This window comes from Bifidobacterium adolescentis ATCC 15703, from assembly GCF_000010425.1.
Classification (GTDB): domain Bacteria; phylum Actinomycetota; class Actinomycetes; order Actinomycetales; family Bifidobacteriaceae; genus Bifidobacterium; species Bifidobacterium adolescentis.
The window spans coordinates 1,441,788-1,672,473 of the sequence record NC_008618.1 but is presented as its reverse complement, the minus strand read 5'-3'; the positions used below and the strand labels follow the sequence as shown (position 1 = coordinate 1,672,473).

161 protein-coding genes, 1 tRNA gene, 7 rRNA genes, 1 pseudogene, 1 CRISPR repeat array and 1 riboswitch (2 of these 172 only partly in view) are annotated in these 230,686 nt (G+C 57.3%); of the genes and pseudogenes, 104 read left to right on the top strand and 66 right to left on the bottom strand.

The genetic code is table 11. The features are described from left to right. The 4 genes from BAD_RS07005 to BAD_RS06990 all read left to right on the top strand — a co-directional run. Positions 1–975, top strand: partial view of an A/G-specific adenine glycosylase gene (locus BAD_RS07005; RefSeq protein ID WP_223895647.1) — the 3' portion only. Its footprint begins 30 nt before the window's first position; the window shows 975 of its 1,005 coding nt (coding positions 31–1,005); its start codon lies off the left edge, out of view; it ends in the stop codon at positions 973–975. A 68-nt stretch (positions 976–1,043) separates the two neighbouring features. Continuing rightward, complete coding sequence (locus tag BAD_RS07000) at positions 1,044–1,688, top strand: hypothetical protein (protein ID WP_011743638.1); 645 nt, start codon at positions 1,044–1,046, stop codon at positions 1,686–1,688. A gap of 161 nt (positions 1,689–1,849) precedes the next feature. Continuing rightward, positions 1,850–5,410, top strand: a complete 3,561-nt coding sequence (gene rpoB / locus BAD_RS06995) for a DNA-directed RNA polymerase subunit beta (protein WP_041777404.1) — start codon at positions 1,850–1,852, stop codon at positions 5,408–5,410. A gap of 96 nt (positions 5,411–5,506) precedes the next feature. After that, positions 5,507–9,520, top strand: coding sequence for a DNA-directed RNA polymerase subunit beta' (locus BAD_RS06990; RefSeq protein WP_011743636.1), 4,014 nt, complete (start codon positions 5,507–5,509; stop codon positions 9,518–9,520). Between the two features lie 158 nt (positions 9,521–9,678). On the opposite strand, the gene BAD_RS06985 is transcribed toward BAD_RS06990, so the two are convergent. Then, a complete protein-coding gene (locus tag BAD_RS06985) occupies positions 9,679–9,915 on the bottom strand; it encodes a hypothetical protein (RefSeq protein WP_041777403.1) in 237 nt (78 codons plus the stop codon). A gap of 109 nt (positions 9,916–10,024) precedes the next feature. On the opposite strand from BAD_RS06985, the gene BAD_RS06980 reads away from it, so the two are divergent. Next, positions 10,025–10,618, top strand: a complete 594-nt coding sequence (locus BAD_RS06980; protein WP_033500017.1) for an FHA domain-containing protein — start codon at positions 10,025–10,027, stop codon at positions 10,616–10,618. Between the two features lie 161 nt (positions 10,619–10,779). Here the strand turns inward: BAD_RS06980 and BAD_RS06975 are convergent, their stop codons facing one another. The 7 genes from BAD_RS06975 to BAD_RS06945 all read right to left on the bottom strand — a co-directional run bounded on the left by BAD_RS06975 (position 10,780) and on the right by BAD_RS06945 (position 25,194). Continuing rightward, entirely contained in the window at positions 10,780–11,520 is a 741-nt protein-coding gene (locus BAD_RS06975) for a hypothetical protein (RefSeq protein WP_011743634.1), read from the bottom strand. 30 nt (positions 11,521–11,550) lie between these two features. Continuing rightward, positions 11,551–12,411: a PP2C family protein-serine/threonine phosphatase gene (locus tag BAD_RS06970; protein WP_011743633.1), complete on the bottom strand. Its 861-nt coding sequence runs from the start codon at positions 12,409–12,411 to the stop codon at positions 11,551–11,553. Next, the gene (locus BAD_RS06965) at positions 12,408–14,879 is read right to left on the bottom strand and encodes a DUF3488 and transglutaminase-like domain-containing protein (RefSeq protein ID WP_011743632.1); all 2,472 of its coding nucleotides are present in this window, start codon (positions 14,877–14,879) and stop codon (positions 12,408–12,410) included. Before BAD_RS06965 ends, BAD_RS06970 begins: the two co-directional genes overlap by 4 nt. Further along, the gene (locus tag BAD_RS06960) at positions 14,876–16,096 is read right to left on the bottom strand and encodes a DUF58 domain-containing protein (protein ID WP_011743631.1); all 1,221 of its coding nucleotides are present in this window, start codon (positions 16,094–16,096) and stop codon (positions 14,876–14,878) included. Before BAD_RS06960 ends, BAD_RS06965 begins: the two co-directional genes overlap by 4 nt. Before the next feature lie 49 nt (positions 16,097–16,145). Further along, positions 16,146–17,495: an AAA family ATPase gene (locus tag BAD_RS06955; protein WP_011743630.1), complete on the bottom strand. Its 1,350-nt coding sequence runs from the start codon at positions 17,493–17,495 to the stop codon at positions 16,146–16,148. Between the two features lie 72 nt (positions 17,496–17,567). Continuing rightward, positions 17,568–23,636: an Ig-like domain-containing protein gene (locus tag BAD_RS06950; protein ID WP_041777402.1), complete on the bottom strand. Its 6,069-nt coding sequence runs from the start codon at positions 23,634–23,636 to the stop codon at positions 17,568–17,570. A gap of 136 nt (positions 23,637–23,772) precedes the next feature. Further along, positions 23,773–25,194: a serine/threonine-protein kinase gene (locus tag BAD_RS06945; RefSeq protein ID WP_011743628.1), complete on the bottom strand. Its 1,422-nt coding sequence runs from the start codon at positions 25,192–25,194 to the stop codon at positions 23,773–23,775. Between the two features lie 207 nt (positions 25,195–25,401). Here BAD_RS06945 and BAD_RS06940 point away from each other — a divergent pair, with 207 nt between their 5' ends. The 6 genes from BAD_RS06940 (at position 25,402) to dapB (ending at position 38,534) form a co-directional block, all read left to right on the top strand. Further along, a complete protein-coding gene (locus BAD_RS06940) occupies positions 25,402–26,649 on the top strand; it encodes a zinc-ribbon domain-containing protein (protein WP_011743627.1) in 1,248 nt (415 codons plus the stop codon). A gap of 9 nt (positions 26,650–26,658) precedes the next feature. Next, positions 26,659–27,732: a serine hydrolase gene (locus BAD_RS06935; protein WP_011743626.1), complete on the top strand. Its 1,074-nt coding sequence runs from the start codon at positions 26,659–26,661 to the stop codon at positions 27,730–27,732. Positions 27,733–27,887: 155 nt separating this feature from the next. Further along, on the top strand, positions 27,888–31,967 hold the full coding sequence (locus tag BAD_RS06930; RefSeq protein ID WP_041777400.1) for a PD-(D/E)XK nuclease family protein: 4,080 nt from the start codon (positions 27,888–27,890) through the stop codon (positions 31,965–31,967). 26 nt (positions 31,968–31,993) lie between these two features. After that, positions 31,994–36,064 carry an ATP-dependent DNA helicase gene (locus BAD_RS06925; RefSeq protein WP_011743623.1) on the top strand — a complete coding sequence of 1,357 codons (4,071 nt, stop codon included), beginning with the start codon at positions 31,994–31,996 and terminating at the stop codon, positions 36,062–36,064. 173 nt (positions 36,065–36,237) lie between these two features. Then, on the top strand, positions 36,238–37,611 hold the full coding sequence (locus tag BAD_RS06920; protein WP_011743622.1) for an MFS transporter: 1,374 nt from the start codon (positions 36,238–36,240) through the stop codon (positions 37,609–37,611). Between the two features lie 170 nt (positions 37,612–37,781). Then, positions 37,782–38,534: a 4-hydroxy-tetrahydrodipicolinate reductase gene (gene dapB / locus BAD_RS06915; protein WP_041777399.1), complete on the top strand. Its 753-nt coding sequence runs from the start codon at positions 37,782–37,784 to the stop codon at positions 38,532–38,534. Positions 38,535–38,611: 77 nt separating this feature from the next. On the opposite strand, the gene BAD_RS06910 is transcribed toward dapB, so the two are convergent. Next, a complete protein-coding gene (locus tag BAD_RS06910) occupies positions 38,612–38,902 on the bottom strand; it encodes a metal-sensitive transcriptional regulator (protein ID WP_003806707.1) in 291 nt (96 codons plus the stop codon). A gap of 139 nt (positions 38,903–39,041) precedes the next feature. Between BAD_RS06910 and BAD_RS06905 the strand changes: the two genes are divergently transcribed. Further along, positions 39,042–41,993, top strand: coding sequence for a heavy metal translocating P-type ATPase (locus BAD_RS06905; protein WP_041777539.1), 2,952 nt, complete (start codon positions 39,042–39,044; stop codon positions 41,991–41,993). Between the two features lie 100 nt (positions 41,994–42,093). Here the strand turns inward: BAD_RS06905 and BAD_RS06900 are convergent, their stop codons facing one another. Then, entirely contained in the window at positions 42,094–42,759 is a 666-nt protein-coding gene (locus BAD_RS06900) for a dihydroorotase (RefSeq protein WP_231837029.1), read from the bottom strand. Between the two features lie 383 nt (positions 42,760–43,142). Between BAD_RS06900 and BAD_RS06895 the strand changes: the two genes are divergently transcribed. From BAD_RS06895 to BAD_RS06820, 16 genes are all read left to right on the top strand, one after another. Further along, positions 43,143–44,060 carry a MurR/RpiR family transcriptional regulator gene (locus BAD_RS06895; protein ID WP_231837015.1) on the top strand — a complete coding sequence of 306 codons (918 nt, stop codon included), beginning with the start codon at positions 43,143–43,145 and terminating at the stop codon, positions 44,058–44,060. A gap of 73 nt (positions 44,061–44,133) precedes the next feature. Continuing rightward, positions 44,134–45,438, top strand: coding sequence for an MFS transporter (locus tag BAD_RS06890; protein WP_041777398.1), 1,305 nt, complete (start codon positions 44,134–44,136; stop codon positions 45,436–45,438). 85 nt (positions 45,439–45,523) lie between these two features. After that, on the top strand, positions 45,524–46,414 hold the full coding sequence (dapA, locus tag BAD_RS06885) for a 4-hydroxy-tetrahydrodipicolinate synthase (protein ID WP_041777397.1): 891 nt from the start codon (positions 45,524–45,526) through the stop codon (positions 46,412–46,414). A 109-nt stretch (positions 46,415–46,523) separates the two neighbouring features. Continuing rightward, positions 46,524–48,503 carry a ribonuclease J gene (locus tag BAD_RS06880; RefSeq protein ID WP_011743615.1) on the top strand — a complete coding sequence of 660 codons (1,980 nt, stop codon included), beginning with the start codon at positions 46,524–46,526 and terminating at the stop codon, positions 48,501–48,503. Positions 48,504–48,590: 87 nt separating this feature from the next. After that, a complete protein-coding gene (pepN, locus tag BAD_RS06875; protein ID WP_011743614.1) occupies positions 48,591–51,200 on the top strand; it encodes an aminopeptidase N in 2,610 nt (869 codons plus the stop codon). Between the two features lie 603 nt (positions 51,201–51,803). Then, a complete protein-coding gene (glmM, locus tag BAD_RS06870; protein WP_011743613.1) occupies positions 51,804–53,183 on the top strand; it encodes a phosphoglucosamine mutase in 1,380 nt (459 codons plus the stop codon). Between the two features lie 23 nt (positions 53,184–53,206). Continuing rightward, the gene (locus tag BAD_RS06865) at positions 53,207–53,863 is read left to right on the top strand and encodes a peptide deformylase (RefSeq protein WP_003806691.1); all 657 of its coding nucleotides are present in this window, start codon (positions 53,207–53,209) and stop codon (positions 53,861–53,863) included. Positions 53,864–54,099: 236 nt separating this feature from the next. Further along, positions 54,100–55,644, top strand: coding sequence for a DNA polymerase III subunit epsilon (locus tag BAD_RS06860; protein ID WP_011743612.1), 1,545 nt, complete (start codon positions 54,100–54,102; stop codon positions 55,642–55,644). Between the two features lie 372 nt (positions 55,645–56,016). After that, positions 56,017–57,548: ribosomal RNA gene (locus tag BAD_RS06855) — 16S ribosomal RNA — on the top strand. Positions 57,549–58,003: 455 nt separating this feature from the next. Further along, positions 58,004–61,078 (top strand): 23S ribosomal RNA (locus BAD_RS06850). Positions 61,079–61,280: 202 nt separating this feature from the next. Continuing rightward, a 5S ribosomal RNA gene (rrf, locus tag BAD_RS06845) occupies positions 61,281–61,397 on the top strand. The 16S, 23S and 5S rRNA genes sit together here, the layout of an rRNA operon. A gap of 357 nt (positions 61,398–61,754) precedes the next feature. Further along, positions 61,755–62,891, top strand: coding sequence for a LacI family DNA-binding transcriptional regulator (locus tag BAD_RS06840; RefSeq protein ID WP_011743611.1), 1,137 nt, complete (start codon positions 61,755–61,757; stop codon positions 62,889–62,891). Positions 62,892–62,997: 106 nt separating this feature from the next. Beyond that, positions 62,998–64,296 carry an extracellular solute-binding protein gene (locus BAD_RS06835; RefSeq protein WP_011743610.1) on the top strand — a complete coding sequence of 433 codons (1,299 nt, stop codon included), beginning with the start codon at positions 62,998–63,000 and terminating at the stop codon, positions 64,294–64,296. A 4-nt stretch (positions 64,297–64,300) separates the two neighbouring features. Beyond that, positions 64,301–65,218 (top strand): carbohydrate ABC transporter permease, encoded by a 918-nt coding sequence (locus BAD_RS06830; RefSeq protein WP_003806603.1) that lies wholly within the window; start codon positions 64,301–64,303, stop codon positions 65,216–65,218. Position 65,219: 1 nt separating this feature from the next. After that, complete coding sequence (locus BAD_RS06825) at positions 65,220–66,098, top strand: carbohydrate ABC transporter permease (RefSeq protein WP_003806602.1); 879 nt, start codon at positions 65,220–65,222, stop codon at positions 66,096–66,098. A gap of 11 nt (positions 66,099–66,109) precedes the next feature. Beyond that, positions 66,110–67,285, top strand: a complete 1,176-nt coding sequence (locus BAD_RS06820) for a glycoside hydrolase family 1 protein (protein ID WP_011743609.1) — start codon at positions 66,110–66,112, stop codon at positions 67,283–67,285. 824 nt (positions 67,286–68,109) lie between these two features. Here BAD_RS06820 and BAD_RS06815 read toward each other — a convergent pair. Next, entirely contained in the window at positions 68,110–69,084 is a 975-nt protein-coding gene (locus BAD_RS06815) for a GIY-YIG nuclease family protein (RefSeq protein ID WP_229081122.1), read from the bottom strand. Between the two features lie 514 nt (positions 69,085–69,598). Here BAD_RS06815 and BAD_RS06810 point away from each other — a divergent pair. Further along, the gene (locus BAD_RS06810; protein WP_041777396.1) at positions 69,599–70,156 is read left to right on the top strand and encodes a recombinase family protein; all 558 of its coding nucleotides are present in this window, start codon (positions 69,599–69,601) and stop codon (positions 70,154–70,156) included. A gap of 104 nt (positions 70,157–70,260) precedes the next feature. Beyond that, on the top strand, positions 70,261–71,412 hold the full coding sequence (gene dcm, locus BAD_RS06805; protein WP_011743605.1) for a DNA (cytosine-5-)-methyltransferase: 1,152 nt from the start codon (positions 70,261–70,263) through the stop codon (positions 71,410–71,412). Between the two features lie 51 nt (positions 71,413–71,463). Here dcm (BAD_RS06805) and BAD_RS06800 read toward each other — a convergent pair whose 3' ends face one another. The 3 genes from BAD_RS06800 to BAD_RS06790 are packed head-to-tail and all read right to left on the bottom strand — an operon-like array spanning position 71,464 to position 74,281. Beyond that, positions 71,464–72,366 (bottom strand): type II restriction endonuclease, encoded by a 903-nt coding sequence (locus tag BAD_RS06800; RefSeq protein ID WP_011743604.1) that lies wholly within the window; start codon positions 72,364–72,366, stop codon positions 71,464–71,466. Next, on the bottom strand, positions 72,363–73,781 hold the full coding sequence (locus tag BAD_RS06795; protein WP_011743603.1) for an LlaJI family restriction endonuclease: 1,419 nt from the start codon (positions 73,779–73,781) through the stop codon (positions 72,363–72,365). Before BAD_RS06795 ends, BAD_RS06800 begins: the two co-directional genes overlap by 4 nt. After that, entirely contained in the window at positions 73,778–74,281 is a 504-nt protein-coding gene (locus BAD_RS06790) for a hypothetical protein (protein WP_011743602.1), read from the bottom strand. Before BAD_RS06790 ends, BAD_RS06795 begins: the two co-directional genes overlap by 4 nt. 135 nt (positions 74,282–74,416) lie before the next feature. On the opposite strand from BAD_RS06790, the gene BAD_RS06785 reads away from it, so the two are divergent. Continuing rightward, a complete protein-coding gene (locus BAD_RS06785; protein ID WP_011743601.1) occupies positions 74,417–75,772 on the top strand; it encodes an IS3 family transposase in 1,356 nt (451 codons plus the stop codon). A 65-nt stretch (positions 75,773–75,837) separates the two neighbouring features. Here the strand turns inward: BAD_RS06785 and BAD_RS06780 are convergent, their stop codons facing one another. The 8 genes from BAD_RS06780 to BAD_RS06745 all read right to left on the bottom strand — a co-directional run bounded on the left by BAD_RS06780 (position 75,838) and on the right by BAD_RS06745 (position 84,098). After that, positions 75,838–77,013: a hypothetical protein gene (locus BAD_RS06780; protein WP_041777395.1), complete on the bottom strand. Its 1,176-nt coding sequence runs from the start codon at positions 77,011–77,013 to the stop codon at positions 75,838–75,840. Positions 77,014–77,198: 185 nt separating this feature from the next. Further along, on the bottom strand, positions 77,199–77,732 hold the full coding sequence (locus BAD_RS06775; RefSeq protein ID WP_011743599.1) for a hypothetical protein: 534 nt from the start codon (positions 77,730–77,732) through the stop codon (positions 77,199–77,201). 363 nt (positions 77,733–78,095) lie between these two features. Continuing rightward, positions 78,096–78,806: a class I SAM-dependent DNA methyltransferase gene (locus BAD_RS06770; RefSeq protein ID WP_011743598.1), complete on the bottom strand. Its 711-nt coding sequence runs from the start codon at positions 78,804–78,806 to the stop codon at positions 78,096–78,098. A gap of 39 nt (positions 78,807–78,845) precedes the next feature. Next, positions 78,846–78,937, bottom strand: a riboswitch (TPP riboswitch). Between the two features lie 863 nt (positions 78,938–79,800). Then, positions 79,801–80,034 (bottom strand): hypothetical protein, encoded by a 234-nt coding sequence (locus BAD_RS06765; protein ID WP_050731463.1) that lies wholly within the window; start codon positions 80,032–80,034, stop codon positions 79,801–79,803. Then, positions 80,034–80,621: a ParA family protein gene (locus BAD_RS06760; protein ID WP_041777394.1), complete on the bottom strand. Its 588-nt coding sequence runs from the start codon at positions 80,619–80,621 to the stop codon at positions 80,034–80,036. The genes BAD_RS06765 and BAD_RS06760 overlap by 1 nt, the downstream gene beginning before the upstream one ends. A gap of 701 nt (positions 80,622–81,322) precedes the next feature. Beyond that, positions 81,323–82,669, bottom strand: a complete 1,347-nt coding sequence (locus BAD_RS06755) for a relaxase/mobilization nuclease domain-containing protein (protein ID WP_041777393.1) — start codon at positions 82,667–82,669, stop codon at positions 81,323–81,325. 320 nt (positions 82,670–82,989) lie between these two features. Continuing rightward, positions 82,990–83,427, bottom strand: a complete 438-nt coding sequence (locus BAD_RS06750; protein WP_011743592.1) for a plasmid mobilization protein — start codon at positions 83,425–83,427, stop codon at positions 82,990–82,992. Between the two features lie 206 nt (positions 83,428–83,633). Next, positions 83,634–84,098, bottom strand: coding sequence for a hypothetical protein (locus BAD_RS06745; protein WP_041777392.1), 465 nt, complete (start codon positions 84,096–84,098; stop codon positions 83,634–83,636). 300 nt (positions 84,099–84,398) lie between these two features. Here BAD_RS06745 and BAD_RS06740 point away from each other — a divergent pair, with 300 nt between their 5' ends. After that, on the top strand, positions 84,399–84,770 hold the full coding sequence (locus BAD_RS06740) for a hypothetical protein (protein WP_041777391.1): 372 nt from the start codon (positions 84,399–84,401) through the stop codon (positions 84,768–84,770). Positions 84,771–85,034: 264 nt separating this feature from the next. Here the strand turns inward: BAD_RS06740 and BAD_RS06735 are convergent, their stop codons facing one another. The 3 genes from BAD_RS06735 to BAD_RS06725 all read right to left on the bottom strand — a co-directional run bounded on the left by BAD_RS06735 (position 85,035) and on the right by BAD_RS06725 (position 86,652). Then, a complete protein-coding gene (locus BAD_RS06735; RefSeq protein ID WP_041777390.1) occupies positions 85,035–85,337 on the bottom strand; it encodes a hypothetical protein in 303 nt (100 codons plus the stop codon). A gap of 236 nt (positions 85,338–85,573) precedes the next feature. Continuing rightward, the gene (locus BAD_RS06730; RefSeq protein ID WP_050731462.1) at positions 85,574–86,047 is read right to left on the bottom strand and encodes a hypothetical protein; all 474 of its coding nucleotides are present in this window, start codon (positions 86,045–86,047) and stop codon (positions 85,574–85,576) included. Between the two features lie 311 nt (positions 86,048–86,358). Next, positions 86,359–86,652: a hypothetical protein gene (locus BAD_RS06725; protein WP_041777389.1), complete on the bottom strand. Its 294-nt coding sequence runs from the start codon at positions 86,650–86,652 to the stop codon at positions 86,359–86,361. A gap of 188 nt (positions 86,653–86,840) precedes the next feature. On the opposite strand from BAD_RS06725, the gene BAD_RS06720 reads away from it, so the two are divergent. The 5 genes from BAD_RS06720 (at position 86,841) to BAD_RS09310 (ending at position 90,937) form a co-directional block, all read left to right on the top strand. Then, positions 86,841–87,155: a hypothetical protein gene (locus BAD_RS06720; protein ID WP_143245386.1), complete on the top strand. Its 315-nt coding sequence runs from the start codon at positions 86,841–86,843 to the stop codon at positions 87,153–87,155. Positions 87,156–87,184: 29 nt separating this feature from the next. Further along, positions 87,185–88,117 (top strand): hypothetical protein, encoded by a 933-nt coding sequence (locus tag BAD_RS06715; RefSeq protein ID WP_231837011.1) that lies wholly within the window; start codon positions 87,185–87,187, stop codon positions 88,115–88,117. Position 88,118: 1 nt separating this feature from the next. After that, the gene (locus BAD_RS06710; protein ID WP_231836999.1) at positions 88,119–89,228 is read left to right on the top strand and encodes a CHAP domain-containing protein; all 1,110 of its coding nucleotides are present in this window, start codon (positions 88,119–88,121) and stop codon (positions 89,226–89,228) included. Between the two features lie 639 nt (positions 89,229–89,867). Further along, positions 89,868–90,593 (top strand): hypothetical protein, encoded by a 726-nt coding sequence (locus BAD_RS06705; RefSeq protein WP_011743584.1) that lies wholly within the window; start codon positions 89,868–89,870, stop codon positions 90,591–90,593. Beyond that, a complete protein-coding gene (locus BAD_RS09310) occupies positions 90,503–90,937 on the top strand; it encodes an NAD/NADP octopine/nopaline dehydrogenase family protein (protein WP_011743583.1) in 435 nt (144 codons plus the stop codon). Before BAD_RS06705 ends, BAD_RS09310 begins: the two co-directional genes overlap by 91 nt. Positions 90,938–91,005: 68 nt before the next feature. On the opposite strand, the gene BAD_RS06700 is transcribed toward BAD_RS09310, so the two are convergent. The 5 genes from BAD_RS06700 to BAD_RS06680 are packed head-to-tail and all read right to left on the bottom strand — an operon-like array spanning position 91,006 to position 94,609. Next, complete coding sequence (locus BAD_RS06700) at positions 91,006–91,773, bottom strand: amino acid ABC transporter ATP-binding protein (RefSeq protein ID WP_011743582.1); 768 nt, start codon at positions 91,771–91,773, stop codon at positions 91,006–91,008. 15 nt (positions 91,774–91,788) lie between these two features. After that, complete coding sequence (locus BAD_RS06695; protein ID WP_011743581.1) at positions 91,789–92,286, bottom strand: L-2-amino-thiazoline-4-carboxylic acid hydrolase; 498 nt, start codon at positions 92,284–92,286, stop codon at positions 91,789–91,791. A gap of 53 nt (positions 92,287–92,339) precedes the next feature. After that, positions 92,340–93,050 (bottom strand): amino acid ABC transporter permease, encoded by a 711-nt coding sequence (locus BAD_RS06690; protein ID WP_011743580.1) that lies wholly within the window; start codon positions 93,048–93,050, stop codon positions 92,340–92,342. Continuing rightward, positions 93,050–93,739 carry an amino acid ABC transporter permease gene (locus BAD_RS06685; protein WP_041777388.1) on the bottom strand — a complete coding sequence of 230 codons (690 nt, stop codon included), beginning with the start codon at positions 93,737–93,739 and terminating at the stop codon, positions 93,050–93,052. The genes BAD_RS06690 and BAD_RS06685 overlap by 1 nt, the downstream gene beginning before the upstream one ends. Before the next feature lie 24 nt (positions 93,740–93,763). Next, entirely contained in the window at positions 93,764–94,609 is an 846-nt protein-coding gene (locus tag BAD_RS06680) for an amino acid ABC transporter substrate-binding protein (protein WP_041777387.1), read from the bottom strand. A 946-nt stretch (positions 94,610–95,555) separates the two neighbouring features. On the opposite strand from BAD_RS06680, the gene BAD_RS06670 reads away from it, so the two are divergent. From BAD_RS06670 to BAD_RS06645, 6 genes are all read left to right on the top strand, one after another. Then, the gene (locus tag BAD_RS06670; RefSeq protein WP_143245385.1) at positions 95,556–96,404 is read left to right on the top strand and encodes a hypothetical protein; all 849 of its coding nucleotides are present in this window, start codon (positions 95,556–95,558) and stop codon (positions 96,402–96,404) included. A 1,270-nt stretch (positions 96,405–97,674) separates the two neighbouring features. Beyond that, positions 97,675–97,821 (top strand): hypothetical protein, encoded by a 147-nt coding sequence (locus tag BAD_RS09160; RefSeq protein ID WP_172761227.1) that lies wholly within the window; start codon positions 97,675–97,677, stop codon positions 97,819–97,821. Continuing rightward, complete coding sequence (locus BAD_RS09060; RefSeq protein WP_167524184.1) at positions 97,818–98,981, top strand: helix-turn-helix domain-containing protein; 1,164 nt, start codon at positions 97,818–97,820, stop codon at positions 98,979–98,981. Before BAD_RS09160 ends, BAD_RS09060 begins: the two co-directional genes overlap by 4 nt. After that, complete coding sequence (locus BAD_RS06655; protein WP_041777383.1) at positions 98,978–99,433, top strand: WhiB family transcriptional regulator; 456 nt, start codon at positions 98,978–98,980, stop codon at positions 99,431–99,433. Before BAD_RS09060 ends, BAD_RS06655 begins: the two co-directional genes overlap by 4 nt. Positions 99,434–99,708: 275 nt before the next feature. Further along, positions 99,709–100,215, top strand: coding sequence for a hypothetical protein (locus tag BAD_RS06650; protein ID WP_217268775.1), 507 nt, complete (start codon positions 99,709–99,711; stop codon positions 100,213–100,215). Positions 100,216–100,361: 146 nt separating this feature from the next. Then, complete coding sequence (locus tag BAD_RS06645) at positions 100,362–100,925, top strand: hypothetical protein (protein ID WP_231836986.1); 564 nt, start codon at positions 100,362–100,364, stop codon at positions 100,923–100,925. A 36-nt stretch (positions 100,926–100,961) separates the two neighbouring features. Here BAD_RS06645 and BAD_RS06640 read toward each other — a convergent pair whose 3' ends face one another. Continuing rightward, positions 100,962–101,453, bottom strand: a complete 492-nt coding sequence (locus tag BAD_RS06640) for an LURP-one-related/scramblase family protein (RefSeq protein ID WP_041777382.1) — start codon at positions 101,451–101,453, stop codon at positions 100,962–100,964. 251 nt (positions 101,454–101,704) lie between these two features. Here BAD_RS06640 and BAD_RS06635 point away from each other — a divergent pair, with 251 nt between their 5' ends. The 11 genes from BAD_RS06635 (at position 101,705) to BAD_RS06585 (ending at position 113,894) form a co-directional block, all read left to right on the top strand. Then, positions 101,705–101,986 (top strand): TrbC/VirB2 family protein, encoded by a 282-nt coding sequence (locus BAD_RS06635; RefSeq protein ID WP_113736361.1) that lies wholly within the window; start codon positions 101,705–101,707, stop codon positions 101,984–101,986. A 4-nt stretch (positions 101,987–101,990) separates the two neighbouring features. Then, on the top strand, positions 101,991–104,114 hold the full coding sequence (locus BAD_RS06630) for a hypothetical protein (RefSeq protein WP_011743572.1): 2,124 nt from the start codon (positions 101,991–101,993) through the stop codon (positions 104,112–104,114). Further along, entirely contained in the window at positions 104,115–105,602 is a 1,488-nt protein-coding gene (locus tag BAD_RS06625) for an SCO6880 family protein (protein WP_011743571.1), read from the top strand. A gap of 56 nt (positions 105,603–105,658) precedes the next feature. Then, positions 105,659–107,158, top strand: coding sequence for an ATPase (locus tag BAD_RS06620; RefSeq protein WP_011743570.1), 1,500 nt, complete (start codon positions 105,659–105,661; stop codon positions 107,156–107,158). Continuing rightward, positions 107,155–107,571, top strand: coding sequence for a hypothetical protein (locus BAD_RS06615; RefSeq protein ID WP_050731459.1), 417 nt, complete (start codon positions 107,155–107,157; stop codon positions 107,569–107,571). The genes BAD_RS06620 and BAD_RS06615 overlap by 4 nt, the downstream gene beginning before the upstream one ends. Further along, entirely contained in the window at positions 107,568–108,077 is a 510-nt protein-coding gene (locus BAD_RS06610) for a hypothetical protein (protein WP_011743569.1), read from the top strand. Before BAD_RS06615 ends, BAD_RS06610 begins: the two co-directional genes overlap by 4 nt. A gap of 153 nt (positions 108,078–108,230) precedes the next feature. Continuing rightward, positions 108,231–109,268: a hypothetical protein gene (locus BAD_RS06605; protein WP_041777525.1), complete on the top strand. Its 1,038-nt coding sequence runs from the start codon at positions 108,231–108,233 to the stop codon at positions 109,266–109,268. Continuing rightward, complete coding sequence (locus BAD_RS06600; protein ID WP_011743567.1) at positions 109,265–109,651, top strand: hypothetical protein; 387 nt, start codon at positions 109,265–109,267, stop codon at positions 109,649–109,651. The genes BAD_RS06605 and BAD_RS06600 overlap by 4 nt, the downstream gene beginning before the upstream one ends. 112 nt (positions 109,652–109,763) lie before the next feature. Continuing rightward, a complete protein-coding gene (locus BAD_RS06595) occupies positions 109,764–111,530 on the top strand; it encodes a TraM recognition domain-containing protein (protein ID WP_011743566.1) in 1,767 nt (588 codons plus the stop codon). Beyond that, positions 111,496–112,713, top strand: coding sequence for a DUF4913 domain-containing protein (locus tag BAD_RS06590; RefSeq protein ID WP_231836970.1), 1,218 nt, complete (start codon positions 111,496–111,498; stop codon positions 112,711–112,713). Before BAD_RS06595 ends, BAD_RS06590 begins: the two co-directional genes overlap by 35 nt. Then, positions 112,710–113,894: a hypothetical protein gene (locus tag BAD_RS06585; protein WP_011743564.1), complete on the top strand. Its 1,185-nt coding sequence runs from the start codon at positions 112,710–112,712 to the stop codon at positions 113,892–113,894. Before BAD_RS06590 ends, BAD_RS06585 begins: the two co-directional genes overlap by 4 nt. 586 nt (positions 113,895–114,480) lie before the next feature. Here the strand turns inward: BAD_RS06585 and BAD_RS08885 are convergent. Then, positions 114,481–115,581 (bottom strand): replication protein RepA, encoded by a 1,101-nt coding sequence (locus tag BAD_RS08885; RefSeq protein ID WP_041777379.1) that lies wholly within the window; start codon positions 115,579–115,581, stop codon positions 114,481–114,483. A 702-nt stretch (positions 115,582–116,283) separates the two neighbouring features. Next, positions 116,284–116,712 (bottom strand): helix-turn-helix domain-containing protein, encoded by a 429-nt coding sequence (locus BAD_RS06575; protein WP_041777378.1) that lies wholly within the window; start codon positions 116,710–116,712, stop codon positions 116,284–116,286. Between the two features lie 599 nt (positions 116,713–117,311). On the opposite strand from BAD_RS06575, the gene BAD_RS06570 reads away from it, so the two are divergent. The 4 genes from BAD_RS06570 to BAD_RS06550 all read left to right on the top strand — a co-directional run bounded on the left by BAD_RS06570 (position 117,312) and on the right by BAD_RS06550 (position 126,183). Further along, positions 117,312–118,841: ribosomal RNA gene (locus BAD_RS06570) — 16S ribosomal RNA — on the top strand. Between the two features lie 441 nt (positions 118,842–119,282). Continuing rightward, positions 119,283–122,358 (top strand): 23S ribosomal RNA (locus BAD_RS06565). 201 nt (positions 122,359–122,559) lie between these two features. Further along, positions 122,560–122,676 (top strand): 5S ribosomal RNA (gene rrf / locus BAD_RS06560). 282 nt (positions 122,677–122,958) lie between these two features. After that, positions 122,959–126,183, top strand: a complete 3,225-nt coding sequence (locus tag BAD_RS06550) for an alpha-mannosidase (RefSeq protein WP_011743560.1) — start codon at positions 122,959–122,961, stop codon at positions 126,181–126,183. Positions 126,184–126,222: 39 nt separating this feature from the next. On the opposite strand, the gene BAD_RS06545 is transcribed toward BAD_RS06550, so the two are convergent. After that, positions 126,223–127,677 (bottom strand): hypothetical protein, encoded by a 1,455-nt coding sequence (locus tag BAD_RS06545; RefSeq protein WP_041777376.1) that lies wholly within the window; start codon positions 127,675–127,677, stop codon positions 126,223–126,225. A gap of 348 nt (positions 127,678–128,025) precedes the next feature. Here BAD_RS06545 and BAD_RS06540 point away from each other — a divergent pair, with 348 nt between their 5' ends. Beyond that, on the top strand, positions 128,026–128,475 hold the full coding sequence (locus BAD_RS06540; protein ID WP_011743557.1) for a PH domain-containing protein: 450 nt from the start codon (positions 128,026–128,028) through the stop codon (positions 128,473–128,475). Positions 128,476–128,606: 131 nt separating this feature from the next. Here BAD_RS06540 and BAD_RS06535 read toward each other — a convergent pair whose 3' ends face one another. From BAD_RS06535 to dcm (BAD_RS06525), 3 genes are all read right to left on the bottom strand, one after another. Further along, complete coding sequence (locus tag BAD_RS06535; RefSeq protein WP_041777375.1) at positions 128,607–129,029, bottom strand: hypothetical protein; 423 nt, start codon at positions 129,027–129,029, stop codon at positions 128,607–128,609. 423 nt (positions 129,030–129,452) lie between these two features. After that, positions 129,453–129,704 carry a DUF3427 domain-containing protein gene (locus tag BAD_RS06530; protein WP_041777374.1) on the bottom strand — a complete coding sequence of 84 codons (252 nt, stop codon included), beginning with the start codon at positions 129,702–129,704 and terminating at the stop codon, positions 129,453–129,455. A gap of 22 nt (positions 129,705–129,726) precedes the next feature. After that, positions 129,727–131,001: a DNA (cytosine-5-)-methyltransferase gene (gene dcm, locus BAD_RS06525; protein ID WP_011743555.1), complete on the bottom strand. Its 1,275-nt coding sequence runs from the start codon at positions 130,999–131,001 to the stop codon at positions 129,727–129,729. A gap of 194 nt (positions 131,002–131,195) precedes the next feature. Between dcm (BAD_RS06525) and BAD_RS06520 the strand changes: the two genes are divergently transcribed. From BAD_RS06520 to BAD_RS06510, 3 genes are all read left to right on the top strand, one after another. After that, complete coding sequence (locus BAD_RS06520) at positions 131,196–132,656, top strand: Sau3AI family type II restriction endonuclease (RefSeq protein ID WP_011743554.1); 1,461 nt, start codon at positions 131,196–131,198, stop codon at positions 132,654–132,656. 174 nt (positions 132,657–132,830) lie between these two features. After that, positions 132,831–134,105: a ParB N-terminal domain-containing protein gene (locus tag BAD_RS06515; protein WP_011743553.1), complete on the top strand. Its 1,275-nt coding sequence runs from the start codon at positions 132,831–132,833 to the stop codon at positions 134,103–134,105. Between the two features lie 5 nt (positions 134,106–134,110). Further along, positions 134,111–136,774, top strand: coding sequence for an SNF2-related protein (locus BAD_RS06510; RefSeq protein WP_167524183.1), 2,664 nt, complete (start codon positions 134,111–134,113; stop codon positions 136,772–136,774). A gap of 94 nt (positions 136,775–136,868) precedes the next feature. On the opposite strand, the gene BAD_RS06505 is transcribed toward BAD_RS06510, so the two are convergent. The 4 genes from BAD_RS06505 to BAD_RS06490 all read right to left on the bottom strand — a co-directional run bounded on the left by BAD_RS06505 (position 136,869) and on the right by BAD_RS06490 (position 143,020). Next, a complete protein-coding gene (locus BAD_RS06505; protein ID WP_011743551.1) occupies positions 136,869–138,800 on the bottom strand; it encodes a Sau3AI family type II restriction endonuclease in 1,932 nt (643 codons plus the stop codon). Positions 138,801–138,853: 53 nt separating this feature from the next. After that, complete coding sequence (locus BAD_RS08695) at positions 138,854–139,624, bottom strand: HNH endonuclease (protein WP_011743550.1); 771 nt, start codon at positions 139,622–139,624, stop codon at positions 138,854–138,856. A 302-nt stretch (positions 139,625–139,926) separates the two neighbouring features. Beyond that, a complete protein-coding gene (locus tag BAD_RS06495) occupies positions 139,927–141,927 on the bottom strand; it encodes a UvrD-helicase domain-containing protein (RefSeq protein ID WP_113736342.1) in 2,001 nt (666 codons plus the stop codon). 88 nt (positions 141,928–142,015) lie between these two features. Next, positions 142,016–143,020: a Gfo/Idh/MocA family protein gene (locus BAD_RS06490; protein WP_011743548.1), complete on the bottom strand. Its 1,005-nt coding sequence runs from the start codon at positions 143,018–143,020 to the stop codon at positions 142,016–142,018. Positions 143,021–143,264: 244 nt separating this feature from the next. Here BAD_RS06490 and BAD_RS06485 point away from each other — a divergent pair, with 244 nt between their 5' ends. The 3 genes from BAD_RS06485 (at position 143,265) to BAD_RS06475 (ending at position 146,082) form a co-directional block, all read left to right on the top strand. Further along, positions 143,265–143,675 carry a very short patch repair endonuclease gene (locus BAD_RS06485; protein WP_033499942.1) on the top strand — a complete coding sequence of 137 codons (411 nt, stop codon included), beginning with the start codon at positions 143,265–143,267 and terminating at the stop codon, positions 143,673–143,675. A 44-nt stretch (positions 143,676–143,719) separates the two neighbouring features. After that, positions 143,720–144,925 carry an aminotransferase class I/II-fold pyridoxal phosphate-dependent enzyme gene (locus tag BAD_RS06480; RefSeq protein WP_011743546.1) on the top strand — a complete coding sequence of 402 codons (1,206 nt, stop codon included), beginning with the start codon at positions 143,720–143,722 and terminating at the stop codon, positions 144,923–144,925. Positions 144,926–145,110: 185 nt separating this feature from the next. Then, positions 145,111–146,082, top strand: a complete 972-nt coding sequence (locus BAD_RS06475; RefSeq protein WP_011743545.1) for a Ppx/GppA phosphatase family protein — start codon at positions 145,111–145,113, stop codon at positions 146,080–146,082. 143 nt (positions 146,083–146,225) lie between these two features. Here the strand turns inward: BAD_RS06475 and BAD_RS06470 are convergent, their stop codons facing one another. Further along, entirely contained in the window at positions 146,226–146,954 is a 729-nt protein-coding gene (locus tag BAD_RS06470) for a DUF4391 domain-containing protein (protein WP_011743544.1), read from the bottom strand. A 183-nt stretch (positions 146,955–147,137) separates the two neighbouring features. On the opposite strand from BAD_RS06470, the gene rrf (BAD_RS06465) reads away from it, so the two are divergent. The 4 genes from rrf (BAD_RS06465) (at position 147,138) to BAD_RS06450 (ending at position 149,534) form a co-directional block, all read left to right on the top strand. Then, positions 147,138–147,254 (top strand): 5S ribosomal RNA (rrf, locus tag BAD_RS06465). 196 nt (positions 147,255–147,450) lie between these two features. Next, complete coding sequence (locus tag BAD_RS06460; RefSeq protein WP_011743543.1) at positions 147,451–148,041, top strand: AAA family ATPase; 591 nt, start codon at positions 147,451–147,453, stop codon at positions 148,039–148,041. Then, on the top strand, positions 148,041–148,277 hold the full coding sequence (locus tag BAD_RS06455; protein ID WP_003811128.1) for a hypothetical protein: 237 nt from the start codon (positions 148,041–148,043) through the stop codon (positions 148,275–148,277). The genes BAD_RS06460 and BAD_RS06455 overlap by 1 nt, the downstream gene beginning before the upstream one ends. A 108-nt stretch (positions 148,278–148,385) precedes the next feature. Further along, positions 148,386–149,534 (top strand): endonuclease/exonuclease/phosphatase family protein, encoded by a 1,149-nt coding sequence (locus tag BAD_RS06450; protein WP_011743542.1) that lies wholly within the window; start codon positions 148,386–148,388, stop codon positions 149,532–149,534. 8 nt (positions 149,535–149,542) lie between these two features. Here BAD_RS06450 and BAD_RS06445 read toward each other — a convergent pair whose 3' ends face one another. The 4 genes from BAD_RS06445 to xseA form a co-directional block, all read right to left on the bottom strand. Beyond that, positions 149,543–149,734 carry a hypothetical protein gene (locus BAD_RS06445; protein ID WP_229029412.1) on the bottom strand — a complete coding sequence of 64 codons (192 nt, stop codon included), beginning with the start codon at positions 149,732–149,734 and terminating at the stop codon, positions 149,543–149,545. A 258-nt stretch (positions 149,735–149,992) separates the two neighbouring features. Further along, positions 149,993–150,065 (bottom strand) — tRNA-Arg (locus BAD_RS06440). A 137-nt stretch (positions 150,066–150,202) separates the two neighbouring features. After that, a complete protein-coding gene (locus BAD_RS06435) occupies positions 150,203–150,487 on the bottom strand; it encodes an exodeoxyribonuclease VII small subunit (RefSeq protein WP_003811124.1) in 285 nt (94 codons plus the stop codon). Between the two features lie 3 nt (positions 150,488–150,490). Then, on the bottom strand, positions 150,491–151,771 hold the full coding sequence (gene xseA, locus BAD_RS06430; RefSeq protein WP_011743540.1) for an exodeoxyribonuclease VII large subunit: 1,281 nt from the start codon (positions 151,769–151,771) through the stop codon (positions 150,491–150,493). 312 nt (positions 151,772–152,083) lie between these two features. Between xseA and nrdD the strand changes: the two genes are divergently transcribed. The 6 genes from nrdD to BAD_RS06400 all read left to right on the top strand — a co-directional run bounded on the left by nrdD (position 152,084) and on the right by BAD_RS06400 (position 164,658). Further along, positions 152,084–154,489 (top strand): anaerobic ribonucleoside-triphosphate reductase, encoded by a 2,406-nt coding sequence (gene nrdD / locus BAD_RS06425; protein ID WP_011743539.1) that lies wholly within the window; start codon positions 152,084–152,086, stop codon positions 154,487–154,489. A gap of 45 nt (positions 154,490–154,534) precedes the next feature. Next, positions 154,535–155,248 carry an anaerobic ribonucleoside-triphosphate reductase activating protein gene (gene nrdG / locus BAD_RS06420; protein ID WP_011743538.1) on the top strand — a complete coding sequence of 238 codons (714 nt, stop codon included), beginning with the start codon at positions 154,535–154,537 and terminating at the stop codon, positions 155,246–155,248. Between the two features lie 211 nt (positions 155,249–155,459). Continuing rightward, positions 155,460–160,205, top strand: a complete 4,746-nt coding sequence (locus BAD_RS06415) for an acyl-CoA dehydratase activase-related protein (protein ID WP_041777373.1) — start codon at positions 155,460–155,462, stop codon at positions 160,203–160,205. Between the two features lie 226 nt (positions 160,206–160,431). Continuing rightward, complete coding sequence (locus BAD_RS06410; RefSeq protein ID WP_041777372.1) at positions 160,432–161,703, top strand: glutamate-cysteine ligase family protein; 1,272 nt, start codon at positions 160,432–160,434, stop codon at positions 161,701–161,703. Positions 161,704–161,739: 36 nt separating this feature from the next. After that, positions 161,740–162,369: a TetR/AcrR family transcriptional regulator gene (locus tag BAD_RS06405; protein ID WP_011743535.1), complete on the top strand. Its 630-nt coding sequence runs from the start codon at positions 161,740–161,742 to the stop codon at positions 162,367–162,369. Positions 162,370–162,531: 162 nt separating this feature from the next. Next, entirely contained in the window at positions 162,532–164,658 is a 2,127-nt protein-coding gene (locus BAD_RS06400) for a beta-galactosidase (RefSeq protein WP_041777371.1), read from the top strand. Between the two features lie 33 nt (positions 164,659–164,691). On the opposite strand, the gene BAD_RS06395 is transcribed toward BAD_RS06400, so the two are convergent. Beyond that, positions 164,692–165,318, bottom strand: coding sequence for a TetR/AcrR family transcriptional regulator (locus BAD_RS06395; RefSeq protein ID WP_011743533.1), 627 nt, complete (start codon positions 165,316–165,318; stop codon positions 164,692–164,694). A gap of 355 nt (positions 165,319–165,673) precedes the next feature. Between BAD_RS06395 and BAD_RS06390 the strand changes: the two genes are divergently transcribed. Together BAD_RS06390 and BAD_RS06385 are read left to right on the top strand one after the other, a co-directional pair. Continuing rightward, on the top strand, positions 165,674–166,999 hold the full coding sequence (locus BAD_RS06390; RefSeq protein WP_011743532.1) for an MFS transporter: 1,326 nt from the start codon (positions 165,674–165,676) through the stop codon (positions 166,997–166,999). A gap of 384 nt (positions 167,000–167,383) precedes the next feature. Next, a complete protein-coding gene (locus tag BAD_RS06385) occupies positions 167,384–168,727 on the top strand; it encodes a glycoside hydrolase family 30 protein (protein WP_011743531.1) in 1,344 nt (447 codons plus the stop codon). Positions 168,728–168,943: 216 nt separating this feature from the next. On the opposite strand, the gene BAD_RS06380 is transcribed toward BAD_RS06385, so the two are convergent. After that, the gene (locus tag BAD_RS06380; RefSeq protein WP_011743530.1) at positions 168,944–169,678 is read right to left on the bottom strand and encodes a TetR/AcrR family transcriptional regulator; all 735 of its coding nucleotides are present in this window, start codon (positions 169,676–169,678) and stop codon (positions 168,944–168,946) included. 232 nt (positions 169,679–169,910) lie between these two features. Here BAD_RS06380 and BAD_RS06375 point away from each other — a divergent pair, with 232 nt between their 5' ends. The 6 genes from BAD_RS06375 (at position 169,911) to BAD_RS06350 (ending at position 178,177) form a co-directional block, all read left to right on the top strand. Beyond that, positions 169,911–171,167 carry an MFS transporter gene (locus BAD_RS06375; protein WP_011743529.1) on the top strand — a complete coding sequence of 419 codons (1,257 nt, stop codon included), beginning with the start codon at positions 169,911–169,913 and terminating at the stop codon, positions 171,165–171,167. Positions 171,168–171,323: 156 nt separating this feature from the next. Next, positions 171,324–172,880 carry an alpha-N-arabinofuranosidase gene (locus tag BAD_RS06370; protein ID WP_011743528.1) on the top strand — a complete coding sequence of 519 codons (1,557 nt, stop codon included), beginning with the start codon at positions 171,324–171,326 and terminating at the stop codon, positions 172,878–172,880. Positions 172,881–173,154: 274 nt separating this feature from the next. Continuing rightward, positions 173,155–174,363 (top strand): glycoside hydrolase family 5 protein, encoded by a 1,209-nt coding sequence (locus BAD_RS06365; RefSeq protein WP_011743527.1) that lies wholly within the window; start codon positions 173,155–173,157, stop codon positions 174,361–174,363. A gap of 62 nt (positions 174,364–174,425) precedes the next feature. Beyond that, positions 174,426–176,072 (top strand): glycoside hydrolase family 43 protein, encoded by a 1,647-nt coding sequence (locus BAD_RS06360; protein ID WP_011743526.1) that lies wholly within the window; start codon positions 174,426–174,428, stop codon positions 176,070–176,072. Between the two features lie 222 nt (positions 176,073–176,294). Beyond that, complete coding sequence (locus BAD_RS06355) at positions 176,295–177,494, top strand: glycoside hydrolase family 5 protein (protein ID WP_011743525.1); 1,200 nt, start codon at positions 176,295–176,297, stop codon at positions 177,492–177,494. A 47-nt stretch (positions 177,495–177,541) separates the two neighbouring features. Continuing rightward, a complete protein-coding gene (locus BAD_RS06350) occupies positions 177,542–178,177 on the top strand; it encodes a TetR/AcrR family transcriptional regulator (protein WP_003834147.1) in 636 nt (211 codons plus the stop codon). Between the two features lie 324 nt (positions 178,178–178,501). Here BAD_RS06350 and BAD_RS06345 read toward each other — a convergent pair whose 3' ends face one another. Both BAD_RS06345 and BAD_RS06340 read right to left on the bottom strand, forming a co-directional pair. Continuing rightward, a complete protein-coding gene (locus tag BAD_RS06345; protein WP_011743524.1) occupies positions 178,502–179,689 on the bottom strand; it encodes an ATP-grasp domain-containing protein in 1,188 nt (395 codons plus the stop codon). A 39-nt stretch (positions 179,690–179,728) separates the two neighbouring features. Beyond that, positions 179,729–180,967 carry an MFS transporter gene (locus tag BAD_RS06340; protein WP_003834150.1) on the bottom strand — a complete coding sequence of 413 codons (1,239 nt, stop codon included), beginning with the start codon at positions 180,965–180,967 and terminating at the stop codon, positions 179,729–179,731. A gap of 95 nt (positions 180,968–181,062) precedes the next feature. Between BAD_RS06340 and BAD_RS06335 the strand changes: the two genes are divergently transcribed. From BAD_RS06335 to BAD_RS06325, 3 genes are all read left to right on the top strand, one after another. After that, positions 181,063–181,386 carry a TetR family transcriptional regulator gene (locus tag BAD_RS06335; protein ID WP_231836966.1) on the top strand — a complete coding sequence of 108 codons (324 nt, stop codon included), beginning with the start codon at positions 181,063–181,065 and terminating at the stop codon, positions 181,384–181,386. Positions 181,387–181,560: 174 nt separating this feature from the next. Then, on the top strand, positions 181,561–183,903 hold the full coding sequence (locus tag BAD_RS06330) for a glycoside hydrolase family 3 N-terminal domain-containing protein (protein ID WP_113736376.1): 2,343 nt from the start codon (positions 181,561–181,563) through the stop codon (positions 183,901–183,903). A 72-nt stretch (positions 183,904–183,975) separates the two neighbouring features. Beyond that, positions 183,976–184,254, top strand: coding sequence for a hypothetical protein (locus BAD_RS06325; RefSeq protein WP_041777370.1), 279 nt, complete (start codon positions 183,976–183,978; stop codon positions 184,252–184,254). Here the strand turns inward: BAD_RS06325 and BAD_RS06320 are convergent. Both BAD_RS06320 and BAD_RS06315 read right to left on the bottom strand, forming a co-directional pair. Then, positions 184,229–185,431, bottom strand: a complete 1,203-nt coding sequence (locus tag BAD_RS06320; protein WP_011743521.1) for a glycerate kinase family protein — start codon at positions 185,429–185,431, stop codon at positions 184,229–184,231. The genes BAD_RS06325 and BAD_RS06320 overlap by 26 nt on opposite strands. Before the next feature lie 55 nt (positions 185,432–185,486). Then, the gene (locus BAD_RS06315) at positions 185,487–186,065 is read right to left on the bottom strand and encodes a TetR/AcrR family transcriptional regulator (RefSeq protein WP_041777369.1); all 579 of its coding nucleotides are present in this window, start codon (positions 186,063–186,065) and stop codon (positions 185,487–185,489) included. Positions 186,066–186,320: 255 nt separating this feature from the next. On the opposite strand from BAD_RS06315, the gene BAD_RS06310 reads away from it, so the two are divergent. The 4 genes from BAD_RS06310 to BAD_RS06295 all read left to right on the top strand — a co-directional run bounded on the left by BAD_RS06310 (position 186,321) and on the right by BAD_RS06295 (position 193,386). Next, positions 186,321–188,576 carry an exo-alpha-(1->6)-L-arabinopyranosidase gene (locus BAD_RS06310; protein WP_011743519.1) on the top strand — a complete coding sequence of 752 codons (2,256 nt, stop codon included), beginning with the start codon at positions 186,321–186,323 and terminating at the stop codon, positions 188,574–188,576. Positions 188,577–188,842: 266 nt separating this feature from the next. Then, positions 188,843–189,481, top strand: a complete 639-nt coding sequence (locus BAD_RS06305) for a MarR family winged helix-turn-helix transcriptional regulator (protein WP_231836964.1) — start codon at positions 188,843–188,845, stop codon at positions 189,479–189,481. Then, a complete protein-coding gene (locus tag BAD_RS06300) occupies positions 189,482–191,302 on the top strand; it encodes an ABC transporter ATP-binding protein (protein WP_011743517.1) in 1,821 nt (606 codons plus the stop codon). Positions 191,303–191,373: 71 nt separating this feature from the next. Then, positions 191,374–193,386: an ABC transporter ATP-binding protein gene (locus BAD_RS06295; protein ID WP_041777517.1), complete on the top strand. Its 2,013-nt coding sequence runs from the start codon at positions 191,374–191,376 to the stop codon at positions 193,384–193,386. A 369-nt stretch (positions 193,387–193,755) separates the two neighbouring features. On the opposite strand, the gene BAD_RS06290 is transcribed toward BAD_RS06295, so the two are convergent. Beyond that, a complete protein-coding gene (locus BAD_RS06290) occupies positions 193,756–194,613 on the bottom strand; it encodes a hypothetical protein (protein ID WP_041777516.1) in 858 nt (285 codons plus the stop codon). 241 nt (positions 194,614–194,854) lie between these two features. After that, entirely contained in the window at positions 194,855–195,121 is a 267-nt protein-coding gene (locus tag BAD_RS09305) for a hypothetical protein (RefSeq protein WP_227561954.1), read from the bottom strand. 21 nt (positions 195,122–195,142) lie between these two features. Between BAD_RS09305 and BAD_RS06285 the strand changes: the two genes are divergently transcribed. The 11 genes from BAD_RS06285 to cas2 all read left to right on the top strand — a co-directional run bounded on the left by BAD_RS06285 (position 195,143) and on the right by cas2 (position 210,246). Next, positions 195,143–196,222: a LacI family DNA-binding transcriptional regulator gene (locus BAD_RS06285; protein WP_011743514.1), complete on the top strand. Its 1,080-nt coding sequence runs from the start codon at positions 195,143–195,145 to the stop codon at positions 196,220–196,222. A 269-nt stretch (positions 196,223–196,491) separates the two neighbouring features. Continuing rightward, entirely contained in the window at positions 196,492–197,964 is a 1,473-nt protein-coding gene (locus BAD_RS06280; RefSeq protein WP_011743513.1) for a glycoside-pentoside-hexuronide (GPH):cation symporter, read from the top strand. Between the two features lie 416 nt (positions 197,965–198,380). Next, positions 198,381–201,686, top strand: coding sequence for a mupirocin-resistant isoleucine--tRNA ligase (gene ileS / locus BAD_RS06275; RefSeq protein WP_113736383.1), 3,306 nt, complete (start codon positions 198,381–198,383; stop codon positions 201,684–201,686). Between the two features lie 248 nt (positions 201,687–201,934). Then, positions 201,935–204,352: a CRISPR-associated helicase/endonuclease Cas3 gene (locus BAD_RS06270; protein WP_011743511.1), complete on the top strand. Its 2,418-nt coding sequence runs from the start codon at positions 201,935–201,937 to the stop codon at positions 204,350–204,352. A 265-nt stretch (positions 204,353–204,617) separates the two neighbouring features. Beyond that, positions 204,618–205,340, top strand: a complete 723-nt coding sequence (gene cas5c / locus BAD_RS06265; protein WP_011743510.1) for a type I-C CRISPR-associated protein Cas5c — start codon at positions 204,618–204,620, stop codon at positions 205,338–205,340. 3 nt (positions 205,341–205,343) lie between these two features. Next, positions 205,344–206,375 (top strand): type I-C CRISPR-associated protein Cas8c/Csd1, encoded by a 1,032-nt coding sequence (locus BAD_RS09395; protein WP_011743509.1) that lies wholly within the window; start codon positions 205,344–205,346, stop codon positions 206,373–206,375. A 4-nt stretch (positions 206,376–206,379) separates the two neighbouring features. Beyond that, positions 206,380–207,246 carry a type I-C CRISPR-associated protein Cas8c/Csd1 gene (locus BAD_RS09390; RefSeq protein WP_011743508.1) on the top strand — a complete coding sequence of 289 codons (867 nt, stop codon included), beginning with the start codon at positions 206,380–206,382 and terminating at the stop codon, positions 207,244–207,246. 53 nt (positions 207,247–207,299) lie between these two features. Continuing rightward, entirely contained in the window at positions 207,300–208,145 is an 846-nt protein-coding gene (cas7c, locus tag BAD_RS06255) for a type I-C CRISPR-associated protein Cas7/Csd2 (RefSeq protein ID WP_003811034.1), read from the top strand. 34 nt (positions 208,146–208,179) lie between these two features. Continuing rightward, positions 208,180–208,857, top strand: a complete 678-nt coding sequence (gene cas4, locus BAD_RS06250) for a CRISPR-associated protein Cas4 (protein WP_011743507.1) — start codon at positions 208,180–208,182, stop codon at positions 208,855–208,857. Continuing rightward, on the top strand, positions 208,857–209,888 hold the full coding sequence (cas1c, locus tag BAD_RS06245; RefSeq protein ID WP_003811029.1) for a type I-C CRISPR-associated endonuclease Cas1c: 1,032 nt from the start codon (positions 208,857–208,859) through the stop codon (positions 209,886–209,888). Before cas4 ends, cas1c begins: the two co-directional genes overlap by 1 nt. A 67-nt stretch (positions 209,889–209,955) precedes the next feature. Further along, positions 209,956–210,246, top strand: a complete 291-nt coding sequence (gene cas2, locus BAD_RS06240) for a CRISPR-associated endonuclease Cas2 (RefSeq protein ID WP_011743506.1) — start codon at positions 209,956–209,958, stop codon at positions 210,244–210,246. Positions 210,247–210,638: 392 nt separating this feature from the next. Beyond that, a CRISPR array of direct repeats spans positions 210,639–216,383; the repeat unit is 33 nt; unit sequence GTCGCTCTCCTTACGGAGAGCGTGGATTGAAAT. Between the two features lie 142 nt (positions 216,384–216,525). Here the strand turns inward: cas2 and BAD_RS06235 are convergent. The 4 genes and pseudogenes from BAD_RS06235 to BAD_RS06220 all read right to left on the bottom strand — a co-directional run. After that, positions 216,526–216,963: pseudogene (locus BAD_RS06235) on the bottom strand (ATP-binding protein); the annotation flags it as partial. 30 nt (positions 216,964–216,993) lie between these two features. Then, positions 216,994–217,881 carry an IS21 family transposase gene (gene istA, locus BAD_RS06230; RefSeq protein WP_113736378.1) on the bottom strand — a complete coding sequence of 296 codons (888 nt, stop codon included), beginning with the start codon at positions 217,879–217,881 and terminating at the stop codon, positions 216,994–216,996. An 834-nt stretch (positions 217,882–218,715) separates the two neighbouring features. Beyond that, a complete protein-coding gene (locus BAD_RS09155; protein WP_042990820.1) occupies positions 218,716–219,045 on the bottom strand; it encodes a hypothetical protein in 330 nt (109 codons plus the stop codon). 200 nt (positions 219,046–219,245) lie between these two features. Further along, positions 219,246–219,554: a type II toxin-antitoxin system prevent-host-death family antitoxin gene (locus tag BAD_RS06220; protein WP_033507555.1), complete on the bottom strand. Its 309-nt coding sequence runs from the start codon at positions 219,552–219,554 to the stop codon at positions 219,246–219,248. A gap of 527 nt (positions 219,555–220,081) precedes the next feature. On the opposite strand from BAD_RS06220, the gene BAD_RS06215 reads away from it, so the two are divergent. Then, positions 220,082–221,026 (top strand): isoaspartyl peptidase/L-asparaginase family protein, encoded by a 945-nt coding sequence (locus tag BAD_RS06215; protein ID WP_021913247.1) that lies wholly within the window; start codon positions 220,082–220,084, stop codon positions 221,024–221,026. A 136-nt stretch (positions 221,027–221,162) separates the two neighbouring features. Here the strand turns inward: BAD_RS06215 and BAD_RS06210 are convergent, their stop codons facing one another. The 5 genes from BAD_RS06210 to murI all read right to left on the bottom strand — a co-directional run bounded on the left by BAD_RS06210 (position 221,163) and on the right by murI (position 226,827). Then, positions 221,163–222,836: a peptide ABC transporter substrate-binding protein gene (locus BAD_RS06210; protein WP_011743502.1), complete on the bottom strand. Its 1,674-nt coding sequence runs from the start codon at positions 222,834–222,836 to the stop codon at positions 221,163–221,165. Between the two features lie 158 nt (positions 222,837–222,994). Continuing rightward, positions 222,995–223,540, bottom strand: a complete 546-nt coding sequence (locus BAD_RS06205; RefSeq protein ID WP_011743501.1) for a DUF805 domain-containing protein — start codon at positions 223,538–223,540, stop codon at positions 222,995–222,997. Between the two features lie 200 nt (positions 223,541–223,740). Then, a complete protein-coding gene (locus tag BAD_RS06200) occupies positions 223,741–224,967 on the bottom strand; it encodes a MalY/PatB family protein (RefSeq protein WP_041777367.1) in 1,227 nt (408 codons plus the stop codon). 155 nt (positions 224,968–225,122) lie between these two features. Beyond that, positions 225,123–225,971 carry a patatin-like phospholipase family protein gene (locus tag BAD_RS06195; RefSeq protein WP_041777366.1) on the bottom strand — a complete coding sequence of 283 codons (849 nt, stop codon included), beginning with the start codon at positions 225,969–225,971 and terminating at the stop codon, positions 225,123–225,125. A gap of 79 nt (positions 225,972–226,050) precedes the next feature. Continuing rightward, entirely contained in the window at positions 226,051–226,827 is a 777-nt protein-coding gene (gene murI / locus BAD_RS06190; RefSeq protein ID WP_011743498.1) for a glutamate racemase, read from the bottom strand. Positions 226,828–226,912: 85 nt separating this feature from the next. Between murI and dapF the strand changes: the two genes are divergently transcribed. Next, complete coding sequence (gene dapF, locus BAD_RS06185; protein ID WP_011743497.1) at positions 226,913–227,812, top strand: diaminopimelate epimerase; 900 nt, start codon at positions 226,913–226,915, stop codon at positions 227,810–227,812. Between the two features lie 88 nt (positions 227,813–227,900). On the opposite strand, the gene BAD_RS06180 is transcribed toward dapF, so the two are convergent. After that, the gene (locus BAD_RS06180; protein WP_011743496.1) at positions 227,901–228,527 is read right to left on the bottom strand and encodes a vitamin K epoxide reductase family protein; all 627 of its coding nucleotides are present in this window, start codon (positions 228,525–228,527) and stop codon (positions 227,901–227,903) included. A 157-nt stretch (positions 228,528–228,684) separates the two neighbouring features. Between BAD_RS06180 and BAD_RS06175 the strand changes: the two genes are divergently transcribed. Then, positions 228,685–229,587 (top strand): PHP domain-containing protein, encoded by a 903-nt coding sequence (locus BAD_RS06175; RefSeq protein ID WP_011743495.1) that lies wholly within the window; start codon positions 228,685–228,687, stop codon positions 229,585–229,587. Between the two features lie 125 nt (positions 229,588–229,712). On the opposite strand, the gene BAD_RS06170 is transcribed toward BAD_RS06175, so the two are convergent. Both BAD_RS06170 and BAD_RS06165 read right to left on the bottom strand, forming a co-directional pair. Further along, positions 229,713–229,937 (bottom strand): DUF3107 domain-containing protein, encoded by a 225-nt coding sequence (locus BAD_RS06170; RefSeq protein ID WP_003810939.1) that lies wholly within the window; start codon positions 229,935–229,937, stop codon positions 229,713–229,715. Between the two features lie 51 nt (positions 229,938–229,988). Then, positions 229,989–230,686 carry the 3' end of a phosphotransferase gene (locus tag BAD_RS06165; RefSeq protein WP_041777365.1) on the bottom strand. Its footprint extends 853 nt past the window's final position, so 698 of the gene's 1,551 nt are visible here — the last part of the coding sequence; the start codon falls outside the window, past its right edge; the stop codon is at positions 229,989–229,991.

Below are 230,686 nucleotides of genomic sequence, written 5' to 3'. Positions count from 1 at the left end.
GCCGTACGTGACGCCGACTTTGACGACTTTGCCGATTCCGCCACCGCCGTCACCTCCGATGCTTCCGATGCTGACGAAATCGCAACGACGCTCGCGCAATGGTGGCAGACCAACGCGCGCGACCTGCCATGGCGATTCGGCCGCACCACACCGTGGGGCGTGCTCGTTTCCGAAGTGATGAGCCAGCAGACGCAGATGGGCCGCGTCGTGCCGTATTGGACCGCATGGATGGACCGATGGCCGGACGCAGCCGCGCTCGCCGACGCCCCGAAATCCGACGTGATCACCGCATGGGGGCGGCTTGGCTATCCGCGGCGCGCCCTGCGATTGCAGGAATGCGCGCACGTCATCGCATACGATTACGCCGACGAGCTGCCGCATACGTACGACGAATTGCTTGCTCTGCCCGGCATCGGTGATTACACGGCAAGCGCGGTGCTGTCGTTCGCTTTCGGCGAACGTATCGCGGTGGTCGACACGAACATCCGCCGTGTGCTGTCACGTGCGTTCGTCGGCGTCGAATCGCTCGGCGGCAGCGCAAGTCCCGCGGAACGCGCGCTGGCGAAACGGCTGCTGCCGGACGATGATTCCGCGAAATGCCGTCGTTTCGATCGCCCGTCCGTCGTGTGGAACCAGGCCGTCATGGAACTCGGCGCGACGGTGTGCACTGCGAAATCGCCATTATGCGAAGCCTGTCCGATCGCCGGAAAATGCGCGTTCCTACGCAACGGAAGACCGGGATTGGGGCAGCGGCGTACGCGACCACGCCAACGATTCCAAGGTACGGACCGGCAGGTGCGCGGGCTGGTGCTGAACGCGCTGCGCGGCCTGCCGGATGGCGAGACGGTGCTTGATCGCAAGAGCGTCGAACGGCTGTGGAAAGACCACGTGCAGCTGGACAAATGCATCGCGTCGCTTGACGAGGACGGTCTGATCGAAATCCTGCCCGGGGGAGGGGTGCGGCTGCCGGTGTAACGTACACGGCATGCGTGGTGCGTGCGGCCGCGGTGCCGCACGGAGGATGACACGCTAGACTGGGAGCCATGGCTTACAAGACCTCCCCGCGGACCGGTAAGAAACGTACGAAACAACAGCAGGCGATGTATCGCCGCCGCCGCATCGTTTTCGGTATCGCGACGGTGCTGGTGCTGAGCTTCATCGTATTCTGCCTGTATTCGCTGACGCAGGGCGTCGTCGCTGTCAACCGCGAAATCCACCATGCCGATGTTTACGCGATCTCCCGCAAGGAGGTGCCGTCGCCGACCCAACAGCAGAAAAGCAGCGTCCCCGATTGCGACGCATCCAACGTCGCGCTGTCGCTTACTCCGGCCGCATCGAGCTTCGGTGTGGGCGGCACGATGGACTTCACCGCTTCCGTGAAATACAACGGTTCCGGCAAGGCTGGCTGTCTGATCGACGTGTCCCAGGCGGGCATGGTGCTGACGATCAAGTCGGGCAAGGACGTGGTCTGGAAATCGAACGTATGCCCCGTGGACACGGATTACCGGCTGATAGCCAAGGGCGACGAGGTCAAGCAGACGATCACTTGGCCGGGCGTGCGTTCCGGCAGCGAATGCGCCGACGCGGCGGACCTGCCGAACGTGGACCGTGGCGTGTATTCGGCCCAACTGTCGGTCAAAGGACATGCGAAAACCAAGTCGGAGCCGGTCGGCATCACAGTGGAATAAAATCTACAGGTTATGCTATTCTTATGACTTTGCGTAGATGCGTGTCATATAGCGGGCACGCTGACAAGGAAGAAGCGCCCGCGTACTAGGCATATGGTGGCCAATGAGAGCGCTTCCGGGGAAACATATCGATACGATTAGCGAGCGATAAGGAACGTCCATTGGCTGAGGCTACGACGAACACCACCACCATCATCGCACGCGCCGACCAGCATGATATTGATCTGCACAAGGCGTCGGACCGTGTGAATTTCGGCTCCATCCGCGAGCCCATTGATGTACCCTACCTGTTGGGTGTACAGACTGACAGCTTTGACTGGCTCATCGGCAACGAGCGCTGGCAGAAGCGAGTCCAGGAGGATCTGGAGAACGGCACCAACACCGTGCCCCACACCTCCGGTCTTGACGAGGTCTTCCAGGAGATCTCCCCGATCGAGAACTTCGCTCAGACCATGAGCCTGACCTTCTCCGATCCGTACTTCGAAGAACCGCGCCACACCGTGCAGGAATGCAAGGAGAAGGATTACACCTACTCCGCGCCGCTGTACGTGAACGCCGAATTCGAGAACGGCGACACCGGCGAAATCAAGTCCCAGACCGTGTTCATGGGCGATTTCCCGCTGCAGACCCCGCACGGCACCTTCATCATCGGTGGTACCGAGCGAGTGATCGTGTCCCAGCTCGTGCGTTCCCCGGGCGTGTACTTCGACCGTTCCCAGGACCGTACCTCCGATAAGGAAGTCTTCGGCGCGAAGATCATCCCGAGCCGTGGCGCATGGCTCGAGTTCGAGATCGACAAGCGCGACGTCCTCGGCGTGCGCGTGGACCGTAAGCGCAAGCAGTCCGCCATCGTGTTCCTCATGGCCATCGGCATGACCAAGGATGAAATTGCCGACGCCTTCAAGGACTACCCGCTGGTCATGGACGCTCTCGCCAAGGAGACCGTGCAGACCCAGGACGAGGCCCTGACCGACCTGTACCGCAAGATCCGTCCGGCCGACACCCCGACTCCGGAAGCCGGCAAGAACCTGCTGGACTCCTTCTACTTCAACACCAAGCGTTACGATCTGGCCCGCGTCGGCCGTTACAAGATCAACCGCAAGCTTGGTCTGGAAAAGGACGTCAACGACCGCAGCCTGTCCCGCGAGGACATCATCGCCACCATCAAGTACTTGGTCACCCTGCATGCGGGCGAGACCAAGTTCCCGGGCAAGCGCGACGGCCAGGACGTTGACCTGCGCGTGGACGTCGACGATATCGACCACTTCGGCAACCGTCGTATCCGCCAGGTCGGCGAGCTGATCCAGAACCAGCTGCGCACCGGTCTGAGCCGTATGGAGCGTGTGGTCCGCGAACGTATGACCACCCAGGATCCCGAGGCCATCACCCCGCAGTCCCTGATCAACATCCGTCCGGTGAACGCCACCATCAAGGAGTTCTTCGGAACCTCCCAGCTGTCCCAGTTCATGGATCAGAACAACCCGCTGGCTGGCGTGACCAACAAGCGTCGTCTGTCCGCTCTGGGCCCCGGTGGCCTGTCCCGCGACCGCGCCTCCATGGAAGTGCGAGACGTGCACCCGTCCCATTTCGGCCGTATGTGCCCGATCGAGTCTCCTGAAGGCCCGAACATCGGTCTGATCGGCTCCCTGGCAACCTTCGGTCGCATCAACCCGTTCGGTTTCATCGAGACCCCGTACCGCAAGGTCGTCAACGGCCACGTCACCGATGAAGTCGAGTACATGACCGCTGACCGCGATGCCGAGCACGTCATCGCCCAGGCCAACCAGGAGCTCGACGAGAACGGCAACTTCGTCAAGAAGCAGGCTCTTGCCCGAGTCGGCGAAGAGGAAGCGGTCGATGTGCCGGTCAGCTCCGTCGATTACATGGACGTCTCCCCGCGTCAGATGGTTTCCGTCGGCGCCTCCCTGATTCCGTTCCTGGAGCACGATGAGGGCCACCGAGCGCTGATGGGCACCAACATGCAGCGTCAGGCCGTGCCGCTGATCGAATCCGAGCGTCCGCTCGTGGGCACCGGCGCCGAATGGCGCGCCGCCGTCGATTCCGGCGACGTCATCCTGGCCGAGAAGCCGGGCGTGGTGACCTACGTGTCCGCCGACATCATCCGTACCATGAACGACGATGGCACCACCAGCTCCTACAAGCTGGCCAAATTCCAGCGTTCCAACCAGACCACCTGCTACAACCAGGTCCCGCTCATCCACGACGGTGAACGCGTGGAAGCCGGCACCGTGCTGGCCGATGGTCCGGCAACCCAGAAGGGCGAGATGGCACTGGGCAAGAACCTGCTCATCGCCTTCATGCCGTGGAACGGCTACAACTACGAGGATGCTGTGATCATCTCCCAGCGCCTTGTGCAGGACGACACCCTGAGCTCCATCCACATCGAGGAGTACGAGATCGATGCCCGTGAAACCAAGCTGGGCGCCGAAGAGATCACCCGCGACCTGCCGAACGTCGGCGAGGACGCGGTGGCCAACCTCGACGAGCGTGGCATCATCCGCATCGGCGCCGAAGTCGAAGCCGGCGACATCCTGGTCGGCAAGGTCACCCCGAAGGGCGAGACCGAGCTGACTCCGGAAGAGCGCCTGCTGCGCGCCATCTTCGGTGAGAAGAGCCGCGAAGTGCGTGACACCTCGCTGCGCGTGCCTCACGGCGAGACCGGCACCGTCATCGCGGTCAAGGAAATCACCCGCGAGGACGCCGAGGAAGACGGCGACGAACTGCCGAACGGCGTGAACCAGATGATTCGCGTCTACATCGCACAGCACCGTAAGATCACCCAGGGCGACAAGCTCTCCGGCCGTCACGGCAACAAGGGCGTCATCTCCCGCATCCTGCCGGAAGAGGACATGCCGTTCCTCGCCGACGGTACTCCGGTGGACATCATGCTGAACCCGCTGGGCGTGCCTTCTCGAATGAACCTTGGCCAGGTGCTGGAACTGCACCTCGGCTGGATCGCGCACGCTGGCTGGGACATCTCCCTGGATCCGGATGCCGAGGCCGCTTGGAAGAAGTACGTGCCGCAGGGCGCCGAAAAGGGCGCTCCGGGCACTCCGGTGGCCACCCCGGTGTTCGACGGCGTCCGTCCGGAAACCATCAAGGGCCTGCTCAGCTGCACCCTTCCGGACCGCGACGGCAACAAGCTCGTCGGCCCCGACGGCAAGGCGACCCTGTTCGACGGCCGTACCGGCGAACCGTTCCCGAAGCCGATCTCCGTGGGCTACATGTACATGCTGAAGCTGCACCACCTGGTCGACGACAAGATCCACGCCCGCTCCACCGGCCCGTACTCCATGATCACCCAGCAGCCGCTGGGCGGCAAGGCTCAGTTCGGTGGCCAGCGCTTCGGCGAGATGGAAGTGTGGGCCCTCGAGGCCTACGGTGCCGCCTACACGCTGCACGAAATGATGACCACCAAGTCCGATGACGTCGACGGCCGCGTGCGCGTCTACGGCGCCATCGTGAAGGGCGAGAACCTGCCGCCGGCAGGCATCCCGGAGTCCTTCAAGGTGCTGCTTAAGGAAATGCAGTCCCTGTCCCTGAATGTCGAAGTGCTCAACGCCGACGGCGTGGCTATCGACATGAAGGAAGAGGACGACGATCCGTCCACATCCTCCGATGATCTGGGCTTCAACATTGGTGCGCGTCCTGACGCTGCCGCCAAGGAAGATCAGGTTGCCGAGGAACCCGAATTCCAGTGATCGAAAGGACCGGCCGCGCTGCATGACACAGCGTGCGCCGCGGTCGGTCCCCGAACAACGTGATAAGCATTAAGAATCGATAGACAGGACAATAGAGTGCTGGACGTCAACGAATTTGACAAACTGAGGATCGGACTGGCCACCGCCGACGACATCCGCAACTGGAGCTACGGCGAGGTCAAGAAGCCGGAGACCATCAACTACCGTACCCTGAAGCCGGAGAAAGACGGCCTGTTCGGCGAGCAGATCTTCGGACCTACCCGCGACTGGGAATGCGCCTGCGGTAAGTACAAGCGCGTGCGTTTTAAGGGCATCGTCTGCGAGCGTTGTGGCGTGGAAGTCACCAAGAGCCGTGTGCGTCGTGAGCGCATGGGCCATATCGAGCTTGCCGCTCCGGTGACCCACATCTGGTTCTTCAAGGGTGTGCCGTCCCGTTTGGGCTACCTGCTGGACATCGCTCCGAAGGATCTCGAGAAGGTCATCTATTTCGCGGCCTACATGGTCACCAAGGTGGACGAAGAGCAGCGTCATCAGGACCTGCCGGACCTGCAGCAGGAGTTCGACAACGAGATCGCCAACCTCGAGAAGCGCCGCAACGCCGAAATCGAGGAGCGCGCCAAGAAGGTCGAAGCCGATTTGGCCGAGCTCGAAGCCGAAGGCGAAGCCAAGGGCTCCGCACGCGCCAAGCTACGCAACAGCGCCGAGCGTGAAATGGCCGCCATCCGTACCCGCTACGACGAGCAGATCCAGCGTCTGAGCGCCGTGTTCGACCGCTTCAAGACCCTGAAGCCGGGAGACATGGAAGGCGACGTCGACCTGTGGCGTGAGATGGAAGACCGCTACGGCGATTACTTCGAAGGCTGCATGGGCGCCGAAGCCATCAAGAAGCGTCTGCAGGACTTCGACCTCGAGGCAGCCTCCAAGCAGCTGCGCGAAGAGATCGACACGGGCACCGGCCAGCGCAAGGCCCGCGCTCTGAAGCGTCTGAAGGTCGTCAACGCGTTCCTGACCACCGGCAACAAGCCGGAGGCCATGGTGCTCGACGTGATCCCGGTCATCCCGCCGGACCTGCGCCCGATGGTGCAGCTCGACGGTGGCCGCTTCGCCACCTCCGACCTCAACGACCTCTACCGTCGTGTGATCAACCGTAACAACCGTCTGAAGCGTCTCATCGAGCTCGGCGCCCCGGAGATCATGCTCAACAACGAGAAGCGCATGCTCCAGGAAGCCGTCGACTCCCTGTTCGACAACGGCCGTCGTGGCCGTCCGGTCACCGGCGCTTCGAACCGTCCGCTCAAGTCCCTGAGCGACATGCTCAAGGGCAAGCAGGGCCGTTTCCGTCAGAACCTGCTCGGTAAGCGTGTGGATTACTCTGGCCGTTCCGTGATCGTGGTCGGCCCGTCCCTGCGCATGCACCAGTGCGGTCTGCCGAAGCCGATGGCCCTCGAGCTGTTCAAGCCGTTCGTCATCAAGCGCCTCGTGGACCAGGGCTTCGCGCAGAACATGAAGAGCGCCAAGCGCCTCGTGGACCGCGCCGACTCCGAAGTATGGGGCGTGCTCGAAGAGGTCATCTCCGAGCATCCGGTGCTCCTGAACCGTGCACCTACGCTGCACCGTCTGGGCATCCAGGCATTCGAGCCGATCCTGGTGGAAGGCAAGGCCATCCACCTGCCGCCGCTTGCCTGCGCCGCATTCAACGCCGACTTCGATGGCGATCAGATGGCAGTCCACCTGCCGCTGTCCGCCGAAGCCCAGGCTGAGGCCCGTTCCCTGATGATGGCTTCCGACAACATCCTGAAGCCGGCAGACGGCCACACCGTGACCATGCCGAGCCAGGACATGATCCTCGGTCTGTACTACCTGACCACCGTCATCGACGGCGCCAAGGGCCAGGGCCGCGTGTTCTCCTCGCTGGAAGAGGCCGAAATGGCGCTCGACAAGCACGAGATCGACATGCAGGCCAAGGTGCTCATCCGCCTTCCGCAGGACTTCGTGCTGCCGAAGGACTGGGAGCCGGGCGAGGTCAAGGTCGTCGATCCGGAACCGGGCAGCCCGGACGTGGTCAAGGAGGAGCGTTTCCATGACGGCTCCGTCCTGTTCGCCACCTCCTACGGCCGTATCCTGTTCAACGGCACCTTGCCGGTCGACTACCCGTTCGTCAACGAGCAGGCGCCGAAGAAGCGTCTGAGCAAGATCGTCGACGACATCGCGACCCGTTACTCCACCGCTCAGGTGGCCGCGACACTGGACGCCCTGAAGGATCTGGGCTTCACCCGCGCACCGTGGTCCGGCGTGTCCTTCGCGTTCTCCGACGTTATCCAGCCGCCGGAACTGGACGAGTACATCGAAAAGTACGAAGGCGAAGCCGACAAGGTTAACGAGAACTACGAAATCGGTATGCTCACCGAAGAGGAGCGTCGTCAGGAACTGGTCGACCTGTGGACCAAGTGCACCAGCGAGGTCTCCGAGGCGGTTGAGGAACACTTCGATTCCAAGAACAACCTGGCCATCATCGTGCAGTCCGGTGCACGAGGAAACATGATGCAGATCAACCAGATCGCAGGTATGCGAGGCTTGGTGGCAAACCCGAAGGGCGAGATCATTCCTCGACCGGTCAAGTCCAACTACCGTAAGGGCCTGTCCGTGCTGGAATACTTCATCTCCCAGCACGGCGCGCGTAAGGGTCTGGCCGATACCGCACTGCGTACCGCAGAGTCTGGCTACCTGACCCGTCGTCTGGTGGACGTCTCCCAGGACGTGATCGTGCGCGAGGAGGACTGCGGCACCAAGCGCGGCCTGACCATGAAGGTCGGCGAACGCGATGCCGAAGGCAACCTGCACCTGGTCAAGGCCGCCGACGGTGGCCCGTACTCCCGTCTGCTCGCGGCCGACGTCATCGACCCGGCCGACGGCGAGACCGTGCTGTATAAGGCCGGCGACGCCCTGTCCATGGACGTGCTCAACGATCTCGTTGCCCACGGTGTGGAAGAGGTCAAGGCCCGTTCCGTGCTGACCTGCGAATCCAAGCGTGGCGTGTGCGCCAAGTGCTACGGCTGGTCCCTGGCCACCAACAAGCTGGTGGACGTCGGCGAGGCCGTCGGCATCGTGGCAGCACAGTCCATCGGTGAGCCTGGTACCCAGCTGACGCTGCGTTCCTTCCACTCCGGCGGCGTCGCTTCCGCTTCCGATATCACCCAGGGTCTTCCGCGTGTCACCGAGCTTTTCGAAGCCCGTACCCCGAAGGGCGAGGCTCCGATCGCGGAGTTCGCCGGCGTGGTCAAGGTGGAAGACACCGAGCGCGGCCGTCAGGTCACCCTGAAGCCGGACGACGACTCCGTCGAGCCGATCGTCTACCCGGTGACCCGTCGTGCGCCGATGCTGGTCAAGGACGGCGACCATGTCGAAGCCGGCACCCAGCTCATCGAAGGCTCCGTCGACCCGAAGAAGATCCTGCGCATCCTCGGCCCGCGCGCCGCACAGGTGAACATCGTGGAGGAAGTGCACACCGTGTACCGCTCCCAGGGCGTGGATATCCACGACAAGCACATCGAGGTCATCGTGCACCAGATGCTGCGTCGCATCACTGTGATCGACTCCGGCGACACCGACCTGCTGCCGGGCGAACTCGTGGACAAGGCACGCTTCAAGGCCGCCAACATGGAAGCCGTGAAGAACGGTGGCAAGCCGGCCGCCGGCCGTCCGGAGCTGATGGGCATCACCAAGGCTTCGCTGGCCACCGATTCCTGGCTGTCCGCGGCCTCCTTCCAGGAGACCACCCGCGTGCTCACCGAAGCCGCCCTGAACCAGAAGGTCGATGACCTGAAGGGCCTCAAGGAGAACGTCATCATCGGTAAGCTTATCCCGGCAGGTACCGGCCTCGCCCGTTACCGCAATGCCACGGTGGAGCCCGACAAGGCCATCCGCGACACCATCTACCCGAACTTCGGTTTGGGCGGCGAAGGCACCGACAGCTCCTTCGGCGACACCGACCTGTCCGATGTGGACTTCTCCAACATCGACTTCGGCGACCTGAAGCTGGGCGATGACTTCAACCCGGATGACTTCCTGGACGACAACGGCGGCCAGACCGATCTGGGCGACACCCTGTGAGATTCCCCTCACGATAGTCGACAGACGAATCATCTGACATAGCGAAAGGCGGAACCGACCAATACCGGTCGGTTCCGCCTTTCGCTATATCTATATGTCGTGGGATTGCGAGGTTGTGGATTAATCGCGGGGGAGGGTTTCGCAGTCGTCTTTTGACGTTACTTGATCTTCTCCGAAAGCGTGGTTTCCAGATCCTTCAACGAACCGCTGAGATCGGCCTCCTTCGCGGCCTTTTGCAAATCGGACTGATCCAGGGTCGGCGAATCGATGTCGGACATCTTCGAATGAAGATCCTGAAGCTTTTCGTAATCGGCGGACCCATACTCGATATCGTTGAGATTCAGATCGGCCATCTGATCCACAATGTCCTTCTTCTTGCTGACGCTTTCCTGCATATCCGCGCCATACTCGGCATAGGACTATTTTGAGATGGAATATGCGAGCATCGTATTGCAGAATGAGTATCGTCAGACGGCATGGACGTCACCTTTCTACAATGGGAATATGAGTTTTCTACCTTACCCGCCGCCGCCCGAACCAGGGTGGTATGACGATGACGTCACGGTGATGGCGCAACCCACAGCCGAACCCGTCGACAATGCCGCCGATTCCTTGGAAACACGCGAACGGCTCGCCGCACAGAACGAATCGGACGACCACGATATGCAGGATGTTTCCGTTGCGAAGGGCGACGCTGCCGTTTCGGACGAGGACGATATCGACTGGGACGGCACCGTGCTTTCCGAAGCCTTCACCATGAAGCAGCCGAAGCACACGTACGTGCTGGACAACGAGCAGACCGGACAGCAGGTGATCGTGGATATGGGCGTGCTCCTTGGTCGCAAGCCTTCGGCCGAAGTGCCCGCCGGCGCCAAATCGGTCAAGCTGGAGGATCCGACGCGCACAATCTCACGCAACCATGCGGCGATCAGCTTCGACCAGGATGGCACGCTGTGGATAGAGGATTACGGTTCGCTCAACGGCACGTACATCATCCAAGACGATGTCGAAACCAAAGTGGAACACAAGCCGATGCAGCTGGAGGCGCCATGCACGGTGCGTATCGGCGACCAGTTCTTCCAATTCCGCAAACAGTGAGGGCGTTTGTCAGTGAAGACACGATTACGCTGACGGACTGCGTTGACGATTTGTGTTGGCAGCGTCGGCGCGGACGGTTAGCGGTAAGACGATAAGGGGTTGTCACGGAGATTCCCGCGACAACCCCTTATGTTTCAAATGGTCTGATAATCGGCGTTAGCTCACTGCTGGCGCAGACGAATGGCCGCGTTGATGGCCGAATCGTTCAACTGGCCAAGCCAGGCAAGCAATTCCGGATAGATGTACGGATTGCGCGCAAGACACGGACGAAGCTCCGACGCTTCGCTGGCGATACGGGCCATCAGCATCTGATCGGTGGTGGTCATGGCCAGTTCCGCGGTGAACCCCGCGTCTGCCGGCGATTCCTGGGCCGCGGCATACTGCTGTTCGGCATACTGCTGTTCCGGCTTGTTCTGCGGCTGGCTCGATGAATAATCGGCCACTTCGGACAAATCGGCGGGATTCATGTATGGGTCGACATACTCGGTCGAAGCCTCGTTGGACGCCGCATAGGCAGCGTCCTGACCGTATTGCTGGTTCACCGGCTGTTCCGGCTGATACTGCTGCTCCTGCTGGAACTGTTCCGCCACTGCCGGCTGATACTGCTGTTCCGGTTGGACCTGTTCGGCAACCGGTTCGGCCATTGGCTGGGCCGTCGGTTCGGCAATCAGATGCGGCTGCACGCCATTTTGCGGAACCGGCCAGCCCATCGCCACCAGCTGCTGGCGGGCGCGCTCATCGCCGAATTCGGCGACCCAACGCTTCAGACCCGGGTACGCTCGCGGATTGGCAACGACATTCGCACCGAATTCCGGATTCTCGTACGCGATTTTCGCCAGGAACATGGGATCGGCGTTCGGATCCTGCACGGCCGCCACCGCGGCATCGAAATCGACCATCATGATCTCCTTGTCTCGTGGTCTGTAACCATCTTATTGAATGACTCGTAACGTTTGCAACGTACCGTCCAGCACATCGTCGATATCCTCGTCATCGCCGATCTTGCTGACGTTCCAATCCTTGTCGCACGGCATATCGGAACGCATATCCACCACGATGACGGTGATGTTGTCGCGGCCACCGGCGTTCAGCGCGGCGCGTACCAACATGTCCGCGGCCATCTGCGGGTCGGCGTACGCCGCCGCGATCTCGGCAAGCTGCTCACGGCCGATCTGCGCATGCAGCCCATCGGAACAGATGATGAACCGTCCGTCCGCATGCGCGGCGTACCAGTCAGGCTGGATGCCGGCAGGCGCGCCGACACATTGCGTGATGATGTTGCGCGGAATGCAACGGCTCGCCTCATCGGGCAGCATCTGCCCCGAATCGATGGCGTTCTGCCGTTCCGAATGGTCGCGGGTGATGCACGTCAGCGAATCCGCCAGCCACGCGCCATTGCCGTCGGCGCGCATATGGTACGTGCGGGAATCGCCCACATTGACGATGTAACACCGTTCGTCGGAACATATCGCGTCATCGCCGACACGCGTCGGCAGCAGCACGCCGCTGATGGTAGTGCCCGCAACGCCGCCGAGCTGCTCACCCAGACGGAGCACCTCCTGCTGGGCAAGGATCAGCGTTTCTTCAATCGCGTCAAGATCGCGCGTCGGCAGTTCGGCCAAACGCGCGAACCGTTCCGCAACATCGGAACTGGCCTGCTTGCCGCCCTTGCCGCCACCCATGCCGTCGCACACCACATACACGCCGTTGCCTGCGCAGGCGCTGTCCTGGTTGTCTTTCCTACGCAAGCCGATATTGCTGTTCAGGCCGACCTCAATATGTTTGACGTTCATGAGTCCCGCCCTTTCACACCGATTTTCCGCAAGCGGATTTTCCGGAAGTGGAACACGTCCGCAAGCGATAGTTTCGCCCGCCACCTGCGGAACGTCGGCAGCGAGCCGAGCATGAACTTTCGTTCTTCGGCGATGTCATGCCAGTAGCGTTCCGCATGCTCCTGCGTGACATCGCCTCCGGAGAAGGCCGCGTAATCAGCCTCCCTGCCCAGCGCGAGCAGTGTATCGGCTTCGAAGCCCATCTGTTCGGCGATGGCCTGCGCCTGCTCGTTTCTGGTGCCTTGGACGTCAAGGCCGCTTTGCCGGGCAAGCGCCGCGACCGCCTGCCATCCGGCAGCGACGCGTTGCGATGCGCTGCCATGCCTGCGCGCCCGAGCCAGGGCGATCGCCTTGATGGCGAGCAGCAGGCCGCAGACGATGAGCACCGTCCACAGAGGGCTGCCGTAGATGGCGACTTTTCTGACGATTCTGCCGAAACGCTGCCAGAACAGGCTCGTCGGCGTCTCGTCGGCCATGCTGCCGCCAAGCGACGTTTTGCCCTTGGCTTGGTTGTCGTCACGCAGCGGATCGGTAAGCGGCACCGGAGGCTGACGCACCAAGGTCTGCGGATTGGGCGGAGTGAGATTCTGGTTCTCGTCGGGAACCTTCGTTTCCTTCGGTGTCGGGTAGAACGCCACCCATCCGTAACCGTCCAGCTTGATCTCCACCCAAGCGGTCACATCGTTGCCGGTGAATTTCGTGGTGGTGGTTTTGCCATGCTTCTCGGTGCGGCTGTCGCTGATCTCGCCCTCGTCGTTCTTCGGCAGGAAGCCCAGCACCACGCGGCTCGGCAAGCCGAGACTGCGGGCCATAAGCGCCATCGCGGAAGCGTATTGCTCGCTGTCTCCGACCATCGCACTGCCGGCGAGCAGCTGGTCGATGCGATAGTTGCCGTGACCGGCCCTGGACGGGTAATCGCCATTCAAACCATGGGAGAACCAGCCGGATTCCCTGAGCTTGTCGGCAAGAGACTGCGCGGCCTCGCCGCCCTTGGACTGGCCGCCCGCAATCGCGGTGGCCAGCTTATCCACGCAATCGGGCACATCCTCCGCCTTGGGCTGGCTGATGGAGGAAGCATTCGCCTTGGCGATCTCCTTATTCGTCGGCGTCCGTGGAATGACGCCGGTTTCCGTATAGGACAATCCCGGAGAGGTGCGCGAAGGGTAGATCGCCGACATAGTGTCGGTGTTGTAGTAGAACGAATCGGCGTCCGACGATGTGGCGAACTTCACGCTGGAAGCCGCGCCGGCCATCGGCAGCCAATAGTCGCTCAAACCGTCATCGACCGTGAATTTCGCGGTGAACCGCTTGCCGGTGGCGTTGTTTGCAATGGAATCGCCCACACGATGGTAGTTGGAGGAATCCGAAGCCATGGTGGAATCGGACAGGTTCCACACATTGCCGTCGAAACGGTCCATAACCGCCAAACGCACCGTGGAACCGGCCGGCAGATCGTCGACGGTCAGCAGCACATCGTCCTTATGGTTCTTGATATACGAACGCATGCCGCTCAACGGGCTGGTGTAATCGTACGGGCTCAGCGGCGGATCATAATGGTCGCGCAGAATGGTGCGGTTTTGCCCGACCACCAAGCATCCGCCGATCGCCACAGCCGAAGCCAGCAGCACGATGACTACGGAACTGAGCCAACGGCCCAATTCCAACAGTTTCCAACGCGCGCTGACCCAAACCACCAGCACGACCGCCATAATCGTGCCGATCGCCATACGGTAGAAACCGCTCGACGTGCCAAGCAGCGCGCAGATCGCAAGATTCGCCACGACGGGAACGACCGCGACCATCGTAAGCCGGCCATCCTCCGCAACCGCGAAAATACCGGCCAGCAGCGCGGCCCACAGGCAGATCGTCCACACGGCGAGCAGCGAGCCGTCGCCGGTGCCGGTCGGCGGGTCGATGGCCAGCAGGTATTTGAACGAGCCGAGCATCCGCATCCACCCTTGCGTCAACGTGCGCAGTGTGGGAATGACATGGGCGATGGTGGTGCCATTCAGGAAGATGACCGGGCCGACCACCAGCTGCGCACACGCCATGAACAGCATCTGCCACCACAGGCGCAACGCGGGAACGAGACCGGCAAGCGCCACGAGCGAGCCGATGATGGTGGCGGGGATTGCGGCGCTCGTCCAAGACAGGGCGGAGCCGTATACGTCGATGAGGTTGCTGGCTGCGGCGATGGTCAGCAGGGCGGCGACCGTGAGGCTTGCGTATTGCGCGGCGTGTGGCTGGTTGGTGTTGGGCATGGCTGGGGACTTGCCGCTGCGGGACATCCAGATGACGGAGTGGGTGGAGTCCGCCCATGAGCCGGTGCCTGTGCCGGTCGCCATGCCAGTGTTGGTGTTGGCGGAGTTGGTGCCTGTGCCGGTGAGGTTGCCGGTGAAATTGTCGGTGTTGGTGAATGTGGTGCTCATGCCAGCACCCCCATGATCATGGGGAGGTCGTTGAGGTCTCCCACGGTTGCCAAGGTGAAGTCGGAGTAGCGTTTGATGGCGCGCGGTTGGCCGGTTGCGGCTTGAAGCACCACGCAGGTTGCGGAGCGGGGGAGTGCGAGGACCATGTGTTTGATGTCGTCGATGGTTTTGAGCCTGCCGACGGTGAAGAAGTAGAAGGATGCGTCGGGGGCATGTTCGAGAGTGGTTTGCGCGAGGTTGGGATTGTCGTCGATGTCAGGGTCGATGCCGCTGCAGCCATCGAGAAATTCCGTGGCGTTGCGCGGAATGGCGTGCGTGGAACCGGCATGCGCGGTGACTGGCCGGTTCTGCTGCAGGCATTGCACGCCGATGGAGGCGTGGACGGATACGGCCAGTTCGAATTCCTGGGAATCGATGTAATCATCCGGGTTCACGCTGATGGTCAGAGCGGTGTCGGTACGGCGGGTGGCTTCGTATTGGCGGATCATAAGCGATCCGGTTTTCGCGGAGCTGAGCCAATGCACGTTGCGCACGTCATCGCCGGGCTCGTATTCGCGCAGGCCGTAGAAGTCGAGGTCGTCGTCGACGATTTCGCCGCTTGGCTGACCTTCCAAATCGCGTGGAATGCCGGCGTTCAGGGTGCTGAGCAGCACGGTCTGCGGATGAATGAACACGTTGATCTGGTCCACGAGTTTCTTTTCGTGGCGGATCAGACCGAACGGGTCGCCTTTGCGGATGGATAGCGGGCCGATGGGCAGCACCGCACGGCTGACGGCGGTGAATTCCACAGTCGTCTGGCGTGACTGGCCTGCGGCGAGCATGGGAATGGCGAACCGTTCGTGGTTGTCTCCGATGGGCAGGTCGCCGCGCGCCGACGTGGTGGGGGTGCGGCCCGGATTGTCCACGCAGACGTCGACTTTCACCGTGTCTGACACCGTGACGCGTCTGCTGGACACGTCGATGGTGGCTTGGAACGAGGTGTTGCCAAGGGAAAGCATGACCGCCGCGGCCAGCATGACCGCGAACACCACCGCCATGGCCAGCAGCTCATGCCATCCCAGCAGGACGAACGCCACCAGCGAGGCGACGGCGAGCGCCGTCACCGCCCAGCCAAGCGGCGACACGTATGAGGTGGCCAGTCGCTTGATGCGATGTTTGAGGCGGCGTAGGGATCGTTGGATGGTCCGTCTGCGCTGCACTGTGTGCGAATGCCGCATTCCTTGACCTTTCGGATTGTGTGGTGCGTATGCCGGGGTGGATTGTGTTTCAGGCGTTGGCGCCCAGGGTTGGGGCCGGCACGTCTTCGAGGATCTGGCCGATCATCTGTTCGGGGGTGTTTCCGGCGAAGGTGGCTTCGGCGGTGAGGGTGATGCGGTGCGCGAGCACGGGTACGGCGAGGTTTTTGACGTCGTCGGGCACTACGTAGCCGCGGTTGTCGGAGGCGGCCCATACGCGCGCGCAGCGGGTCAAGGCGAGCGCGCCTCGCATGGAGGAGCCGACTTGGATGCGTTCGTTGTGGCGGGTGGCTTCCACCAGTCGCACGATGTATTCGAGGATCGCGTCGTCGAGATGCACGGTTTCGCTGATGTTGCGCATGCGCAGCACGTCTTCGCCGGTGAGCACCGGATGCACGGTGGCGGCGCGGTCGGTGACGTTGACCTGTTTCAGGATGTTGACGCTCACGTCGTGGCTTGGATAGCCGATGGTGGTTTTGATGAGGAAACGGTCCATCTGCGCTTCCGGCAGCTTGTAGGTGCCGAGCTGTTCGATCGGGTTCTGGGTGGCGATGACCATGAACGGCTGCGGCACCGGGTGGGTGACGCCGTCGACGGTGACCTTCTGCTCTTCCATGACTTCGAGCAGTGCGGACTGTGTTTTCGGTGAGGCGCGGTTGATTTCGTCGGCGAGCACGATGGACGCGAAGATCGGGCCTTCGCGGTATTCGAATTCGCCGCGCTTCTGGTCGTAGTAGGTGACGCCGACCACGTCGGACGGCAGCAGGTCCGGGGTGAACTGGATACGTTTGAACGACATGTCGATGGAGTTGGCAAGGCCTCGCGCCAGCTGGGTTTTGCCGGTGCCCGGGTTGTCTTCGAGCAGGATGTGCCCGCCGACCACCATGGCTGTGGCGCATTGGCGGATGGGTGCTTCCTTGCCGACCACGACCTGGGAGACGTTGTCTACGAGCTTGGCGAACTTCTCATGGAATTCGGTGATGTCTTTGCTGGGTGCGGTCATCATGGACGTGTCGATGACCGGCTGGGATTGTTTGACGGGCTGTACAGGCTGGCTGGGCTGGACGGGTTGGGTTGGCTGGACGGGCTGCTGCGCGGGCATTGCGACTGCCGGATTGGCGGCCGGTTGGCGAAGGTTCTGCGGCATCGGCTGACGGAACCGCGGCTGGTTCGGCGTTGCCGGGGCGGACTGTTGCGGCAACGCCGGTTGGGTGGTGCCGTGCGCGCTCAGCAGCGTGCCCTCCGGATCCTCATCGGCTTGCGGCTGCTCCGGCAGATTCGGCGTGTGGAACGCCGGCTGCTGCTGGCCGGGTTGGCTGGGAACGCTTGGATTATGGCCGATGGAACCCAGCTGGGTGGCGTCATCGAAATCGTTGCTCATGGGTTGCTCCTTGCTTGTTGTGTTGCTCGTGTGGATGGTTCGTTGTGTTTGCGATTGCTGTGATCGTCCGTTTCACCATCTGGCGTAGTAGGCCAGGCCGCGGATCCAAGGCTTGGATGCGCCGTCGACGGTGGACAGGGCGATGGAGGATGCCACAGGCCGGTCATTCCGCGTGGCCGCTTCGCCTTCCGTGGACGCGTCAGAATCCGATGGTTCCGACGGTTTTGATGGTTCTGAAGGTTCCGACGGTTCGGGTTTCGGCGTGGGAGTCTTGTACCTGTCATGGTCCAGCAGTGTGCCGCCATTGTCCTCGTTGTTGAGCGCGGTGTCGGTGCCCACCACCTTCGCCTTCCACGCGTAATCGGCTCCGGTCGGCAGCACATCCTTGACGTTCAGTTTGTCGGAGCCCAATGCCCAGGCGACGTCATAGGATTTGCCGTCCGCGGTGAAGGTGATCACGGTTTTGCCGGGCTGGCCGTACATGTTCACCGATCCGCCGCTGACCTTGATGATGTTCGGATCATTGGCGTCCCACGTCAGCATCGGCGCCTTGACGGCGGCCTTCACCTTGCGGACGTATGCCGGATCGGCCCTGCCGGACTTGGAGGTGCTTGCCGCGCCATTGAAATGCTGCGTGACGGAGCCCGAGGAACAGGACTGCCATTCCTTGAGCGGGAAATCGTGCGATCGTTCGGAAGCGCCGGCATGGTAGGAGCCGAGTCCGTCCGCGCTCACCGTGAACCCGTCGGCGTGGCCGTTCTCCTTCCAACTGACTACGCACACGTCGTCATGCCCCTTGACGCTGACCGATTCGGGCGCCTTCACCGCGTATTTCGGTGTGAAACGTACGGTCGAATCGTCACTGGTCGTTTTCTCCTTGCCGACCACCGCCGCCTTGATGGTGTATTCCCTGGTGTTGAGATCATGATCCGGAATCTTGAAATCGTAGGATCCGGAACATCCGTCGATGCTTGCGCTGACATCTCCGGAAATCTCGACGGCCTTGCATCCCGCGTTGTGGGTGTTGCCCACGGATTCGACGGTGACGGTTCCCGTGGTGTCGTCGTTCGTCACGGAGATCTTCGGCGCATCGGGCTTGCCCCACGGCTTGACAGCGTCGGACGCCTTGGACGGTTGGCTCCAATTCACCTTGTTGTGGGCGCGTACCGTAGCCGTGTACGAGTCGCCGTCGAAAATCGCGTTGTTATCGAAAACAAAATCGATTCCGGTGGAATTTGTCGTCTGCTTGGACGGTGCGTTCCTGCCGGACAAAGTCACCTCGTAATTGTTCACCGACGAGAAATTGCCGTCCGGAGCCTTCCACGTGACGCTCACCGTGTTGCCCTTCACACTGGCCGTCACATCCGTCGGCGCATCAGGCAGCTTGTCCGGCGTGCCCTCGACGGCGTTGGAATCCTTGGACCAGCCGACCTCGTTCCTGGCCTGCACCTTGAACGAGTAGGTCTTGCCGTTCTTCAACCCGTCGATGAGACAGGAGGTCTTCTGCCCGCACGAGCGCTCGCCGGACGCGTCTCCGCCCCACATCACCTTGTATTCGGTGATCGGGCTGCCGTTGGCCGAACCGGCCGTCCAGCTCAGATTCACGGCGCCATCCTGCGGGTCGCCGGACACCGCGGAAAGCAGCGGCGCATCAGGCTTGTCCATCACCGAAACGCTGATGGTGCCGGTCACCTCACGTTCCTTTGTTTTGGTGGCGTCGCGCACGGTGACGACCACCTTGTTGGTGCTCGCGCCGATGTCGGAAGCCGCCCTGATGGACACCACGCCGTTGGACGGGCAATCCACCGTCAGCTTCGACGCGCCGTCGGATGTGCATCCGGTCACCGTCAGCGGAGTGTCGGGGAACGGATTGTACGCGTCGGACAGCAGATTCACCTGCTCGCTGGAACCGGCCTTGATTTTCACGGTCTTCTCGGTGACGCGGGCGAGCGGCCTGTTGGACGCGGTGACGCGCACGGTCATACCGGCGCTCACCGTACCCTTCGCATATTTGATCGAGACGGGCACGCTCACCGTGGTGCCCGGCGTGGCCGTCTTGTCCGCGGACACGGTCAACGTGCCGGAGGGAGACACTCTGGCATCCACACTGCCGGAATTCACGCCGCCGGAATACGAGTACTGCTTCTCATCCTCGTACAGGCCCGACGTCGAATGGGTCAGCGCCGTCAGATCGATGGTAGTGGCCTTCTCGCCGGCCACCACATCGACGGTGGAGGACGAGAACGTCGGCGGCGGAACCTCACGTCCGATCACCGTGATCGGAAGCGTGAGCACCGCCGAATTGACGATCTTCACCTTGTCGTTCTTGTCTCGCTTGCCGTCCACCGCGGTGAAGGTGATGGACGCGGGACCCGCGTAATCCTTCGGCGCGGTGAACCTCAACGTCTGGTCGTTGACGTACAGGTCGCCGTCCGCGGCCTTCGTGGCGCTCACCGAATCGGCGCCGTCCACATACGCGGTCTTGCCCGCGCCCACACGCACGTAGTCGGCGATGTTGATGGTGATGGTCTCACGCGCATTGACCTTCAACGCCGGCGCCTTCGGACGCAGAACCGGCGGAAACACGCCATATGCGGGCACTTGGATGAACGCGGTGGACGTGATGCCGTACGTCGTGTTCGTGACGGTGTACGGCACCGCGCGCGCCTCATCGGTCAGATCAACGGTGATGATGGTGGAATCCTTGCCGCCCTTGACATGCGCATGGTCGGTCGCGGAAGGATCCACGCCCACCTGAAGCTCGTCGGCGGTGCCGGACGGATTGGCAATCCACTGCGAAACGTCCACGTCCACGGATTTCTTGTCGATCGTGGCGGCGGCCGGAACACGGTAATCGTACGCGGTCGGCGGGTCGATGGCGGCGTTCTCGTCGACATTCACCGTCAACGTCGCCGAATCGGACAGGCCAGCCTTGTCCTTGACGGTGTAGACCACGTAATACGTGCCCGCCTGCTTCGGCGTGGTGAACGACAGCATGTTGTCAACGACCTGAATGCCGCCGATGCCTTGCGATTCCACGTCCTTGGCCACGGTCAGATCAGTATTGTCCCCGGAAATGTCGTTCTGCGCCACCGGCACGGTGGCCGCGGTGTTCGGACGCAGCGTGATCTCGTCGTCGCGCGCGTACACACCCGAATCGGCTCCGGATTTGAACACGCCCACACGCACCTGCGCGGTGGCCCTCTGACCGGTCCAATCCTCCACGGCGTAGGAGAACGTGTCCGTTCCGGACGAATCGGCATACGCCTCATACACCAGATACGTGGCGCCCATCTCGCTGATACGGCCCAGTTTCGGCGCTTTGTTGCCCAAGCCGAGCAGCTGCACGTCATCGCCGTCAGCGTCGATGCCGGTGAGCGTGATCGGAATCTGCACCTTCTGCCCGGCCGCCACCTGCGCCTCGACGTCGGACGGTGTCGGAGCCGCCTTGTTGGACGCGTCCTTCTGATGCACGTTGATGGTGATGGTGGCCGAGGCCGCGTTGCCGAGATTGTCCTTCACCGTGTAGGTGACGGGGAAGGAGCCGGTTTGTCTGGTGGCCTGATAGCGCACGGTGTCGCCGGACACGAACACCAGACCCTTGAACGTGTTCTTGTCATACTGCAAGTCGTTCTGCAGGCTCACCGTGGTGCCGTCGGAATACGTGACATGGTCGAGCACGTCCACGGACACGATGCCTTCGGTGCGCACCTGTGTGGTGATGTTCTCGGCCTTTGGCACGGAATTCGACGTGGTCAGCGCCGGCGGCTGCAGGACGATGACGCCGGTCGACGATCCGGCCGCGTTGGCCACGGTGTAGGAGATCCGCACCGGCTCGGTCGGCACCTGACGCGCGGTGATATAGACGCGCTTGTTGCTCACCACACCGGTTTTGATGCCGCTTTGCGCGTCCGCGGTGACGCTGGTCACCGACAGCACGCCGCCCATCGGGTCGACGTCGTTGGCAAGCGGCTCCACAATCGCGGTATTGTCCGCGCCTAGCAGCGCCACATCGTTCGCCGCGATCGGCTTGGCGGCGTCTCCGGCCACCGCCTGCACCTCCACACGAGCCAGACCGGTCGACGGAATGGAACCCTGCGTGATGGTGTACGGCACATAGTAGGTGCCGGGATTGGAGGCGGTGAACGTGATCGACATGTCGGTGGCGTTCATGGTGGTGGCCGCGCCGGACGGCGTCTCCACCGCGGTCAATTCGGCCGGTTCGACGGACGTGCCGTGCACGTACGGTTTGAGCGCGATGGTGGTGCGGGTGTCGGGCGTGGTCTGTTTGACCACGGGGTCGATGACCGCGCCCAGCGTGTTCGCCGGCTTCACGGAGAAGTAGATCATGCCGATGCCGGTCTGCTGGCCGTCGGACACCGTGACCTCGATGCCCGCCCTGCCGGACGACATCGAACCGGCGTTGAAGACCAATTGTCCGTCGGCTCGCGTGGACACCGTCACCTGATCGGTGTTCTGCGGCGATGCCGACACCAAGGTCAGCGGATCGCCGTCGGGGTCGGAGAAGCTGCCCAACGCGTTCGCGGTGTACGAAGCACCCTGCTCCACGTCGATTTCCGGCGGAGTGTCGCTCTGCAGCGGCGCATGGTCGTCGCCGCCGGCCAGCGTGAGCGACACGGTGGCGCTGGACGTCTGCCCGCGCCCGTCGGAAATCTCATAGCTGAAGGACACGTTGCCCGCGGCGGCACCGGAGGCGTCGAGCTGCAGATACCGGCCGTCATAGACGGGGGAGACGGTGATGTTCGCGCCATCCGGAGCGCTCACCGACGTGATGCGCAGCACGGAACAGTCGGTCTGCTCGTCGTTGCGCAACACGTCGAGAATCTGCTGCGATCCCACGCGCGCGCCGAACGAATCGTCCACGGCCTTGATCTGCCCCGACTGCGCCGAACAGTTCTTGCTGAAATTATGCTGGTTGTTGGCGCTGTCGTTGTTCTGCTGCTGTTGCTTCGACTGCTTGGTCTCCACCTTGTTCCACTGGATTTTGATGACCTTGGTGGACTCCTGCGGATTCCACACATTGCCGTTGACCACGTCGTTGAGCACCACCAGACGATGGTTGGTGCGGAACACGAGCTGCGAGGTGGGATTGACATCTTCCAACGAGGAAAACTGTGCGTCCTTGTCGTTCGCCGCGCACACCCTGATGTAATTGTTGGCCTTCTGCGCCCACGCGGCGAACACGCAGCCATTGGTGGACACCGGCTGCGCGGCATCGCCCTTGCCGGCATTCGGCAGCTGCGTGACCTTTTTACTACCCAAATCGACCATGGCGATGCCCCGCGGCGTGGAAACCGCCACCCAGCCAGTCTGCCTGCCATCCGTGGACGGCGCCTGCAACGTCGCCTGACCCTGCAGGCCGATATCCGCGCTGCCCTTCGGCCAGAACACCTTGCCGGCACCGGCTACGACCGGCGTCTTGCCGACCACGGTGAACGATTCGACATTCGTGGCGCCCTTGATCGTCGCATCCTTGCCGGGCGTTCCCTGAGGTCCGTCGACACTGAGCACCGCGCCGTCGGACGCGCGATAGCCGTAGACGACACCGTCATGCGTCACCGCGATACGGCCACCCGACCCCAGCTTCATCTTCGGCGAATCGGTGGTCGGATTCATGGATTTCACATCATCTGCTGACCCGACCCACACATTGCCCGTCTTGACGTTGATGAACGCCGCGGTGTTGCCTCCGACGACGGTCCGCATATCCGATTTGATGGTGGTGTTGCCGCTTTCGCTGACGGTGGAGGCCTCGATGTTGCTGGCCTTCGTACCTTCGGAGATCACGGTGGAGCCATCATGCTGGGCCACGTCGAACCGGGCCGCAGTGGAGGCGACGCCCGCATCGGCGTCCCGGTTGCGCACGTTGAAACGGGCGGCCTTGCGGTCTTTGAGCGAAGTGACCCACACGGTGCCATCGTCGAGCTGCACGTGACGTTGCGTCACCGAACTGACGATGACGGCCCCGGCGACGATGCCCAGCAACAGCAGCAGCATGACGATCGGCGTGATCCACCGGCGACTGCCGGAAGGCAGCAGCTTGCGCAGCATCGACCCGAATCGCAACTGCCGTTCGTACGATTGCGCCGACTGGTTCTCGGCGTTCCTATGCTTGCTCATCGACTGGCTCTTCCCTGATTGTGCCCAAACTTTGCTTGACCGCGCATCCAACCGCATGCGCCTACCTGTTTGCCCGCATGCATGCCGGGCTGTATTGGTTCGTATCGGTTCATGTCACCCGCATCCGGCCGCAAACTCACGGCTTGGCCGCGCACGCGATCATGGGATTCTCGGACATCTGCCGGTCCGCGCGAACCAGACTCACCTGCACGCACGTCTGCGCGCCGTCGGCCGGATCGATTTCGATACTCGTCGACTCCGTGGTGGTGCCCTGCGCGTTCGGGTCGGTTCCCGAATCGCCGACCAGCGACCACGCGTACGAATCGCCATCCTTCGGCGAAGGATTGACCCACGTGAACCGCACTTTGCTGTCGGCGGTGTATTCGCCCGTAAGATCCTGCACGCTCGGCACACTGCCCGACGTGATCGCCGAATCGGGATCGTCCTCGGCATGGTTCTGGGCGCCATGGTTCTGCACCTGCACCTTGCTGTTGTCGGAAGCCGCATCCATATTCGGCATGACGACGGTGACGAACGCCAACGCCATCACGACCACGGCGGCCGCCGCAGCAACCGTGACGGCCAACGGCTTCACCCACCGGGCATGCTGCTTCGCAACCGGGGCGGACTGGTCGAATGTGGAAGTCTGCGCGTACATGTTCTGCGGATAATCCGGCACACCCTCGACGGTGGTCTGCACGGCACGGCCATACAAGGCCTGTTGCACGCGCTGCATGTCGCGCGCGAACTCCAACGCGGAATAGTAACGATCCTCGGGCGCACGGCTCAAAGCCTTACGCAACACCCATTCCACTTCGGCCGGCACGTCGGAACGGTTGAGTTTGGGCAGCGGATTGTTGAGAATGACGGACTTGAGCCGTTCGGCCCGCACCTGCCGTTGGGAATCGCCCAGCACATCGGCATAGAAATACTCGTACGGCGATTGGCCGATCAGCATGGCGAACAGCGTGGCGCCAAGCGAATAGATATCGGACGATTCATTGCCGCCACCGCCTTGGGCAAGCACCTCCGGCGCGGCCCACGCGATGGTGAAGCCGACACCCGGACGCCCATAGACGGTCCCGGCGATGCCGAAATCGGCGAGCATGGGCATATTGTGCGCGTTGATGAGAATATTGCTGGGCTTGATGTCTCGATGGATGATGCCTTTGCGATGCGCGGTGAACAGCGCGCTCGCCAGATCGATACCGACGGTGAGCATCTGGTCGGCGGTGAGACGGCCATGCTCGAGGAACGTCTTGTAATTGCCGCCCGGAGCGTATTCGAACACGGTGTAGCCGCGCCCGTTGACGGTCACGCCGTTCTCATAGACGGAAAGAATGTAGGGGTGTGTGGAGATCTGCCCCATGAAATTCGCTTCGGAACGGAAGCGGACCGCGGCACGTGGGTCGAGCGTGTTCTTGCTGATTTTGATGGCCACCTGACGGGCCGGGGAAAGCTGCTGGTACAGGTACACGTCGGCTTCGGAACCGGAGCCCAGCCGTTTGATCAGTGTGTAGCCGGGAATCTGAGGGGGAATGCTCCTTGAGGCTTCCATGCTTCCTCTTTCCTCTGTGTGCGATGGGCGTCTGCCGGCTCGCATTGGGACAGGCATAATGCACCGCGCTCTGCCTTGCTATATTATATGGGGGTTTGCCCGTGTGCCGCGGAGGTTCCAAAGGGTAGACGCCGGGCGTGCGGTGCCTGTCCCCGTCGGCTGTTGAAATACCGGAAGAGAAGCATTGGGGAAAGAGGGGGAAGGCATATGTTTTGTCCATCCTGCGGCGTTCACAACGATCAGAACGCACGATTCTGCACTAACTGCGGTCTGACATTGCAGACGCAGGCCGGCGGCCGTCCCGCGGACGGAACCATGGTGGATGGCAACGCTGACGGCACCATGGTCGACGGCGCACCCTCCAGCGTGTTGACGCCGCAACCCGGACCGGTCGTTCCTCCGGTCGTATCGCCGACCGTGTCGCCCGCTGTGCCGCCGACCGTGCCGAACGGCCCATTGCCGCCACCTGCGAAGCAAGGCAAATCGGGCGGCGTTGGGATGATCATCGTGGCGGCCATCGTGGTCATCGCCATTCTCATTGGCGGAACCGTCTGGTATCTGAACACGTCGAATTCGAACGGGGTCCAGCCGGCCACGCAATCGCAGGAAACGACGAAGCCGAAGAAGAAAGCCAAGAAGGCGGACGGCAAATCGTCGGACAAATCGGGCGAGTCGGACAAGTCGGATAAAACCGGCGGATCCGGCAAATCAAGCAAGGCTGGCGAGTCGGATGAATCGGACAAGCCAGGCAAATCCGGCAAAACCGACGCTTCGAAGGAACGGGACCGGCGGTCCAATCGCATACTGGACAAAAGCTCGACCGATTCCATCGTCGACGGCTACTCCACCATCGATGTGGGCGTTTCGGTCATGAACGAAGACGGACTGCGCAGCTATTCGTCGCGCAACGCGAGCCTGTCGTTCGTCGCCGCCGGTCTGTACCTGCCGGCATGGCTCGACTATCGTGACACCTACGGTGATAGGCCCGACGCGTACGCCGATTCGCTGACCGGCATGAACAACGGATCGGCCAACGGGCTGATCGATGCGGTCGGTGGCGAAAGCGACCTCAACGAATGGCTCAGCGACAACAAGTACTACCGCACGCGGTTCGAACGCGACTACGGAGACGTCAAAGCGTCGCAGAACGGCTACGAGAACTACGCGTCGCCCGATGACGCGGCCCGCATGCTGAATGAGATGGCGGAGAACGGAGACGACGGCCTCATGAACTACGACATCGCCTCCGAAGGCGTGGTCATTCCGTCCGGCGCGACCGTTCACGCGCACCGCGGCCAAGGCATCAAAGACTCCTACAACTACTTCATGGTGATCTCCAACGGCAAGAAGAAGGTCTCCGTGGCGGTTATGACGCAGAACCAGGGCAGAGCCGTGGCCGCCCAGCTCGCATCGCGCATGCTGGACAAGGTGTGGAACACTATGCTCAGGAATTAAGCCGCCGATATGGGACGTCACTCCAATTACCCCCGATGGGCTTCGGAACAATCCAGGGCCGCGTTTGACGGGCGCCGCCGAATCACCGTCGCGGTGATCGCAGCCGTTTGCGTGGTCGCCGTGGCGCTCGCCGGCTGCGCCATTGCAATTGCGGGAGCGCGACGCCATGGCGCGGCCTCTTCCGCTGCGGCCGTGGCGAAGACTGAGACCCCCGCCGTCAAAGGGGCGGACGGCTCCGCCAAATCGGCCGAACCGAACGAACCGACCAAGCCGGCCACGCGTGGCGAAACGGCGGCGGAGCATACCGCGCTCGATCGCAAGCAGACCCCGAAAGCAGACGAACGCAAGACGCAGACGGCCGAACGGCAGACGCTGCTGGCCGCGCTGCAATCGCAATTATCCGGAAAAACCGCGCAATACCAAGGTTCCTGGCAGGTGTACGTCGAAGACCTCGACAGCGGGGCCACAGCCGTGGTCAACAGCCACCAATCGTATTCGGCAAGTGTCGTCAAACTCATGGTCATGCTCGCCGTCTTCCAGAAGGTGTCGGAGGGCACGCTCGCCGAAGACGCCTCGCTGGACGGGTTGCTGGAACAGATGATCACAGTCAGTTCGAACGAGGCCACCAACGCGCTGGTGGAGCGGCTCGGCTCCGGAAACATCAACGCCGGATTCGGCGTGGTCAACTCGGTGGCCGCGCAATACGGGTTCAACGAATCGCATTTGAACAGCCGGATGGGCGATCTGTCCAATTATTCCACCAAGCAGACGTCCGTGGCGGATCAGGGGCGATTCCTCGCCGCCGCCTACCGTGGGCAGCTGGTGTCCGCCGGCTACAGCAAACGCATGACCGACATCATGTCCAGGCAGACCCGCCGCGCCAAAATCCCGGCCGGACTGCCGCAAGGCGTGGCGTGCGCGAACAAAACCGGTGAGGCTCCGGGCGTGGAGAACGATTCCGCGATCGTCTACGGCGAACATCCGTACGTGATTGCCGTCATGAGTTCCGACGTGCCCGATTCCTCGGCCGCGCAGGCTCAGATCCGCGACATCTCCTCCACGGTGTGGGCCTCCCTGCAGTAGCCGCATTCCGCATCGCGGATTGTTCGCAGGTTTTTGTCCCTTCTGGCTGACCGCTTTTTTGGGGCGTCTGTTGTGTTTGTCCGGCTGCGTTGTCCGGCCGTTTTGTCCGGTGATATATGAGTGCAGGACGGACCGTTCGGCTAAGCTGGGGAGACATGATGGATGTGGACGATCTCGATGACGTGACATTGGTTGCGGGGGCACCCCGCAGCGGCAAGACCCGGTTCGCGCTGGACATGCTGGTCGCCGCGATGAAGCGGCATGGCGACGCGTACGCCGTGATGACGGTCTCCGGCAGACAGGTGGCCGACCGGCTCGGCGACACCGTGATCCGCGAACTGTCCGCGATCTCGCAGGCGCGCCCCGTCACCACCCTGCCAGCCGTCGCGTTCCGCATCATGACCGCCGTGCGATCGCATGCCGGACAACCCCTGCCGAAACTGCTCAACGGGGCCGAACAGGACGTGGTCATCCGCCGTGTGCTCGCCAGGCATGCCGAACATGCCGAGCACGGCGACGAATGCTCCACCTGCGCGCTATTGCGCACCTACTTCGTGGTCGCCGACTGGTCGGGCATGGTGGTGGACGACGCCACCGACGCCTTCGCCAACCAGCTGCGCGACATGCTTGCCCGCATGAACGAGATCGGCGCGAAACCGGAACTCGAAGACGCGCTGATTTCCCGCGCTGCCGACGAGCACGGCACGCTCGACGAACGACGCGAACGACTGCGCGTGCAATGGCGGCTCGCCTTCGCGCTGCGCGCCGAATACAACCAGGCCATCAACGAGGCATATCCGGACCAATACCGTCTCGACGCCTCGCAGCTCATGATCGACGCCGCGGCCGCCGTGAACGAAGCCGAAACGTCCGACCTGCCGAAACTCGTCATCGTCGACGATTTCCAGGACGCCACACTCGCCGGCTTCGACTTTCTCACCGCATTGCGCAACCGTGGCGTGCGTCTGCTGCTCGTCGGCAACCCCGACGAGGCGGTGCAGACGTTCCGCGGATCGTACCCTGAATATCTGTTCAACATGGCGCAATCGCGATTGGGCGCGCGACTGGTACGGCTGGAACCGTCCCATATGGCCGAAGGCACGGACCTGGCCGCGGTGACGAGCCGCGTGAGCCTGACCATCGCCAGCACGGAATCGACCGACGACGCGCTGGCGAACCGCCCCGGCAAAATGCCGGCCATCGCCATACCGGAGACGCACGACGGCAGTCTTGAAGCCGCGATGTACCGTTCCACCGTCGAAGAACTCGACGACGTGGTGTGGAAAATCAAAACCGAACATCTCGAACACGGCCGCGACTGGAACGACATGGCCGTGATCGCCCACGACAACGCCACCGTGCGCACGTTCGGCGAACGGCTACGCGCCGACGGCGTGCCCGTACGCTATTCGAGCGTGACCCGCCCCCTCAAGGACGAACCGTTCGTGCAGGGCCTGTTCTCCATGATCGAACTGGCCGAACTGAAACGGCAAGGCATCGCCACCTCGTCCATGAACCTCGACACGGCCGGCGCATACGTGCGCTCACGCGTCGCATCAATCATGAACTCGCCGCTGATCACCACCCCCGGCGAACGTCCGGCTCGGCTGTGCGTGGTCGAATCGGCGATGAACGCGCTCGGCTCGCTGGCCACGGTTTTGCATGACGATACAGCCGATCCGACCACGTCCGACACGTCCGGACGCGCGCTGCTGCCACAGCTGATCGACGATTGGAACGATTACGTCGAAGCCTTCCACACCGCACGCGCGGCGGCATCGGCGTCGGACGCGGAAAACGCTGCCGACATGGGCCTGCCGGCAATCGACACCGACGACCGGCTGATGACGGGAGAGCGTGCCGCTGAGGACGCGGACGAACCATCCTTCGGCATGAACGCGCTGTACATCCTGCTATTGGAAGGCGACACCGACCGCGTGCTCGACGCGATCGCCTCCGTACTGGGCCGCAAAGACCCCCAAGCGCAAGCCTTCGCACGCCTGTGGAAAGCGCTCGACGATACCCTGCGGTCGGAGGCACGCCTGACATCCCACGAACCGCAATACATGCTCGACTGTGCATGGCAGGCGTTCGGCAAAGCCGAAATCTGGCAGAAAACGGCGTTGCGCAACAACGCCGAAGGCCGCGCGGCCAACGACCGGCTCGACACCGCGATGCGCCTGTTCAGCTACGCGTCCGGCGGCGAATCGAACGGCGTGACGGCAGCGCACACCATCGACGCGTTCATCGAACAGGTCCGCGCGCTCGCCATCGAAGCCGACTCCCTGGCGCACACCGCGCCGATCGATCAGGCCGTGACGCTCACCACGCCCGCCGGAGCTGCCGGAAAACATTGGAAACTAGTATTCATGCCTGCGTTCCAACAAGGCCAATGGCCGAACCTCTCACCGCGCAACACCCTGTTCGGCGGGGAGGAACTCGCCGACATCATGCTGCATGGACGACTGTCCGACGACATCGTCACCTCCGCAGGCCGCGAAAACGCGCAGCTCGCCGCGGTGCTCGCCTCCGAACAGAAAAGCCTCCTTGTGGCGCTCACCCGCGCCGATGAGCGCGTGACGGTAAGCGCGGTCCTCAACGAAGACCATGTGCCGTCCGACTTCCTCTACGGCTACCTGCCGGAATGGTTCGACCGCGACCGGGATGCCGATGCGGAAACACGCGTGTACACGGCGGTCGGCGAGGCCGGCGAATACGCGGGACTGGAGGCCGACCCGCGTGGCCTGGTCGCCGCCGCGCGAAGCGTGCTGGCCCATGCGCCGGCCGATTCCCCCCAAGCGCGCGATGCCGCGCAAGCCTTGGCGTTGTTGGCATCGCATGGCATCGCCGCCGCGAATCCCGACAATTGGGCGTTCCTTACGGGACATGCGGGAGCCGACGATATGACGGAAATCGACGGCAAGATGGAATCTGACGGAAAAACGGAGCATGCCGACAAGGCGAAGCTTATCGAACAACCGGAATCCATCGAAAAAACAGACGGCCAATCCGACGTGGTCACCCTTTCTCCATCCGCCGTGGACAGTTTGTGGGCGTGCCCGGTGTGCTGGATGCTGGAGAACCGTTTCGCCGGCCCACGCATGGGCAGCGCGGCCACCAGCTTCGGCTCGCTCATCCACACCGTCGCGCAACAGGCCACCGAAGCCGGCCTCGACCTGCCCCAAAACCACACCGCAGTAAGCGACGAGGACAACATCGACGAAATCACCCAATGGATGATCGGCCGATACAAGACCCTACGTGGCGACCTCAACGCCATCGACGACCCCGAGGAACGGTACAAGGCGCTCGGCAAGGACGCGAAGGCGTCGGTCGCATTGCGCAACATCGCCACATATTTCGTCAAGTCGAACCGTACGGGATACCCGTCGAACAACACCGAAAACATCACCGTGGGAACGTTGGACCATGCCGAAGCGGAACGGCAGTTCGCCGCGCGATTCGACTTCGATGACATCCTCGACGCCTACAACGCCATCGACGGCAACGCTCCGATCTCCCGCGACGAACTCATCGCCATCATGGGCGCGCTCGTCGGCGGCTGGCCGGAAACCGGCATGAGCGACCGGCTCACCGTACGCCTGTCGGGCAGAATCGACCGTCTTGAACACCGCCGTACCGCCGACGGCCGCGAACAGGTACGGCTGATCGACTACAAAACCGGCAAAGTGCCGAACGGACGCTCCCTGTTCAGCGACCTGCAGCTCGTCTGCTACCAGCTGGGCCTCGCATTCCCGGAACACGGCGGAAAACGCGGCGCGCAGGCGATCGCAACCATGCCGGACATCACCCAAAGCGCCCTGTTCCACGTCATGGAATACGCGGCCCCCGCGCCACGCAAAGGGCAAGGCGACGAAGCGTACCACCAGCAGGCGCTGTTCGCCGGCGGAAGCATCAACGCGGGCGATTTCATACCCCGCAAATACGTGCCCAAAATGGCCAGCGTCTTCACCAGCGGCCTCGACGACGTCGAACGGCCGGCGCAGGTCAGCGAAGAACATTGGAAGCAACTTCTGGAATCGCGGTCGAAGATGACGGTATGGTCGCTGACCATGATCTCCCGCGTCTTCTATGCGGCCGCGGCGAGCCGGGCCACCCGCATCACCGCGCGTCCGACCGTGGAACACGTCGGATACTGCAGAACGTACGGCAGTGGGGTCTGCCCGGCCTGCCAAGGCGAGCAGAACACCGTATTCGAAAGGACCGTGGCATGAACGGGAGTAACGGTATGAACGGAAGCATGTCAACGAACGGGGCCGCCGCAAAGGGCGATGCGATGGGCACTGTGCCGGCCGCCACGCCGAAATTCACCGACAGTCCGGAACAGGCCGCCGTCATCCAAGCCCCCTCATACGAGGACGTGGTCGTGGTGGCGGGCGCCGGCTCCGGCAAAACCTACACCATGACCCGCCGCATCATCACCCTCATCGACCAGGGCATCAGTCCCGAGAAGATTCTGGGCCTGACCTTCACGCGCAAAGCCGCCTCCGAACTGCTTTCGCGCGTCTCCGCTGCCGTGACACGCAACCAAGCCGGACGCGGTACACGCGTCGCCTTCCTCAAACCGGAAGTCTCCACCTATGACGCGTTCTTCCAAACCATCGTGCGCCAATACGGCCTGCTCGTCGGCTTCGACCAAAACACGCAGCCATTGAGCGAAGCCGGAGCGCTGCAGCTCATCCACACCGTGCTCGACAAGCACATGGACCAGCTCATGGCCTTCGACCAAGGCGGCGACGAACTCGGCAAATTCTCCACCATCGCCGGCAACGTGTTCACCCTATCCAACGCCATCGCAGGAGCCATGATCGGCAGCGACTGCACCAGCTTCGACGAAGCCGTGGAACGCGTGCGCGCATGGGATAAGGCGTTCGTGGCGCAAGTGGCCAAAGCGCTTGAAGACGAGGACGTTCCCGATGACGAGCCGAAAGTGGGCAAGGCTCCGAAACAGAAGAAAAAGGAATCCGACACCGCCTTCGAAACCCGCATGCGCGAATACCGCGCCCAATGCCACCAACTCTGCGTCTACAAGACCGCGCAATTGGCCGGCACGGCCCGCAAACGCGACCTGCTACTCGACCTCGTGGCCGACTACCACGCCGAAAAACGCGCCCTCAACATGGCCGAATTCAGCGACTTCACCATCGCCGCATTCCAACTCGTCACCCGATTCCCCTCCATCGGAGCCACCTACCGCAAACGCTACACGCACGTGCTGCTCGACGAATACCAAGACACCTCCACCACGCAGGCGGCCCTCCTGACCGCACTGTTCCACGCCGATTCCACCCATCGCAGCGCGGTGAACGCCGTCGGCGACCCCTTCCAATCGATCTACGCATGGCGAGGAGCCAGCCCAGGCGCATTCCGCATGCTGCAACACGACTTCGGCCACGACGCCACCGACAAGCCCTACACGCTGACCGTCACCCGACGTAACTCGCGCATGGTGCTCGAAGCGGCCAACAATCTGACGAAACCATTGCGCCTGCCCGCCAGACGTCGCGGCAGCTCGCTTATGCGCGAAGTGGACGTGCCCCCGCTCGCCAACATCGACAATGCTCCCGAAGGTACGCTCGGCGTGCTCGGCTACGCCACATTCGGCCAGGAAATCGACGCCATCGTACGCTTCGCCAAACAAGCGATCGCACTGCACATGCCAACCGAAAACGAGCTCGCCGACGGAGCCAAAGACAACCGTCCGCACGTGGCGCTCCTGTTCCGCTCCAAAACGCAGATGCCAGCCTACGAGGACGCACTGGAACAAGCCGGCCTCACCACACTCGTCGTCGGCCAGGCCGCACTCCTGGAACGTCCCGAAATCAAAGACATCCTCGCCCTGCTGCACGTCGTATGCGACCACACCGACAGCGCCGCGCTCATGCGGCTGCTCGCCACGCCACGATTCGGCCTGTCCGCCGACGATCTGCAGGCGCTCGCCGGCATCGCCGAACGGCTCAACACCGCGCAACGCTACCGCGCGCTCGTGTCGGCCGGCATCGTGGAGGCGGATGCGAATCCGTCCGACGCCGACATCCGCGCCACCGTGCGCGCCTACCGCGACCAAGTGCCCAACGCCGTCTTCCTGATCGACGTGCTGCTGCGCGGCGATCTGCGGCACCTCGTCGACGGCGTATTGAGCCGTACGGGAGCCGCGAGCGTCATCCACGCCGGTCGCGTCATCCAACAGGTGCAGCGCACGGCCGGCCATCCGTTGCCGGAAGTGGTACGCACGGCCATCACCGCGCTCGGACTGGACATCGACCTGCTGCTCGCCGAACGGATGCGGCATCCGGATGCCGGCAATCGTGCCACATCGCATGCCGCTTCGTCACTCGACGCGATGCTGTCTCTGGTGGACACCTACTTGCAGGAAATCGCCGCGCAGGGCACGCCAAGCCTGCGCGCGTTCATCTCGTGGGTGGATTCGCTGCGTGACGCGTCCGACGACAACGCCACCGCACCAGATACCCCCGTCGATGTGGTGCTCATGACCGTGCACCAGTCGAAAGGCCTGGAATGGGACGCCGTGGCCGTGGTCGGCATGCGCGACGGCACCTTCCCGTCCAGTCAAGGCGACCACCTGAGCGTCAAAACGGACGAAGACCATCCGGGCGGTCGGCGCGACGGCGTATGGGAGCCGCCGGAATACTTCGAAAAAGCCCACACTTGGCTGGAAGACCCGTCCGCGGTGCCGGTTCCGGTGCGCGCCGACGCGGATATCCTGCCACGATTCCCGCACGACGCGCCCATCGGGGGCAATCCCGTGGAATCGCTCGACGGATTGGACGATGCGGAAGTGATCGACGACGAGGTGTTCGGCACCTTGCGAACCATGGCCGTCGACGATATGGAAGGAATGGATCCGGCAAGCCTGTACCTGACGCAACAGGAGGAATACGGCCGCCGACTGCACGCCGACGAACGCCGTCTCGCCTACGTGGCGTTGACGCGCGCCCGCTACGAGGCGCTGCTCGTATACAGCGGATGCAACGAGACGAGCCGCGACTCCCGCCTGGCGGAGGGAAAGAAAAGCGCCGCGCCGTCGAATTTCTGGCTGGAGACGCGCGATTCGATGAACGGAATCGTCACCGCGGTACGCGAACCGGACAACCTGTCCGACGATGTGGACGGCTCCCCGCACACGCTGGGACTTGACCTGCCCGACGGCTATTTCGTAGGCGAACACGCCCGCGATTTCGAGAATGCCGTGGTGGGCGATGCGTGGAACACGCCGCTCGAACCGGTCTCGGACGACCATACTTTGCCTTGGCCGTGCGATCTGAGCGCCGATGTCGCCGACAAGCTGCGTGCCGCGGCCGAACAGGTACGTGCCGTCGAATCCAACGAACCGAATATCGCTGAATCCACGGGAACGCAGGGCGACGTTGCCGATGAATCCGCCACGCCATCGCCGGAAACCGGAAACTCACTGCTGCGTCTCGCCAAACTGCTCGTCGCCGACGAACATCTCATGCCGGAACCGGACGCGGCTGACGCAGGCGAATCGCAGGACGCCTTCGACGAGGCCGTGCGTGCCAAAGGCGAACGTATCCTTGCTGCCGGCCGCCAAAACGTCACCTCGCTGCAAGCGCGCGCCGGTTCCATGGGCGAGCGTGACTCCCGCGCCTACTGGCGTGGTCTGGTCCGTCCGATTCCGCACGTCGCCTCGCCGGCGGCACAGCTCGGCACGCGGTTCCACGCATGGGCTGAGCGTTTCATCATGGCGGATGCGGACGTCGACGGCATCGGCGGTACGGAAGGTGCTGCCGGTATGGCCGCGCAGTCGCGTGCGGAACTGATCGCATTGATAGGTGATACGCAAGTCGACGCGGACAACGGCGGCGTGCAATCGCAGGACGCCCAATTGCGAGACGAACGGAAACTGGCCGCTTGGCAGCGTCGTCTCGTCGCTTCGCCGTGGGCAAAACGACGTCCAGCATGGGCGGAACGCCAGCTCGTCGTCGACATGCCCCAGCTCGGCACCATCGTCAACGGCAAACTCGACGCGGTGTTCTTCGGCGGTCTCGACGAAACGGACGAGACGAAACGCTACACCGTGGTCGATTGGAAAACCGGCGTAAAACCACGCAAACCGGACGAAATCAAAGAGAAACTCGCACAGCTCGACCTGTACCGCCTGCTGCTCGCGGCGATGGAAGGGGTGCCGTTGGATGCAATCGACGCCTGTCTCTACTATGTGAGTGAGCCTCACGAGGCCGACCGGGAGCTGGATGCCCCCGACAAAACAGAAGAAGAGATCCTTGCCGAGTTGAGCTACGGAATTCCGCAGCAATCCGACAACGACTAGTGCCGGTGCGCAATGGCTCCTTGACCGAAGAAAGCGGGGGAGCGGCGCTTTCCGGCCTGCCTGCGGGAGAAACCGCTATGCAGGCAGCGTTGTGGAGGAACGCCGCTACCCTCGTGCAGCATGTGTGGGCGGGCGCACATGCCGGACGCAACAACAGTTAAGGAGTTTCGATCATGGCTGCGAATGACGCAACCGTCAGCCCGAATACATCACCGGACACCGCATCGCCGTATGCGCGGCTGTTCTCCATACCTGGAACGAAAGCGTTCTGCGCGTCCGGTGCCGTCGCACGACTGCCGATGTCCATGATGGGACTCGGCATCGTGCTCGCACTCAACCACATGTACGACAATTGGACGATCGCCGGCGTGATGAGCGCCGCATACGTGCTCGCCACCGCAGCCGTCACACCGTTGTACGCGCGCCTGTTCGACCGGTTCGGCCAACGCAAGGTCGGTCCGGTGGTATTGACGGTGCAGGTCATCGTCATGCTGGGCTTCGCGTTCGCCGCACTGATGCGCGTGCCGATTCCGCTGCTGTTCGTACTGGCCGTGGTCATGGGTATGACGCAGTTCGCGTTCGGCGCGCTCGTACGTACCCGTTGGGCGTATGTGCTCGACCGCGCCGGCAAGGGGGAGCTGCTCAACACCGCGTACGCGCTCGAATCCGCCATCGACGAAATCGTATTCATCTTCGGACCGATTCTGGCGGCGTTCCTGGCCGCGTCCGTGCACCCCGTATCGCAGCTGTTCGTGCCGACCATCGCCTGCGCGGTCGGCGGTGCCGTGTTCTTCGCGCTGCGCGACACGCAACCGCCGGTATTGCGCGAAATCACGGTCGTCGCGGCCGATGCCGACGATGCGGACGTGCGATTGGCGGCCGCTGGTGCCGCTGCGAACGGTACTGCTGGTACCGCTGCTTCCGCGAATCGTTTCGACCTCGACCGGCTCAAGACGGACGGCCGCGACCGCAACAAGCGCAATGTGCTCACCTATGCGGGCGTGCTGCCGCTCCTCGCCGTGTTCATCGTGTTCAACATGGCGTTCACCGCGTTCGACACGTCCATGACCGCCGTCATGAAATCGCTGCACCTCGACTCCGTGCTCGGCGTGCAGCTGGCCATGCTGGCCGTCGGCTCCTGCATGGGCGCGCTGGTCTTCGGCTCGCGCGAGCTCAAAGGCTCCCGTTGGCGTCACATGATCATGTTCCTCGCGTTGATGACCGTCGGCTTCGTGGTGATCCACCTGTGCCAGGGCAACCTGATCGTGATGGGACTGGTGGAGATCCTCACCGGCCTGACCATTTCGCCGGTGTTCGCCTCCGGCAACCTCCTCGTCAAGGAGACCGTGCCCGAGGAATCGCTCACCGAAGGCCTGTCCTGGGTGAGCACCGCCGGCACGATGGGTGCGTCGTTCGGCTCCATGATCACCGGCATCGTGCTCGACCATTTCAATCCAAGCGTGGGATTGAGCCTGCCCGCCGTGTTCGTGGGCTGTTCGATTCCGTTCGCGCTGATTGGCTGGCTGCTGGCGCGTCGCCGCGGCTGACCGACGTTCGATCGTCAAGCGTCATAGCCGCCTGCCTTCGCGTCGAAGCGTCTCTTTAGATTCATAAGTGGAACACGTTATGGACGCGGACACGCGATTTCGAACACATGCGCACGGCAAACGTACGACATGCGCAACATGCGCGTCCGCGAAAACATCAAGGAGCTGCAATGATCAAGGTTTCCGTAGTCGGTGCCAAAGGCCGCATGGGCTCGCACGTGGTCGACGCCGTCAATGCCGCCGCCGACACCGAACTCGCGCTCGCGCTCGACGCAGGCGACGACCTGGCCGCAATTACCCCCGAAAACACCGACGTCGTGGTGGAATTCACCGTGCCGAGCGTGTCGCTGGGCAATGTGCTCGCCCTCGTCAAGCAGGGCGTCGACGTGGTGGTCGGCACCACCGGCTGGACCGAAGAGAAGCTCGACCAGGTGCGTGCCACGCTCGCCGCGGCTCCGCGTGAGGGCCAGAGCGTGTTCATCGCGCCGAACTTCGCCATTTCCGCGGTGCTCGCCGACCATTTCGCAAAGGTCGCGGCGCCGTATTTCGAATCCGCGGAAGTCATCGAACTGCACCACCCGACCAAGGTGGACGCTCCGTCCGGCACCGCTTTCCATACCGCGCAGGGCATCGCCGAAGCGCGCAAGGCGGCCGGTCTCGGCCCGGTTCCGGACGCCACCGAAACCGACGGCGGTTCCCGAGGCCAGGTGGTGGACGGCATCCACGTGCACGCTGTGCGTCTTCGCGGCCTCAACGCCCACGAGGAGGTGCTGTTCGGCAACTCCGGCGAACAGCTGACCATCCGCGCCGACAGCTTCGACCGCATCTCCTTCATGCCGGGCGTGCTGCTGGCCGTGCGCAAGGTCTCCACCGGAACCTACCCGGGTCTGACCGTCGGCCTCGACCACTTCCTCGACCTGTAATCGTAATTCTTTTTTCAAACTGCCGATGGGTGCATGTGTCTTCCGTCGGCAGTTTTTTTATGGCGTATCTGTTCCGATTATTTGGCAAGGCGTGCGATGGCGGCGCTGACTTCCGCCAGCTTTTCGTCGGCGACGGTACCGCCCTCCGCCGCGGCTTTGGCGACGCAATGGTGCAGATGGTCGTCGAGCAGCAGTAGCGCCACCGACTTCAGCGCGCTGTCCGCTGCGGAAATCTGCGTCAGAATGTCGATGCAGTATTCGCCGTTTTCCGTCATCTGCCGAATGCCGCGCACCTGCCCTTCGATGCGATTCAATCGTGCGATGATCCTCTTCTGGTCGCTTGCGTACCCATGTTGTGTGGCGTTCATATCGTCCTCCTCGCTGCGCTGAAAATTTTATCTACGGCTGAAGTTTGCTCGTCCTTCTTGCCAATATACCCTATAGGGGTATATTGTGATGGTGTTTGCCGAAATCGAAAGCCAATTACGGACGGAAGGCGGCTGGAATATGCACATCGCAATCGCGCTTATTATGGCGCTGCTCGTCACGGCGGGCGTGCTGTGGTTCTTCTTCGCACCGCGCAAAGCGTATCGTGCGCCGTTGCGCGACGGCGTGCAGGAAGCGGTCGTCGAAGTCAAAGGCGGGTATAACCCAGCCGTCATCGAAGCCGAAGCGGGCATGCCGTTGCGGCTGATCTTCGATCGCAAGGAAGACGGCGAATGTTCGTCGCACGTCGTTTTTTCCGATTTCGGGGTCGATCTTGCGCTGCCCGCCTTCCGCACGACCACGCTGACGTTGCACCCCGATGAGCCGGGTGAGTATCCCTTCGCATGCGGCATGAACATGCTGCATGGCATGTTGCGTGTGCTGCCGGGCAGGCACGCAGGCGCCGGTGCTGACGCTACCGCCGGTATCGCAACTACCGCTGCCAATACCAGCATGCCCGATTCTGGCAATTCAGACATGCACTCGACTACGGGCGGTGGCCACACGTCCGATTCTGATGAAACAGACGCACAGACCGCGCAAAAAAACGCCCAAACGCCCGATTCCGGCGAAACGGACATCCGCGCCCTCGTCGCCCGTCTCGTCGTGGCCGCCGTCTGCACGATTCCCGTGTTCGGCTCCACCATGCTCATGCTGTATCCGATGCCGAACTGGCTGCAATTCCTGCTGATGCTGCCGATTGTCGGCTATGCGGCATTGCCGATTTTCCGCAGCGGTTTCGCCGCGATAGCCCACCGCTCGCCGGAGATGAACGCGCTCGTCAGCCTTGGTGCGCTGGCCGCATTCGCCTACTCCTGCGTGGTCACCTTCGCACCGAACGTCCTGCCCGAGAACGCGCGCGAACCGTATTTCGAAGCGGTCGGTGTGGTCGTCACGCTTATGCTTGTCGGCCAGCTGCTCGAAGCGCGCGCCCGCAAAGGCACCGGTGAAGCCATGCGCGCATTGGCGGGTCTGCAACCGAAAACCGCCCGCGTGGTGCGAGACGGCAAGGAAACCAGCATCGCCATCGATGACGTGCGCGTCGGCGATGTCATCGCCATCCGTCCCGGCGAGCAGCTGCCGGTCGACGGCATCGTCATATCCGGCACCTCCACCGTGGGCGAATCGATGATCACCGGCGAAGCCATGCCGGTCGCCAAAACCGAAGGCAGCGAAGTGACGGGCGCCACCATCAACGGCGGCGGCTCGCTGCGCTACCGCGCCACGAAAGTCGGCAAAGACACCGTGCTCGCGCAGATCATCGACATGGTGACCGCCGCACAAAGCTCGAAAGCCCCCGTGCAACGATTGGCGGACCGTATCTCCGGCGTTTTCGTGCCGGCCGTGGTGCTCGTCGCCGTATGGTCGTGCGCGCTGTGGTTTGCGTTCGGCCCCGAACCGCGTGTCACGCACGCGCTGGTCGCCGCGGTATCGGTGCTGCTGATCGCCTGCCCGTGCGCGCTCGGACTGGCGACGCCCCTGTCGGTGACGGTCTCGACCGGTCGCGCGGCTCGCATGGGGGTGCTGGTCCGTTCCGCCGAAGCGTTGGAAACATGCGGCAAAGTCAATGCCGTTGTATTGGATAAGACCGGCACGATCACCGCCGGCAAACCCACCCTCACCGACGTGCTGCCGTTCGGCAAGTGGCGTCGGCAGGCCGATGATTTCCTGACGATCGTCGCCGCCGCCGAACGTGATTCCGAGCATCCGCTCGCTGTCGCGATCGTCGCGACCGCCGCGGAACATGTCGATGCCGCGGATGCCGCGCAAACCACCGATTTTCAGGCGATTGCCGGCCGTGGCGTCACCGCGCGTGTCACCTTCCGCGGTCTGCCGCACACCGTCGCCGTCGGCAACACCGACCTGATCGACGACCTTGACGTCGACATGCCCGACGTTACGTCCGATACCTCCGAAATTGCCTCCGAGACCATCCACGATACGAACCTCGACGCCATCATCGCCGACATGGAACTCCTGTCGCAGCAAGGCAAAACGCCGATCCTAGCGGCCATCGACGGCCATCTCGCCGGCATCGTCGCCGTCGCCGACGTGCCGAAAGCCGACTCGCGCCAAGCCATCGAACTGCTCCGCAAACGTGGCGTCGAAGCCGTCATGCTCACGGGAGACAATCCGACCACCGCACGCGCCATCGCAAGCCAGGTCGGTATCGACGAACGTCATGTGATCGCCGGCGTGCGGCCGGAACGCAAGGCCGACGAAATCGCAAAACTCCAATCGCAAGGCTATACGGTGGCGATGGTCGGCGACGGCATCAACGACGCGCCCGCCCTCGCCCGAGCCAACGTCGGATTCGCCATCGGCACCGGCACCGACGTGGCCGTCCAATCCGCGGATGTGACACTGATGGGCGGATCGCTCATGGGGCTCGTGCACGCGCTCGACCTGACGCATGCCGCCATGCGCAACATCGCGCAGAACCTCGGCTTCGCACTCGGCTACAACAGCATCGGCATCGCGATCGCGGCCGGCGTGCTGTATCCGTTCACCGGAACGCTGCTGAATCCGATGATCGCCGGCGCCGCGATGGCGTTCTCGTCGTTGTGCGTGGTGACGAACGCAAGCCGGCTGCGCCTGTTCGATCCGGACGCGGAGGCGGCGAAAAACAAGACGTATCGGGTACGCAAGCCCGATCCGAGCAAAAATAATGGCAACCAGCACAGTCGGAAAGGAACGATCATGGGACTGTTCAGCGATCACAAGGCCAAGAAGGAAGCCGAGAACATGGGCACGATGGGCGCCGGACACTGCTGCGGCGGTCATGACGGCCACGGCATGGCTTCGAATATGGGCGATTCCGCGGCGAACGTTGCGAAGGACCCGGTTTGCGGCATGAGCGTCGATCCGGCCACCGCGGCCGCAACCCGCGAATACGGCGGCGTCACCTACTACTTCTGCAACCCCGGTTGCGCCGACAAGTTCGCCCAGAACCCGGCCGCCTACCTGGGCTGAGACCTGATTCTCGTCCGTCCCCAATCTGCCGACATCGAATGACATCCGGCCATCGGCGGGTTGGGGATTTTTGTTGAATGGTTGATTTATGGATTCCGATTCACGGACGAACGATAAGATTCCCCTCCCGCACTCCGGAGAGCGCGTCCCGCCCCGCTACAAACGTGCGCGTGACGACGCCGTTAAGCGTCATGCCATCGCAGGCGCAGATCGGATTGCGGCTTTCCAAAGCGGTAGCATCCACAACAAACCGTTCGTACGGGCGAATAATCGCCAAATCGGCCCGCAATACCGGCGTTATATCGCCACGATCGTCAAGTCCCACAAGCCGTGCGGTGTTGCACGACATCCACCGCACGACGTCGGTCAAACTCAAGCCGCGCCGCATCGCACCCGTCAACACCGCGCGGAATCCGACCTGCAGACTGGAAACGCCACCCCACGCGGTGGCGAGCGTGCCGGCTTTCATATCCGCGCTGGCCGGGGAATGATCGGTGACGACACCATCCAACGTGCCGTCGGCAAGCCCCGCCCATAGCGCGTCCTGCTCATGCAGATCACGAATCGGCGGACAGCATTTGAACGCGGTGGCGTTGTCGGGAATATGGTCGCAATCCAACGTGAGGTAATGCGGACAGGTCTCCGCGCTGACCGGCAGTCCTTCGGCCTTCGCCCGCCGCAGCACGTCCACGCTCAGACCGCTGGACACGTGCAGAATATGCGTGCGGCAGCCGGTGCGTGCCACCAGCCGTACGATCTTGCGCACCGCGTTCGCCTCGCATTCGGCCGGGCGCGATGCCGGTTCAACAGTGTTCGCAACAGTCGGGGATTTTGTTGCCGCGTTAGTCGCCCATTTCGCTGGTTTGGCACCGTTTCTTCTATGCCGAATCCGCCCGATATGCGATGTTGATTGTGTGGGGTAATCTGTTTTTGCCATGGTCGGTCATCTCCTGATGGTGGGTCGCGTTGCCAAGAGGCGCCGCCACTGCCTGTGATGGATGCATTTCAGTGCTTACGGCATCTGAAATTCTTCATTCGTCGTGACAGTTGTCGGCGGCCAAACCTGGTGAAACCCGGAAAGCAAGGGGTAGCATCGTCAGGAGAACGGATGCGCCGCGTGAGAATGTACTGCAGGGAAGGGCGATGAGCGTGACTTCTGGAATTATGCTTTCAGACAATATGGGGGCTTCGAAGGACGCCATGGACGAGGAAGGCAATGCTGCCGCGGACCTCGGCTTGGTGGCGCGCATCCGGGAATCCTTCGATTCGCTGACTGCGACGGAACGTGAGGCCGCGCAGTTCATTCTGGGTCATCTGACCGACGTGCTGGTCTGCAATTCCGTGGAATTGTCGCAGTTGAGCGGCATCTCGCAGCCGACGCTCAGCCGCCTGTACCGCAAGCTCGGCTATGCGAACGCGGGCGAATTCAGACGTGACGTGCGTCGCGTCCATCGTCCTGGCTCTCCGGAGCTTTCACGGCACACCCAGTGCGACGATTTGGTCGCCGACCATCTGCGCCGTGACGAGGAAAGCCTGAAACGCACGTTTGAAGGCATCGACCGCGCGCAACTGTCATCCGCATGCCAAGCCATGGCCACGGCCCCGCATGTGGCGGTGGTCGGGTACCACAGCAGCTATCCCGTGGCGCTGCACATGCGCGAACAGCTGATGCGGCTACGCGGAAACGTTGATATTCTGCCGAATCCAGGCCAGTCCATAGCCGAAGATCTGGTTGATTATGCGGCAGGCGACGTAATCGTCATCATCGGCGTGGGCCGGCGTCTTCCCTTCTTCTCACGGCTCATCGACGTGATGCTTGAGCGCGGCCTGACCGTGGTGGTGATTGGCGACATTTCGGCGCGCAACGCCGTCATCGGCCGTAACGTCGCCTTCTTCAAAGTGGTGCTGAGCTCCCACGTGCTGACGAGCTTCACCGCGGCGTTCGCCCTGATCGCCCTGATGGTGGACGAAGTCGGAAAATGCCTCGTCGATACCGAAGACGAGGTGCACGCGCGTATCGAAGGCATCAACGATTGCTTCGATGCGCTCAATGAGCTTGAAGATTGATAGGGAAAATCTAGGCGTGGCACGTCCCGTTGGAACGGCGGTAAACGGAAGTGGAAGCGGGAATGGGAACGGAATGAATTCAAAACGAAACATGCTGGCGTACGACCGGTCCTCCACCGGATTGTGGGTGGCTTTGATTTTCCTCGTATCGCTGAATCTGCGGCCCGCCATCGCCGCCGTCGGGCCGGTCCTCGCCCAAATGGGAACCGACCTTGCGTGGGGTGAGGGCGTGCAGGGCGTATTGACGGCGATTCCGCTGATCGCCTTCGCCGTGGTCAGCCCGCTGGTCACGTTCCTTGCACGCCGCATCGGCATCGACATGTCGATTCTGCTGGCCCTGCTGTGCATCGCGGCGGGCGACGCCATCCGCTCGTTCGGCGGCGGCGTTGGCATCTGGCTGGGCACGGTGGTGTTCGCTTCCGCCATCGCCGTCGGCAACGTTCTGGTTCCGGTAATCGCGAAACGTGACTACGCCGGCCATGTCGCGATGGCGACCGGCGTCTATTCCGGCTGCATCACCGCCGGCAGCGCCACCGCAGGTTTGCTGTCCGCGCCGCTTGCGCAGATGTGGGGCGGTTGGCGTGCGTCACTCGCCTTCTGGAGTGTGCCTCCGCTGGTTGTCGCCGCGCTGTGGGCGTTGCGTATCCTGCACAATCGCAAAGTCGTTATCGCTTCCGCCGGCGGCACCATCGAAACCAGCGATACTGGCGATATCGATGATATTGGCGATCGCAGCACGACGGCCAACGCACAAAACCCGCATTCCGCACAGCGACCGGCATGTTCCGCGCAATCGTCGCATGGCGTGTTCGCCCGCGTGCTGCGCCGTCCGATGACGTGGTACGTGACGGCCTTCATGGGGCTGCAATCGTCCGCTTTCTACACCATGTCCAATTGGATGCCGTCCATCTCCGCATCCATCGGCTACGATGCCTCCACCGCCGGCGTGCATCTGTTCATCTTCCAAGGCATCGGCATCCTTTCCGGCTTGGTCATTCCTAAGCTCATGAACGTGCGCGGCAACCAGGTCTGCGCGGCGCTCACCGCCAGCGCTCCCATGCTGATCGCCGGCCTTGGCATGCTGCTGTTGCCGCATCTCATGCCGGTATGGGCGTTCGTCGGTGGTTGCGCGCAGGGCGCGTCCCTGGTGGTGGCGCTCGCACTGATCGCGCTGCGCGGGCATGACAGCGCCGAAACCGTGGTGCTGTCGGGCGTCGCGCAGTCGTTCGGCTATCTGATCGCCTCGCTCGGCCCGCTTATGTTCGGCGTGCTGGTCCAGACCACCGGCGGCCATCATGTGCCGCTGATGGTGTTCACGTTCGTCGCTTTCCTGCAGTGCGTCGTCGCGGTCGTCGTCGGCAGGCCTTCCAAAATGTGACTTTTCGCGTCTCATGAAATCGAAAGCGTCCGCAGAGGGAAGTACCGTTAGCCGTATGACAAGCCCTAAGACTGACGACGGTACAATGCATCTGCTCGATCCTGCTCCCTTCGGACGTATCCTTCCGGCCATGGTCACCCCCATGAAGGCCGACGGAGCCGTAGATTTCGAAGCCGCGCAACAGCTGGCGAGGCAGCTCGTGGCGGATGGTGCCGACGGTCTTGTGGTCAACGGCACCACCGGCGAATCGCCGACCACCCATATGGAGGAGAAGGTCGAGCTGGTTCAGGCCGTCAAGGAGGTCGTGGACGTGCCGGTCATTTCCGGCGCCGGTTCCAATGACACCGCGCACACCGTGCGCATGGTGGAGCAGACCCAGGAGGCGGGCGCCGACGCGGTGCTCGTGGTCGCCCCGTATTACTCCCGTCCGTCGCAGGAGGGCGTGTTCCGCCACTACAAGGCGGTCAACGATTCCGCGGACAAGCCGATCATCGTCTACGATGTGCCGAGCCGTACCGGACTGCACATCCAGCTGGAAACCTACCGTCGTATGGCCGAGCTCGACCACGTCCAGGCCGTCAAGGACGCCACCGGCGACATCGCAGGCGCGGTGCGCAAGCGTATGGAGACCGGTCTGACCTGGTATTCGGGCGATGACGGCCTGTTCCTGCCGTTCCTGTCCGTCGGCGCCGTCGGCATCATCTCTGTGATCGCACACGCGGCCGCCGGTCCGATGCGTGACCTCGCCAACGCGTTCGACCGTGGCGATATCCACGAAGCGCAGCGCATCTCCGTGCAGCTGGCGCCGCTCGTCGAAGCGATGAACGGCAATGGCTTCCAGGCCGTGATGGCCAAGGCCTCGCTGAAGGTGCGTGGAATCCTCGACTCCACCGAAATGCGCCTGCCGAACGTCGGTCCGGGCGAAGCGGAACTCGTGCGCGCGGAAAAGGGCATGCGCGCCGCGGGACTGCTGTGAACCGAATCGCATGATGCGACTGGCCTGTCGCGCATGAACGCCGACAGGCACCCAAATTCCTCGTTTCCGCATAGGCGGAGACAATTAGTAATAGAAATCCAACTAGGAAATGGCTACAGAAGAAACCACAAAGACAACAACACACAAGCGCGGCAGCAAGGCTGCCAAGCGCACTGAAACCGCAGTCAAGGCATCCAAGACCACCAAGGCCGCGAAGTCCGAGAAGACCGCCACCAAGAAGGCCAAGTCCTCCACCCGCAGCCGTGGCAACGGTGGCTCGCGCAACGGCGGCTCCCGTGGATTCCGTGGCGGCAACGGTTCGAACCGTCGCCCGTCGCATTCCGCGCCGCAATCCACCGCGCCGCAGCAGGACGAGGTGCTGATCGCCCCGCCGAAGTACCGCAAGGGCTCCATGCGCATCGTGCCGCTCGGCGGTCTGGGTGAGATCGGCCGCAACATGAACGTGGTCGAATACAATGGACATATCCTGCTCATCGACTGCGGCGTGCTCTTCCCGGAAGAGGAGCAGCCGGGCGTGGACCTCATCCTGCCTGACTTCCACTACATCAAGGACCGTCTCGACAAGGTCGAGGCGCTCGTGCTCACCCACGGCCACGAAGACCACATCGGTGGCGTGCCGTACCTGCTCAAGCTCCGCCCGGACATTCCGCTGATCGGCTCCAAGCTCACCCTCGCCTTCGTTGAGGCCAAGTGCAAGGAACACCGCATCAACCCGACGCTCGTCGAGGTCAAGGGACGCGACAAGCTCAAGGTCGGCCCGTTCAACCTGGAATTCGTGAACGTCACGCACTCCATTCCGGACGCGCTCGCCGTGTTCGTGCAGACCCCCGCCGGCTCTCTCATCGACACCGGCGACATCAAGCTCGACCAGCTGCCGCTCGACCACCGCATCACCGATCTGGTGGAATTCGGCAAGCTCGGCGAAAAGGGCGTGGACCTCCTGATGATGGACTCCACCAACGCCGAGGTCCCGGGCTTCGTCAAGCCGGAGACCTCCATCGGTCCGGCGCTCGACCAGGCGTTCGCACAGGCCACTCGCAAGATCATCGTGGCCAGCTTCTCCAGCCACGTGCACCGCGTGCAGCAGGTCGTCGACGCGGCCCACAAGTACGGCCGCAAGGTCGTGTTCGTCGGACGTTCCATGGTCCGCAACATGTCCATCGCAGCAGATTTGGGCTACCTGCGTCTGCCCGAGGACACTGTCATCGACCTGAAGCAGGCCCATGACGTGCAGGACGACAAGCTCGTCTACATGTGCACCGGCTCCCAAGGCGAGCCGATGGCCGCGCTCGGCCGCATCGCCGACGGCAACCATCGTGACATCACCATCAACGAGTTCGACACGGTGATCCTCGCCAGCTCCCTGATCCCAGGCAACGAGCATGGCGTCTACAAGGTCATCAACAAGCTCGTGCAGCTCGGAGCCCGCGTGGTCAACCGAGACAACGCCGCCGTGCACGTCTCCGGCCACTGCAACGAAGGCGAACTGCTGTACATGTACAACATCGTCAAGCCGAAGTGCGCCATGCCTATCCACGGCGAAAACCGCCACTTGGTGGCCAACGGCATGATCGCCGTCAAGACCGGCGTCGATCCGCAGAACGTCGTGCTGGCCGAAGACGGCGACGTCGTCGACCTGTACCACGGCCAGGCCGCGGTCGTCGGCTCCGTGCCGTGCGGCTACGTCTACGTCGATGGCGATTCCGTCGGCGAACTGACCGACGAAGAACTCGAGAAGCGCCGCATCCTCGGCACCGAAGGCTTCGTGTCCAGCTTCGTGGTCGTCGACACCGAGACCGCGGATGTCATCACCGGTCCGAAGATCTACCTCAACGCGGTCGCGGAAGACGAAAGCGAGTTCGACAAGGTCCGTCACCAGATCGTCGAGCAGCTGCAGGACGCGATGATGCAGGGCACGCGCGACACCTACAAGCTGCAGCAGATCATGCGACGCACGCTCGGCGGCTGGGTGGCACGACAGCTGCACCGCAAGCCGATGATCGTCCCCGTCGTCGCCGACATCGCGCAGGACGTGGATGACGCGATGGGACTGAACGCCGCGAAATAAGCCGTAAATTTACCATAAATTGAATCAAGGCGACGTGATCGGCACAACTGATCGCGCCGCCTTCTGTTACCAGAAAGAAGGAGTGACATGCCAGGAGCAAACCTCACCCGAATCGAAGCGGAAGAACGCAAAAGCATCATCGCCGCGCCAATCCATTACACGGTCAAGCTTGACCTGACCCGCGGAGCCAAGGATTTCGGCTCCGAAACCACCATCACCTTCGACGCGAAGCCGGGGGAGTCAAGCTTCCTTGACCTCATCGCCAACGAAGTCAGCGAGATCACCCTCAACGGCGAAACCCTCGACCCGACCGAAGCATACGCGGACAGCCGCATCGAGCTGAAGGGCCTCAAGGAGCACAACGAGGTCACCGTCAAGGCGATGTGCCAGTACTCCAACACCGGCGAAGGCCTGCACCGCAGCGTCGACCCGTCCGACGGCAACGTCTACCTGTACACCCAGTTCGAAGTGCCGGACGCCCGTCGCGTCTACGCCGTGTTCGACCAGCCCGACCTGAAGGCCGTGTTCGACTTCTCCGTGCTCGCAGCCAAATCCTGGATCGTCACGTCCAACATGCCCACCTCCTCCGTGACCGACAACGAAACCGTCACCGAGGAAGGCACGCTCGGCGATCACGCCGCCGAAACCACCAAGCTGTGGGTGTTCGAACCAACCCCGACCATGAGCTCCTACCTCACCGCCATCTGCGCTGGACCGTACGCCGAATGGCACACCGAATACGCCAATGAGGACGGCCGCACCGTGCCGATGGCCATGTACTGCCGCCAGGCGCTCGCCAAGGCCTTCAGCAAGGACGTCGACTACCTGTTCGACATCACCAAGAAGGGCTTCGCCTTCTACGCCAAGACCTGGGGCGTGCCGTACCCGTACGCCAAGTTCGACCAGATCTACGTGCCGGAGTACAACGCCGGCGCCATGGAGAACATCGGCATGGTCACCATCCGCGACCAGTACGTGTTCGAATCCAAGGTCACCGACGCCTACGCGGAACGCCGTGTGGTCACCGTGCTGCACGAGCTCGCCCACATGTGGTTCGGCGACTACGTGACCATGAAGTGGTGGAACGACCTGTGGCTCAACGAATCCTTCGCCGAGTTCACGTCCACCCTCGCCACCGCCGAAGCCACCGAATGGAAGGACGCCTGGGCAACCTTCAGCTCCGGCGAAAAGAGCTGGGCGCTGCGTCAGGACCAGCTGAGCACCACCCACCCGATCGTCGCCCCGATCAACGACCTCAACGACACCTACGTCAACTTCGACGGCATCACCTACGCCAAGGGCGCCTCCGTGCTGAAGCAGCTCGTGTACTACGTGGGCCGTGAGAAGTTCTTCAAGGGCATCAACAACTACCTCAACAAGCACGCCTACTCCAACGCCACCCTCGCCGACCTGCTCGCCGAACTGGAACTCACTTCCGGCCGCGACCTGAAGGCGTGGAGCGCCCAGTGGCTTGAGGAATCCGGCATCAACACCATCGCCACCGAAGTCGAAGAGAACGAGGACGGCACCATCAAGCGTCTCGCCCTGCGCCAGACCGCTCCGGCCGAGCATCCCGTGCTGCGCGCCCACCGTCTCGCCGTCGGCTTCTACAACGAGGATCCGGAAACCGGTAAGATCGTGCGCACCGACCGTTTCGAACTGGACGTCGACGGCGAACTGACGGTCGTCGATGCTGCCGCCGGCAAGGCACGTCCGTCGCTGATCCTGGTGAACGACGACGACTTGACCTACACGAAGCTGCGTTTCGACGACAAGAGCCTCGCATTCGCGACAAGCAACCTGTACCGCTTCGACGATGCGCTCGCCCGTTCCGTGCTCTGGCTCGCCCTGTGGGACATGACCCGCGACGGCGAACTGCCGGCACGACAGTTCATCGACACCTCGCTGGCCGCGCTCGCCACCGAACACGAGTCCACCACCTTCCGTTACGCGCTGGCACAGGTCAGCACCACCGCATGGCATTACACCGCTCCGGCAGAGCGTGCCGAGATCGTGAAGCACGTGGCCGCCGAACTGTTCAAGCTGGCGGGTTGGGCCAAGGCCGGCTCCGACGAACAGTTCCAGCTCGTCACCGCCTACCTGGGCTACGGCGAGCCGGGCGACGAGGCGTTCGTCGCCAACGCGAAGGGCCTGCTCGACGGTTCCGTGGCATTCGACGGTCTGGAAATCGACAACAACTTCCGCTGGACCATCATCAACGCGCTGAGCACCGTCAACGCGATCGACCAGGCGGGAATCGACGCCGAACTGGCCAAGCGCGAAACCACTGAGAACCGTGAGTTCGCCTATGGCGCACGCGCCGTGGCCGGTACCGCCGAAGCGAAGGCATGGGCTTGGAACGAGGCCCTGCACAACGACGAGCTGACCAACATGCAGCTCGAGGCTGTGGCCGGTGGCTTTGCGGCCACCCCGCGCGCCGATTTGGCCGAACCGTACGCCGAGAAGTATTTCGAGGTCGCCGACTGGATTTGGGAGCACAAGACCTTCCACATGGCTGAAGCGCTGCTCGAAGGCCTGTATCCGGGCTATGCCGATCCGGCGAAGCTCGTGGAGCTGGGTGACGCCTGGCTCGCCTCCCATAAGGACGCGGACAACGCCTTGCAGCGCATTGTGCGTGGCAACGTCGAGGCTTCTCACCGCACGCTGAAAGTACGCGACTTCAACGCCGCGCTCTGATAGCGCTTTTCTGATGGCGCTTGGAGTATGTGGGGCGATTCGAACGATCTGAACGTTCCGCACACTCCAAGCCGGCATGATTCCGTTTAAGAGTCGGAATGATTCCGTCTGGAAACCGGAACGACCGGAGTGTTCATGCTTAGAGTCCGTCATGTCGTCGCACGACTTTGATTTTGGGTGCGATTTTCAAAGTCATGCGACGGGTATATCGGCATTTATGCCCCCTAATCCCCGGTTTTCGCTTGAAAATAAGGATTAGGGGGCATTTTGCGTCGAAGGCTGTCGCACGAATTTGATTTTGGAGGCATTTTTCAAAGTTGTGCGACAAGCGTGCTGGCTTTCATAACCTCTAACTCTTATTTTTCGCTGATTTTCAACGGAAAATGATAGTTAGGGGGTATTTCTTTATCAAGTGTTGTCGCACGACTTGATTTTCCGCCTTGAAATCAAAGTCGTGCGACACGAAAAGGGCATTGCGCGCCGTGAAATGCTTTGAATTGTGAAGTGTTATGCGATTGCGTCGTCACCTGCTGGTTTCGGCGGCACGGTTGAGTACGATAGGTCACGGAAATATCGTTTGCAGATAGCGAGGATTTGAGACTCATGCCACGTATGTTCGGAACCGACGGCGTTCGAGGATTGGCGAATAGGGATTTGACGGCACAGCTGGCGCTTGATTTGGGTGACGCCGCGGTGCGCGTGCTGGGCGATGACGAGCGGAGCGAATTCGAAAGCCGTCGCCGTGCGCTGGTCGGTCGTGATACACGAGTTTCCGGCGATTTCCTCGCCGCCGCATTGTCCGCTGGCATGTCCGCCGGCGGCTTCGACGTGATCGACGCCGGCATCATCCCGACGCCGGGCGTCGCATACCTGACGTCCGTGCTCAACGTGGAAATGGGCGCGGTGATCTCCGCATCCCACAATCCGATGCCCGACAACGGCATCAAGTTCTTCGCCCGCGGCGGCTTCAAGCTGCCCGACACCAAGGAAGACGAGATCGAAGCGGTGCTCGGCCAGGATTGGGATCGTCCTACCGGCGCCGGCGTGGGTCGTGTCAGCCATGACACCGCCACCGCAACCAACCTGTACATCGACCATCTGGTTTCCGCCATCGCGCCGGTCGGTCCGGACAAGTCGCAGCCGACGCCGCTGAAGGGCCTGAAGATCGTGGCCGATTGCGCGAACGGCGCCACGTCCGTGGTCGCTCCGGAAGCCTTGCGCCGCGCCGGCGCCGACGTGACCGTCATCAACGCGTCGCCGGACGGCTACAACATCAACAAGAACGCCGGCTCCACCCATCCTGAGCAGCTGCAGGCCATGGTCAAGGCCTCCGGCGCCGTCATGGGCGTTGCCTTCGATGGCGATGCCGACCGTTGCCTTGCCGTGGATGAGGACGGCAACATGGTCAACGGCGATCAGATCATGGGCATTCTGGCGCGCGCCAAGAAGAACGCGGGCAAGCTCAACCATGACACCCTCGTCGTGACGGTGATGAGCAACCTCGGTCTGAAGTTGGCCCTGCGTTCCATGGGCATCAAGACCGTGCAGACCAACGTGGGCGACCGTTACGTGCTTGAAGAGATGCTGCGAGGCGATTATTCGCTCGGCGGCGAGCAGTCCGGCCACGTGATCAACCGCGAATTCGCCACCACCGGCGACGGCACCCTGACCGCGCTCACCCTGTGCAACGAGGTCGTCAAATCCGGTAAGAGCCTGAAGGAACTGGCCGCCGACTTCCCGCAGCTGCCGCAGACGCTCATCAACGTGCCGAACGTGGACAAGATGGCCGCCAAGACCAACGCCAAGGTGCAGGCCGCGGTGGAACGCGAAGAGAAGCTGCTGGGCGACACCGGCCGCGTGCTGCTGCGTCCGTCCGGCACCGAGCCGCTCGTGCGCGTCATGGCCGAAGCCGAAACCCAGCAGCAGGCAGACGAAGTGTGCGATCGCCTCGCCAAGGTCGTCGCCGACGAACTCACCCTGTAAGAGCCCGCAAGGAGATATGCCCCATGTTCGGACACAACTCGAAAGTGGACCTCGAACTCAACCGCGAGGTCGAAAAGCTCATCAAAACCGGCGGCAAAGAGAAAATCATGCCGATCGTGCAGGCCGGCGAACCGGTATTACGCCAGCAGACCATCGCCTATGACGGCCAGTTGAGCCGCAAAACGCTTGACAAGCTCATCGACACCATGCGCACCACCATGCTGGAAGCGCCGGGCGTGGGCCTCGCAGCCACCCAGATCGGTCTCGGTCTGGCTTTGGCCGTCGTCGAAGACCACGTATGCGAAGGCGACGATGGCGATCCGCGCGAAGCCGCGGAATTCCCCTTCCACGCCATCATCAACCCCAGCTACGAACCGATCGGCACCGAAACCCGCAGCTTCTACGAAGGCTGCCTGAGCTTCGACGGTTACCAGGCCGTACGCAAGCGTTGGCTTGACATCACCGCCCGTTGGCAGGATGAGGACGGCAACAAGCATGAGGAACATCTGCACGGCTGGCCGGCCCGCATCTTCCAGCATGAAACCGACCATTTGAGCGGTGAACTGTACATCGACCAGGCCGAAATCCGAAGCCTGACCACCAATGAGAACCTTGAGGATTTCTGGTGCGAGGATCCGGTACCGACCGAAGCGGCGGCCGAACTCGGCTTCGAACTGTAACCGAATAGTAGCCTCAAATCGCGCGGATTACGGTCATGGTTTCGCGCGGACGAAAAGCGAAAAGCCGAATGACTGAATAGCCGGATAGCCGTGTGTCAGAACAAGTGGAAGCGTCTCTCAAGCAAACGCCTGAGAGACGCTTCCCGTATTTTGCGGGCCGCTACGAATCATCGACAGATTGGATTCGCCAGCGAATTCCGCGAATTGAAGGTGGACATCGGCTACGATGTGCAGGTATGAGCGAATCGACGACGAATCAACCCTGGCTTGACGATGCGAAACAGGACATCGGGCAATGGTCGGCATCGATGCCGAAAGACGCCGACGAACAGCCGATCGACTGGCAGTGGATAGCGTCCCTCGACTTACGGCACGGCATCGGCGTCGCCGCGCAGCAGCATATCGATTTGCTGTCGGCGCTTCGTACCGCGTCGGCCGGCAATGTTACGTCAGAATCGTCCTCGACATCGCAGCCGTCTGCCCGACCGTTCGCGCAGCAGCTGCATGACCTGCTGAAAGATGATCTTGCGATTCGCGACCGGCTCGAACCTGTCATCGCGCAGTGCAACAGCACTTTCATGACGGATTTCGACCGACTCATCACCTCGTACCGTCTGCCACGCGCGCTCGCCTATGCGAACCGTCGGTTGTGCGACGAGATCGCGGTGTTGCGCCAAATCGGCGTTGCCATGGGACTGTGGACGATTACCGAAGAACGACGTGAGCGGGTGACGGTCCCGGTGCTGCAATCGGGGTCATCCGCAGCTGCCGGGGGAGTGGTGCTGGATGATATCCAGGATTGCACCGCAGACATCGTCAACGCTCGTGCGGCCCGTCGCGCCGCGGAGAAAAGGCAGAAGCACGCCAGCGACCATTCCGTGTCTCGCGCGAATCTGGGTGGCGTCACCAGTCCTGGCGGTTCCACATTGTTCGATTACGGTTCTGGTTCGACCGGTTCGGCGAATGGCACGCAGGAAAACGCCGTCGATCAAAAGCAGACCAGCCGCCTGTCCGAATACCGCAAGTCCGATTGGCGTGACGCTTACCTGCCCGGTCGTGACGTGGACAACGTCATGGGCATCGACATCGAAACCACGGGCACGGATCCGGCGCGCGTGTACATCATCGACGTCGGATTCGAATACATGAACATGATTTCCCCACGGCCTGCGGACGCTCCGGCTGGCTACCAATACGAGCAAGGCTATTACGAGGCGGGCGACGCTTACGGCCAGTCGCGGTTGGCTTTCGGCGTCCCCGCTGAAAACGCTGCGCTTGGCAATCCGCTGATTCTCGACTTGACCGGTATCGACGTGCGCACGCGTTCCGTTGCCGAAGCCGCTTCCTCGTTCCGCTTGTTCGATGAGTGGCCGGCGGCGCAGATCGGATTGCTGCAGCGATTGGAGCAGCAGCCTTACGTGGCGCACAACGCACGATTCGAACATAGCTTCTTCATGCTGAACGTGGCCGGATATGCGGAAAGCTATCGTGCCGGCAAAATCACGATCATCGACACGTTGCCGATGAGCCGCCGTTGGGATGAGGGGTCGATTCCCGACGATGAGCACCCATACGGCAACAACACGTTGGACGCGTACGCCAAACGCCAGGGTGCGCTTGACGAGAGCAAGTCGGAACGTCACCTCGGTTTGGAAGATACGCACATCATGTTGGTCGCCATGAAACATCACTTGGGTGTGCTTCGTGCCGAAGGTCGTGGTCCGTGGGGCGTGGATGGCAAATTTGGCATCGGCGGCAAACACTGTGGACGCCGTCGGTAGGTATTTGCCTCTCGGTTTGTCAAGTTTCGACACGCCGATGGAACGTTGGATTTCCAACGGTTCACGCGTTGTTCATGCGGCCCGGGTTGCGCGGATCGCGATCGTGCTGTAAGTTTATCTCTTGCTGCCGCTCAGCGAGTGGTCCGGTTCACTCCGGATTGCGAGGTGGGTGAGTGGTGGTGGTTTGAGAACTCAAGAGCGTATTTGTACTACTTCTTTATAGTCAATGATTGCCAGTTCATCGTCCGCTCCTTGCGAGTGGCCGGGAGGCCTTGAAGGACGGTGAGGTTTTTGTGCGATGCGCCTTTCCTTATAAGGCGATCGTCAATTTTCTTAGATGAGAGTCACGTGTTGGCTTTCCGCATAAGTTTTTTTGTGGAGGGTTCGATTCTGGCTCAGGATGAACGCTGGCGGCGTGCTTAACACATGCAAGTCGAACGGGATCGGCTGGAGCTTGCTCCGGCCGTGAGAGTGGCGAACGGGTGAGTAATGCGTGACCGACCTGCCCCATACACCGGAATAGCTCCTGGAAACGGGTGGTAATGCCGGATGCTCCAGTTGGATGCATGTCCTTCTGGGAAAGATTCTATCGGTATGGGATGGGGTCGCGTCCTATCAGCTTGATGGCGGGGTAACGGCCCACCATGGCTTCGACGGGTAGCCGGCCTGAGAGGGCGACCGGCCACATTGGGACTGAGATACGGCCCAGACTCCTACGGGAGGCAGCAGTGGGGAATATTGCACAATGGGCGCAAGCCTGATGCAGCGACGCCGCGTGCGGGATGACGGCCTTCGGGTTGTAAACCGCTTTTGACTGGGAGCAAGCCCTTCGGGGTGAGTGTACCTTTCGAATAAGCACCGGCTAACTACGTGCCAGCAGCCGCGGTAATACGTAGGGTGCAAGCGTTATCCGGAATTATTGGGCGTAAAGGGCTCGTAGGCGGTTCGTCGCGTCCGGGTGTGAAAGTCCATCGCTTAACGGTGGATCCGCGCCGGGTACGGGCGGGCTTGAGTGCGGTAGGGGAGACTGGAATTCCCGGTGTAACGGTGGAATGTGTAGATATCGGGAAGAACACCAATGGCGAAGGCAGGTCTCTGGGCCGTCACTGACGCTGAGGAGCGAAAGCGTGGGGAGCGAACAGGATTAGATACCCTGGTAGTCCACGCCGTAAACGGTGGATGCTGGATGTGGGGACCATTCCACGGTCTCCGTGTCGGAGCCAACGCGTTAAGCATCCCGCCTGGGGAGTACGGCCGCAAGGCTAAAACTCAAAGAAATTGACGGGGGCCCGCACAAGCGGCGGAGCATGCGGATTAATTCGATGCAACGCGAAGAACCTTACCTGGGCTTGACATGTTCCCGACAGCCGTAGAGATACGGTTTCCCTTCGGGGCGGGTTCACAGGTGGTGCATGGTCGTCGTCAGCTCGTGTCGTGAGATGTTGGGTTAAGCCCCGCAACGAGCGCAACCCTCGCCCTGTGTTGCCAGCACGTCGTGGTGGGAACTCACGGGGGACCGCCGGGGTCAACTCGGAGGAAGGTGGGGATGACGTCAGATCATCATGCCCCTTACGTCCAGGGCTTCACGCATGCTACAATGGCCGGTACAACGGGATGCGACACCGCGAGGTGGAGCGGATCCCTTAAAACCGGTCTCAGTTCGGATTGGAGTCTGCAACCCGACTCCATGAAGGCGGAGTCGCTAGTAATCGCGGATCAGCAACGCCGCGGTGAATGCGTTCCCGGGCCTTGTACACACCGCCCGTCAAGTCATGAAAGTGGGTAGCACCCGAAGCCGGTGGCCCAACCTTTTTTGGGGGGAGCCGTCTAAGGTGAGACTCGTGATTGGGACTAAGTCGTAACAAGGTAGCCGTACCGGAAGGTGCGGCTGGATCACCTCCTTTCTACGGAGAATTTCAGGACACGGTTCCGTGTCCGGTGTGAGCCCCGTGCTCGTGGAATGGTTCCACGGTCTCGCATGGGGATGCTGGTGTGGAAGAGATCATGGGCTTGGATGTCCCGTCGGGATGTCCGGGAGTGGTATGGGTATGCTTTTGGGCTCCCGGACCGCCACCCCACAGGTTTTCTGTGGCGCGGTTCGATGCCCATGCGTGGTGGCCGGTCCTGGGTGGCTGGTCGGATCGTGTGGCGCGTGGTGGTTTGAGAACTGGATAGTGGACGCGAGCAAGAGAAACTGAAAGAACGTTTCTTTTTGCTTATCGCGATTTCGCCAAACTCTTCAATTGAGTTTGGTTTCGAGATCGATCGTTTTGTGATCATTTTAGTGTTAAGATTTGTCGTCTGGCGATCTTGCTATCAGGAAACCCGCGGGTGGGGCAATGACAATTTGTTTTGCTGTTGTGCCGCTTGCGAGGGCGTATGGTGGATGCCTTGGCAGACAGTACCGATGAAGGACGTTTGAGGATGCGATAATCCTAGGGGAGCCTCCAACATGGCTTTGATCCTAGGGTCTCCGAATGGGGGAACCCGCCGGCCGTCATGGGCCGGCACCGCCTATGGGCGGGGGGTACGCAGGGAAGTGAAACATCTCAGTACCTGCAGGAAGGGATACTCCGTGAGTAGTGGCGAGCGAAAGCGGATCAGACCAAACCGGTTGCGCGTGATACCCGTCGGGGGTTGCGTTGCCGGTGTTGTGGGATCACGTGTCCCGGTTCCGACGGACCGGGCGGGAGTCATAAAACGGCTTGCCAGGGGAACAGGCTTGAAGGCCTGGCCGTAGAGGGTGCCAGCCCCGTACCTGGACGTGAGCCGTCTTCCGATCGTGTTGTCCCAAGTAGCGCGGGCCTCGTGGAATCCCGCGTGAATCAGCCCAGACCGTTGGGTAAGTCTAAGCATACCTGTCTGACCGATAGCGTACCAGTACCGTGAGGGAAAGGTGAAAAGCACCCCGGGAGGGGAGTGAAACAGTTCCTGAAACCGTGCGCCCACAAACCGTCGGAGCCTCCTTGTGGGGTGACGGCGTGCCTATCGAAAAATGAGTCTGCGAGTCAGTGGCGGGTGGCGAGCATAAGCCGTGTGGCGTATGCGTAGCGAAAGCGAGTCCGAATAGGGCGTTTTCAGTCGCTTGTCCTGGACCCGAAGCGGGATGATCTAGCCCTGGGCAGGTTGAAGCGCGGGTAAGACCGCGTGGAGGACCGAACCCACCTGGGTTGAAAACCGGGGGGATGACCTGGGGCTAGGGGTGAAAGGCCAATCAAATTCCGTGATAGCTGGTTCTCTCCGAAATGCATTTAGGTGCAGCGTCGGTTGATTGCGTCGCGGGGGTAGAGCTACCGGATGCTTGCGGGCCCTTGTTGGGTACCAACAGCAGCCGAACTCCGAATACCGTTGACGTGTATTCCGGCAGTGAGTCGGCGGGGGATAAGCTCCGTCGTCGAGAGGGAGACAGCCCAGACCGTCGTCTAAGGTCCCGAAGCGTGTGCTAAGTGGGAAAGGATGTGGAGTCGCATAGACAGCCAGGAGGTTGGCCCAGAAGCAGCCATCCTGAAAGAGTGCGTAACAGCTCACTGGTCTAGTGGTTCCGCGCCGACAATGTAGCGGGGCTCAAGCACACCACCGAAGACGCGGCAGCAATCTTCATGGTTGCTGGGTAGGAGAGCGTCCTGCGAGGGGCGAAGCGGCCGGGTAACCGTGCCGTGGACTTCGTGGGAGTGAGAATGCAGACATGAGTAGCGAGAGACGGGTGAGGATCCCGTCCGCTGGATGACCAAGGGTTCCGGGGCCACGTTCGTCGTCCCCGGGTGAGTCGGGTCCTAAGGCGAGGCCGACAGGCGTAGTCGAATGGATGAACGGGTGGATATTCCCGTACCGACCATGGACCGGCAAAACCGAGACGGTGAGTACTAACCTCCGCCTCGTGGTGGTTCCTTCCTTCGGGTTGGTTCCGTCGCGTGGTGTTGGGAGCGTAGCCGCAGTAGGTCAGCGCAGGGGTGACACGGAATGGGAGCCGGCCGCGGAGGTGGTTTTCCGTGGTCAAGCACGCAGCCAGTCATGTAGGCAAATCCGCATGGCATGCATGGCGAGGTGTGATGATGGGAGCCGTTATGGTTCGATATCCGGTTGTCCAGGCCGTCGAGAAAAGCCTCGGCGTGAGGGCCATGGCCGCCCGTACCCCAAACCGACACTGGTGGTCAGGTAGAGAATACCAAGGCGATCGAGCGAATCCTGGTCAAGGAACTCGGCAAATCACTCCCGTGCCTTCGGTTATAAGGGAGACCCACTGGGGTGAAGGACCTTGCGTCCGGAGCTTTGGTGGGTGGCACAGACCAGGGGGTAGCGACTGTTTACCAAAAACACAGGTGCATGCGAAGGCGAAAGCCGCTGTATATGCACTGACGCCTGCCCGGTGCCGGAAGGTTAAGAGGATCCGTCAATCCCTTCGGGGACGAAGCGGTGAATTCAAGCCCCGGTAAACGGCGGTGGTAACTATAACCATCCTAAGGTAGCGAAATTCCTTGTCGGGTAAGTTCCGACCTGCACGAATGGCGTAACGACTTCCCCACTGTCTCGACCAGGAGCTCGGCGAAATTGCAGTACGAGTAAAGATGCTCGTTAAGCGCAGAAGGACGAAAAGACCCCGGGACCTTTACTATACCTTGGTATTGGCGTTAGGCGCGGATTGTGTAGCATAGGCGGGAGGCTTTGAAACGGTGGCGCCAGCCATCGCGGAGCCGCAAGGTGAAATACCGCTCTGTTCTCGTTTGACGTCTAACCTCGACAAGTCATCCTTGTCAGGGACAGTGCCTGGCGGGTAGTTCAACTGGGGCGGTTGCCTCCCAAAGAGTAACGGAGGCGCTCAAAGGTCCGCTCAGCCCGGTTGGCAATCGGGTGTCGAGTGTAATCGCACAAGCGGGCTTGACTGCGAGGACGACGGTCCGAGCAGGGACGAAAGTCGGAGATAGTGATCCGGTGCCGGCGCACGGGCGCGGCATCGCTCAACGGATAAAAGGTACCCCGGGGATAACAGGCTGATCATTCCCAAGAGTCCATATCGACGGGATGGTTTGGCACCTCGATGTCGGCTCGTCGCATCCTGGGGCTGGAGCAGGTCCCAAGGGTTCGGCTGTTCGCCGATTAAAGCGGCACGCGAGCTGGGTTCAGAACGTCGTGAGACAGTTTGGTCTCTATCCTCTGCGCTCGTTGGAATCCTGAGGAGGCCTGCCCATAGTACGAGAGGACCTGGGTGGACGAACCTCTGGTATGCCGGTTGTCGCGCCAGCGGCACGGCCGGTTGGCTACGTTCGGGAGGGATAACCGCTGAAAGCATCTAAGCGGGAAGCCTGCTCCAAGATTAGGATTCCGTACGGTCTTGAACCGTTGTAGCCCGCATGTTGAACACGTGTTTGATAGGCCGGAGGTGGAAGCCCCGTGAGGGGTGGAGCCGACCGGTACTAACGGGCGACGGCGACATAACATTCCGATCCTTTTGCGGGGTTGGTTCCGCGTCTTTCCTGTGCTGGATCGTCCTGGACGGCAATATGCGTTGGGATGGTCACTGAACGATACAACGATAGGTGTTTGCCTCGCGTCCGCTAGCCGGTTCCCAAACCGCCACATGATAATTGAATGGCCGGAATGGTTGCCTTGTTTTGGTTGTCGTTCCGTGATCGCGGTTTTGCGGTGGTCATAGCCCTGGTGAGACGCCCGGTCCCATTCCGAACCCGGTAGCTAAGGCCAGGCGCGGCGATGGTACTGCACTCGAGAGGGTGTGGGAGAGTAGCACGCCGCCGCTTCAAACGTTGGGGGTTCCCGTCGAGCATCCTGCTCCGGGAACCCCATTTTTTATCCCCGAATCTTTTGTTCCTCCTCCCGGTTCTTCCGGCTGACCCCATGCGGGTTCCCGGAAGGGCTTTTTTATTTCCCGTATTTCCTTCTTCCTTCCGGGACTCCCGTGGGGCTTGGCTTCCGGGGACCCCGTCTTTCCATCCTTGATTTCCATCTGATTCCCAGGTCTCCCGCAGGGGCATGGAAATCCTTTCCACTCCTGGTTTTTTCTCTTCGGCGCCGCGGATTCCTGCTAGAAGACCGGAAAAACTATGGTTTTGGGACCTCGTGTGTGTCCCATGCATCAAAGCGCTTAGACTGGTCTTATGGCAAGAGTTACGGTGTATGACGTTGCAGAGAAGGCGGGTGTGTCTACCGCGACGGTCTCCTTCGCCTTCAGGCATCCCGACAAAGTGAAGGATGATACCAAGGCCAAGGTCCTCAGGGTCGCCGAGGAGCTTGGCTACGTTCCCAGCGGCAACGCACGTAGCCTTGCCAAAGGCAGGACGGGCACGTTGGGCATGTACGCGTTCGATATGCTGCTGGAAAGACCTCAGGGAAGCAACCTTGAGGATGATTGGCCTGATGTTTCCCCCAGATCCATCGACGAGCCTCTGGACGGTGACGAACCCAACGTTCTTGTATATCCGTTATACGTTGATGAGGTGCTCCGCGGCTTCGAACTCGAATGCTGGAAGAGCGGCAAGGGAATACTTATGGGAGCCGCCTCGGAAAGGGATGATCATAGATCTGTAACGGATATCGCCGGTCGCGTTGATGGTCTGGCGCTGATGCCAAGTGGATATAACGATGCGCTTCCTCTTTCCATGTTGGCGAAGACCATTCCGCTTGTAATGGTGGGTGTGGGCGATGAAAAACTGCCTGCCGCATACCTGCAATGCGATAACGCATCGGGCATGAGACAGATTGTCGACCATCTTGTCGAAGTCCACCATATCAACGATATGGCATTCGTCGGTGGTGTCAATGGTGGAGCGTGCGCGAGGGGTACCGACGCTGATGACGTCGTCTCGCGCTATGACGCGTTTAAAAAATACCTCGAGGAACGCGGGCTAGACTCCAAAGGGGCTCTGTTGGATGACTCTTTCGCCACGTCCGATGAATACATGGTGGGTTTGTGCGAGGCGATAGGATCCGGCAGACTGCCGCAGGCCTTGGTCTGCGGCACGGACCAGACCGCCTTCGGCGTGATCAGACTCCTCGAGGAGGCCGGTGTCCGGGTTCCCGACGACGTCATCGTCACCGGATTCGACGGAATCCTCGCCGGACGGCTGATGGAACCGCAGCTGACGACCGTCCGCCAGCCCATGGAGGACATGGGGCGCGAGGCGGCTCGCATGCTGCTTTCCAGGAACGGGGAGCCTTGGGAGAAGGCTGAAAGACGAGTACTCCCGGTTCGCCTCATTGTGCGCGGCAGCTGCGGATGCAATCAAAAAATCTAAGCGCATAAATCATATGGGCGTGTCGCCTTGACTTCCTCAAATCTAAGCGCTTAAATTGTAATATCAATCTAAGCGGTTAGATTGATATGAATCAAAGGAGATTTCAATGAGGAAGCCATTTTTCAAAGCGGTCGTGGCCGGCATGGCCAGTGTGGCGATGATTGCCGGTATGTCCGCGTGCGGACGGTCCGCGAACAACGCGGATTCCGATTCCGATGCGGTCAAGACCATCGATTCAAGCAAGGCCACCGGCGACCTGACCATCTGGGCCATGGGCAACGAGGGCGACCTGCTGGGTGATTTCGTCAAGGGATTCGAAAAGGAGAACCCCGACGTCAAGGTCAAGGTCACCGCGATCCCATGGTCCTCAGCGCACGACAAACTCCAGACCGCCATCGCCGCGGGCAACGGTCCCGACCTTGCGCAGATGGGCACCACCTGGATGGCCGATTTCTCCAACTCGTTCTCCACCGTGCCTGACAACCTCGACATGTCCGACTTCTCCGACGGGTCTAGGGCTACTGGCCAGGTTGACGGGAAACAGCTCGGCGTGCCTTGGTACATCGACACCAGAGTGCTGTACTACCGTACCGACATCGCCGAGATGGCTGGTTGGAACAAAGCTCCGAAGACTTGGAATGAGCTTAAGCAGATGGCTAAGGACATGCAGAAGGTCGATGGGGTCAAATACGGCATGAACCTCAACCCATCTGGCACTGACGCGTTCCTCGGAACTTTGCCGTTCTCCTACTCGGCCGGGGCGTCCTTGACTAACAAGGAACAGACGAAATGGACTTTCGAAGATACTGGCATAAAGAAGGGACTGAACTTTACCACCAGTCTCTACAAGGACGGCGTCGCGAACGTCAACGCCGACGTAAGCTCCGGTGCCGACATCGCGAACTTCGTGTCCGGTGACACTCCGATGATGCTGCAGGGGCCGACCGCCGTCAGCCAGATCAACGAATTGGGCGGCGACGGATTCGAATCCAAGTACGCCACCGTCGTCCTGCCGTCGATGGACGAATCCTCGGGGCCCGCCACGTCCTTCGTCGGAGGCAGCGACCTTGTGACGTTCAAGGATTCCAAGAACAAGCAGTCCGCGTGGAAGTTCATCCAGTGGGTCAGCAAACCCGAGGTGCAGGCCGAATGGTACAAGAAGTCCTCCGATCTGCCCGCTTCCCAGAAGGCATGGGACGATGACGCGCTCTCCGGCAACGACAAGCTTTCGGCATTCGGCGACCAGCTGAAGAACACCATGGCTCCGCCGGCGCTGTCCACCTGGGCGCAGGTGTCCTCCGCTGCCGACCGCATCCTCGAGCAGATAAACAAGGGACAGGTCTCCGTTGACGAGGGCTTGAAGAACCTGCAGTCCGAAGCCGACTCCATCGGAACGGGAAACTGATCCCATGAGCCTCGGGACAAGAAAGACAAAGACGGAGGGCTCGGGCAACGTCCTCCGCCGCCGCCGTACGATTCTCGCATGGGGATTTGCCTTGCCTTTCGCAGTCGTGTTCTGCGTATTCATGCTGATTCCCCTCCTGTCCTCGATGGCGATGTCCTTCACCGACATCACCTCCAAGGACCTTCGCACCCCGTTCAACGTCAACTTCGTCGGACTGGACCAGTACATCACCCTGTTCCACGACCACCGTTTCCTGCACGCGTTGGGCGTCACCGGAATCTTCGTGCTTGTCGGCCTGCCGATCACCATGGCGATCGCCCTCGCATTCGCGGTGGCCCTCAACAAGGGATCCAAGCACCTCAACGCGTTCTTCAGGGCCGTGTTCTACGCGCCGGTTGTCGCCAGCGTGGTCGCGGTCTCCGTCGTGTGGAGGTACATCCTCCAGAAGGACGGCCTGCTCAACTCGCTCCTGGCCGTCTTCGGTATCGCCGGGCCGGACTGGCTGCACGACACCCGCTACGCCCTGCCCGCGCTGATGGCCATGACCATCTGGCGCAACATGGGAACGCTGATGATCATCTTCCTCGCCGGCCTGCAGGCCATCCCCGAGGAATTGAAGGAGGCTGCGGCCATCGACGGCGCAGGCAAATGGCGCACCTTTCGTAGCATCACGCTCCCGCTGCTCAAGCCCACGCTGCTGCTGGGTGCCGTGCTTCTTTCCGTCGCCTACCTGCAGTTCTTCGAGGAATCCTTCGTGATGACCCAGGGAGGACCGCTCGATTCGACGCTCTCCGCCGCGTACTACGTGTACCAGAAGTTCGGTTTCGGACAGTACGGCATCGCCTCCGCAGCCAGCTGGGTGCTGTTCATCATCATCGCGCTGGTCAGCGTGCTCCAGTTCCGCATTCTCAAGGAGGATTGAGATGACAGCCACGACAGTCGCGGCCTCGAGGCCGCAAAGCAACAAGCAGTCGCTCTGGCGCCGATTCGTCAAGGGGCGTGGACTCTCCTACTGCGTCCTCGCGGTGATCGGAGTCTTCTGGATCTTCCCGTTCCTGTGGATGGCGCTGGGCTCGTTGAAGACCCAGAGGGAGATCCTCGCCAAACCGCCGAAGCTCCTACCCGAGCACGCCTCGCTCGCAAACTTCGCGAAATGGTTCGGGGAGCTGAACTTCGGCACCTACTTCACCAACAGCATGGTCGTCGCCGTGATCACCGTCCTCGGGAACATGGTGTTCTGCTCCATGGTCGGATACGCCCTGGCGAAGATGGACTTCGCCGGCAAGAACATCTTGTTCGGCGCCGTCATGGTGACGCTCATGGTTCCGAGCGTGGCCACGTTCGTCCCCCTGTTCGTGATCATCTCGAACATGGGACTCGCGAACTCCTACGCGGCGCTCATCCTGCCGTTCCTGTGCCAGCCCATCGGAGTCTTCCTGATGAGACAGTTCATCTCCGGAATCCCCGACGCGCTGATGGAGGCCGCGAGGGTCGACGGCGCCGGTGAGCTGCGCATATTCTTCCAGATCGTCCTGCCCCAGTGCGGGCCGCCGCTGGCGACGCTGTCCATCCTCACGTTCCTGTCCTCCTGGAACAACTTCCTGTGGCCGTTGGTCGCGGCCCAGACCGAGGAGAAGTACACGCTGCCCGTGGCACTGTCCCTCTACTCCACCGGCCAGAACGCCACGAACTACAGCGTCCTGCTCGCCGGAGCGGTACTGGTGGTCACCCCGATCCTCCTCCTGTTCGTATTCCTGCAGCGCTACTTCATCCAGGGCGTCGCCGGAACGGGCATCAAATAGAAAGACATGTCATGAAAGAACAATACGAGTTCCCGCCGGAATTCATCTGGGGCGCGTCCACGGCCGCGCACCAGATTGAAGGGAACAACGTCGCGAGCGACTGGTGGGCCAGGGAGCATGCCGAACGCACGGATCTCAGCGAACCGTCGGGAGACGCGGCCGACAGCTACCACCGCTACGGCGAGGACATCAGAATGCTCGCCGACGCCGGATTGGGCATGTACCGCTTCTCCATCGAATGGGCCCGCATCGAGCCCGCGGAGGGCTGCTTCTCCAAAGCGCAGCTGCTGCACTACCGCCAAATGATCGACGCGTGCCACGAGAACGGCGTCGAGCCCATGGTCACGCTGAACCACATGACACTGCCGCTGTGGCTCGCCACCAAGGGCGGATGGCTCAACGCCGATGCCGTCGACTACTTCGCCCGGTACGTGCGGTACGTGATGCCGATCCTCCACGACGTCACCTGGGTCTGCACCATTAACGAGCCGAACATGGTCGCGCTGACCCGTGGCGGAACCGAAGGCAGCGACTTCGTGGCCGCCTCGCTGCCCGCGCCCGATCCGGACATCTCCGCCACGCTCGTCAAAGCGCACAGGAAAGCCAGGGAAATACTATCCGAGAACCCGCGTATCAAGTCCGGGTGGACCATCGCCTGCCAGGCGTTCCACGCCATGCCCGGATGCGAACGGGAGATGGAGGAATACCAGTACCCGCGCGAGGACTACTTCACCGAGGCCGCGGCCGGGGATGACTTCATTGGGGTGCAGGCCTATCTGAGGACCTTCATCGGCAAGGATGGCCCCGTGCCAGTCCCCGAGGACGCGGAACGCACCCTCACCGGCTGGGAGTACTTCCCGCCGGCGCTGGGCATCGCCATCCGCCATACTTGGAACGTCGCCAAACGCACGCCGATAATCGTCACCGAAAATGGCATCGCCACTGCCGATGACCGCCGGAGAATCGATTACACCTTCGACGCCATAGCCGGCATGCACGACGCGATGGACGACGGTATCGACGTGAGGGGATACCTCCACTGGTCCCTGCTCGACAACTACGAGTGGGGCTCGTTCGCTCCGACGTTCGGCCTGGCCTCCTGGGACAGGGACACCTTCGAACGCCATCCGAAGCCATCCTTGGATTGGCTAGGATCAATCGCGAGAAAGGGGGTCATGGCCAGATAGAAGCCGTTTCCTCTCCATCCATTACATGAAAGGGCGCACGTTTTGAAACGTGCGCCCTTTCGTTTGATTTGGCGGATTCAATAGAAAACGGGTATAGCCCTCGATCTGGAAGAACATGTCCGTCCGGCGGCCGATGCTCGCGGCTGGCATACGCCGAAAACGCAGCACTGCTGTTCCCGTAAGGTCGCATCTCCCTTAACGTGTCAAGCGTCTCCTGATACGTTGCTGTATCGACGCCGGTTTCGTCATTCCTTGCCTTTCCCGAGTGGCCCTGTCGGCCAAGTGCGTTTCAACTCGAGAAAATAGCCGGGTTATGGCGGACCGGCGGGGAGGGGCGTGCTGGACGCCTGCGCGAACTCGGTCTGACCCGATTCGCTGGATGTCTAGCCACAATGGAATGACTTGATGCGTATTCCAAGCCGGACGGAGGATGGAATGCATCTCCACGCGGATGGCGGCCGAATTCTTAAGTGTTTGCACCAGCGTTACATAAAACGCTTAGCGAACCGAAATGATGTCCGGCGGAACGTGTCCTTGCGCGTCTTGGAAACGGATATCCGTATTCGTTCGAAGGTTTCTCGACCAGGGGATGGGCTTTGCTTTTTCAGATTGACAGTCCGTAATCATTTCGGATATGTCGGAATTTAGACAGGAATCCCTTGGATGCGCCGCGGGCGATAAATACGGGCCGTGGTGCGGGAAGGACCTCGAACATGACGATTCGAAGAACACGGTCGCCTATTTCGGCGAGCGTGCCGCTTCCCACCCTCGGCGAGGTCACGGCCGGCACCGCGAGCCTCAGCCGGTAGGAGCTACCCACAGGATCATTCGTGTTGGTCGGAGTTCTCTCGTTCGGCGACGGAATTGTATCCGTGGGGTACTTCGTCGTTGTTTCTACGGACGGATCCGAGGGTGTCCATCCACCAGTGTTCGCGGTCGATGATCTCTTTGGGTGACTTGTTCATGTCGAAGATCTCCAGGATCGAGTACTGGAAGTTCTTCTCGATGTATCCGGCGCCGAGGTTTCTGAGCTGCTTGTTTCCCCCGGAGTGGTCTCCGGACGCGTATTCCTTCCAACGCGACAGCAGACCGTGCGAGGCTCCTTTCCGTGAGTAGGCGGACCCCACGTAATGCCATCCCGTTCGTCTATCGGTCTGCAGATAGACCGCCTGGACGCTGCCGAGGGCCGCCCGCCATTCCTCGTTGTTCACGGCCGCCACGAGCTGCCGGTGCGTCAACCGAACGTTCTCGTATCCAGAGAACGGTAACGCGGATACGGGGGATTGAGCGATTTTCTCAAGGGTCATCGTCTTGAGAAAATCCCGGCGTCGTTCTTCATTGTTGGACAGGTTAAAGACGACTCCCGTGTAACCCGGATCTCTTTTGTAGTACACTACCGCCCTGGCCTTTAGCGAGGCGTATTCCGGGATCTCATTGTAACGGTATAGAATCTTGCCGTCGTTCTCCGTGTACTCGTCGAGGACGTCGTAGGCTCCGACGAACAGCCATTGTGTGGGGTGGGGATTCTCTGGCTTGAGCTGAATGAACTGGAGGACTTTACGTGTGTGAATCTGCGCTGTTGCCTTATCCTTATCTGGCCATTTCTTCGTGAAAATCCACTTCATCAGGTCATCATAGGAGGAATAGTAGGCGTCGGGAAGATCACTCCATTTGCCCCATTCCGGGTTGCTGCCATTCAGACGAATGCTATAGCCGGCTAGGTCCTCTTCGTCGAGTCCCAATAGTTCGAGGAACCGGATCGGTTCCGTATCCTGGATTCCGTCTTCGATGCGCGTCATTGCCATCGCCTTTCCATTCCCGATTGCCGCCGGACGGTATGATTTTCCGGTTTGTAAGACAGTCTAGCGTCTTGATGATGAGGATTATGGAACCGGCTGGCTCCTTGCCAGGTGGACGTGGAGTCCGACGAAGGGTTGCGGGTCCGGCTGTCTTCGTGGAACGACGACGGTTTGACGTGGCCGGGTGATGGGAATGAGACCGGTCGCGCGGTGTCTGGGCGTTATCTGTTGTCATGTCGCCATGTCGCGAAATCGGTTCGTTGTTGGATGAGTGTGGTCCTGTGAATTCTTAAATGTTGTACCGAATGCAACATGCAACACTTGGTGAATCCGACTAGGACCATCGGAATGCGTCTTGGACCATTTCGAAAACGGATGTTTCCGGAACGGAGGACGGACCGGCCGCCATGTCCACGACACTCCGGCGATTGGTGTTCCGAAACCCGTCCCGTAATCAATGTTCCGGAACTCAATGCCATTGACGGGTAGTGGTATGGTCGGACGCATGGCGAGCATGATTTACGGATACGCGAGGGTCAGCACCAACGACCAGACCACCAATCTGCAGAAGGACGCACTCGAGAAAGCCGGCTGCGACCGGATCTTCACCGAAGTGGCCTCCGGCGCGAAGGCCCACCGTCCCGAGCTCGACCATATGCTCGACCTCCTGCGCGAGGGCGATACTGTCGTAGTGTGGAAGCTGGATCGGCTCGGCAGGAGCATGCAGAACCTAGTTGACCTGATGACCACGTTCGACGAGAGGGGAGTACAGTTCAGATCCCTGACCGAGTCGATCGACACGAACACTCCTGGAGGCACGCTCGTGTTCAACATCTTCGGATCATTGGCACAGTTCGAACGCGACCTGATTCGCGAGCGAACGCGCGCCGGACTTGAGGCCGCTCGCGCCCGCGGAAGGAAGGGTGGACGGCCCGCCAAACTCGACGAGAAGCAGGTCAGGGAGGTGCGGCGCCTATACGAATCCAGGACGGTGACGGTAGACCAGATCGCCACGATGATGGGTGTGGGACGGTCCACAATTTATCGGTGCCTGAATACGTCGGATAAGTAATTTTGATTCGGTATGTGATGTGACCTGATTCTAAAGTCGACGATGTATGCTTTTATTGTGTCAATAAGAGGACAGATTGACCTATAAATAACCGGGAGTACGAGATGGTCGACACTGATTACGGACAGCAGATTAAGGATAAACGTGAGCGGTTGCATATGACTCAGAAGGAACTTGCTGACGCAATAGGCCTTTCTAAGAACGGTGACCGTACTATTCGCCGCTGGGAGAATGGCGAATCAAAACCGACTGAACCAGAATTCAGACAGATCATGGAATTCCCTGAGAATGCGCCATTTAAGAATCCTGACGAGGCGGACTATAGGAGTATCGACTTATTTGCCGGAATTGGCGGTACTAGGCTTGGGTTCCAAGAGACAGGCAGAGTGAAGGTTGTCTTCTCATCTGAGATTAATAAATTCAGTGCTAAAACGTATCATGCCAATTTTGGAGAATATCCAGCTGGCGATATTACGCAGATTGCTGCGAGCGATATTCCTGACCACGACATTCTCGTTGGCGGTTTTCCCTGTCAAGCCTTCTCTCAGGCAGGCCTTAAGAAAGGATTCGAGGACGCTCGAGGAACTATGTTTTTTGAGATTGCTCGAATTCTAAAGGAAAAGAGGCCCAAGGCGTTCTTGCTGGAGAATGTGAAGAACCTTGTCGGTCATGACCATGGGAACACGTTCAGAACTATCAAGTCCATTCTTGAGGGCCTCGGCTATGCGGTAAACGCAAAGGTTCTAGCGGCGAAGGACTTCGGAGTGCCGCAGAACAGGGAGCGAATCTATATCGTCGGTTTCGACAAAGAACAGGTGCCAAACTGGGCTGACTTCAAATACCCTGAACCGCCTTGTATTCCTACAAGGCTCGGTGACATCCTTGAAAAAAACGTAGATGACAAGTATACAATCTCGGACGCGTTGTGGGCGGGTCATCAACGTCGCAAGCAGGAGAATAAGAAGGCAGGTAAGGGCTTCGGCTACGGCTTATTTGATGAGGACAGTCCCTATGCGAACACCATTAGTGCACGCTACTACAAAGATGGTTCAGAGATTCTCATTAGGCAGGATGGGAAGAACCCACGTAAACTGACACCGCGTGAGGCATCTAGACTGCAGGGTTTCCCTCCAGAGTTCATCATCCCCGTTTCAGATACACAAGCATACAAACAGTTTGGCAACTCCGTTGCTGTACCTGTCGTGAATGCCGTAGCAAAGCAACTACTCAAGGTGCTTGATGCTAGCAAGGAATGATGCGGCTTGGCGGGGGGATAACGGAATATCCCGTTATCCCCCCGCCAATGACTATAGGCACTCGGCCAAGCGAGCCTTGTAATAATCGCAGACGATAGGATGGTTCTTGTGCTTCTCTATCTGTTTGCGCAGAAACTGCTCTACAACGCTTCGTTGCTTGTCGGTATAGGAGTATCCCTCCCATTTTTCGGTAATGTTGGACGCTTCAGTGATCATTTCTTCGAAGGTCATGACTCGTGGATTGGTGTAGTGCGAACGGTTCTCTTTCGTGGTCACGATAGTTATGTTGCTTTCATATAGTACGTTCAAGGTGTTTTCGGTTATGTCGCTGTCGAGCGTCGCTAAGTACATTCGAGGTGCGCCGGTCCTAGTTACTTCTTCAGGAACCTCTTGCCAGCGTTCACGAAGTGTAGTTTTTGCGGAAATCAGCACGGTACGTTGCTTATCTATCGAGTATTGAATTGCCCCCGGTGTCACAAAATCCACCAGTTTGCCAAGGTGATGCTGGGCAAAAAATTGCTTGCCAACGTTGCCTTGGGAGTCGGTCGGAATACTTGCCCCAATTAGCATCATCTCTATAATGGCTTCGAACTCTTTACCAGCTCGTGACCTGCGCGACTGAGTGTTGGAGAGAGTCAATTCGTAGATGTGCTGCGGGTAGTCAGACACGAACTTCTTGATCGCATCGACAGCTTCCATTCCTTTGAAAGACATGGGATCGATAAGGGATGATAGTGCTTTGACAGTGAATTTCTTTTCGCATACTTGGAAATCCTTCCAACATTGCGTACGCATTTGACCTACGAAGTCACTGGCGTGTTCCTTGAAGTATGACTTTCCCATCTTGTCGAATCCGAGTTCCATGAACGAATTGTAGGCGATGTCGAAAGGAGATGGAAAGTGGTCTTTGCGCATCTCTTTAATTGTCTCTTTGTAATCGTCAGCGGTAATCATCGAGTCTCCTCGCCCGTATTGAGATTCACAGATTCCTCAATTTTAGCAATCTTTGTTGTGGAAATTGGAGAAATTAGCTCTCTGGAGAAAGAGTAACTGCCTTTCTCACTAAGTAAATCGCACCAAAACTGGGCAATCTGATTGGTGCTCGTATTGTTTACGTACAAGGAGAGCGCTTTCTTTATATCGAGCGCAAAAGCAGGTATCGCTCTCCAATCTGGGAGACGTTCAATGTATGCGTCGGCAATGAAATGGAATTTGACAGTGTCTTCATTTTTGGGTGCCTCTGGGAAAATGAAAGCGTTAGTCGTTCCTTTGATACGTGAATACTTGTCGTTGCCTTTTCTTTTGCAAAGAACTGATCGGAGAGTATCCTCGTAATAATACTGTTTGATGATGTCTGGACCGCCGGGCATGTTGTGCCGATAGTCATAGTATTTGGCATCTAGGATATATAATGTATCGTTCGTTACGAACAGAACATCTGGACGTTGACTTGTGTCTGGCTTGAGATTCGGTAGCTTCCACCGCGGTTGCGGAAGTAGGTTGTCGTAAATGTACTGATCGTCATGGAAAATATGCTTGCAGGTGGCTTCCCAGACGCGCCAATAGGTTTTTGTTCCGAAGAACGATACGTCGTTTTTAGAATCATTCCGGATGGTCGAACTGATATATTGCATCAGAAGGTCAATAACATGCATTTCTCGGTCAGAGAAGACAGTCCATTTTTCCCTTGATAGAAATGTCAATGCCGTCTCCTGCGTGCATGGGAGCCATCCGCGTTCGTGCTGTCGGAAATTGACGTGATATCGCTCTGGGTCAATCAACCAGCCCCAACGTTTGTAGCAATCTTGTACACAAGCTTTGTGCAATATGGTTAGAGGCGAGTCGTCGTCGTCGATTCTACGTGCGATGACCGGCAATGGATAGAATACGGAGGATTCCGTGAATATGGGATCGCTTCTTTGGATGGTTCTATTCCATGCGATACGTCCTGATTGGTTTTGGGAATATTGGGTTAGGAAACGCCTGATTGGGCCGTTGACTTCGTAATCTTGAATTAACTCCATGGCGGTGAGAAGCGGAGTACTTGTTCGCCTATCTGCCGAATATAGGAAGCCTGCGTCTTCAGGAGAATGCGGATAATCGTCTCTGAAACGAATAAGTGACTTTGTTACAAGTGATATTAACTGTTCAGTATCTTCGTCAGAAATATTGGAGGGCGAAGCGAACAGTTTTTTAGGGAAACAAAATATGACACAATCGGCGAAGGCTACTATGCCGACGAAGGAAATGGAAATCCACCTTTCCTTAGAGGAAACTAAGGAAGGTTGGACCTTTCGGACTCTGTCCAGAAGATTCCATGTTTCTTCATCAGTGTAGTGGCGTCCGTCAATGAGCGTGTAGAGGTTCATGCGTCTTGTCCGTCGTTTTCCTCAAATTCGTTCGTGTCAGGTTCACTGTGGTCTTCTGGCTGAGCTTCCTCAGATAGCGTCTTTTTAAGCGACTCCTCGATGTCCAACACATCCTTGGTTTGATAATTGGCAAACAGATACGATAACGAGTCCACGTTCGCATCAAAAAACTCATTTCGATCATTTCGTAGCACATCATCCCAAAGGTAAATAAGCACCTTCTTGAAAGCGCCTCGAATACCAGCCTCGCTGCGCAACGCTTCCTCAGGGAGGAAGAACTGCCCGATAAGACGATCCTCTGGAACAGGTGGGCGTTTTTCCCGAAGCTTATTGTTCACGGAGGATAGAATCTGAAGCAGACTATGCGTTTCGTTGTTATAGATGATCTGAGACGTTTTGAGTTTTTCGTTCAGTGACAGGGAGATAGTCTCATATTCAAAATCCCATCTCCTCTTGAAGGCGGAATCCATGAACATGACTCCCTGATCAGCATTGTTCATCGTAGCCCATATGAATAAGTTTCCTGGAATGCGGAGTTCATTGGGAGATGAGACCCCTTCAAGATTGAGTAAATGCTGGCTTAGATAGTTGGGGCTGCGGACGTTTTCTTGGAGACCGAACGGAAAGATTTTCGTATGTTCAGTCTTGAGGAACGAGAGCGTGCGGTGGAGTTGTATTTCACCACGCCGATGACGACGGCCCAGGTGGTGGAGCATCTGGGTTATCCGACCAGGCAGTGTCTGGAGCGTTGGCTGGCGATGGATTCCCGGTATGCTGGCCATATGGCCAAACCCATCATCCCACTGGAGACCAGGCGAAGGGCAGTCGAGCTGGTGCTGGGCGGCATGCAGCAGAAGCAGGCCGCCAAACAGCTCGGCGTGAGCGTCGGCGCGGTGCATGGCTGGGTCAGGGCGTACCGCAAGGGCGGCATGGCCGCGTTACAGCCCAAAAACAGGAACTCCGCGCAGGGCAATAAGCCCGCTGACTCCCGTCGCCGGCCGTCCGCAGCCGATGATGATGACGCGGAGGCTTTGCGCCGCAGGGTCGAGGAACTGGAGCTGGAGAACGCGTTGATGCGGGAGGTGGTGGAGGTCGTAAAAAAAGACCCCGGCGCCGACCTGCGGCGCCTGTCGAACAGGGAGAAGACGCTGCTGATCGACCGGTTGAGGCCGGCGTATTCGCTCAGGTCGATGACATGCTTGCTCGCCATCGCGCCCAGCAGCTACCACTACCACCACGCCCGGCTCGGCGTTGACAAGTACGCCGGACTCAGGGCAGAGGTGGCCGGGGCGTTCGCCGATTCCAAGGGCAGGTACGGGTACCGCAGGATCAAGGCGGTGCTCAAGACCGGCGTATCGGAGAAGGTGGTCCGCAGGATCATGGCGGAGGAAGGGCTCGTGGCGCATGTGCCCAAGCGACGCAGGTATAGTTCCTACGAGGGCGAGACGACGCCGGCTCCCGCCAATCTCGTCGACCGGGACTTCACGGCCGAGCGTCCGAACGAGAAGTGGCTGACGGACATCAGCGAGATCAAGGCCAGGGACGGGAAGGTGTACCTTTCGCCGATGATCGACTGCTTCGATGGCAAGATCGTCGCATACACCGCCGGCTTCAGCCCCAACGCGGAGCTGGCCAACCGGATGCTGGAGAAAGCGGCCTCGACGCTGCCGGGGAACGCGCGTCCCCTGGTGCATTCCGACCGTGGATGCCATTACCGGTGGCCCGGATGGCTCGGGCTCATGGAACGCTTCGGGTTGACGCGGTCAATGAGCGCGAAGGGCTGTTCCCCGGACAACGCCGCCGCGGAGGGGTTCTTCGGTCGAATGAAGACGGAATCCGTCTATCCCGAGCATTGGGAGAAACGCACACGCGACGAGGTGCTCATCCTGATCGACGATTACATCCGCTGGTACAACCACGAGCGCATCAAACGGTCGCTCGGTTGGATGAGTCCGGTACAATACCGTCAAAGCCAAGGAATGGCTGCGTGACCATCTCCAAGAAAACGTCCGCAGCCCATTTGTAATCTTAAAATGAGCAAATATTTCTTTTTCGATTATTCCGATTTCTGAGGGTTGATAATTTCCAGCCCTTGTTTGTTGGGAGCAAGTTCAAGTATGGCGTGATCGGAATTATCCAGTACTGGTAATGCTGCCGGTTGTGAATGTAAGGCACAAGTCAGCTTAAAGAAGCTAGAACGCAAGGCACTCGTTTTCTTTCCACTCATTTCGACGGGGAATTTTGCCGCTCCTACCGGAAGAAAACTAAGGCTTTCCAAGGTGTGAACAAGTTGTTCCTGTCGTTGGGCAATAGAATCCAACTCGCTTCGCAAAATAGTCTCTACATGAGCGAGTGAACGACTCGCATTGTTCTGTTCCGCGGCAACTTTTTCCAGAAGGATGATTCTGGCGCGCAGGGCAAACGTCTGGTAGGTCTGTTCTACTGCACACTCGAAATCGTATAGAGAATTTTCGCTGGAGTTAGTGAGCTCTTTCAATAAATCCGAGCTATTAACATGCGACTGCTTGGAATAGTGTTCCGCAATGTCCGACCACTTATCAAGACGTTCTCCATAAAGCACGAAGAGTTCTTCTAACTTGCCAAAAGCATAAGGTGCCGTGGACATGCTTGGAATACACGCTTGATCTAGCAGATATCCCGTCACTTTTCGCGCTTGTTGAGCGGCGTTGATAAGGATGGCTCGATCTTCTGCGTCCCTGCGTTCTTGCAGAGACTTGACTGATTTATAGATAGCGTCAAGTTTTTTGTTTGTTTGATAAGAGGACAACATGTCACCCGCCATGGCCAAGGCTACAGTAGCGATCATTGGTCCTGCCGCCACGGCAGCTCCGGTTGCGGGAATTAGTCGCACATGACTCGCAATGGCGGAGGACCCAGTGGCACGCGTGATCCCCCGGAAGCCTCCACCCACGGCAGGGACTAAATCCTTCACAGTGAACCCAGCCGGTAGTATCACTCGATACAGTCCACTATCTGAAGCAACGTGGCCTATTTGCTGAGTAGCCAGACTCACTGCTTTGGCAAATGAGCCTGCAGACTGGGCGACAAGGTTGGTGCCGTTTGAAGATTGATGTTGTGTTGTTGAAGATGGCTGGTACTGAATAAGCATGGCATCCTGATTTAAAAGCATGAGCAGCATGGTTTCCGTATCCATCTGACCACTCAGTTCACGACTGATTGGTTTCAGCGGCACGACGATTGCATCTTCCATAATCAGGGTCCTTGTCAGATCTGCTTTTCGATGATTTGATTTTTCAATCTTAAGTATATGGGGAATGATATTGACGTTGAGGTTGTCAAGTATTTTTCGAGCGAGCAAATTCAAAGATTAGCGTACTAAGTGTTGTCTCATAAACGGTCGCATACTTAAATACTTGTATTGATTCATGCGGCTAGTCAGTAGGCTCTGGGCTTTTCAACAATGGTGGCGCAGAAAGTAACGCTGCCATCCTTGTTCTCAGTGGGGAGACTAAACTGCCAGATTGAACCAAGCTGAGATTCGAGGTCGTTGAGGAGCATGTCGATTCGGTCAACGCCTCCACGGATGCTTTTGACGGTAATACGCAATTCGGGACCGTTCTTCTGCCGTTCTTTAGTAATGTCAAGACGACTAGATGGGTCTGCCACGCGTACTGCGCGCCACGCATTCCAGCCTTCCTTGCGGGCTTCGTTCTCTTTCTCCTGCGCCTTCTCCAAGGCACGTTCCCCATGTCTGACATCCCAGTCGACAGCTTTGCGCATGGTAAGCAACAAGTTGGTGCCGCGGTTCTGACGCACTGCGGCCAGACCCTTGCGGTCAAGACTCCGTGCGGCTCGTCGGCGAGCCTCTTTTTCCGCTGCAGAAAGCTCACGTGGCGCGACCGTTACCATGCCGGTCCGCTCCAGTTCATCCAACAACTCCCGCTCGACCTTTCCAAGACCTCTGCTCATGGCGTTCTCCGTCTCTAAGTGTTGTACATTTATTATCTACAACATATAGAAATATGTCAATAAGTGTCGCACGGAGAAGTGAAGCAACATTTATAGCAATGAAAACGATAAATGGAATAGACGGGAATAAAAGAGCATGACAACAATTGAACAATCTTCGCAAGTCTATTAGTCAGGATTGTTCGGGAACATCTAAGAACAATTGCCGGCATACTGAAATCGACGTAAAGAATCAGACGCCGATAATTTTTCTTATGTCAGATTCAAAGCACGCAACAGCCTTCATCGCCGTTCAAGCAACAGGATTATACGCCGTTTCGCGGTCGAATGTCCTATGCGTCGACCGCGAAACGGCGTATGGAATCACTTCTTAGCGACAATCGCTACATATCCGCCGGCATAGTAGCCATCGATAGGCTCCTCCACCATGCGGTTCGTGTAAACGGGATGAGCGACAAGCGTCTGCTTGTAACGTAGGTCATGCAATCCAAGTTCATCGGTCAGAACCTTACTTTTCTCTTCGGTTGTATGCCAGAGAGCGGCATGGACGAGTTCCAACGGGTATGGGCATTTAGGCGCCGTATCAACGGTTTCCGGGGAATCGTAGGTGTCAAGTTTTCCTGCCAGTAGATAGAGCAGACCATAGGCGCTTTCTTTCGGAACATCGAGCAGGACGAGGCTGCCACCTTTCTTCAACGCCTTGAGCACGTTTCCGTAAGCAACTTTCAAATCGGGAATATAGCTTGAAGATCCATTGAAGTAGATCACGTCATATGATTCCTCTGGTAGATCCGCCGTCTCTGCGGTGGCTATCTGCACATCCATGCCACGTTTGCGCGCAATGGCAGCCATATCCTCAGACGGTTCAATGCCCTCGGAAACAGTGATGCCATACTCGTCTTGCAGTGATTTCTCGAACAAACCGGATCCGCAACCAACTGATAGCATCCGTCCCCCGTCGGTTAAATCCAACGAAGCCTTGAGCAGCTTCAACTCGCTGAGGAAAACGTTCTCGTTAGTCATGAACCAGCTGTCATAGTCAGCAGCGTATCCATCGAATTTTGCATGTGCCATTTATCGGCCTCCCTTTCATCATTGTTAGCTAGGAGACCGGTAAACACGGTCTTGCTTCCCTACGCGAGCATTAACTCACAGGTTCAAAGGGTCCCAAAGGTCTCAGCGGAATCGCTCCCCTAGCGACTCCTAGTATAGCCATACGGGGACATACTTCGTTCCGTTGTCCAGAATCTATCAGGGATAACATCTGAATGTGTAAGCGTTCCGCGGCATATTCGCGTTAACCAAATTTACTGCATGCCATCAGAAATACGCAAAAATAGCATTAGCCGCAATTTTTAGGTCGATGGTCAAATACCATAACTGATCGGCCGTAAGAGGCACCTTCCGTTTTTGGAAGGAGAGAAACAGGTTTAGCGCAAGATGCTAAACCATCATTTATCACTATATATAGTTATTATATAGAATTTATATAAAATCAATATAGTTGATATATTGCTTTTATATAGTCCTTTTTGCGTGGACCCTGCACTGGAAAATCATTGCCGCCTATATCGTCACTCCCCTGTGTCAAAAAACGTCTGCCACTGCTTCTATAAATAAACGTCGCAATGATAAGGGGCAGCACTGGGGATAGCTATCCTCGTCTATCACGCCATGCCACGCCGCTTTCCATCCAGTCTCAACGGAGTCTTCCTTAGGGACCACTCCCCCGCCCACTATCAGTTTAAAGTAGATTCCATTCCAGCACCGCACTACACGTCAGACACAAATCATGGTGGTTATCCAACGCCATGTTCAATTACCAACGATGGATCCGAACTAATCCCGTCTGCCTCATTTGCGTTAGCGTACTACATGACACGATATGGTTCCTTATTCTCCGATGAGACGTCATCCGTTTGCGCATTTTTCATCAAGAGACAACAATGCTTAAATCCACATTGATATCCCAGCTAAGCGTATCGCATAAAAGAGCTAAAATATATAGGTCCTATATGAAATTCATATAGGACCTATATAATACTTATATAAAAATCATTGATTGGCGTCAGTCATCCTGCTTAAGTCTCAGTCGAACTCCATCCACGATGAGACGCGAGGCGCTGGTGCCAAGACGCGCAGCGCGTTCCTTAAGTTCCTTTTTTAGGTCGACAGGGATCATGAAACTCATCATGGTCTTATCATTGCCTTCGCTGTCGCCTTTGTGCTTGGTGTCCTGCAGGTCCATAAGTCTGCCGGTCGGCTCATCCGGCCTGTTCGCCCTGATTGGTTTAATCGCCATCAGTTGGTTGCCTCCTCGAGTTCCTTGTAGACGTCTTCGTAGCCATATAGGTTGCTGCCGAATGGCTGACCGTACACGTTGCCCAAGTCGGCCCTCTTAGGAATCACAGCGTCGAACACGCTGCTGTCCTTCTCCCTGAAGTATTCCTGCGCGCTTTTGAGCGCGATGGTGTGCGGCTCGGCACGGACTATCAACACTGCATATTGCTTGCCGACTTCCTCGAGATTGTCAGCCACTGCCGAAGTCTGCTGCAGGTCAATGCTGTTGGGACTGGTCGGTACGATCACGAAGTCCGAGACGGAGGTCGCTTCGTCGGTGATCTTGCCTGTCGGCGGGGTGTCAATGATGACGAGGCGCGGATCGTCGGGCTTCAGTCTGCGTAGGGTGGCGATGTTGGCGCTTTCCACCGAGAACGGCAGCGGCTTGCCGTTCTGCTCTGCATTCCAAGCCCATAGGCTCGCACTGGATTGCTCATCGGCATCGAGCACCACGACTTCGTGCCCTTTCCGTGCGGCAAGGGTGGCGAGGGCGATGGCCGTGGTGGTCTTGCCAACACCTCCCTTGATATTCACTACAGCCACAATCATGATGACCTCCATAGTTTTATATAATCATTATATAATATATCATAAATACTTATATAAGTCTTATATTAATCTTATATTTCGCTATAGACCTTCAGACAATCCTTTAAGCGTTGTATCGCAAATGCGAGCAACACTTATAGTGCCGTGTGAATGCCATCCAATCGTTCGGTAATACTTATGTGCCGTAGGGTCACACTAGATTCAGCGGACATCAGCAACCGTGTCTTAAATTAAGAAGAGGAGCAAGTCCTGGCATTTTGCGGATCAGTTTCCCGACTCGGCCATAGGAGACCTCATCGGACGCGCCAAACTTGCGCACCTCTCCCCTAGGCTTTTTTATGATTCATGTCAATTCTTATAGACGGAAGTCAAACAAAAGCATTAATGAATCACTGCCATCAGCGGATACGTTCCAATGAATGAAAACGGGAAATCGTTCCCTGATTACTTCGCATGAGACCAGTATTTCAATAGATGAATATATAATTCTTATTTAATGCTTATATAAGGATTATATAAGTCTTTATTAGATTTTATATAGTTTAATCGGATAATCTGATCAAATCCTTATTCATGATCGAGTGCCAGGAATCGATTCGCTGTCAAATCAACAATCTGTGCGAGCGTCCCGTACCCCGAACGTCAGTGTTATCTGTTTTATCTATTCCGCTGTTGCAGTCAATGAAGCTTTCAACTTATATTCAATGCGATGACAGGTGGTCTATTCTGGCACTCGACGGCTGTGACAATAATTCGACCACGTTGCCGTCCATATCGTTTCTATCCGTGGGAGCATTTCCGATTCCGTAACGTTCGAACAATCTGTCGAATACGCGCAGTCCCTCGCATAGCGCTTGGTCATAGTCATCCGGGTTCTCGTTTGCGCGTCGTACGTTTATGGCGATGTGGAATGCTTCGTTGATCAGTTTTTCCATATCATACGTGGATAAATTCGCAATCTGCCGTTCCATGCCATCGGAAAGGAACGGTGGTCTGTTTTCCATGCTTGCTCGCCACTCCTGGACGGCAAGGGCTTCGCTTCTCTCATCATGAATCCAAGCGTTTCGCAATTCCCGTAGTCTCATGTCCGAACCGATGTCGATTGCGTTGAATCGTTCAGTCCAACCGTCCGCACTGCGCCAGGTGATTTGGTATCCGACCACTTGGCTTGGTGATTTGAATGAGTCCTTGGACACTCCTTTACGTAGATGCGGGTCGATGTTGAATCCTTCGCGTCGGACGCGGCGGATGAATTCGTCTTCGCTCCTTGACGCTTTCGCGCATGCCTCCACGATGAGTCCCACGTGTTGTTTCGGCATCGTTTCGGCAGCTACTGCGGCGATCCTGCGGGTGTGTTCGTCCCTGCTGAGCGTCGGCCAGGGGAGTGCCCCATCATATTCGTTCCGAGCTTTCCATTCCGCCCAACGACGCCATTCGGCATACCGGTATCTGACGTGGTTTGCCGTGGTCGACCGGTCGAGTTCAATCAGTTCGGGATGTTCCCGTTCCATCTCGCGGCATGATCGCTGCGCATTCTTCATGTCGTTGAATGTGTTGAGCCATCCGTCGTCCATTGCGAGCTGCACCATCACATGCACGTGGTCGTTGCCGTTCCGGCTCAGTCCATGGCGTACCGCGAGCCAAGTCACCTTGGACATGTCGCCGGCAGGCAGGATGTTCATACGTTCCAGATAGTCGCGGACGATCGAGTCCCATTGCTCGTCGGTGAGAATACCTTGACCTGCCTTGATGGACAACGAACAATGCCAGATACGATCCTTGCCATGCTCTTTGTCGGGATTATGTCTGCCTCGGCGGTCGCGGGGGAATGGGTCGTCCCTAAGTTCCCTGTCATGGTATCGTCGGTCGAACCGTGTTCCGATTCTCGCGTACGCCTCGATGAGGCGCCCGTCGAAATCGAATGAGTCGAGCAGATCAGTACTGCAGGCGATGAGGTGCTGGTTGGCGTGCTCGTTATGGCGACCTTTGCCGAACAGGTACTTCACCAATCCTGCAGGATTCGAACCGCGGCTAATCTTTGGAATCATGCTTCTCATCGTCCGGCATGTTAATTCCCTTCATGGTGCACAACGTCTACAAATTTCCAAAATTGAGTGGCGGCATCCCCGCAAGGTTTCTTCTTATATTGAAATTCATCATCCATCGACCAAGTAGGGGAGTGGCTGCTCCTACCTGGTAACCGAGGCGACAATGAACTGTGTCGACAACACTTTTCAGAACAAACACAACAGATATCAAAATGCAGAAAAGCCGGTAGAGATTGGGTTATGAAAATCCCTACCGGCCGGATACAAAATAAACAACGAGAAAATTCACTGGACGAGAGTGAAGATTCCAGTTCATTATATCATTTGGTATCAGTCCAACGAAAACCATTGATGATTTCGCGTACCTCTGCAAGCAGCAACGCGCAGTTCCGCACTGCTATGACGGCCGAATATTCGTCTCTTTCATCGGCGGCCATCTCCCGATTCGTATTGCGCGCTATCTGGTTGATGTTGTGCCCGATATGCCAAATCTCAGTCCTGATTGCTTCAAGTTCTTTCACGACCGGTTCGGTTTCGTACTTTCTCCGGACCGATTCGAGATTGGCAGCGACTTCGCAAGACTCAATCAGATAACGTGAGACACTGATACCTCTCGTTTCCGCGGCCGAACGAATCTCATCGAACTCTTGGTCAGATACACGCACGAAAATCCGTCTGCTACGGGTGATCCCTGTCCTATATTGTTGGTTTTTAGCCGTCAATGACCCATCATCTCCTTCCACCACTTCGTCCGGCAATCTTGCAAAGCACCGTTCCTTCTTCTAAAGCCTGCGGCACTCGGGTCCATGTCCACCGCCGTAGGCGCAGTGGGGAATGGTTTCGGTTTGTACGCACAAACCGTATAACTTGCTACCCCACGGTGACGCTTTCCGAGTCCGGCTTCGTGCCGGCCTTCCGCCTATCCCGTTGATTAGGATTGCGCCTGTCTCCATGCCATCCTGCGTCATCGGTGAACGGAAGCGTCCTCTTCCAGCTCATGGAGCATCTGCCTAGCGTCGGCGTCTACTGACACGTTCGTAATATCTTCCGGTAACGGCCACCCGAGACGCTCGGCGAGGTCGAATTGCTCCGCGAGGATCTCCGACACGTATGTGGCGCGGGTGACGCCCCTCATCATCGCGGCACGGGTAATCACCTCGTATTCGGCATCCGATAAACGGATACCATGGCGCGTGCCCGCAGGTCTCAACTCACCACCGACTGTTCCGGAGGGAAATGGTCGACGCATCATCCCATCCGCCCCATCAAGACTTCCCGGATAAAGACACGATGACGCTTGAGGAAGAAGCAACCAGCGCAACACGACGGCGACCTGATAGCCATGCGCCCGGCTCTCATCTCTCAACCGCTGGTACTGGTGGTCACAGATCCACGCCATGATGCGATAGGGGAATGCCTTGTATCCCATTTCGTTTTTCCCTTTCCTTTTGACGAAACTATTCGCCAGTCCATGGGGAAGAGCCCGTCCCGTCGTCTCACGGAAGAGCGAGCCTTCCGACGAGGCACCGGAACAATGTCGTTACCGGACACCACATCAATCCAACCGCACGCCGATAGGTGTGACGGTGCACGGTGTCTACCAGTCCTCGTCGGTGGACGGCATCCGCCGAGGAAGACATATGCCGATGGAGGACACGGGCGTCGGAAGGATTTGAAAAACATAAGTGTATACTCTATAATAGAGTTAACACTTTGAAAAGGAGCGGACATGAGCCTCGGATACGGAAGGGTCGAGCGGCAGCTGCTCGACGAGCTCACCGCAGACGCAGCCAGACCGCACGACGTCGGCGTGCTGGTCAAAAGGCCAGGCATGGCGCAGAGCGAGGTGTGCAGCCGCCGCAGGGCCGCGAAGCGCCTCGAGGAGAAGGGCATGTGCGAGACGCTCCGCGTCGTCTACGCCGGACGCCGCCGCCTGGTCTGCATGACACCGGAGAAGGCGCTGGAATACAAGCGGCGCCAGGCCGTGGACCGGCGGGCCGACAACAAACTCGAACGGCTCAGACTGGACGCCGAGTTCTCCAGGCTCGACCTGGACACCGAGACGTGGAAGCCCATCGACGAGGAAGGGGAGGAATGGTGATCATCACTGTCGTGAACGTCGATGGAGGTGCGACTAGGACCACGGCATGGAACCGACCGCAGAACGAGACGATGGGCAGAAAGCCGAAACGTCGCACCAAAAGCGTAAAACACTAAAACAATCTAAGTGTATGCTTAATAGGTAAACTATACACTGTCGCCGGGCTGAGCATTCTTGCCACGTGAGTCTCGCGAACGCCGGCCCCACGAACGGCAACCGAAGAAAAGTCTGCGGCGTGGGAGACCACGCCGCAGACCGGGACCGCTAGCCGCGGTTATGGCTGGCCATCGCGTACGCGCCTATGGCGAGCACCGTGATGTCGGCCGCGGTGGTGTCCACCTTGGCCGCGAGGGCGACGACAAGCACCGCCATCAACCAGACCATGGGACCGCCGCGCGGCCCCTCTTCATTCATGCGCATGATCTGCGCCTTTCCGGTAAAGCCGCGCCGCGTCAGGCGCGGCAACGTCGACCGGCTGTCGCCGGGCGGTCGTTCCAGCCCCTGCAAAAAGGCCTTCTCGACATAAACGATGATATCGGTTAGAATGGAAATCGCCGGTCGAGGCACTGCAAACTTCCTCCCACATTCAAGGCGGTGCGCAACGACTTCTTCGGGAGGATGGCCGGAACCGGTGGGGTGGTTTCATTCCCATCCCCTGGCAAAGCGTCGGGCCGGTGTCTTCGGACACCGGCCCTTTGCATTCTTTGGCCATACCGGAAATAAGAGTTTATCTTACAATAAAGTATACTTTTAAGCGCTGGCGAACCCATCCATGCAACACCTGCATCTTGCTGGAATGTCACTCATCGGTTCGAGCATCGTTCCGTTGTCCTACGCTCCATCAGCTTATGGAGCATTCGCCTAGCTTCGTCGTCCACGGATTCATTTGTGATGTCTTTCGGTAATGGCCATCCGAGGCAATCGGCGGCTCTGATTTGTTCCTCGAGGATTCGTGTCACATACGTGGAGCGGATGATACCTTTATTCATCGCGGCGCGGGTAATCAGTTCGTATTCGGCATCCGTCAGATAGATGTTCCGATAAGGCCTCGCATCTTTTTGCCCACTCGTCGATCCGGACGGCAACGGAAGCCTCATCAGCATATCAGCGTTGTCGAGACGTCCTGGATGCAAGCCGTCGACGCTTTGTGGAAGCAGGAGCCACCGTTGCACGACTGCGACCTGATAGCCGTGAGCCAAGCTCTCTTCTTTCAGTCTTGCGTATTGTTCGTTGTCAATCCGTGCCATGATTCGGTACGGGAAGTTCTTGCGTCCCACGTTAATCTCGCCTTTCGCTTGTTTGTTCAGTGACGGTCTGGCATCCGGAAAGGATGTCTCCGCCTGGACCGGAAGAAGGTTCTTCCTCTTTTGGATTCAGCGGTCGATACAAATCGAATATGACATCATGCTTCCTTCCGGATACCAACTACGCATGATTCCCATTGCCACTTCTGGCGCAAGGTATTCGGTGTAGCCCATAACTCCGTGGACCGGCCTCACTATCCGCGTCCATACTGTCTTTAGCCACCTCAAATCCGGATACGAAAAGGCCGCGCCCAGTAGGTGCGGCCGGAAGACGACAGGCGACGTCACAGTTCAACGAATCCGAGCAATGGCGCGAATACCGCCGCCACACCAAACATGGCCACGATCATGAAGACGACACCGAGCACGTATGCGGCAACGATGATGGTGGTTCGTCCAGCCAGGCTCCCGTTCAAATCAGCCGTCGGACCGTTCATGCGTTTCGCAACGATTGTGCACACGCCTGACATGACGACCGCCATGAGGACGAGCGTGACTTGCAATCCGCCGTTCAGTCGTATGGTCCAATCCCATAGTCCGGTGAGCATGCCGGCAACGTTTTCCAGAAGACGCTCCATTCTCTGATCCTTCCCATTGTTGGCTATTGATGAATGGCTCTTCAATCCTGATGCGGTTCCCACCAGCCAGCGGCGCACGGTGTCTACACATTCTCCGAACGCTTTTTGTAGACACCGTGCGCCGTCGAGCGCGGCGTATCGATTCATCCTTGCAGGGTATCCGGTTCATCGAAGGTAAGGAGTTGAATTTGTCCCACAGCAACAGGGCCCGCGACACAAGACGCAACATTTCGAAGGCGATTCGCGAATCCCAGCAGTCTCGGATGGACGCGCTCGATGCGTTAGCCCAAGGATTGACTGAAATCAGTGCCGCGCGCATACGGCTCAAGGAGCTTGAGACGCATGTGGAAGACTTGCGCGTCCAGGCGAAGAATGCGGGCAACACTGCCACTGACATTCGGGCCGTGGAACGTATTGTTAATGAACTCGCTCTGAAACGGTCCGAAGCGCCGGAGAACGATTCCAAGGACATGGAAGAGCCATCCGGGATGGGGGATGAGTGATGACCGGGAGGGGGAAAGAACCGCATCCGATGCCTCGACCCTTCCGCTGGCTGGCCATGTTCCTCGCGTTTGTGTTCGTCATATCTCTCGGCGTGGCTGCCACCTATCGAATGAAACGAACCGGCAACGATGGAGATCTTGGGAGAGTCCCGTCCAAATCTGCGCAGAAGGAGGACGTCAGCCCGCACGGTGAATATGCCGGTTTGAAGGCCGCGGGAGTCCCCGTTCCCGGTGAATGGTCGCGTCAGTCGCTCTTAGCCGTCGACGGGACGCAGAACAGTGACGGAAACGGTGCCGCGCTATCACCTGTCGGAGGGGATGGGGGACCGGTCAACGTCGCGTTGGAGACAGTCAACAGGATTCTCAACCCAACGCAATCCGACGTGGAATGGGACCGGACGATGAGAGACCTCTTCCAACCGGATATGGCCGGATTGACGCATGGCCCGTCGAACATGGCTCGTTACTGGTGGCAGCAACGCCGCTTCCAACCGGACCGCCTCTGCACGGGAATCGCAAAGGACATGCTCATCATTCAGTCCTATGACTGTTCGACGGACCGCATGTTCCAAGGCCAGAATACGGAAGCGATCAAGGGTACCCAGTACTGGTGGACGGGCATATCATTTTTCGATGCTCCACGGTCGATCACGGAAAAGATTCCATCGTCGACCGACCCTCAGACCGTGATTTCGCAATACTACGACGCGGTTGCTTTCCCCATGGATGACGGCGTCTGGTATGTGACCGTCGCATGCCCGGCGATGTCCGATCATCCATATCTCGACGAAAACGGCAATGAGCTGGCGACGGAAGACGACAGCGCTCCATCCTCCAAGTACTGGATTAGCGTCGGTTCGATGGTGGGAGTCGGCACGAACCAACGTCCGTGCCGGCCGGTTGAAATCACCGTCGGCGGGCAACGTCCGTTCTGGTACATCGGTGCGGACGGGAGTAACTGACATGGCTGTATCCTGTTCCACCGACCTGATGAAAGGCTTGTTCCGTCGCCGTGTGCTTCCTATCGTTGCCATGCTGTGCATCGTATTGACGACCGGTGCGTGCAATCCGACTGATGTATTGCATTTCCTCGCCGGCTGCAAGGATGGCTCCTCGTCGGCGGAATCCTCATCGAGCATGGTCGCTTCTACTGCAAAGGGCGACTGGACGGGACTCGTCGGCAAGACCGAAGGCGAGATCAAACATATGTGGCCTAGCCACGTGGCGCCATGCTCAGGCTATAACGTGCTGTATGGCGGCTCCAGATTGCAATGCACTTGGTGGGCGTGCATGCGTCAGCGTGCCCTCGGCCATGATCTGGGCCAAGGATCCTGGGGCGACGGCGGCAGTTGGGGAGCATCCGCCAAGGCACGCGGTTGGAAACAAGGTGCCAAAGCCGGAGGCATCATCTCTTGGGCGCCCGGCTCGGGAGGCTCGGATGGACTGTATGGCCATGTCGCAGTCGTCGAACAGGTCGATGGCGACAACGTGCATATCAGCGAGGGCGGTGCCGGGTTCAGGAATTCCAACGGCGTGGCCGCTATCCACACCCGGGTCATCCCCATTCACGGCACGGGCGCGACTTTCTGGTATCCGGACGGCAACGACAACGCCGAGCCCGTGGCCCCAGATACCAGCAAACGATCCTCCTCGTCATTGGCCGCCACGTCGGCGAAATGGACATGCTCGGCATCCTCGTCGAACGATTCGACGAGCGGAGCGGTGAACGTGAAATACAACGGAAACGGGTATCATGCCAGTCCTGAGGACGCCAAGGGCATCGCCAAGCAGATGATCGCCAGCGGATACAAGGAATGGGATAACGACAACGACTGGCAGGCGCTCGTGTGGATATGGGAGCATGAATCCGGCTGGCGGTGGAACGCCGAGAATCCCACGTCCGGCGCATACGGCATTCCGCAGTCCTATCCCGCATCGAAGCTCGCTGCTGCCGGAAACGACTGGAAGGACAACGCGGCCACCCAGATCAAATGGGGGCTGCAGTACATCAAGCAACGTTATGGCAGTCCACATCAGGCCAAGGAGTTCTGGCTGCGCAACAACGCTTACTAAGATTCCATGACCTTATGTGCCTTTGCCTCACGATTACACAATCTAGGAGGGCTGGATAGAAAAGTGATTCTGCAAAACATCGGCGTCATCGCGAGCATGCGACGGACGGTAGATTGTGGAGTACTAAAACATATGCATCGTCAGGGAAGTTCGGCTTCCTGTGGATAAAAAGGAGAATGCTTGATGACGTGCACCGGCACTGAAGCAAAAAGTCTGTCGAAGACGGCTATTTCAGATGACCATCCAAGCACGCTGGGCAAGACGAGCGTGGAGAAAGTCAGCGAACCACTGACGAAGTCCGTGAATTAGGCAGACAGAGGATGCGTAGTTATCAGCAAGCGAATGCCTCTCTTCCTATTGCCCGACAGCATTTACCTTGGCGTCCGATAAGAGGTTTCGAACGTTCTCTTGGAAATATGCATGCAATTTTAAACTCTACGAGCGCATTTGAAAAGAACAAATTCCGCTGCGATTCGTAAAGGAAAGTAAACTCATCAAATTCATTTGCAATGATGCTCAGCACCTGAACGGATTAATCGTTAGTTTTATCCACTATACAGAATTCATATAACAAGCAAGCGTTTTCTGGCCTTCCTTTTTCTACCATTGATTTCAATCAACTTATGGCAAGAAAGAAACATGATGAAAGTAGCAGTCTTTTCAGCAGGGAACACCGGATTGGCCACAGCAGCTCATCTATCAAGTCTTGGTTTTCAACCGATGTTGTATACACGTAACTCCGAAAAACTACGAATGCTTCAATCCCATGCAATGGAATCGACCGGCATACTGGATGGCTCATGGCATATACCAGCAAGCAGGGACGCGAAGCAGGTTTTGAACGGTGCCAGTCTCGCAATTGTGTGCACATGGGCAAATGCACACCGTGCGATTTTCGAAACAATAAAGCACGCATGGCAAGAATTGCCACCTCAGCCTTTGCGGATTCTCGTGTTCAACGGTAACTGGGGCGCATACGAAGCGTATCAGATGTTTTCCATGGACTACATAGTTCCAGAGAGCATAACCATCGCTGAAACCGCTGGAATGCCGTATGTGGCACAAGCGTCATTTGACAGGGATCATCCGGTGCCATCAGCGTCAGTCCATATTAGTGGCATCAAGTCCTCCATTGAGGTCGCATACGCGGCCAATCATGACGCCGACCATGTCATCGATTCCTTTTTACAGGCTATGTACGCCATAGTACGCTATGACACATCCGTCTTCACCACTTCGCTCACTGCTCCCAATCCAATCATTCACGCTCCGTTATGTCTGCTGAACATGACGAAAATCGAAGCCGGTGCCAATTACAAGATGCTGGTGGAAGGATTCACGGAAAAACAGAACGGCTCATCCTAGCTATCGATGACGAACGTAAAGCGTTAGCGAACGCGCTTGGATGCAAATATATTCCAATCGGCAAACAGCTCAATAGCTTCTGGGGAAGTAGCTATGCGACCCTGCGGGAGCTTTTTACAAACAATTCATTGTATTCGCACGTCCGCGGCCCCGCGAACGTTTCGCATCGGTTCATCCATGAGGATGTGCCATTCGGCATCATTCCGCTGGTCAGGCTTGGACACCTGTTAGATGTCCTTACGCCAACCAGCGAGGCCTTATCGACTATCTATAGCATGTACCTCAACGAATCGTTCGACGGTCCCCTGTTCGATATAGAGATGGTTGAGGCATTGGGAAAATGACGCGACGCCGTTTCCTCCCATTCAGACTCATGCAACAACATGTTCAATCATGTTTTCCGAGCTAAACGTCATTTCGCCATCATCTTGCTGAGAAATTCCTTGATTCGGGGCGACTGGGGATTATCGATGACCTGTTCGGGGGTTCCCTCCTCGATGATGTTACCTTGTTCCACGAAAACGACCCGTGACGCTACATTCCTTGCAAAACGGATTTCATGGGTCACAAGGATCATCGTGACGCCGGTGCCGGCGACTTTTGTGATGACATCGTTGACGTCGCTGACGAGTTCGGGATCAAGGGCTGAAGTGGGTTCATCCAGCAGAATCACGTCCGGGCGAATCGCGAGAGCGCGAGCGATGGAGACGCGCTGCTGCTGGCCTCCGGACAGCTGCACCGGATACCTGTCCTCATACCCGTCCATCCCGACGCTTGACAGGGCTTTCAACGCTCTTTCCCTGGCTTCGTTCTTGGCGACGCCACGCACGACGGTCAGACCTTGTGTGACGTTGTCCAGAACCGTCTTGTTCTTGAACAGATTGTAGTTCTGGAACACCATCGCGGTCTTGCGGCGTAGTTCGAGTATCTGCTTGTTCGGCACTTTGCCGCTGAAATCGATGGTGGTTCCATCGACGCGGACGATACCGGCGTCCGGTCTTTCCAAGGCATTCACGCAGCGCAGGAGCGTGGTCTTACCGGAGCCGCTTGGTCCGAGGATGGCCAGCACCTCGCCTTTGCGCACCTCCAGATCCACGCCTTTGAGGATCTCGTTCCCGGAAAAGGACTTGCGGATTCCTTTCAGCGAAACGACCGTTTCGCCGGTATCATGTCCAGTCATACAGCCTGTTTCCTTTCACTGCTTCTTGAAACGCAGCACGCATACCGGCTTGCCGTCTGCGATGGTGCCTTCGAGGGAGAACTTCACATGTGGGAACTGGGCCGCGAAGGCGTGGTCGCCGGCCATGGCGATCTCGCATAAGCGGGCGATCTGCTGCGGATTCTTTCCTTGGCGTACCCACTGGGTGACGTACGGGCAGTAGTGGAAGTCGATCTCGAGCTCGTCGTCGGTCTTCTTGACCGTTTCCATCTCGTAAATCTCACGGTTGTGGTCTGTGCCGAAATTGTCGATGAACTCTTGGAACGAATCGGGATCTTTCAGGGTCTTGCGGAATTCCTTGGCGTTGTCCCTTCCGTAATCGGCTACCGCATCGTACGCGAATTCGTCATCGAGGCCTCGCTTCGAGGCCTCGTCCACCATCCTGCTGATGGTCGCCGCGCGGCGTTCCGAGATTTCTCTTGTGGCGTCGACGGTCTTGCTGCGCAGATGAGGAGTGTTGTTTTCGAATGCCATGATCGGCCTTCTTCCTTGGGTTTGTTTGGTTGTTCTGTCTGAATGTCCAATATTTACGCGCGTGCCGGCTTCAGGAAGAATCCAACGCGTTTGAAGAGTCGTTCCGACCCAAATTCGATGGCCGCGCACACGACCCAGTAGATCAGCGCCGCATCGATGTATGCCTCTAAGTACTGGTATCCGTCGGCGGCACTGATCTGCGCGGTGATGAGCATTTCGGTCACGTTGATCAACGAGGCTAGGCTCGTGCCCTTCAGCAACCAGATGAAGTAGTTGGTCATGCTTGGCAGCGATATCACAACCGCCTGCGGGACAATGACGTGCAGAGCCGTTTGCAGTCCGGTCATGCCGACGGACTGCGCGCTTTCGATCTGGCCTCGGTCCACGGCCTTGACCGACGAGACAACCACATCAGTTATGTAGGCGCCGAAATTGCAGGCTATCGCCACTACCGCCGCGGGGAAATACGAGATGTGCCGTGGATTGAAGTCATAGATGCCGATGGAACCGAGCCATTTTGCCACGAACGGGACCGCGTAATAGCAGAAGAGTAGTTGCACGGCAAGAGGTACGCCCTTGATGAACGTGTTGAGAGCGACCACCAGCTGTTTGAACGCCGGGGCGTTGGACAGGATCACGCATCCGAATATCAGGGCGATCAGCAGCGCGAACAGCGTCGACCAGAAAGTGAGTATCAGGGTCTTCGGCAATCCCGCCAAAACGGTGGGGAAGTCCGTGACCATGAAATCATAGTCGAGTTCCATCAGGCGTACCTCCTTTCATAGCGTTCCATACGATGTGAGGCGAAGGTGAAGCCGACCTCGATCAATGAGCACAGCACGAAGTAGATAATCGCAACGAGGCCTAGTATCCAAAGCTGTCCGGTGCCGTATTGTGCGGATATGATCGCTTTGGCCGAACCAAGGATCTCGACGGTTCCAATCGTGTAGGCGACCGAAGTGTCCTTGAGCACGTCTATCTCGAGATTCTTCAGATTGAGGACCGCGACCTTGAGTGTCTGAGGGGCGATGACGTGGATGAAGTTCTGGACTCGGTTGTAGCCGATGCTCAGCCCCGTCTCGATCTGCCCTTTGTCGACGCCCAGATAGCCTCCCCTCAACGTCTCGCAGATGAAGCATGAAAGATTCATGGCCGTCGCGATGATGAAGAAGACCCCGGGATCCCAGTCGTCGATATCCAATCCAAAGAGGTAGAACACCTTCGGCAATCCAAAGAACACGAGGTAGATCTGCACGATTCCCGGAGTGCCGCGGAAAAACGAGATGAACACCGTGCACAGCCAGTAGAGAACGTTATGACGCCCGACCCTGACGATGCAAAGCAGAGTGCCGAAGAACAGGGCCAGCACCGACGGCACGATCCAGTACAGCAAAGTGGCCGGTAGGTACTGCAGTATTCTGGGCAGCACGCCTGTCAACAGGTCGGACGGCATGACGTTTCACCTCGTTCCGTCGGGTCAGTCCTTGAGGGCGCCGAGTTCACGGGCCTTCTGGAAGTTGTCCTGCTTGAAGTACTTCTCGCTGATCTTGCCGAGGGTGCCGTCCTTGATCAAGGCATCGATCTGCTCGTCGATGGCCTTCTGAACGTCGCCGTTCTTCCTGTTGTACAGGATCACGGTTCCCGCGGCGTCCACCGGATCGGTCACCTTGAGCTTGTAGCCAAGCGTGTCGGCCACGCCATCGTACTGCGCCTTGGACAGATAGACCGCATCGTAGGTGCCGTCATGCACTGCGTTGAACATGTCCTGGAAGGTCTCCTGATTGGTAACGGTGGGAACCTTAATCTTGACATCGGGATTGCGCTTGAGCCAATTCTGAATGGCCACGTAACGTCCGTCTGTCGGAACGATCGGGTCAAGGGTCTTGCCATCAAGATCCTTCAGGCTCTCAACCTTGCTGTCTTCCGGAACGATGAGGTTCATGAAGAAATAGTTATACGGCTTGGAAAGCAGATACTGCTTGGCTCGGGCGGGGGTCTCGAAGAACGCGCCGATCAGTGCGTCGTACTTGCCCTGCTTGGTGCCGATCAGTGCGGTCTGGTAGTCGATGACGCTGTATTCGAACTTGTAGTTGTCGAGCTTCTTGTCGATGGCTTTAAGCACGGTGAGGTCGAAACCGGCCGGATTACCGTTCTTATCCGCATAGGAGTACGGCGGATCCTGGGACTCGAGAACGAATTTAACGGTCTTGACCCCGTTGTCGGATTCCTTCGCGTTCGCGGTGCCGCAGCCGGCCAACGCCCCCAACGAGCCGACCGCCACAAGTGCCGCGACCACCGTGGTGAACAATTTGTTCCTTCTCATTTGTCTTCCTCTCTTCGGAAAGCGTTGTCGTGTATGTGGCATGACGGTACGCCAGAAAAACGGGGGGAACAAAATTCTCGGTCATATGTTTTGTTTATAGGCAGTGCCAACAGCGCGAATTGGAGCCGGTTGATAACTCGTTATAACCCTCTTTCGTCTCATTATTCGAAACCGTCGATAACTTTTGTGCAGGGGTCCGCAGCCACGCTCGAAAACAGGAAAAAACTGAAAGCACATTTCTGTTCATTGCGTTTTATACCAAGCTCATATCCGCTATAACGCAGTTCGATAGCAAGAATACCGTGCGCTAATCATCAACAGGGTTGCAACATCAACTATGTTGTTCATGACAGTGCACTTCCCACATGCATGTATTCGAGATGATGCATGATTTCTGTTCTAGCCACGCAAAAATGAAATAATTCGGAACTCGAATCTAAGAAGAGCCTTCGCCGCATGACCAGCACCAAGGCAATGGTCTTACTGGATGGGTTACCGAATAGTGTCCAACATAAACGGACGAATGTTCCCATCCAAACATGTAGACATCGTGTCCCGTTCATCATGGATGGGACATAGACAATGTTTTCGGCGCTGTGCGCCGTCGAAAAGAGCGGGAAGCGGTTTCCGTGCGGATATTCCAGCCGGAAGGAGTCACCATGGAACGGGAAAACGGTCAGCTAGGGGACTGGAATTCGGAGCGTTGGACGCGTATGAGGCCCGCCGACGCCTTCGCGCATCAACACTATCGTCCAATCAAGGCTGGTCTCACACCAAACAGCCCAATAAGCCCAGCCATAGTGTTTGGACAGCTTGCCGACATAGAGGCGATAGTATGAGCGGGAGATGGGACTCGAAGGGGAACGAGTGGACGAATCTTAGGTTTCCGAATGGGTTTGCGCACCCATTCATGTCTCAGAGCCGCGACGGGAGTGCGCATGAGCGTATGCTTGTGGTCATCCCAAAGGGTGTCATTCTATCGGATGGCCGCAACTTGGGCGGTTGGAACCTGAGCGTGCCGGCATCTCCATGGGCATTGATGCAGAAGCGCACTGGGAGACCTGTGAACATCGGGCTGCGTTCCGACCAGCCCGTCGAACTGTTCAAGGGACGTGGGGCCAAGCGGCAAGTAATATCGCTGGCCAGCCCCGAGGAACTGCGCGCCGCGCTGAATGAGCATCGCGACAGAATGCTTGGTCAAAACACCGTTCGTGACAAGCCGGCCGCTATTGCGTACAACGTAATTCCAGCGTTTGGACAAGGTGCGGGGGGAGGCCTCGCTGATGCGGCCCCTCAGTCATATGAGCCGGCGAATGACGAAGGTATGCGTCTATTCAATGATCTCGCTTTCGATGTCGGTTTCGTCTCGCGGATGGATATGCTCGTATCCGGATTCGCGGACGATTGCATCCATAACCGTTACGATCCGGAAGCGGCCTTGGACAGAACCCGCTCGTTGACAGAGCAGGCCACTCGTCTTCTGGAACCGTTGTCCGGCGTGGTCTTCAGCGATATGGCAATCGATTGCGCCGCGAACCTTGCATTGTCGGCAGTGACTGACGCGATCAATGGTTATATCAACGAACTCACGGATCGCGGTGAAGGCAATCCATCCATTATCGCGGCGAACCATGCGGAATACGTCGAAGACGCACAAACCTGTCTGAACACGGAGCGATGTTTGCGCATGTTCACCACCGCGTATGGCAAGACAGCAGAAACTGATGTATTTGGCGACACGATGTCCATCGAGAACCTATCCATCGGCCCAAACATGATGACGCGATTGAGATAGGGGAGAATGGTCAATCCCACCGTTCCAACAACATTCGACTCTTTGAATCCACCTATCTGGCTGGACCTGTTTTTAGGGAATCAGCCATCACGTCGATCAATAGGGAAGGATCACTTTCAACCTTGATAAGTATTACCAACCAAGCCGATATCACGGATATTCACAATCCGAAAAACAAGCACCCTAAGATATCTTCCACATCGTGTGTATTCGTCATCCAGATGTTGAGATTGAACAAAATCCAATTTGTACTTCTTGTAGCGAAACGATACGTTGTTTTTTGTGACAAAAAAGTTACCGTCAGAAGTGAATCACAAGGAGTGTGAATGCTGAAGAGGGTAAAGGATTGGCTACAGCATAGCCACATCTCATACCGCAATCTCGCTGACGAGATGAATCAATCGGTGAGCGGCATTTGCAAAAAGCCCGATGGCAAAACCTATGGCCCGTCCACGATTTGCCCTGACTGAAGACACATCTGGACCATCCTTACGACTTTGTCATCGGCAATACGCCGCGGATGAAACAGAGGAATGGACCAGAGACATCGCACCGTTTGAGGGCAGATGTCGAATAACTAAAAATTAAAAAGGGAAGTCCCATCCCATCGGAAACGCAAAACCATCAGGGACAGGGCTTGCATGCGAACCAATGGTCGGAAAGCCTGCCGGGGCATTCCGATCGTCTTACACCCCCTCGAGGACGAAGAAAGGTCCACATATATTATGATAGCTGAAACCACCATCCAAGGCGTTTCCAACGTCAAGTGTAGATTGCAGATCAGTACTGAATGGTACACATTGTCTACAACATCCGACGAAGCGGTTCTGATGTCACGACACTGGTGTCGAAGCATGGCACGGCACAGACTCATAACCACCCTAAGTAAACCCTATAAATGTTGCGCCGACCATTCAAGTCCGATGACGGTATGCGTCCGCGTCAGACATGCAGTTTCGAAAGAAAGGAGTGTGGAAAGAGATAGAGCCGTAGGCCGTAATCCAAACTCGCAACACGGCGATTGGGACAACTTTGGATGCTCGGTCAAGCGCATCGCGGACAACGTCGACAGGTTGGAGAACAAGAACGAGGAGGGCACAGGCTCATCGGCTGAGGTGGATTTGCATACAGAACGAGGGAAGCGTTCCGCTTCGATGGCTGCACACCCCTCCGCAACCCATTCCATCAATGGGGAAGGGAAGCGTTCCGCTTCGATGGCTGCACACCCCTCCGCAACCCATTCCATCAATGGGGAAGGGAAGCGTCTGTAATGGAGGCCATGTATATCGTGTTCGCGGCCGCGGCTCTGGTATGTCTCGGTCTGTTGTTGCCGGTCTTGTCTCTTATCGCGACCGTACTGTCAGCGCTCGTCAGCCTGCTAAGAAGCATCGCCAAGCTGATTGGCGGTGGACGATGACAGCCGGGACTCTTGAGAAGGTGTACAGACTAAACGATCCAAAAATCAGTCCGACGATGGGCGCGGTACTCGCATACTACGCCTTCCGCTCCTACTACATGGACGGACGTTGCGCGTGGCCGTCGCTTACCACGGTCGCGAAAGCGTGTTTCTGCGACGAGAAGACGGTCCGCCGAGCGCTGGCCCGCCTATGCGAGATTGGTTACATGAGGCTCAGCCCCGATCAGTCATGGAATGTGCGTGACACAACCACCGGCGAGCTCAAACGCAGGGGATATCGCAGCAAGGTCTATGACGTGCTTGTGGAGAACTTCGCCTCAATGGCTGACGAGGGGGCTTCCGAACGTGCCGGAGAAATGGTGGAAAGGCAGACCGGTCAGAATGCCCACCCTGACGAAAACGTTGAAAGCATGCCGATTCCACAGACCGGTCAGAATGCCCACCCTCAGAAAAGCGACGAAAACGAGAGTGGACATCCTGTCCCTTCAGACCGGTCAGAATGCCCAACTACTAACAAAAGACCAACTAGCAACCCCTCTCTCCCTACGGGAAAGCTCCCCGCAGGCGGGAAGCGCATCATCGAGGAGAAGAGGATGGAACGTGTGGAAGACGCCAGCGCCGATGTGTGGAGGGTGATGGATCGTCTCGCTTCCGTCCGTTCCAGGCTGGCGCTGTCTACGTCGAAACCTACCGGACGGGATTTTGCGAGAACTTCGGATCTCATCGGACGTGTTACCAAAGCCAATGGTGATAATCATGCGGTCGCGATGGCTCTGATCTTCGACATCATTGACTGGCTGCCGGCGAACACACATTGGCTCGGACGCGTTGATTCCGCACGCCATCTTGCCGACAACTGGGAAGGCATCGCCAACGACTGGACCATCGTCCAGATCAAACGCCGTCGCGAACACGACGAAGCCGCCCGGAACCAAGATCGGAAAACAGTCGACAAACGGTCGTTGATTCCCGACAGTCACTCGAGACGACACACGCATTCGCTCCTTTGCAAGCATGTCATCGCCGACATGAGGCCACACGAGGATGAATACAGCCATGAGGGAAGTCTGCGCTACGGCAAGCCGTCAGAATGGCAGACCGCGTGCATGCGGCACGCGGACAAGCTCAACCGACGAGATGGAATCAAGGTGACGGAATGACCGGAGAATCCAATCTCGTCACCGGCGTCTGCTCCGGTCTTCCACTAGGCATCCAGGATCTCATGTGGGGCACCGACAACGAACGAATCAAAAGCACATCCGACCAGAGGGTCCTGAAAAGCACCGCGCGCATCCTGTGCGACATGTGTCCCATCCAGGCCCAGTGCCTAGCCCAATCCATCATCAGCCGCGAGCAGCACAACAGAATCGGCGGCCTCGATGTCAAGGCGCGTCGCATACTCCGCCGGCACGCCGAAGCTGATGGAGTGAATCTGTCGCCATCGAGCCCAGCGCGGACACGGAATCTTACCGTGTGGCTCCGGGAGCATCCCGAACTCGTCCGAGAGGTCCGCACGCAGTCGACCACCCGTGAGGGGAGGCGGCGTAGAAGTGAGGACCAGTACATTTATCGGCATCGCAAAGCGATGCGGGAAAAGGCCGGCGAAGCATAGGGCATCTGATGTGCCGGGCAGGCCTGGTCCCGGCACGTCTTATGTCCATCGAACTTGTAGACACCGTGCACCGCGGCGCGTCCTTCAGCAATCCAAGATGGAAGCACGGGAAACGACAGAGCAACGTCCGATTGGAAAGGCTGGCGGGAATGGCACAGGCGACACGGCAGCAGGTCAGGAACATGCATGGGCTGATTGAAACCATGAAGGAACGCGAATACGTTCCTGGTGAGTCGAAAATCACCGACGACCGAATCACCGACACGTTGAGGGGCATGGCCGAACCGAACGGGCTGACGGATGCGGTGATAGCCAAGATCATTCGCCCAGACATGGGATTCGACGAGTTCGAGTCCATTGCCGACTTGGAGGAAAAGGCCTCGTATGACGTGTTCGACACGCTTCGTGCCATTATGCTGCCTTCCGGCTATGACGTGTCGCACGCCATGGCACGCGCGTTCAAACAGGATATTCCGCGCCTTTTCGAGCAGTTCGCGATACTGATCCATCCGGCGTCGGAGCGTGCCGGGGCCTATCGCATCGCGGCCACCATCAGTTATCTCGAAGGAGATTCCACGATTCGCTGCAAGCATTTTGCAGATATGCTGTTCCAGGTCAAGCCCGAGGACGAGATGCTCCGTAATCTCTCCACCGCGCTGATCCATGGCGTGGAGCCGGATCGGCCATCCGGAATCGAAGATCCTTCCAACATCCGAAACCAGCGGATGGACAACGCGACGCTCGGAGCGACTGCCGCCGAATCCGCAACGGCTATCCGATAAAGGAAAAGAGCATCATGAACGCGGACAACGGGTATCTCCCCGCTTTCGACTCCATGCCGCCATTGCCACCGCACCCGTCGGCACGTTCCCGAAACCGGCCGAACGAAAGCGTCTCGGGAATCCATCCGACCCCTCTAAATCCTCCAATGCCGAATCCGATCATTCCCGCACCCGGAAACGATGACGGGCGCTCGAAGATATTCGCCGCGCAGCCGATCCAGGTGCCGCCACCGATTCCATCGTTCGCCGCCCGGCCCGCTCCGGGCCGCATATGGCTGGTGGGCGCGCATGGCGGATCGGGATGTTCCACCATCCGCATGAGCGCAAAAGACAGGTACGTGGACGCGGGGCGCGCGCTGCCCGTCAGCACCGACCCACGTGTCCCAAGCCGGATCGTGCTGTGCGCGATGTGCACGGGACGTGGCCTCGAATCGCTCAGAAATCTGCTCGCCAACTGGAACGACGGGCTCTTCGGCGCGAGCGTCCTTATGGGAGTGGCCGTGACCATGCCATCGCCGAGAACTCCGCGCGAACTGCGCAGGGGAACACTTCTGGTCGGTTCCGCCGCACCAGCCTTGTGGCGGCTTCCGTTCATCCGCAATCTCGACCTCGACGGTTTTCCCGAAGCGTATCCACATGCGTATGAGAGGATGCTCAAGGATCTCAACGGGAGCATGCAAACGGCTGACGGCATCAGCGGCAATGGCTAACCATCCGTGGAAGCGCGCTTCCTGGATGCCGTACGCTCAGGCCGATGTATTGGCCGCGGCCTCATCGGCTTTGACACGGTCGATGGCTATCACCAGTGCCAGAATGAGCACGTCCAGTCGGTCATCAAGGACCCGCACCTCATAGGAGTCTCCCCAAGAGAGGAGCTTCTGCCGGATATACGCGACCTTGGCGCCGTCCATCGACGCCTCGAAGCTCAGATCCCACCAGTCTCCCGTGATTTGCAATCCTGGAACGTCGATGTCGTACCGGTCGCGAAGGAACGTGAATCGTTTGCTGATGGTCGCTTGTGTCAATCCTTCCATGGTGACGGTGAAGCGGGGGAGCAACGAGAACACCTCTTTCTCGATGCGTGCCACCTCGATGCCGTCAACCGACGTGATGACGAATGATTTCGGAATGGCGAGGAAGCTGCCGCGCACGTAATAGCGTGGGTTGCCGGCGATGTCGGTCACCGTGAATTTCTCACCGATTGAGAACACCTTCTGCTTGACATACATCGTGCTCATCGTTGATCCTTCCGACACCATCTTTACGGCTTGAATCTTATTGGCAATCTTATATGTCACAAATGACTTCGCCGTCTGCCGGTAGCCATGGGCATCGAGATGGAACGTGTAGACGCCGTGCACCGTCGGCCAGCTTGGAGCATGCGACGGTGGAAATGCATGGTCAACTACATCCGAAGGAGAAACCACACATGATGATGTTGGAACGCATCGCATCCGCAGCCGATACGGTGCAGGACGCCGCATACGGTATGGTCCTCGCCGACCTCCAGAACCCAAGGGCGTGCCTGCCTCCCGGATTCTCCAGTCCGGTGACCACCGCGCTCGGATGGGTCAAGGCCCTCGGACTGGTCGTCGCCATTGTCGCACTAATCCGCATTGGCGTGCATGTGCTGCGTCAGCAGGGCGACGGCGTGCCCGACAGGGACGACACATTCGACAAGATCATCAATTGGGTCGTCGGCATCTTCATCGTCGCCGGAGCTTTGGCGTTCATGAGCGCGCTCGGACTGTCCATCGCGGAAAGCTGCTGAACGGATGGCAAGCCGGCGCAAGGGACGCCTGTCCGCGATGCTTCTCGCGCTGGTGGCCGTCTTTTCCCTGACGGCCTGCGGAGGACCGAACTTCGATGCGCTGAAGGATGACCTCAAATTCGGCGACGAAGAAATCGCCGACACACAGACCGTATATTCCATGAAGATTCCCAAAAACGGCGTGGGAAAACTGATCCGAAGCAACCAGATCGCCTATGCAAAGGCCACATGGGCGAATGCCATCAATCCGTACTTCAACGGCAATGCGAGAAAGTATCTCGCATCGGTCCCCGCGAACCAATGCGTCGCCCTTGCCAACACGTACCAGGAGGAGACTCCTGACGCGGGACCGTGGAACTGGAACGCGGCCAACAATTCCTGCGATAAGACCCGTAAGCTCAGCTGGCTCGAGAAGACCATGTGGACGATGTACGAGCAGCAGTCCGACGATACGATTGAATGGCTCAGCACGACCCGCAATACGCTCGTTGCCGCGCCGGGTACTGTGGACACGCTTCAGAATTCCATCCTTCCCATGTATGACACGTGGGACACGAACGTCAACAAATACCTCAATGTCGCCCAGGCCGTACTCGTCGTCGCGGCGGCCATCAGTCTCATGATCCTCGCGGCGCGCATCATCTGGCAAATCGGCAACGGCTCGGCTGGCATGGACGGGCATCTGCTCGGCAGGATCGGCTGGATTTTCCTAGGCGTGTTCATGGGGTCGTCCGCCGCGAGCATCGCGCTCACGTTCTTCAAACAGGCGAATATGACGCGCACCGTCGTCAACGGCGTGCCCACGGCCACGGCGGGACGGTCCACTCCTGCGCTCACGTCATGGACGCCGGGAGCTGGAACCTCGTTTTTCGTGTCCGATTGGGTACGGCTCCAGGTCGATCCGTTCCTGATCATCGCGGCTGTATGTGGTGTGATCGCAGCCGGTTTTAAGCTGATCACCACGCAAGAGGGACGTGACTTGGTCCCTTTGGGCAAGGCGTTCATGTGGTCCATGCTCACCAGCGTGTGCCTCGCGGGATTCGTCAATCTGTTCCAAGGCACTGTGGACACGTGGACGGCCGGCGTGCTCAGGAGCGCGTCCGACATGATGAAGTCGGCGTGGAGCCATAACACCCTCGCCGCATCAGAATTCTTCAATCTTGACTGGCCGATTGCATTGGTGTTGACCATCGTCATGTGGTTCTGCAATCTCATCAGCAAGGTGTTCTGCTATCTGCGTGCCGGTCTGCTGCCCATTCTGGTCGGCATCGCGCCGGTGTGGGCCGCGATGAGCTGGATGGAGACTGGACGCCAAGCGTTCGGCAAGGTCATGGGGTGGCTGTTCGCGTTCCTCATGTACAAGCCTGTAGCCGCACTCGTCATGGCGACGGGGTGCGCGATCATGACGACCGCCGGCGCCGGCGATGACAGCCAGGCCATCACCCTCATGCTCACCATCAGCGTAATCGTGCTGCTTCCCGCGATGATCAGGCTCATCGTCCCTTCCGTCGCAGGAAGCATCGGCGGCGGAGGTGTCATCCCGTCCATGCTTGGCGGAATGGCCGGTATGGGCGTCATGGCGGCCGGCGGCGTGCTCAAAGCCGGCGCAAAGGGCGTGATGGGAGCGACCGGCGCCCTGTCCGGGAAGGTGAAGCCTTCTGTTCCGAACGGCGCGAAACGTGCCGTCGGCTCCGGAGAAAACGCTGGAGCAAGTGGCATCGGATCCGGCATATCAGCGCCCGGCCGGCCCGGAAGTGAGGTGGCCAAGGGTGGCGGTGAGACCATGTTCGGTGGTTCCTCCATGCCGGACGGAACCCGTGCGGCTGGTTCCGTTCCGAAGGGTGCGGTGGGATCTTCGGCGTCGAATGGCGTGAAGACGTCCATGGCCGATGACGGGACCGGTTCCGTAGACGCGCCTTCCGGAGGAGGCATTCCTGCGGCGCCGCCATCATCCGGCTCGGGAGGCGTACGGCCGTCCTCCGTTGCGCAGCAGCCTCGGAAAGACGTTGGACGGCGGGTTAGCGAACCGTCAGCCATACAGAGGGTCCGGGCGGAGTTCGGCAGTGTTCCGGACGGAGGGCCGCACGGTGCGAACCGTTCGGGCGCACGTAAGACAAAGGAGTTCTAAATGGCTTCCAATACCACTTACGGCGATTGGATGCGTCCCATCGCCGGCGGCATTCGCAACATCGGCAGACCGTTGACGTTCGCGGGTCTTGGCGTACTCGTGGCCACGCTGATGCTGTCCATGGTTAACGTGGTTGCGGCCATCGCCACCGCGGTCGTCGGCATCGGTGTCATCGCGATACTTGCCATGCGCGACAGGGAGCACCGCAATGTGCTTGACCGTACTGTGGAGCGACGCACATGGCTCGCCGAATCAAGGAAGGGACGGGCGTTGTACCGTTCCGGCATGCTCGCCCCGGTCGAATCGGGGCAGTGCCGTCTGCCCGGCATCTTGTCGCGCGTCTCGCTCGTCGAGGCGAACGATGGGTTCGGCAACCGGCTCGCCCTGATACGTCACGGGCATACCGGCGAATATTCGCTCCCGTTCTCATGCCAGCCACAGGGCGCGTCCCTCGCCGATGACGATGTCGAGGACGCATACGTCGCCTCATGGGCCGGTCTGCTTGAGTCGTTGGGAGGCGAGATGGGAGTGGCCCAACTGTCCGTGACCGTCGATACGTCGCCCGATTCTGGCGTGCGGTTCCGCCGCAACCTCAGCAAGCGCACCGTTCAGGACGCGCCTGAACTCGCTGCAAGGGCCATGGCCCAGATCATGGACCTGTATGCGACTGGCGGCGCTTCCAGCAGCGTCATCCTCACGCTTACGTTCCGTTATGTCGACGCGCGCAACGGAAGATTCCTGGAACCAGACGAGGCGGCCCGCCGTATCGGGCAGCTCGTTCCCAATCTCATCCGCCGCATCGCAGACGCGGGAGGCGGGACCGCCCGCACGCTCACCATCGACGAGATCAGCCGCATGGTCCGTGTCGCATATGATCCGGGCGCGCAGGATTCGCTCGAGCAGACCGACGGGCGGCCGTGGATCGAATGGGAGGATGCCGGTCCGGTCGCTTGCGAGGCCGGCTGGGACCATTACCGGCATGATTCCGGTGTGAGCCGTACGTGGGAGATGTGCGACCCGCCGAAATCCAACGTGACCAGCTCTACTCTGGCGCGTCTGCTCGGTCCTCTCGCAGACTGCGACCGCAAACGCGTCACCGTCGTGTTTCATATCCTGCCTCCTGACAAGACCGCGTTCATGGCCGAGCAGAACAGGCAGAGGGCCGCCAACCAGGTCAGCCAGGAGAAACGCGCGTCCATCAGTGCTATGAGCCAGATCAACAAAGCGAACCGTCAGGCCATCGAAATCGACCGAGGTGCGGCCATCGTGTTCTTCGGACTGCTCGTGACCGCCACCGTGCGCGCCGGCGATGACGAGCGCATACGTCTCGAACAGGCCGCGCACGCCGTCGAGGGCGCCGCGGGAAGCGCGAAGATCGACCTGCGGCCATGTTATGGCGCGCAGGACACGGCGTTCGCCGCGAGTCTTCCACTCGGGCTCAATCTCAGAACCTATTCGCCGCCCAACGCGCTCACCGCGCTCTCATGAAAGGAACGCATGCCATGCGGAACACGAACACGAAAGACCGAGGCATGGATCCGGACATGCCCCTTCTGCGCCGGCATATGCCATCTCCGTCGCCGGAGCCAATCTGGAGGGGGCGGCGAGCAAGGGGCGGCGGATGGGCTGGACTGATGCCCACGGTCGACGAGTTCTTCGGCACCAGCACGCAGGTGTGCGGCGGGTTCTGGCCGTTTGTCACCGACATGGCCCTGCCCGTCGAGGGCGTGCCCATAGGACGGAGCATGGCGACCGGCGCGGGCGTGTGCTGCGATCCGATCAGTTGGTTCCGGGCCGGCATCATCGAACAGCCCAGTATGTTCGTCATGGGTCTGCCCGCAATCGGCAAATCCACGTTCGTGCGCCGCCAAGCATGGGGGATGAGCGCGCTCGGTATGAACGCGATCATCCCCGGCGATCTGAAGCCCGACTATGCCGAACTCGTCCGCCTGCTTGGCGGCCAGGTCATCCGTCTGGGCAGCGGACTTGGTTCCATCAATCCACTCGATCCCGGCGGCATCCATGACGCGCTTAAACGGCTTGCCGGCAAATCCCGCGAGGATTTGCTCGCCGACTACCATGAACGCCGTAGCGCTCTCATGGAGGTGCTGTTGACCATCAGTCGCACGGGCCGTGAGGAGGGACGCCGCACCGTATCCGACGTGGAGTCGAACATCCTCGCCACCGCGCTCAGGATTCTGTACGAGCGTACCAAGAACGATCCGGAGCCACCCGTTATTCCCGACCTGCGCGACCTTGTCAAACAGGGCACGCCGGAGATACGCGCGGCCGCCGTGTTCGACGACCCTGAGAATGATCAGGCGTATGCACGCGCCGTGCGCGATCTGCTCTCCAGCCTGCATGGGCTTGCGAATCCGATGGGACGGTTCGGACGCTTGTTCTGCGAGCAGACCACCGAACGAATCGAACTGTCCCGGCCGGTCGACTTCGACATCAGCGCCCTTGCCCAAGCCGGTGACGATGTCGTCGCCGCGGTGCTCGCCGCCACATGGTCGAGCGCGTTCGCGGCGAAGAACGCGACCGACATGATGGCCGAGGCCGGGCTGCTGCCCAGACGCAACCACGTCATCATCATGGACGAGATGCATCGTGCCCTGCGCGCCAGTCCGCTCATGGTCGACCGTCTTGATCTGCTCACCCGCCTCAACCGCCAGTGGGGCGTCGGACAGATCATGATCACCCACACGTTTGCCGATCTGCTGTGTCTGGACACCCAGGCGCAGAACAACAAGGCACGTGGTTTCGTGGAGCGCAGCAAGATCAAGGTCCTCGGGGCCTTGAGCCGCACTGAGATACAGCATTACCTGCGCGGCGAGTCCGGCCTGCCTATCAGCATGCGCGAGGAGGACATGCTGTCCGATTGGGCCACGCCCACGAATTTTGACGCGAACGCGAGCTTCAAAGGGGTGGGCAAGTTCCTCATCAAGCTCGGCGGACTGCCCGGAATCCCTGTCACCGTGCAGATGTGCGGCATCGAGCATTCCGGATTTAATGACACGAACGCGAAGTGGAACCGTCGATGATCGCCATCGTTCCCCATGCGATTACCGACACGGGGCTCGGCGTTTCAATCCGTCTCGCCATTCGCGATCTCGCCGTCGTCAACGGATACGGCGACGCGTTGTCGGTCCGTCACGTGCGCCGTGGCGCGGATGACGGGCTGGACCGGCCGCTCGATGCCGCTTCGGTCGCGATCGGCGCGCGCGGCTTCACGCTCCTGTTCTGTCCCCGCGCCGTCATGGAGCCCAATGCGTTCATCGCGCTTGTCATCGACCACGCGGGCCGGATCATCTGGCAGGAGGACACCGACCATCCCAGTTATTATGAGTCGTACGACCTTGCGCGCCGTGCATTCGCTCGTCTGCATCGTTTCGAGCGCGAAAACAGGAGACGGGTCATGACGCCGTCCCGCAGGACAAAAAAGGATGGCCAGTGAACGAGCGTGAGCAAGGCAAGGTCGTCCACATGCCCGATTTGCTCGATCCGACCTTGGATGAGCTTGAACTGCTCGCCGAATCCATAGGGGAGAAGGCCGACGGGTTCGAACTGGATATGCCTGACGGTTCGACCGCGCGCGGCTACCGCACGCCCGGCGTCCACGGTCCTCTGCCGGATGGCTGGCACGTTTACGACATCATGGAGTGCGATAGCGATCGGTGGACGCCGTACCCGAGATACGAGGACATCGATGAGGATGAGCGTGAGGATGGCGAGAACGGACGCTATGAGACCAGTTTGGCCGTCGACGACAATCCCGGACCACATTTCGTCGACCAAGGCGACCCGTTCGTCACCAGATACGATCTGACTGGCGTTGATTGGGAGTTCGACGAGGATCACTGTGGGTATGACGGTACGCAATTGTCCGACGACATCATGCGGCTCTCCATACCCGTCATATCCGAATCCGCTTGCGGCAGAGCGGATTCGATGATCCGCTGACGGAATCGAGAAGACCGGAATGCATGCGGCCGGACGCATATCCGTCCGTCTACCTCCACGTAGACATCGTGCCCTATTGCGCCGTCCATGAATGTCGACAATCGCTTTGAAGCAACGGCATGGAATGCCGTGACGGGCAGAAAGGCGGACGACATGGCGAAACGGACTATCAGCGAGACGGAATTGCGTCAGTGGATCGACGAATGGGGAGAGGAATCCCATGACGATATCCTCTCCAGCGACGACGAATCGGATATAGCCAACAGAATCCTGGAACATCATACGGGAGGCTCGTATCCGGACGATGACGACTGGGACGAGGCGTGGAAGGCGTTGCGGGACATAATCCGTCCCGCATTGAAACATGTCGACGGAGTTTTCCCGGACGGCGCGAAAGCCCTCGCACGGTACGTGCGCGAGCTTGGCCAGGGCATCGATCCCGAAACCGGTGAGGAAGCCGGACGGAGGGACGATGAGAAGCCCCGTCGCACGTCGTTCCGGATTCGTGCCATCGCCCACGCCGACCCGGTGGAGGAACCGTGTCTCGACAAGATCATCCAGGCAGCCGAAGAGGACTACCGTCATGATGTGCTCGCCGGAGGCGACACGGCGCGTATGGATTGGCTCAGCGCCGCCGCGTACGAATGGCGGCGTCTTATGCTTGAGCCGCACGCGCCGACCGACCCGGTGACGGATCCGTCCGCGTTGGCAATCATCGCGGTGGGTTTGCGGCATGCGCCCGACGCGACCCGCGCCATGATGGCCACGGATGTGCTCAGTCCCGACCTACCGGACATGCGCGAGTTGAGAGGCATCGCCACCACCGCGGAACAGGACGTCCCGGTAGTGACACTCATTCCTAACCTGATTGGGCAATGGCCCGACGCCATTCCTGACAGGGATTCGATACTCGACCGCGATCATGCGGCATGGCGCATCCTCTCGCCGATTCACATGAACGCGTCCACTCCTGTCGAGGGGCGTATCGAAGGATTGCTCTCCATGTTCGACCATGTCGAATATGACGGTTCGACGCATGGCATGGAACGTGAGCATGCCGAACGCGCGCTCCGTTTCGACCCGTCGGACCGTTTCGCCTCCGCAGCGCTGGATGCCGCAACAGGCCCGAATGAAATGACTGGCCTGGTGGAATGCTCAGACCACGTGGAAGATGGGAGGATGAAGCGATGATCGATGATCGGGGCCGCGCGTTCGACATCGAGGACGTGGAGATGAAGACCACTGCGGCATGGCGGAACGGGCCGCGGGCCTTCGACGCGGAACTGCCGGATGGACGGGTTCTCGGACATGTCATGCCTTATGAGGGCAGGTGGTTGTGGCGACTGTCGGACGATGTCGAATGGCATGATCCGGAGCCGGTCAGAGGCGGCATCGCGCGATTCATCGATCCGGATGGGCGGGAAGCGGCCATCCTGAATCTGCTGGAAGCCATCGAGACGCGGTATTCCGCATCGGGCACGGACATGGAGCGCGATATGGGCGAGGCTTTCACGGATGCGGACATCATGACGGGCGTGGAGGATGCCACGGATGCGAGCGGCGTCACGCGTTGAACGACGGAAACCTGTAGACGTCGTGTTCCGTGGTGAGACCGGTAGGGGCGCAGGATGACGTGTGGAATGCCACGGGCGTCGTGGCGTCCTTCTCTGCGATGAAAGGAAATTGATGGACGTCGATCCGAAGCTCCAAACCAATAGGGTCGCCGATCTCGGACAGACTGTCAGACCGTCCAGTCGAGCCGCGGGCGTTGCGCTGCTCACCGCGTTGGCGGTCATGTCCGTGTTCGGCATGATGTGCGCGATGTCCGGCCATGGCTTTGACATATTCGCGCTTCTGTACATTCTCTCGGGCCAATGGGAATTCACGCGCGCGCAATGGACGCTGGCCGGTTTTCTTATCGTCTTGACCGCAATACTGGCCGGATTGTGCTGGTGGCTCGTCTCGCATAAGGTCGCACCGAAGGTCACGGGAAGCGCGGACCGCACCAGGGTCGATGTGTATGCACCGGCGATGGGTCATGGCAATGCCGTTGCCAAGGTCACCAGGCAGCGTGCGGAGAAAATGGCATCCCGGCTTGTCAAGGATTTCGATCCCAAGCGCATGGAGCCAGGCTATCCGCTCGGCCGTAATATCGTTGACGGAACGCCGATGAGCACCAGCTGGGAGGACATGGCGATCGTGCTCGCCGGCCCCCGTTCCGGAAAGTCTCTGTGCTATGCGATCCCGGCGATCTGTTCGGCACCAGGACCATGCCTCGCGACTTCGAACAAGGGCGACATCCTTGATGTGACCCGGCCTGTGCGCATGCATGACCATCCTGGTGGACGGATTTGGGTGTTTGACCCGGAACGCATTGCCGAGCCGAACCGGACGCATACCACGTGGGTGTGGAATCTGATCGATTCCATCCACACCATCGCAGACGCGAAACGTATCGCCGACTGTTGGCGATACGCCTCCGGACAGCCGGCCACAGGAGGCGACGACTTCTTTCCTGGGACCGCCGCCCAGCAGCTCGCGGACTACCTGTTCGCTGCCCATCTTGGAGACAAGACCGTTTCTGACGTGTCCCGTTGGGCGTCGTCCGAACGCAATACCGAGCCTGTGACCATCCTGACCAAACATGAGGGGTATGGCGAGATCGCCAGTCGTGTCAGCAGTGTCATCGCGTTGACTCCGGAAACCCGTAGCGGCGTGTTCGGCTCGTTGCAGACCATGGTGGCGTTCCTCGCAGATCCGGACGTGATCGAATGGGTCCTTCCCCGTGAGGGGGACGGCACTCCGGAGGGCAGGGACGTGTTCGATCCGCTCGCCTTTGCTACCAGCGAGGGGGACACGCTCTATCTGCTGTCCGCGCAGGGCCGTCCTTCGACCGCGTTGACGGCGAGCCTGACCGCGGTGGTCGCGTTCACCGCGTTTCAATACGCGCAGGCAGAATGCGCGGACAACAGCCGGCGTCTACCTAGACCGATGTGCTGTGTGCTCGATGAGGCCGCGAACATCTGCCGGTGGCCCGAATTGGCCGATGTGTACTCGTATTTCGGGTCCGCCGGCATACCGATCATGACGATCTGGCAGAACCCAGATCAGGGCAAAGCCGCGTTCGGCGAGACGAACTTCGGTAGCCTGTTCAACAACGCGAACATCCTTGTCTACTTGGGTGGCATCAAGGATGCGAAATGGCTTGGCGAGATCAGTAGCCTCGTTGGCCAGAGGGAGATTGTCCGGGGCAGCCTCAATATCGACGGGCGGGGGAGACGCAGCGTGAACAATAGCATCCAGAAGGAGAACATCCTGGATGTGTCCGACTTGGCCGAATGGCCTGTCGGCCGGGCGCTCGTACTCGCCTCGCAGTGCCGTGCACAGATTGACCGGACCATGCCGTGGACCGAAAACCATGTCTGGAACGACATCATCCGCAGAGCCGCATGACATGGGCTTCGGATCATTCATCGAAAGGTTGAGCATGGCGTTCCATAGAAATCCTTCAAAAGACAAAGAGTTCCAAACAATCCGCAAGGCGATGGTCTTTCCGCCGAACTTGTCGGCCGATGCGCCGGCAGCTCCTGTTCCACTTCCGTGGTCGGATGCGCTTCCGCCAGAGCCGCCTGCTCCACCGCAAACGGCTTCCGGAAACGTGCGGGTCGAAGAACTGACCATCGAGGATGGGCCGGAGCTAGAACGCGCGGTCGCTGCCACATTTGCCGTAGATGGGGTTAAGGACGCGACCAGATACGGGTTGACCATTCCTTTTCTCCGTTGGCTTATCGCCTACAAGGCCGAGCTCACGGCAGAGGATTTCGCCGTCGTCTCGCGGGAAGATCTGATCCAGGTCGAACGGAAGCGGACGGATGCGAGACGACATTCGTCGAACTCCGCATATCGTCCGCGGCCTTCCCAGATCGGCATCGAGCGGGAGCCGAATTCGAATCCAAAGATTTTCGATGCCACGACAGTCGATTCCGAGGGCCGAACTTCCATCGCCACTATTCAGAATGGAGGTGAGCCTGCGGATGGAAACGGGATCGACGATGTCCTATCCACACCGGAATCAAGGGAGATAGGTGACGACCAGGCCGAACGGGAGGCTCTGGTCGGCCAATTCGGCGCACGCACGCAAATGCGTGACACGTACTATCCGAACCTCGCTTGTTTCGTGGAACTGCATGTCGCGAACATGTGGCCCTACCAACAGGGCGTGATGACGAAGTTCCTATGGGTACCGGACTGGTGGCGCTATCCGCCGCTCATCTACCAGCTTGACGCGCTGTGGCGTGCCTACGAGAACGCGCGACGGCAACCGGGACAGATGATGATATTCAGCATCCAGGCGTTCGGTCTGCTCGACCGCGTGTTCAACAAGGACACCGGTCTCGTCGCCTCTCTTGGCATCGACGAGACCGAGCACACGACCGGCCCGAACGAACCACTTCCATGTATCCGGCCTCCTAGGGGCTGGCGGCGCAAGGCCATGGAACCGCTGCGTCCAATCCGACCTAAGGACATGGATGAACCGATACCCACCGTGGAGATGGAAAAACAATCACACCGCATGATACCGAAGATGCGCTCGTCCAGTAGGAATCAACGAAAACAACAGGAAGGAAATCGATGATGTCAGCGATGGATCCTGATGACGCACTCGACCAGCTGCTTAACAACACATGGAGCAACATGGCCCAGCAGTTAGGCATGCTGCATCGTTCCCTGAGCGCGGACGCCCAGCAGCATCGGAGGGAACGTAGGGCGGAGCGGATGCAACAAAATCGGCTTCAGGCTGCGGAAATCAAAGAGATGGAGCTGCAACGCACACGTCTGTTGTCTTGGGAGAGCGCCCATCGACGTGAATTGAACAATGGTTTCGAAAGTGTACTGAACGCGACCGTACTCGGTAAAAAAGGTTGTTCACCGTTAAGCGACACCAGTCTGCTGAAGGCTTGGAATATCAGCGACATGCTCGTGGGGACGGATCCAGGATACGCAGCCCAGCTCAACCGTGCGCGGAATCTTATGAATGCGGAATGGTCGAAACGCCATCCTGGCGAGACGATTGAACAACATGCGGACCGAGTCACGCGCAACGTGACTATCGCATATGCGGCTCGTACGCCCGCATTGGAGGATACGCTCGCCGCGTTTGAGAAGGCCGGATTCACTGTCTCCTTGGATCGGCAGGAGCTGTCCCCAAATGAGTTCGAGGCCCTGCATGACGGTGAAACATTTCGGGTCGAACCGGAGTTCGGCGAGGGTTGGAACGGGCAGAGGAACGACCTGATCGCCGAGTGTGTGATGATGCAAGCCGTCGTGTCCGTCGATGAGGCAGGACAACAGATCAGCTATTTACGCGATGCTGGACTGCCGGAATCATCTGGTGGCGACAACCGCAGCGAAGGCAATGAGCCCTCCAGCTTGTTCGAGGGATCCATGAACGAAAACGAAAATGCGGCTCTCCTTTCCGACCTGCCGCTCCCATCCGAATCCAATATGGAAAAACCGGATAAGACTGCTAGCGCCATGATTGTTTCCTCTTCCGAAGTCGGACCCACGGAGAGGAGAAGAGAAGAAGTCGTCGAGGTCAAAACCGGGGGAGACCTATCCGCCACCAGGATAGAGACCGTTGATGATGGAACCAATCTGGTTGACCTGTATGAAGCAGAGGAATGGAATGGTCCAGATATGTTTGGCGAATATAGTCCCAAGCAGGAGGCGTCAATGATGGGTAGTAATTCACCAATGCCGGCAGGGAACATCGCGTTACCGGACATTCGCACTCTCAAACATTCAGATAATCGATAATAGGTTATATGTTTCTTATATAAATTCTATATAAGAAACATATAACCTCCATACAACATCACTTCATCCGCCGACCCACAATCAAAAACAGTCAAATCGACTTCCTCGCACCACCCCAAAAATATCCTTGCGAACACATACCCAAGCCCCGCTTAAGTGTTGTTACCAAAAAGTGATACAACGTTTATTTTGCCGGCAAAATCAACAGAGAACATAGAAAGCGCCCCGTAAACACGAATCCAGAACACACCTCGGATATAGAGACCACTTCATCACATGAGGCAAACCACGGCGAGAGTCGCAGTGAATCCGCCGCTCAAAATAAACCCGCAAATCAATTCCCGATGACCCCAAGAAGGGGATGCTACAGTCCAAAAAACTATATAATAGTTATATATATCTTATATAACTATTATATAGTTATGCAGATATGTCACATCAACGCAACCGATTAGCGACAATAAAAAGGTCCCGCATTATCTAAAGTGTTGTACCCTCAATAGTCACAACGCTTATTTTCAATAGAAGCTAAGCGTTGTAAAAGAACCAGATACATCACTTATTTTTGCGGCGGCCAAAAATGCAATCATCCCAAAGTTGCCGAACCATGGAACTCGCGGTTTCGATGGTCGTACAGACAAAACGGGCATTCATCCTGGGGTGATATACCTTCCAGATGGTCTCTGGCAAGACCGACATCGAACAGAGACTGGCTGGTGAAGACTTTTCCCCATCCAGTGATGTTCTGCCAGAATCCCTCATCATCAGATTTCCCGCTAACGAGAGAGCACGAATGAGATGATGATGCGCGCCTAGCAAATTCCTCGTTACGTTCTTTTTTCCTGGTCTCGGCAAGAGTGGGCACATGCGTGGAGGAAGGGAACAGGGTAACACCATTGCTGTCGCTGACTGTCAAATCAAGACCATCCCATGCATCCCTCACATGAACCAAAGCAGCTTTAAATGTCTGCTTGAATTTTTTCATGGTCTGAGCGGAGCTTCCGAATTGTCCGCGAAGCTGTTCCCAAGTCACCAGTGATGGCTGACGCAGATAGGACATCCTTCGATTGAGCCACAGGTAGATATCCAAAGAGAGGGGAGACTTGATCTTGTTCAGTTCGCGAAGGACCCTGAAATCAACAGGTACCGGATTCTCCTTGACCACCTTTTTCACAAACATTTCGGAGAACTGAATCCAGCATTCCTTATCCTCGGGATGCTGAGCCCATTCCTCTGCATCCACCCACGGAACATGCCAGGCCTCGGCGACGACGAATTGGCCTCCCGAATCAATCTGGTCCTCGCCAAGATTTGTGATTGTGTATGCGGTTCTGAGCCAGTAGTTGAATTGATTGCGTAAACGTCTATACTGATTTCCTCCCCGCGTAATGCCTAAGCGGTGTTCTGCAAATTCGTAAAAACTTTTTCCGATGACCCATTTACGGCTGGAGGTATCCCAACTGGAATCGTTGGTCAATATGAGAGTGGCGACAATGGCGTCAAGATTACGCGGCAGCTTGCCATAAGGCATGCATTCACCGAGAGCGGTGAAGGTCACCTCGACATTGCCATTCCGTTTTACGATTTTACGTTCCGGGGTTTTCTTCAATGGAAGAGAAACAATGGAGGAGATACGTGATATGTACCCGGTATCAGCATCGAAGCGGGAGACTTCCTTTTTGGGCATATCTTTTACCTCTGGACTTTGGCGAAACGGCGGCATGGGGTGTTGTTATTTAGGTACCACTGTAATGCATAGTGGTGTCATTCGGGTACCAAACCGTATGAATAGTGTCATTCTGGTACCAAAGCATTGTCATTTGAGTACCAAATCATGTCTTCTAGGTACCGCTTGGAGCATCTCCCCGTCATCTGATTTCATTGGTGGCGATGTCTCCTCCCCCTAGATTGCTCCGTGTCTTCTAGGTACCATTCCAATACGCGTCGAAGTCCATTTTCCTTAGAAAACATTGGGATTCACCACCAAAACCGAAGGGAAAAGGACATTTCGTGTCTTCTAGGTACCAGCTCGTGTCTTCTCGGTACCACCAGAATCCGCGCCGAAGGTCAATTCCCCCTAGAAAACATTGGGATTCACCACCAAAACCGAAGGGAAAACAGCATTTCGTGTCTTTTGAGTACCAATGTGTCTTCTAGGTACCATTTCGTGTCTTCTAGGTACCATTTCGTGTCTTTTGAGTACTTGAATACCCTCGGAGCTCTACTGTCGCAAGGATTTGAGGGGAATCCCCTATATACCTATATACCTATACTAGAAAATAGATTCGTGTCTTCTGGGTACCAGCTGTAGATTGGTCAGACACCTTGTATCTATTCTAAATGTTGTATCTAAATTAACCACAACATTTATCTTGTCTGTTTCACCACATCATTTTTCAAGAAAGTCAACTGGATCACACTGGAGAGCTTCCGACAAACGTCTGGCAGTATCTAGCCTCATGCCGGAGGTAGAGCGGTAGCCGGTCTCGAACCAAGAAATATTTGGTTGAGGAATTCCCGTCATTTCAGACAGCTCACTTTGCGTATAGCCACGAGTCCTACGAATCTCTCTCAATCCGTCTTCAGCACAATGAATTCCGCCTCGCCATCCGCTATCGGGGTGTAAATCTAAAACATTGCAATGCAACGCTTTGGATATCTGGCAAGCAGTGTCCAAATGCATGTTGCGTACACTTTCGGGATTACCTTCAAACATGGCAAGACGTTCATGATCAACGCCGGAAAGATTGGCTAGTTGCTCTAGTGAAAGCCCTTTCTCGAGCCTTATCTCTTGCATCCCCATAAGCAACGCCTCCATGCCATTCCCTCCCTTCAAATTATCACTAGGTTTTCTCCCACCCTCCATTCGGCCTACCGGAGAGAGAGGTTCTTTTCCCGATAGTCTGCTGTGAATTCAGGCTTGAATTCCACGCGACCCACAGAATAACAGAACGCCCTCAACGAACTACTTTGCATGATTCTGTCTTATTTGCAACCTAGCTGGTTACAAACCGCATGAAAAAGCCAGATATGGAAAGATACATTTTCAACGAAAGAACTTTCCGACACGCCGAGGGAACCGTTGCGCGGCAACGCCTCACGCCATACGCGCGGGACGCCGATTTGCGTGGACGGGCGGGAACGTGTAAATTAATCCCTTGCTGCCGCTCAGCGAGTGGTCCGGTTCACTCCGGATTGCGAGGTGGGTGAGTGGTGGTGGTTTGAGAACTCAAGAGCGTATTTGTACTACTTCTTTATAGTCAATGATTGCCAGTTCGTTGCCGGCCACGCTGACGCGTGGTGCCGAGGGATCGGTCAAACGGCGGCGAGGTTTTTGTGCGATGCGCCTTTCCTTATAAGGCGATCGTCAATTTTCTTATTTTGAGAGTCATTCAATTGGTTCTCTTCATGAAGTTTTTTGTGGAGGGTTCGATTCTGGCTCAGGATGAACGCTGGCGGCGTGCTTAACACATGCAAGTCGAACGGGATCGGCTGGAGCTTGCTCCGGCCGTGAGAGTGGCGAACGGGTGAGTAATGCGTGACCGACCTGCCCCATACACCGGAATAGCTCCTGGAAACGGGTGGTAATGCCGGATGCTCCAGTTGGATGCATGTCCTTCTGGGAAAGATTCTATCGGTATGGGATGGGGTCGCGTCCTATCAGCTTGATGGCGGGGTAACGGCCCACCATGGCTTCGACGGGTAGCCGGCCTGAGAGGGCGACCGGCCACATTGGGACTGAGATACGGCCCAGACTCCTACGGGAGGCAGCAGTGGGGAATATTGCACAATGGGCGCAAGCCTGATGCAGCGACGCCGCGTGCGGGATGACGGCCTTCGGGTTGTAAACCGCTTTTGACTGGGAGCAAGCCCTTCGGGGTGAGTGTACCTTTCGAATAAGCACCGGCTAACTACGTGCCAGCAGCCGCGGTAATACGTAGGGTGCAAGCGTTATCCGGAATTATTGGGCGTAAAGGGCTCGTAGGCGGTTCGTCGCGTCCGGTGTGAAAGTCCATCGCTTAACGGTGGATCCGCGCCGGGTACGGGCGGGCTTGAGTGCGGTAGGGGAGACTGGAATTCCCGGTGTAACGGTGGAATGTGTAGATATCGGGAAGAACACCAATGGCGAAGGCAGGTCTCTGGGCCGTCACTGACGCTGAGGAGCGAAAGCGTGGGGAGCGAACAGGATTAGATACCCTGGTAGTCCACGCCGTAAACGGTGGATGCTGGATGTGGGGACCATTCCACGGTCTCCGTGTCGGAGCCAACGCGTTAAGCATCCCGCCTGGGGAGTACGGCCGCAAGGCTAAAACTCAAAGAAATTGACGGGGGCCCGCACAAGCGGCGGAGCATGCGGATTAATTCGATGCAACGCGAAGAACCTTACCTGGGCTTGACATGTTCCCGACAGCCCCAGAGATGGGGCCTCCCTTCGGGGCGGGTTCACAGGTGGTGCATGGTCGTCGTCAGCTCGTGTCGTGAGATGTTGGGTTAAGTCCCGCAACGAGCGCAACCCTCGCCCTGTGTTGCCAGCACGTCGTGGTGGGAACTCACGGGGGACCGCCGGGGTCAACTCGGAGGAAGGTGGGGATGACGTCAGATCATCATGCCCCTTACGTCCAGGGCTTCACGCATGCTACAATGGCCGGTACAACGGGATGCGACCTCGTGAGGGGGAGCGGATCCCTTAAAACCGGTCTCAGTTCGGATTGGAGTCTGCAACCCGACTCCATGAAGGCGGAGTCGCTAGTAATCGCGGATCAGCAACGCCGCGGTGAATGCGTTCCCGGGCCTTGTACACACCGCCCGTCAAGTCATGAAAGTGGGTAGCACCCGAAGCCGGTGGCCCAACCTTTTTGGGGGGAGCCGTCTAAGGTGAGACTCGTGATTGGGACTAAGTCGTAACAAGGTAGCCGTACCGGAAGGTGCGGCTGGATCACCTCCTTTCTACGGAGAATACAGTCCATGTTTTTGGACAGTGTGAGCCACATGGGCGCCGGCAGTCGGCGTCGTTGTTGTGGATGCTGGTGTGGAAGAGATCAATGGCTTGGATGGGATTCGTCCCGTCCGGGAGTGGTATGGGTATGCTTTTGGGCTCCCGGACCGCCACCCCACGGGTTTTCTGTGGCGCGGTTCGATGCCCATGCGTGGTGGCCGGTCCTGGGTGGCTGGTCGGATCGTGTGGCGCGTGGTGGTTTGAGAACTGGATAGTGGACGCGAGCAAGAGAAACTGAAAGAACGTTTCTTTTTGCTTATCGCGATTTCGCCAAACTCTTCAATTGAGTTTGGTTTCGAGATCGATCGTTTTGTGATCATTTTAGTGTTAAGATTTGTCGTCTGGCGATCTTGCTATCAGGAAACCCGCGGGTGGGACGATGGTTTTGCTGTTGTGCCGCTTGCGAGGGCGTATGGTGGATGCCTTGGCAGACAGTACCGATGAAGGACGTTTGAGGATGCGATAATCCTAGGGGAGCCTCCAACATGGCTTTGATCCTAGGGTCTCCGAATGGGGGAACCCGCCGGCCGTCATGGGCCGGCACCGCCTATGGGCGGGGGGTACGCAGGGAAGTGAAACATCTCAGTACCTGCAGGAAGGGATACTCCGTGAGTAGTGGCGAGCGAAAGCGGATCAGACCAAACCGGTTGCGCGTGATACCCGTCGGGGGTTGCGTTGCCGGTGTTGTGGGATCACGTGTCCCGGTTCCGACGGGCCGGGCGGGAGTCATAAAACGGCTTGCCAGGGGAACAGGCTTGAAGGCCTGGCCGTAGAGGGTGCCAGCCCCGTACCTGGACGTGAGCCGTCTTCCGATCGTGTTGTCCCAAGTAGCGCGGGCCTCGTGGAATCCCGCGTGAATCAGCCCAGACCGTTGGGTAAGTCTAAGCATACCTGTCTGACCGATAGCGTACCAGTACCGTGAGGGAAAGGTGAAAAGCACCCCGGGAGGGGAGTGAAACAGTTCCTGAAACCGTGCGCCCACAAACCGTCGGAGCCTCCCTGGTGGGGTGACGGCGTGCCTATCGAAAAATGAGTCTGCGAGTCAGTGGCGGGTGGCGAGCATAAGCCGTGTGGCGTATGCGTAGCGAAAGCGAGTCCGAATAGGGCGTTTTCAGTCGCTTGTCCTGGACCCGAAGCGGGATGATCTAGCCCTGGGCAGGTTGAAGCGCGGGTAAGACCGCGTGGAGGACCGAACCCACCTGGGTTGAAAACCGGGGGGATGACCTGGGGCTAGGGGTGAAAGGCCAATCAAATTCCGTGATAGCTGGTTCTCTCCGAAATGCATTTAGGTGCAGCGTCGGTCGATTGCGTCGCGGGGGTAGAGCTACCGGATGCTTGCGGGCCCTTGTTGGGTACCAACAGCAGCCGAACTCCGAATACCGTTGACGTGTATTCCGGCAGTGAGTCGGCGGGGGATAAGCTCCGTCGTCGAGAGGGAGACAGCCCAGACCGTCGTCTAAGGTCCCGAAGCGTGTGCTAAGTGGGAAAGGATGTGGAGTCGCATAGACAGCCAGGAGGTTGGCTCAGAAGCAGCCATCCTTGAAAGAGTGCGTAACAGCTCACTGGTCTAGTGGTTCCGCGCCGACAATGTAGCGGGGCTCAAGCACACCACCGAAGACGCGGCAGCAATCTTCATGGTTGCTGGGTAGGAGAGCGTCCTGCGAGGGGCGAAGCGGCGGTGGAAACCGGCCGTGGACTTCGTGGGAGTGAGAATGCAGACATGAGTAGCGAGAGACGGGTGAGGATCCCGTCCGCTGGATGACCAAGGGTTCCGGGGCCACGTTCGTCGTCCCCGGGTGAGTCGGGTCCTAAGGCGAGGCCGACAGGCGTAGTCGAATGGATGAACGGGTGGATATTCCCGTACCGACCATGGACCGGCAAAACCGAGACGGTGAGTACTAACCTCCGCCTCGTGGTGGTTCCTTCCTTCGGGTTGGTATCGCCGCGTGGTGTTGGGAGCGTAGCCGCAGTAGGTCAGCGCAGGGGTGACACGGAATGGGAGCCGGCCGCGGAGGTGGTTTTCCGTGGTCAAGCACGCAGCCAGTCATGTAGGCAAATCCGCATGGCATGCATGGCGAGGTGTGATGATGGGAGCCGTTATGGTTCGATATCCGGTTGTCCAGGCCGTCGAGAAAAGCCTCGGCGTGAGGGCTATGGCCGCCCGTACCCCAAACCGACACTGGTGGTCAGGTAGAGAATACCAAGGCGATCGAGCGAATCCTGGTCAAGGAACTCGGCAAATCACTCCCGTGCCTTCGGTATAAGGGAGACCCACTGGGGTGAAGGACCTTGCGTCCGGAGCTTTGGTGGGTGGCACAGACCAGGGGGTAGCGACTGTTTACCAAAAACACAGGTGCATGCGAAGGCGAAAGCCGCTGTATATGCACTGACGCCTGCCCGGTGCCGGAAGGTTAAGAGGATCCGTCAATCCCTTCGGGGACGAAGCGGTGAATTCAAGCCCCGGTAAACGGCGGTGGTAACTATAACCATCCTAAGGTAGCGAAATTCCTTGTCGGGTAAGTTCCGACCTGCACGAATGGCGTAACGACTTCCCCACTGTCTCGACCAGGAGCTCGGCGAAATTGCAGTACGAGTAAAGATGCTCGTTAAGCGCAGAAGGACGAAAAGACCCCGGGACCTTTACTATACCTTGGTATTGGCGTTAGGCGCGGATTGTGTAGCATAGGCGGGAGGCTTCGAAGCGGGTGCGCCAGCATTCGTGGAGCCGCAAGGTGAAATACCGCTCTGTTCTCGTTTGACGTCTAACCTCGACAAGTCATCCTTGTCAGGGACAGTGCCTGGCGGGTAGTTCAACTGGGGCGGTTGCCTCCCAAAGAGTAACGGAGGCGCTCAAAGGTCCGCTCAGCCCGGTTGGCAATCGGGTGTCGAGTGTAATCGCACAAGCGGGCTTGACTGCGAGGACGACGGTCCGAGCAGGGACGAAAGTCGGAGATAGTGATCCGGTGCCGGCGCACGGGCGCGGCATCGCTCAACGGATAAAAGGTACCCCGGGGATAACAGGCTGATCATTCCCAAGAGTCCATATCGACGGGATGGTTTGGCACCTCGATGTCGGCTCGTCGCATCCTGGGGCTGGAGCAGGTCCCAAGGGTTCGGCTGTTCGCCGATTAAAGCGGCACGCGAGCTGGGTTCAGAACGTCGTGAGACAGTTTGGTCTCTATCCTCTGCGCTCGTTGGAATCCTGAGGAGGCCTGCCCATAGTACGAGAGGACCTGGGTGGACGAACCTCTGGTATGCCGGTTGTCGCGCCAGCGGCACGGCCGGTTGGCTACGTTCGGGAGGGATAACCGCTGAAAGCATCTAAGCGGGAAGCCTGCTCCAAGATTAGGATTCCGTACGGTCTTGAACTGTTGTAGCCCGCATGTTGAACACGTGTTTGATAGGCCGGAGGTGGAAGCCCCGTGAGGGGTGGAGCCGACCGGTACTAACGGGCGACGGCGACATAACATTCCGATCCTTTTGCGGGATTGGTTCCGCGTCTTTCCTGTGCTGGATCGTCCTGGACGGCAATATGCGTTGGGATGGTCACTGAACGATACAACGGTAGGCTTTGCCTCGCGTCCGCTAGCCGGTTCCCAGACCGCCACACGATAATTGAATGGCCGGAATGGCCGCCATGTTTTGGTTGTCGTTCCGTGATCGCGGTTTTGCGGTGGTCATAGCCCTGGTGAGACGCCCGGTCCCATTCCGAACCCGGTAGCTAAGGCCAGGCGCGGCGATGGTACTGCACTCGAGAGGGTGTGGGAGAGTAGCACGCCGCCGCTTCAAACGTATCGGGCCTCCCGGTCGAGCCTTTGGCTCCCGGGAGGCCCCTTTTTTATCCTCTCTTTTCGGGCTTCCCGGCGGGCGTCGCTCCGGGAACCCCCATTTTTTTCATCACCTCCCGGGCCTCCCGGCAACGCCTTTCGGGCTCGTCGAAGGTCCTTATCCGGAGTCTCCACCGGATGTCCGCTTTGAGAACCACTTTTCTCTTTGATATTTTTTGATTTGAGATTGTGTTGTGGCACCATGGATACACCATAGGAATCATGTGCCAAGGGGATAGCTATGTTTCTTCTTCCAGATCAGCAACTCAGACGTGTCAATCGAGTGATGCGGCAACGACTTGTGCCATATGTGCACGAAACATTATCGCATTGTCAGTTACGCGCTTTCGCCGATGAAGGCGAACCCGAACAGAGCGCCGACTTTCTTGCACGTGTCAGGGAAAACAAAGTGGATTTTCTCGACTTCATGGTTCCTGGTGCCTGGGGCACGATATGGGGTACCACATGGTTCGAGGTTCGTGGACGTATCGACCGTGAGTCGGTCAAAGGCAGAGCCGTCGAACTGGTTGTAGATCTGGGATGGAAACGACATCGTGGCCCGGGCTTCCAAGCGGAAGGATTATGCTATCGCCCTGACGGCAGCGTCATCAAAGCGGTGAATCCAGACAATTGCTGGATTCCGCTTATCGATGCCAATGGCGTGGCGAATGTGGAGCTTGATGATGCCGGTCGTTTCACGGTATATGTCGAGGCCGCATCGAATCCACTGGTCGAAGCTGACCTGCCATTCGCGCCGATGAATCTGGGGGAGCGTGCCGACGGTCGTCCATCCGACTATGTGCTCACCACAATGGACGTGTGCGCTTTCAACCAAAACGTGTTCGACTATCTGATGGACTTGGAAACCGTCACCTCGCTGATGAGGGAACTCAAGGATGATGATCCTCGATATTGGCAGCTGGCCAAAGCGCTGCAACGATCACTCAACACATATGACGAGCGTGATATCGCCGGAACTCTGGAGCCAGCCAAGGAAAAGCTTGCCGGGGTATTATCCGAACCCGCATATTCCAGCGTCATCCATCATGTCGCGGTCGGCCATGCGCATATCGATTCCGCATGGCTGTGGCCCGTGCGCGAAACCCACCGTAAAGTGGCCCGCACGGTGTCCAACGTGCTTGCCCTGATGGACGAGGATCCGGATTTCACGTACGCGATGAGTTCCGCCCAACAGTATGCGTGGCTGGAACAGGAACATCCAGACCTGTTCGCGCGCATGCTGCAGCGCATCAAGGAAGGACGATTCATTCCCGTCGGCGGAATGTGGGTCGAATCCGATAACATGCTGCCCACAGGTGAGTCGCTGATCCGCCAGATCACGTTCGGCATGCGTTACTTCCGTGAGCATCTTGGCGTGGAACCAAAAGGACTGTGGCTTCCCGACAGTTTCGGTTATTGCGGGGCATGGCCGCAAATCGCACGTCGTGCCGGTTTCGAATGGTTCCTCACACAGAAGATCTCATGGAACGACACCACGAAATTCCCCCACCATTCCTTCGAATGGGAAGGCATCGACGGATCGCGAATCCTTACGCACTTCCCGCCGTCGGACACGTACGGCTCGACCGTAAGTATGCAGGAACTGCAGTATTCCCAGCGCAACTTCCTTGACAAGGACCTGTCGCGCAACGCCATACTGCTGTACGGATACAGCGATGGTGGCGGCGGTCCCACCCGCGAAATGGTCGCACGTATCCGCAGGGACCATGATCTTGCCGGCGCTCCGAGCATCGATTTCGGCACTCCGGACGAACTGTTCGACCGCGTCCGACACGATATCGTCGATGAGGCTCCGGACGAAACCCCGGTTTTCAAGGGTGAACTGTATCTGGAACTGCATCGCGCCACACTGACATCGCAACAGGAAATGAAACGCGGATGCAGGCGGGAAGAAAACCTGCTGAGAACAACGGAATATCTGTGCGCCGCAGCCAGCGTGTTCAACCCAAAATACCGATATCCACGTGAGGAACTTGACGGTATCTGGAAAACGCTCCTGCTGAACCAATTCCACGACATTCTTCCCGGATCGGCGATCGCATGGGTGCATCGGCAGGCACGTGCGGACTACGTGCGCGACATCACAAGACTGCGTGATATCGCCGCTGAAGCGGGTGCTTCCATCGCATCGGCGCGGGATGATGCCGACATGCGATCGAACGCGGCCATCGTCCCATATACGGCAAAGAATGGCGATTCGTGGATTGCTCGCACCGCGGCAGTGGGAACGCAGGATGATGACGCGAACGGCACCGACGCGGTCGCCGATGAATCCACCATCGCAACGACATGTGACGACGGTCGAATCATACTTGACAACGGTTTGCTACGTGCCATCATCGCACCAGACGGTACGGTCCGTTCACTGATCGACCTTGATAATGGACACGAACTGGTGCCCGACGGCAGTGGAATCGGGCATTACGAGCTTCTCCGCGACGAGCCATACGAGTGGGACGCATGGGACATCCAGCGCGATGCCTTCCTCAGCGCCGAAGGCATCGATGACTCGCATGTGGAACGAGTGACGGAGACAAAACGCGGCGGAGCCACCGTGCACGTGTCCAGCACCGCCGACGGGGTGTCCATCGATGCCTGCATTACATTGCGGCCAAAGTCGAAAAGCCTTGAATTCCGGACCAAAGTGGATTGGCGGGCATCCGAACGATTCCTCAAAGTCGACATTCCCATGGCTATCCAGGCCGACCGGGCGCAGTACGAATGCCAGTACGGCATGGTGGAACGGCCCATTCAGAAGAACACACGTTCCGACGAGGCGAAATACGAAAGCTGCACGCACCGGTTCGTACGCGTCGCCGATGCCGGCTATGCGGCTGCGGTCGTCAACGCCAGCACCTACGGTTCCGACGTTTCGCCGATTCACCGGAACACGGCTTCCGGGCCGGTGCGTGGCACGATGATTCGACTTTCGTTGCTGTCGTCCCCGCTATACCCCGATCCGAACACTGACAAGGGCGTGCATGAGTTCGCGTGGAACGTTGTGGCGGATGCCAGTATGCCGGCTGTGCTTGACGAGGCGAACCGTCTCAACGCGGCCGTGCTGCCTGCCGTGCCGGCGTTCGATCCGCTGGCGCAGCTCAACCCGGTGGATGGCGTCATGGTGCTTGACTGGGTCAAGCTTGCCGATGACGGTTCCGGAGATCTGATACTGCGCGTCTATGAGGCGGTCGGCGGCGAAGCCCATGCGAGACTTGCCGTCAACGCCGCTTTGGGGAAGGCCACGGTACGCGAGTGTTCCATTATGGAGGATGCGCGGCTGGATGCCGAATTGCCCGCGGCTTTTGCCGACGGTGATCCGTCCGTGGCAAGAACGGCGCAAGGAGCGATGCTGAGCCTGCATCCGTTCCAATTGGCCACGTTGCGCGTCAGTTGTGGAAGCGATGGTGGAAATACTGATGGGAATGAGAGTGGAAGCCTGCGATAGATGAGAAACTGGCGGCGGATGTGCTGAGCCGTGCGCCGCCTATTCCTTGGCTTGAGTCCACGCCTGAAGCTTCATACGATTGAGCTCGGTGTTGGGATCGTACGTGTCATCCAACCGCTCCTGATACATCGCGACCAGTTCTCCGCCGCGGCCCAACGCCTCCAAAGCGGCCTCACGAATCGACTCCCATTCGTACGGCACCACTTCCTCGGGGAACATGACCGTGCACTGGTTCGGTGCGTCACGCTCCACCAGATCGACGAAATTCAGCAGATCCTGCCACCGTTCGGCAGCGATCAGCCGCGCCGCGTACGCGTCGGCAAGCGGCTCGGACGTATGGTTGTCGCGCAGGAAACGATCGGCCTCCTCGGCATCGCCACTGATCCGCATCAGATCGTGCCGCAGGAACTGCACGGCATGGTCGAACTGGTTTTGCGCGGTCTGCGCAAGCTGCTGTTTGGACAGGAATGATGGGTCAAGCATGGCGAGATCGTTCAGTTCCTCGGGGGAGAGGGTGGGCGAACCGCCGGTAGTGGAATCGCCGGCAGCGCCCGTGGAATGCGTGATCGAGTTCGCGGTATCCGCGCCGTCCGCAGCGTCTGTACTATTCGTGCTATGCGCACTGTCCGCGTCAGAGGACGTATCACGAAGGTCATGCGATTGCGTTGCGGTGGCGTCGCGTGCACCCGTATCGCCCGTAACATCACTGTCGATACTGCCGACGCTGTTCATAGTGTCGCCAGTCGTGCTGCTTGCATCGCCATTACCGGACTTCGCTGCGAAATCACGCATCGCGGCAATGCCCTTGTTCAACGCGTCATAGGCGAACATGCGCGTATCATCCCATTGCGCGAACGACAGTCCGCAAGACAGCAGCTCCACCATCTGCATGGCGTTGAGCCGGAAATCCTCATTGCACGCCACCTGCGTGATCATGCGCAACGCCTGCTCGCCCGTCATCGGATCGGCGTTGCAGGCCACGGCATCCATGTACACGCGTACGGTCTGAATCAGATCTTTCAGGTAGTCGAAACCCTCGTTGTCACGGTCGGCCACATTGCCGACGAACCTTGCGGTCATCTCCACAGCTTTGGCGAGATTGCCGACCGCGTCAAGCCATCGCGTGCTGATCACCGCGTTGCCGACCACCGCGTCCACGCCGGACAGCGCCTGCGAATCGATCGAAAACGTCGGCATATCGATGCGTGGAATCTCCACGCCCGTATCGGTACGTTCCGCGGTAGGCACCATGGAGGCGAGGGCGTCGAAATACCATTGCATGGGCATGGTGATGACCACGTCCGCGTCGGAAAGATTGGCGACCGGCACATCGTTACGTTGGTCGGAACCTTCTCGACTGGCTTCGCGTATCATGTGGTTCCACAGGAAGGTCGGTCCGTCGAATTCGTTGGAACTGAGCCATCCGTTGTTGACGTAATCGGTGAGATCGTCGGCATCCTGCCTGCGATTGAAGCTGCCCTGTCCAGAATCCATTGCATGCCTTTCCATTGCGCATCTAGGTGAGGCGGTGTTGTGGTTGAATATGTCTTATCAGTTCGCTACTGACGCCCAAGCCTATAGCATGATATGGCGCTCGTGCCGAAAGTTCCAGTTTCGATGCATGAAACATTCTGTGAAACACTTCTGCGCGCTTATTATGAGCTCTTGGTTGTGATTGCGATTCGTGCCGTTGCCGCTGTCTCCGTGATTCGAGATAAGTTGGGTGTCCTGGCCGGTAGAATTGCGATTGTTGTTGCATACGTCACGTAGTCGTGGCGTATTCCGTGGACTTAGGCGGGTCCATAAAGGCCCGTTATGGTCAGGTAAGAAAGAGAATTACCTATGAAGGTTGCAAGTGGCAATGTCTTGTGGCGGCAGCGTAAGCGTAATTGGTGCCGTACGCCATTCACATTCACCGTATACACGCTTACCGATCGGGAATTGAGCGTCAAAACCGGTATCTTGAATGAGAGATTCAACCTGATCAAGCTGTTTCGTATCGTTGACATCAGTGTGGAGCGTACGTTCCTGCAGCGTATTTTCGGTATGAGCACGCTTGTGCTGGATACGCGTGACCAGTCGTCTGGCAACGGCGTGGTGGCACTGAAGAACGTGATTAACGGTTTCGAGGTGCGTCAGGTGCTGCAGGAGGCTGTGGATGCGTCCCGGAAGGAGAATGGCATGTCCGCTCGTGAGTTCCTCGGAGGACCGGGTGGACGGGAATTTGGTCCTGGTTCAGATGGTCTGGATGTCGACGGTTTTGATGCGGGTGCCTATGCGGACGGTCAGTAAGCTGTAGCGGCGCGAAATGAGTCGATGAAGGTGGTTTGCGCATAGGTTCGATATATGTGCAAACCACCTTGTCGTTTGGGTTGTCTGTTTCGGAATGGTTTTGTGCACGAGAACTATTCGGGCGATCCCGATCAGTACTTGTTGGCGCCGGAGCCGATGAAGTTCACTTGGAAGCCACGGTGGTAGTGCAGGAACATATCCGCGCCGTAGCGATCGACCGGACGATGCGTGAATAGCATGCGGATGGCGAAGGCGGTCTGCACGTCTTCGGGCAGATTCATGAATTCCTTATGCGCGTCCCAATAGGGATTCATGGTGATGGCCGCGTCCGGTACGTAGGCGTAGCCGTAGCCGTCCTCGTTCACGTAGCCCATGAACGGCAGATCCCAAGCGTTATGCTCGGTAAGCGTTCGTTTGAAGTCTTCGACTTTGGCGAGTGCCTCGTCGCTGATGCCGAGGCTCTTGGCGACTTTATTGGCTTCAGTGGTCTTCGCCTCGGCGTCTTGGCTGAACATGTTGAGATCTACGGTGATGATGGGGTTCTTATCGGCCATGGCTTTGTCCTTTTACCTTGTATTTGTGAACATGAGTAATGTTTGTTTTCGTGTTCTCTTTAGATGAAAAGCGAACATGTGTGGTGGATAGTTTTTCTGTCCATGAATAACGATATCACGATTAATGGGCGTTGAAATCGCTGAAGATAAGCCATATTTGTGGTTGTGTGCGTTAATTCGTTGCAATATAGGCAATCTGCCATGGGGTAAAAGAAATGGAAAAAGATAACATTGAGCGTGTTCTTTTTATTTTGGAAATTCGTGTTGCTCTAGTGTTCATATGAACATGTGTAGTTGATTATGGTCTGTGTGAATGCGTCTGATTTTGATAAGTCGTGTTTCTGACGCCGATGATGGACGACTCACTTGTGCCTGGCGTATCCGACTCGAGATAGGCAAAAGGAATTGCAAAACGACCGCGGATTACAGCGCGGACTTGCCGGTGAGATGGCGGTAGAGCTCCGGATCGACCGGCTTGATGAGATTGAGCGTGGAAACGACCACCTTTGACTCACTGCCGTCCTCGCTGCGGTTCACCGATTCGCGCACATCATCCAATGCAACCGCGCTGCCGATGAAATAATAGGATTTCTCCTGCTCCTCGGCTTTACGACGGATGAAAACCGGCACAAAATGGCGATTCTGCCATTCCGGAGTACGTTCCGTTCCGTCCAACAGCCACCGGAATTCGTTTGATTTACCGTTTCGAATCGTTGTCTTCAGCGATGACTTTGCCGATGCGATGCGGAATTTCCGTAACGAGGGCATTGCCCATACAGAAAGCGCGATGTCCGTCTGTCATTCCGTCGTCGGTCCAGCCTTTCGGGAAACGCTGGAGCTGATCCAGCTCGTCGGGAACGAGTCTTCTTAGCCGCCCATTCTGCATGACTACATGCTTGGTGCGGCTTGCTCCACGGCCGCCTTCTCCAGTGAGAATGGTGCGGCTCGGCTTATCCAACGGATCGGGGAATGCGATGGGACCTTCAGAGTAGACGTATTCATGTCCGTTACTAGCGGTGCGTTTCTCGTGTTTGCCGCCTTTGAGATATTCCCATGACTTGAGATTGTCTCCAGTGATGAAGAATTCTTCCGGAACCTGCTCGATCGGTACGAGGAATTCACCCAACGTACGCTGTGGGCCGTTGTAGATGGGCTTGACTCGGCGTGTAAGCACCTTACCGTTCTGCATTACGCCGGCTTCCTTGAATCGTGAGATTTTGTCTCCGATGCCGAATTCTTTCGTGGACCTATAAGGGTCTTTGCTGACGGAGAAACGTTCAGCTCCGAATCGCTCATCCGGTTCGATGGGGAAAGCTCGTGCTTCGACCCCCACATGGAAGAGCTGGTTTTCCAAATCCCATTTTGGAGCGTCATGTTCAGCGTAAATGTATACGCGTCGGCGACGTTGTGGCATGCCGTAATCGGCAGCATTCACCACGTGCCATTCCACAGAATAGCCCAAGCGATATAGGCAAGAGAGAATAATCGCGAAATCGCGGCCACGTTGTGCGGTAGGAGATTTCAGAAGTCGGTCGACGTTCTCAAGAAGTACATACTTCGGGTGGCGCATTTCAAGAATGGCGTTGATGCTCCACCAAAGCACGCCTTTTTTACCTTCAATGCCAGATGCAAGACTTGCGGGCTTCGCGACCGAATAATCTTGGCAGGGGAAGCCTCCAACGAGCATGTCGAATTCCGGCAATTCACGTTCGCCATTTTTGATTTGTTCGACAACGACTGCGATATCTTCATTGACGCAGCTTCCTTCGCCAAAGCGCTTTTCGTAGCAGCGCCATGCGAATTGTTTGGTGGGTCGCCCATCTGGCTCCCAATTATTGGCCCAGACGGTGTGGAAATTGCCGGCTGGCTTCATCTCGAAATCGGGATACTTGGGATTGCTGTAACCATCAAGTCCAAGTCGGAATCCGCCAACGCCGGCGAATAGTTCAACGACTTTGATTTCCTTGCTCATTACAGCTCTCGCGCTCCTTTAACTCTTGCGATCCGAACGATCGTTCGAGATACTACTGGCCAATATCTTATCTAATCATGAGGAATCGATCAAATTCAGTGTGTCGTGTTTATAAAAGGGGCTTACGGTGGTTAAATGCAAAAGAGTTGGGGCTGAATTGGAATGGCCTCGAAAGAGATGTGGGAGCTAGTTCGATGTTGAACGAAGAGCGTAGTTTTTCATCATTGGAAGAAGTCACGAAACTGTTGATTGCAGCTGAGGGGAAGACTTTTCGAGAACTTGACGAAACAGGTCGTGGCGATTCGGCAGGAAACAAGGGCTCGCTTGGCAATATCATTGAGGAATCCGTTCTGCATTATCCTGTCAACTCAGATGCTGAGGCTGATATCCTCGTTGGCGATACGCGTTATGAGCTTAAAGTGACCCCACTGAAGCATTCCGGCAAGGGCAAACGTACGAAGACAGTTGCCAAGGAGAGACTTGTCCTTGACATCATCAATTACGAGAATCTGCCTAAGGAAAATTTTGAAGATTCCCGGTTTTGGAATAAGTCGAAGAACATCATCATGGTGTACTACTACGATGACCGCGAAGACAAGAAAACCCAATCACGCTTGGACTGCAAGGTCTTGAAATCTGTTGTCTTGCATTATGATGAAAACGATTTGGCGACGATTCGAGATGATTGGGAGACGATTCACGAGAAAGTTGCCTCGGGGCATGCAAATCAGCTTTCGGAATCGGACACAAACTATCTTGCCGCATGCACGAAGGGTGCGAATGCTTCCAGTATGAGAGATGCTCCCGCGCCAGCCGGCTCTGGTAAGGCGCGGATACGTGCGAAACAGCGTGCGTTCAGCTTCAAATCATCTTTCATGACGTCGATTGCCGAACGTGCTTTGGTAAGCCGCATTGAGGAATACAGTTTGCCGATTCCGTCGAACCAGACGCTTTCTGAATTCCTGTGGCAACAAATGAGCCCGTACATCGGGAGAAGTGTTGATGACATCGCTCTTCGATTGGGTATTTCGAAATCGGATTCGAAAGCCAGCAAGAGCCGGCTCGTCATGAAAATGGTTGGTGCGGAAGGGCGTAGCGTCGATACGATTGAACAATTCCGCAAGGCCAATGTGACCAAGCTGAAGACTGTCGTATTGTATCCGGATGGGCTCCCGAAGGAAAACATGTCTTTTCGCCAGATTACAGAGGAAGAGTGGCAGGGACTAGCATCCTTTGATGCGAAATGGGAAGACTCGTTCCTGTACGAGTATTTCGAAGAGAACAAGTTCTTTATTGTCTCATTTAAATCTCCGGTACCGTATTCGCAACATGTGGCCGGTAATGACCGTCTTGTTGGAGGATTCCTTTGGAATATGCCGGAAAAGGATATCGAACAGTATGTCCGTCCGGTCTGGGAGCGGCTGCATGAATTGATGCTGAGCGGTGGGTCGGTACATTACGGACGAGGAACCAATTTACTTCCTGGAGCGAGCTTCAACGGAGTCTGCCATTTAAGGCCGAAAGGGCAGAACAGCGATGACGTGGCGCGTCTGCCTAATGGCGAATCGATTACCAAGCAATGCTTCTGGCTCGATCGACATTATGTGGCCGAACTGATTCGTGAGAATCAAAAAGTGAACGGCAATGTGAAATGAAATTGGTGCAAGCAGGCGAAGCATTGTCTTGAAGACATTCGTGCTAGTCATGATTCGAGTATTTGATGATATTCCTCTATCAAATTCTTGGCCATAGTATATTTGATTGAATATTTATGGCTTGCTTTGCGAAAGCAATAGGAAAAAAGTATTGGAAAAAGGGAAAGGCCTGCGATGATTTCGTTGAAGAAGCTCGCTGCTGATGGACTGATTAAATTGACCGACGCGAGACGTAAGTACACGATAGATGGAGTGCAGCGGCTTGAGGCCATATATCGTATTCCCCTTAAATACCTTTATTACAACAATCAAAATGGGCGAATTAGTACAGCTCTTCAAAAATACGTTAGTGGGCATCCAGAGGTGGTCTTGAACCCCGCCTTGGATGATGAAAATCCTGAGTATAACGATTTGTTTGAGAGTTTTATCTTTAAATCGAATGAACAGCGCATGAAGGCGACCCAGGAATCGATTTCAGATAGAGGTCAAGAGGAGCCTGGTGTCGTGCTGGATGACGGCCGTGTGATTGATGGCAATCGCCGGTTTACGGCATTGCGCCGAATTCAAAAGAGCAAAGGCATAGAACAATACTTTGAAGCTGCGATTCTTGATTTTGATATCACCAATTCTGTTGATAAAAAAACAATCAAGCAGCTTGAGCTTGATTTGCAGATGGGAAAAGAAGACCGACAGGACTATGATCCGATCGATCGAATTTTCGATGTGTATAACACCGTTTACGTCGAAAAAATAATGACTCCTCAGGAGTATGCGAAAAGTATCGGCAAAGAACGAGCAAGGGGAATAAACAACGATATTAAGGAAGCGAAGCTGATTTCTTCGTATCTTGAATTTATTGGTGCTCCGAGGGACGCTTATTACATTGCCAAAGAGCTTCGGCTTGACGGACCGATGAATGAGGTGAGAAGGGTTCTCGACAAAAATAAGCTACTTGACGATGGGGAAGTCAAGAGTGCGGTTTTCGCTTTGCTGTCGATGCATTATTCTGGGACGGATGCGAATGAGGGTGGAGATATCACACGTCTTATTCGTAAAGAGCTTCAATCCATGGTTTCCAAGAAGGATGATTGGGTTTGTCTTACGGAAGACAATGTTGACACGATATATGATGCTTTCCAGGATACACCTGTCTCTGATGCATCTCAGATTTCGCAGATTCTGAATTCGAGCGAAGGGATTAAGGCTGCGTCGAATGATTTTATGCGGTCTAGTCGACGTTTGGGAAAGATGAACGAGTACAGAGGCGAGCTTCAAAAAGTAGTCGAAACTGTAAGTGCGTGTGTGGAATCGCTTGAAAGCATTGATACTGCTACTTTGGAAAACCTTACGGTGGAGCAATCCAAGGACGTGGCTGCGGATTTGGAGAAAATCGGAATGATCGTTCGTAAGGATTATGATGTTTTATCTCAGACGGGTAATCTGCTATGAGCTTCTTGTCTCTGAAAATTGATACGCAGTATCAGACAACGGATCAACAGGTGGTTGACTCTTTTCTGATTCCAACGTTGTCTGAGGCGAAACGATATTGCAGGGTATCGGCATATTTTTCTCTTAAAGGGATTCAGCTACTTGCCGCCGGGCTGGAGCAATTGGCTTGTAATGATGGTCGTTATCAGCTGTTGCTATCCAGTCACATCAGCGAGACCGATTTTGATGAAATAAAACAAGGATATGAGTGGCGTAATCGTCTTAGGGAAAAACTGCAATGTCAGGATGCCGATGATATTGATCAAAAGCATTTAGGGTTGTTGGCAAAACTGATTGCAGAAGAAAAAGCGGATGTGAAAATTGCCTTTTTGAAGGAGGGCAAAGGAATCTTCCACGACAAATTCGGGTTACTGGAGGATTCGGAAGGAAATAAAGTTCTTTTTTCGGGATCCGCGAATGAATCGACAGGCGGACTCAGTTCGAATTATGAGTCGATTATTGTGGATGTAAGTTGGGATGAGAGCAGTCGTGTCAGGCAGCGTCTGCAAGCGGAGGTTGATCGGTTTGGTCGGCTATGGTCTTCTCGCGAAGATGGGGTGATTACCGAAGACGTGAGTGATTTGGTATATGAACAACTCGCTCAATATCAGGGAATGGAGGATTGTCCCGGCATGGTTGATCAGAAGGAAGATTCGCAGTTGCCTGAAGGTTTTGAGGGATGGGCTTTTATCTATAAGGACGGAGACGTCTGGTTCATTGATACCACAGAAGAGCAGAGATCCGAACGAGACAGACATTTGAGAATAGGAGGAGATTGGGGAGGGAAATATTTTAAAGAGCATTCGCATCAAATGCTTGATGATCTTCCCTATGCTGTGGTTGAACAATGTCTAGAGAAAACTCGGAAAAGAGCGGAAGGCAAAGTTGCCTTCTGGATTGATCCGCGCATAGAACAAGATTTGAAACAGCAACGATATTCAATTGAACAGTATCGATACATGGGCGTTGCTCTTAAGGAAAATGTTAATCGATTCGAAGATGAGTTCGCACTTTTCCGTAATGTTATTTCAGAATCAGTAAGTCGTCCATTGAAGACTTTGCATTTGCAGTCGGCTTTCTATATGTACAAGATGGCACGAGCAGCTAATTTTTCGGTTCCCGGCGCCGGTAAAACGGCAATGGTCTTGGGCGTATTCGCTTATCTCAATAGCGGTAAGGCTAAGTTTGGTGAATTCGTTAGCAGGATTTTGGTGGTTTCTCCAATCAACGCCTTCGAATCCTGGAAAAGCGAATTTCAAAAGACCTTTGGTCCTAAGAAAAAGCTGCGAGTCGTTGATGTTCAGGATGGAAATTTTGACGGCGATTTACGTAGACGATGGGCGGTTTCGAATTTGGTCCTTGTCAATTATGAATCCCTCCCGAAATACCATGACCAGCTTATCGATTTGATTGATGGGCAAACAATGATTGTTTTTGACGAGGTCCATAGGATTAAAGGCGTTAATGCAACTAGAGCAACTGCCGCCATGGATTTGTGCGATAAAGCATTTTTCCGATATGTATTGACAGGTACGCCTATTCCTAATTCGTATTGTGATATCTATAACTTCTTGCATCTTTTGTACAAAAAAGAATATCCGGTTTTCTTTGGCTGGGACGTTCCTGAATTATCGAAAGCAAATCAGTATTTAGTCGATCGGATTAATGAAAAGCTGTACCCATTCTTCTGGAGAACGAATAAGGGCCAACTTGGGGTACCGCCCGCTGACCCTGATGACATTATTGAAGCTCCCGCTTCATCTGGACAACTTGAGTTGGCGCTCGCGATTTGGACGCAGGAAAAATCCAGTTTGGCAAAGTTGATTAGGCTTATGCAAGCATCAACAAATCCTTCTTTACTGAAAGAGAAGATTGATTTCCGAACTCTGGGTTTGGAATCCAATGGAGAGTATTCTGAAGAAATAGATGAGAAGACCTTCAATCGGGCATTAATGCATGAAGAAACGGCCGTCACTCCGATTCTTTCGAATAAGTGTTATGAAGATTTTGATTTGGATAATATGAAATCGCCGAAGTTCGAAGAAGGACTGAAGCTGATTCGAGATCTTGTAAATCAGGGTAAGAAGGTTATTGTTTGGGGGTTGTTCGTCAATACTTTGCAAAAGATTTCCTCGCGTCTCGATGATTCCGATATAGATAATCGTTTGATTTATGGCGAGACTCCAGTGGATGTCCGTAAAGATTTTATTGCTGATTTCCGTAACCCGAATGGGCCTGCGGTGCTTGTATCCAATCCTCAGACGTTGGGCGAATCGGTTTCGTTGCAAGATGTTGTGCATGATGCCGTTTATTTTGAATTTAATTTCAATCTGACGTATATGTTGCAGTCGAGAGATCGTATCCATCGTTTGGGTTTACCGGATGGTCAATATACGCGCTATCACATCATGGAAACCATTAATGATCCGACGGAATATGGTTTTATCGATAGCCGGGTATACAAACGTTTGAAATACAAAGAACGAAGGATGCGTGAAGCCATCGATGGTGATGTCCTGAAGCCTGAGGTGACAGATGATTTGCTTGCGGACGTTCGATCTATTATCGAAAATGAGCGACGTAGCATAGCGAAAGCCCATGCAAAGACGGTTAATGTCGAAATCGAATGAAAGATTGGAATCCCAAGGTTTCCGGGCTTATGGTTCTCGGTAGGAACGGGTGTTTGGCGGACTTTGCCATGCAAGGGCAGTGTCCGTCAAACGCTTATAGTCTGTCTTTTATTTGGCTATAGAGATAAGCTCCGTTAATCCACCAAGCCTGTTTGGTCATATATTCTTCCGTATAGCGTTCATGGTCGGCAGGCCTATTTATCCAGTGCGCTTTTGCGGGCAGTTTACGGGAATTTTGCGCACGGAGCGTCGGCTTGTTGTACTGTGCTTTGCGTGCATCCGGACGCATGTGAATTACGCGATGTGCAGAGCTTTTGACGAAGTTATTGTAAACTCGATTGCCCTTGTATCGAAGAGTCACTCCGTTTCTGAGTTTTTCAACGTCTTCCTTCCAGACTTGTTCGACTATGTCGATATCGGATGCCGGCATATACCAAAATGCGGCACCTTTAAAGTAGATGTTTTCTGGATTCTTGTCTTTTTCATTGGGGTTTTGGCTGTCAAAAACAAAGACGAGGAATTTTGTGGTTTCCAGAAGTTGATGCAGGGCGCAGTTATCGGTATCCCATTTTTGATTGATTAGATCGTTGAAATCGGGAATGGATTGGACCTTAAATTGTTCGGAAGGTTTTCCATGGAAAAGCGGCAGCGTTTTGACTCGAATGCCTTTAAGCTCTTCGGCGTCAAACGATACGTAATCATCATTGGGGTCTTTGGAAATACTGGTATTTGAACCAAGCATATGCTCAACCAGCATGAAATTAGTTTGTTTAGGAGATGCGTTTTTAGGTATGGTGAAATGGAATTGTTCCGCGATTTCCGTAAATGATTTTCCTTTAAAAGGGTTGAAATAATCCAGAATAATGCTATCGCAGCTTCTGTTTTGCAGCTGCTTTATATCTTTGATGAGAGAAGTCGTTTCGTGGACATCAGATGCATAGTTTTGTAAAAGTGACGTCATGAAACTTTGTTTGAAACAGTAAGCTCTGGATTTTGCTCTTGCACCATTGCTCTGCCTGCTTTTCTGTTTGTTATTCGCTCCTTTAGTGCATGCTGCAAGGGTATCGGTCATACCTTCGGTCAGTTCATCCGCCCGGTTTTCGACTATGAACTGATGAATCGTGTTCCAATCCTGTTCGATTCTGAGCATGGTCGCTTCGCTGAGAGGCAGGAGACTGTTTTGCGGAAAATTGGGTTCTGCAAAACAGTCCATAGCTAAAAGGTGGGCATATTCGATCTTATATTTGCGCTTATCTTCAGACTGCCCTTTTTCTGAGGCGATTCGACGCAGATACTGCATTAATTCAATGAATCTGTTTTTCTTCCAAAACGAACTTGTCCTGAAATCGGCAGTGCTTTCTTTAGCGTAATTGATGGTATTGAGTACTAGCCTTTCTCCTGCAATGCAAGAAGGACCATCCTTGCTTTTCTTGATATCGATTGGGGAGACTTTAAGCTCGACTTCAGCCTCGGGGAAATCGGGGGCAGAAATGTTGTCGGCGGGATGGTCGAACCAGACATGTTCAATTACATTGCCTGGATAGCTTTTATTCCCTTGTTTTTCGGTGTTGTTGAAATCGATTTCTTCCAATGTTCTGCCAACCGCATCGTTGGCCCGTAGTTGGACTGCTGTCTTCGTTGTATAGGGACTTTTTTCGAAAAGCGGAGACATGACAAGGTCTGCCATCTTCTGGTCTTCCGGAATCCACTTGTGGTATGCCATTTCTTGCTGAGTGAGCCAGATGGCACGCTGTCCGTTGGCAAGGACGTTGATTTCGTAATCGCAATAGCAAAGATAATAACGTGGATTCGTACTTTGTCCTTCGGCGAGCTGCCTGCTGATTGCGAGCTCGTCATTATTTGTGATTTCCAAAAGCTTTTCCAGCGCCTGTTCTATATCGGGCTTGCGAAAGCTGGAAACTGCAATCGATGGGAAAAGCAGTGCATTTGAGTCCGGGGATTCGACGCATAGGAACTTATCGTATTTCCTGCAAATCGCTTTGACTGATTTCGCTGTTTTAGACATATTCCTCCTCGTCGGGGATTACCGTGATAGCTAATTGTAGGGGTGCTTCGGAATCAAAGTTGATAAATATGCTCTCGATGGAATTCGAGGAATTCTCGGGATGGGCTGCAGACGACAGGTAGGGAGATGCGCCGTCCATCGTAACGGTACAGCCATTCGTCATTGATCTCCGTGTGCTCGACGTGCGGCGAGACATGAATCGCGAAATCGTTGTCGAGGGTGATCAGACCCTGGTCGAAAGCCTTGTCGTGGAACGCGTTCAGCAACAGGCCGTTCGATGCGGCCACTTTCTCCGTTGGAGACGAATCCTTCCATGGTTTGATGTGGCTGGCGATGAGCAGCGGGTCGATCGCGATTCCTGTGATGCAGCAACGGTCGCGGTAGTTGTGGACAAGCGTGTTGCGGAAATACTGCTGGTTGATTCGTTCTGTGACCACAGCCGGACGGTCGTAGCCGACTCGTGGCGCGACGATTTGTTCCACGACGGAATCGGCGTGCGTGTCGGGATGGTCGTCCGCGCCGTTCAATGCCGATGCCAGCAGCTGGGCAGATTCGAACACCGGAGCATCGCCGCGTTCCGCGTACTCGTCCCATATTTTTTGGTCTAATTTGCTGTGGTTGGTTAGGCCTTTGGTCATCCTGTTCTCGTCAAGGGAGGCTAGATTGCCGAGCTTGAAAACAACTGCTGAAGGCGAACGATGGATATGGTCTGCGAGTTTCTGAATAGTTAGATTATGCTGGTCCCATTTTCCAGAGGGCAGGATTCGGTACAGTGCGAACGCCATCATGGTTTGTTCACGCGTCCAGTTATTCCGTTCTGCCATTCTCACCATCCTGTTGATTCCAGGATAAACGTTGCTTGCTCAATTTGAGTAGATGCGCGGCGAAATATGCGACAGGGAGTGTGATACGTGTGTCACGATTCCGATTTTGGGGTGAAATTTTGAATCGTGACACAAATTGAACCCCACAAATACCTTCTAAGTGTATCTTTCATGTGTTTTTGGCTTGGAAAACGTGGTTTGGGGGTATGTGTCGCCGAATGTTTGTCGCACGATTCCAAAAAAGAGCCGAAAAATAGAATCGTGCGACACAAAAGGAGTATGTGTCTTGTTCGTTCACTCTTTCACTTGCACTGCTGCGTGAACCGGCAATTCGGGAAGCCGGTGCAACCGTAGAACGTGCGGGACGGGTCGGAGCCGGTGTGCCGCAATCGCAATGCCTCACCGCAATTCGGGCACTGCGGTGGCAGCTTCACGCCGCGGAAGATGTTCGGGCAGATCTTGTCGTGCAATTCGTACATGAAACGTGACGGACGCGACTGGTCCACCACGAAAAACAGCTTCTTTTTGCAACGCGTCATCGCCACGTAAAACAGCCGGCGTTCCTCCGCGTGCGGCATGCGTTCCACTTCCGGCAGTAGCAGGCCGAGCAGCGGCTCTTCCGGAATCGCGCTCGGGAAGCCTTTCAAACCGCCGGAACAGCACAGCAGAAAAACGAAGTCGCGTTGCAGACCCTTGGATTTATGCGCGGTCATGAACTCGATATCCATCTTTGGCTTCTCAAGGAACACAATGCCACCAGTGTGCTCGTCAATCTGGAACAATCCGTCGCGATCGTTGCGTGACAGCAGATTCAGATCGCTTTTGTAACGTCCCAGCATAAGTACCGACGCGGTTTTCGGCAGCTTGCGTAACTGCTCGATGATCGCGTCGAAGCGCTCCTCCTGCGTTGCGCCGCCAAGCGCCTTCAGCGAATAATCCTTCTTGTCGCTCGGATTGCGCAATTGCTTGGCGTACAGGCTTTTGTCCTGCATGACGAACGCGCCGCTCGCATCGATAAGACTCTGCCGGAACCGTCGCGTCGTCGTGATCTGGAACATGCGTGTCGGCCCCCAATCGCGCCAAATATCGGCGAAATCGAGAATCAGATGAATGTCGCTGCCGGCGAAACGGTAGATCGACTGCCAGTCGTCGCCCACGCAGAACAGCGTGAAATCGCTCTGCTCACGCAATGCGCGGATCAGCTCGTAACGTGGCCGCGACATGTCCTGATACTCGTCGATGAGCACGTATTTGTACAGGTGACGGTACGCGCCGCGCCTTACGCAGCGAATGGCGTCGGTGATCATACCGGGAAAATCGATGCCCTGGGTCGCGCGGAAATTGCCGACATACGCGTTGTACAGCGGCTCGACGAGCTGCAGCATCTCACGATTACGGCCGATATGTTTGCCGCCGCGCCTCTCATTGAGCTCGCGCATGCCGTCGATGCCGATATTGTTCTGCCGCATGTGCTGGATGATGGTCTGCGCGTTTTCGACAAGGCTTTGCCTGTACTGGTTGAAAGCGTAATCATCCGTCGGCAGTTGGAAATCCTCACGTTTCGCGGCGGCGCCATACTTGCCGAACAGCTCCTTCGACATGAGCTTGAATGCGAGCAGACGGTAGGGGATGTTCTGTGCGAGCAGCCGGTCAAACGTGTCTCGTACCACGGCGTTCGACGCATGGCCGTCGATGATGGGACGGTTGGCGATGGTGGCCGCACGGCAGATTTCCAGGCCGAGACTGTGGAACGTGCATGCGCGGATCGTTTTGCCGGTGCTTGCCATGATGCGTTGCGACATGTCGCCCGCGGACGCCTTGGTGAACGACAATACGAGAATCTCTTCGGGGGCGGCGCGCTTCGTGGCGAGCAGCCATGCGATATATCCGATGATGGTGGTGGTTTTGCCGGTTCCCGCGCCCGCAAGCACGAGGGTGTTGTGACCTGCGCCGGCGATCGCGCTGATCTGCTCGTCGCTCAATTCGTGCTTTTCGATATTGCCGATGATGTCACGCGCTTTGTCGATGCGGTCGGCTGGCAACAGCGGTTGCGGGGTGAGCTTTGCAGGCCGTTGCGATTGGTGTTGCTGCGATTGACGGCGTTGCGATTGACGTTGCGGCGTGGCATGCGGTTGCAGTTGCGGTTGCGTGACTCGTCGCGCAACCTGTCCCGTCTGCTTGGTCTGTCCGGTCCGCGCAGGTTTGGCGTTGTTGGCATTCTTGGCAGAGGATTGCGTTTGCCGGGGCTGCTGCGTCTCATCTTCCGTGCCCAGCACGTACTTCAGCATCCTCAGCAATTCCATGACGCTCCTTCCATGCGTTTCCAAACCGCCGCAAGGGGCAATTATAACGTGGGCGGAGCGCGTCACGCCCACGTCATCGATCGCATCGCTACGCTTCGAACGGGTACTTAAGACCCCAATCCGCACGCAGCGAATCCATGCATTCCATGATGCGCAACGTGTCGGAATGCGGCATCTCATCGCATTCGGTACGCCCGTCCAGCATGGCCTGTGCGGTCGATGCCACCTCATACTCGTAGCCGGTCAACTGTTCGGGAACGTCATAATGCGCGGTGACGGCATGCGAGCCGTCGAACATGTCAATCGCCTCGACATTGTTGATGTTCTGGCACGTGAGATACCCCTCCGTGCCCCACACCGCGCCCATACGGTCCGAATGGCACAGAATCGAGCTTTGCGCGGTGGCCATCACACCATTCTGGTAATAGAACGTCATCGAATTGTGCGCGTCCACGCCGGTTTCATACGGTTGCATCGACGATTCAACACGTGCGATCGGCGCATTATGCATGATCATGTCGATGAAATTGATTGGATACACGCCGACGTCCAGCAGCGCGCCGCCAGCCAGCGCAGGATCGGTGATACGCGCCTTCGCCGTGGTCGGATAGCACAGATTCGCGTCGATCGCCTGCACCTCGCCGATCACGCCGGACGCGATGATATCGTCGATCATGCCACGCGACGGCATATACCGCGTCCAAATCGCCTCCGTGCACAGCATGCCGGTCTCATCCGAAACGTCCAATATCTCACGCGCCTGCTGCGTGTTCGCGCCGAACGCCTTCTCCACCAGCACGCCCTTGCCGGCGCGCATGCACAAAATCGCCTGCTCGGCATGGAAGTTATGCGGAGTGGCGATATACACAAGATTCACGTTCGGATCGGCGACAAGCTCCTCATACGATCCGTACGACACCGGAAAACCGTATTTCGCCGCGAACGCCGCTGCGCGCTCGCCGTCGCGGGCCGCCACCGCGTACGGTGCGACCAGATCACGGTACCGGTCATCCGCCGCCATTTTCACCAACGTTTCGGCCATGCTCTGCGCGATACGGCCCGCGCCGAGAATCGCCACATTGATCTGTGCCATGAAATCTCCTTGTTTTGAACTGCCTGTTTGCTACGTTGCAATGACCAGCGTACGCCACATGCGACGGCGGCACGCGTTATGCGAAAACGATTGATCGGCCCTTTTGCCATAATGGGAAGCCGTGACGGCAGAGCATCGCAGGCAGACAGCCAAACCCGGAAAAACCGGCAAACCCAAGAAAACCGGCAAACCTAGAAAAACCGGCAAACCCGAAAAATACGAGCGGGGCACGCGCAGCTACACCATGTCCCACATCCGCGGCAAAGACACATCCATCGAACGGATGGTACGTAGCTTTCTGTTTGCCAAAGGCTTGCGATTCCGCAAAAACGACAAGCGATACCCAGGCCACCCGGACGTGGTACTACCGAAATACCGTACGATCATATTCGTCAACGGCTGCTTCTGGCACATGCACGAAGGCTGTCCGAAAGCCACACGCGTGCCCAAATCGAACGTCGAATTCTGGACCGCGAAACTGCTGCGCAATCACGAACGAGACGCGAGGCAGCGCGCCGAACTCGAAGCGGACGGCTGGAAAGTCATCGTGGTGTGGGAATGCGAGCTCGGTAAGAAGGTGCGCGACGAACGGTTGGAACGGCTTTACCGCGAAATCGTGGACGATTCCGGAAAGGCGGACGATTCCGGGGAATGACAGTCGGCAGGCGGCGTTGTACGAAACGTGGTAAAAACAGGAATATGGAAAATGTTGAGAATGGCGTGCAGCCGCAGTTGTCGAAGCGCGCGCAGATTGCCAATCCGTTCCGCGCCATGGTGTTCGGAGCCATGGCCGATGAGATGATCGCCAACGGCACCGATGTGGTCAAGCTGAGCCTCGGCGAGCCGGACTTCGGCGCGCCGCCGGCCGTGCGTGACGCCATGCGCGAACAGTATGACGGCCGTCCGCTGCCGTACACCGCGGCGATGGGCCTGCCGGAACTGCGCCAGGCGATTTCCGATTTCTATAAGGAACGTCACCACGTCGACGTCGACCCGAAACGCATCGCGATTACCGCAGGCGGTTCGACGGCACTGCTGCTGTCCGCCGCGCTGACGGTCAACGATGACGACGAAGTGCTCATCGCAGACCCGTCCTACCCGTGCAACCGCGAGCTGGTACGCGCGTTCGGCGGCAAAGTCGTGGACGTGCCGGCGTCCGCCGCCACCCGATTCCACCTGACGCCGGAACTGTGCAAAGAATACTGGACGGACCGCACCAAGGCCGTCATGATCACTTCGCCGTCCAACCCGACCGGCACCACCATCGCCTTCGACACCCTGAAAGCCGTGTGCGACCTAGCCCGTGAGCGTGGCGCATGGCGCATCGTCGACGAGACCTACCTCGACCTGGCCGACCGCGAACCGGACGGATCCGACGTGAAATCCGTGCTGGCCTGCGATCCGGACGCCATCGTCTGCTCCAGCTTCTCCAAGTTCTTCGGCATGACCGGCTGGAGGCTCGGCTGGATGGTCGTGCCCGAATACGCGCTCGAAGCCATGGACGACCTCGCCACCAACTTCTTCCTGTGCGCGCACACGCCGACCCAGCATGCGGCGCTCGCCTGCTTCACGCCGGAAACGCTGGCCGTGTGCGAGGAACGCCGTCAGGAACTGCTGGAGCGCCGCCGCATTGTGGTGGACGGTCTGGCCGAGATCGGTCTGCCGCTGGAGGTTGAGCCGAATGGCGCGTTCTATGCGTATTTCAACATTTCCGGCACCGGTCTCGACGCGTGGACGTTCTGCGAACGTGCGCTGAAGGAAGCGCATATCGCGTTGACGCCTGGCCGCGATTTCGGCGAGGCCACCGCGGATACGCACGTGCGCCTGTCGTACGCGGCTTCCCGCGAAGCCCTGCGCGAAGGATTGAAGCGACTCGGTGATTTCGTAGCCAAAGTGCGTGGCTGAGGTGCGTGGTTGAGATATTCGGCTGAAACATATGCCTGAAGCGCGATTTTTCACGCCGATGCAATCGTTTCCCGCACTGTGATTATTGGGTGCCCACCCTCCTTTCCGAGGGTGGGCATATTTGCAAAGGTTATCAAGGCATGTCGTGCAATAGGTTAATCGCTTAAGTTATTAAGCTGTGAACCATGGTTACATTGCATTCGCACGCCACCCGACTTGGCGTGCTTGACATCGGTTCGAACACCGTCCACATGCTCATCGTCGACGCGGCTCCGGGCGCGCGCCCCGAGCCCGAGGCCAGCACCAAAAGCACCATTCGCCTGATGCAGTATCTCAAAGATGACGGCAGCATCAAAAAAGCAGGCATCGAAGCCTTGCTCAGCGCGGTTGAAAAGGCGATGAAACTCGCCGAAGAATACGAAATCACCCAGCTGCTGGTCCTGGCCACTTCCGCACTACGCGAAGCGCCGAACGGAGGCAAGATCCTACGCAAGATCGAAGAGGCCATCGGCCAGCCGGTCACCGTGCTGTCCGGCGTGGATGAGGCCCGACTCACCTTCCTGGCCGCCCGCCGTTGGTATGGCTGGGATGCCGGCCGTTTGCTCGTCATCGACATCGGCGGCGGCTCGCTCGAAGTGGCCATGGGCTCCGACGAGGATCCGACAGTCGCACTGTCCGTTCCTGCCGGCGCAGGCCGCGTGACGCGCGAGTTCCTGCCGGAAAGCGGCGTCGCGGATGATGACAATCTGGAAGCTGCCCGCAAGAACATCCGCAAGATCCTCGAGCCAATGGTCAAGGCGTTCCCCAAGTCGAAGCATCCGATGCATGCCGTGGGCACGTCGAAGACGATTCGCTCCCTGGCCCGTCTCGCCGGTGCGGTGATGCGCCAACCGGGCCGTGTGGACACGTCGATCATGACGATCGACCAGCTCGAGGATTGGCTACCGCGTCTTGCGGCCATCGCCCCGGACCAGCGCACCGCATTGCCGGGCGTCACGCCGGAACGCACGTATCAGATCGTCGGCGGCGGCCTGGTGATCGATGAGATCATGAAGGCGCTTGACGTCAAGGAAATCGAAATCTGCCCGTGGGCGCTGCGTGAAGGCGCGATTCTGCGCTGGCTTGACCAGTTCGGCCGCACCAGACTTGGTTTCTAGCGGCTTCGCGGCTGTGGCGCGTTGTTGAGAGCGCGCTTTGGTCACGTTGCCAAACCTCGCTTACGGCTCGGCTATAGGCGTTGCGGTTGCTGTAATCGCATGCAATCACAACGATTACAGCCGAGCTTTGTATTATGGCGGTATTATTGCCCTTGCAGTTCCTCCAACTGGCGCTTCATCTTGTGCAGTTTCGCGTAGATTTCATTGCGCTGTTCGGGATTCTTGGCACGCTGATGGTCGCGGGTGAGCTTGTCGACCTGCGCGGTGAGCTGTGCAATCTGCATGCGTCGGGCAAGACGCGTGTTCACGTCGATGGGGGAGGGGTCGTCCAGAATCACCTGCGAGCATAGCGACTCCCACAAGGCGTCCATGGAATCGACCGCCGGATCCGTGGCGTTCAGCGTGGCCTCGCCGGCCGGCTGCCAATCGGAAGCGAACACCTTGGATGTGGTCGTGTGCCCGGCACGTGCCGGCAGCGCTCGACGGACGGCGAACGCGCACTCCTGACGCGTCGTACCTTCGAAATCGGCGTCGCGTACGCAAACGAACAGCATGCCCGACTTGCGTTGCATCGCAATCAATTCGACGATATCCGTCGGAACGGCGGCGTTTGGTTCGTGCAAACGCAGGCCGATCACCAGTATTTCCGGCACGCGCGTACCGGCGGCAAGCTTCGTGTTGCGCGCCTGCAGCAGCGACAGCATGGTGATTGATTCGATGTCGTTCGCCAATCGCTGCTTTGTTTTGGCGGAAACCGGAATCTTCGCCACGAACAGGCCTTTCGGCAGCCTCGCCTTCTCGGCGGGAATCGCAGTGGAATTCGGCAGACCCAAAGTGGTTGCGGAAACGGAACCGCAGGAGGCGATCGTCATTGCTGGCCTTCTTTCGTAAGCACGCCGCAATTGTTGCGGCATTGCTTCGACTGTAGCGCATATGCATTGCGATTGCCGGCATTCGCGCGATTACTGGCGATCATTGGCGATTGGGGAATGCGATTGCAGTGCGCGACACGCCGAAGTTTGCCGATTGCCGCATGTTCGCGTATTGTTTTCTCTTGCGGTGATCATAGCCTAGGTGAGACGCCCGGTCCCATTCCGAACTCGGAAGCTAAGGCCTAGCACGGCGATGGTACTGCACTCGAGAGGGTGTGGGAGAGTAGCAAGTCGCCGCGTTTACTCTTTTCGAATCCCGAGTTGAGCTGAGCTCCTCGGGATTTTTCGTTACCCGTCAAAGCAACTGGCAAGAGTGCGTCGCCGCTATTTTTTACATTGCCAATGCCGTTACGCCGTCAGCGTGACTGTCGTCTATCCAATATATAAAAAGTATATACGTCTTATATAAATTGATTGTCGAAGCGGAGGAACCTTCATGATCATCTCGGTCATCAACCTCAAAGGCGGCAGCGGCAAAACCACCACCGCCATGGCGTTGGCCACCGCGGCCGCACGGCACAACCGCAACGTGTCCGTGCTGGACACCGATCCGCAAGGCGACGCCACCACATGGGCGGGCGACGCCGAAGACGCCGGCGAAACCCTGCCGTTCACCGTGGACTCCGCCAATATCGGCAAACTGAAACGACTGCGCAAAACCATGGCGGATGACGAACTCGTCATCATCGACTGCCCGCCGGCCGGCAACGTGGTGGACGTGGCCTGTGATGTGTCTGATTTCGTGATCGTGCCGGCGACGCAGGGCCCATTCGAACTCAGCCACGCGCTGGAAACCGCGGAAAGCCTCGACGCGGCCGGCAAGCCGTACGCGCTGCTGCTGCTCAAAGTGGAGAACAACAAACTGGCGGGCAACGCGGTCAATCTCATCCGCGAACGCGGTGCCAGCGTCTTCGATGCCTCGGTACCCAAGAGGGTGGGCATGCAGAAGGTAATCGGCCATGCATTCCCCAGCAATCTCAACGGGTATGAGGATGTCTACAGCGAACTTGAGGAGGTGATCGCCTGATGGCCATTAGAAAACCGAACGGTGGTGCGAAGGCAGCGTCCACCGCTCCGCTGACCAGCGTGCAGGACACCCGCAGCCGTGGCAATGGCAACGGCAACGGCGAACGTGTGCTCATGAGTTTCAAAATTCCATCCGATCTGAAAATGATGCTGCAGGAAAACGCGCGTGAACGCGGCACCACTGCCAGCCGCATCATCATCGACGGCATCCGCCACGAGCTCGGCCTCGACGACTAAGCCGAAGGCGTGAAGGAAACCGTCGGAACATCAACGGAACGGACATAAACGGACACGGGCGGACATGGATGGTCGCGGACGTGCGTTCCGAAAAAACAAGGGAATGGTATGGCTCAGGCAAAAACACGCCAGCCGCAAGGGCCGGCAACGGGCAAATCGCAAGCGTCGGCCAAAGCGAATCGGGCTAAAGCAAAACCGGCCGCAACGAGACCGGTCAAGCCGCTACGCACGCTGAATAAGACGAAAACGCATCGCGTACGCAATTTCATCTGCGCGGTGATTGCCTTCATATTCGCGCTCGCCGCGCTGCTGGGCACTGTCACGCACATGCTGCCGGAAGAACTGCAGGCGTTGCCGTATATGCCGATCGTCGTCTCCCTAGTGCCATGGTTCACGCTGCTCGCCGTAATCGCGCTCGTCTGCGCCATCATCTCCAAACGTACGGTGTCCATCGTGATGGCCGTTCTGGCGATTGCGTTGCAGACGTTCTGGCAGTATCCGTTCTTCTACCAGCCTTCGAAACTGCCACGTGCCGCAGTCGCGGCGGCGTCCGGCGAAACCGTCAACACGGATGACGGCTACGCGCGGCTGATGACGTGCAATGTGTACAAAGGGCGCGCCGATGCGCGTGAGATCGTGGATCTGGTGCGCAGCGAACACGTCGAGGTGCTTGCGTTGCAGGAGACGACCGACGCTTTCGTGGACGATCTGAACCGTGCCGGCATCGCCTCGTATCTGCCCTATGCGCAGGTGTCGAGTTCGGACGGCGTGTACGGCAACGGCCTTTGGTCGGCGAGTCCGCTTGACGACCCTTCCGATGACGATGTCGATTCGAGCGCGTCGTTCATGCCGGGCGGCACCGTTTCGTTCAATGGGGGAGCCACGCAGGTGCGTTTCGTATCCGTGCATACCACGTCGCCGACGAACGATTACTGGCAGCAGTGGAAGCGGTCGCTCGACGAACTGGCGAAACTACGTTTCGACACTAGCCGACGGTACGTTTTCATGGGTGATTTCAACGCGACGTACGACCATACGCCGTTCCGCAACATTCTGGGAAACCGTTTCTCCGACGCCTCCCGTCAGGCCGGCGAGGGATTGAAATTCTCATGGCCTGCGAATGTCGATTACGTGCCGTCGTTCGCCGGAATCGACCATATCGTACTGGATTCCGGCATGCAGGCCGGACAGGTGCGCACAGTCAAAGTGGACGGCAGCGACCACAAGGCGCTGCTGGCGATTGTGCGGGTCGGCTAAGTCCGCGGCTAGACGGTGACGACCGGCATGTTATTCGAATATCGGATGCAGGCGATGACGTTCGTGCATTGCGGTTCTGTGGGCAGCATCGGCATGGTGAACTGGTCGAGCAGCTTGTAGGAGAGCGGTCCGGGCAACTGTCCTACCGGATTCGTGTGCGCCAGCCGTTCCACAATAGAGGAATATGGTATGTCTTGCATGCTGATCCCTTGGTCTTCCAAAGGTGATGTATGGGTTGTGCGGTTGCTTTCCGATGCTTCCATAGCAGAAGGGGGAACCTTTTGGATACATTCACTCAACCGCTTAAGTATCCGTTTGCCACTATAACAGAGGGATGCTCATTGTGCCTGTGCTGGAGGGTGGCGGTGAGATGGTGTTGTCCGGATTGCGGACGTGCGATTGATCTTGGATGCTGCCGATGGCGGTGCGCGCCGACAATGTACGGGGATATGAAAAAGTGCCCCAGATAGGAATCGAACCTACGACACCTTCTTTAGGAGAGAAGTGCTCTATCCACTGAGCTACTGAGGCAACGAGTCACCATTGTACACACAATATGGACTCGACATGACGGGTAATCGGACCTGATTGTTCGGGCTCAAGCCGTTTGACGGACGTTCCGGTGGAACGTCCGTAGGTGAGGGGAGCGGCTGTGCCGCGACGGATGCTCAGGCCAGATTGTCTTGCGTTCCTGCGGTGTTGGCCGCGGTGGCCTGCTCGGCCTGCGCGGCGTCGAGCTTGGCTCGGACCTCGCCAAGCAGGCTCTGCGCGCGCTTGGCCAACGCCTCGCCGATCTCCCACTGCCGCATGGACTGGTCGAGGTTCAGGCCGCCCGCCTCCAACGCCTGCACGGCCTGGATGAGCTTGTCGCGCGCCTCCTCGTATGGCATCTGCGCGATTGCTTCGCGTTCCTTGTCGGTCAGGCTGGATGCCGGTGCTGCTTCGTTGCTCATGTGCTACTCCTTCGTTACGGTTTTCACTTCAGACACGACGATGCCGTGCTTCAAGGTCATGGTCAGCTGGTCGCCCGTCTTCACCTTGTCCGCGTCGTCAAGCACATGCCCGTCGGCGCATTGCACCACCGCGTACCCGCGGTCAAGCGTGGATTGCGGACTCAGCGCGGTCAGCGACGCGTGCGCTTTCTCGATGGTCAGGCTCGCGTCGTCAAGAATACGGGTCAGACCGATCCGCATTCTTGTGCGTGCGTCATCAAGGAAACGCTGATGCGGTTCCAACATGGTGAGCGGCTGGGTGAGGCTTGGACGGTTCGCGTAGCCTTCGATAAGCCTGGTCTCGTTGGAGACGGTGGCGTCGATGCGCACGCGCATGCGGTCCAGGTTCACCTGAATCAGCTGCATCTGCTCATGCACGTCCGGCACGACCTTCTTCGCTGCGTCGGTCGGCGTGGAGGCCCTGAGGTCGGCCACCAAATCCAGCAGGGTCCAATCGTCCTCATGCCCGATGGCGGAAATCAGGGGAGTGTGGGCCGCCGCCGCGGCGCGCACCACGTTCTCATCGGAAAAGCCAATCAGATCTTCGAAAGCGCCGCCGCCACGCGCCACGATGATCACATCCACATCTGGATCGGCATCCAGCTGCCGGATGGCCGCCACCACGTCCGACGGGCACTGCTCGCCCTGCACGTGCACATGCGTCACCTTGAAGCCGACGACGGGCCAACGCAGACGCACGTTGGTGATGACGTCGCCTTCCGCACGTGCCTGCGGCGCGCAGATCAAGCCGATGCAATGCGGAAATTCTGGCAACGGCTTCTTGCGATCGGCGTCGAACAGACCTTCTCCCTTAAGCTTCTTGCGTAGCTCGTCGATCATGGCCTTCAGGCTGCCGCCCGCGCCGGCCGCGATGATCGCGTCGCCGCGCAACGACAGCGACGTGCGCTTCATCCACACGTTCGGCTTGCCGTGGATGATGACACGGTCGCCCTGCACAAACGGCGCCGCCGCCGCGGCGAACCGTCCGAAGCCGTTGACTTCCATAGCGATGTCCTGCTGGTCGTCGCGAAGCGTGATGTAGGCGCTTCCCTGACGACGCGTGTTGATCTGCGTGATCTGCCCGGCCACCCATACGGAGGGCCAACGTTCGACCGCCGTGTAGAACTTCTCGCTGAGCAGGCTCACCGGCCAAGGATTGTCGGCGGTGGTTTCCGACGCCAGACGGGGCAGCGGCTTCGACGTCCGCTGCGCCGTCGGTGGGTTGTAATCCGGGTTCCAAGTCATAAGTCAAGATTCCATCATCTTGCGGACAAATGGAACATATGTTCGAGTGTTGCGAATGCTCCGTGCGTGAAGATAGTACGGTGTGTGGGGCTGTGTCAAAACGACACTCCGAGATGAAATCGTTACTTTTGTCACACAAGGCAAAAAATGGCGAAATCTCGCCAAAAGTAGAATATATAGTTTCTCTAGCGGCGTGGTGACACTACATTTAGTGCCAACCTTGGCGTAGAGTGTGCATCTGTAGGTACGAACGGGCATGCGGACGAAGCATGAAACCTGGCCGGATGGGTCCGGCCCGGAAAGGAAATATACATGGAAACCCAGACTCTGGAAGGCGTTGCGACCAAAACCGAGAACGCGCCGGAAATGGTCAAGGTGCTTGTCGAGAAGCGCGACGGGCGTGTGGTCGATTTCGATCCGATCAACATCATCAGCGCGGTGAAATCGGCTTTCGCCGACCTCGACAAGAAAATCGGTCCTCAGGAGGAACGGCTGATTCGCGACATCGCCAATCAGGTCGAGGCCGAAATCAAGGACCGTTACAACGGTCCGGCGAAGATCGAGGACATCCAGAACCTCGTGGAGCATGGGCTCATCGAGGACCATCTGTACGACGTGGCCCGCACCTACACCAACTACCGTCTGAACAAGGACATCGAGCGCGCCAAGGCCACGGACATCAACGAGGCCGTGCGCCGCTTGGTGGACCGCGACGAGGCGCTGGTGCGTGAGAACGCCAACAAGGACTCCAACGTCTACTCCACCCAGCGTGACCTGCTGGCCGGCGCGGTGTCCAAGGCATCCGCCTTCTCCATGCTGCCGGACGCGGTGTCCAACGCCCACATGAAGGGCGACATCCACTTCCACGACGCCGATTACTCGCCGTTCACCGCGCAGTCCAACTGCTCGCTGCCGAACTACTGGGATATGCTCGCCAACGGCTTCACCCTCGGCAACGCCCCGATGGGTTCGCCGAACAGTATCTCCATCGCCGCCACGCAGATCACCCAGATCATGAAGGACGTGGCCTCCAGCCAGTACGGTGGCCAGACCGCCAACCGCGCCGACGAGCATTTCGCCGAATACGCCAAGAAGGACTACGACAAGTTCCTTGAGCAGGCCCACGAGATCATGCCCGACGATCTGCCGATTGAGATCGCCGAACGTCAGGTGCGCATGGCCAAGGCCGTCGAGCCGAAGCGCCTGCACTTCGAAAAGGATCGTCCGGCACTGCCGATGGACGAGCCGTTCGACAAGACGTCCGACCGTCTGCAGCAGCTGCGTGAAATCTGGGCGAAGATCCAGACCCGCAAGGCCATCTACGACGCCATGCAGACCATGGAATACCAGATCAACTCCAACCGTGTGTCCAACGGCCAGACCCCGTTCGTGACCGTCGGCTTCGGTCTCGGCACCGACTGGTTCGCGCGCGAAATCCAGCGCGCCATCTTCCTCAACCGCATCCGCGGCCTTGGTTCCGAGCATCACACCGCCATCTTCCCGAAGCTCGTCTTCACCATCAAGCACGGTGTGAACGCCGATCCGGGCGACCCGAACTACGACCTGAAGCAGTTGGCCCTCGAATGCGCCACCAAGCGCATGTACCCGGACGTCATCTTCTACGAGAACATCGTGAAGATCACCGGCTCCTTCAAAGCGCCGATGGGCTGCCGTTCCTTCCTGCAGGGCTGGATCGACCCGAAGACCGGCAAGGATGTCGAGGACGGCCGCATGAACCTCGGCGTGGTCACCGTGAACATTCCGCGCATCGCATTGGAATCCCACGGAGACAAGGACCGCTTCTGGAAGATCTTCGACGAGCGCATGACCGTCGCCCATCAGGCATTGCAGTTCCGCATCATGCGTTGCAAGCAGGCCACTCCGGTCAACGCCCCGACCCTGTTCCGCTTCGGCGCATTCGGCCGTCTCGGCGCCAACGACAGCGTTGATCAGCTGTTCCGCAACGAACGCGCCACCGTGTCCCTCGGCTACATCGGCCTGTATGAGGCGACCAGCGTGTTCTATGGCAAGGACTGGATGCGCGACCACGACTGGGATCCGGAAGGCAAGGAATTCGCCCTGTCCATCGTCAAGCGCATGAACGAGCTGTGCAAGGATTGGAGCACCGCGGAAGGCTACCATTACTCCGTGTACTCCACGCCGGCCGAATCGCTCACCGACCGCTTCAACCGCATGGACCGCGAGAAGTTCGGCGAAGTGGACGGCGTCACCGACCACGACTTCTACACCAACTCCTTCCACTACCCGGTGTGGCTGCAGCCCACGCCGATGGAGAAGCTCGACTACGAGAAGGACTTCCCGTACTACGCGTCCGGCGGCTTCATCAACTACTGCGAATTCCCGTGCCTGCAGGCCAATCCGAAGGCGCTCGAAGCGGTGTGGGACTACGCCTACACCATCGGCATCGGCTATCTCGGCACGAACACGCCAATCGACCGTTGCTACGAATGCGGTTTCGAAGGTGACTTCGAACCGACCGAAGAAGGCTTCAAGTGCCCCGAATGCGGCAACTCCGACCCGGACCGCTGCAACGTGACCAAGCGCACCTGCGGCTACCTCGGCAATCCGGTGCAGCGCCCGATGGTGCACGGCCGACATGAGGAAATCGCGCACCGCGTCAAGCACATGAGCGGCGAAACCGGCCATGTCACCCTTGACGACGGTTCCGAACGCGAATGGTTCGAGGAAGCCAAGTAATCAATCGCAATAATCGCAAAACAACAGGCAATTCAGGAGCAACGTATGGTAAGCAGCGCCGATCCCGCTGTGTCTCGCCGTGATTTCGCGGCCGGCGAAACCGGCCGCGGGCCGTTCATTCCGACAAACCGCGCCAGCAACCCGCGCGCCGGACAATGGACGAACGCGATGAGCCACAACATGATCGCCGACTACAAGCGGTTCCTCATGACCGACGGCGAGGGAATCCGCTGCTCGCTGTACGTCTCCGGCTGCCCATTCCACTGCGAAGGCTGCTACAACTCGTCGATCTGGGATTTCCGCGCCGGCCACGAATACAACGACCGGCTCGAAGCTCAGATCATGGCCGATCTGAGCCTGCCGTACGTGCGGGGCATCACCTTCCTCGGGGGCGAGCCGCTGCTCAACACCGGCGTGCTGCTGCCGCTTTCACGCAAGATCCGGGAGCGGTTCGGCCGCACCAAGGACATCTGGTGCTGGACGGGCTACACGTGGGAGGAGCTCATGCGCGAAGGCGAAAGCCCCGACAAGCGTGAACTGCTCGAACAGATCGATATTCTCGTGGATGGCCGGTATATCAAGGATCTGCACGATTCGCTGCTGCAGTTTCGCGGCAGCTCCAACCAGCGCATCATCGATGTGCCCAAGTCGTTGGAAAGCGGGCAGGTGGTGCTGTGGTCGGAACTACACGATCAGACGCGGTTCATTCCCGAAATCTACGGCAAGGACCGCGCTGCGGGGGAGGGGGCGGCTTCCTGAATGGTTTTGAACGGTTCGTGTACGGACGGTTGGAATTAGGCAAGCTGACTATATTCGTTGTCTAATTATGCGTCGTGTCGTGCGCTTTATGCGATACCGTGCCGAATTAGGCAGGGGCACAGACTACCATTACATACTTGGATAACCGGGGCAGGGCGTTCGTGTCGGCACGGACGCAACCCGGCGGATGAGAACGATAGAGGTACAGTACATGGTCGAAGCAGCAGTTACCGCAGACAACACCTGCGATACGAAGCCGTTGCGCGTAGGTCTTGACATCGGTTCCACCACGGTGAAGGCCGTGGTGCTCGATCAGACCGATTCGCTCGACGCGGTGCTCTTCTCCGATTACCGTCGCCACCACGCCAACGTGCGTGCCACCGTGGCGGGCCTGCTGGAGGACATCCACAAAGAACTTGAGGCCCGTGGCCGCGGCGACGAGCCGATTCGTCTGGCCATCACCGGTTCCGGCGGCCTTGCCTTGGCCGATAATCTCCATGTGCCGTTCGTGCAGGAGGTCATCGCCGAGACCCGCGCCATCGACGAGGAATATCCGCAAGCCGACGTCATTATCGAACTTGGCGGTGAGGACGCCAAGATCACATATCTGAAGCCGACTCCCGAACAGCGCATGAACGGTTCCTGCGCAGGCGGCACCGGCGCGTTCATCGACCAGATGGCCACCCTGCTCGACACCGACGCGGCTGGCCTCAACGACATGGCCAAGCATTACGAGACGCTCTATCCGATCGCCTCCCGTTGCGGCGTGTTCGCCAAAACCGATCTTCAGCCGCTCATCAACGACGGCGCGGCCAAGCCCGATCTGGCCGCATCCATCTTCACGGCGGTCGCCACGCAGACCATCGCAGGTCTGGCGTCCGGCCGACCAATCCACGGCACCGTCATCTTCCTGGGCGGTCCGCTGTTCTTCATGTCCGAACTGCGCGAGGCGTTCCACCGCGCGCTCGAAGACAAAGTCGACGAATTCATCGTGCCGACCGACGCGCACCTGTACGTGGCGTTCGGCTCCGCGCTGCTCGCCGGCGAACCGGACCAGCTTGAGGAGGGCCAGCATTTCGAAGCACGCACCTGCGCCGATATTCTGAAAAGCCTTGAAGACCTGAAGAATCTGCCGGCCAACACCCCCACCATGCCTCCGCTGTTCCCGACCGAAGCGGACCGTGAGGCGTTCAACAAGCGCCACCACCGCGAGCATGTGCACATCGGCACGCTGGAAGGCGCGCAAGGTCCGCACTTCCTCGGCATCGACGCCGGATCGACCACCATCAAAGCGACGCTCGTCAACGACGACCGCGAAATCGTATGGTCGTCGTACGCCACCAACGAAGGCAGCCCGCTGACGGCCGCTGTCAACATCGTCAAGCAGATTCAAAGCCAGCTGCCGGAAGGCGCGTGGATAGCACGCTCCTGCGCCACCGGATACGGCGAAGGCCTCATCACCACCGGCCTGCACCTGGACGAGGGCGTGGTGGAGACCATGGCGCACTATCGTGGCGCGGAAATGGTCTCGCCGGGCGTTACCGCCGTCATCGACATCGGCGGCCAGGACATGAAATACTTGGCGATTTCCGACGGCGTGATCGATTCGATCGCCGTCAACGAGGCATGCTCGTCCGGCTGCGGCTCGTTCCTGCAGACGTTCGCGCAGTCCATGGGACTGACGATTGAGGAATTCACGCAGGCCGCGCTCAACTCCACGCATCCGGTCGACCTGGGCTCGCGCTGCACCGTGTTCATGAACTCCTCCGTCAAGCAGGCGCAGAAGGAAGGCGCCTCGATGGAGGACATCGCGGCCGGCCTGTGCTATTCCGTGGTGCGCAACGCGCTGTATAAGGTGATCAAGCTGCGCGATTCCGGCGAGCTGGGCGACACCGTGGTGGTGCAGGGCGGTACGTTCCTCAACGACGCCGTGCTGCGCGCCTTCGAGCTGCTCACCGAACGTGAGGTGACCCGACCGAACATCGCCGGCCTGATGGGCGCATACGGTGCCGCGCTGACCGCGCGCATGCATTACACCGACATCGCCGACGGACTCGACGATGGTGACGCGGACGCCGACGGAGGCAAGACCGTCGACATCGACGGCGTCACGCACACCGCATCCAGCATCGTGTCCGGCAGCGACCTCGACAACCTGTCCATGACCACCGAACGCGACGTGTGCAAGCTATGCCAGAACCACTGCAAGCTCACCATCACCACGTTCCAGGATGGCTCCCGCTACGTGACCGGCAACCGTTGCGAACGCGGCGGCGATTCCAAGAAGCAGCGTTCCGACAGGCCCAACCTGTACGACTACAAATACAAGCGTTGCTTCGCCTACCGTCGTCTGACCGACAAGAAGGCCACCCGCGGCGAAATCGGCATTCCACGCGTGCTCAACATGTACGAGAACTACCCGTTCTGGTTCACGCTGCTCACCTCGCTCGGCTTCAAGGTGATGATCTCCGGCCGCAGCTCGCACGAACTGTTCGAAACCGGCATCGAATCGATCGCCTCCGAAAACATCTGCTACCCGGCCAAACTCGTGCACGGCCACATCAAGTGGCTGCTCAACAAGGGCATCAAGACGATCTTCTACCCGTGCGTGAGCTATGAGGAGAACTTCGTTCCCAACACCGACAACCACTACAACTGCCCGGTCGTGGCCAACTATCCGGTGGTCATCGGCGCGAACATGCCCGAACTGCGCGAGGAAGGCGTGCGCTACATGCGCCCGTACTTCAACATGGCCAACCATGAGCTCATGGTGGACCGCATCGTCGAGGAATTCGCCTGGGCCAACGTGACCCGCGAGGAAGCCGAAACCGCGGTCAAGGCCGCCTACGCCGAAAACGAAGTGTTCAAGCACGACGTGCAGATGGAAGGCCTCAAGGCCCTCGCCTACATGAAGGAACACGACTGCAAGGGCATCGTGCTCGCCGGCCGCCCATACCACGTCGACCCGGAAATCAACCACGGCATTCCGGAAACCATCTGCGCGCTCGGCATGGTGGTGCTGTCCGAAGACTCCATCTGCGAACTGCAGCCGGGGGAGAAGCTCAACCTGAGCGAATTCCTCGCCGAAGGCGAAGAGGATCCCCGCAAGAAGAACGCGAACGGCTTCCGCCACGTCGACGACCGCAAGGTCACCAAGATGCCATTGCGCGTCACCAACCAGTGGGCCTACCATGCGCGTCTGTACGCGGCGGCCCATTTCGTGGCCTCCTATCCGGGACTCGAGCTCGTGCAGCTCAACTCCTTCGGCTGCGGCCTCGACGCCATCACCACCGACCAGGTGTCCGAGATCCTGGCGGACAAGGCCGACGTGTACACCATGCTGAAAATCGACGAGGTCTCCAACCTGGGCGCGGCGAAAATCCGTCTGCGCTCGCTCAAGGCCGCCGTCGAAGAGCGTGAACGCAACAAGAAGAACGACGGATTCCGCAAGACCGGCACCGAAGCGCCGACCCCCGGTCGCCAGGTCATGCTCGACACCGTCATGAAAGCCAATCCGAAACTCACCGAAGCCGTCACGGCCGCATCCAAGCGCGCGGCGGAAAACGGCAAGGGCGAATCGCAAGAAACCGCCAAAACGCAGACAAATGGCAAGGGCGCGTCCGCACACAACTCGGCGACCCTGTCCAAGTATGCGAACCGCATCCCGTTCGGCAAGAACATGAAGGACTACACCATCGTGGCCCCGCAGATGAGCCCGATCCACTTCTCTCTGGTGGAATCCGTCATCCGCTCCGGCGGCTACAAGTTCGACATTCTGGAGCACGCCAGCCGTGAGGACGTGGAAACTGGCCTCAAATACGTCAACAACGACGCCTGCTATCCGGCCATCATGGTCATCGGCCAGCTCGTGGACGCGATTCTGGAAGGCAAATACGATCCGGACCACACCGCGCTTGCGATCACGCAGACCGGCGGCATGTGCCGTGCCACCAACTACTTCGGCCTGATCCGCAAGGCGCTGGTGGACGCCGGTTATCCGCAGATTCCGGTGATCGCCATCTCCACGCAGGGCATCGAGGACAACCCGGGCTTCACCGCAACGCCGGCGCTGCTGCACCGTGCAGTCAAGGCGCTTATCATCGGCGACCTGCTGATGAAATGCCTGTACCGCGTGCGCCCGTACGAAGTGACCCCCGGCAGCGCGAACAAGCTGTACGAAACGTGGGACACCATCGTGCGCGAGACGCTCGAAAACCACGGTCGTTCCAAGACGGCGCGCAAGTTCATCGGCAAGGGATACCTGCCGTATCCGACGCTCGTCAAGGAAATCGTCAAGTCGTTCGACTCGTTGCCGTTGAAGGACGAGCCGCGCAAGGTGCGCGTCGGCGTGGTCGGCGAGATCCTCGTCAAGTACCAGCCGGACGCCAACAACCATGTGGTCGATGTCATCGAATCGCAGGATTGCGAGGCCGTGGTGCCGGGCATCATGGAATTCATGACCACCCGACCGTACATTTCCGACTGGAACGAGCATTACCTCGGCATGGGCGGCAGCAAGATCGGCTATGCGCTGATGCGCAAGGGCCTCGACCTGTACAACGCTCCGGTACGCGAGGCGATCGATCTGGCTCACGGCAAGTTTTCGCAGGATCTGCCGATGCCTGAACTGGTCAAGAAGGCCGACGAGGTCACGTCCGTGGGCGTGCAGGCCGGCGAAGGCTGGCTGCTGACCGCGGAAATCCTGGAACTCATCGAATCGGGATGTCCGAACGTGGTGTGCGCGCAGCCGTTCGCCTGCCTGCCGAACCACGTGACAGGCCGAGGCATGTTCGGCAAGATCCGCCGACTGCATCCGGAAGCCAACATCGTGTCCATCGATTACGATCCGGGCGCTTCGGAAGCCAACCAGCTCAACCGCATCAAACTGATGATCTCCGCGGCCAAGAAGGCGCACCGCGCAGCCGAAGAGGCGCGCAACAGCGAGAAGGCCGCTTGAATCGCCATTCTTATTTCCGTCGAACCGACGTTGGGAAACTTTCCGACGTCGGTTCGACGGTATCTGAGCCGCCAAATCGACGGCTGATTCGGCGATCGTAAAATCGATGGTCGTCGAATCGGCATTCAAATCGCCAGCCAAATCGATGGGGAATGATGGTCGGTTATCGATTTTCCGTATAGCGTAGCCTGCGTTGCGAATGGCGCTTTTCGTTAGGATGGCCACTATGACAACGCCAAAGATCACGTACGCGCACCTGCTGACCGAGCCGAATCCGAAGCATGTGGAAAGCCTTATCAAATTCTTCGAATCCGGCTGCCAACAGCGCGGCACCGGCGGTTTTGGCGTGGAAATCGAACACCTGCCGGTACATAACAGCGACGATACCGCGGTGACCTACTACGAAAGCAACGGCATTGAAGCGTTGTTCAACCGCATCCGCCCGTATTACGACGAAAACAAGGAATACTGGGAAAACGGGCGACTGGTCGGACTCGCCCGTGACGGCATCTCCGTATCTTTGGAACCGGGCGGACAGTTGGAAACGTCCATCGGCATCCTGCACAAGCCGGAGGAGCTCGCCACATTGTACGGCGCGTTCCGCCGCGAAGTCGACCCCATCCTCGAAGAACTTGGTTTCCGACTCGTCAACTATGGTTACCAACCGAAATCCAGTTACGCCGACATTCCCGTCAATCCGAAGGACCGATACAAGGCGATGACCGCCTACCTGGGACGTGTCGGACAGTTCGGTCCGTGCATGATGCGTTGCTCCGCTTCGACACAGGTCAGCATCGACTACGTTTCGGAACAGGACGCGATCGCCAAACTGCGGTTGGGCACGGTGATCGGCCCGATTCTGGCATGGTTCTTCCGTAACACTCCGTATTTCGAAGGTGGGGAGAATCCTTATCCGCCGCTACGCCAGCGCATGTGGGATTATCTCGATTTCCAGCGCACGAACGTCATTCCTGGCCTGTTCGATCCGCGTTTCGGTTGGGAGGATTACGCGGTGGACGTGCTGTCCACGCCGATGATGTTCGCCGACCTGACGCACACGCCCGAAGCGCTGGCGGTGCCCGGCACCGATCTGCACCATCCGGCGTTCTACGAGAACGCGAACGACGTGTACCCGGACCGCGAGCTCAACGCGTACGAGATCAACCATGTGATCTCCACGCACTTCAACGACGTGCGTTTGAAGAACTTCATCGAATTCCGCCACTGGGATTCGCTGCCGGTGGCCCGCGCCGAGCGGCTTACTGAAATCATCGGCTCGCTGTTCTACGATCCGACGAATCTCGACCGACTGGAAAGCTACTTCGACGGCATCCGCGAGGAGGACGTGTTCGAGGCCAAGGCGAACCTGCAGGCGCGCGGAAGCCAGGCCATCCCATACGGCAATTCGTTGGAATTCTGGCAGGAGTTTCTCGGCCTTGAGGGTGTGCTCGCCGACGAACCGGGCGACCCGAAGCATCCGGACGTCTTCCAGGCGTGACCGGCCGAGGGCCCGTCCGATGGTACGCTGTTCCATATGGTTACCGAGGGGAAAAAGCGGGTTCGTAAATCGCCCGAAGAGCGCAAACGCGAAATCATCGCGGCGGCGGGTAAGCTGATTGGCGAGAAGGGGTACTACGGCACGTCGCTCAAGGACATCGCCGACGCCATCGGCATGAGCCAGCCCGGACTGCTGCACTACATCGGCAACAAGGAGCGGTTGTTGTCGCTGCTGGTCACCGATAGCTACGACCAGCAGGGCACACCCGCCGACTTCGCCAAGTCGGGATTGCCCGGCAGCGATTCTGACGGCATGCTGTTTCCCGCATATCTGCGGTTTCTGGTCCGCTACAATGCGCAACGCCGCAGTCTGCTGCAGCTGTACATGGTTTTGGAAACCGAATCGTTCAACGCGGACCATCCACTGCACGAGTATTTCGAAAACCGACCGGATCTGACGTGGGAGCATTACTCAAAGTTCGCATGGAAACTGCCTCCGGAAGTCGGCGGATGGGATAATATGCGGCCGATCGTACGGCAATGCATCGAGGCGATGGACGGTATCCAGCTGCGGTGGATGCGCAAACCGCCGATCGACCTGTATGACGAATGGCTCGCCTTCGAACGGTTGATTTTTCCCTCTCCGGTATGGGACGGATACCGGTAAAAAGTAGCGGCTGGTCGTATATCTAATGTTTATTAGGTAAGACACGCCTTATTTCCAAGCCTCTTGACATATGTGCGGGCAGATAATATATTTCTTATATCTAATACTTGTTAGATAAAAATCTCGACCGTAGTCAGCGAAGACGTAAGGAACAAGAAAACCATGAGTCGCAACGAAGTGGACCACATCCTTTTTGGCGCAGCATACTATGACGAATACCTCATGATGAAAGGCATCGACCGCATCGATGAGGATATGAAAATGATGAAGGACGCGGGGCTGAACGTCATCCGCATCGCCGAATCCACGTGGAGCACCTGCGAACCGCAACCGGGTGTATTCGACTTCACCTATGTGGACCGTGCGCTCGACGCCGCGCAGCGTGCCGGCATCGATGTCATCGTCGGCACGCCGACCTACGCGGTGCCCAGCTGGCTCGTCAAGCTCGACCCGAGCGTGCTCGCGGTCACGCCGAACGGACAGGGCAAGTATGGCGCGCGCCAGATCATGGACATCGTCAACGCCACCTACCGCTTCTACGGCGAACGTGTGATCCGCAAGCTCATCTCCCACGTCGCCGACCATCCGGCCGTCATCGGCTACCAGGTGGACAACGAGACGAAATACTACGATTCCGTCTCCGAGGACATGCAGCGCCTGTTCGTCAAGTATCTGCGCGAGAAGTTCCACGGCGATCTGAACGAGCTCAACCACCACTTCGGCCTCGACTACTGGTCCAACCGCATCGACTCCTGGGAGGACTTCCCGGACGTGACCGCCACCATCAACGAGTCCCTGGGCGGCGAATTCGACAAGTTCCGCCGCGATCAGGTGCGCGCCTTCCTGCAGTGGCAGGCCGACATCGTGCGCGAATACGCGCATGACGACCAGTTCATCACCCACAACTTCGATTTCGAATGGCGCGGATACTCCTACGGCGTGCAGCCGGCCGTCGACCACTTCAAGGCCGCGACCGCGGTGGACATCACCGGCGTGGACATCTACCACCCGACCGAAGACGACCTGACCGGCAAGGAGATCGCCTTCGGCGGCGACATGACCCGCTCCACCAAGAACGGCCAGAACTACCTGGTGCTCGAAACCGAGGCCCAAGGCCAGCACGGCTGGGTGCCATTCCCCGGCCAGCTGCGCCTGCAGGCCTACTCCCATCTCGCCTCCGGCGCCGACATGGTGGAATACTGGCACTGGCACTCCATCCATAATTCCTTTGAAACATATTGGAAGGGCCTGCTGAGCCACGACCTCGAACCGAACCCCACGTACCGCGAAGCCGGCGTATTCGGTCGCGAGATTGCCAAACCGGAAGTGGGGGAGCGGCTCGTCCACCTGAAGAAGCACAACAAGGTAGCTATCATGGTCAGCAACGAATCGCTGACCGCGCTCGACTGGTTCCTCATCGAAGCCGGCTTCCCATTCGGCGGCACCCTCAAATACAACGACGTGGTGCGCAATGTCTACGACGCGCTGTTCGAGCTCAACGTGGAATGCGATTTCATCCCCTCCGACGCTCCCGCCGAGCGTTTGGCCTCATACGAGATGATTGTGACCCCGGCGCTGTACTGTGCTCCGCAGGAAACGACCGATCGCCTGCGTGAATTCGTCTCCAACGGCGGACACCTCGTCTCCACCATGCGCTCCTTCGTGACCGACGACGAGGTGACCGTATGGCACGACCGCGCGCCGCACAATCTCACCGACGTGTTCGGCATGACGTACAACCAGTTCACCCGCCCAAACGGCCACGTTTCCGTGGAATTCGCAGGTGCGCTCGCCGAAACCGCGTCCACCGATGCTCAGTCGCTGATCGAACTGTTGAACGCCGACGCCGATACTGAGGTGCTCGCATCTTATGGACACTACGCTTGGAAGGATTACGCCGCAGTCACCCGTCACGCATTCGGCAAGGGCGATGCCGAGTGGGTCGCCACACTGCTTGACGCCGATTCCATTCGTGCGGTTATGCGAGAGGCTGTGGAGCATGCCGGCGTCGAGGGCGCTGGAACCGCGCTCGCGGGACAGGTCGCGGTTCGCCAGGGTGTGAATGCCCTCGGCGAGAACGTGACGTATTTGCTCAACTATTCCGCCGACGAAGTTACTGTTGCAAGCCCGATTGCGGGTGAAGTAGTGGTCGCTCCGGTCGTCATCGCCACCGACGGCAGTATTGATGAGGTTGCAAATGCTGAAGTCGTGCTGAAGGAAGGTGCAGCCGTTAAGCAGGGTGATCCGTTGACGATTGGCCGCTGGAATGTTGCGGTGATCGCCGGCTGAAATCTGCGATAAGAGAACTCGAGAAGAGAACGTTTAGGGAATGAGAAGGTCGATCAGGGCCTTCCATTCTCCAACGAAATCGATATCGTGAGATCCGTTGAGCCACCGCAATTGCAAGCCTTCCATGGCGGATAGCACCTGCAGTGCGGTGCGTTCCGGATCGGCGACGCCATCTCGTTTGGCTGCGAACGTGTATTCCTTCAGCAGATTGATTTCGCGCTGTTCGAAATACTCGTGCACCGGATGGTCTTTGCTTAGGGCCTCGCTTTCGAGCAGGGTGTAGAGGCGAACCATTTCGGGTCGGCCTGCGTTGGTTTCCACGGTTCCCGTGGAGATGGCCTTGAGTCCGAGATCGCAATGGTATGCGATGCCGTCTTGCAAGACTTCGCCGGTCACGCCTTCGACGCCAAGATGCTCTGCAATGGCGATTTGGTTAGTGCGATCGGCGTATTTGAGTGTCGCTTCAAGGAGTTGTTCTTTGGATTTGAAGTAGTAAAGGAGTCCTGCTTCGGTGATGTTCTGAGCTTGTGCCACGTCGCGAATGGTAAATCCCCAGAATCCGAATTGTGAGATGAAAGAGACCGTGGTTTCGAGAATCGCTTTCTTGCGGTCTTCTGCGCTCATTCGTTTCTTGGTTTTGCTTTCGATGTGGCGACGCATGCGTTCTCCTCTCTTGTGCTTACTAAGTTACAAGAAGGGGGAGAGGAAGTGTGTTGGAAACGTTGGGACACGCCGGCAAATGACAGATACAAGAGATTGTAATATGCTTTAACTAAGCAGTTACTAAGTAATAAAAACTGAAGTTGCTGTATGGGGCGAATCGTTGTGGATTGCTATTTGAAAACGCTGCCGTCGGAAAAATTCGCGTCTGACTTGCGTTCTTTCGAAAGGGCATCTATGACGAAAACCGGCTAGTTACCAAATGGTAGTTAGCTGGCTGGGCAGAGAAGCCCTATCGGAAAACAGGAATATCACAGAAAACACTACTGAAACATGAATCGAAGGAGAGGGTTTCATGAGTGAAGCAATCGCAAACAAAGAGGAGCGTTTGGTGTGTTATAACGCCAACATCGCCGCTGCAGACAAGGATCCGCAGCTGTCTCCTGAAACCGGCAAGCCACTGAGCAAGGTCAACACCATCCGTTTCGGTGCGGGCTTCCTGCTGTTCGGCGTGTTGTGGATGTCGGGTCTCGGCATCGTCTCCGCCGTGCTGCTGCCGATGCACTACAAGACCATCGAAGGCGCTGATCCGGATGCTCTCGTTGGCATCGTCAATGCGTTCACCGCGGTGGCATCCTTGGTTGCCAACCTGATGTTCGGCAACTTCTCCGATCGTTCCCGCTCCAGGTTCGGTCGTCGTACTCCGTGGATCGTTTTCGGCGCGGTGCTCGGTGGCGTCACCCTGTTCCTGACCGGCACCACGCATAACGCCGTGCTGCTCACCATCTTCTACTGCGCCTGCATGTTCGGCCTCAACTGCATGATCGCCCCGCTGGTCGCCGTGCTGTCTGACCGCGTGCCGTCTGGCATCCGCGGCACCATGTCCGCCTTCTATGGCGCAGGCTCCACCATCGGTGCTCCGATCGGTACCATGATCGGCGCATTCTTCATCGAAAACCTGACTGCCGGCTTCGCTGTCGCGGGCGTGCTCATGTTCCTCGGCGGCATCGTCGCCGTGATCATCCTGCCGAAGGAACAGTCCGCTGACTTCCTGCCGAAGGAAGAGGGCTCCTTCAAGGACGTCCTCGTATCCTTCCGTCCGCCGAAGTTCGCTGGCGCCCACGACTTCTACAAGGCTTTCGCCGGCCGTTTCTGCATGATCATGAGCTACCAGATGATCAACGTCTACCAGCTCTACATCATCCAGAACTACATTGGTCAGTCCGTCAAGGAATCCGCTGTCACCGTGTCCGTCGTTTCCATGATCATGATGGTCATGTCTCTGGTCGGCTCCTTCATCTCCGGCCCGGTTTCCGATTTCATCGGCCGTCGTAAGGTTCCGGTTGTCGTGGCTTCCGTGCTCTTCGCTATCGGTATTGCCATGCCGTGGCTGATCCCGTCCACCCTGGGCATGTATCTGTTCGCTGGCATCGCTGGCCTCGGCTACGCTGTCTACTCCGCGGTCGATCAGGCTCTGCTCGTTGATGTGCTGCCGAACAAGGAAGAGGCTGGCAAGGATCTGGGCATTCTGAACATGGGCACCACCCTTGGTCAGATGTGCGGCCCGGTCATCATGTCCACCATCGTGGTGTCCCTCGGCTACAACTTCGCCTTCCCGACCGCCATCGCCTTGGCCATCATCGGCTGCTTCTTCATCATGGCCATCAAGAAGGTCAAGTAACCCCACCTCCTCCCCCTCCCCTCAATTTCGAGAGAGGAGAGGGAGAGAGGGAATAGGAAGTTTTTCCAAAACTGAACAACAATGCAAAACTAAATAACAGTGCAAACGTAACGTCATAGCGTTACGAGCAGGATGCCGCGATAATCTGTTTAAGACCGTAAAGACTTGGCTAGAGCGGCCTGGAGCGTGTTGTGAATAGATTATCGCGGCATCCTGCGGTTTTTGCACTTACTGAAATGAAATTGCGTTGCCGATAATTCAATCTCAATAATTCAATCTCAAAAACTAAATATCGATAACTAAATCCCAATAATCAAATAAAAACAACTCAAAAAACGAATAAATATAAATCCAAAGAATCAGCGACAATACTAAGGACTTTCCATGACTACTTGGATCGCGACAACGCAAGACAACAAGCTTGCCGACAAATCATCCGAAATTGAATCCACGCATGCCACTTCCGCTTCCGATCTGCAGCTTGATGGCAATGAATATCAGGCATTGCGTGGCTTCGGCGGCTGCTTCAACGAGCTTGGCTGGCTTCCTCTGCAGACGGTTACTGAAGAGGAACGTGATCAGATCATCAAGGAACTGTTCAGCCCGGATGAGATGAACTTCACCTTCAATCGTGCGCCGGTCGGTGCCAATGATTTCGCCGATCATTGGTATAGCTATAACGAGACCGACGGCGATTATGAGATGGAGCATTTCTCCGTCGAGCATGATGAGCGGACGCTGATTCCGTATATTCATCGCGCGCAGGAATGGCAGCCGAACATGCAACTGTTCTCCAGCCCGTGGAGCCCGCCGACATGGATGAAGCGTCCGAAGGCTTATAACTATGGTCGTTTGGTGCAGACTCCTGAGAATCTTAAGGCATATGCGAAGTATTTCGTCAAGTACATTCAAGCTTATGCCGAGCATGGCATTACCGTGAATCAGCTGCATGTGCAGAATGAGGTGTTTGCCGATCAGAAGTTCCCGAGTGCATTGTGGGATTCCGAAGCGCTCAAGGTGTTCATCCGCGATTATCTTGGACCTGCTTTTGGCGAAGCTGGTCTTGACACCGATATTTGGCTGGGTACGCTGAATGGTCCGGAAGATATGGCGTGGACCGGCGGCTACGGCATGAAGCTGAATAATTACAACCGTTTTGTCGACAATATTCTGTTCGACGATGGCGCTCGCAAGTACATCAAGGGCATCGCTTACCAGTGGGCCGGCCAGAACTGTATTGCGCGTACGCATGAATCCTGGCCTGAAATCGAGCTGATTCAGTCTGAATCCGAATGCGGTATGGGTGATAATACGTGGGAATATGCGGAGTATATTTTCCACTTGATCAACCATTATTTGCGTAATGGCGCGACTGCTTACACTTATTGGAATATGATTCTTGACGATCAGGATTCTACGTGGGGGTGGTGGCAGAATTCACTGTTCACCATTACTGCGGATACGCATGAGGTTCGCCGTAATCCGGAATATTATGTGATGCGTCATTTCTCGCATTTCGTCAAGCCGGGTGCGCATGTGCTTGGCACTACGGGTCATTTCAATTCGATGGCTATTGCGTTCCGTAATCCGGATGGCACCATTGTGGTGGTGGCCCAGAACGCTCTCGAAGAGGAGCGTCCGTTTGAATTTGCCGATCCTTGCAATGCCGATCGCGGTATCAAGGTGACGCTTGCTCCGCGTTCGTTCAACACGTTTGTGCTGGACTGACGGGAGCTGCCTGGCTGATGCGAATGTGTGCGTAACGCGTCGGCTTGGTTGTGGCAGAGGTTTGTTGAATGCCGGATGGCAAGTTTCCCTTCTCTTCCTGCCATCTTCGCAAGCCGGTGTTGTGTTGCGGGGCGTTTGCCTATGGTGATCGGTTACCGGTCGCCGCAGGCAAACGCCTTTTTGCGTTTGCGGTGTCTTTGCTTGTTTGCGCTCTGTTCAGCGGTAGCCGTCCCATGTGGGGGAGGGGAATAGGATGTGTTCTGCGCGTTCCCATAGTTGCATCATGGATTCGCTGGGATTGGTTAACGACTGGATTTGCACGCCGTCCATGGCAAAGAACGCGGTGACGATGAGGTCATGCAGGCGTTCTGGATCGCGGTATTCTTCCGGTAGTTCCCAGTCCACGCTGGTCATGTCGATCAAAATCGAACTGTGTCTGTTCTGGTAGAACTTGTGGGCTGGGTGTTCTGGATCGGACGCTTCGATGGCGAGGCGCATGAACAGTGCGACAAGTTCGGGACGTTTGGCGTTGAGGCGCACGGTTTCGTGCAATGCGCCGGGCAGATGTCGGCGTTCTTTGGTTGCTGAATCTGTTTGGTCGCAGTGGCTGATGGCTGCGCCCAATGCCGTGTGGGCATTGCCTTCTTCTTCGGAGTCGTAGAACGTTTCGATGACCAATGAGAGTAATTCTTCTCGGTTTTTGACGTAATGGTTGAGTCCGGGCAGGGTCATGCCAACTGCATCGGCTAATGCTTGCATGGGGAAGCCGTATGACCCGTATTGCGTGATTAGGGTTACCGCTTCTTGTGTGATTTGTTTGCGTCGCTGCGCTGGGGAGAGTCGTTTTCTTTGGTTGATTGGACGGCTCTTGATGCTGTTTGCTGATGTGTTTTCCTGTGATTCCATACTGATTTGAAGAATACTATTGCCGCTGTCCACATGCGTTTTCATGTGGTTTCGATATTGCGGTTATGCGGTTGATTGCTGTGCTTGAAAGTAGGTCGTTGTTCGACACGCCGATTTGTTATCTTATATCTTTAAGATATAAGATAACTGACGAAGCCGATGAGAGTTGACTTCAACACAACGCCTCTCTTGCCTGTTGTTTGCATGATCATTGAAGATTCGGCAAAAACGTAGAGGGCTGACTTTGAAAAAGAAAGATAAAGATAAGGAGACAAGCATGACTGACGCACGGCCTGCGGAACATGCCAACGAGCTTTCCAAAATCGACAAAACGCGTTTCTGCGTAGCGTTCTTCGTGTTCTCATTCGCATGGATGCTGGCGTTGCGGATCGTTGCTGCAGTGCTGCTGCCGCAGCGTTTGGCTGATATCGCGCCCGACAGCAAAGACGCCATTTTCGGCGTGCTGAATTCAGCCACGGCATTGGCCTCGCTGATTTCCAACCTCGTGGTTGGCAACATGTCTGACCGTACGCGCTCGATCTTCGGACGTCGTACGCCATGGATCGCATCGGGCGGCATTGTTGCGGGCATTTCGCTGTTCCTCATCGGCATTCTGCCGGACGGTGTGAGCATTGGCATCAGCTACTGCATTTCCATGGTCGGTCTGAACATGATGATCGCACCGGTCATCGCATCTTTGTCTGACCGTATTCCTGAAGATATGCGCGGCACCATGTCCGCATTTATCTCTGCAGGTACGTTGTTCGGTTCTGCTCTTGGTCAGATTGTTGGTGCGCAGTTCATCACCCTGCAGCTCCCGGGCTTCATCGCGTCCGGTGTGGCTATGGGTCTTTCCGGTGTGCTTGCCGTGGTCTTCTGGCCGAAGGAAAAGTCCAGCAAGGATATGCCTAAGGAAAAGGTTGATTTCAAGGGTATTATCATGAGCTTCCGTCCGCCGACCAAAGGCGCTCGCGACTTCTGGCTGGCATTTATCGGCCGTTCCCTGTTGCTGTTCAGCTACTACATGATTCTCAACTACCAGCTGTATATTCTGCAGGACTACATTGGTCAAAGTGTTGAAGATTCCGCGGCCACCATTTCCACCATGAGCTTGGTGCTGATGGTTGTCTCCCTGATTTCCGCGCTTTCCGCAGGTCCGATTTCCGACAAAATCGGTCGCCGTAAGATTCCGGTTGTGGCCGCAAGCGTGCTGCTCGCCATCGGTTATGCTCTGCCATGGCTCATGCACAACGCGTTGGGCATGATTCTCTTCTCCGCCATCGGTGGCTTCGGCTACGGCATGTACGGTTCCGTCGATCAGGCGCTCAATGTTGACGTTCTGCCGAATGAAGAAGAGGCCGGGAAGGATTTGGGCATTTTGAACATTGCCACTACTCTCGGTCAGATGGTCGGCCCGATTGTCACCTCCGCCATTGTGGTAGCTACCGGCTCGTACGGACTGGTGTTCCCGACGGCAATCGTTATGGTGGCGCTCGCCTGCATCTTCATTCTGATGATTAAAAAGGTGAAGTAGCGTCGGCGCTTTTCGAAATAACTTGGCCGGAGATTCTTTCATCATCTCTCCTGGAATCTTCGGCCATTTCGCATATATTGTGCGGCACAATAACTACAAGAACCATACGAATTACGAACGTTGCAGATGTGAGCACTACGGCAAAAGGAGCAAACCATGGTTGTCTGCATTGACCCGAACAGTACGATTGGTCGTATCGATCCGAAACTGCATGGCCAATTCATTGAATTCCTTGGCGAATGCATTGATGAAGGTCTATGGGTGGGAGAGGATTCCCCGATCGAAAACGAGCGTGGCTACCGCAAGGCCACATTGGATGCTTTGCGTGCATTGAGGCCGCCGGTTATTCGCTGGCCGGGCGGATGCTATGCGGATACCTACCATTGGCGTGACGGTGTGGGCCCGCAAAGCGAACGTAAAACCACTTTCAACGAGAATTTCGCCACCTATGAGCTGGACGATCACAGCTTCGGCACCGACGAATTCCTGCGTTTGTGTGAAATGCTCGGCGCTGAACCGTGGATCAATATCAACATGCTTTCCGGCACGGTCGCCGAAATGAAGGATTGGATGGAGTACTGCAATCGTGCGCAGCCCACTGATCTTGCCAAGGAACGTGAGGCTAACGGCCATAAGGCACCTTACGGGGTGAAATATTGGGGGATCGGCAACGAAGTGTGGGCTGGCGGCGGTACCATGACTCCGCGGACCTACCTCAATGAATACCGCAGGTTCGCATCCGCCATGCCGAGCTTCACCACCGATGTGTTCGCGCCGACCCCAATGTATGCTATTGCGAGCGGTCCCGACGGCAACAAGCCGCGCGAACGCGTGCAGTGGACCCAGGATTTCTTCCGCGGTCTTGCCGAATATCGTCAGCCGAATATCGACGGCTATGATCTGCACTTCTACAATTGGAACGTGGATAACGATGCCGACACTCCCACCCGGTTCGATGAAGACGGCTGGAATGCGGTGATTGAGGGATGCCTCGAACTTGAAGATATTCTGCGTGATCAGTGGCGTTTGATGAATGACGGCCTGGCGCTTATTCATGAGCCGGAGGTGGCTATGGATTCCAAGCTCGCGCATGTCGATCTAATCATCGGCGAATGGGGCAATTGGCACAAGACCGCATTCTTCGCACGCCCTGCGCTCAAGCAGCAGGTGACCATGCGTGACGCCATCACCACCGCGCTTACGTTGGATCTGCTGCAGCGTAATTGCGACAAGGTGACCATGGCGTGTAACGCGCAGACCATCAATGTGCTTAACTCACTGATCTTGACTGAAGGCGATCGGACCATCCTTACGCCTAACTACGATGTGTTCATGATGTATAAGGCGCATCGTGGCATGACCGCACTTGATGTGGCGCGTAACGATTCCGAGGATTCTGCCGTGTATACGTTTGCGTCACGTAATGAGGATGGCACGCAGCTGCTGATTAATCTCACCAATGCGCATATGAACGATGGTGCCGAAGTGCGGCTGCATTTGCCGTGCGGCGCTCAGGTTGATTCGATGGAAACGCTTGCTTCCGAAGATCCGCATGATTGCAACACAGTGGAGCATTCGGATCTGGTGCGCACTCATGCCGTGGACGTGGATAGTGCCGTGAGCGTGCACGAATCTGCCGGCGGTGCCGAGCTGACGGTAACGTTGCCCGCTGCCTCGGTGAGTGCCTTGCACGTAACGATTCGCCAGCGATAAGCAGTAATCGTCTCTCCGGCTGCAGGTTGCCTCTTTCTTCCCGCAAGAAAGAGGCTTTTTTCTTATGATTAATCGCATGATTCTGTGAAATTGCTGCACGATTTTGATTGTCGGTCCCACGATTTTCGCAAAGGGTGCTTTATGCGAAATAGTGCGACAGCGGTTCGGAGAGATGTCCGAGACGAGTTGCGGGGAGGAGAAAAATGTACTATCATCTAACTTAGTAATTACTAAGTAATAAAAAATATGATTGAAAGCGTACGAAGGAGTGCATATGGACCTTAATTACATCAAGGGCGTGAACCTGGGTAACTGGCTGGTTCTGGAAAAGTGGATGAACCCGGCATTATTCGATGGAACCACTGCCGATGACGAATACTATCTGCCGACGCAACTTGATCCGGCCGTCTACGAGGCCCGTATCAGGACCCACCGCGCCGAATACATCAACGAGCGCGACTTCGCCACCATCAAATCGTGGGGACTGAACTCCGTGCGCATCCCCGTGCCGTACTTCATCTTCGGCGACCGCGCGCCGTTCATCGGCTGCATCGACGAACTCGACAAGGCCTTCAACTGGGCCGAGAAATACGGCCTGACCATCCTTATCGATCTGCACACCGCACCGATGAGCCAAAACGGCTTCGACAACGGCGGCATCTCCGGCGTGTGCAAGTGGGCGCAGCTGCCCGACGAAGTCGAATTCGTGCTGTCCGTGCTCGAACGCCTCTCCAAGCGGTACGGCCATCGTCGGGCGCTGATGGGCATCGAAATCATCAACGAGCCGAACACCGCCACCTGCTGGCCGATGGCGAACGTGACCGAACGCTACAAGGCGGTCGATCCGGAACTCGCCGAAGGCACCGGCCCGATCGCATTCGACTGGCTCAAGAACTTCTACATCACCGCCTACCACCGTCTGCGCGACGCTGACAAGGGCGCGTTGCCGACCGACAAAGTCGTGGTGTTCCACGACGGTTTCGACATCGAACAGTGGAAGGACTTCATGCGCGGCCCCGACGGCAAGCTCGCGCCCGAGTTTAAGAACGTGGTCCTCGATACCCACCAATACCTCATGACCGCCGAAACGATGGGTTGCCCGCAGACAGCGGAGGGCTACGACGACTTCGTGAGGAATACCTATGCGCCGATGATCGCCGAGATGAGCGAATACTTCCCGGTGATTGTGGGGGAGTGGTGCCTGTTCAACTCCGTCGGCTGCGGTGTGGACACCCACGGCGGCCAAAGCGTGCTCAACGGCGAGGAAGGGGCTCAGGTCGAAACCCTGACCGCCGAACAGAAGCGCTCGCTGTACCGGGGCCTAGCCGAATCCCAGCTCGCCGCATGGAGCAAGGGCAGCGGCTTCTACTACTGGAACTACAAGCTGCTCACTGACACTGTCAACACTCCCGGCTGGATCGGCTGGGACGCATGGGACCTTGGACGCTGCATCGCCCAAAACTGGTTCCCCGTCCAAAAGTGATTCCGTCGGACGCAAGAATCGTACAAAGCAACGCGTGATATCAAGAACATTAAGGAACGACAATGCTGCATAATCCGATCTTCAAAGGCTTCAATCCTGATCCGGCCATCTGCCGTAAAGGCGACGACTACTATGTTGCTGTCTCTACATTCGAATGGTTCCCGGGTATTCCGATTTACCATTCGAAGGATATGAAGCATTGGGAGCTGCTCACCCACGTGCTTACTGATGATACGAAGCCGAACCTCACCAAGCTGCCGAGCGCTAAGGGCATTTGGGCTCCATGTCTCACGTATTGTGAGGAAGAGGACATGTTTTACGTGATTTACGGCGTTATGAACTCCATGAATGCACGCTATTTCGACGTGAATAATTATCTGATTAAGTCAAAGAGCATTGAAGGTCCGTGGAGCGAGCCGGTATATCTGACATCTTCTGGTTTCGACGCGTCCATTTTACATGATGACAATGGCAAGAAGTACATCGTCAGCTTGGAGTGGGAGACCCGTGAAGGCTATGAGAAGCCGGGCGTGATCTGCTGTGTGGAATATGATCCGGAAACCAAGCATGTGGTTGGCTATCCGAAGCGTATATGGCGTGGCGCTACTGATCGTGGCTGCATTGAGGCTCCGCATCTGACCAAGCGTGACGGCTGGTATTACATTATGTGCGCCGAGGGTGGCACTGGCTACAACCATGCCGTGACCATGGGCCGTTCCCGCAATGTGTGGGGTCCGTATGAGCCGGATCCGAATGGTCCGCTCGTCACTTCGCAGCCGAAGGAGTCAAACGAGCGTGCTGATGACGATCATTTGAAGCCGCGCTATTTCAACCCGGATTCCGTGCTGCAGAAGTCCGGGCACGGCTCCTACGTGGATCTGCCGAACGGCGAGACATATCTTGTGCACCTGACCAGCCGTCCGTTTGTGCCGGAATTACGTTGTACGCTTGGCCGTGAAACCGCCATTCAGAAGATGACATGGACGAATGACGGCTGGCTGCGCATGGCGGACGGCTCCAATCTGGCCAAACTCGAAGTCGAAGAGCCGGATCTGCCGGATGCGCCGATGCCGGAGATTCCCGGGCACGACGACTTCGACGGCGGCGCGATCGGCAACTGGTATTATTCGCCGCGGCAGATGCCGACCACCTTCGCCAACGTGACGGAACGCCCCGGTTGGCTGCGCATCCGCGGCGAGGAATCGTTGGCATCGCTCAACCGCACGAGCCTGATCGCACGCAAACTCACCAGCGTGTACGCCACCGTCACCACGAAGATGGAGTTCGAGCCGGAAGTCTACCAGCACAGCGCTGGCTTGACCATCTACTACGACAACATGAATAATATTTTCCTGCGCAAGTATTATTCACAGACGCTTGGCGGCAGCGCGATTTCGATTGTGCGTCTCGAAAACGGTGAAAAGACGGAAATGCTTGACACTCGCGTTGCTGTGGAAGACAAGCCGATCTATTTCCGTTTGAATATCGAAGGTCGTCGTACTTGGTTCGAGTGGGGTTATGATGGCGAGAACTGGACCAAGATTGGCCCGGATTTCGACACTACCACCTTCTCTGACGAATACTGCAAGTACGGCGAATTCACCGGCACTATGGTCGGCATCGCCATCACCGACGCCGCTCTGCACGAGAAGACCGCCGACTTCGACTTCTTCGACTACGAGGCGGACGAGACGAAGCCCGTCGACTGATCCCGCCCGGCCGGCCACCACGATCATTCAACGACCCTGATCCGGCTGTGATCCGATTCCGAGCGGCCGCGTGGCCGCTCGCGGGGCGCATACAATGGACCAAGGAACGTTGCGAATGACGCGCGGTTCCTTGGCCCATTGGGCCGAATGGGTTTTGCCATGGGTTGTGATGGGCGGAAGCGAAAAGTCGGGCAACCCCCGAACGTAAGGGCGGTGAGACGCATGGTGCTAGGCATCGACGAGCGAATCGACGGCGTGAACCTCGGCAACTGGCTGGTGCTGGAGAAATGGATGGATCCGAAACCGTTCACCCGCAGCGCCGAAGACGATGAAATCTGGATGCACCGCACGCACGTATCCCTCTGGTCCGAACGGAATCTCGCCGAGGAACTGCGCCGGCACCGCGAAACCTACATCACCTTGGAGGATTTCCGTATTATCGTCGGTCACGGAATCAACCTCGTACGCATTCCCATACCGTATTTCATCTTCGGCGACTGGCCCGGGCATCCGGGCTGCATCACGTACCTCGACCGCGCGTTCCGCTGGGCGCGGGAGACGGGATTGAAGATTATGATTGACCTGCATACCGTTCCCGAATCGCAGAACGGTTTCGACAACGGCGGTCTGACGGGTGTGTGCAAATGGGCGCAGAATACGGACTTGGTGGAGTACACGCTGAACGTGCTGGAGCGATTGGCTCGCCGATACCGCGACGAACCGGCCCTGCACAGCATCGAAGTACTCAACGAACCAGTGAGCTGGTCGGTGTTCCATAGCACGTCGAACACGGCGAAAGACTCTCATGAGGCTTCCGGTAGCATGTATGTCTCACTGCGGTTTCTGAAGCGCTTCTACCGCGACGCTTACGCCCGGTTACGCGCCGTGCTACGTCCGGAAACCGTGATCGTATTCCATGACGGTTTCCGACTACTCCGCTGGGGCGGTTGGTTTCGTCGTGCTGGCATGCGCAACGTCATGCTCGACACCCATCAGTATCTCATCGCGATGGAGGATCCGCTGTTTTCGGGACCGGCACGCCGGCTGTACCTGCGATCGCGGCGACTGCCATGGCTGTACCGGATGCTGGTGGGCGCGAGTGGCATCGCCATCCGTTCGGCGGCCCGTCGTATTCCCGTGCTGGTGGGCGAGTGGTGCGTGGAGAATCAGTGGGCCCTACACAGCCAAAACCGATCGGCTGCATACCGCCAAGTGTCACGATTGCAACGCGCGGCATGGGACGTGTCGGCGGGGCAGATCTATTGGAGCTACCAGCTTGCGCGCTCCGCGAAACCGGGTAGTGGCGAAGGGAAACCGCCGCGGGATCCTCGCAACGGCGGCAATCTTGAGGCGTGGGATCTGACTCGCGTATGGCGTCATGGATGGATTCGGGCGGATACCTCTCACGATGACGTGCCATAGGCAGTCAATCAACGGCAATCGACGCAAGGTGCATTAGACTCGGAATCATGGCAGAGGAAGAGACTTCGAAACGTATCCGAAAATCACCGCAGGAGCGTCGAGCGGAAGTGCTGGATGCGGCTGTTCAGCTGATCAGTGAGCGTGGATTCAATGGCATTTCCATCCAAGACGTGGCCGACAGGGTCGGCATCTCCAAACAAGGCGTGTTGCGATACGTCGACAACAAAGACAAAATGCTGGCGCTGGTATATGACGAATACTACGGGCAGACCGGCACGCCGGAGGACTTCTTCTCTTCGGGCATGCCGGGCAGCGACCCGTCCGCGCCGCATTTTCCCGCGTATCTGCGCTACCTGGTGAAACACAACTCGCGCCGCCGCATGATGGTGCAGCTGTTCACCGTGCTGTCGGTGGAATCCCTGAACCCGGATCACCCATTGCATGACGAATTCATGGGACGCATGGAGGACATCTGGGAACACTACTCGAAATACCCGTGGGTGGTTCCGCCGCAATTGGGCGCATGGGCCGGCAGCATGCGGCCAGTGGTGCGCAAAGCCATGGAAATCATGGATGGCATTCAGCTGTGGTGGCTGCGCGAACCGGAAGTGGACTTGTGTGAGGAATGGTCCGAAATGGAGAATCTGCTGTTTCCCGCGCCCCTCTGGGATGCATGCCGCTGATTTTATGTGTGTTCCGCATACGTTCGGGGGTGACCTGACGGCCACCCTCATTTTGCTTATCTTCTATTGTGGTAGTGCCTGAAAAGTTTGCTGAAAGAGACATGCTGGTTTCTTGAGATGTCGACCATTTTGATGCAGTCAGACTACCTGCTGCGCTTCCCGTATAGACGCCAATGCTGGTTCCCAACATCCCTAGCGATACTAGTATCATTATTTTACGGAAGAGTCTAGATTCAGTAGAATTACCAATTCTACATAATAATTCGTCATATATAGAACCTGCTGCAGAATTAGTTACAATTGTCCCTCTGTAAAAAGTTAATTTTACTCATTATATTGACTATTTATAAGATAATTAGAACGTTGAATAATCTCAGATTCATTCTTGCCGGAAATAAGAAATTTCCTGTCAGAATCAACAGAGTTATGAGCGATACCTTTTTTCTTGCCCACAGATTCCAAAACCGCCCAATCCGGGATTTCTTTTTCCTTTGGCCAGTTCAATCCAGCGGTTTCCAGCAGTATGCCATACTGAGATGATCGCGTAATATTCGCATCCGCATCGACAAGACCAAGTTCCAATAGGAAGTTGGCCTTGCTTTGGTCTATGCCATAGGCGGCTGCCAGCTCCTGCTTGATGAGACCGCCTCCTCTGCGTGCCGCCATTTCCCCGAATACGAAATCACCGGTTTCATTCTTATAGAATTCGATATGCATCACATTCGGAATCGTCTGATCGTTGAAAGATGCAATTAATTGCTTTGTCAGTCGGAGCAGCTCGGAATAGTCGGCACCGTTCTCATCCAACATCACGGAACCGGTGTTTTGTTTCTCGAAATCCAGTGGCGGGACAAGGTACCGTGATGGTGAGATCAGAATCGAACCGGAATTGATATAGACTACATCCACATGGTAGACGGAACCGGAACAATATTCCTCTAAGTAATACTGGTTTGAATGCACGTTTCGTATGAATTCCGGCTTGGTAGCTAAAGCAGGCAGGTCATCTTTCGAATGCAATATCGTAATGCCTGCAGACCCTGCGCCCCATCGAGGTTTGAGAACAACCGTCTCCCAACGATCGAACGCCGAAATAATATCTCCAAAGCCTTGGCAGGTGGTATAGGGAATAATCTTTAATCCGGCATCAAGGGCCGATTGTTTCATCGTGACTTTATCTCGACAGCTTAACGCCAGTTCATGCTGTAAACCGGGAATTCCAAATAAACTTCTCGCCTCTGCAACCCTCAGTACGTCTTCCTCTGAGCTGGAAACTATCCTATCTGGTTTAAATTTCCTGACAATATCAAAGAATTTTGCGGTAGCGCTATCAGAGGAATAATCGGAAACCTCGATTTCCTTGATGACGGAGCTCGGCCAACTATGGTGTGCGGCTCGATCGTTCGAGGTGAAGACCATAACTTCTAAACAATCGAAACGTTCTTGGATTTCCTCAATCCATTTAGGATAATTTGAGAAAGATTTGGGCTGTTGCAGCAATAATACTTTCATGTCATTCCCCTTCCGGTGTACTCACCAAGACTTTTTCTTTCAATGACGAATGATTCTTTGTCCACGTTTTCTAATTTGATTAGTGACGACTGCAGGCATTATTCCCACTAACGCCAGTGCACACCAATACCAAGCCGTCAATCCTGCAGGACGTAGTGCCGGAACGATCCAACCGCCAAGGAATGAGCCTGCCGATTCACCAATGGCTGCAATTATCAGCCGATAGTTCAGAATGTCCACCAAAGGCTTATCTGGCTGTGCCTCTACCAGAGCAATATTGATTAATGGCGCATAGATGCATTCTGCAATGGAGAACACAACCAAGGAAATGATGCATATCCACCAGTACGACGAGACTCCGCAGGCGAATAGTGCGAAGGAAATTCCATAAATCCCCAGGCTTTTGACTATGAATGAGGTGGCATTATGTTCTTTGGTCATATTGCGCGAGATGATCTTACTTACCGGCATTTGCAGTGCTATGACCGATATGGCATCAATGGAATAGAACAATCCTCTTATGACTGGACTATCGGATAACGAGTGGAATTCCAATGCCATTCCGGCAAAAAGCTGACCATTCATTATACTGCCCACGAACACCGCCAGGATGGCAAGAACCGTACCGGGACTTTTCAGCGAGTCTGTAATGGTCTTCACGATGGAGGAAGTGTTTTCCTCGCCGCTTTTCTCATTGCGTATGAAGACATGATGAGTCAGCGCTATTGGAGCTAGTAAAGCAGAAAAAGCATAGAGTCCGACGATGATTGCAATAAAGAGCGTTTGTCCGAAAGCTTTATATATGTAATTCGAGCCCAGAGGTCCAATCGCGGATCCAAGATTGGCTGCCATAGTCACTAAAGCAAACAAAGAAGCCTGAATTTTTTTATCCTTTACTGTAGCGATGATATGCCCTCGTAGGGCAAAATTAACCAATGAAAGACCGAGTCCCAGCAAAGCCAAATCCGCAAAAAGGAAGCCGATAAAACCACCCATTGCCGGTTGTAGCAGCAAAAGTGAAAAAACCATGAATCCGAAACCGGCCTCGGTGAGGGATACCGTTGAGAAACGCTCAATCAGGCTACCTATAAAAACAGTACTGCCTCTAGAAAAAAGAGATAAAATTCCGAGCGCCAGCCCAACATATAGCGATGACGCCGCAGAAACTTGGCCGGTGAGAATAACCGAAAGAAGGGAGAAGAGACCGCTGTACGCAGCAGTATTCAAAAAGTAATTCACTGATATGGAGTCTCTTTTAATATCGTTCGGCTTCTCCATTTGAATGGACCTTCTTTTATGCTTTACAAATAATGTCTCCCCATGCTAGTTGTCATAGGGGAATTGTTCATTGCTGCGTCCACATATAGTGACGCTTGGTTTTGGCATACTTGGGGGTGTCTGTTTCAAAGTTTACCGTGCTTTCTGCGGAATCGTTGAATCCTGAACATCCGTTGCATGATGAATTCACTGCTCGTATGGACGATATTTGGGAGAACTATTCGCAATATCCTTGGCTGATTCCTCCGCAATTGGGTTCATGGAAGTCGAGTATACGACCGGTGGTGCGTAAGGCCATGGAAATCATGGATGGTGTGCAATTATGGTGGTTGCGCGAGCCTGAAGTTGATTTATGCAAAGAGTGGGCTCAGATGGAAAACATGCTGTTTCCATCCCCGTTGTGGGATGCATATCGTTGATTTTGAATACTTGTTGAGATTGGCATTGCATGCGCGTGCGAAAAGGCGAGGGTCTGATGGTCCCTCGCCTTTTGCGTTGACGGGTTTATGTCGAGTTGCGGATGTGCATATGATATACTAAAATACCAATTGGTAATTAAAGGAAATCGCTTCAATGAGGAAAGTGAGCAATCCATGACCGAAACCACTGAAAATACTGTAAATCTGCCCTATAGGAATCCGAAACTTCCTACTGAGGAACGCATCGCCGATCTGCTTGGTCGAATGACCCTTGAGGAAAAAGTCGGACAGATGATGCAGCTTGACGCGCGAAGCGGCGATTTGGACGATCTGATCGTCAACAAGCACGTTGGTTCCATTCTGCACACCTCGCCGTCCGATCTGCCGAAAGCCGTGGAAACGGTGAACGCCAAAACCCGTCTCGGCATTCCGCTGGTGATCGGCGACGACTGCATTCACGGCTATTCCTTCTGGCCGGGAGCCACCATTTTCCCGGAACAGCTGGGCATGGCAACCACGTGGGATTCCGAAAAGGTACAGGCCGCGGGCCGTGCCACCGCCGAGGAAGTGTCAGCCACCGGCGTGCATTGGACGTTCTCCCCGGTGCTGTGCATCGCGCGAGACACCCGTTGGGGCCGCGTAGGCGAAACCTTTGGCGAAGATCCGTACCTGATTGGCGAAATGGCATCGTCCATTGTCAAGGGCTATCAAGGTGGAGCCAAGGCGGGCGAGCCGCTCGCCAAAGACGCGATCCTCGCATGCGCCAAGCATTTCGCAGGCTATTCCGAAACACAGGGAGGGCGTGACGCTTCCGAAGCCGACCTGAGCCACCGCAAGCTGGAATCCTGGTTCCTGCCGCCATTCGAACGCGTAGCCAAGGAAGGCTGTGGCACCTTCATGCTCGGCTACGAATCCATCGAAGGTGTGCCGGTCACCTTCAACAAGTGGCTGCTTTCCGACAAACTGCGTGGCGCTTGGAACTATCAGGGCACGCTCATCACCGACTGGGACAACGTCGGCCGTTCCGTGTGGGAGCAGAAGGTCAAGCCTGATTATGTGCAGGCTGCTGCCGATGCGGTCAAGTCCGGCAACGACTTGGTGATGACCACGCCAAAGTTCTACGAGGGTGCGATCGAAGCCGTGAAGACCGGTCTGCTTGACGAATCGTTGATCGATGCCGCCGTGGCTCGTATTCTCGCACTGAAGTTCCGTCTTGGACTGTTCGAAGATCCACGCTTGCCCGACCAGAAGCGTATCGATGCAGTGATCGGTTCCGAAGAGCATCAGCAGCTCAACCTTGAAGTGGCTCGCGAAGCCGTGGCATTGCTGAAGAACGACGGTTCACTGCCGTTCAACGTGGCCGGTGCGAAGCGTATCGCGGTCGTTGGCCCGCTCGCCGATGACGTCCAGACCCAGCTGGGCGACTGGGCAGGCAGCTCCGGCCAGATCAACTGGATGCCTGACGGCCACCCGCGTGAAATGATCACCACCGTGCTTGATGGTTTCAAGCAGCTCGCTCCGGAAGGTTGCGAGGTCGTGTACTCTCGCGGTGCCAACATCGTGGATTTGGTGCCCGATCCGGAAGGCGAGTTCTACCCGGATGGACAGCCTCGCCCGAAGATCGGCGTTTCCGCCAAGATTGATCGCGCACTGCTTGGCGAAGCCGTGGAAAACGCACGTAAAAGCGACCTGATCGTGGCCGTGGTGGGCGATGTGATCCAGGCCATTGGCGAAGGCTGCTCCACCGCCACGCTTGAACTGCTCGGCGGACAGAATGCACTGATCGATGCACTGTCGAACGTGGCTCGCGAAACCGGCAAGCCGTTCGTGGTGGTGCTCGTCAGCTCCAAGCCGCAAGTGCTGCCGGCATCCGTGATCGGTACCAATGGCGTGATTGTTGACGAAACTCCAGCCGAAGGCACTTCGGCTCTGCTGTGGGCTCCAAGCCCGGGCATGAAGGGCGGCCAGGCCATCGCCGAAATCATTCTCGGCGAAACCGAACCGAGCGGACGCCTGCCGATCACCTTCCCGCGTCACGCAGGACAGCTGCCGGTCTACTACAACCAGATTCGAGGCCAGCACGGCAACCGTTACGCCGACCTCACGCAGAATCCGGCATTCGCATTCGGCGAGGGTCTGAGCTACACCACGTTCGAATACGGAGATCCGACCATCACCAACGTTCCGGAATCCGGCATATTCGCCGAAACCGACACTGTGCATGCCGAAATCACCCTCACCAATACGGGCGATCGCAAGGGCACGGAAGTAGTACAGCTCTACATCGGCGACATCGTGACCTCCTACAGCTGGACTGATCGTGAACTTAAAGCATTCCAGCGCGTGGAACTCGAACCAGGCAAAAGTAAGACCGTTGCCTTCGACATTCCGGTTTCCGATTGCACCATCGTCGATTCGGAAGCTAACCGGATCGTCGAACCGGGCGAATTCGAAGTGCTTATCGGTCATTCCAGCCGTCGCGAACACTTGAAGCGCACCACCTTCACCGTCGCGTAAAAGCGAAACGAAATAAGCCGTGTCGCAGAACCTAATAATCGACACGCTAGTCTGATATGAGCCGCCTACGAAATGCCGATCGTGGGCGGCTCACATGAATGGGTCATCGTTGTGGCATACGCACTGTTTATGGCCGCTTCCGGATTCGTACTGGTGCCTGATCAGACGCATGCGTTGAACCAGTTGCCATCGTCAATGAACGCCGACTGTTCCGCGGTGATGAACGCCATACAGCAGCTTGCCGTCGCGATTGTGCTTGCCACTGGCGGTTATACGGCTTTGTTCCCGATCGCTGTGGTTGCGGTGCTGCTGGGCACGGTGTTCATCATGCTGATTCGCAAGGTGAAGTAGCTGCAGCTACTGCAGTAGCCGAAGCAACGCGCAGTGTGCCGGCGATTGCGGCACACGTAATCTCGACATTGCGTTCCGTATTGGCGATCAGCGTCGCAAGATCCGCCGACCCGGGCGCAATGCCGAACGTTGCGACGATGCCGGTCTCGTTCAACGCTTCGATGGTGTGTGGATCGCGGGTTACCGTTCCGCCAATGGCAATAGTTGGTTTTCCTTGCGATTGCGCCAGTTTCGCAATGCCATTCGGCACTTTGCCGTACGGTGTCTGACTGTCGATGGAACCTTCGCCGGTGATGATGACGTCGGCCCATGCGCATGCTTCTCGACCATGCGCAAGATCGAGCACAAGTTCGATTCCCGGCCGCACTGTTGTATTGAACAGGCCGAGCATCCCGCCGCCGGTACCGCCCGCGGCGCCTGTACCGGGAATGCGCTCAATATCGCGGCCATTGTATTGCATGATCGCGTGTGCGAGATTCGCGAGTCCCTGATCGAGGAGTTCGACCTGTGCTGTGTTCGCGCCTTTTTGCGGAGCGAACACATGCGCAGTACCTTCTGGTCCGGTCAAAGGATTGGCGACATCGCAGGCGAGAACAATCGGAACATTTTTTACAAAATCGGGAACTTCCGAATCGTCAATCCTCTCCAAATCAACAAGAGAACCGCCACCAAGCGGAATATCATGACCTGCCGTATCAAGAAAACGAAATCCAAGCGCGCGAGCCAATCCCGTGCCGCCATCCGTAGTGGCACTGCCGCCCAAACCAAGCACAATACGATCCGCGCCAGCGTCAATCGCAGCACGAATCAGCAAGCCGGTGCCGAACGTGGAAGCGGACAACGCATTGCGGTCGGCGGGGGAGACCCGTTCAAGTCCGCTTGCCGAAGCCAACTCGACTACGGCGGTGTGGAGAATACAAGAAGCATGATTATTGCCAAGAAAGCCAAACTGAGCGGTAATCGGGCGGCCGATCGCATCAACTGTCTCAACATTGTGCAACGTGCCGGCGGTGGCATGAACCAAGGCTTGCGTCAATCCTTCGCCGCCATCGGAAAGAGGCATGAGCCGGCATTCCGCCTGCGGATTGCCACGCTTAATGCCGCGAGCCATCGCCTGTGCGATTGCTTCAGCCGAAGCGGCTTCCTTGAACGAGTCCGGTGCCAGCAGAATCCGCATACATGTCTCCTTTTACGTCTGCATCCATACATTAATGCAGTGCCGGGGCAGAGGCTTAGCGGTAGTCCTCCCACATGGGCAGGGGGAACAGGGCGTCTTCGCATTCCGCCCACATGGCGTTCAGATCCTGACCGGGCGTGCGCAGCCAACGCAGCTGCACGCCATCCATCATGGCGAATCCCGCATTAAGCAGCCGACGCGTATCAACACCTTCGGGCACTTGCCAACGGATGTTGAGTGCGGTGTCGGCATTATGCAGCTCACGGTTGGCGAAGTACTCGTGTGCGGGGTGGTTCGGGTCGATCGCTTCGGCGCTCAACGTGGAAAACATGTGCACCTGAATCGGTCTGCGTGCGTTCACCGCCACGATTCTGCGCCACATGTCGGCGATCAACGGGCGTGGCTCACGTACTATGTCGGTAAGAATATCTTCCGTTTCGGAATCGTAGACTTCGTCCAGCGCGGCTGTGAGCAGTCCTTCCTTACTGCCGACATAATGCAGCACGCCAGCCTTGGTGAGTCCTACGCGATCGGCGATTTTCTGCAGGGAAGTGCCGTAATAGCCGAGCATTCCAAACAGTTCGACGGCCGCATTGAGAATCTCCGCTCTTCGGTCGACTTCTTCGTTGGCCATGATGATTCCCTCTCCTGCCTTCCATGAATGGCGATTCATGTGCGCTGCAATGCTTATGAATCGCCATTTCTCTCAAGTGGTAAATACTTGCAGTTACTTTACGGTCGGTTAACTGATTTTTCAAAGAAGATTGGCGTGTTGCGATGTTGATTTTGATAAAGTACCTACCGACCGGTTAGTAAAGATTTCGGGGTTGAGATTCCACAAGCCGGTTAACCGATACGAACTCAAGAAAACGATGCGAAAGAGGAACGTATGAGCGAAAACACCTATCCTTCCGTCAATGACCTGACGCTTGAAGAGAAAGCATCCCTAACTTCCGGCGGCGACGCTTGGCATCTGCAGGGCGTTGAAGCCAAGGGCATTCCCGGCTATATGATCACCGACGGACCCCACGGTCTGCGCAAGTCCAACTCGGCCACCACCGGCGAAGTCGATCTGAACAACTCCGTGCCCGCCACCTGCTTCCCGCCGGCCGCGGGCCTGTCCAGCTCGTGGAATCCGGAACTCATCCACCAGGTCGGCGAGGCCATGGCGGAGGAATGCATCCAGGAGAAGGTCGCCGTCATCCTCGGTCCCGGCGTCAACATCAAGCGCAATCCGCTCGGCGGCCGCTGCTTCGAATATTGGTCCGAAGACCCGTATCTGGCCGGCCATGAGGCAGTCGGCATCGTCGCCGGCGTGCAGTCCAAGGGCGTGGGCACCTCGCTCAAGCACTTCGCCGCCAACAACCAGGAGACCGACCGTCTGCGCGTATCCGCCAACATCTCCCAGCGGGCGCTGCGCGAGATCTACTTCCCGGCCTTCGAGCACATCGTCAAAACCGCCCAGCCATGGACCATCATGTGCTCCTACAACCGCATCAACGGCGTGCATTCCGCACAAAACCGCTGGCTGCTCACCGACGTGCTCCGCGACGAATGGGGGTATGAAGGCATCGTCATGAGCGATTGGGGCGCCGACCACGACCGCGTCGCCTCCCTCAACGCCGGCCTCAACCTTGAAATGCCGCCGAGCTACACGGACGACCAGATCGTCTACGCCGCACGTGACGGCCGCATCCAGCCCGAACAGCTCGACCGCATGGCCCAAGGCATGGTCGACCTCGTGAACAAGACGCGCTCCGCCATGAGCATCGACGATTACCATTTCGACGTGGACGCCCACGACGAGGTGGCCCATCAGGCCGCCATCGAATCCATGGTGCTGCTCAAAAACGACGACGACATCCTGCCGGTCGCTGCAAACGCGAAAATCGCCGTCATCGGCGAATTCGCCCGCACTCCGCGCTACCAGGGCGGCGGTTCGTCCCACATCACCCCGACCAAGATGACCAGCTTCCTCGACACCCTCGCCGCGCGGGGCGTCGACGTCGCGTTCGCACCGGGCTTCACCCTCGACCTCGAACCGGCCGATCGCACGCTCGAAGCCGAAGCCGTCGAAACCGCCAAAAACGCCGACGTCGTCCTCATGTTCCTCGGCCTTCCGGAAGCCGCCGAATCCGAAGGCTTCGACCGTGAAACCCTCGACATTCCAGCCAAGCAGGTCGAACTGCTCAAAGCCGTCGCCGCCGAAAACAAGAACATCGTCGTGGTGCTGTCCAACGGATCCGTCGTCTCCGTGGCACCATGGGCGGGCAACGCCAAGGGCATCCTCGAATCCTGGCTGCTTGGCCAGGCGGGCGGTCCGGCGCTCGCCGACGTGATCTTCGGCAAGGTCAGCCCGTCCGGCAAGCTGGCACAGACCATTCCGATGAACATCAACGACGATCCGAGCATGATCAACTGGCCGGGTGAGGAGGGGCACGTCGACTATGGTGAGGGCGTGTTCGTCGGCTACCGCTACTACGACACGTACGACAAGGCCGTCGACTACCCGTTCGGCTTCGGCCTGAGCTACGCGACCTTTGCGATCGACGGCGTGAACGTCGCCAAGACCGGCGCCAACACCGCACACGTCACCGCGACCGTCACCAACACGTCCGACGTGGACGCCGCCGAAACCGTGCAGGTCTACGTAGCTCCAGGCAAGGCCGCCGTAGCCCGCCCGAAGCATGAGCTCAAGGGCTTCCGAAAGGTGTTCCTCAAGGCCGGCGAATCGGCTGAGATTACCTTCGATCTGGACGAGCGCGCCTTCGCCTACTGGTCCGAGAAGTTCAACGACTGGCATGTCGAAGCCGGCGAATACACCGTCGAAGTCGGCACGTCCAGCCGCGACATCGCCGCCGTGGCCGTCGTCACGCTCGACGGCGACGGCAAGGCCCTGCCGCTCGACGAATGGTCCACGTTCGGCGAATGGGCCGACGATCCGGTCGGCTCCAAAATCGTCGCATCCGTGTATGCGGAAGGCGAGGCCGGCAATCTGCCGCAGCTGCCCGACAACGACATGATGCGCATGTTCCTCAAGTCCATGCCGATCAACTCCATGCCGATGCTGATGAGCGACGGCGGCAAGGCCATCACCGCCTTCATGCTCGACGAATACGCCAAAATCGCCGAAACCGCCGAATAAGACGGATTGACGTAAACAAGACGTAAGCAAAAGGAGTTTCAAGGATTTAGACCGAGGATGTGGCCCGCGAATGAACCGGTGCGGACCACATCCTCGGCTTTTTCATACTTGGTTTCGGCTTGTTCCGAGCTTATTTTTGGCTATTTTTAAGCGATTTTGCGATTACAATATTGCGCTCGGTGTGCTGCGATCCGGTTCCGTCACACACGACACGCTGAATGTTGCATATGCAACTGTTGCATGTACAACGTGTTATCTTATGTTCCGTGAACGATATACAGAACGATGGAACGGCTTCGGTGAACCCCGCGTTCGCCGAAGCATGGGAGCGGGGCGCATGCAAGCCTCCAAGCGTCGCCATCCGATCGCTGCACAACGTCATCAACCGGTATCTTACGGTGACGCGTCCTATGGAAGTGGAGAGTCTGAGCGGTGGCAACATCGACATCATCACCTTCCTCGCGCGCCATTCGGAACGGGAGATCTTCCCGCAGGATGTGGAACGCCGCTTCGGCATCACCCGGTCGACGTCGAGCAGGGTGCTCGCATTGATGGAACGCAAAGGGCTTATCGTGCGCGAATCCGTGCCGAGGGACGCGCGGTTGAAGAAAATCGTGCTCACTGACAAATCGCGCGATATAGCCGAGGCGCTGCGAGCCAACGCCATCGCTATGGAAGGCATTCTTCTTCAGGGTTTGAGCGATGACGAGATCCGCGAATTCATGCACGTGCTCGACGTGATGCAGACCAATCTGGTCTCCACTGGGCTGATCGGTGACGAAAGTCGCTATTCCAGCCTGGCATTGTGCGAGGCGGAATCGTGGGAACGGCAATCGCGGGAATGCGAATCGCAACCAACTGTACGGAAAACATCACAGGAAGACGAAACAGGAAAGGAAGAGTAAGTGAGCGGAACAAACGTGACAACGGCTGCGGTGCAATCGCAGCCAAAACAAAAGCGGCATCTCGTACGCACGCTTGGCAAATCGCTGCGTGAATATAGGAAGCCCAGCATTCTCACCCCGATATTTGTGGTGGTCGAAGGTGTTCTGGAAATCCTCATCCCCACGGTGATGGCGTCGTTGATTGATGAAGGCATCACCGGCAAAAGCATGCCCGCCATCGTCAAATTCGGTCTGATTCTTCTGGCGTGCTCGCTATGTTCGCTCGCGGCTGGCTTCCTTGCCGGTAAATTCGCCGCGATCGCCGGCGCTGGATTCGCCAAGAACCTGCGTCATGACGAATTCGAGAAGGTGCAGGGCTTCAGCTTCACCAATATTGACAAGTTCTCCACCGGCTCGATCATCACCAGGCTCACCACCGATGTGACCAACCTGCAGAACGCCTATTCCATGATCATTCGTCTGGGTGTGCGAGCCCCGATCATGATGATCGTGGCGTGGATCTTCTCGTTCCGCATCAGCCCGTCCATTTCCTTGGTGTTCCTGGCGTGCATCCCTGTTCTCGCTTTCGGTCTGTGTGGTCTGGCGGTGTACGTGCATCCGGTGTTCGAGCGTGTGTTCCACGCGTATGACAAGCTCAACAATGTGGTGGACGAGAATCTGCAGGGCATCCGTGTGGTGAAGTCCTATACCCGCGAATCCCATGAGATCGCGAAGTTCGGCCGTATTTCGCAGCGCATCTACAAGGATTTCAGCAAGGCCGACCGTGTGATGAGCTTCAACGGTCCGCTCATGATGGTCTGTGTGTACGTTTCGATGATTCTGATTGCTTGGATGGGCGCGCGGCAGATCGTCTCGTCCGGCAACAACGCCGCATTGGGATTGACCACCGGCGATCTGACGGCATTGGTCACATACGCCATGCAGATCCTCATGGCTATGATGATGCTGTCCATGATCTTCGTCATGTGCATCATTTCGCAGGCTTCCGCGGAACGTATCTGCCAGGTGCTCAACGAGGAAAGCACCGTCACCAACCCCGCCGAACCAGTCAAGACGGTTGCCGACGGTTCGATCGATTTCGACCATGTCACCTTCCGCTATTCCGACAATTCCGAAAAACCGGTGCTGGACGACATCACCCTCAAGATTCGTTCCGGCATGACCGTTGGCATTGTCGGCGGCACTGGCTCGGCCAAGTCCAGTCTCGTGCAGCTCGTGCCGCGACTGTACGATGTGACCGACGGTTCGCTTAAAGTCGGCGGTGTGGATGTGCGCAAGTACGATCTGGAAATCCTGCGCGACCAAGTGGCCATGGTTTTACAGAAGAACGTGCTGTTCTCCGGCACCATTGCGGACAACCTGCGCTGGGGCAACCCGAACGCCACCGACGAGGAAATCCGCCGCGCATGCCAACTGGCCCAGGCTGACGGTTTCATCCAGGAATTCCCCGACAAATACGACACCTATATCGAACAAGGCGGAACCAACGTGTCCGGTGGACAACGCCAGCGTCTGTGCATCGCTCGAGCGTTGCTGAAGAAACCGAAGATCCTCATCCTCGATGACTCCACCTCCGCGGTCGACACCAAGACGGACAAGCTGATCCGCGAAGCGTTCCACAACGAGATTCCCGACACCACGAAAATCATCATCGCGCAACGCATCGCATCCGTGCAGGAATCCGACATGATCCTTGTCATGGAAGACGGCCGAATCATGGCCGCCGGCACGCACGACGAACTGCTCGCAACCTGCGACGAATATAGATCCATCTACGAATCTCAAACCAAAAACCAGGCACAGCCTGAGGGGCTGAAGTGAAAGGAGGGATGGACATGACTGGGAAAACCGCTGAAAAGAACACTGGAAAAACCATGCAATCCAAGCCGGATATGAATCCGGACGTGAAGCCGGGCGCTAAGCCGCCAATGCAGAAAGCCGCTCCCGGCACCACCAAACGTATCTTCGACTACATCTTCCAATACAAATGGCATGTCATCGCAATCGTGGTATGCATTCTGGTCGGCGCGGCCGCCCAAGCCGGCTCCGCTCTGTTTCTGCAATCGCTGATCGACAGCTACATCCTGCCGATGGTCGGCGCAACGGATCCTGATTGGGGACCGCTGTTGCGCGCGCTGACGCTGATGGGCTGTCTGTATGCGGCTGGCACGTTCTGCAGCTGGTTGTGGCAGTGGCTCATCGTCACCGTCGAACAAGGCACGCTGAAGAAGATCCGCGACGACATGTTCGCCCACCAGCAGACCCTGCCAGTCCGCTACTTCGACACCAACGAGCACGGCGACATCATGAGCCGTTACACCAACGACACCGACACCCTGCGCCAGGCCATCAGCCAGTCCTTCCCGCAGATGTTCTCCTCCGCGATCTCCGCACTGGCCGCACTGGTCTCCATGCTGTGGCTGTCGGTGCCGGTCACGATCTTCGTACTCGTGTTCGCCGCGATCCTGTTCGTGGTCGTGCGCGCCATCGTCTCCCGCTCCGGCCGCTACTTCGTCAAGCAGCAGATGTGGATCGGCGACGTGAACGCCTTTGTCGAGGAATCCGTCAACGGTCAGAAGGTCATCAAGGTCTTCAATCATGAGGACGCCACCCAGAAGACCTTCGACGAGAAGAACGAGGAACTGTACAAGGCCTCCGCCGAAGCGAACACCTGGGGCAACGTGACCATGCCCGTCGTAGGCAACATGGGTTACATCCTCTACATCCTGCTCGCCATCGTCGGCGGATTCATGGCGCTCTCCGGCATGGGCAACTTCGGTCTCGCCGGCGCGGGCAAGCTCACCCTCGGCGCCCTCATCTCCCTGCTGACACTGTCTCGCTCCTTCGTCAACCCGCTCGGCCAGGTCTCCATGCAGTTCAACATGGTGATGATGGCGCTCGCCGGCGCGTCCCGCATCTTCCAGCTGATGGATGAGAAGCCCGAGGACGACGGCGGCTCCGTCACACTCGTCAACGTCGAGCTCGGCGAAGACGGCCGCACCATGACCGAAGTGGACCACGAAACCGGCCATTGGGCCTGGAAGCGTGAGGAAGGCGACGACGGCAGCCGTTCCCTGAAGGCCGCGCAGTCGCTGAGCCCGAAGGCCGCGGAAGTGGCGAGGAAGGCGCGCGAGAACGCGATCACCTCGCCGGACGGGCGCCTGACCCTGCTGCAGGGCGACGTGCGTTTCACCGACGTGACCTTCGGCTACAACCCGGACAAGCCCGTGCTGCACGACATCACCTGGTTCGCCAAGCCCGGCCAGAAGGTCGCGCTCGTCGGCGCCACCGGTGCCGGCAAGACCACGGTGACCAACCTGATCAACCGTTTCTACGACATCCAGGAAGGTATGATTCTGTATGACGGCATCTCCGTCAAGGGCATCCGCAAGCCCGACCTGCGCAAGTCGCTCGGCATCGTGCTGCAGGACGTGAATCTGTTCACCGGCACCGTGATGGACAACATCCGCTATGGCAAGCTCGACGCCACCGACGAGGAGTGCATCGCCGCCGCTAAGCTCACCAACGCGGACAGCTTCATCCGCATGCTGCCCAACGGCTACCAGACCGTGCTCGAAGGCGACGGCTCCGGTCTGTCCCAAGGCCAGCGCCAGCTGATCTCCATCGCACGCGCCGCAGTGGCAGACCCGCCGGCCATGATCCTTGATGAGGCCACCTCGTCCATCGACACCCGTACTGAGGAAGTGGTGCAGGCCGGTATGGACAATCTCATGAAGGGCCGTACCGTGTTCGTGATCGCGCACCGCCTGTCCACCGTGCGCAACTCCGACGTGATCATGGTGCTCGACCATGGCCGCATCATCGAGCGCGGTTCGCATGACGAGCTCATCGCGCAGAAGGGCGAGTACTACCAGCTGTACACGGGCGCCGTGGAACTGGAGTAAGGCTCCTTCTGCTTCGTTCCTGTCCCGTTCTTGGTGAATTGGACAGGCTGAACGGTAGTGTTCAACGAATGCAAGGGCCGTGCGGAAGCCACATATGTGGCTTCCGCACGGCCCTTGCGCATATGGCTCCCATGAATCGGCGGGCATGACCTTTTACGCAGGGTGCGCCCGCTGTGGCTTTTCATGGATTCCCCGAATCAATGGCGAAAAATCCATTGCGGGGACTACTCATGCGGTTCCGTAGGCGGTTTGGGTGTTCCGTAGGTGGTTGGGTCTGAATACCCGGCATGAAAACGGCCAGAATAAAGCCTTTCTCCAACCCCGATACTCTGACCAACCACCTACGGAAGCGAAAAACCACCTACGGAACTAGTCCAAGCCGTAACGGTGACTGGCTATCGCTCGGGCGACCATGCCGAACAGCTCGTTCAGCTTCTGCTTGGAAGCCAGATGCTCGCGGGTGGCGACAAAAGGAGTGAAACCGAGATCCCTCAGTCGGTTCCGCTTATCGAGGTCATACATCCAGCGGCCGTGGGTGTAGTGGTAATTTCCGTCGTATTCTATGCAGACGCGGTCATCCGGGTAGGCGATATCCACCTTCATCGTGCCCGAGCCGCGTATGTGGTCAATGATCTCATAGTTGACATGTGCCTCAGGCAGCCCGTAGGCATCGCTCTCCAAACGAAGCACCGTTTCCTGCGGGGAATCGGTACCTGGTTTGGACAGGCGCAAGGCCTTTCTGCATTTGGCGCTCCCAATGAATCGCGGCGCACTCCGGATGTAGTCGGAGAGCTCATCGTGAGTGCAGACGCGTAAATCGGGATTGGCGCAAGTGAGCCAATCCATGGCGATCACCAGACTTCGTTCGTCGACATAGGGCGCAATCTGACAGACTGCTTGCATCGCGGAGACGCTTGACACTAATTCGTCGGCGTGCACCCCGTCTATGCCATGTCTTGCGTAATGGAATTTCATTCCCTGTATTTTCCGTAAGTCGCGTTGCCGGCACACCGAAACGTGAACGAGCTCCGAACCATATCCGGGTAAATAATTCATGGTGGCGATCATGCCATGCAGCTCCAGCGCTGTGCCGTGGCTTACATAGAGTGGAACCGAGGAGCGTGACCTTATCCGCGACAACACCTGCCTGCATTCAAGATGCCGTCTCGCCGCCTCCTCCCGTGCCTGCTCTAATGTGAAAAATGTATTGTGTCCAAAGCTTTCCATGCGCTGACGGTATATGGAAAGCCGGCAGCCCCGCAACCGTCTCCGTGAAAAATGTGGATATGTGCATGGTTCTATCCGCGGCATCACCGGGGAGAGGCCTGATGTATACGCGTCCGGTAGAACCGATGCGGAGCGTGGCGTCATCGAGGGGTGGCTCACATGGCAAGTCGGCCACGCAGAAGGGCGGGCGCTTCCAGCCGCAGGCCCGTGGGGCTGACGGTGACCGCGTTTCTCCACGGTGTCAGCCGCGTTTGGAACCCTGCCGACTGATGCCACCTTTATGACCGGTCGCTTTGAAAGGCAGACCGGCGTTGCCGAGTCCTTTGCTCCGCATGTTCTGCAGGGCAAAGGATTTTTGTTGTGCACGCAGTTCGTTCATCCGTTCCGTGGACTGATGCGCGATTCGCGGTTTCCGTGATTGCTCTGGCTGTGTCATGGCTATAAGAATACGTTCGGTAATGTAGTATGATGGATTTAGTAATGCTTTTACTAAAATCTGATGAGGCATCCATGGGAGGGCGAGGGAGCGATGGCGACCATCAAGGAGATTGCGAAACGTACGGGATTCTCGCAGGCCACGGTGTCGCGTCTGTTGAATGGCGATCCGACGCTGTCCGTGCGTGAGGAGACGCGTCGCGCGATCATCCGCGCCAGCGAGGATTTGGGATACAGCGCCCAGGCCAAGCGTATCGTCATTCCGCATGAAGTAGCCTTGTTGGACAACGAGGAGTCCGACGAAACGCTGCGTGATTCGTATTTTGCCGATTTGCGTTCGGCGCTGGAACATAACGCCAAACAGCAGCGTATGGAGCTCACTGTTTTCCACAGTCTTGACGAGATGTTGAATCAGAAGGGGAAATTCGATGGTTTCATGGCTATCGGCGCCAATGTCATAGCCGAAAGCGACCTTGAGAAGTTGCATGAGGTCATGCCATACGGTGTGTTCATCGATGTGAATCCCGCACCGAACCTGTTTGATTCCGTGCAGCCCGACCTACAGCAGACCATGCATGACGCGGTCGAAGCATGTGCGAAGGCTGGCATGAAGCGTGTCGGATTCATCGGCGGCAAGGGGAGGCTGACGAATTTTTATGAGGTGGACGAAGAGGGGCGTGCCACATATTTTCGGCGTGAAATGGGCCGTTATGGTCTCGACCTGCGTGGACTGGTGTATTCTGACGGCTTGTTCACCGTGGAGAATGGTCGCAAGCTGGGGGAGCAGTTTATCCGTGACCACAACGGCGCACTGCCTGACGCAGTTATTGTTTCGGCGGACATCATCGCGGTCGGCGTGCTGCAGGCGTTCAACGCGGTTGGTGTGATCGTGCCCCGCGACATCAGCGTCATCAGCATCAACAACCAGGCGATCGCACAGCTTACGTCGCCACCGTTGAGCACGTTCTCAATCGACCAGAACGAGCTTGCGCGCGTTGCGATTCTCACCTTGGCCGATGCGATTGCCAGCAAGCGCACAGTACGGCAGCATGCGTACCTGTCGACGACGCTGGAAGTGCGAGATAGTTTCGTGCCGGCGCAGCCGAAACGTGAATCGCGGCCAAAATTGCAGACCCGATCGAAGCGATCTGCCCGGTCGAAACGGGCTGCCTAGCGTACGTATGTGCGGAAAAATATGAAAGGCGATTGATGATGCTGCGTCATCAATCGCCTTTTGTTTGTCTACTGTCGGCGAAATACCGCGAATCGCACACAATATGATATGTATATGTGCAGAATCGCACAAAATGCGACACGCCCAACAGTGCACAACGCAGATGTTAAATTTTACTAAACAGGGGTAAAGGGATATACTTAACTCATGCGAAATTAAATGATGATTTCCGATTACAGCTTCAATCACAACTTCTAAGGAGAAGTACGATGGCAGAATCCAATGTCGCAGCCGCACCGAAGGAGACGCAGCAGTCTGCGAAGCCAACCAGGAAAGGCAGTCTGCTGTCCCGCGTGGCCTATTCGTTCGGCAACGTCGGCCAATCCGCCTTCTACAACGCGCTGAGCACCTACTTCATCGTCTACGTCACCAGCTCGCTGTTCTCCGGGGTCGACAAGGCGCTCGCCACCAAGCTCATCGGCGTCATCACCGGCCTTGTGGTTGTCATCCGCATCGCGGAGATCTTCATCGATCCGCTGCTGGGCAACATCGTCGACAACACCAATACCAAATGGGGGCGCTTCAAGCCGTGGCAGCTCATCGGCGGCACCGTTTCCGCCGTTCTGCTCGTGCTGGTCTACACCGGCCTGTTCGGCTTGGTGAACGTCAACACCACGCTGTTCATCGTGCTGTTCGTCATCACCTTCATCGTGCTCGACGTGTTCTACTCCCTGCGCGACATCTCCTATTGGGGCATGATCCCGGCGCTGTCCTCCGACTCCCATGAGCGCTCCACCTACACCGCCCTCGGTTCCTTCGGCGGCTCCATCGGCTACAACGGCCTGACCATCGTGGTCATTCCGATCGTCACTTACTTCAGCTACATCTTCACCGGCAAGCATCAGGAGAGCCAGAGCGGCTGGACCTGCTTCGCCATCATCGTGGCTATTCTCGGCGTCCTCACCGTGTGCTCCGTCGCGTTCGGCACCAAGGAAAGCTCCAGCACCCTGCGCACCAAGGCCGAGGACAACGGCGGCCCGCTCGCCGCGTTCAAGGCTCTCGCACAGAACGACCAGCTGTTGTGGGTGGCCCTGTCCTACCTGCTGTACGCCATCGCCAACGTGGCCACCACCGGCGTGCTCATGTATCTGTTCAAGTTCATTCTGAACAACTCTGCAGCCTATTCCATCGTCGGCGTCGTCTCCGTCGTCGCGGGCATCGTTATGGCTCCGCTGTACCCGATTCTGAACAAGCGCATTCCGCGCCGCTACCTGTACCTCGGCGGCATGGTGCTTATGGTCATCGGCTATCTGCTGTTCATCATCAACCCCACCAGCCTGCCGGTCGTCACCGTCGGTCTTGTCTTCTTCTATCTGCCGCAGACCTTTATCCAGATGACGGCCATCCTTTCCCTGACCGATTCCATCGAGTACGGCCAGCTGAAGAACGGCAAGCGCAACGAGGCCGTCACCCTGTCTGTCCGTCCGATGCTCGACAAGATCGCGGGCGCGTGCTCGAACGGCATCGTCGGAGCCGTGGCCATCGCCGCCGGCATGATCGGCAACGCCACCGCAGCCGACATGACCGCCGCGAACATCCGGATCTTCGAGATCTGCGCCTTCTATGTGCCGCTCGCGGTCATCATCCTGAGCGCGGTCGTGTTCCTGCTCAAGGTGAAGATCACCGAGAAGATGCACGACGGTATCGTCAGGCAGCTCGAGGCTCAGCTGAACGAAGGCTGATTCGCCGCCGAGCGCGATCGTCTTCGGTCGATTCGTGGTCGGCCTGCCGATTGTATTTCGATTGTTTTGCGATTACGAAAGCCGCATGGTGGACACCGTGCGGCTTTTCGCGTTTCTACGTTCGTACGGCGTGCTAGGCTGACGATTTGAAACGAAAAGCGATGATCCGTCATCAGCGGGGAGTTTCCGGAAGAACGGCCGACGCTTTCTGGCGAGGCTTAGTAGAACCGGCGGGGTCGGCCCGAACAGCCGAATGTCAAGCGGTCGTACGAGACCTGCGCAGGCGGACAACCTGCGTGGGAACAACAGGGAAGTGCGGCAAGCGAGGTGGTACCGCGGTGCCGGACGTGCGCGATCGCACGGAAGCCATCGTCCTCGTAAGGTAAGTAATGAAACCGCCAAACGAGGAGCATACGGTGAGCGAATCCACCAATCATGTGTATCCGAAGGCTGCTGCCGGCGAGCAGAGCGCCAACGTCGCGCCGAACCCCAGCTTCCCCAAGCTGGAGGAGTCCGTGCTCGACTACTGGGATAAGGACGACACCTTCCAGAAGTCCATCGAACGCCGTCCTTCCGGCGACCACAGCCAGAACGAATTCGTCTTCTTCGACGGCCCGCCGTTCGCCAACGGCCTGCCGCACTACGGCCACCTGCTGACCGGTTACGCGAAGGACGTCATCCCGCGTTACCAGACCATGAAGGGCCACCGCGTCAACCGCGTGTTCGGCTGGGACACGCACGGTCTGCCGGCCGAGCTTGAGGCCCAGAAGGAACTGGGCATCGACTCCGTCGACCAGATCAAGGAACTGGGCATCGACAAGTTCAACGACGCCTGCCGCGCGTCCGTGCTCAAGTACACGAACGAGTGGAAGGACTACGTGCACCGTCAGGCCCGCTGGGTCGATTTCGAGCACGGCTACAAGACCCTGAACATCACGTACATGGAGTCCGTGATGTGGGCCTTCAAGCAGCTGTACGACAAGGGACTGGCATACCAGGGCTACCGCGTGCTGCCGTACTGCCCGAAGGACCAGACCCCGCTGAGCGCGCACGAGCTGCGCATGGATGCGGACGTGTACCAGGATCGTCAGGACACCACTGTGTCCGTGGCCGTGAAGCTGCGCGACGAGGAGGATGCCTACGCCGTCTTCTGGACCACCACTCCGTGGACCGTGCCGACCAACTTCGCCATCGTGGTCGGTGCCGACATCGACTATGTCGAGGTGCGTCCGACCGAAGGCAAGTTCGCCGGCAAGAAGTTCTACCTCGGCAAGCCGCTGCTCGGCTCCTACGAGAAGGAACTCGGCGAGAACTACGAGATCGTGCGCGAGCTCAAGGGCGCCGAAATGGAAGGCTGGCGCTACTATCCGGTCTTCCCGTACTTCGCGGGCGACGAGAACGCCGTCGAAGGCAAGGTGCCGGGGCCGGAAGGCTACCAGATCTTCACCGCCGACTACGTCGACACCGTTGAAGGTACCGGCCTCGTGCACCAGGCACCGTACGGCGAAGACGATATGAACACGCTCAACGCCAAGGGCATCAAGAGCATCGACGTGCTCGACGCGGGCTGCAAGTTCACGTCGCTGTGCCCGGATTACGAAGGCCTGTACGTGTTCGACGCCAACAAGCCGATCCTGCGCAACCTGCGCGCCGGTGACGGCCCGCTGGCCCGCATTCCGGAGGAGCAGCGCGCCATCCTCTTCCAGGAGAAGAGCTACGTGCACTCCTACCCGCACTGCTGGCGTTGCGCCACCCCGCTGATCTACAAGCCGGTGAGCTCCTGGTTCGTGGCCGTCACCAAGATCAAGGACCGCCTGCTCGAACTCAACCAGCAGATCAACTGGATTCCGAACAACGTGAAGGACGGCCAGTTCGGCAAGTGGCTGGCGAACGCACGCGATTGGTCGATTTCCCGCAACCGTTTCTGGGGTTCCCCGATTCCGGTGTGGGTCTCCGACGATCCGAAGTACCCGCGCGTGGACGTGTACGGCTCGCTTGACGAGCTGAAGGCCGATTTCGGCGATTACCCGCGCGACAAGGACGGCAATATCAACATGCACCGTCCGTACATCGACGAGCTGACCCGCGTCAACCCGGACGACCCGACTGGCAAGAGCCACATGCACCGCATCAGCGACGTGATGGACTGCTGGTTCGAATCCGGTTCGATGAGCTTCGCCCAGTACCATTACCCGTTCGAGAACAAGGAAACCTTCGAACAGCACTTCCCGTGCGACTACATCGTGGAATACATCGGCCAGACCCGTGGCTGGTTCTACGTGCAGCACGTCATGGCGACCGCCCTGTTCGACAGGCCGGCGTTCAAGAACGTGATCTGCCACGGTATCGTGCTCGGCTCCGACGGACAGAAGATGTCGAAGCACCTGCGCAACTACCCGGACGTGAACGGCGTGTTCAACGACTTCGGCTCCGACGCCATGCGTTGGTTCCTCATGAGCTCGCCGATCCTGCGCGGCGGCAACCTGATCGTCACCGCTGATGGCATCCGCGACACCGTGCGCCAGGTCATGCTGCCGGTGTGGAGCTCCTACTACTTCTTCACGCTGTACGCCAACGCGGCCGGGTACGACGCGCGCAAGCTGCGTGCCGACGAAGTGGCGAAGCTGCCGGAGATGGACCGCTACCTGCTGGCCCGTCTGCGCCGCCTAGTGGAGAAGACCCAGCATGCGCTGGACAACTTCTACATTTCCGACGCGTGCGATGCGGCGAGCGATTTCATCGACGTGCTGACCAACTGGTACATCCGCAACAACCGCGAACGTTTCGGTGCCGGTGATGAGAACGCGTTCAACACGCTGTACACCGTGCTGGAAACCTTCATGCGCGTGCTGGCTCCGCTGGCTCCGATGGAGGCTGAAGCCGTGTGGCGCGGCCTGACTGGCGGCGAATCCGTGCATCTGGCCGACTGGCCGTTCCTTGCCGACGAGAAGACCGGCGAGACCACCGAGCTGGGTGCCGTGCTGCAGGACGATGCCAAGCTAGTGGACGCGATGGAGAAGGTGCGTGAGGTTGTTTCCGGCACGCTTTCCATGCGTAAGGCCAAGCAGATTCGCGTGCGCCAGCCGCTCGCCAAGCTGACCGTGGTGGTCGAGAACCCGGATGCGGTCGCCGCCTACAGCGACGTGTTGAAGGGCGAGCTCAACGTGAAGGATATCGAGTTCTGCACGCTGGAGGACGCCGGCTCCCAGGGTCTGAAGATCGTGAACGAGCTGCGCGTGAACGCGCGTGTGGCCGGCAAGCGCCTGCGTAAGGACGTGCAGTTCGCCATCAAGGCGTCCAAGAGCGGTGCCTGGCATGTGGACGCCGCCGGCGTGCCTGTGTGTGAGACTCCGAACGGCGAGATTGCGCTTGAGGAAGGCGAATACGAGCTGATCAACCGTGTGGAGGAGGAGAACGCGCAGGAGGCTGCGAACTCCGTGTCCGCCGCGCTGCCGACCGGTGGCTTCGTGATCCTCGACACCGAACTGAACGACGACCTGCTGGCCGAAGGCTACGCCCGCGACGTGATCCGCGCCGTGCAGGAGGCCCGTAAGGCCGCTGGCCTGGAAATTTCCGACCGCATCACGCTGAAGGTGACCGTGCCCGCGGACGATGTGGCCAAGGTCGAACAGTTCAAGGACCTCGTGGCGCATGACACCTCGTCCGACAGTGTAAGCGTCGAAGCCGGCGCCGAGCTGGGCGTGGAGGTTGCTAAGGTCTGAGGTGGTTGGCTGGGTGGCTGACTGACGATAGTATGTGGGGGTGTGTTTCTCCTGTCGAGTTTGGCAGGAGAAACACACCCCCTACTGCTATTTGTGTTGGGGCGTACTACGTATGCACAGGTATTTGGCGACGATAATCTTCGAATCAATCATACGGTAATCTTCGAATCAATCATTTCGTTTTTATCTTTTGCTGGAATGCGGTAGAGTAAAGACTATTCAGGGGGGTATCTGTAAAGGAGCAGGTTATGGTTCTATTAGCTCGTAAAGATGAGGAAGGCAATACTCAGACTTTGTATGACCATCTTCATGGTACAGGAAGATTGGCTAGTGGTTTCGAGGATGAATTCGCTGATATTTCACGTACGGCAGCCGTCTTGCATGATGTCGGGAAGGTTGCTCAGCAGTTCCAAACATATCTGTTATCGGATGATGGGCATAGGGGAGATGTGCAGCATGCCCGTCAAGGGGCGTTTGTCGTCAATGATTTTTTCGAGTCGAAAGGGGAAATTGAAGAGATAGCAAAGGAAATTCTTGAGCTTGCCATTTCTAAACATCACGGAGGTCTTCCTGATTGCATTGACGAGTCCGGGAATAGAGCTTTTCTTCTTGGGTTCACGGAGTCGGACAAAAGCAACGAGAAGTATGCGTATCAAGAAATCAAGCGGGGGCTTAACGGTTTGGCGCTCGATCTGCAATCGAATTTCCGAGGTTCAGCGGAAGATATCGCTTGTTTCCTGAAGAAAATTAAATCGCTGAGGCTGTCGAAAGATAGCATATACTTCTATCTAGGTTTGCTCGTTAAACTGATTTATTCGCGACTGGTGGATGCGGATAGGACGGATGCTGCTTGTTTCGAGACCCGAAAACAGTATCGGCCTAATGCGGTTGATTGGCAGAATCTGATTAGTCGACTCGATAAAAGCATGAGATCTTTTGATTCGAGTTCGGAAATAAACAGGATAAGACATCAGATTAATGAACAGTGTTGTTTGGCGGGGGCGCGGGAAACCGGGATTTATCGTTTGTCGATTCCGACTGGCGGCGGTAAAACGTTGGCGTCGCTAAATTTTGCGTTGCATCATGCGCTGAAGACAGGAAAGCACCGGATCATTTACGTGATTCCATATTTGTCTATCACAACTCAGACGGCAAAGACTTTCCGAGATGTACTTGGTCTGAGCGCCGATAGCGATGTTCTATTGGAGCATTACTCCACTGCAGGTATGCAACGTTCCGCTGATGTAGCGGATAATGCGTCGAGTGAGTTTGAGGATGCCGGGGAGCATCAGCGCAAGTTGGCGGCAGAGCGTTGGGACAATCCGATAATTGTTACCACTATGGTGGAATTCCTTGAGACTGTCATGTCTGCTCGCGGAACCAAACTCCGGAAATTCCATAATATGGCCGACAGTGTCATCATTTTTGATGAAATACAGTCGTTGCCGATGAACACAATCAATCTGTTCAATGAGATCGTCAGCTTCCTATCGAAGATTACCAATTCAACGATTCTTTTGTGCTCTGCGACGCAGCCGTTACTTGAAAAAACCAAACGAGAGAATCTGCTCCTTTCGGAAAAGCCTGATCTTATTGCTGAAACGGAAAGCTATGAAGACAAGCTTCGACGTACAAGAATCGTTGCTTCAACTGAAAATAAAAGCTGCGATGAACTAGGGCAGATTATTTATCAGCAGGCGCGGGAGAACGGCAATTGCTTGGCAATCGTCAACCTGAAAAAGGAAGCGCGTGAGATTTTCCAATGCTTGGAACGACTTGATGTGAATCATGAGTTTGAGCTGATTCATCTCAGTACTGCCATGTGTGGAAGGCATAGAACGGATTGTCTGAACAGAATCGGTGCGCTGCTTGATCCAGGCAATCCGAAACCTGTGATTTGTGTGAGCACACAGCTTATTGAGGCAGGTGTTGACATTTCGTTTGCTTGCGTGGTCAGGGCGATGGCTGGTCTGGACAGTATTATGCAGGCCGCTGGGCGCTGCAATAGGAATGGTGAATCGGTAGAACCAAAGAATGTGTATGTCTATCCATTGAAAGCTGAAGACAGCATGGAAAGGTATCTGCCGGATATCGCAATGGGTAAGCAGCTCACTTTACAGATTATGGAGAACTACCCAGGAAAGGATTTGCTGTCTTCGAATATTCTGGAACAGTACTATGACATGCTTCTCCGTAAGAAGGACGGTAATGGTAAAGGAGGCTATACGGATTGCCCAATTCGGGGAAGGGCGGAGGGAGCGACGACTGCTTATGATCTGTTGTCCTTCAACGAATGTGATCGATCTCAATTCACGAATACTACGGGAGGAAAGTACGGTTTGTGCTTTGCTCAGGCTTTTCAGACGGTTAGCGATAACTTCCATGTAATTCCGGATGTCACGCACAATGTTGTGGTCCCGTATGGTCAGGCGACTGAGTTACTTGATATGCTCCACAGGGGAGAATTACCCGAGAAAATCTCAGTGCTAAGGCGGTTGCAGGAATATACGGTTTCCCTGTTCGATGATGACTATCGTGGTTTGGCCAGGAAGCATGCAATCTCGTTAGCAAATGAGGATTTTGGAGTTTTCTTGCTGAATGAGGAATACTACAACGACAAGTACGGCGTAGTACGGGAGGCGGAGATGCCTCTCCTGCTGATGTAGGAAGGATGAGTGCTCTCTCGCAAGCTCCAAGGAGTATGCGAGAGAGCCGTAGTTTTTTTTTTGGGGGGGGGGGCAACACATATGCCAAATATATTTTCAATCCACATCGCTCTTGGCGCGATGACAGTGGGAATCCCACAGGCACAAGGATAGTCGATAAAGCGTATGCCGCGAAACGCCTATTAGATTCTATATATGGCATAAGAAATTTTTTGTGGTACGCTATTAACCAATAGCTTTGGAAGACCGTTTACAAAGGAGTTATATGGAACGGCATCGGAATTCAATCGAATATGAAGTTTGGGGTAGATACGCATTGTTCTCGGAAGTCGCCACGCGTGTTGGTGGAGAGAAGTACTCGTATCAGGTGCCAACGTATCAAGCATTGAAGGGGATTACGGAGAGCATCTATTGGAAGCCCACGTTTAAGTGGGTCATTGATGCTGTGCGAGTCATGAATAAGATTCAGACGGAGAGCAGAGGTGTTCGCACTATTGTGTACCAGCCCAAGAAAAAAAATGTTAAAAATGATCTTTCATACTACACATATTTAAAGGATGTGAGGTATCAAGTTCTTGCGCATTTTGAATGGAACGACCTGAGGGAGGAACTTGCTGATGATCGTGATGAAAACAAACATCACAACATTGCGATGAGGTCCGTGCGTCAAGGAGGCCGTCGCGATATTTTTCTGGGTGCTAGGGAATGCCAAGCTTATGTCGAACCGTGTGAATTCGGAGGGGGAGAAGGGTTCTACGACTCTTATGGAGAATGGAACATGGGATATATGTTTCATGGATTCTCGTATCCGGATGAGAATCCTGACCATAATCTGATTTCGCGCTTCTGGATGCCGATTATGAAGGATGGCGTTATCAGATTCGAATCACCGGATTCGCCGCTTCTCGATCGGCACATCGTTAGGCATGGTTTGAACGTTAAAGAATTCAACTTAGGCAAGAACGTTACATCAGTAGAGGAGGAGTGAACGATGAGTCTGTTTGGTAATTTGCTTACTACCTACGAAATGATACAGGGGGCGTCTGGTCAGACTCCTCATAGTGCAGAGAAAGATGGTGACGCTGACGCTGCGAAGAGGGCGCTGATTCCGTACGGGCATACGACTCTTCCGGTTTCGCTGACAGTGCTTGTGGACGCGAATGGTTGTATCAGAGGTGTTGCCAAGAGAAAGAGCACCATCATCATTCCTTGTACAGAGGAATCGATGGGAAGGACCATTAAGCCAGTACCGCATCCGCTGTTTGATCAGTTACAGTACGTCGATAGTGGGCGCAGTCCTGAGAAGACGAGCATGTACTTGCAGCAGCTTGCAAAATGGAAAGGTGATGACGCCAAGCTTGAAGCTGTTTTCAAGTGTGTGTCGGAGCATAGCATCAGCGAGGCTGCTGCGCATTATGGCGTGGAGCTAACGGATAAGGACGATAAAGCCGGTGTTTGTTTCGAGGTTCAAATCGGACTCGAAGATTCTGATTTATCGAATGACGTTGATATTCGGAATCGTTGGATTGCGTATCTGCAGCGTTCTCAACACAGGCTGGGGAAGGATGTTTTTGGCGAGGATCTTTATACGCCAACCACTAATTTCCCTAAAAAGGTAGTTAGCTCCGATGCCAATGCCAAGCTATTGTCTGCTAATGATTCTACGAATTTTACTTTTCGTGGACGTTTTTCCAGTAAGGAACAAGCTTTGCTGGTTGATAGTGCGTCCTCTCAGAAAATCAACTCCACTTTGCGGTGGTTGGTGAATAATCATGGAACGTTGACAGGCAATCAGGCTATCGTTGTCTGGGCAATAAAAAGACCTGAGGAAAAGCCCGTATTGAATCCGCAGTCAGGATCTTTTGATTTTGATGATTTCCTCTCGCCAATAGCTGACGAATCCAAAGCGCTTCATGACGACATCAGCGATGCGCTAAATGCGACAAATGTTCAGTATGCAAAAATTTTCTCAAGGGTTCTGAGAGGATATGAGGGTGCGGAGGATCTCGAAGACGCACAATGATCCGATGGTTGTCGTCATCTTGGATGCTGCTACAACGGGGCGTTTAGGCGTAACGTTCTACTGCGAGCTTCAGAAGGACGAATACATTAAGCGCATACTGCAATGGCATGTCGATGCAGCTTGGCCTCTTACATTTTTCAAAAAAAGCATCGTGGAGGGAGCTGAGCGGGTTAATGTCGTTCAGTATGAAGGGGCTCCATCGTTCACTGACATTATCAACTGTGCTTGTGGCACGTCTGATAGGAGCAGCAAGAGCTATAAACGCTTCGCGAAAGATGTGAAGGAACGGCTTATTGAATGTATGTTTGGCGGAGCGCAATTTCCCATGTCGATTTTGAATGCCGCATGTCATAAGGTCACCAAGCCTATGGGATACGACAATATCAGGGTCTGGCGTCGTGATTTTGAAATCGCTTGCAGCCTATGGAAAAAACACTATATCGATGAAACAAGAAAACAGCATAGACAGGAGGACGTAATAACCATGTATCTTGAACCGAATCGAGATGATCGTGATTATCTGTATGGAAGGTTGTTGGCGCTTGCCGACAATTTCGAGGAAAGCGTCTTGCGTAAGCAGGGAGTCAAGGACCGTCCAACCAATGCAATCAAATTGATGAGCAATTTCACGGCGAAGCCCTATACGACGTGGGGCACATTGTGGAAGCAGCTTACGCCATACCTTAAATCGGCAAACGGTGGGTCCTGGTTCCGTAATGAAGTCGACGATGTTATGGCTTTGTTTAAGGAAGGGGATTTTGAAGATAATAAGGCGCTTTCGCCAATGTTTCTTCTGGGATATTCATGTCAGCGGAGAGCATCTAAGCGTAAAGCGCAAGAGATTTCTCAAAAAAATAATAGCAACAACTGACTTTTGTAATTATCAGAGTCGATTCATCGCCTATAAGTAAGGAGTATGTGATTATGGCAGCTTTGGAAAATAAGATTGATTTTGCGATTGCCTTTGCGGTGAATAACGCAAATCCCAATGGTGATCCGTTGAATGGTAATCGTCCGAGAACGACGTCAGAAGGGCTGGGTGAGGTTTCCGACGTCGCCTTGAAGAGGAAGATCCGCAACCGTCTGCAGGATGCAGGAGAATCAGTCTTTGTGCAGTCTGATGATCGTTCCGATGATGGTGCCAAATCGCTGTCGGACAGGTTCAATACATATCTGAAGACCTTGCCGAAGGATGAGCAGAAGCAGAAGAATGTAGTCTTCGGTAAGGTGTGCGAGCGTTGGCTTGATGTGCGGTCCTTTGGTCAGGTTTTCGCCTTTAAGAAGGCCAAGGATACCGATGAGGTTTCGATTGGCGTACGCGGACCGGTCTCGATTCAGCCGGCATTCTCCATTAATCCCATCGCAATTGACGATGTGCAAATCACTAAATCGGTCAACAGCGAGACTACGGATTCCGGTAAAAAATCATCCGACACCATGGGCATGAAGTATCGTGTCTCTGGACGTGCCGTATATGTAACTTATGGAAGCATTAGCCCCCAGCTGGCGGAAAGAACAGGTTTCAGCGCAGAGGATGCAGAGAAAATCAAGGAAGCTCTGGTCACGCTGTTCGAGAATGATGAGAGTTCGGCACGTCCGTCGGGATCGATGGAAGTGCTGGATGTCGTCTGGTTTGCACATAACTGCAAGGGGGGCCAGTATTCTTCGGCCAAAGTTCATCGTTCCGTTTCCGTTGACGCGGATGGAACCGTGAATGTAGATGACGCTTCCATTCCAGGCCTTCGCTACGAAGTAATCGAAGGCCGCTGATTACAGCGTCCAAGCCTAGATGAGAGGTGCTTATATGAAAGGGCCAGATGGTTATTCAGAAGCAGATTGGCTGGCCCTTTCGGGTATTCAGCATTTCTCATTCTGCAAGCGTCAATGGGCGCTTATTCATATCGAGCAGCTGTGGTCAGAAAATTATCTGACCACAGCGGGGCATCTGGAACATGAACGCGCCCACGATTATGCGGCTTCTGAATCTCGCGGCGATATGCTGATCATGCGGGATTTGAGAGTCTATTCGCGAGCGCTCGGCATAACTGGAGCCTGTGATGTTGTGGAATTCCATAAGTCTAATGATGGTGTTCCGCTTCACGGAAGAGATGGATTGTGGTTGCCGTATCCGATTGAATACAAACACGGCAAATCCAAAACGATTGATGCTGATCGTTTACAGCTATGCGCGGAAGCGATGTGCTTGGAAGAAATGCTCGCGTGTGATATTCCTGAAGGTGCTTTGTTCTATCAGCAGACAAAACGTCGTGAGCGGGTAAAATTTGACGAAGATCTTCGCAACATGGTCGAAGCTGACTTCTTGCAAATGCATGATCTTTTCTCCCGTGGATGGACTCCCAAAGTGAAACAGACCAGATCGTGTTCGGCATGTTCTCTACGGGATTTGTGCCTGCCTGAATTACGGAAGATGAAATCGGCAAAAGCATATATCGAAGAACGGCTCAAGGAAAGCGGGGAGTGATGAAGCAGCTGTTAAACACGTTGTTTGTGATGACAGAAGATGCCTATCTTGCCTTGGAGAACGATAATGTTGTGATTTATCAGAATGACCAAACCTTGGCGAAAGTGCCATTACGGTCAATTGAAGGAATCATGTGTTTCTCGTATAAGGGTGCTTCGCCTGCTCTTATGGGGCGCTGCGGCAAACTGGGCGTTTCTATGGCATTCTATTCACCGAGAGGTCATTATTACTGTTCCGTGTTAGGGGAGGAGAATCGTAATGTGCTACTTCGCCGTGAACAATTTCGAGTCGCGGATGACGAACAAAAATCTTTGCGTTATGCGAAATCTTTCATTGTTGGCAAGCTTTACAATGCGAAATGGGTGCTCGAACGCACGAAACGTGATCATGCTTTGCGGGTGAACATCGACCGACTTGCCGAGCAGAGCGGCAAATTGTCGGCGGCATTGTCAAAAGCTCGAAAAAGCTTGACGATTGATGAGTTGAGGGGTGTCGAAGGGCTTGCTGCCAAAGATTATTTCTACGCTTTTGACGATTTGGTTCTGAAGAATAAAGATGATTTCTTTTTCACCAGTAGGTCGAGGAGACCTCCGCTGGACAGGCTGAATGCATTATTGTCTTTTTGCTACTCCATATTGACGAATGATTGCATTGCGGCTTTGCAAGGTGTGGGGTTGGATCCGTATGTTGGTTTTATGCATACGGATCGGCCGGGGAGAGCCTCTCTGGCATTGGATCTAGTTGAAGAGTTTCGCCCGGTGTTGGCTGACCGCTTCGTTCTGACATTGGTTAATACAGGCGCTGTTAAGCCGGGGGATTTTGAAATACGGGAGAATGGCGGGGTGCTGCTGTCTGATTTCGGGCGGAAGAAAGTGCTTACGGCGTGGCAGAAAAAGAAGAGTGATCAGATTCTTCATCCGTTCCTGCAAGAAAAAATTTCGTGGGGATTGGTTCCGTATGTGCAAGCGCTGCTGCTAGCTCGATCGTTGCGGGGTGATCTTGATGATTACCCGCCATTTATGTGGAAGTAAAAGGTGCGTAGCTGTGTGTGGCGGTATGCGATGATTCGTGGTGATGTGTTATTGGAGGTGAAAAACCATGATGGTTGTGGTTGCGTACGATGTGAGTACGGAAACCCCTGAGGGGAAGCGTCGTCTTCGTTTGGTGGCGAAGACATGCATGAAATACGGACAGCGTGTACAGAACAGTGTTTTCGAATGCTCGGTGAGTCCTTCCGATTATCTGGTGTTGGTGCACGATTTGTTGAAGATTGCCAATATTGATGAGGACAGTCTGCGCTTTTATAAACTTGGCGCTCGATATGCGGATAGGATTGAGCGTTATGGGCATGAACGGAGTTTGCCGGTTAATGATGTGATGATGATATAGCACAGGGTAAAATGGCATGGTGTCATAACGATATGGTGTGGGGTATGCCGGGTTGAGTGTTTGAGTGTGACGTGTGACGTCCGGCATCTGGAGCGTGTTCTCTAGCCGGCGGTATTGTGGTTTCGGCAAGGTGGCCGGTCTTGAAATGGTGTTTGTGCGAAGTGGAAGCGCTCATGATGAGGGGTGCCTTTCGCACCTGAAAAACTGTCGAAATCCGAATTGTGATTTTCGTGGGCGTTTGAAAACTAAATAGTGGACATTAAAATGAGACAGAAAGACAGCTGCTCGTTTTAGGCATGTTGTTCGTCGTACCGGTGGTGTTGTTTGATATGCTTAAAGCCAAGCAGCTGGCTTGCGTCTCAGAAAGTGGACAAAAATGTCCAGCTGCACGGGTCGCTCTCCTTACGGAGAGCGTGGATTGAAATATGAAGCCACCCCCTCGGCTTGGGGAGCGTCCAGGTCGCTCTCCTTACGGAGAGCGTGGATTGAAATCTCACGAGATCGCGCAACGTCTCGATGATTTGGAAGGTCGCTCTCCTTACGGAGAGCGTGGATTGAAATAAAAAGGAAAATCTGTATTGGGGCAGCACCGTACAGGGTCGCTCTCCTTACGGAGAGCGTGGATTGAAATGGTACAAACGGTTACATCCCTTAGTTATCCGATAGGTCGCTCTCCTTACGGAGAGCGTGGATTGAAATGCTTTCGTATTGGCGACATCGTTGGCTGTGCGGTGGTCGCTCTCCTTACGGAGAGCGTGGATTGAAATTACAAGGTGCATCTTGATGCGGCACCAACCGACGGTCGCTCTCCTTACGGAGAGCGTGGATTGAAATTCCATAAGTGACGTCAGCCGAATCATGCCAGTCCGGTCGCTCTCCTTACGGAGAGCGTGGATTGAAATCGAGACTCCATGGGACGATGGGCGGAGTACATGGTCGCTCTCCTTACGGAGAGCGTGGATTGAAATCCCATTGGTCGCGGAGCCATGTGTTGAGCCGTGGGGTCGCTCTCCTTACGGAGAGCGTGGATTGAAATTATGACACCTTGGAAGTCTCTCAGACGCTTTTGGGTCGCTCTCCTTACGGAGAGCGTGGATTGAAATCTACCATACGCGCACATGCAATTCGAACCAGTCAAGGTCGCTCTCCTTACGGAGAGCGTGGATTGAAATACCTTGGACGAGGCGTTTAGCCTGACCGAAGAGGGTCGCTCTCCTTACGGAGAGCGTGGATTGAAATTCGAGGTTGGTCAGGTCGGTGAGCCGGTCGGCGAGGTCGCTCTCCTTACGGAGAGCGTGGATTGAAATCCGTACCTCGGCCGCCGTATACCAGCCGTCCGTGGTCGCTCTCCTTACGGAGAGCGTGGATTGAAATTCTCCCTTGATGGCGTTGATGAATGTGGCGTGTGGTCGCTCTCCTTACGGAGAGCGTGGATTGAAATTTGCAATGGCGACGACCACGTCGCGTACGAGGCCGGTCGCTCTCCTTACGGAGAGCGTGGATTGAAATACCGTCATGAAGGTTGGAAAATTGGTGATACCAGGTCGCTCTCCTTACGGAGAGCGTGGATTGAAATCAGGTCACTCAGGTTGAGCGGGAGGCTGTAGTTGGTCGCTCTCCTTACGGAGAGCGTGGATTGAAATGAGTTCAACGATGCGCGACTGCTGCGCGGCGATGGTCGCTCTCCTTACGGAGAGCGTGGATTGAAATCGCGACGAGGTCGGCGTGATGGTCGGACGTGGCGGTCGCTCTCCTTACGGAGAGCGTGGATTGAAATAGCCTGATTACGAGCGTTACCCGCAGGAGCGTCGGTCGCTCTCCTTACGGAGAGCGTGGATTGAAATCTACTGCGCGTCATGTCAGTCAGCCTCCCCAAGAGTCGCTCTCCTTACAGAGAGCGTGGATTGAAATTCCTTATCTTGGAACGTATTCCTGCTGGAAGTTGGTCGCTCTCCTTACAGAGAGCGTGGATTGAAATTCCTTATCTTGGAACGTATTCCTGCTGGAAGTTGGTCGCTCTCCTTACGGAGAGCGTGGATTGAAATGAGATGAAGGATGGCGTTGAATCATGGCGGATGGTCGCTCTCCTTACGGAGAGCGTGGATTGAAATTACCATGTCCCGTCATTTTTACGCTGTTTATTGGGTCGCTCTCCTTACGGAGAGCGTGGATTGAAATGTCTCGCAAATGGCGCGATAGCCACGCGCCTGGTCGCTCTCCTTACGGAGAGCGTGGATTGAAATAATCCGGAATGCACCAGCAATTACTTCCAGGTGGTCGCTCTCCTTACGGAGAGCGTGGATTGAAATCTAACCGTTGGGGACAAGCCGTTTTTGAATGCGCGTCGCTCTCCTTACGGAGAGCGTGGATTGAAATTCGGCAATCGCAAATATTGCGGCGTAGAGGGAGAGTCGCTCTCCTTACGGAGAGCGTGGATTGAAATACATAAGTACCGCCGATACGGTTCACCAGCGCCGCGTCGCTCTCCTTACGGAGAGCGTGGATTGAAATACATAAGTACCGCCGATACGGTTCACCAGCGCCGCGTCGCTCTCCTTACGGAGAGCGTGGATTGAAATCGCCATTGAGCTTTCAGATTCACTTTCTGGCAGAGTCGCTCTCCTTACGGAGAGCGTGGATTGAAATATCTCCCGCCGCCACCACAACCTCATGCGCCACCGTCGCTCTCCTTACGGAGAGCGTGGATTGAAATAAGCGCAAGATGGACGCCGATGCGTGGGGAGCGGGTCGCTCTCCTTACGGAGAGCGTGGATTGAAATTCTCGCAGCACCAGCATCTTGACTTTGCGTATTTGTCGCTCTCCTTACGGAGAGCGTGGATTGAAATCGTCTGTTGACGAAGTTTTTCTTGCGCTTGCATGGTCGCTTTCCTTACGGAGAGCGTGGATTGAAATTTATACCGGTGCAGGTACGTCGTGCAGACATCCAGTCGCTCTCCTTACGGAGAGCGTGGATTGAAATGTCTTCACGCCCGAGGTGATCGCATCGTGGAAGGGTCGCTCTCCTTACGGAGAGCGTGGATTGAAATTCCGACACTCGCCTCTACAATTCCCGCGAGGAACGGTCGCTCTCCTTACGGAGAGCGTGGATTGAAATTTGCCGGCTCCGAGCAGCGCTTCGGCCACTTGGTTGGTCGCTCTCCTTACGGAGAGCGTGGATTGAAATGGCTTCGTCTACGACCTCTTCCCAGAAGAGGCGCACGTCGCTCTCCTTACGGAGAGCGTGGATTGAAATAGGGTCAGCAGCGACCCGTTGCGCTCGGTGTGGCGTCGCTCTCCTTACGGAGAGCGTGGATTGAAATAATGGGGTTCTCTCCGATCCAGCCGTGCTCCAAAGTCGCTCTCCTTACGGAGAGCGTGGATTGAAATAACGTGTCCGGCATTCCGACGTTCGCGCAGCAGGTCGCTCTCCTTACGGAGAGCGTGGATTAAAATGCCAATGGAGCGCATGGCGGCCGGTGGTGTCTGCCGGTCGCTCTCCTTACGGAGAGCGTGGATTGAAATGTCGATGTACGAGGTGCGTTCTTCATATTCGAGTCGCTCTCCTTACGGAGAGCGTGGATTGAAATTTGCTGGCATCCGCCTCTTCCCAGTTCGTGCTAGTCGCTCTCCTTACGGAGAGCGTGGATTGAAATATTCAGCGCGTTGAATACGTCAACGCTCATTGCACGTCGCTCTCCTTACGGAGAGCGTGGATTGAAATTATATCCCCAACTACAATGAGGCAGGGGCGGACAGTCGCTCTCCTTACGGAGAGCGTGGATTGAAATATCAAGCCTGAGCCACGCCATAAGCATCAAGCGAGTCGCTCTCCTTACGGAGAGCGTGGATTGAAATATGGATGAAGAGGAAGAATCCCAGCACATGCGAAGTCGCTCTCCTTACGGAGAGCGTGGATTGAAATTATGACACTCTGGAAATCTCTCAGACACTCTTGTCGCTCTCCTTACGGAGAGCGTGGATTGAAATCTCTTGACTTTTGGCGTTCCAATAGAACGCGGGGTCGCTCTCCTTACGGAGAGCGTGGATTGAAATTCGTACGCGGTTATGGCGCTTTCCCGCGCCTGTATGTCGCTCTCCTTACGGAGAGCGTGGATTGAAATGTCAAGACCGCAGCGCAGGATACCGTCGTTGTCAAGTCGCTCTCCTTACGGAGAGCGTGGATTGAAATCAGAACGGAGCCATTCCCTGCCAGTCGGCATGCGTCGCTCTCCTTACGGAGAGCGTGGATTGAAATATGCAGTTGGTGTCCGACATGGTCGGCGGCCTGGTCGCTCTCCTTACGGAGAGCGTGGATTGAAATCATGACGGTGCGGTTGGTGCCGTCCTGTGCCTGGGTCGCTCTCCTTACGGAGAGCGTGGATTGAAATATCGAAGGCACCGAAGCGGGCCATAATACTCTGCGTCGCTCTCCTTACGGAGAGCGTGGATTGAAATGCCGAGCATGGCGACATGATTCGCCCGCAATACGCGTCGCTCTCCTTACGGAGAGCGTGGATTGAAATTGCTTATTGCGTCATGTGCGGCTGCATTTCCCGAAACGTCGCTCTCCTTACGGAGAGCGTGGATTGAAATAGCGCCGACCTGACCAAGGCGCAGCTGAACCCGGTCGCTCTCCTTACGGAGAGCGTGGATTGAAATCGGTGAAGTTCGCCACGGCATGATGATCGATGACGTCGCTCTCCTTACGGAGAGCGTGGATTGAAATTCCTTTAATGGTGGGTGGGCAGTCTTAGTCGCGTGTCGCTCTCCTTACGGAGAGCGTGGATTGAAATGTGCTTCCCGGCCACACTCCCCCGGAACCCGAAGTCGCTCTCCTTACGGAGAGCGTGGATTGAAATCGCTTCGGACTGTTCCATCGTCAATGGACGCCAGGTCGCTCTCCTTGCGGAGAGCGTGGATTGAAATATCGTGAGTTTCCCGCGACTCCACGCTCTCAATGGTCGCTCTCCTTACGGAGAGCGTGGATTGAAATTCCAAGCCTGCCGCATATCCGAATGACGGTGGCCGTCGCTCTCCTTACGGAGAACGTGGATTGAAATTCCGACCTGGCCGCGGACGATCAGGGAGGATACGGTCGCTCTCCTTACGGAGAGCGTGGATTGAAATTTGCGCCATAGCTGACGAAAAGCTGCTTCCACGCGTCGCTCTCCTTACGGAGAGCGTGGATTGAAATCACGGTCGAGTCGCCCACGTCCATCACGCCCAGGCGTCGCTCTCCTTACGGAGAGCGTGGATTGAAATGGTTTGACCGGCTACGCGATTCGCGTCACGGGCAGTCGCTCTCCTTACGGAGAGCGTGGATTGAAATCTGCCGCAGCGTGACGAGCTGGTCACGCAGGATATGTCGCTCTCCTTACGGAGAGCGTGGATTGAAATTAAGGACGAATCATGAGTATCACCATAGAGAATCGTCGCTCTCCTTACGGAGAGCGTGGATTGAAATCACAAGTCTCGCCTATAACTTAGGACACTAGAGGTCGCTCTCCTTACGGAGAGCGTGGATTGAAATATCTGAGTTGCGCTTGGCATGCGCCTCTGATATTGTCGCTCTCCTTACGGAGAGCGTGGATTGAAATAATAATAGTTTCGCCATTTGCCGACGCTCTCCGGTGTCGCTCTCCTTACGGAGATCGTGGATTGAAATGGGTTGACGTACGTGGCGGTGCCCGTCACGGTAAGTCACTCTCCTTACGGAGAGCGTGGATTGAAATATCGTAATTATCGGAATTGCGCGGGGTTTCCATGTCGCTCTCCTTACGGAGAGCGTGGATTGAAATTAGGTGTAACAGTGTATGCAGTGGTTTTTGGAGTGTCGCTCTTCTTACGGAGAGCGTGGATTGAAATGAGTTTGGGAAGCTCGTATCTGACGGCCTCGCTATGTCGCTCTCCTTACGGAGAGTGTGGATTGAAATAACGGGGTAGTACTGAAATACTGCATGGCGCGGTGGTCGCTCTCCTTACGGAGAGCGTGGATTGAAATATCGCCATGCAATCATCCGACTACCTCGCGGTCGGGTCGCTTTCCTTACGGAGAGCGTGGATTGAAATATCGACCATAATCAGTCTCCTTACCAGTAGAGGGGTCGCTCTCCTTACGGAGAGCATGGATTGAAATCGACCGGAGCGGGTGCGCGGCGGCGCTCTGGTGTGTTTCTGCAAGTTGGCATCCACAGTATAGGCACTATTTTTCAGCAGCATAGGCAGCTGGTCTCCAACAGAAACTGCGACGTCGGAATCCGCCACCCTTTTCTTCCTAGCTATCTGGTCATGAGGGCGTGCTCGCTACGGTAGGAGCCTCCCTCGAATCTGACGAGCCTTCCGTGGTGCACGGTGCGGTCGATCAACGCGGCGGCCATGTTCTTGTCGCCGAGCACGCGCCCCCAGCCGGAGAACTCGATGTTCATGATATGGGCCATGCTCCGGGTCTCGTAGGAATCCGATATGACCTGGAACAGGAACCTGGAGCCCTCCTTGTCGATCGGCATGTAGCCGAACTCGTCGATGATCAGGAGCCTCGCCCTGGCGATCTGCCGGAGCTCCGTGTCGAGCCGGTCTTCCCGTTTCGCGCGGCGCAGCATCATAAGCAGCCCGGTCGCGGTGAAGAACCTGACAGGTATCGCGCGCATGTACGCGAGCCTGCCCAACGCGACCGCGAGATGCGTCTTGCCGGTGCCGACGGGCTCGTAGAGCACGAGTGGATTGGCAACAGCGTGTTGGACGGTTTCTTAGAGGACGAGTCCCTGTTCGGTGAATTCCTTCGGGCTCCGGTATCCGAGGGCGGAGCGGAGCCGCTGGTTGTCGGACCACCACACGTAGTCGTCGGGGTCATGCCTCAGTCGCTCGATCGTGGTGCAGTGGTTCCGGTACACGAGCTCCTTCTTCAGCGGCCTGTTCGTCGATTCGACCACGGCGTTGTCGTAGGGGTTGCCCTTGTGTGACAGCGATTTTTTGATGTCGAACACGTCGAGCACCGCGGCGGGCGTCACCTCGCCCCTCGCGTTCCTGCGTCCCGCGCCGGTGGCGTTGTCCATGACGATCACTGGCGGGACTCCGCCGATGTGCTCGAACACCTCGACCAGCCCGTGGCACAGGCATTCCGCGTTCTCCCCGGGCAGGCTCGTCACGTACCGCATGTTCGAATGGGGGAACGTGACGACCAGGCAGTGGTCGTCCACGAGCTCGCCGGCGATGCGGGCCTTCGCCACGCCGAAATCGATCTGCGCGACGCCGGGCGCCCAGACGAGCTCGCCGTATCCGTCGGAACCTCTCCGGTTCGCCTCGCGCCAGCGTCTCACGTACTCCGGCGTCGTCGTGTACTCGCCGTCGTACTCGGTCTCCGCGCGGAGCCTGTCGTGCACGCGTTTGGCGGTGTGGCGCTGCTTGCGTGGCGGCCTGCGGTCGGCCTCGAGCCATCCGTCGACCAACGCCGCGTACGGGTCGATCTTGGAGCCGCGGCGCCTGTCCGTGGGCGGTTTCGGCGTCATGTCGTCCATGTCGGCGTATTTCGCGACCGTGGCGCGGTCCACGTCCGGCCTCCTCGCGATCTCCGACCTGGACACTCCCTGACGGTCCAGTCTCCTGATATCTTGCTGTTTGGGCATCGGTATCGCCATCGTCCTTTCCTTCCCGAGCGCCGCCGGTTGCAGCCGGCGGATTCGTTTTTGGGCTGCGTCTCGGGAATATACAGGCACGGCGGGCTGGTGCCTGTTTTCGTCTGGGCGGTCATATGGTGCAGTTCCTGATGGAAACCAGCGGCCCCATACTGCGGAAAAACAGTGCAGAAATTGCTTAAGAAAAATTGAAGCAAAACACGAAAGGAGGATGTATGTTTAATCGTGGCAAGTCGCATCCCATACGGGATGCGTGGATTGAAATTTCTACGATCACGGAAATTCGTAGACGCGGTGCGTCGCATCCCATACGGGATGTGTGGATTGAAATACGATAAGCGTGTACGACCGGACCTTCACTACCGGTCGTATCCCATATGGGATACGTGTATTGAGATGGTCCGCTTTTGAACTGCCGTTTTTTGATTTATCGCTCACTTCACATGACATATGTCGGTTTGGTCAGTTAATTTGTGAATATTCGACCATACGACTAGAGTGGCCTGTGGCTTTCCGGTCGGCTTCTTTGCTGGCTGGAAGTTTTGCACAGACTTGATTTGTATCTGCCGTGTGCCTGCGTTGTATTTACATCGCGCCAGCATGTGTGCGGAAGCAGATCGCAAGCGAATGGTTCTCAGTACCATCCATGTGAGTCAAGCACACATCTTTTGAGAAGCAGTCGCGATGCCGGGAGTCGGGTTCGTCGTAATTCAAACGTCGCGTCCGTTCCCGGTTTTTTATCTGGCATACGGTGTCACTGCGGGAAGTGAGAATGAGTTCCGCGCCCGCTACGATGAACAGTGCAAACGATTATTACTTGTGTGTGTGGGGGGCGTTCTAATCTGCGGATGGCGGAATCAATTTACCCGATTGGTGCTCATCTTCGCGTTCTCGCAGGTAATCGCGAAATTGTTCGTATTCCTCGTCGCACCAAGGATTTTCATCATGAACTTGTCCAAACAAGGTGATCATATCCTTCGGAGGAGTGAGGTTGAACTCGATGATGGCGTCAACGCCATTTTCGACTGGCACTCCCGGTCCATCATGGTCAAGGATGTCTTGATCGAGATTGGCGTCGTAGTTGTATCCATGGTCTCTTAGAAATGAAATCATCATTTCCGCAAGACGTACATAACGGTCATATTCCGGCCTGCCGAACGCTGCCATTTCAGTCAGCTCCTCGTGTGATTGATAAATCGCCTTTGTGCATGGATACTGCTCCGACCAAAAGTGAAACCTGTACGTATCGCAATGCCATCCACTATATTCAATCTGGCTGTGCAAGACGTCGATTTCTTGATTTCATACAACCTGCATCGCCATATCAAAATATACAAAATTGTCCACTTGCCGGTTGTTGATGGACCTTATTCGAATTCTGGTTCAAAACCGTCATCAATCGGCTCATAATCTTCGCCGAATACGTCTGCATCGGTTAGCAGTGTGCTGTCATCGTTGCGTAGGCGTTCCACGGCTTTGCGGTATAGCGCGAAATTTTCTTCAGCCTGAGTGAGCCGGCGATAGTCGGCGGGCGTGATTATGACCGCGCTGGGCTGATTGTTTTTGAGTACGACGACTGGATGGTTGTCGCCCACCTGACTTAATGCTTTGCTTGCTCCGCCGTGGTTAAGGCTGGTGACGGAGACCATGCTGTCAAGGATCGATGCGGCTGACATGTTTCTCCTCTGCGAGATTTGAAAACGCATAAAAAAGTATACGAATAAGTATACGAATATCCATTTATTGTCAATCTATCAGTCGCATCGCATGTGCGTTAGCTACACTTATCCGCATAAGTGTAGCTAACGTTAAAATAAGCTACATTTATCTCGATAGGTGTTGCTTACGAGAGTTTTTGCGATGGATAATTATTCAGCCATTTCGATATACATGAATCCGTAGGGGCCACAACGACTTGTGTTTCCGATTTACAAGCGTGGCTTTGCTTAAGAACGTGATTTTGTCCGGGGAACGATGCGCTTGACACATACTGGCACTACCAACGGAGGAGCACCATGAAATACGAGATTGCGATTTGCAAAAGTATGAAACGTAAGAAAGGACGCAGTCGCGCTTCGATATGTTTTTGATTGCGTAACGGCGCGACGGCATCGCTTTTGCGCATGTCGGGCGCTTCGTTGCCGCAACCGGCGTAAGATATCTGCGAATGTCAAACATAAGCGAGATATCTGAAGGAGAGAAGATGTCAACAAACGAAGCAGCATTGCCGCAGTCGACGGTCCGGGTTGCCCAGGCTGATCCGGATGGAATCCTTCTGGTGATCCACGCAGGCGCTGGCAATCGCGGCAAGAAGGACACGCCGGAACGTCGCGCCCAGGTGGAGCAGGATCTGAACAGGGCCCTTGAAGCCGGCTATGCGCTGCTGGAACAGGGCGCTCCGGCCGAGGATGCCGTCTGCGCGGCCATTCGTGTCATGGAGGATGCTCCCGAATTCAATGCTGGCCGTGGTGCCGCGTTGACGAGCGAAGGCATCGTGTCCATGGATTCCTGCCTGATGACCGGCGTTGACGGCGAAGTCGGCTCCGCATGCGGTCTGACCACGTCCAAGAACCCGATCAATGTGGCGCGCGCCATCAAGGAGAAGACCAAGCACGTCATGTTCGCCAAGCCGGGCGATAACCTGCTCAAGGAGTGGGGCATCGAACTGTGCGACAGCGAGTACTTCATCACCCCGGCCCGTCAGGAATCCCTGCGTGAGGCGCAGTCCAATGGCGACGAATGGGAGAAGCATGGCACCATCGGCGCCGTCGCACGTGACGCGTCCGGCAATATCGCAGCCGGCACCTCCACTGGCGGCATCACCAACCAGATGCCGGGCCGTGTTGGCGATTCGCCGCTGCCGGGTTGCGGCACTTACGCCAACAACGATTCCGTTGCAATCTCCTGCACCGGCATCGGTGAGGCGTTCGTCAAGGAAGTCGCCGCACACCAGGTTTCCGACCGTGTGCTGTATGCCAAGGAAGATCCGGTCGAGGCTGCGAAGGCCGCGCTGGACGGTGTGGCCCGTCACCACGGCGACGGTGGCATGATCGTCGTCCCCGCCCATGGCGACGGTGCGATGGTGTTCAACAGCGAGATGATGAACTGCGGTTGGAAGTCCCCGAAGGGCAGCTACGTGCAGAGCTGACGCCATAGGTTTGACGCCGTAAGCAAATAAACCGAAACGGCTGTAAAACGCCGAGTGGGGGTTCGAATCCATTAAGGATTCGAACCCCCACTCATTTTTCGTTGCCGATTGGCAGCGAAACGTCACAACGAAGCCGTCACTTGGTGATGGTGTTGTAGGTAGGCAGGTTGGTGTAGTCGAACGACACGTTCTTCACGTTCGTTGCGGACACGGCCGCGACGTTGTCGTTCCACAGCGGAATCACCGGCAGGTCGTTGGCCAGCACTTCCTGGGCCTTGGTGAAGTCCTCGGTGCGCTTCTTCACGTCGGTCTGGGCGAGCGCGGCGTTCAGGAGCTTGTCGAATTCTTCGCTCTTGTAATCGCCATCGTTCGAACCATGGCCGTCGGCGGAGCTGGATGCGTACAGCGGGTTGAGGTAATCCTCGGCGGACGGGTAGTCCAGCATCCAGCCGGAACGGAACGCGGTCTTGATGGTGCGGTTGGTCACCTGGTTGCGCACGTCGCTGAACGTGGCGTACGGTTCGCCGGCGGCGTCGATGTCGAGTGTGTTCTTGATCTGGTTGCACACGGCGTCGACCCATTCCTTATGGCCGCCATCGGCATTATAGGCGATTCGGAAGTTGCCGGACCATGGCTTGATGGCATTGGCTTTCTTCCACAGTTCCTTGGCCTTGGAAGCGTTGTACTTCAGGTTGTCGCCGTTCTTCTCCAGCTTCTTCACATATTCGGGGACGAGCGGTGAAGTGAAATCGGTGGCCGGGGTCTTCGTGTTGTTGTAAACCTTCTTGACGATCTGGTCGCGGTTGATGGCCATGGAAATGGCCTGACGACGCAATTGGCCTTCTTCGTCGTTGCCGAAATGCTCAAGACGTTCCGGAATGACGAAGGACTGGAATGAGGATCCTGCCTGGCTGTAGGCGATCACGCTGGAATCCTGACGGAAGGTCTTCACCGCGGACTGCGGAATCTGATCCATCACGTCGAGGTTGCCGGACAGCACGTCGGAGTAAGCGGAATCCTCATTCGTATAGACGCGGTATTCGATGCCGTTGTTGGATACCTTGCGACTGCCCTTATAATCCTTGTTCGGCACGATGATGATGTTCTTGTCATGCGACCAGGACTTGAACTTGTACGGACCATTGCCAATCGGAGCCTGACCGAACTTCTTGATGTCCTTAAATGCCACGCTCGGCAGCGGGAACATGGATTGGTGCGCGAGCTTGGTCGGGAACACGGAATCAGGCTTGTTCAGCTCGACGACCAGCGTGTAGTCGTCCGGAGTGGAAAGACCGGAAAGTGTGGCCTTCGGATCGACGTTCGGATCCTGCAGCTCGTCATAGCCCTTGATGGTGGAGAAGCGGCTCGAGGTCTTCTGCGCGTTCTTCACATTGGCGGCGAAACTCCAGGTGTCGGCGAAGGAATGGGCGGTTACTGCCTCGCCGTTGGTGAACTTCCAACCCTTCTTCAGTTTGATCGTGTACTTGGTGGCATCCTCGTTCGGGGTGATACTCTCGGCGACTTCGAGATGTTGCTTGCCCTTCGCGTCGAAGCTCACCAGACCTTCGAACAGGTAGCGGATGACCTTGCCGCCGCCCATTTCGTTGGTGTCGCTCGGAATCAGACCGTTCTGCGGCTCGCTGTTGTTCACGGAAATCAGCGAGGTGTCGCTGGAATTGCTGGTGGCGGCGTTGTCATCGGATGACGAGCGGCACGCGGCGACCGACATCAGCACGGTTCCCGCCGCGGCCATGGCGACCAGGCGGTGGAGCATGTTTCTCTTCATTGTTTTCTCCTCTGATGTTGACATTCCGTCGCTTATGACGGCGGAAAGACAATAGACGTGATTATAGGAGTTTTGTTAACCGAGCTCACTGCTCTGTCTCAATGTGAGATGGAACGTTTCCATACAAAAGGGCTAAGAGGGTAATGCAGGGAGGGAAGAGGGGCGGGATGCCGCTGAGAACATCAGTCGAAGCGGACGCCCTCGGGCTTGCTGGGCAGCGAGTACAGGAATGCTTGGATGATCAGCGAGATGCCGGCCATGCCGAGGCTGACATAGAACAGCGTGAGCAGCATTCCCGGGAAGCTGTTCGGGTCATGAAAGTCGAGTTTCGGTGGCTCGTGGGGGATGACCATGATCATGCCGATTTCGATGATGACCAGGCCGAACGCAATGACGACCAGCATCGCAAGGGCCAGAATGGTGCCGACGTGCCCAAGCAGAAACCACCAGCCGGTGCGGTTGGCATCATGCAGCCTTCTGAAGGAGATGGCCATGATCGGTACCATGGTGGCCAGCATCCACAGTATTCCGGACACCGTTCCGGCAGCCGGAATAAGGAATATCAGCACGCTGACCGGAATGAAGAACAGCATGGCGAGCCAGAACTCGCGTCTGCTGGAACGCCCCCGAAACTCCATGTAGCCGATGAAAAAACGTTTGACGGCATCAATGAAACCGCAGTGGTAGTCGGGCGTCCATGTGCCGTTGCCGCTGTAGGGGAATCGCATATTCGTAAAGCCTTCTTCTCAATGAAACGCATACGCTGGATTCGCGTCGCGCGTCCACCGACGGTGGTGTGCGGCCATCGTAACATGCTGCTATTCGCCCATAGCGCAACCGTTGCAATCGCAATGATTCGGCGGATTTTCCCGCAATATGGCGTGTGTGGCCGCCCATAGCGTCGGTCACACACGAAAGACGGAAAACTTTAAAGCAAACCGTCCGCCTGCAACGCGTCATGCATACGGTTGAGGCAATCCACCAGCAGCGGATACGGCATCGCCATGTTCACGCGCACGCAGCCGGCTCCCGCGCGGCCGCACGAACGGCCGTCGGTCAGCGCCACCTTCGCCTTCTCAAGGAAATACGCGGCCGGATCGTCAATGCCAAGCGGGCCGAAATCCAGCCATGCGATATACGTGCCGCGCGGGCGAATATAGCCAACGCCCGAGAACCGCGTGCGCATCTGCTTGTCGAACAACCCAAGATTGCGTCGCACGTAGGAAAGCGCGTCCTGGAACCACGGATCGCCCTCGTTGTAGGCAGTGGTGGTGGCGATCGCACCGATCGTGGCGGTCTGATGCTCGCTCCACTCCGCACGTTCCGCCCACATCTCACGGTCCGCCGGATTCGTCAGCAGCACCTGCGCGCACTTCGTACCCGGAATGTTGAACGACTTCGACGCGCTGGTAGCGGTCATAGACTGCCGCGCGGCCGCCTTGCTGATGGTCGGATACGGAATATGACGCCCCTCGAACACGAACGGCGCGTGAATCTCATCATTGAAAATACGCACGTCGTACCGTTCCGCCAGCTCGCACAGCCGCTGCTCCTCGGCCAACGTAAGCACCTTGCCGATCGGATTGTGCGGATTGCACAGCACGAACGCATGGCAGCCAGCCGCGAACGCGCGTTCGATGGCGTTGAAATCGAACAGCCATTCGCGCTCGCCGGTCGTTTCGTCGGTTCCCTGAAGCATTTCGATTTCGATCACGTCGACGTCGTACAGCTTCGGCACGCTCAGGAACGGCATGTACGCGGGCGTCGGCACGACCACGGCATTGCCGGCGCCGACCAGCTCGCGCAGGAAGATCTCGTACGCTTCCAACACGTCCGGCACCACGCGGATGATGTCCGGATCCACGTCCCAGCCGTAGTGGCTTTTCTGCCAGCCGGCGCACGCCTCGGCCACGCGGCGCTTCCACGGTTCGGGAATGTAACCGAGTTTGCAATGGTCGCAGGCGCTGTCGATGGCCTGCTGGATGCACGGCGCCAGGCCGTAGTCCATTTCCGCGATGAACGCGCCGATACAGCCGGGGTAGCGGGTCCACTTGTCGGAACCGACTTCGGCCAGATCTGCGGCGGTAGTGCGATCGATGGCATCGGCATCAAAGCCGGAAAAAATACGATTCTGCTTTTCCATGCGTTCCAGCATAGCCGCCGCCCGGTTACGCGTGTTGCGATGCCGTAACGTACATACGACGGCTGCCATGTAATCGTCGTATGTACGATTGCTGTCATGCGATCACTGTCATACGGTTGCCGTTAGGGCCGTTGGAAACGCATGACAGCGCTGCGGAAGAACGGATTTCAGCTTTCCAAGAACGCTGGAATCGCGGCAGCCGCCGCATATCCGGCGCGGTACATGCGTTCCAGACCTTCGAACGACTTGCTCAGCGTGTTCAAGCCGTACATGCTTTCCGGCGCGAGGATGAGCACACGGCCATCCTTCTCGTATTCCTTGGCCAACGCCATCTCGTCGTTGTACGTCTGATAGCGGTTCATCAGCTTTTCCGCGGCCTCCGGGTGCGTGCGCTTCAGGATCGTGGCCGGGCCGATGTCCTTCTTCTGTTCGCGTACGGTGTCTTTCGGACGGGTGAGAATCACCACGATGCGGTCATAGCCGTCATCGATGGCCTTCTGCACCGGAATCGGATCAGCGATGCCCCCGTCGTAATACGGGACGCCGTCGATCACATACGGTTCGCACGCCACCGGCACCGCCGATGACGCCTTCATGATGTCGTAATTGTCGTAGCCGACGTCCGACTTGTCGAAATACTTCGTGGAACCATCGTCCGCATTGCAGGCCACCACGGTGAATTCGGTCGGATTCGCCGCAAACGCCTCGTAATCCACCGGATTCTCGCCATCGTGGTTGCTCAGCGTGCTGTACACGTAGTCGAGGTTCGCGTAATTGTGGTTCTTCACATAGCTGTCGAAGCTCGCGTATTCCTTACGGAACGCGTACTGCGTGTAGAACGTGTGGTTTCGCCCGTGCTGTCCGGAAATGTAGGAAACCATATTGGCGCTGCCGGCGGAAACACCATAGCAATGGTCGACATGTATGCCGTCCTCCAGCATGCGGTCCATCACACCCGCGCCGTAAATCGCGCGGAAACCGCCGCCGACGTCGATCATCGCTGTCCTGTTGGCCATATGCGCCCGTCCTTTCGCAAGTCCGTCCCTTTTGCCGGGTTTTCATTCGACTTTACGCGGTCTGTCGGGACATTCGCGCTCAGCGATCAAGCAGCGACTGCGCCAACTGCGCGATTCGTGCGGAAGTGTCGGAATTGGCCAGATCGATGCTGCCTTCCGCGTCTTCCGGAGCGAGCTTGCCCAACGATTCGAGCACCACGCCAAGGTGACGCACGGTGCCTTCATTGCCGTCGATGATCGCCGCCGTATCAGGCAGCAGTTCGCGGAAATAATCGCGGTAGAACACGAAATGCGTGCAGCCGAGCACAACGGAGTCGATCGTGGACAGATCGTATTGGTCGAAATACTGGTGCAGCGTGCGCATCACCACATCATGGTCGTCAAGCTGCCCATGCTCCACGATCTCCACCAGACCGGGGCAGGGCTCCGGAAAAATCGTATGGTCGGCCTTGAAACGGTCCATCAGCACGGCGAACTTGCGTTCACGCAACGTCAGGGGAGTGGCGGCCACGATGACGCGCTGACGCTTGCCGTGACCACGGTCGCAAGCCACCTTCAATGCCGGCTCCATGCCGATGATCGGAATGTCGTATGTGTCGCGCAGTTCGTTGGCTGCGGCGGAAGTGGCGGTATTGCAGGCGATCACGACCGCTTTCACGCCTTGTTCCACGAATCGTTTCACAATGACGTCGGACAGTTCGCGCACCTGTTCGGGCGATTTCGTGCCGTACGGAGCGTTCGCGGAGTCGCCGAAATACAGCACATGCTCGTTCGGCATGTCGCGGCGGATCTCACGCGCTACGGAAATACCCCCCAAACCGGAATCGAAAACGCCGATAGGTGCCGTTGAAGCCATACGTCCTCCTTTGCCATCGCGCGCATGCCCGCAGGCGCATACGCCAAACGCTTTCAATAGCCTACCGCGTGTAGAGTGAACTGGTATGAGCATTCCAAGCATTGTTTACAAAGCGCACGCCACCGGCAACGATTTCGTGGTGTATCTCGACGAAGACGGTACGCACGAGCCGACCGCCGATGAAGTGCGATTCCTGTGCGACCGACATTTCGGCATCGGCGGCGACGGCCTGATCCGTCTGGCGCATCCGCAGGCGGTGTCCGATGTGAACGAAAGGCAGATCGCCGATTGCGCGGCGGGCGATGCGGACTGGTTCATGGACTACCGCAACGCTGACGGCTCGCTGGCTGAGATGTGCGGCAACGGCACACGTGCGATCACGCTGTTCGCGCAGCGGCAGGGCATCGCCGACCAGCCGGGCGGCAAGCCGTTCCATCTCGGCACCCGCGCCGGCGTGAAGGTCCTGACTTCGCTCGGCGATGTGCCGGGCCTCGGCAAGGACGTGTTCCAGGTGGAGATGGGCGCATGGAAGCGTGGCGACGTCGACGGTTACGAAGTGACCATTCCGGGCACGTCCGGTTCCGCGCGTGGCACGTTCGTGGACATGGGCAATCCGCACGTCGTGGCCGTGCTCGAGGACGCGTTCGCCAGCCTGCCGAACGTCGAAGACCTTGATCTGGTCACCAAGCCGGTCGTCGCGCCCGAGATTCCGTCGGACCAGAACGTGGAGTTCGTGCGCATCGACGAGCAAAGCGAAGGCGACGATGCGGGCGAGGCCACCATGCGCGTCAACGAACGCGGTTGCGGCGAAACCCTGTCGTGCGGCACGGGCCTATGCGCCACCGCCATCACGTTGCGCGCCAAAACCGGCATCGACCATTGGACCATCACCGTACGTGGCGGCACCTTGCGCGTCGACGTGACCGACGAAGACGTGAAGCTTACCGGCAGCGCCACCATCGTAGGCAAAATCGAACTGCTGTAACCGCTGCGGCAGCAAACGAAAAGCGGATAGGCAAAAGGCCGGCCCCGCAGGGTCGGCCTTCATCGCAAAAGGCTCGATGCAAACCGTATCAGGCGAACAGCATCGGGCCATCCTTGACGAGAATGACCACGATCAACGCCACAATCCACACCACATCGACCATCAGATCGAAATTCAGCCGGTAATACTTGCGCAATCCAGCATGACCGGACGGCATATCCTGCACGGCCACCGTGGCATGCGACAACGCCATGAACTGCACGGTGGTGGAGAACATCAGCACCAGACACCACGGACACATCGCGTTGATGACGAACAGCGACTGCGTGGTCAGCCAATACGAATACGCCAACGCGGCAAGGCCGCCCAGCCACGTGCACAGCGCGAACCAACGCGGCACGGCCACCTTGGACAATCCGATCACCGCGATCGTCACGAACACCGATTCGGCGGCAATGCCGAAGAACGCGTTCGGGAAGCTCAATCCGGCGAACTTCACGATTTCCGCCTGCCAGGATTCGGCCACCGTGGAACAGGACAGCACGGCGTTCACATCGCAGTTGAGCTTCTGCCCGGGATTGCGTGCCATTTTCAGCGTGTCCGCCGACAGAATGAACGATACGAGCAATGCCACCGCCGAAGCGAGCAGCATGATCAGATACGTCCACGTTGCGCCGTGACGCCATCCGCGCGGCTTCGTGTAGTCGTCGTCCATGGCGACGGCTGTGCCGACGCTCGTTTCGTCATCGGCTGCGTCCACAGCGGCCTGGCCTTCAAAATCGCTCATCGTCAATCCTTGGAAAATCAAAATACAAACGTTGTCATGTCTCAGTCTACGCGAAAAACCGCGGATTCGAGCTTACGATAGTCATATGAGTCACGTGAGTTACGCGGAACCACCCGCACAAGGTTGGGATATTCATTGCCATACCGTCTTTTCCGACGGTACGGAGACGCCGCGCACGCTGGTGGAGCAGGCAAGGAAGCTTGGCTTGCATGGTGTGGCGATTGCCGACCATGACACCACCGCCGGCTGGGACGAGGCGACGGAAGCCTCGGAGGAAATCGGTTTGCCGTTACTGCTGGGCACGGAAATCACCGCCGTCGACGAAGATGTGTCCGTGCACATGCTCGCCTTCCAATACGATCCGTCCAACGAGCATATTTCCAGCATGTTCGCCAACACGCGTGCGGCGCGATTGCGGCGTACGAAACGCATGGTTGAGCGGCTGTCGCAGGATTTTCCGATTACGTGGGACGATGTGCTCGCCCAAGTGAAGGAAGGGGAGCGCACCACAATCGGCCGTCCGCACATCGCCGACGCGCTGGTCGCGGCGGGCGTGTACGAGACGCGTTCCGACGCGTTCGCCGACGCGGTGAGCGCCAAATCCAAGTATTACATTCCCACGCCGTCGCCGTCGACGCACGAGGTCATCGCCGCCGTCAAGGGGGCGGGCGGTGTGGTGGTCGCCGCGCATGCGGGCGATCCGCAACGCAACCGCCGGCTGCTGTCCGACGAGCAGCTTGACGCGATGATCGCCGACGGCTTGGACGGCTTGGAAGTATGGCATCGCGGCAATCCTCCGGAACAGCGCGAACGATTGCTGACGATTGCCGCACGGCACGATCTGCTGGTGACCGGCGGCTCGGACTGGCATGGCAAAGGCAAGCCGAACGGTCTGGGCGAGAACCTTACCGACGACGACACCGTACGCGAAATCTTGTGCCGGGGTGTGGATTTGATCGGTCGCGTCGGCAGCTCACATGCCGCATGAAATCCGGATATGGAATTTCCAAGCGTGAACCGGATACATGAATCGAATATGAAAAAGGCGTCGAACCTGATATGGTCCGACGCCTTTTTCATATGGAACGTGTCCAACGCGTTTGCAGGCGACGATCAGAGATTGCCGAAGCCGACGGCGTGCTTGGTTTCGGAGCCGATGATGGCATAGCCGAGAGAACCGGCCGGCACCACGATGCGACGGCCCTTGTCGTCGGTCAGGTTGATGGTCTTGCCATTCTCCACGGCCTCGGCGATGACGTTGTTCACCTCGTCGGCGCTCTGCTCGGTGCTGAAGGTGACGGTGCGCGCCACGTTCTGAATGCCCAGTTCGATATCCATGATGCTCCTTGTAAGGGTGTTCGTGTGCAAAGTCGTTTGCAATGTATGCGCTTATTCTACGCGCGGTTTCTCATCGGTGGCGTCCTCGGCCTGCAGCCGGTCGACCTCCGCTTTGGCCTTCTGCATAGTGGCCTCATCGCGTTCGAGCAGCGGAATGAGCATGGTCGCCGCTTCGCTATGGGCTTGAGGAATTTCCTCCTCGTTCGTGTCGTCACTGCCATCGGCGGTCTGCAACGTGCTGATCACAATGGTCGAACTGGACGGCAACGACTCGTGACGCTCCCTCGCGGACTGCTCCGGAACGAACGTGCTGACGGGGGATTCCTCACGTTCGCTCGTATCGTCCGAATCGGCATTGCCGGAAACCATGCCGGCAGAGGCGATATGTTCGGCGGCGGTCACATCGAACGCTTCCGTGGCGTCATCGACGATCTGCTTCGTCTTACGGACGGGCTGGGAGCCGGTGACGTCGAAATCGCCGGTCCTGTCATCATCCATATCGGTCGCGTCGATATGACGTTCGCCGGTCGCGTCGGCATCGTTATTCTGCTGCGCCGCCGCCTGCCTGCGACGTTCCGATTCGTCCAGCAACGTGCCCACGGTGATGGTGCTCGGCGGACGGTTGCCGGCCTTCTGCTCGTCCTGACGCGTCTCGCTCGGCCTGTGGTTCTTCGCGGTGAGCATACCCAACTGGTGAGCCAAACGCTCCACCTGTGCCTTGAACTGCATGATCTTGACGCTATCGGCCT

Excerpts from the sequence above, each read along its gene's own strand:
- BAD_RS07000 (WP_011743638.1), top strand. The coding sequence starts at position 1,044 with ATGGCTTACAAGACCTCCCCGCGGACCGGTAAGAAACGTACGAAACAA.
- BAD_RS06985 (WP_041777403.1), bottom strand. The coding sequence starts at position 9,915 with ATGCAGGAAAGCGTCAGCAAGAAGAAGGACATTGTGGATCAGATGGCC.
- BAD_RS06980 (WP_033500017.1), top strand. The coding sequence starts at position 10,025 with ATGAGTTTTCTACCTTACCCGCCGCCGCCCGAACCAGGGTGGTATGAC.
- BAD_RS06975 (WP_011743634.1), bottom strand. The coding sequence starts at position 11,520 with ATGATGGTCGATTTCGATGCCGCGGTGGCGGCCGTGCAGGATCCGAAC.
- BAD_RS06970 (WP_011743633.1), bottom strand. The coding sequence starts at position 12,411 with ATGAACGTCAAACATATTGAGGTCGGCCTGAACAGCAATATCGGCTTG.
- BAD_RS06965 (WP_011743632.1), bottom strand. The coding sequence starts at position 14,879 with ATGAGCACCACATTCACCAACACCGACAATTTCACCGGCAACCTCACC.
- BAD_RS06960 (WP_011743631.1), bottom strand. The coding sequence starts at position 16,096 with ATGCGGCATTCGCACACAGTGCAGCGCAGACGGACCATCCAACGATCC.
- BAD_RS06955 (WP_011743630.1), bottom strand. The coding sequence starts at position 17,495 with ATGAGCAACGATTTCGATGACGCCACCCAGCTGGGTTCCATCGGCCAT.
- BAD_RS06950 (WP_041777402.1), bottom strand. The coding sequence starts at position 23,636 with ATGAGCAAGCATAGGAACGCCGAGAACCAGTCGGCGCAATCGTACGAA.
- BAD_RS06945 (WP_011743628.1), bottom strand. The coding sequence starts at position 25,194 with ATGGAAGCCTCAAGGAGCATTCCCCCTCAGATTCCCGGCTACACACTG.
- BAD_RS06940 (WP_011743627.1), top strand. The coding sequence starts at position 25,402 with ATGTTTTGTCCATCCTGCGGCGTTCACAACGATCAGAACGCACGATTC.
- BAD_RS06935 (WP_011743626.1), top strand. The coding sequence starts at position 26,659 with ATGGGACGTCACTCCAATTACCCCCGATGGGCTTCGGAACAATCCAGG.
- BAD_RS06930 (WP_041777400.1), top strand. The coding sequence starts at position 27,888 with ATGATGGATGTGGACGATCTCGATGACGTGACATTGGTTGCGGGGGCA.
- BAD_RS06925 (WP_011743623.1), top strand. The coding sequence starts at position 31,994 with ATGTCAACGAACGGGGCCGCCGCAAAGGGCGATGCGATGGGCACTGTG.
- BAD_RS06920 (WP_011743622.1), top strand. The coding sequence starts at position 36,238 with ATGGCTGCGAATGACGCAACCGTCAGCCCGAATACATCACCGGACACC.
- dapB (WP_041777399.1), top strand. The coding sequence starts at position 37,782 with ATGATCAAGGTTTCCGTAGTCGGTGCCAAAGGCCGCATGGGCTCGCAC.
- BAD_RS06910 (WP_003806707.1), bottom strand. The coding sequence starts at position 38,902 with ATGAACGCCACACAACATGGGTACGCAAGCGACCAGAAGAGGATCATC.
- BAD_RS06905 (WP_041777539.1), top strand. The coding sequence starts at position 39,042 with ATGCACATCGCAATCGCGCTTATTATGGCGCTGCTCGTCACGGCGGGC.
- BAD_RS06890 (WP_041777398.1), top strand. The coding sequence starts at position 44,134 with ATGAATTCAAAACGAAACATGCTGGCGTACGACCGGTCCTCCACCGGA.
- dapA (WP_041777397.1), top strand. The coding sequence starts at position 45,524 with ATGCATCTGCTCGATCCTGCTCCCTTCGGACGTATCCTTCCGGCCATG.
- BAD_RS06880 (WP_011743615.1), top strand. The coding sequence starts at position 46,524 with ATGGCTACAGAAGAAACCACAAAGACAACAACACACAAGCGCGGCAGC.
- pepN (WP_011743614.1), top strand. The coding sequence starts at position 48,591 with ATGCCAGGAGCAAACCTCACCCGAATCGAAGCGGAAGAACGCAAAAGC.
- glmM (WP_011743613.1), top strand. The coding sequence starts at position 51,804 with ATGCCACGTATGTTCGGAACCGACGGCGTTCGAGGATTGGCGAATAGG.
- BAD_RS06865 (WP_003806691.1), top strand. The coding sequence starts at position 53,207 with ATGTTCGGACACAACTCGAAAGTGGACCTCGAACTCAACCGCGAGGTC.
- BAD_RS06860 (WP_011743612.1), top strand. The coding sequence starts at position 54,100 with ATGAGCGAATCGACGACGAATCAACCCTGGCTTGACGATGCGAAACAG.
- BAD_RS06840 (WP_011743611.1), top strand. The coding sequence starts at position 61,755 with ATGGCAAGAGTTACGGTGTATGACGTTGCAGAGAAGGCGGGTGTGTCT.
- BAD_RS06835 (WP_011743610.1), top strand. The coding sequence starts at position 62,998 with ATGAGGAAGCCATTTTTCAAAGCGGTCGTGGCCGGCATGGCCAGTGTG.
- BAD_RS06830 (WP_003806603.1), top strand. The coding sequence starts at position 64,301 with ATGAGCCTCGGGACAAGAAAGACAAAGACGGAGGGCTCGGGCAACGTC.
- BAD_RS06825 (WP_003806602.1), top strand. The coding sequence starts at position 65,220 with ATGACAGCCACGACAGTCGCGGCCTCGAGGCCGCAAAGCAACAAGCAG.
- BAD_RS06820 (WP_011743609.1), top strand. The coding sequence starts at position 66,110 with ATGAAAGAACAATACGAGTTCCCGCCGGAATTCATCTGGGGCGCGTCC.
- BAD_RS06815 (WP_229081122.1), bottom strand. The coding sequence starts at position 69,084 with ATGACGCGCATCGAAGACGGAATCCAGGATACGGAACCGATCCGGTTC.
- BAD_RS06810 (WP_041777396.1), top strand. The coding sequence starts at position 69,599 with ATGATTTACGGATACGCGAGGGTCAGCACCAACGACCAGACCACCAAT.
- dcm (WP_011743605.1), top strand. The coding sequence starts at position 70,261 with ATGGTCGACACTGATTACGGACAGCAGATTAAGGATAAACGTGAGCGG.
- BAD_RS06800 (WP_011743604.1), bottom strand. The coding sequence starts at position 72,366 with ATGATTACCGCTGACGATTACAAAGAGACAATTAAAGAGATGCGCAAA.
- BAD_RS06795 (WP_011743603.1), bottom strand. The coding sequence starts at position 73,781 with ATGAACCTCTACACGCTCATTGACGGACGCCACTACACTGATGAAGAA.
- BAD_RS06790 (WP_011743602.1), bottom strand. The coding sequence starts at position 74,281 with ATGAACAATGCTGATCAGGGAGTCATGTTCATGGATTCCGCCTTCAAG.
- BAD_RS06785 (WP_011743601.1), top strand. The coding sequence starts at position 74,417 with ATGTTCAGTCTTGAGGAACGAGAGCGTGCGGTGGAGTTGTATTTCACC.
- BAD_RS06780 (WP_041777395.1), bottom strand. The coding sequence starts at position 77,013 with ATGGAAGATGCAATCGTCGTGCCGCTGAAACCAATCAGTCGTGAACTG.
- BAD_RS06775 (WP_011743599.1), bottom strand. The coding sequence starts at position 77,732 with ATGAGCAGAGGTCTTGGAAAGGTCGAGCGGGAGTTGTTGGATGAACTG.
- BAD_RS06770 (WP_011743598.1), bottom strand. The coding sequence starts at position 78,806 with ATGGCACATGCAAAATTCGATGGATACGCTGCTGACTATGACAGCTGG.
- BAD_RS06765 (WP_050731463.1), bottom strand. The coding sequence starts at position 80,034 with ATGGCGATTAAACCAATCAGGGCGAACAGGCCGGATGAGCCGACCGGC.
- BAD_RS06760 (WP_041777394.1), bottom strand. The coding sequence starts at position 80,621 with ATGATTGTGGCTGTAGTGAATATCAAGGGAGGTGTTGGCAAGACCACC.
- BAD_RS06755 (WP_041777393.1), bottom strand. The coding sequence starts at position 82,669 with ATGATTCCAAAGATTAGCCGCGGTTCGAATCCTGCAGGATTGGTGAAG.
- BAD_RS06745 (WP_041777392.1), bottom strand. The coding sequence starts at position 84,098 with ATGGGATACAAGGCATTCCCCTATCGCATCATGGCGTGGATCTGTGAC.
- BAD_RS06740 (WP_041777391.1), top strand. The coding sequence starts at position 84,399 with ATGAGCCTCGGATACGGAAGGGTCGAGCGGCAGCTGCTCGACGAGCTC.
- BAD_RS06725 (WP_041777389.1), bottom strand. The coding sequence starts at position 86,652 with ATGGAGCGTCTTCTGGAAAACGTTGCCGGCATGCTCACCGGACTATGG.
- BAD_RS06715 (WP_231837011.1), top strand. The coding sequence starts at position 87,185 with ATGCCTCGACCCTTCCGCTGGCTGGCCATGTTCCTCGCGTTTGTGTTC.
- BAD_RS06710 (WP_231836999.1), top strand. The coding sequence starts at position 88,119 with ATGGCTGTATCCTGTTCCACCGACCTGATGAAAGGCTTGTTCCGTCGC.
- BAD_RS06705 (WP_011743584.1), top strand. The coding sequence starts at position 89,868 with ATGATGAAAGTAGCAGTCTTTTCAGCAGGGAACACCGGATTGGCCACA.
- BAD_RS09310 (WP_011743583.1), top strand. The coding sequence starts at position 90,503 with ATGTCTGCTGAACATGACGAAAATCGAAGCCGGTGCCAATTACAAGAT.
- BAD_RS06700 (WP_011743582.1), bottom strand. The coding sequence starts at position 91,773 with ATGACTGGACATGATACCGGCGAAACGGTCGTTTCGCTGAAAGGAATC.
- BAD_RS06695 (WP_011743581.1), bottom strand. The coding sequence starts at position 92,286 with ATGGCATTCGAAAACAACACTCCTCATCTGCGCAGCAAGACCGTCGAC.
- BAD_RS06690 (WP_011743580.1), bottom strand. The coding sequence starts at position 93,050 with ATGGAACTCGACTATGATTTCATGGTCACGGACTTCCCCACCGTTTTG.
- BAD_RS06685 (WP_041777388.1), bottom strand. The coding sequence starts at position 93,739 with ATGCCGTCCGACCTGTTGACAGGCGTGCTGCCCAGAATACTGCAGTAC.
- BAD_RS06680 (WP_041777387.1), bottom strand. The coding sequence starts at position 94,609 with ATGAGAAGGAACAAATTGTTCACCACGGTGGTCGCGGCACTTGTGGCG.
- BAD_RS06670 (WP_143245385.1), top strand. The coding sequence starts at position 95,556 with ATGCTTGTGGTCATCCCAAAGGGTGTCATTCTATCGGATGGCCGCAAC.
- BAD_RS09160 (WP_172761227.1), top strand. The coding sequence starts at position 97,675 with ATGGAGGCCATGTATATCGTGTTCGCGGCCGCGGCTCTGGTATGTCTC.
- BAD_RS09060 (WP_167524184.1), top strand. The coding sequence starts at position 97,818 with ATGACAGCCGGGACTCTTGAGAAGGTGTACAGACTAAACGATCCAAAA.
- BAD_RS06655 (WP_041777383.1), top strand. The coding sequence starts at position 98,978 with ATGACCGGAGAATCCAATCTCGTCACCGGCGTCTGCTCCGGTCTTCCA.
- BAD_RS06650 (WP_217268775.1), top strand. The coding sequence starts at position 99,709 with ATGGCCGAACCGAACGGGCTGACGGATGCGGTGATAGCCAAGATCATT.
- BAD_RS06645 (WP_231836986.1), top strand. The coding sequence starts at position 100,362 with ATGCCGAATCCGATCATTCCCGCACCCGGAAACGATGACGGGCGCTCG.
- BAD_RS06640 (WP_041777382.1), bottom strand. The coding sequence starts at position 101,453 with ATGAGCACGATGTATGTCAAGCAGAAGGTGTTCTCAATCGGTGAGAAA.
- BAD_RS06635 (WP_113736361.1), top strand. The coding sequence starts at position 101,705 with ATGGTCCTCGCCGACCTCCAGAACCCAAGGGCGTGCCTGCCTCCCGGA.
- BAD_RS06630 (WP_011743572.1), top strand. The coding sequence starts at position 101,991 with ATGGCAAGCCGGCGCAAGGGACGCCTGTCCGCGATGCTTCTCGCGCTG.
- BAD_RS06625 (WP_011743571.1), top strand. The coding sequence starts at position 104,115 with ATGGCTTCCAATACCACTTACGGCGATTGGATGCGTCCCATCGCCGGC.
- BAD_RS06620 (WP_011743570.1), top strand. The coding sequence starts at position 105,659 with ATGCCCCTTCTGCGCCGGCATATGCCATCTCCGTCGCCGGAGCCAATC.
- BAD_RS06615 (WP_050731459.1), top strand. The coding sequence starts at position 107,155 with ATGATCGCCATCGTTCCCCATGCGATTACCGACACGGGGCTCGGCGTT.
- BAD_RS06605 (WP_041777525.1), top strand. The coding sequence starts at position 108,231 with ATGGCGAAACGGACTATCAGCGAGACGGAATTGCGTCAGTGGATCGAC.
- BAD_RS06600 (WP_011743567.1), top strand. The coding sequence starts at position 109,265 with ATGATCGATGATCGGGGCCGCGCGTTCGACATCGAGGACGTGGAGATG.
- BAD_RS06595 (WP_011743566.1), top strand. The coding sequence starts at position 109,764 with ATGGACGTCGATCCGAAGCTCCAAACCAATAGGGTCGCCGATCTCGGA.
- BAD_RS06590 (WP_231836970.1), top strand. The coding sequence starts at position 111,496 with ATGTCTGGAACGACATCATCCGCAGAGCCGCATGACATGGGCTTCGGA.
- BAD_RS06585 (WP_011743564.1), top strand. The coding sequence starts at position 112,710 with ATGATGTCAGCGATGGATCCTGATGACGCACTCGACCAGCTGCTTAAC.
- BAD_RS08885 (WP_041777379.1), bottom strand. The coding sequence starts at position 115,581 with ATGCCCAAAAAGGAAGTCTCCCGCTTCGATGCTGATACCGGGTACATA.
- BAD_RS06575 (WP_041777378.1), bottom strand. The coding sequence starts at position 116,712 with ATGGAGGCGTTGCTTATGGGGATGCAAGAGATAAGGCTCGAGAAAGGG.
- BAD_RS06550 (WP_011743560.1), top strand. The coding sequence starts at position 122,959 with ATGTTTCTTCTTCCAGATCAGCAACTCAGACGTGTCAATCGAGTGATG.
- BAD_RS06545 (WP_041777376.1), bottom strand. The coding sequence starts at position 127,677 with ATGGATTCTGGACAGGGCAGCTTCAATCGCAGGCAGGATGCCGACGAT.
- BAD_RS06540 (WP_011743557.1), top strand. The coding sequence starts at position 128,026 with ATGAAGGTTGCAAGTGGCAATGTCTTGTGGCGGCAGCGTAAGCGTAAT.
- BAD_RS06535 (WP_041777375.1), bottom strand. The coding sequence starts at position 129,029 with ATGGCCGATAAGAACCCCATCATCACCGTAGATCTCAACATGTTCAGC.
- dcm (WP_011743555.1), bottom strand. The coding sequence starts at position 131,001 with ATGAGCAAGGAAATCAAAGTCGTTGAACTATTCGCCGGCGTTGGCGGA.
- BAD_RS06520 (WP_011743554.1), top strand. The coding sequence starts at position 131,196 with ATGTTGAACGAAGAGCGTAGTTTTTCATCATTGGAAGAAGTCACGAAA.
- BAD_RS06515 (WP_011743553.1), top strand. The coding sequence starts at position 132,831 with ATGATTTCGTTGAAGAAGCTCGCTGCTGATGGACTGATTAAATTGACC.
- BAD_RS06505 (WP_011743551.1), bottom strand. The coding sequence starts at position 138,800 with ATGTCTAAAACAGCGAAATCAGTCAAAGCGATTTGCAGGAAATACGAT.
- BAD_RS08695 (WP_011743550.1), bottom strand. The coding sequence starts at position 139,624 with ATGGCAGAACGGAATAACTGGACGCGTGAACAAACCATGATGGCGTTC.
- BAD_RS06495 (WP_113736342.1), bottom strand. The coding sequence starts at position 141,927 with ATGGAATTGCTGAGGATGCTGAAGTACGTGCTGGGCACGGAAGATGAG.
- BAD_RS06490 (WP_011743548.1), bottom strand. The coding sequence starts at position 143,020 with ATGGCACAGATCAATGTGGCGATTCTCGGCGCGGGCCGTATCGCGCAG.
- BAD_RS06485 (WP_033499942.1), top strand. The coding sequence starts at position 143,265 with ATGTCCCACATCCGCGGCAAAGACACATCCATCGAACGGATGGTACGT.
- BAD_RS06480 (WP_011743546.1), top strand. The coding sequence starts at position 143,720 with ATGGAAAATGTTGAGAATGGCGTGCAGCCGCAGTTGTCGAAGCGCGCG.
- BAD_RS06475 (WP_011743545.1), top strand. The coding sequence starts at position 145,111 with ATGGTTACATTGCATTCGCACGCCACCCGACTTGGCGTGCTTGACATC.
- BAD_RS06470 (WP_011743544.1), bottom strand. The coding sequence starts at position 146,954 with ATGACGATCGCCTCCTGCGGTTCCGTTTCCGCAACCACTTTGGGTCTG.
- BAD_RS06460 (WP_011743543.1), top strand. The coding sequence starts at position 147,451 with ATGATCATCTCGGTCATCAACCTCAAAGGCGGCAGCGGCAAAACCACC.
- BAD_RS06455 (WP_003811128.1), top strand. The coding sequence starts at position 148,041 with ATGGCCATTAGAAAACCGAACGGTGGTGCGAAGGCAGCGTCCACCGCT.
- BAD_RS06450 (WP_011743542.1), top strand. The coding sequence starts at position 148,386 with ATGGCTCAGGCAAAAACACGCCAGCCGCAAGGGCCGGCAACGGGCAAA.
- BAD_RS06445 (WP_229029412.1), bottom strand. The coding sequence starts at position 149,734 with ATGCAAGACATACCATATTCCTCTATTGTGGAACGGCTGGCGCACACG.
- BAD_RS06435 (WP_003811124.1), bottom strand. The coding sequence starts at position 150,487 with ATGAGCAACGAAGCAGCACCGGCATCCAGCCTGACCGACAAGGAACGC.
- xseA (WP_011743540.1), bottom strand. The coding sequence starts at position 151,771 with ATGACTTGGAACCCGGATTACAACCCACCGACGGCGCAGCGGACGTCG.
- nrdD (WP_011743539.1), top strand. The coding sequence starts at position 152,084 with ATGGAAACCCAGACTCTGGAAGGCGTTGCGACCAAAACCGAGAACGCG.
- nrdG (WP_011743538.1), top strand. The coding sequence starts at position 154,535 with ATGGTAAGCAGCGCCGATCCCGCTGTGTCTCGCCGTGATTTCGCGGCC.
- BAD_RS06415 (WP_041777373.1), top strand. The coding sequence starts at position 155,460 with ATGGTCGAAGCAGCAGTTACCGCAGACAACACCTGCGATACGAAGCCG.
- BAD_RS06410 (WP_041777372.1), top strand. The coding sequence starts at position 160,432 with ATGACAACGCCAAAGATCACGTACGCGCACCTGCTGACCGAGCCGAAT.
- BAD_RS06405 (WP_011743535.1), top strand. The coding sequence starts at position 161,740 with ATGGTTACCGAGGGGAAAAAGCGGGTTCGTAAATCGCCCGAAGAGCGC.
- BAD_RS06400 (WP_041777371.1), top strand. The coding sequence starts at position 162,532 with ATGAGTCGCAACGAAGTGGACCACATCCTTTTTGGCGCAGCATACTAT.
- BAD_RS06395 (WP_011743533.1), bottom strand. The coding sequence starts at position 165,318 with ATGCGTCGCCACATCGAAAGCAAAACCAAGAAACGAATGAGCGCAGAA.
- BAD_RS06390 (WP_011743532.1), top strand. The coding sequence starts at position 165,674 with ATGAGTGAAGCAATCGCAAACAAAGAGGAGCGTTTGGTGTGTTATAAC.
- BAD_RS06385 (WP_011743531.1), top strand. The coding sequence starts at position 167,384 with ATGACTACTTGGATCGCGACAACGCAAGACAACAAGCTTGCCGACAAA.
- BAD_RS06380 (WP_011743530.1), bottom strand. The coding sequence starts at position 169,678 with ATGAAAACGCATGTGGACAGCGGCAATAGTATTCTTCAAATCAGTATG.
- BAD_RS06375 (WP_011743529.1), top strand. The coding sequence starts at position 169,911 with ATGACTGACGCACGGCCTGCGGAACATGCCAACGAGCTTTCCAAAATC.
- BAD_RS06370 (WP_011743528.1), top strand. The coding sequence starts at position 171,324 with ATGGTTGTCTGCATTGACCCGAACAGTACGATTGGTCGTATCGATCCG.
- BAD_RS06365 (WP_011743527.1), top strand. The coding sequence starts at position 173,155 with ATGGACCTTAATTACATCAAGGGCGTGAACCTGGGTAACTGGCTGGTT.
- BAD_RS06360 (WP_011743526.1), top strand. The coding sequence starts at position 174,426 with ATGCTGCATAATCCGATCTTCAAAGGCTTCAATCCTGATCCGGCCATC.
- BAD_RS06355 (WP_011743525.1), top strand. The coding sequence starts at position 176,295 with ATGGTGCTAGGCATCGACGAGCGAATCGACGGCGTGAACCTCGGCAAC.
- BAD_RS06350 (WP_003834147.1), top strand. The coding sequence starts at position 177,542 with ATGGCAGAGGAAGAGACTTCGAAACGTATCCGAAAATCACCGCAGGAG.
- BAD_RS06345 (WP_011743524.1), bottom strand. The coding sequence starts at position 179,689 with ATGAAAGTATTATTGCTGCAACAGCCCAAATCTTTCTCAAATTATCCT.
- BAD_RS06340 (WP_003834150.1), bottom strand. The coding sequence starts at position 180,967 with ATGGAGAAGCCGAACGATATTAAAAGAGACTCCATATCAGTGAATTAC.
- BAD_RS06330 (WP_113736376.1), top strand. The coding sequence starts at position 181,561 with ATGACCGAAACCACTGAAAATACTGTAAATCTGCCCTATAGGAATCCG.
- BAD_RS06325 (WP_041777370.1), top strand. The coding sequence starts at position 183,976 with ATGCCGATCGTGGGCGGCTCACATGAATGGGTCATCGTTGTGGCATAC.
- BAD_RS06320 (WP_011743521.1), bottom strand. The coding sequence starts at position 185,431 with ATGCGGATTCTGCTGGCACCGGACTCGTTCAAGGAAGCCGCTTCGGCT.
- BAD_RS06315 (WP_041777369.1), bottom strand. The coding sequence starts at position 186,065 with ATGGCCAACGAAGAAGTCGACCGAAGAGCGGAGATTCTCAATGCGGCC.
- BAD_RS06310 (WP_011743519.1), top strand. The coding sequence starts at position 186,321 with ATGAGCGAAAACACCTATCCTTCCGTCAATGACCTGACGCTTGAAGAG.
- BAD_RS06295 (WP_041777517.1), top strand. The coding sequence starts at position 191,374 with ATGAATCCGGACGTGAAGCCGGGCGCTAAGCCGCCAATGCAGAAAGCC.
- BAD_RS06290 (WP_041777516.1), bottom strand. The coding sequence starts at position 194,613 with ATGGAAAGCTTTGGACACAATACATTTTTCACATTAGAGCAGGCACGG.
- BAD_RS09305 (WP_227561954.1), bottom strand. The coding sequence starts at position 195,121 with ATGCCTCATCAGATTTTAGTAAAAGCATTACTAAATCCATCATACTAC.
- BAD_RS06285 (WP_011743514.1), top strand. The coding sequence starts at position 195,143 with ATGGCGACCATCAAGGAGATTGCGAAACGTACGGGATTCTCGCAGGCC.
- BAD_RS06280 (WP_011743513.1), top strand. The coding sequence starts at position 196,492 with ATGGCAGAATCCAATGTCGCAGCCGCACCGAAGGAGACGCAGCAGTCT.
- BAD_RS06270 (WP_011743511.1), top strand. The coding sequence starts at position 201,935 with ATGGTTCTATTAGCTCGTAAAGATGAGGAAGGCAATACTCAGACTTTG.
- cas5c (WP_011743510.1), top strand. The coding sequence starts at position 204,618 with ATGGAACGGCATCGGAATTCAATCGAATATGAAGTTTGGGGTAGATAC.
- BAD_RS09395 (WP_011743509.1), top strand. The coding sequence starts at position 205,344 with ATGAGTCTGTTTGGTAATTTGCTTACTACCTACGAAATGATACAGGGG.
- BAD_RS09390 (WP_011743508.1), top strand. The coding sequence starts at position 206,380 with ATGGTTGTCGTCATCTTGGATGCTGCTACAACGGGGCGTTTAGGCGTA.
- cas7c (WP_003811034.1), top strand. The coding sequence starts at position 207,300 with ATGGCAGCTTTGGAAAATAAGATTGATTTTGCGATTGCCTTTGCGGTG.
- cas4 (WP_011743507.1), top strand. The coding sequence starts at position 208,180 with ATGAAAGGGCCAGATGGTTATTCAGAAGCAGATTGGCTGGCCCTTTCG.
- cas1c (WP_003811029.1), top strand. The coding sequence starts at position 208,857 with ATGAAGCAGCTGTTAAACACGTTGTTTGTGATGACAGAAGATGCCTAT.
- cas2 (WP_011743506.1), top strand. The coding sequence starts at position 209,956 with ATGATGGTTGTGGTTGCGTACGATGTGAGTACGGAAACCCCTGAGGGG.
- istA (WP_113736378.1), bottom strand. The coding sequence starts at position 217,881 with ATGGCGATACCGATGCCCAAACAGCAAGATATCAGGAGACTGGACCGT.
- BAD_RS09155 (WP_042990820.1), bottom strand. The coding sequence starts at position 219,045 with ATGGCAGCGTTCGGCAGGCCGGAATATGACCGTTATGTACGTCTTGCG.
- BAD_RS06220 (WP_033507555.1), bottom strand. The coding sequence starts at position 219,554 with ATGTCAGCCGCATCGATCCTTGACAGCATGGTCTCCGTCACCAGCCTT.
- BAD_RS06215 (WP_021913247.1), top strand. The coding sequence starts at position 220,082 with ATGTCAACAAACGAAGCAGCATTGCCGCAGTCGACGGTCCGGGTTGCC.
- BAD_RS06210 (WP_011743502.1), bottom strand. The coding sequence starts at position 222,836 with ATGTCAACATCAGAGGAGAAAACAATGAAGAGAAACATGCTCCACCGC.
- BAD_RS06205 (WP_011743501.1), bottom strand. The coding sequence starts at position 223,540 with ATGCGATTCCCCTACAGCGGCAACGGCACATGGACGCCCGACTACCAC.
- BAD_RS06200 (WP_041777367.1), bottom strand. The coding sequence starts at position 224,967 with ATGCTGGAACGCATGGAAAAGCAGAATCGTATTTTTTCCGGCTTTGAT.
- BAD_RS06195 (WP_041777366.1), bottom strand. The coding sequence starts at position 225,971 with ATGGCCAACAGGACAGCGATGATCGACGTCGGCGGCGGTTTCCGCGCG.
- murI (WP_011743498.1), bottom strand. The coding sequence starts at position 226,827 with ATGGCTTCAACGGCACCTATCGGCGTTTTCGATTCCGGTTTGGGGGGT.
- dapF (WP_011743497.1), top strand. The coding sequence starts at position 226,913 with ATGAGCATTCCAAGCATTGTTTACAAAGCGCACGCCACCGGCAACGAT.
- BAD_RS06180 (WP_011743496.1), bottom strand. The coding sequence starts at position 228,527 with ATGGACGACGACTACACGAAGCCGCGCGGATGGCGTCACGGCGCAACG.
- BAD_RS06175 (WP_011743495.1), top strand. The coding sequence starts at position 228,685 with ATGAGTCACGTGAGTTACGCGGAACCACCCGCACAAGGTTGGGATATT.
- BAD_RS06170 (WP_003810939.1), bottom strand. The coding sequence starts at position 229,937 with ATGGATATCGAACTGGGCATTCAGAACGTGGCGCGCACCGTCACCTTC.